Genomic DNA, 220755 nt, shown 5'->3' with positions numbered 1-220755 from the left:
GATCATCGAGGAGCTGAGGGTGGAGTATGAGGGCCGGGCCGCCGTGCTGTTCATTGACGTCTGGAAACACCCTGAACAGGGCGCTCGCTTTGGCGTCCAGGGCATTCCCACCCAGATATTCTACGACGCCGGGGGGCGGGAGGTGGGCCGCCACGTCGGCTTTCTGGACAAGGAGAGCATCCGGGACACGTTCGCCAAGCTCGGCGTGCGCTGAACCTGAAGGCTCCGATGAAAAAAAACAGGCGGGCCGCCGGAACTTCCGGCGGGCCGGCTCTTCTTTTCATCGGACGGAATGCCTATTGGGCCGGGTCGCGGGCGTCGATGACCTTGACCCCGAACTCCTTGATGTTCTTGGGCGGGTTGAAGAACACGATCATGAACGGCGTGTCCATGCCCGGCTTGAGGAAGGTGTTGTTGGAGAGCACGCCCACCTCGGAGGTCAGGCCGGTGTTGATCTCCTCCTCGGTCTGAACCTGGAGCTGGAGCTGCGAGAGCGTGTTGCCGCAGAGCATCTGCTTGCTGCCCAGGACGTTGCCGTTCGCGTCGTAGAGGGCCGCCTCCACGCGGATGTGCTCCTTGGGGGAGTCGAAGGTGTTCACGGCCTTGCCCTCGATGACGAACACGGGCCCGGTCTTCTCGTTGACCACCACGTACTGGCGCATGTTGCGCAGGGCGATCTTCTTGACCCGGGAGGCCGGGGATTCGGCGTCCTGCTCCGAGGCCGGGGCCTTCACTCCGGGCAGGTTGAAGGGCAGGGCGGGCAGTTTGAAGGGCAGCACGGGCTGGAGCACATAGGTCACATAGACCAGCACCAGCGCCAGGACGCAGAGAAGCAGCGCCAGGAGCAGGGGCTTCTTGCGTTTGGCGGGCTTCTTCGCCGGGCCGCCGTCCAGGGTCAGGTCGCCGTCCAGGTGGGGGCCCTCGTCCTCGGGTTCGGCGGCCTCCTCTTCCTCGGCCGGGGCTTCGGCCTCGACGGGTTCCTCCTCGGCGGCCTCGTCCTCGGCGGGAGTCTCTTCTTCGGCCGGGGCCTCCTCCCCGTAGGGAGTGTCGGCCTCGTCCTCCTCGGGCTCCGGTTCGGGCTCGGGCTCGGGCCGGGGCTTGGGCGCGGGCTTTGCCGCCTTGGGGGCGGGCTTGCGGGCGTCACTCACGGCTTCGTCGAAGGCGTCCTCGAAGGCCTGTGATGAGCCGGCCGGGGCCTGGGCCTCGGGGCGTTCGAGCAGATCCAGGGCCTGGTCTTCGGGCTCAAGCTCGGGCGGCTTGGCCTGGAAGACGTGGGCGCACTTGGAGCACTTCACCTTGGCCCCGCCGGCCGGGATCTTGGCGTCCGGGAGGTTGTACTTGGTCTTGCAATTGGGGCAGGTGATGATCATGAGCCTTGCTCCTGCTCATCCCTCGCGGATGAGTTCATAAATGGCGTCCAGCTCGCGGTAGCGTTCCGCGTAGTCCATGCCGAAGCCGACCAGGAAACCCTTGCCGGTCAGGTTGAAGCCGGTGAAGGCGATCGGCACGTCCGTTTCCCTGCGCTCCTTTTTATCAACGAGCGCGCAAATTTTCAAACTTCTCGGATTGCGCTTGGAGAAAACATGCTCCAGGAACTCCACCGAGCGCCCCGAGTCCACGATGTCCTCCACGATGAGCACGTGTTTGCCCTCGATGTTCACCTCCAGATCCTTGCTGAAGGTGAGCGTGCCGCTGGAGGCCGTGCCCGCGCCGTAACTGGCCAGGCGCACGAAGTCGATCTCCGGCCCCACGTCCACGTGGCGCAGCAGGTCGGCGAAAAAGAGGAAGGCCCCCTTGAGCACGCAGACGCAGACCAGTTGCCGGTTGCGGTAGGCCTCGGAAATCTCCCGGCCCAGCTCGGCCACCCGGGCGGCGATCTCTTCCGCCGGGACAAGGACGTTCAGACGGTGGGCCACTGTTACAGCTCCATGATCATGGCGACTTCGTCGCAGTCCGGAAATTTGGTGCAGTTCACGCAGTCGGCCCAGACCTTCTGGGGCAGGGTGTCCTTGCCGGTGTCCTCGAAGCCCATCTTCTTGAAGAAGGCCTCCTGGTTGGTCAGGACGAAGACCCGGAAGATGCCCAGGGTCACGGCCTCGGACAGGCAGGCGTCGACGAGCAGCCGCCCGAGGCCCCGGCCGCGCGCCTCGTTGCGGACCATGAGCGAACGGATTTCGGCCAGGTTGTCCCAGCAGATGGACAGGGCGCAGCAGCCGAGCACGGCCCCGGTGTCGCGGTCCGCGACCACGAAGAAGTCGCGCAGATGCGAATATATCTGGTTGAAGGAGCGCGGAAGAACCATGCCGTCTCCCTCGCCGGGGTTCAGGAGCAGCCCGTGGATGGCCTTGGCGTCCCCGATGCGGGCCTTGCGCAGCAGCGGCTGGGTCATTCCTTGACGTGCCCCTTGATCAGGCCGTCGAGCATGGCGAAGGGATAGGCGCCGGGGCGGTTGAAGACCTGTTTGCCGTCGCGGTCGTAGATCATGAGGTGCGGGATGGACTCGATGCCGTAGGCCTGGCCCACGGCCGGCCCGGCGTGCAGCACCTCCACCGGCGGCTTGTCCTTGAAGAATTCCTTCAGGGCGTCCACGCTTTCGTCCAGGGACACGGCCACCACCCGCAGTTGTTCGGGCTTGTAGGCCGAGCGGATCTTGGCCAGCTCACCCATCTCCTGGCGGCAGGACGGGCACCAGGTGGTCCAGAAGCAGAGCAGGAGCGGCGCGCCCTTGCTCTCCGCCACCAGGGCTTTGACCCCGGCCGCGTCCACGGCGGGCCAGTCTCCACCGGACGTCTTCCTGGGCGGTTCGGAGCCGCCGCAGGCCGTGGTGCTGAACAGGGCCACCGCCAGCAGGGCCGCCGCCAGCAGGCGCGCGAGGAAGAGTCGGGAATTCATGGCATGTCCTTGGTTCATGACTGGTCCCCCTGTAGCAGATTCCCCGGCCAAGGGGAAGCGCGGGCTATTGCAGCGTCCCGGCCAGCCGCTTGGCCAGGCGCACGGCGGAGACCGCGTCCGTGGAGTGGCCGGCCGCGCCGATGGCCTGGGCGAAGTGCTCGGTGACCACGGCTCCGCCGATCATCACCGGGATTTCCAGGCCGCGCTCGGCCAGGAGCCGGATCGTGTCCTCCATGCGCACCATGGTCGTGGTCATCAGGGCCGAGAGGCCGATGACCTTGGCCCCGCTGGCCTGGGCCTCGTCCACGATGCGCTCGGCGGGCACGTCCTTGCCCAGGTCGTGGACCACGAAGCCGTGATTCTTGAGCATGAGGCAGACGATGTTCTTGCCGATGTCGTGGATGTCGCCCTCCACCGTGGCCATGATCACCACCGGACCCTTGGGGCCGCCGTCCTCCTCCAGCAGGGGCCGGAGATGGGCGAAGGCCGTCTGCATGGTCTCGGCCGAGAGCAGGAGCTGGGGCAGGAAGTACTCCTTGCGCTCGTACTTCTCGCCCACCTCCATGATCCCCGGGATGAGGGCCTCGTTGACCACGGCGAAGGCCGGATGCCCGGCGTCCAGGGCCTTTTGGCAGAGGGAGACGATGGCGTCCTTGCCGCCCGAGATCACGGCCCGGCGCAGGGTCGTGAGCGGGTCGCCGGGAGCGGTGTCCGGTGCGGCCTGGGGAGTCGCCGCGCCGCCCGTCGGAACGGTCTGGGGGGCCGCCGGGGTCCAGCCGGAGAAGTCGCGGATGTAGCGTCCGGCCTGGGGGTCGCGGTCGAGCAGCACCTCGGCCGCGCCCAGGCTCTCGCGCAGCCGCGCCGAGGAGGGATTGGCGATGCAGGAGGAGAGCCCGGCGGCCGCCGCCATGGCCAGGAAGGTGGAGTTGAGCAGTTCGCGCGCGGGCAGGCCGAAGGAGATGTTCGAGAGCCCCAGGGTCGTTGGCAGGCCGAGAACCTCGGAGCAGTGCCGGATCACCGCCAGGCAGTGCTTCGCGGCCTCGGGCTTGGAGGACACGGTCAGAGCCAGGGCGTCCACCACCACGAGGCGCTTGGGGATGCCCAGGGACAGGGCCTGGGCCAGGAGCTTCTCGATGACCGCGATGCGCTCGGCGGCCGTGACCGGCAGCTTCTTGCCCTCCAGGGGCAGGAGGATGAACGGCGCGCCGAACTTGGCGCAGAGCGGGCCCAGGGTTTCCATGCGGCCCGGTTCGCCGCTCACGGAGTTGACCAGGGGCGATCCCGGGTAGGCCCAGAGGGCCTCCTCCACGGCCGCCGGATCGGAGGAGTCCAGGGAGAGGGGCAGGGGCAGGCGCGCGGCCAGGGTCCGCACCAGAGTGGGCAGCAGCTCGGCCTCGCGCACCAGGGGCGCGCCCACGTTCACGTCCAGGATCGGGGCCCCGGCCTCGACCTGCTCCGTGGCCAGACGCAGGGCCTCGTCCAGGCGTCCGGCCTGGAGTTCGGCGGTGAGAACCTTCTTGCCCGTGGGGTTGATGCGTTCGCCGATGACCGCGCAGGGATGGCTTCCGCCCAGGGCCACGGAACGGGCCCGGGAGGTGACCACGGTCCAGGCGTCGTCCGTGGGCTTGGGCCGGGACCAGGAGCGCCCGGAGAGGCGGCCGCCCAGGGCCCGGATGTGCTCCGGGGTGGTGCCGCAGCAGCCGCCCACGGCCTTGGCCCCCAGATCCGCGAAGCGCGCGGCCTGTTCGGCGAAGGCCTCCGGGGCCAGGCGGAAGACGGTCTTGCCGTCGTCGTCCAGCTCGGGCAGGCCCGCGTTGGGCTGGACGAGCAGAGGCACGGAGAGTCTGGGGAGCATGGTCCGCACGGTGTCGACCATCTGCTCCGGCCCGGCGGAACAGTTGGTGCCGAGCAGGTCCACGCCCATGTTCTGGAGCGCGTCCACGCAGAGCAGCGGATCGGAGCCGGTGAGCGTGGCCAGACCCTCGAAGGTCATGGTCAGGGCCACGGGCAGGGAGCAGGCCTCGCGGGCCGCGATGATGAGCGCCCGGGCCTCGGCCAGGTCGAAGTGGGTCTCGCCCAGGATGAGGTCCGCGCCGCCCTCGGCCAGACCCTGGATCTGCTCCCGGAAGGCGGCCACCATCTCGCGGAAGGTGACTTCGCCCAGGGGCTCGATGAAGTGCCCGGTGGGGCCAACGGAACCGGCCACGAAGACCGAGTCCCCGGCCACGGAGCGCGCCAGGGCGGCCATCTCGCGGTTCAGGGAGCGGACGTCGGCGGCCCCGGCCAGCTTGAAGCGGCTGCCGCCGAAGGTGTTCGTGGTCAGCACCCGGGCCCCGGCCGCGACGTACTCGCGGTGGACCCCGGCGACCACTTCCGGGGCCTTCAGGCCCCAGAGTTCGGGCGACAGTCCGGGCGGCAGCCCCCGGGATTGCAGGAGAGTGCCGTAGCCTCCGTCGAAAAGAAGGAAATCCGCGCCCCTCAGGGCGCCGCGAAAATCGGGCACGCCGGGCTCCTTTCGTGGCCTGCTTGGGAAAAGCCTCCCAAGGGTTGAAGCATTGCCCGGAGATGCTATGCTGGCCTCACCGGGCAATGCCCGTGTACCGAAAACCATTGAAAAGGACAACGATAAGCTGTACTATGACTTTCTTTCTTGAACCTCTGACCCAAGGCGGCCGCGTGCGGCCCCCCCGCCGGATGATTTGCCTGAAGTCATGAAGCCCGTGAACCGCGCCGCGACGGCGGAACCCGAGTACCTCGAGCCCGAAGCGCCGGAGTCCGAGCCCCAGGAGGAGGAACTCCTGGACGAGGAACTGGCGGGCGAGGAGGCTGACGCCGAGGTTGCGCCCGAGCCCTTCACCCTGCCCGCGCCCACCGGCCGGGGCGAGGTGGTGGCGCGCGACCCTCTGCATCTCTACCTGCGGGAAATTTCCCGTTTCCCCCTGCTGGCCCCGGAAGAGGAGTTCGAACTGGCCCGCCGGGTGCGCGAGAAGAACGACCAGGACGCGGCCTTCCGGCTGGTCTCCTCGCACCTGCGTCTGGTGGTCAAGATCGCCATGGACTTCCAGCGCCGCTGGATGCAGAACGTGCTCGACCTGATCCAGGAGGGCAACGTGGGGCTGATGAAGGCGGTGCGCAAGTTCGACCCGGACAAGGGCATCAAGTTCAGCTATTACGCCGCGTTCTGGATCAAGGCCTACATCCTGAAGTACATCATGGACAACTGGCGCATGGTCAAGATCGGGACCACCCAGGCCCAGCGCAAGCTATTCTACAATCTGAACAAGGAGCGCCAGCGCCTCCAGTCCATGGGTTTCGACCCCACCACCCAGGCCCTCTCCGAAAGCCTGGGGGTGAGCGAGACCGAGATCGACGAGATGGATCAGCGCCTCTCGCGCAACGACATGTCCCTGGACCTGCCCCTGGGCGAGGACTCGGACACCACGCGCATGGACCTGCTGCCCTCGCTCACTCCGGGAGTGGAGGAAACGCTGGTCAACGAACAGATTTCCCGTCTCCTGCTGAAGAACCTGCGGACCATCGAACCCAAGCTCTCGGACAAGGAGCGGATCATTCTCAACGAACGGCTGCTCTCGGACGAGCCCGTGACCCTGCGCGAGATCGGGCAGCGGTTCGGCGTCACTCGCGAGCGCGTCCGCCAGATCGAGGCCCGGCTCCTGGAAAAGCTCCGGGAACATCTGGAAAACAAGGTCGAAGGCTTTTCCAAGGACTGGATACGTGACCGTGGTTGAGTCCCTCAAGGAACTTCGGAGACAGGCCCGCCGGATGGCTTCGCTGCAGACCATTCCGGCCTTCTACCTGGATTGTGCCGTGGAGCTGAAGTTCTCCTGGGACATGTTCTTCGACCATCCCCTGATCCTGCGCCTCCAGGAGGATTGTCTGCCCTTCCTCTACGACGACTTCGGACACGGGGTGGAGCACTCCAAGAAGGTCGCCCAGGAGGCCTGCGCCATCGTCCTGGTGGAGTGCACGGCCCTGTCCCCGGACGACTGCCGCCACATCGGGCTCCTGGCCCAGTTCGCCGGGTTGCTGCATGACACCTGCCGCCTGGAGCCGCACCATGCGGAAAAGGGCGCCGAGGTGTCCCGCATGGTCCTCAAGGACTACCCCATTTCGGATCACGATCGTGATCTCGTGGCCCAGGCCATCGAAGTTCACGAGGCCTTCCGGCCCGGCCAGGAACTGCCCGAGGATCCCAAGGCTCGGCTGCTGGCCGGGGCGCTCTACGACGCGGACAAGTTCCGCTGGGGGCCGGACAATTTCGTGACCACGCTCTGGGAGATATGCGACTACGCGGAGTGGTCCCTGAAGGAGATCGCCGACCGCTTCCCCGAGGGCCTGGCCCGGGTGGAGGCCGTGGGCGGAACCTTCCGCACCCGCACGGGCCGCAAGTACGGACCCCAGATGATCGAACAGGGGCTGGCCCTCGGCCGCGAACTGCAACAGCGGCTCAAGGACCTCTCCGGAACGGGCCGACGGCTTTCGGGCCGCGAGGTCAGGGAGTGAGGATGCTGCGTTCGTCCCGTTATGCGGTCTTGTGGGTCGCGCTGGCCCTGGCGCTGCTCGGCGGATGCGCCGCCCGGCAGGCCGGTCCGGCCCGGCAGGCCGTCGGGCCCGGCCTCTCCCCCGAGGCCCGGGTGCAATATTATTATCTCGTCTACCAGGACCAGATTCTGCGCCTCCAGCGTCTGACCCGGACCCAGCCCATGAACCAGGAGACCCTGGCCCAGGCCCTGGGGTACCAGAAGATCGCGGCCGAGGCCCTGGACCGGGTTCTGGCGGAGCGGCCTTCGGCCGAACTCTATTTGGACAAGGCCAACCTCTATTGGAACAACGAGCAGGTGGGTCTGGCCCGCCAGGCGCTCCAGGAAGGCCTGTCCCGCTACCCCGACGATCGTGCGCTCAATCTCTACCTGGCCAACGCCTGGCTCATGGAGGGCAAGCCGGATCAGGCGGCCGCCGTCTTCGACGCCTACGTGGCCCGCTTCCCCAAGGACGACCAGGCCCGGGAACAATTCGCCCAGGTTCTGGTGGACTTGCGGGAGTACGCCCGGGCCCTGGACGTGCTCAAGCCCCTGCTCGGCAAGCGCGCCGAGCCCGAACTGCTCTTCCTGGCCGCCCAGGCCGAATCCGGCCTGGGGCGTCACCGTCAGGCCCTGGCCGACCTGCGCCGCCTCCTGGAGAAGAATCCCGAGGACTTCGACGCCCTCTCGCTGCTGGCCTACCAGCACGAGATGCTCAAGGACTACCCGGCGGCCGTGAAGGCCTACACCAGTCTGCTCAAGGCCGACGAGACCCGCGACGAGGTCCGCCTGCGCCTGGTCAGTCTGCTGCTCAAGCTGAACAACCCGGAGCGGGCCGTGGCCCTGGTCCGGGAAGGCTCGCGCGAGAAGCTCTTCCTGCTGGAGGCCGCCGAGACCTTCCTGCGCGAAGGTTTCTCGGCCCAGGCCTCGGCCGTGTTGGACCTCCTGGCCGAGGGCGCGCCCCTGACCGCCGAATACTACCTGTACAAGGCCATGATCGCCTACGAGGGCCGCAACGACCCGGGCGCGGCCCTGAAGTTCCTGGAACGCGTGCCCGAGAGCGACCCGGCCGCGGCCCAGGCCCTCCAGTTCCGCATCCAGATCCTGGCGGCCCTGAAGCGCGACGCCGAGGCCCTGGCCGCGGCCGAGGACGGCGAGAAGCGCTATCCGGACCAGTCCCGCTTCTACATCCTCCAGGCCGGGCTGCTGGCCGAAGGCAAGAACCTGGACGGGGCCCGCGTGGTCATGGAGCGGGGGGTGTCCCGGCTGCCCGGGGATACGGATCTGCTCTACCGTTACGGTCTGCTGCGCCGGGAGATGGGCGACGAGGCCGGGGCCCTGGAGTCCATGGAGCTGGTCATCGTCAAGAATCCGGAACACGCCGAGGCCCTGAACTACGTGGGCTACACCCTGGCCGACGAGGGGCGGGAGCTGGACCGGGCCCTGGTCCTGGTCAACAGCGCGTTGCGGCAGGATCCGGCCAACGGCTTCATGATCGACTCCCTGGCCTGGGTCTACTTCCGCATGGGCCGTCTGAACGAGGCCTGGACCGAGATCCGCCGCGCCGTGACCGCCGTTCCCGGCGATCCCGAACTGTGGAACCACTATGGAGACATCGCCCGGGCCCTGGGTCGCGTGGGCGACGCCCGGAACGGATATTCCAAGGCCCTGAAGCACAATCACAAGGACCCGGCGTCCATCCAAAAAAAGTTGCACGACCTATGATCCGGCCCCGCGCCTCATTCCTTCCCTGGTTTCTGATCCTGGCCGCGTCCGCGGCCTTTTTCCTGGCGGGTTGCATGCCCAAGCCCGTGCTCGACCCGGGCGCGGACCCGGCTCGGCAGGCCTTCGTCGAGTTCCGGGGCCATTTTCTGGCGCCCAAACCGCCGCCCGCGTTGCTTTTGCGCGGCAGCTTCACCTACACCGCGCCCAAGCCGCGCACCAAGACCAACCGCACGGTCATGCTCTTCTTCGGCGACCTGAACTCGCCCCTGCGACTGGATGTTCAGTCCGGGGTGGGCACGAGTCTGGCCTTCATCCGCGAGTCCTCCGAAGGTCTGCTGGCCTTCTACCCGGATCGCCGCACGGCCTACAAACATTGGGATCCGGTCGTCGGCGCCCAGCGTCTGGGCCTGCCTTTTCCCTTCGCCCTGCGCGACTTGGCTCATCTGGTCAGCGGCGACTTCAGTCCCCTGGTCTCCCCGATCTATGACTCCGTGCGCGAAATCCCGGGCTCGGGCTTCGAGTATCGCTTCTCCCGGGGACGCGTGCACCGGCTGGTCCTGGACTTCATGGGCCAGCCCCAGTCCATGTCCGGCCCGCTCACCCGTCCCCCCCGCGAGGACGGGACGAAGCGCGAGAACGAGACCTGGCTCATCACCTTCGAAAGCTACGCGCCAGACGGAAACGGGACACCCCTGTGCTCCATCCTGACCCTGGATCTGCCGGATGAGGAGAAGGGCGTCTTGCGCATCAAGTCCCGAGAGCTTAAGCTCCAGCCGTGGCCGCAGGACGCCCTGGGGCTGCCCCTGCCGGACGGCACCGAGATCCGCCGCCTGGACCGCGAGGAAGCCCCCCGCGTTCTGGAGATGGACGGGACCAACGGCGGCGGCAATCCGGCGGCTCCCGCCGGGGAGGCTCCGAGATGAGCGGCGACGGCCCGCTGTCCGTGTTCCTGGAGGGGCTCGGGCTCCTTCGGGAGGAATCCTCCTTCGCCCTGGGCACGGCCCTGCGCCGCCTGGAGGCGCGGAGCCTGGAGAAGCGCCTGGATGAGGAGTGCGCGCGCGGCGAGGGGAGTCCGGACGCGGACCTGGCCCGGGTTCAGGCCGCCTTCCTGGCGGAGGAACTCAGGCGGGTTCGCGCGGGCATCGCCGCGCGGCACGAGGAGCGCCGCCGGGAGAAGGCCGCCCGGCGCGAAGACAACTACTGATTCAGGGAGCGCTGCATGCACATCGTCATGGCCTCGGACCACGGCGGGTTCCAGCTCAAGGAATTTCTCAAGAATCAGCTGGCCGCGGCGGGGCACGAGGTGGAAGACCTGGGCCCGGACTGCGCCCGGAGCTGCGACTATCCGCCCTACGCGGCCAAGGCCGCCGAACGGGTGCTGGCGGCCGACTGCCTGGGCGTCCTCATCTGCGGCACGGGCCTGGGCATGTCCATCGCGGCCAACCGTTTCGCGGGGGTGCGCGCGGCCCTGTGCACCAACGAGTTCATGGCCCGCATGGCCCGCGAGCACAACGACGCCAACATCCTCTGCCTGGGTGAGCGGGTCGTCGGCCAGGGCTTGGCCTGGTCCATGGTCCAGACCTTCCTGGAAACATCTTTCGCCGGTGAGCGGCACCAGCGCCGTCTGGACCTCATCGAGCTCTTCGACCGGAGATAGAACCCCATGCGCGACGAAAGCCTGGATCAGAAAACAGTCGACGTCATCCGCGCCCTGGTCATGGACACCGTGCGGGCGGCCAATTCCGGCCACCCCGGCGGAGCCATGTCCTCGGCCGACTTCGCCACCGTGCTCTTCAGCGAGTTCCTGAACTTCGACCCGGACGACGCGCGTTGGTTCAACCGCGACCGCTTCGTGCTCTCGGCCGGTCACGAGTCCGCGCTGCTCTATTCCCTGCTGCACCTCGCCGGGTTCATCACCCTGGACGACCTGAAGGCCTTCCGCCAGATGGGCAGCCGCACCCCGGGTCACCCGGAGCATGACATGACTCCCGGCGTGGAGGCCACCACCGGTCCCCTGGGCCAGGGTCTGGCCATGTCCGTGGGCATGGCCGCGGCGGAGGCCCATCTGGGCGCTCGCCTGGGCGCGGACGCCGTGGACCACTTCACCTACGTTCTGGCCTCGGACGGCGACCTGCAGGAGCCCGTGGCCCTGGGCGCGGCCTCCCTGGCCGGCCTCTGGGGCCTGTCCCGGCTGATCGTCTTCTACGACTCCAACAAGGTCCAGTTGGCCGGTCCCACCAAGCGCGCCGATTGCGCGGACTACCGCAAGATCTTCGAGGCCTTCCGCTGGCAGGTCATCGAGGTGGACGGCCACGACCGCGCGGCCATCCGCGAGGCCGTGCGGGACGCCCGCCTGGAAACCTCCCGGCCCACGCTCATCATCGGGCACACGGTCATGGCCAAGGGCGCGGCCACCCGCGAGGGCGACCACGGCACCCACGGCGAGCCCCTGCCGCCGGAGGAGATCGCGGCCACCAAGAAGAAGATGGGCCTGCCCGAGAACGAGACTTTCCACGTGCCCGCCGACGTGGCGGCCCACTTCCGGGCCCGCTTCGACGGCCTGCGCGAGAACGCCCGGCTCTGGCGCGAGAACCTCAAGGGTCGCCTGGCCGACGACGCGGACTTCGCCGCGCTTTGGAAGGCGGCCACGGGCCCGCGCGCGGACTTGGCCCTGGACTGGCCCGGCTTCGAGCCCGGGGCCAAGCTGGCCACCCGCCAGGCCTGGGGCAAGTGTCTGGACCACATCGCGCCCAGGCTGCCCTTCCTCATGGGCGGTTCGGCCGACCTCGACCCCTCGAACCAGACCGCCAAGTTCCGGGCGGCCTTCGGCGTGTTCGGCGAGGACGGCCTGGACAAGCGTTCGATGTCCTTCGGCGTGCGCGAGTTCCCCATGGCCGCCATTCTCAACGGCATGGCCCTGCACGGCGGGCCGATCCCCTTCGGGGCCACGTTCCTGACCTTCTCGGACTACTGCCGCAACGCGATCCGCATGTCGGCCCTGCAGAAGCTGCCGGTGCTCTACGTCTTCACCCACGACTCCTTCCACCTGGGCGAGGACGGCCCCACGCACCAGCCCGTGGAGCATGTGGCCTCGCTGCGGCTCATCCCGGACGTGCTGGACTTCCGCCCGGCCGACGCGGGCGAGACCGCGCTCTGCCTGGAGCTGGCCTTGCGCGAGGAGAAGCGGCCCTCCTGCCTGTTCCTGACCCGCCAGGGCCTGCCCGTGCTCGACCCGGCCGTCTACCCGGCGGTGAAGGACGGCGCGCGCCGGGGCGGCTACGTGCTGGCCGACTGCGAGGGCGAACCCGAACTGCTGCTCCTGGCCTCGGGCTCGGAGGTCTCCCTGGCCCTGGAGGCCGTGAAGCTCCTGCCCGGCCGCAATATCCGGGTGGTGAACATGGTCTGCCAGGCCCTGTTCGATGAACAAAGCGCGGAGTACAGGAAGTCCGTGCTGCCGCCGTCCGTGGGCAAACGCGCCTCAGTGGAGGCCGGGCGCACGGACTGCTGGTTCAAATACTTGGGCTGCGACGGCCTGGCCATCGGGCTGAACCACTTCGGTGAGTCGGCCCCGGCCGGGGAATTGGCGAAAAAGTACGGATTCACCCCGGAGAACGTGGCGAAGCTGATCCGCGAACGTTTCTTCTAGACCAGGCACGGAGGCGCCCCGGTCGCGAGGACGCCGCCCCTAACGGCTGACAACGAGGAGTGCGATACATGGAAGCCCCGCAGAGAAATTTGGCGCTTGATCTGGTGCGCGTGACCGAGGCCGCGGCCCTGGCTTCGGCCCGCTGGCTCGGCAAGGGCGACAAGGAAGCCGGCGACCAGGCCGCCGTGGACGCCATGCGCCTGTCCTTCGAAACCCTGGACATCGACGGCCGCGTGGTCATCGGCGAGGGCGAGAAGGACGAGGCTCCCAGACTCTACAACGGCGAACGGGTGGGCAGCGGCGGCTTGGCCGTGGACGTGGCCGTGGACCCGGTGGAGGGAACGAACCTCCTGGCCTACGGTCGGCCCAACGCCATCTCCGTGGTCGGCGTGGCCCCGGCCGGGAGCATGTTCGATCCCGGTCCGAGTTTCTACATGCAGAAGCTCGTCGTGCCTTCGGAGGCCAAGTCCGTGGTGGACATCGAGGCCCCGGTGGGCGAGAACCTGCGCAAGATCGCCAAGGCCCTGGGCAAGGACGTGGACGACCTGGTTGTCTTCGCTCTGGACAAGCCCCGGCACAAGAAGCTCATCGGCGAGATCCGCGAGGCGGGGGCGCGCATCCAACTGCATACCGACGGCGACGTGGCCGGTTCGCTCATGGCCATCGACCCGCGCAGCGAGGTGGACGTGATGATGGGCACCGGCGGCACCCCCGAGGGTGTGCTCTCGGCCATCGCCATCCGCATCATGGGCGGCGAGATGTTCGCCAAGCTGGATCCCCAGAAGCAGGGCGAGAAGAACGGCCTGGCCGAGTCCGGCATGGACATCCGGCGCATCTACACCGTGGCCGACCTGGTCAAGAGCGAGGATCTCTTCTTCGCCGCCACGGGCATCTCCGGCGGCACATTCCTCAAGGGCGTGCGCTACACCGGCCACGGCGCCGAGACCCACTCCCTGGTCATGCGCGGCAAGACCGGCACCATCCGCTACATCGAGGCCATCCACAACTGGGACACCCTCATGCGGGTGAGCGCCGTCAAGTACAACTGATTCCGGCCGGGCCGGGACCGTCCTCGGACGGTCCCGGTCAGGTTTCCGGGTTGGTGAATCTTTCCTGAATGATCGCGGCGTCCCCGGGCCGGGAGCGGATGCCGAGGCTCTTGGATTCGCCGTGACAGGCGAAGGCCTGGCCGCGAAGCTGCACGTATCCCGCCGCGAGCACCTTGGCGTAAGGCATCTGCTCCCTGAATTCCATGAAATCGATGCGGTTGGGGAAGATGACGGGTACCGGCTCACCGGCGAAATCCTCGAACAGGATATACTTCATGGGTTCCTCCGCTGTTCCTGGAATACCGGCGACGGCCCGGGAGATCAAGCCGTGATCGCCGATCCGCGCAAGATCGGGGTCTGGCAGACCGCTTTTCTGGGCGACGCGGTGCTCACCCTGCCGCTCATCGCCGCCTTGCGCGCCCGTTTTCCCGAGGCCGCCATTCATCTCTTCGTCCGGGCCGGCCTGGAGGGCCTGTTCGCGGCCCAGCCCGAGCTGACCGGAATCCACGGCTTCGACAAGCGCGGCTCCGAGAAGGGCCTGGCCGCCGCCTGGAGGTTCGGTCGCGACCTGAAGTCCCAGGGCTTCGACCTCTGGCTCTCGGCGCACTCCAGCGCCCGCAGCGCCCTGGTGGCCGCCTCCTCGGGAATCCCCCGACGCATCGGCTACGACGCCCCCTGGTTCAACCGGCTGGCCTACACCGAGACGGTGAGCCGCCGCTTCGACGAACTGGCGGAGGTGGAGCGGCTCATGGCCCTGCTGGGCCCCTTGGGCGTCGGCCTGGAGGCCCCAGCGGCCCGGCTGGTCCTGCCCGCCCTCGCCCTGGAGCGGGCCCGCGCCATATGGGAGACGGGCCTGCCCGAGGGCGAGGGCCCGGTGCTCGGCGTGCATCCCGGCTCCACCTGGCCCACCAAGTGCTGGCCCGTGGGACATTTCAGCCGCGTGCTCGACCTGGCCGCCTCGGCCGGGGCGCGCATCCTGCTCCTGGCCGGACCCGGCGAGGAGGGGGTGGCCCGGGCCGTGCTGGACGGGGCCGGTGATCCGGCCCGGCGGCGCACCGCGAGTCTTGCCGGAGCGCTCTCCCTGCCCGAGCTGGCGGCGGTCATCGGACGGCTCTCGGCCTATCTGACCAACGATTCCGGCCCCATGCACCTGGCCTGGGTCCAGGACGTGCCCCTGGCGGCCCTCTTCGGACCCACCACGCGGTCTCTGGGCTTCTTTCCGCGCGGGGAGGGCTCCACGGTGCTGGAGCGCGACCTTTCCTGCCGTCCCTGCGGGTTGCATGGCCACAAGCGCTGCCCCGAGGGGCACCATCGCTGCATGACCGAAATCCGGCCGGAAGAGGTCTGGGCCGCACTGGCGCCCAAGCTGGGGCTGCCGGGATGATCCGTCGGGCGGCCGTCCTGGCGGCCGTTCTGGCGGTCCTGGCGACGACCGCGCCGTCCATGGCGGGAGGCTTCGAGGACGAGCTGCTGGCGCGGATCAACGCCTACCGCCAGGAACACGGCCTGGCCGCGCTCCACCGCGACGCGGTCCTGGACCGTCTGGCCCTGTCCCACAGCCGGGGCATGGAACGGGGGGGAAAGCTCTCCCACGACGGCTTCGACGAGCGTTTCGCCCGCGCGGACTCCAACCACTGCGTGGAGAACGTGGGCCTGCGCCTGCCGGACCCCTCGCCGGAACGGCAGTTCGAGGGTTGGCGGGACTCGCCGGGCCACGACGAGAATCTGCTCGACCCGGACATCCGCCGGGCGGGCCTGGGCAGAAGCGGCGGCTACGCGACCTTTCTCGGCTGCCGCTAGCCGTTCTCCCCGTCGCGGGCGCCGGACGCGCCATTGCCCTCGTAGTGGTAGTCCCCGTCCAGGAAACATTGCGAGACGCGCCGCACGCTCCCCTCGTCGATCATGAGCATGTCCATCTGGCGGGTGAAGATGAGCAGGCGGCCGAGCATGTCCAGGCGCGCGGCCGTGGCCTCGGCGTCGTACTTCTGGAAGCGCGCCACCACCCGGTCCCCGGCCACCTCCACGTTGAAGTCGTGCTCCTCCAGGATGCGCGCGATGGACCGCACCCTGCGGTTCTTGCGCACGTCGTCGGCGGCCCCGCCCTTGAACTGGAAGCTGATGTAGTTCTTGTTCATGGTCAGGCCGCAATAGGCGTCAAGCACGCTGTAGTGGTAGCCCACCCGGGAGCTGAAATTCAGGTACTTGTCCGAGATGAGCGCGTAGCTCTTGTCTCCGAAGCGTTCGGCTCCCTCGGGGTTGGTCAGCATCTGCTGGCTCATGACCGAGAAGAAGCCCTTCATGTCCACGGGCCTGGGCTCGGCGTGGCGCAGCTCGGGCAGGAGCATGCCGGCCAGCAGCGCCTTGAACGGCGCGGAGGTGACCTGCTCCGGCCGCACGCGCCGGGTCCAGCCCGGAGCTTCGGCCAGGCCCCCGCCCAGGTCGATGAGGTAGAGGTCCAGGGGCAGGGGAGCCGTCAGCTTGACCGCGAAGGTGCCGTGGTCGGCGGCCAGGTCGCTGATGGCGAACATCTCGCCGTAGGACAGCTCGTGGATCAGGCGCATGAGGTCATGCACGGTGCGGCACTTCTCGGGCCTGAAATCCGGCGAACGAGGGTCGGTGAGATACAGCGGCGTCACCAGTTCGCCCAGACGGCGGAGGATTTCGTAGACCGGGGTGTCCTTCATGAACCGGCCCTTGTCCTGGCGCAGCCGGAGCAGCTCCGGCACCTCGCCCCGGTAGATCCGGCCGGAGAAGGCGTCCACGGTGACGATTTCGCCCTCCTTGAGCACGTCCGTGGCCGTACGGGTGTTCAGCAGGGAGGGCACGCCGTATTCTCGGGCCAGGGAGGCCATGTGGCCGGTGACGCTGCCCGCGTTGGTGACCACGGCCTGGATGCGCGGGAGGATCAGGGCGTACTTGGGCGAGGAATGCTCGGCCACGAGCACCGCGCCTTCGGGAAAGGTCGTCAGGTCGCTGTCCGGCCAGACGTGGCGCACCGGGCCCGCGCCGACGCCCGGGCAGGCCGCGTCGCCGCCCTCGAGCAGGATCTCGCGGCCGGGGACCGGTCCGGTTGTGGGACGCGGGCCGCTTCCGGCCTCGGCGCGCAGGGGGCGGGCCTGGAGCAGCACGAGCCTGCCCTCGGTGTTCAGGGCCCATTCGATGTCCTGCGGGCAGTGATAGTGGCGCTCCAGGCGCACGGCGTAGGAGGCCAGGAGCCGGGCCTGCTCCTCGTCCAGACAGGGGCGGGAAGCCTCCTCCTCGGGGACGCGCTCGTCCTCCAGGACGCCGCCGGGCCGGGCCACCAGACGGCGGTCCTTGACCGCCACGCGCGTCTCCAGCGGCCTGGGCTCGTCCTCCCTGGTGAATCGGTAGACGTCCGGGGTCACGACCCCGTCCACGGCGTAGGGCCCAAGACCCCAGACCGCGTTGATGAGCACGTTCTCGTCCAGCAGATCGAAAGGGTGGCGGGAGTACATGACGCCGCTGGCCTTGGCCTCGACCATCTCCAGGCAGGCGACGCTCATGGCGATGTCCTCGTCCGGGATGCCCTTGTGCAGCCGGTAGGCGATGGCTCGGGGGGTGAACAGGCTGGCCAGGATGCGACGGTAGTTGTCCAGGATGCGGTCGGGCCGCACGTTGAGCACGCTCAGGTACTGCCCGGCGAAGGACAGCTCGGAGTCCTCGCCGATGGCGCTGCTGCGCATGGAGATGGGCAGACCCTCGGGGCCCGCGCCGCGGCGGACGCAGAGGTCGGCGTAGGCCGAGAGTATGGCCTCGGAGAGGTCTTCGGGAGCGTCGGCCGTGAGGAACAGGCGCTGGATGCCCTCGCTGGCCGTGACCATGGTTTCGGGGTCGGCCGGGTCCACCTCCAGCTCCAGGCGTTTGACCTCGTCCAGAAAGCCGCCGTGACGTACGAAAGCCTCGTAGCCCGCCGTGGTGATGGCGAAGCCGTCCGGGATGGGTAGCCCGGCCCGGCCGGCGATCTCGCCCAGGTTGGCGTTCTTGCCGCCGACGCTGTCCACCAGGTCGCGGGAGATGGCCGGGTAGGGCAGGATGTAGGCCGCCGCCGTTTCGTGGTGTTTGATTTCGGCCAGGGAGGCGATCTCGCCGCTCAGGCGCCGGACCACCTCGCGCAGGGCGGGCAGACGGCCGGAGGAGAGCTTGTCGAAATTGTTCGCCATGCGCACGGCGTGAAAGACGATGCGCGACGCCTGCGACCGGACGTAGGCCATGCCGAAGACGGTGTCCCCGCGCAGCTTCTGCTCCAGGTCCGTGAGCAGCTGGAGCAGCTCGGAGTTGGATTCCAGCAGGGCCTTGAACTGGGAGTACTTGGCCTTGAACAGACCCGCCGCCAGTTGCGGATCCCGCTTCTTGCGCTTGAAGAGTCGACGCAGCATGATCGCCCCCTACTCCCGGCTCCGCGCCAGGACGTATCGCGTGGCCGGGCCGCGTCCCTCGCGCAGGAGTACGCCCTTTTTGACCAGATCCTGAAGGTCGTAGATGGCCGTGCGCGACGGCAGGCCGCCTCCGGCCAGCTCCTGGTAGTCGTTGCGGGTCACCTCGCCCCGGGTCACGATGAGCGGCAGAACCCTGAGCTGGCGTGAACTGAGGCGCACCCCTTCGGGCACGTAGCTTTCCAGAGGCCTGGAAGGCGGGACCGGGCCGGGCGCCGGCCGGGATTCGCCCGCCATGCCGGGCTGCGCCGGAGGCCGCGCGGCCAGGAGCCGCGAGGAGCCGTCGCCGGAAGGCTGACCGCGCCCGTCGCCCTCCAGGCGCACGTCCTCGGCCAGGATCAGGTCGCCCTCGGCCATGACCGCCGCCCGGGTGATGCAGTTGATGAGTTCGCGGATGTTGCCCGGCCAGTTGTAATTCTTCATCTTCTCCAGGGCGCCCCGGGAGAGGGCCAGGCCCTGCTTGTTCACCAGGGTCTCGGCCTGGCGCAGATAGGCCCGGGCCAGGATCGGGATGCTCTCCTTGTGTTCGCGCAGGGCCGGGGTGTGCAGGGTGATGACCTTGAGCCGGAAGTAGAGATCCTCGCGGAACAGCCTTCTTTCGATGAGTTCGGTGAGGTCGGCGTTGGTGGCGGCCACGAGTCGCACGTCCACGTCCAGCTCCTGGTCGCTGCCCAACGGCTTGATCTTTCGCATGGCCACGGAGCGCAGCAGCGCCTGCTGGACCTTGGGCGATGCGGACTGGATCTCGTCCAGGAAGAGGGTGCCGCCGTCGGCTTCCAGGAATGCGCCCTTGCGGTCGGTCTTGGCCTCGGTGAAGGCCCCTTTGACGTGGCCGAAGAGGGTGTCCAGGAGCAGATTTTCGTCCAGGGCTCCGCAGTTGATGGAGATGAACGGCTTGTCGGTTCGGGAGCTCAGGTTGTGGATGGCCTCGGCCGCCAGCTGCTTGCCCGTGCCGGTCTCGCCGATGATGAGCACGTCCACATCCACGCGCGCGGCCTTGAGGATGTCCGAGCGCAGTTCCTCGATCTTGGGCCCGGCGCCCAGGATGCCGGGGATGGGATTCTGGCCGTCGCCAGGCTCCGGCGCGTCCTCATCCTCGATGACTCGCTGGTTCAGACTCTGGTTGTGGATGGCCTGATCGCGGATGCGGATCTCCTCCAGTTGCAGCCGCAGGGCCGCGAGCATCTTGTTCACCGCCCGCTTGAGGAGGTTGGTCTCGTAGCCCGAGGAAGGCAGGTCGATCTCCTGAATCCCGCCGGTGAGGTCGGCCTCGCCCACGGCCTTGGCCAGGCGCAGGATCGGGGAGGTCACTGCCTTGGCCAGGAAGAAGACCATGCCCGCCACCGCCGCGATGGTCAGCAGGGTGATGAGGAACATCACGTCCAGATGCTTGTAGCCCGCCGCCAGGGTGAGCTTGCTGTGGTCGAGGAAGGCCAGTCCGGCGTATATCTGGGGGGGCTCGCCCTGGACCGGTGTGAAGTAGATCGGCGCATAGGCCATGAAGAAGGTGCGCGATCCCGAGAAATCTCCGCCACCGTTTTCCCCGATGTAACCGCCGCTCTTGCCGTCGCGCAGATCAGCCACCATGGTCCAGAACTGGTGGTAGACTTCGTTGGGGCGGAAAGCCATGGGCAGATGGGCCCGGCCCAGGGTTCCCTCGTATCCGGATCTTGCCAGATATGTTGCCAGATCGTCGTCGGCCCGGTCCGGGTCGCTGGACTGGAGGAGTATCCAGCCGTCCGTGTCCAGCAGGAAGTGGTAGCGCAGTTCCCCGCTGCGGGTGAAGGCCCAGAGCGGCGACTTTGAGGAGTTGTAGAGTGAAAGCAGGTTGCGCAAGTCGCGGGCGTCCAGGGAGAGGACCAGCAGCCCCTTTCCCGCGGGCCCGGCGTCGCAGGGCGTCACCAGGCGGATCACCGGGGAGGCCGTCCGCTTGGCCGTGTCTCCTTCGCCTATGGCCGGGTACTCCGTCGTCACGACGGGGGAGATCCAGACCTCCCCGTGTTCCAGCGAGGCGGCTTTTTCCACCGAGAGGATCGGATTGGGGCGGATTTCCCGCAGCCGCTCCGGGGGAACCCGAAGAATCTGGCCGTCCTGGACCAGGAGGAAGATGGACGGGCCGTTGTGCGCGGGCAGGAAGGCGAATTCACGGAACATCGGCGCGCCGAGGGTCATTTCCTTTGCGAGAAACTCCCGCATGGTGCCCGGGGAGAGGTTTTCTTGCGAGAACAGCAGGAGAGCCGTGCGACATTGATCCAGGCGCCGGGTCAAGGCGTGGGCTGTGGCCATGTTTTGCACCCGGACGGTCCGCTCCAGGGCTGTTTCGATGAAACTGCTTGAAATTCTATATGTTGCGTAGCCAGTGACGGCCAGAATGAGGACCACGGAAGGGATTACCGTGACCAGAAGTTTGGCCCGGATGCTCAGATTGGCGAACAGTTGACGTAACGTTCCGGCAAAGAGCGGTCCGGTCATTGCGATCTCCGAGCGAAGGTTCCGGCCTTGATCTAGCGTGTTATTTTTCACAAGCCTGGTCACGATTCTCGCAAATCCTCGCCAAAGTCAATATAAATAAATTTTTTTGTATTTCAGTCGGTTAGGGTTCTGTTGCGCGGTCCTGTCTTTGGCATGGAGGTTGCTTTGTTGCGAGTTCAGGCAGGGCCACCGCCCGGGGATTTTTTCCCGGTTCTCCCTCCCCGGAGCCTGGAGGGAGCGTCGGGACGACTCCCGGCACTGGTTTGAAAGGGAATGGATGGAAACACTGGAGGGTTTGTGATGCTGACGAGAACGGCGAAGGTTCTTCCCCTGATTCTGGCATTGCTGGCCGTGCTGCCCCAGCTCGTCTGGGCCGCCGGTGGAGGCGCTTCCGAACTCGTGGTCGTGGCGGACACGCGGGTCGTGAAGAACGTGGTTCTGCACTACTTCGCGGACCTCTACAACATGAATATGCTGCTTAACGCCATCTGGGCGGTGGTCCTCACCGCAGGTTATGGTGGTTTCCTGGGATTCCTGATGGACTTCATAATCTCGCGTTGTGGTTTGGACCTGACCAAGCGCAGCATCGTGGAACACTAGTTCGACACGCCCAACGCAAGGAGTGCACAGCATGGAATGGTTGTATATGCACATGCCCATCGCGGGCGTGAACATCTTCTGGCCCGGACTTGTTCTCATCGGGTTCGCCGTGGGCGTCATCGGCGGCTTCTTCGGCATGGCGGGCGCCTGGATGGTGACCCCGGGCCTGAACATCCTGGGTTTCCCCATGGCCTTCGCCATCGGAACGGACATGGCCCACATCGCGGGCAAGTCCATGATCTCCACGGTGCGCCACTCGAAGTTCGGCAACGTGGACTATAAGCTCGGCTTCGTCATGCTGGCCGGCACCATGATCGGCATCGAAATCGGCGCCCAGATCGTCATGCACCTGGAGCGTCTCGGCAACCTCGGCTCCGTGGTCCGCTGGGCCTACGTGTTTCTGCTCCTGCTCATCGCCTGGATAGTCTTCTACGACTACGCCAAGGCCGTGAACAAGAAGAAGAAGGGCATCACCGGCGAGCACGGCACCGAGGGCATCACCTGGTACAAGACCATGCATAAGATCAACATCCCGCCCATGATGCACTTCAAGGCCGCGGGCATCACCTGCTCGTTCTGGCTGCCCATCCTGGTCAGCCTGGTCACCGGCATCCTGGCCGGCTTTCTGGGCATCGGCGGCGGCCTGTTCCGCATGCCCGCCCTGATCTACCTCATCGGCTGCCCGACCCACATCTCCGTGGGCACGGACCTCTTCGAGGTCATGATCTCCGGCCTGTACGGCGCGTTCACCTATGCCCTGAAGGGCCGCATCGAGATGGTCGCGGTGTTCGTCATGCTCACCGGCGCGGCCGTGGGCGCCCAGATCGGCACCATCGCCACCAAGTACGCCAAGGGCTACGGCATTCGCGTCGTCTTCGGCTGCGCCGTGCTCTGTTGCATGATTTCGATCATCCTCAAGCAGTTCAAGTTCAACGCCGCCTCGGCCGTGATCATTCTCGGCGCCATCTCCGTGATCTGCATCGTGATCATGAGGGTCATGATCAGCGGAGCGGCCAACGAGCTGCGGGAAAAGAGAAACGCCAATAACAGCGCGGCCTGAGCGCCGAGGCACCGGGAGTGACACCATGAAGAGACTGTTTGTGACCTCCATAGCGGCCTTCGCCTTGACGGTTCTGCTGTGCGCCGCCGCCTGGGCCGGCATGGTGGCCCAAGGCAAGTGCATCGAGAACGACAAGGCCGCCAAGACCATCAAGATCGAGGAATACGACATCAACTTCACGCCGGAGAACAAGTACGGCACCCCCACGGGCACCGTCACGGTCTTCGACGTGTCCGAGGCCAAGATCGGCATCCCGCCCGAGCCGGGCGACATCCTGCGCATCGCCTACACGTCCGACAACGACAAGTACCACGCCGTGAAGGTCATGAACGTGACCAAGCAGGACCTGAGCAAGAAGAAGTAGTCAACACGCCCCAACCCCAGCCCTTGCCGGGCCGCCCGCCCCTCCAACCGCCGGCGGGCGGCCCGGCCCTCCCAAGAGGAGAGCAGGCATGAGCAGCATCGGAAGCATCAACCCCCGCCAGCGGGTCGTCATCGTGGTCATGGACGTGCTCCTGCTTCTGGAGCTCTGCCTGACCTTCTACATAGCCCATGGCGACCGGCTGCACCTGACCTCCATCTTCATGCGCACCTACGTGCCCATGGCGATCGTCACTGTCCTGGTCTGCCGCCACTTCATCAAGCGCTTCGGCCGCGGTGAACCGGCGGGCGACGAGGAAGGCGGATCCGCTTCGTGAGGAGTGTCTTCCACAAGCTGGCCATCGGCATCTTTCTCCTGGTCATCTTCGCCGCGGCCGACACCCTTCGCGGCGGTTTCGGCTCGGACACGCTCTTCCGGGCCGCCGCCGGGCAGACCATCGCCATCGGCGGCAAATTGAGCGTCTCCCCCGAGGACTTGGCGGAAATCCGCGACTTCGATCCCGAAAAAGCCTCCACCTACCTGGACACCAGCCTCGGCACCCATGACGCCGAGGTTCGGCTGCTGGAACTGCAGGGCCGTATCTGGCGCGGCGAACTGACCGTGGGCCGGGGCGCGGCCGGGGGGGAGTTCCTCCTGCGGGTCATGCCCAAGGGCGGCAGCCCGGACGAGGACGCCACCATCTATCAGGTGCGGCTGTTCTCGGACGCCGAGGCCCTGCGGCTGGACCTGCCGAGCTTCTGCGAACGGCGGCTGGGCATCCGACCCTTCTGGGTCTTTCTCTCTCTTCTGCCCCTGGGCCTCGGTTGCCTCGGGGTTTCCTTCCTGCTCTCCAACCGCGAGGACGGCCGCAAACAGGCCGCCGGGCTGGGCCCCATCTATCGGATGGCCCGCGACAAGGAGTCCTGGAAGATCATTTTCGGCCTGGGCTCCGTCCACGGCGTGCATGACGGCGACCGGCTCCTGCTTCTGGACAAAACCGGCAAGGTGGTCGGCGATCTGGTGGCGGAAAAGGTGGGGCCCGAGGCGGCCCATGCCGAGGTGGACCTCAATATCGACCTGGCGCCTGGATTTCTCGTGGCCCGCTCGGACGCCCCCGGGCTCGCGCGACGGCGAAACGGCCAGGGCTGACGCCCCGCCATCCCCCGATCCTTCCTCCGGCGGCTGGACGCCGCGCCCTCCTTTTGTCTATGATGCCCGAAAAGACGGAATCCTTCCCGTCCCGGGAGGCGGAGCGCATGCATATTCTTCTGGTGGACGACGAGACGGAGTTTTTGGAGCTGATGACCAAGCGCCTGGATCGGCGCAATTTCCAGGTGACCACGGCCTCCACCGGCGAGGCGGCCCTGGAGGCCCTGGCCAGGATCCCCGTGGACGTGGTGGTGCTGGATGTGCGCATGCCGGGTATGGGCGGCATCGAGACCCTTCGCCGCCTCAAGGCAATGGCCCCGGACATCGAGGTGATCCTGCTCACCGGCCACGCCAACATGGAGGTGGCCGTGGAGGGCATGGAGCTGGGGGCCTTCGATTATCTGCTCAAGCCCGTGGCCATCAACGACCTCATCTTCAAGATCCAGGACGCGGCGAAGAAATCCGGCAAGCTGACCTGACCGACGGAGATCCGGCATGGCGGGCATTTTCCGGGCATTGGGCAACCTCCTGCGCGGCTCGCGGCCCGAACCGCCGTCTCCCGCCCGTCTGGAGGCCCTGCGCGCCGAGTACCGGGGCCGTTGCGAGAGCTTCCGTCGTCTTCTGGCCGCCAACAACGCGGCCCTGGACGTCATGGCCTCCATGGAAGAGGCCCTGCGCGGCCAGAAGCCCTTCGGCATGACCTTCGTGCGCGGCCAGTGCGCCCGTGCGGCCGCCAATGTCTTTCAGATCGTCCGCCAGCTTTCGATTCTCGCCAACGGGCGCTACGACGCCCTGTTCGAGCGCCTCAAGGAGATCCAGGCCGCCATCGCCCCGCACGTGGAGCCCCACTCCGGCGGCGTCGCCGGTCCCCTGGTCCTGCCCCTGGCCGAGGCCGGGGTGGACCTGGCCGACGAGGTGGGCGGCAAGATGGCCAGTCTGGGCGAGATCGTCCGCCGCCTGGGTCGGCGCATCCCTCCGGGTTTCGCGGTCACGGCCTCCGGCTACCGCCGCTTCATGGAGGCCTCCGACCTCCAGGCCGAGATCGACCGCCGCATCCAGACCGCCGACGCCTCCCGTCTGGACGAGCTGTTCGCCCTGTCCTCCGCGCTCCAGGGATTGATCCTGGCCGCGCCCCTGCCCGGCGACCTGAAACGGGCCATCTTGGAGGCTTACCGGAGCTTGGAGGTCCAGGCCGGGGAGGGGGTGCGCGTGGCCCTGCGCAGCAGCGCCGTGGGCGAGGACGCCCTGGGGGCCTCCTTCGCCGGACAGTACCAGTCCGAGCTGAACGTGCCCGGCGACGAGATTTTGGAGACGTACAAGGAGATCGTGGCCAGCAAGTACGGCCTCACGGCCATGACCTACCGGCTCACGCGCGGCATCCCGGACGAGGACGTGGCCATGTGCGTGGGCTGCATGGCCATGGTCGGGGCCGAGGCCGGGGGCGTGGCCTACAGCCGCGACCCCCTGGACATCCGGGGCGGGGCCGTGGTGGTCAACGCCGTGCATGGTCTGCCCAAGGCCGTGGTGGACGGCAGCTTCGACCCGGACGTGTTCATGGTCGAGCGCGGGGAGCCCATGCGTCTGGCGCGCGCCGAGGTGGCCCGCAAGCCCACCAAGTACGTCTGCGATCCGGCCCAGGGCATCGCCCTGGTGGACGTGCCGCCCGAAGAGGCCGGAGCGCCCTCGCTCACCGAGGCCCAGGTTCTGGGGGTGGCGGCCCTGGCGGCGGACATGGAGGAGTTCTACGGCCTGCCCCAGGACATCGAGTTCGCCTTGGCCCCGGACGGCGGGATCGTGTTGCTGCAGAGCCGCCCCCTGCACGAGAGCGGACGGAGGGAGGAGGCCGCGCCTTCGGACTCGGGCTTGCCCGTGCTCCTCTCCGGCGGGACCACGGCGGCCCCGGGCGTGGGCTGCGGCGCGGCCTTCGCGGTGCGCAAGGACGCCGACGCCCTGCGCTTCCCGGACGGCGCGGTGCTCGTGGCGGCCCAGGCCCATCCACGCTGGGCCCCGTTGCTCTCGCGGACCGCGGCCGTGGTCTGCGAGGCGGGCAGCGCGGCCGGACACCTGGCCAACGTGGCCCGCGAGTATGGCGTTCCGGCTCTGCTCGGCGTGGCGGGAGCGCTGGAGGCCCTGGACGGCGCGGGCGAGGTCACGGTGGACGCGGACAACCGCCGCGTGCATCCGGGCCGGGCCGAGGAGTTGCTGGCCCTGCGTCCGGCCCCGCGCAACCTCATGGAGGGCAGCCCGGTGCATGCCGCCCTGGCCGGGGCCTGCGCCCACGTCGTGCCCCTGAACCTCATCGACCCCGACGCGCCGGAATTCACGCCCGAGAACTGCCGGACCCTGCACGACATCACCCGTTTCTGCCACGAAAAGAGCGTGCGCGAGATGTTCCTGGAGGGCGAACAGGCGGGGCTGGAGGGCTTCAGCAAGCAGCTCACCTGCGGCAAGAGCAAGCTCAAGTATTGGGTCATTGATCTTGAAGACGGCTTCGACGGTCCGGTGGAAGGCCGCTTCGTGGACATCACGCGCATCGCCTCCGGGCCCATGCGCGCTCTCTGGCGAGGCATGACCGCCGTGCCCTGGGCCGGGCCCCCGGCGGCCGACGCCCGGGGCTTCCTCGCCGTGGTGGCGGGCGCGGCCAGCAACCCGGAGCTGGAGCCGACCGTGGCCAGCGCCTTCGCGGTCAAAAATTACTTCATGATCTCCAGGGATTTTTGCAATCTTCAGTCCCGCTTCGGGTTCCACTTCTGCACCGTGGAGGCCCAGGCCGGGGACGATCCCCAGGAAAATTACGTCAGCTTCCAGTTCAAGGGCGGGGCCGCGGACCTGCCGCGTCGCCGGAGCCGCGCTCTGCTCGTGGCCGGGCTCCTGGAGGAGCGGGACTTCCGGGTTGAGGTGCGGGAGGATGCGCTCTTCGCCCGTCTGGAAGGCCTGGACAAGGCCGCCACCCTGGATCGCGTGGCCGTGCTCGGCTACGTGGTCATCCACACCCGCCAGCTGGACATGGCCATGGGCAACGAGGCCGTGATCGGCCCGCTGCGCGAAAAGATGGAAAAGGACATCGCCGGGCTGTCCGGCTGACTCTCCGCCTCCGTTCCGCCACTTCCAATTCAGGCGAGGGCCTGAACCCCACCGACGCCGACACGCGCATCGTCATTCGGGAACCGGATCCGCGCCGCGGCCCGCAAACGAAATGGTTGGCAGCCTGCCAACTCGGGTTGGCGGCCGCCAGGATTTTTCGCGGATAGAATCAAACGATTCAAGCTGGTTGCCGTTCCCGGTCGGTTGGCATGTCTCTTGGAAGGCCCGGCAATGGGCCCGCCGACCCGCGACTTCCCGCCGTGAGTCTCATTTCGCGGGTCGGGCGGCAGGGCCGTTCAGGCGAAGGAACGGGACAGAGCCCCCCCGTTGCGGGGAGGCGCCAACAACCATGTGGAGGTCACGATGAGAAAATGCATTGTCCTGTGCCTCTTGGTGTTTTTTTTCGCAGCCGCGGCCTGGGCCGCTGAATTCCCGTTGCGCGAGAAGCCCGAGTTCAAGGAGCTGACTCCGGTCACAACGGCCGACCTGTACGCCTGGGGCAAGGCGGGCCAGTCCGTGGTCGTCGACGTCCGCTCGATCGAGGAATACGAGGTCATTCACGTCAACGGGTCCAAGCACATCCCGATTTCCCAGAAGGACTTTTTGGCCCAGTTGGAGAAGGCCAGAGGCAAGTCCGACGGAAAGAAGCTGGCCTTCTACTGCAACGGAGTGACCTGCGCCAAGTCGTATGAAGCCTGCCGGGCGGCCAAGGACGCCGGCTTCATCAATGTCTTCGTCTACGACGCGGGCATTCCGGAGTGGGCCGCCGAGCACGCCGAAGACACCACCCTGCTCGGGAAGACTCCCGCGGACCCGTCCAAGCTGATCACCAAGGCGCAGCTCAAGGACCACACGGTGGATTTCGCCGCCTTCAAGGCCAAGGCCGCCTCGGGAGCCGAGGTCATCGACATTCGCGACCCGATGCAGCGCAAGGACCAGCTCCCCGGAGTGGCGGGGGTGAAGAGCATTCCCTTCGAGCGCATGGTTCCGCTGCTGCAGAAGGGAGCATTCAAGGGCAAGACCCTGCTCATCTTCGATGCGGTGGGCAAGCAGATCCAGTGGCTTCAGTACTACCTGGAGGACAGCGGCCAGAAGGACTACCTGTTCCTGGAAGGCGGCGTGCGCAAGGCCCTCCAGGGCTGACGCCGGTCCCTGGACAGCAGACTGCGGACGCCCGGGGCCGAGTCCGGCCCCGGGCCTTTTCCGCGACAAGAGGTTGCAGATATGCAGACACCCGCGTCAGCCACCTGGAGAAACCTGTTCCAGACCATCAAGAATTCCGTCAGCATCGTGGCCTCCGTGGCCGGCATCGTGCTGGTTCTCGTCTGGATGGCCAACAATCACATCGAAACGCTCATCGAGGCGTCGCAGGCCACGCTCGAGGAGCGCAACGAGGCCCTGGGCAGGCTGATGCAGAACCAGCAGGAGATATCCGCTGGCTCGGTGCTGGATTCCCTGGTGCTCGGTTCGGGGGGCCTGATCAACAACTACGACTTCGAACCGCTCAAGAGGATGCTCACCATCCGTGAGCAGAATCCCTTCATCGCTTCGGCGCGCTTCGTCAACGGCGATGGTTCACCGCTCAAGGATCTGGAGAACGCCCCTCTTCAGTCCGGCTCTCCGGTCGCCGGGGGCAAGGTTTTGTCCAAGCCCGTCCTCTTCGGCGACACCGTGGTGGGTCATGTGGAACTGGGGCTCGATCCCGCGCCCATTCGGATAAAAATCCAGGAGCTGGCGGCGGCCAACGCCCGGACCAAGGCCGATGCCTTGGACTTCAAGAACCGCGTCCAGAAAACCATGATGGTCTCCGGCGCGGGCTTGCTGCTGGCGGCCACGGTGCTCATCGTGATGTTCCAGAAGATGTCCCTGAACCGGCTGTTGGTGCGGCCCATGCGCCGACTGGCGGATTGCGCGGAGAAGATCGCCGCAGGGCAGCTCGACATCGAGGTGGACATCCGCCGCGATGACGAGGTCGGAATGCTGGCCGACGCCTTCCGCGCCATGATGCGCAGCCTCAAGCGGAGCATCGAGGATGCCGAGGCCAAGAGCCGGGAGATCGAACAGCAGGCCCGCCTGGCCGACCAGGCCAAGGATGCGGCGGAATCGGAGCGGACCCGGGTGTCCGGCCTGCTGACCGCCATGACCGAGATGGCCACCCAGGCCACGGACTACGCCGACCGCCTGGCCACGGCCTCCGAGGAACTGGCCGCGCAGTCCGAGCAGATCGCCCGGAGCGCGGACAGTCAGCGTCAGCGTCTGGCGGAAACCACGAGCGCCATCGGGCAGATGGATTCCACCGTGACCGACATGGCCCGCAATGCGGGCGACGCGGCCCAGACCGCGGACGAGGTCAAGAAGAAGGCCGAGCAGGGAGCGGGCACCGTGGCCAGCGTGGTGGACGCCACCACCCAGGTGCAGCGGAAGGTCGCGGAGATGAAGGTCAGCCTGGACGACCTGGGAGACAAGGCCGAGCGCATCGGCGCGGTCATGAACGTCATCGCCGACATCGCCGACCAGACCAATCTGCTGGCGCTGAACGCCGCCATCGAGGCCGCCCGGGCCGGGGATCACGGCCGGGGATTCGCGGTGGTGGCCGACGAGGTGCGCAAGCTCGCGGAAAAGACCATGACCGCCACCAAGGAGGTCGAACAGGCCATCTCCTCCATCCAGGACGGCACGCGGCGCAACATCAGCGAGATGGACGGCGCGGTCGCTGCCGTGGCCCGGTGCACCACGCTTTCAGGCGAAGCCGGCCGCGCGCTGCAGGAAATCGTCCAGGTCATCACCTCCAACGCCGCCCAGGTGGGCTCCATGGCCGCGGCCGCGGAACAGCAGTCCATGAGCACGAAACAGATCAGCCACACCGTCGGGGAGATCAACGGCATCGTCAGCGAAACCGCGGGCGGCATCCGGCAGACCGACCAGGCCGTGCGCGACCTCTCCGATCTGGCCCAGGGCCTTCATGGGCTCATCGCGGAAATCAACAAGGCGGCCAATGGTCCAACGACCACGGAGGGTTCCGGGGAAACGGCCCGGAGCATGTTCCTCCAGGACGGCGGGGCGCGGACATCCCCCCCCAGGCGGGCGGACCGGTGAGGACCGGATTCCCCCCGTCCCGGCTCCGCCGCTGGACGGATCGGCCGGCCAGGATGCTTCGGGGCCGGGGCATCCTGGCCGCCATCCGGTTCGTCCTGGCCCTGGTCTTCATTTACGCCGGGGCCATGAAGCTGATCGATCCCGGTACGTTCGCCCTGGCCATCGACAGCTTCGGCCTGGTGCCCTGGCGCACCGCCAGGGTGTTGTCCGTCGCCCTGCCCGTCTTGGAGGTCGCCGGCGGGCTGGGATTGGCCTGCAACCTGCGGGGGGCGCTGTTCCTGGTGGCGGGGCAGCTTTTGCTCTTCATGGCTGTGCTCGGGTACGGCGTTCTGGGCGGTCTGGAGGCCGACTGCGGCTGCTTTGGGCTCGACGGAACCGCGCCGGTCGGGACCGAAGAGCTGAAGGCCGCCATGCTTCGGGACGCGTTCATGCTGGGCGGCTGTCTGTGGCTGCATGTCGGGCGTCGCCGGGCCGAGGCCCCGGGACGGCCTTGAGCCCCGGGCCAGGGAGTGAAACCCGGAAGCATTTCGTTTCCTGAACCGCGCGGCCGTTCTCGGACCCGAGGTCAGCCACGCCCGCCGTCAGGGGTGTTTTTCGGTCGACTGGGCCTCGATGAAGAGTTGGAAGACCACGAGGCACAGGCTCATGGAAATGGGGCCGTAGATCAGGCCCAGCGGGCCGAAGAGCAGGACGCCTCCCACGATGGAGACGAAGATCATCAGCGTGGGCAGGCGTGCCCCGCCGCTGATGAAGAACGGCCGGACGATGTTGTCCACCGTGCTCACCACCAGCAGCCACCAGGCGAGAAGGAAGAGCGCCTTGCCCGTCGCGCCTCCGGCGAGGAGAAAGACGACGATGGGCACGTGGATCAGGGCCAGGCCGACGAAGGGCACGAGGGAGGCCGCCACGGCGACCATGCCCCAGAACAAGGGGTCGACGCCGACGATCCACAGGCCGACGGCGGTGGCCACGCCCTGGGTCAGGCCCGCCGCCAGCCCGCCCGCGAGGATGGACTGCATCACGGTCTTGAGCCGCCCGGCCAGTTCCTGTTCCTGGTGGGGCCGCAACGGGGAAAGCCGACGCAGCCCGGCCACCACCCGGTCCCTTTCGGCCAGGAAGTAGAACAGGAACAGCAACAGCATGAGCACCTGGAACAGAAGGTTCGCGGTCTGCCCGGCGACCCCCCGGCCGGCGGCCAGCAGTCCCTTGCCCGCCTGCGTCGCTGTGGCGGCGAGGCCGTCCCTGATCTTCTGGGGGTCGGCGAGCGTCTTGTCCACGATGTCGCGCAGCCAGTCCGGGAGATGCATCGACGTGATCCAGTCGACGAGGGAGGCCACCCCTCCCTTTTGGAACCAGACGACTCCGGCCTCGATGACCGCGCCTGCCTCGTTCGCCAGGACGGTGGTCAGCAGCGCGGCGGGCATGAGGATGAAGAGCAGGGTTGCGATGGTGAGCAGGGCCGCGGTGAGGAACCGCGATCCCCGCATCAGCGCGGCCAGGCGCTGGCGCAGGGGGTTGAGCAACAGGGCCAGGATGGCGGCCAGGAAGACCGCGTGACGGAACGGCCAGAGAAGCGCCCCGAACAGGAGCACCGCCGCGATGAAGACGAGCAGCAGGAAGGGCCGGTAGAAGCGCGCGTGCAGGGGGCCCACGTCTTCCGTCCGCGTGGTGTGACACTCTTGCGGCGCCGGGCCGGGATCGGAGTCCGGAGAAGACTGGAGCGGCGGATTCGTTTCTTCGCGGGGGTCGATGTCCATGGTGTCGCCTCGTCGTCATAAAGTCGCCGACGTCGAGCCGCCGGTATTCAGTTGTTGCGGGTTTCGCCGTCGTCGGCCGTCGGGCCGTCCTTTTTGGCCGGGCTTCCCGGCACCCACCAGCGGGCCGCCTGTCTGCGGTCCTCCTCTTCCGGCGCGGCGCGGGTCTTGAGCAGCGAGATGAGCATGGAGCCCGCGATGATCGCGGCCGTGGCCCCCAGGGCCCATTCCGTGGGGATGACCTTGGCCTCGAACCAGGCGTTCAGGAGCATCTTCGCGCCCACGAGAACGAGCACCAGCGAGAGCCCGTACTTGAGGTAGTGGAAGCGGTGGATGACCCCCTCGAGGGCGAAGTAGAGCGCCCGCAGGCCGAGGATGGCGAAGACGTTGGAGGTGTAGACCAGGAACGGATCCGTGGTGATGGCGAAGATGGCCGGAATGGAGTCCAGGGCGAAGACCACGTCCGTGAATTCGATGAGCGCCAGGACGATGAACAGCGGCGTGATGTGCAACGCACCGTTCCGCCGGACGAAAAAGTGGCGGTCTTCGTAGCCCTCGGTCACGCGGAAGTGGCGGCGCATGAAGCGGTTCACGGGGTTGCGCGCCAGGTCCGGTTCCTTGCCCACGGTGATGAGCATCTTCACGCCCGTGAACACGAGGAAGGCCCCGAAGACGTAGATGAGCCAGTGGAAGGCCGCGATGACCGCCGCTCCAGCCACGATGAGCGCGGCGCGCATGGCCAGGGCGCCCAGGATGCCCCAGAACAGGACCCGGTGGCGGCAGTCCTTGGGCACGGCGAAGTGCGTGAAGACGAGGACGAAGACGAAGATGTTGTCGACGCTCAGGCTTTTCTCGATGAGATAGCCCGTCAGGTACTCGGCGGCGGCCTGGGGCCCGAGGAAGTGGTGGAGGCCCGCGCCGAAGGCCAGGGCCAGGATCACGTAGCCCAGGCTGAGCAGCAGGGATTCGCGCACCCCGATCTCGCGGCCGCCCCGGTGCAGGACGCCGAGGTCCAGGGCCAGCAGGGCCAGAACCAGCAGGTTGAAGCCGATCCACATCCAGGCGGTGCTCATCATCGCTCCGTCATATCATGGTTGTCCGTCGGAATGAAACCCGGACCGGGATTTTCCCGGCCCGGGTCACGAACGGGCACTCAGTTCTCAAGCTGCTGGATGCCGTCGAGAAGCCATTCGGGCTTGGCCGAGGACTCGTCGCGGCGGATGCGCCAGACCTCGCGGGCCTGGCCGGGCATGGAGGCGGCCTGGTCCTCGCGCAGCAGGGCGTCGAAGAGCACGGTCATCACCGTGTGACTCCCCTCGCGTTCCACCTCGACCACCCGGGCCTCGACCATGAGCACGTCGGTCTTGCCGGGATTCGGATCCTCCTGGGCCTGGCGGGCGATCTCCTCGAAGACCTCGGGGGTGGTGAAGGAGCGGATGTCCTCCAGGTCGCGCTTGTCCCAGGACGCTTGCAGGCGGGAGTAGAGGGCCTTGGCCCCGGCGATGAACTCGGCCTCGTCCACGCCCTCGGGCATGACCGGGCCGGTGGGGACGGTCGCGTCCTGCCGGGAGGAACCCGCGCGCAACGAACCCCAGCCGTCGGCGTTGTCGCGGACGTCGGCGGGGTCGGAAGCGGCCGGGCCGGAGGCATAGGCGAAGCGCTCGCCGCCGATGGGCGCGGTCCGCTGCTCCTGGGCCGCGCGGCGCGAGCGGAAGAACTTCATGAGCATGTAAATACCCACGCCCACCAGGAGCATTTCCAGGAGGCCGAAGCCGCCGCCGAAACCGCCGCCGAACAGGAGCGAGCCGATCATGCCGCCCATGAGCAGGCCGCCGATCATGCCGCCGATGCCGCCGAAGCGAGAGAGCCCGCCGCCGGCCTTGCCGGCCTGCTGGCCCGGGGCGGCCTGCTGGTTCTGACCCGCGTTGTCCTGTCGTTGGGTGGGCGCACCCTGTTGGTTGGGCGGGGGAGTGGGCTTGTTGTAGGGCTTGGAGTAGGAGCCCCCGCCGCCGAAGGAGCGCCCGCCTCCGAGGCGCTTGGCCTCGGCATGGTCGAAGGACGCGAAGAGCACGGCCGCCGCCAGCAGCGCGGCGAAGAAGCGGCGCGCGAAAAGCGCGGCCCCGCTGCGTGCGGGAGCCGTACGGAATGATCCGTCGTTTGTGGGGGGGATGGGGGAAAGCGTGTCGTGTCGCATGGAAGCCTCCAGGTCTGTTTTGGCTGGAGGTTCCAAAAAAAAGAGACCTCCAGCATGATCGCTCACGCGGAAGGTCTGGCTCATCGGTAGGTCACCGACGACAAGGCCAAGCGCCGAAAGCGGCGCCAGTATTGTTGACCTTGTCCGAAAGAGCTACTCCCCTTCGACTGTTGAGATGGCAGATAAACCGGATTTCACCAGCTGTCAAGACCATCCCGGCGAAAGTCGGGGGTGTGGTTCGACATGCTGATGTCACGAGTTGCTGATGCGGCGTGACACTTCGTGAAACGATCATTTTCGTGCCGAATCGTTCTGTTTCGCACAATGTCGTATCCTGTTCAAAGGGAGAAATGAGCAGAAAAGCATGATGTCGCGTCTTTCTTTTCACAATGGACGATTTTTCTTGACCTCCTGTCTTGTTTCATACCAATGGCCTTGAAGGAAAGTGAAACTTTCAGCCGCATGGAAACACGCACAAGGAGGATGACGATGACGCTTTCGTACCAGGACATGCAGCGCGTGCTCATGGAGGAGCTGCGGCTCTATCACTACCCCGTGGCCGTGCACTTCTTCTTCGACGACGCCGAACTGGAGCGCTTCAAGGCCGAGACCGAGTTCTACGTGCCGGTGAAACCCATGACCTTCTGCCAGTGGGAGATCGCCGCGCGAATGAAGGGCCAGACCGTGCTCGGCGCCAAGGAGACGTTGGGCTGCTCCAACGCCCTGGTCGGCTTCGGCTGGAAGGACATCGACGAGAACGAGATCAAGAGCCACCTCAAGTACTGCCGTGACGCCGAGCAGGCCGAGCGTTTCGTGCGCTCCAAGACCCGCCTGCCCCTGGGCGCGCTCAAGGCCGTCTCCGTGGGCCCCCTGGGCGAGGCCACCCTGCCGCCGTCCACGGTGCATTTCTACTGCGACAACATGCAGGCCTACCATCTCTGCGTGGACTACATGGCGGCCATGGACCAGCACCCGTTGCGCTCGAACATCACCATGAACTCCTCGGCCTGCGGCGGCAACGTCTATTCCTATTTGGAGAAGAGCGCCAACCTCCTGCCCGCCTGCTCGGGTTCGTACAACGCGGGCAAGACCGAGCGCGGGGAGATCAACTTCGTGCTTCAGGGCGAGGCCCTCGCGCCCACGGTGGAACGTCTGCTGACCCGCAAGCGTGAGCTGGGCAGCGGCGCCATCACCCGTCCCGGCGACCACTTCCCGGGCGCCGACGTCTGCAAGAACTGCCCCCTGATCATCTTCAAGAAGTCCTGATCCGCCTGTCCCGGCGGCGCGGATCCTCCGCGCCGCCGTTTCCTGGCGGAAACTCCGCCTGTGAAACGCTTCCCCGGCGGTCGGCTTTCTGCGCCGTCCCACCGAGAAATCCTTTGACAGCCGCTGTTCAGCGCCATAAACAACTGTTTCAACCTGCCCGTCGGAGGGGGAGGGGGTGCGGCATGACTCAGGACGGAACCCGCCAGCGGCTTCTGCGCGCCGCCGGGGAAATCATCTCGCGCAAGGGATTCCGCGCGGCCACCGTGCGCGAGATCTGCGCTCGGGCCGAAGCCAACGTGGCCTCGGTGAAGTATCACTTCGGGAACAAGCGGCGTCTCTACGAGGAAGTCCTGCAGGCGGCCTTCGAGGAGAGCATCCGCGACCACCCGCCCGATCCCGGCCCCGACTTTCCGCCCGCGGAGCGCCTGCGGGCCTTCATCCGCTCCTTCGTCTTCCGTCTGCACGGCTCGGGTCGGGGCTCCTGGTTCGGCATGCTGCTGACCCGCGAGATGTACGAGCCCACCGAGGCCCTGGACCAGCTCGTCCAGCGGGCCATCCGTCCCATGTCCAAGCTGCTCCAGGAGAGGGTCCGCGAATTGGGTGGTCCCGGCCTGGACGATCGCGCGGTGCTCTTTTGCGGCCTGAGCGTCGCGGCCCAGTGTCAGCATTTCTTTCGTTCCAGCGAGGTGGTTCGTCGCATCGATCCCTCGCTCCGCTTCGACCGCCAGGGGCTGGAGGAATTGGCGGACCACATTCTGGCCTTCTCCCTGGCGGCCATCGAAAATTACCGCCGCGCCGACAGCGCGGGAGGACGATCGTGATCACCCTCTTGCTCCTCACGAGGCCGCTTCATCCGGCCCGCCTCCTCTTCCGCCTTCTGCTCCCGCTGACCCTCTCGAGCCTGCTCCTGTTGCCGGGATGCGGCGGCAAGGAGGAGAAGGGCAAGAAACCCGTGCCGGTGTCCACGGCCACGGCCGAGAAGCGCACGATGCCCGTGGAGCTCAAGGCCGTGGGGTCGGTGGAGGCCTACGCCTCCGTGGCCATCAAGACCCGCCTGGGCGGCCAGATCCTGGAGCAGTTCGTGCGCGACGGCCAGGACGTGCGCCAGGGCGACCCGCTTTTCCGCATCGATCCCAGGCCCTACGAGGCCGCCGTGCGCGAGGCCCGGGCCAAGCTGGAGCGCGACCAGGCGCTGCTCAAGAAAGCCGCCGATGACCTTCGGCGGTATTCCGGGCTCATCGAGAAGAACGTCATCAGCCGGGAGCAGTACGAGCAGACCGAGGCCAACGCCAAGTCCCTGGCCGCCACCATCCGCCTGAACCAGGCCGAGCTGGAGAGCCGGGAGCTGGACCTCTCCTACACCCTGATCTCCTCGCCCATCGACGGCCGCGTGGGCCACATCCTGGTCACCCAGGGCAACGTCATCAAGGCCAACGACGACCGCGACCTGGCCGTGATCAACCAGATCCGGCCCATCTACGTGACCTTCGCCGTGCCTGAGCAGCACGTCACGGCCATCCTCCAGCGCATGCACGAGGGAACCCTGCCGGTGGAGGCGTATTCCTCCTCGGACGGCTCCTTCCTGGAGAGCGGCGCCCTCGCCTCGCTGGACAACGCCGTGGACAAGACCACCGGCACCATCAAGCTCAAGGCCGTCTTCTCCAACGAGAAGATCCTGCTCTGGCCCGGCCAGTTCGTGCGCGTGACGCTCAGCCTCTCCTCCCGCGAAGGGGTGGTGGTCGTGCCCTCGCGGGCCGTGCAGGCCGGGAACAAGGGACAGTACGTCTACGTGGTGACGGCCCAGAACGCGGCGGAGTTGCGCCCGGTGAAGGTCGGGACCATCATGGACGGGCTGACGATCATCGACTCCGGGCTGGAGGGCGGGGAAACCGTGGTCACCGAGGGCCAGATCCGTCTGGTGCCCGGAGCCCCGGTGCAGGCCGCCAAGGGCGCCGCGGCCCCGGCCGGGGCCGAAGGGGCGAAGCCGTGAACCTCTCCCGGCTGTTCATCGAACGGCCGGTCATGACCATCCTGGTCATGTTCGGCATTCTCATTTTCGGGACCATGGCCTACCGTTCCCTGCCGGTGTCGGACCTGCCCAACGTGGACTTCCCCACCATCCAGGTCACGGCCCAGCTCTCCGGGGCTTCGCCCGAGACCATGGCCTCCTCGGTGGCCGCGCCCCTGGAGCGCGAGTTCTCGACCATCGCGGGCCTGGACTCCATGAGCTCCACCAACACGCTCGGCACCACCAAGATCACCCTCCAGTTCAACCTGGAGCGCGAGCTGGACGGCGCGGCCCTGGACGTGCAGTCGGCCATTTCCGTGGCCACCCGCAAGCTGCCCGAAAACATGACCACGCCGCCCTTCATGCGCAAGGTCAACCCCTCGGACCAGCCGATCTACTACCTGGCCGTGTCCTCGGACACCATGCCGCTGTGGCAGCTCAACGAGTACGCCGACACGCTCATGGCCCAGCGCATCTCGTCCATCAACGGCGTGGCCTTGGTGAACATCTACGGTTCGGCCAAGTACGCCGTGCGCATCCAGGTCGACCCCGAGGCCCTGGCCAGCCGCCAGATCGGCATCGACGAACTGGCCGACGCCGTGTCCAAGGCCAACGTGAATCTGCCCACGGGCGTCATGGAAGGCGCCGACCGGGCCTACACCGTGCGCTCCGAGGGCCAGATCCTCAAGGCCGACGGCTACCGTCCGCTCATCGTGGCCTACCGCAACGGCTCCCCCGTGCGGCTCCAGGATGTGGCCCTGGTCTCGGACAGCGTGGAAAGCTCCAAGCGCGGCAACTGGTTCAACGGGGTGCCGGCCTTCGTCCTGGCCGTGCAGCGCCAGCCCGGCACGAACACGGTGGCCCTGGTGGACGCCGTCAAGGAACTCATGCCCAAGATCCGGGCCCAGGTGCCCGAGTCGGTGAAGATCGACGTGCTCTACGACCGCTCCGAGTCCATCCGCGAGTCCGTGTCGGACGTGAAGTTCACCCTGACGCTCACGGTCTGCCTGGTGATCCTGGTCATCTTCCTCTTCCTCCGCAACTTGCGGGCCACGATCATCCCCTCCCTGGCCCTGCCCATGTCCATCGTGGGCACCTTCGCGGTCATGCACGTCATGGGCTTCTCGCTGAACAACATTTCGCTCATGTCCCTGACGCTCTCCGTGGGCTTCGTGGTGGACGACGCCATCGTCATGCTCGAGAACATCGTCCGCCACATGGAGATGGGCAAGAGTCCCCTGCGCGCGTCCATCGACGGCTCCAAGGAGATCAGCTTCACCATTCTGTCCATGACCGTCTCCCTGGCCGCCGTGTTCATTCCCGTGTTCTTCATGGGCGGGGTGGTCGGCCGTCTGTTCCACGAGTTCTCCGTGACCATCATGGCCGCGATCCTCATTTCCGGCTTCGTTTCCCTGAGTCTCACGCCCATGCTCTGCTCCCTGGGCCTCAAGGCCCACCAGCCGGGCCAGGCCGAGAAGCCCAAGGGGCGGTTCCACGACTTCGCCGAATCCTTCTTCGATCGGTCGCTGGCGGCCTACGAGCGGACCCTGCGCCTCGTCCTGCGCCACCGCCGCCTGACCCTCTACGCCTCCTTCGGCCTGCTGGTCCTCACCGGCTGGCTCTTCTCCATCACGCCCAAGGGATTCCTTCCTTCCGAGGACACCGGCCAAGTCTCCGGCACGACCATGGCCGAACAGGGCGTCCCCTTCGAGGAGATGGTGGCCCGGCACAAGCGCGTCAACGAGATACTCCTGGCCGACCCCAACGTCGGCAAATTCACCACCCTGGTGGGCGCGGGCGGTCCCAACCCCTCGAGCAACAGCGGCCGCGTGTTCATCCAGCTCAAGCCGCGCAAGGAGCGGCCCCTTTCGGCCCAGCAGTTCGTGCAGTCCATGCGCGCCAAGCTGTCCTCGATTTCCGGCCTGCGGGTCATGCTCGTGGTGCCCCCGACCATCAACGTGGGCGGGCGGAGCGCCCGCGCTCTCTACCAGTTCACGCTCCAAAATCCGGACACCGAGGAGCTCTACCAGTACGCGACGGCCTTCGAGGCCCGCATGCATGAACTTCCCGGCCTGCAGGACGTGAGCAGCGACCTGGAGATCTCCAACCCCGAGGTCGTCCTGGACATCGACCGCGACCGGGCGGCGGCGCTGGGCGTCACGGCCTTCCAGATCGAGGACGCCCTGGCCTCGGCCTTCAGCACGCGGGAGATCTCGACCATCTACGCCAGCACCAACGACTACCCGGTGCAGATGGAGCTCCTGCCGCGCTACCAGGCCGACCCGGGGGCCCTGTCCATGCTCTACATCCGCACCAAGAGCGGCACGTTGGCCCCCCTGGACACCCTGACCAAGGTGGGCGTGGGGGTCGGGCCGCAGTCCATCAACCACACCGGCCAGATGCCTTCCGTGACCGTGTCCTTCAACCTGGCTCCGGGCCTGTCGCTGGGCGACGCCATGCCCCGGGTCCAGGGCCTGGCCTCGGAGATGCTGCCGGGCACCTTCTCCACCAGCTTCCAGGGCACGGCCCAGGCCTTCCAGTCCTCGTTCAAGGGCCTTCTGGCCCTGGTCATCCTTTCCATCGTGGTCATCTACATCGTGCTCGGCGTGCTCTACGAGAGCTTCATCCACCCCCTGACCATCCTCTCCGGCCTGCCGGCGGCGGGCGTGGGCGCGCTGCTGACCCTGCTGCTCTTCCGTCTGGACTTGGACATCTACGGTTTCGTGGGCATCATCATGCTCATCGGCATCGTGAAGAAGAACGCGATCATGATGATCGACTTCGCGGTGGAGGCCGAGCGCAAGGAGGGCAAGACCGCCGAACAGTCCATCTTCGACGGCGCGCTGGTGCGCTTCCGGCCGATCATGATGACCACCATGGCCGCGCTCATGGGCACCCTGCCCATCGCCATCGGCTTCGGCGCCGGAGCCGAGTCCCGGCGTCCCCTGGGCCTGGCCGTGGTCGGCGGCCTGCTGGTCTCCCAGCTTTTGACCCTCTACCTGACCCCGGTGTACTACATCTACCTGGACAAGCTGCAACGGCTGCTGGACCGGGCCTTCGGCCGGGCCCGCGGGGCCGGCGAGGCCGAGTAGAAAACTCGGCCTCGGGCTGAAAGGGCCTTTTTTCCGGCGAGATGCCGGGAGGATGCGCTTTTCAGCTTGACAGCGGGGCAAAAGATGTCGAGGTTGTGAAAAAAAGAACGCTGCGTTGTCGTGGCGTTAGATTTCGTCTTCGGGGGGCGTCGCGATGGAGGCGGGTCCGTCGCGGTTTTCCGGCCGGAAGAAGGGAAGGCTTTCGCGCATGGACTCGGGGCAGTTCCGCAAGCTTCCTCGCGGGTACTTCGACACGCGGGACTTCGACCTGCTCAACATCGTCAACGACGTGTTGAGCCGCAAGGATTACCCGAGCCTCAAGAAGCTCCTGTCCTCCTACCTCCATCCCCACGGCATCAAGGAGATGGCCGCCACCAAGGGCCTGCGCGTGGCCTACGCGGTCGTGCACCTGCTCGGCTCCCTGGAGACGGGGCGCACCGAGGATCGCCTGGACGCCCTGCGGACCCTGCGCGACGAGGTTCTGACCACGGCCACCAGCAGTCTGCGGCGCAACACCGCCCGGGTGCTCCTGCAGATCATGAAGGAACTGGTGCGCGGCCGGGGCGACCACGTGGCCCAGCTCAAGCTGGCCCGCGACTTCCGTTCCGCGGCCACGGGCAAGCCCCGCGTGATCCACGCCCAGCTGCGCAAGTACCACCTCATCGAGATGCCCGAGGAGTGGAACCAGGTCGCCTTCGACGACCACGTGCACGACGCCAACACCAAGGGGCGCAAGTCCGCCACGCACCTCATCATGGACGCCTGGATCAAGGGCATCCGCCGGCTCACGGTCATCTACTACAACTACGTGACCAAGGAGGTGGCCGAGGAACTGCTCGAGGCGGCCGCCATCATGGGCATGAACGTGCGCATCGGCATCGAGTTCTCGCCGCGTTTCCGGGGCCGCTACCTGAAGCTCATCCTGGCCTCGCGCGAGAACACCGACACCCAGGAGTATCTGCGCTTCCTGGCCGACCCCCAGGTGGCCGCCTTCATGGCCGAGGGCCAGAAGGTCTCCCAGTACCACCAGCGCTACGTCATGCGTGTCTTCGAGTCCTTCAACTCGAGCCACCGGCTGGCCCTCAACGAGCGCTTCGGCATTCAGCTCGACCCCCTGGAGAAGGACGACTTCCTGGCCTCCATCGGCACGGGCCAAGCCTCGCTCCTGCACCTGGGCAAGTTCATTCACGACGCCCTGACGCCGCTTCTGGCCGAGCGGGCCCAGCGTCTCTCGGCCTACTGCGCCCTCCCGGACAGCGAGGAGCGCCGAGGGCTCGACGATCTCGTGCGGGACATGAACGAGCTGACCCCGGAGTCGCTCATCGAGACCTACCTGGAGCCCGGCCGCAACCCGGACCTGCCCGACCCCAACGTGCCGGACGACGGCCCGGACGTGCCCTGGCTCCTGACCCTGGGGCCGGCCGAACTGGCCGAGGGCCTGACCCAGCTGCACGCCGGTTTCCGCATCGTGCTCAGCCTGTCCCGGCTGCGGGCCGAGGATGTGCTGGAAATCCTCTACGGCTGCCAGGGCCGCGTGACCCACCTGGAGGTCTTCAACCTCAAGGACTGCGCCCTGGGCAAGGCCGTGGACAACGAGCGCATCCTGGAGCTCCAGGCGGCCATCAACTCCCAGAACGTGGTGCGCCTGAAGCGTTTCATCCAGGGCGTCATCGCCAAGACCGAGACCTCCGCCGCCGCGGACGCCGCCGAGCGCGTGCGCGTCCTGGAGCGCATCCTCTGCGACATCCCCGGCTTCCAGTCCTACTACAAGTATACCCCGCTCAAGTCGCGGGTGGGCACGGACTCCACGGGCCAGTCCCACCGGCTGCACGGCATGGGCTACGTGATCCGCGAGACCCTGCCGGTACGGGGCCAGAAGGCCCTGGACTCCATTCAGTCCACGCGGCGGCGCATTCCCGTGCGGGCCAAGGCCTTCCTGCGCGAGACCTTCCGCCCCAGGGAGGGCGGCGGCTTCACCCGGCGCGGTCTCGGGCTGCTCGGCCGCCTGCCCGGCGGCCGACGGCTCTTCACCCGCGTGGCGCGCGACTGGGTGGTCCAGGACTACGCGGCCTCCCGGCCGGAGGAGAGCAACATCTACACCCTGGGCGGGGTGCAGAAGGATCCGCCCAAGGCCTACAGCCCGTGTGAGCCGCGGGAATCCCATCGAGCCATCCCGTTGCGCTACCTGAACAGCTGGCTCAAGAACTCGCTCAAGATCCTGCTCGGCTTCGTGCCCGCCTGCCTGACCTTCCTTCTCAGCAAGGACTGGTGGCTGCTGGCCTACGGCGGGGCCTTCATCTGGTTCGCCATCACCGGTGTGCGCAACGTCATCCAGTCCGTGCTCGGTTCGGGCGGATTCCGCCGTTCCCCGCTGCTGCGCTGGCGGGACTACGTGAGCTGGGAGCGGGTGGCCGACTCGCTGCTCTACACCGGCTTCTCCGTGCCCCTGCTGGACTGGCTGGTGAAGACCGTGATCCTGGACCGGGGCCTGTCCATCAACACCACGACGAGTCCCCTGGGGCTGTATGCGTTCATGGCCCTGGCCAACGGCCTGTACCTCATGAGCCACAACCTGTTCCGCGGGCTGCCCCGGGCGGCGGCTGTGGCCAACCTCTTCCGTTCGGTGCTTTCCATTCCCGTGGCCCTGGCCCTCAACGACGTGCTCGGCGTGGTCCTGGGCTGGGTCGGAGTCGTCGGCGTCAACGCCATCCTCCAGCAGTGGGCGGCGATCATCTCCAAGCTGGCCTCGGACACCGTGGCGGCCGTCATCGAGGGGCTGGCGGACCGGGGCCAGAACATGCGCATGCGGCGTTGGGATTACACCGGCAAGATCGAGCAGATCTTCAAGGTATACGCGCGGCTGGAGATGCTTTTCCCGCGCCAGGACGTGCTGCGGATGCTGGAGTCGCCCCGGGAGTTCCTCTCGACCATCGCCTCCGAGGGCCGGGACTTCGACAAGATCGTGGCGGTCAACGCCCTCGATCTTCTGTATTTCTGGTGGTACCAGCCCCGGGCCAAGAGCGTGCTCAAGCGCTGCCTGCGGGAGATGACCCAGGAGGAACGCAAGGTCTTCATCCTCTCCCAATACGTGCTGCTGGAGGCCAAGGAGATCAGCCAGCTTTTCCTTGACGGGCTGGTGGGCAAGGATTTCTCCAAGGCCCTGGCCTTTTATCTCGACTATTCCCGCAAGTACCTGGAGGAACTCCAGGAGCTGGCCCTGGGCAGCGCTCCGCAGGGGACCGCCGGCACCGTGAACGGGGCCGGGCTTGTCGCGAGTCCCTGCGCCGAGCCCCAGGGGCGCTGACATCCGGCGTCATTTCGTCGCGCGGAGGCGGTGGACAGCGTACGCCCCTTGCGTGTACGAAGACGGATACGATGACGAACGATTTCAGGCACGGACGCAGGTTTCTCGGCCCGGTCGCCGTTCTGGCGCTGGCCCTGACGCTGTGCCTTCCGAACTGCGCCCTGGCCATGAAACAGGCCGTCCTGCTTCTGCAATGGCTGCCCCAGGCCCAGTTCGCGGGCTACTATGTGGCCCAGGACAAGGGCTTCTACCGCGAGGCCGGGGTGGATCTGAAGATTCGGGCCGGCGGCCCGGACATCCTGGCGTCGCGCGAACTGGCCGAAGGAGAGGTGGAGTTCGCCACCATGTTCCTGGCCACGGGCGTCCAGCGCCGCGCCGAGGGCATGCCCATCGTGCATCTGGCCCAGATCGTCCAGCGTTCGGCGCTCATGCTCGTGGCCCGCAAGGACTCGGGCATCGTCTCACCCCGCGACCTGGGCGGAAGGCGCGTGAGCATCTGGGACAACGAGTTCCAACTCCAGCCCATGGCTTTGTTCCAGCGCCTGGGCGTCATCCCGGAACTCGTGCCCCAGGGAAGCACCGTGAACCTCTTTCTGCGCGGCGGCGTGGCCGCCGTCTCGGCCATGTGGTACAACGAATACCACACGCTTCTGGCCTCCGGGCTGGACCCTTCGGAGTTGACGGTCTTCTCCTTCTCCGACCTGGAGCTGAACTATCCGGAGGACGGCATCTACTGCCTCCAGACCACCTGGGACGAGGATCCGGAGATGTGCCGGGCCGTGGTCGCGGCCACCCTGCGCGGCTGGCGCTACGCCTTCGACAATCCCGAGGAGGCCTTGGAAATCATGCTCTCCCGCATGCGGGAGGCCAGGGTTCCGGCCAATCGCGCGCATCAGCGCTGGATGCTGGCGCGCATGCGCGACATCGTCATGCCCGCGGGGAACCGCCGGGGCGGCGGCGAGGCCCGCATGGGCAAACTGGACCGGCTGGGCTACCAGCGCATGGCCGCGGCGCTTCTGGAGCGGGGCCTGATCCCCTTCGCACCCACCTATGAGCGCTTCGCGCGGGAGGCCACGCCATGAGGCTCGGCGGCATCGCGCCCCGGCTGGCCCTGCTCGTGCTGCTCGGCGCGGCGGCGGTCCTCGGCGGGGTTTCGGCATATACCTACAAGGTCTGCCGGGACATCATCCTGGACAAGGTCGAGGAGAACGCGCGCAACCAGGCCCAGGCCACGGTGAACCGGATCGAGTCCGTGCTTTCGACCCTCCAGAAGGTGCCCTGGAGCACGGCCTACGCCTTGGAGAACGCGCCCCTGTCCAAGCCGGAGATCCTGCGCCTGGGCCGCCGCATCCTGGCCGACACGCCCGAGGTCTACGCCACGGCCGTGGCTTTCGAGCCTTACGGCTTCGACGGCAAGAGCCTGTATTACGCCCCCTATCTCTACCGCGACGGGGCCGACATTCGCGAAACCATGCTCGGCGGGGACTCCTACCGCTATTTCTATCAGGACTGGTACCAGCTCCCCCGGGAACTGCTGCGCCCGGTCTGGACCGAGCCCTATTTCGACGAGGGGGGCGGCAACATCCTCATGACCACCTACTCCGTGCCCTTCTGGCGCGAGGCGGACGGTGAGCGCCGCTTCACCGGCGTGGTCACCGTGGACGTGTCCCTGGAGTGGTTGCGTCGGATCGTCTCCGAGGTGCGCGTGCTGGAGACCGGATACGCCTTCATGGTTTCCCAGAGCGGGGTCTATGTGACCCACCCGGACATGTCCCTGGTGCTCAACGAAACCATCTTCACCCTTGCCGAGGAGCGGCATGACTCGGAGCTTCGGGCCGTCGGCCGGGACATGATCCGCGGCGGCTCGCGTTTCGTGGAGGCCGTGAGCCCCACCTCCGGCCGCGCGGGGTTTCTTTTCTATGCCCCCCTGCCCAGCAGCGGCTGGTCCCTGGGCGTGTTCTATCCCCGGGACGAACTGCTGACCGACGTGCGGCGCATGACCGCCATCACCACGGGCCTGGGCGTGGCGGGCTTCCTGGCCCTGGCCGCCCTGGCCGGGATCATCGCCGGCTCCATCACCCGGCCCCTGCGGCGGCTCTCCCAGGCCACCGGGGAGATCGCGGCCGGAAATCTGGACGCGGTCCTGCCCGAGGTGAAGCGCGACGACGAGGTGCGCGACCTGACCCGGGCCTTCGGCCACATGACCGCCTCGCTCAAGGACTACATCCGAGACCTGACCAGCACCACGGCCGCCAAGGAGCGCATCGAGAGCGAGCTGCGCATCGCCCACGACATTCAGATGGGCATCCTGCCGAAGATCTTCCCGCCCTTCCCGCAGCATACCCAGTTCGACATCTTCGCGGGCATCGTTCCGGCCCGCGAGGTTGGCGGCGACCTCTACGATTTCTTCCTCCTGGGCGAGGACCGCTTCTGCTTCCTGGTGGGCGACGTCTCGGGCAAGGGCGTCCCGGCCGCCTTCTTCATGGCCGTGGCCAAGACGCTCATGAAGGCCGTGGCCGATCAGGTCCACACCCCCGGCGAGATTCTCTCCAAGGTCAACGACGACCTGGCCGAGGAGAACGACTCCTGCATGTTCGTGACCATCTTCTGCGCGGTTCTGAACTTCCGCACCGGCGAGGTGGAGTGGGCCTCGGCCGGGCACAACCCGCCGGTGTTCGTCCGGGCCGGCGGGGAGACGGGCTGGCTGCCCGTGCTGCGCGAGCCCGTGGCCGGAGCCATGCCCGGCGTCCGCTACACCACCGAACGCTTCGTCATGAATCCCGGGGACACGCTCTTCGTCTACACCGACGGCGTCACCGAGGCCATGAACGGGGCCGAGGAACTCTACGGCGAGGATCGTCTGCTCCAGACCCTGGCCGGACTCCCCGGCCGCCCCGCCCGGGAGGTCATCGACGCCGTGGGCGTCTCGGTGGCAGCCTTCACCGGCGGGGCCGAGCAGTCCGACGACATCACCATGCTGGCCCTGCGCTTCCAGGGCGGCGAGGTGCGCGACCTGACCGGCGGAACCCAGGCTTTGCGGCTGCCCGCCGTCATGGAAAGCCTGGAGCCGCTGCGGGTCTTCGTGATCGAGCGCGCTGCCGGGCATCTGCCTCCGGAGGCCCTCTCCAAGGTGGAGCTGGCCCTGGAGGAGGCCTTGGTCAACATCTTCCACTACGCCTATCCCGGGGGGCAGGGCGAGGTGGAGGTGGCCTGCCCGCTGTCCGGCGAGCCCGGGGCTTTCGCCCTGAGCATCACGGACTGGGGCGGCGTCTACGACCCCCTGTCCGAGGCCGCCGTGCCGGACCTGACGGCCGGGCTGGACGAGCGTGAGCCGGGAGGTCTCGGCGTGTTCTTCATCAAGACCGTGACCTCGCACGCGCGCTACGAGCGCCGGGGCGAGGCCAACGTCCTCGTCCTGGCCTTCGGCTGAAGGAGGATCGGGTGAACGCGGCGATGGAAGGGATTCTCAAGCTGGAACTGCCGCCCGAGGCGGAATTCCTGTCCGTGGCCGTGGCCGCCGCCGAGGCCGCCGGACGGGCCTTCGGCCTGGGCGAGGCGCGTGTGCCCCGGCTGGCCCTGGCCGTGGAGGAGTTCTTCGAATATCTGCGCCGCGAGGCGCGCCGGGACGAGCCGTTGGGCCTGACCCTGCGCCGCCTGGGACCGGCCGCGCGGGCGGAATTCCGCTTCCGGGCCGAGCACCTGGATCTGCGGGCGTTGAACTACGCCGCCGGGGTGGCCCCCGGCGACGGTGGAGAGATGGGCCTCGTTTTGGCCGCGCGCTTCACCGACCGCTGCCGCCTGACCCTCTTGGGCAAGGACGACGTCCTGCTCGCCGCCGAGGTGGACCGCGAATATCCAGCGGCCGAGGCGTTGCGCGAGACGCCGAAGCTGACGCCGCCGTTCACACTCTCCGAGGCTCCGACCTCCGAGACCCTGCGCCACGCGGCCATGCTGGCGGCCGGGCGCTATCCCGCGCGGCTCTGCCCCAAGGGTTTCTTCAACCCGGGCCGGTTGGTGGACATGGTCGAGGCGGGCCTCTATTCGGCCTTGGCCGTCACCGACTCCGGCGGCCGTCCGGCCGGGCTCCTGCTCTGGCGTTCCCCGGGCGGACAGGGAGTGCTCTTTTCCGGGCCCTATGTTTTGGACCCCGAGCGCGGGCCGGAGATCGGCCGCCTGCTGGCGGAGGGATTCCTGGCCCGAGTGGCGCGCACCAAGGCCGTCTGCGCCGTGAGCGAACGACCCACCGCCGATCTGCCGGCCGAGTACTTCGAGCCCCTCGGGTCGCTGTTCTTCACGGCCGGGGGCGAGGTGGCCGAGCAGGCCGCCTTCTACCGCTCCCTGCGTGAGGATGAGGGCGCGGCGGTCTGGGCCCACCCGGACCTGGCCTCCTTTCTGGAGCGCGAGTACGACCGCCTGGCCTTCATGCGCGACATCCTGTCCCCGGACCCCGACGAGGGCCGGGAACGCGAGCACTCCCTGCTCTCCACGGAGCTGGACCTGCGGCGCGGGCTGGCCGTGCTGCGGCCCCTGCTGGGGGGCCGGGATCTGGCCGAAAATCTCGGGCGGCACGTGGAGGCGTTGCGGCGGGAGGGAATCCCGGACATCCTTTTCTACCTGGACATGGCCTGGTCCTGGCAGGCGGCCATGACCCCGGCGCTGCTGGCGGCCGGGTTCACTCCCCGGCTGGTGTTGCCCCATTCCGGCGTGTCCGACGAGGCGGTCTTCGAGCATGACCCCCAGCCTCGTTGATCTGGCCCCGGAGTATGTCCGGGGCTTCCAGGCCTACACCCCCAGCCGCCCCGATCCCATTCTGGCGCGTCAGTACGGCGTCACGCATCTGCACCGGCTGAACAACAACGAGAACGCCCTGGGCCCGACGCCCGCGTCCCGGGCCGTCATCGCGGAGTTCGCCCCGCCCCGCGCGGCCATCTACCCCAGCGGCGATTCCTACCTCCTGCGACAGGCCCTGGGCCGGGCCTTCGGCAAGGACCCGGACCGCTTCCTGGTGGGCAACGGCTCCTGCGAGGTCATCGCCAGCGTGATCAAGGCCTTCTGCGGCCCGGGCGACAACATCGTGACCGCGGACAAGACCTTCGCGGTCTACGAGTGGGTGGCCGACTTCTCGGGTTTCCAGGCACGCCTGGCCCCGCTCAGGGACTGGGGCTTCGACCCCGAGGGGATGCTGGCCGCCGCCGACGGCCGGACCAAGATCTTCTTCGTCTGCAACCCCAACAATCCCACCGGGACGTGGTGGGACGAGGGGCGCATGGAGCGCTTCCTGGCCGCCGTGGGCGGCCGGGCTCTGGTGGTGGTGGACGAGGCCTACCGGGAGTTCGTGGACACGCCCGGATTCCCGGACGGCATGGACCTGCTGGAGCGGCATCCCAACGTGGTGGTCTTCCGCACCTTCTCCAAGATGTACGGGCTGGCGGCCCTGCGCGTGGGCTACCTCTGCGGCGCGCCGGAGGTGGTGGACCTCATCCGCCGGACCCATGTGGTTTACTCGGTGAACACCCTGGGCCAGGAGGCGGCCCGGGCCGCCGTGGAAGACGACGGCGGGCACATGAAGGCCACCCGCGAGATGGTCGCCGCCGCCCGGGAGATCGTGCGCCGCGCCTGCGTGGACCTGGGCCTGGAGCACATCGGCGGGGAGGGCAACTTCCTCATGCTGCGCACGAAGCTCCCGGACACGCTCCTCTACCGCAAACTCATGCGTCGGGGCGTCATGGTGCGGACCATGACCGGCTTCCGTTTTCCCAACTGGATCCGCGTGACCCTGGGCCTCGCCCCGGTCATGGAGGAATTCACGGCCGCCTTGGCCGAGGTTCTGCGCGGGGCCTGAGCCCTGGAGCCGGAGACGGGAAGAAAGGCCCCGGGATCCGCCGTCGTGGGGTTCCGGGGCCTTTTCGCGTCGTATGGGGGTCAGTTCACGAACTGGGTCCAGTACTCCACGTCCGGGTGGATGTTGGTCAGGCCCAGTTCCTGGCCTAATTCGAACACGAGCACCGCGCCGAACAGAACCAGCAGGGCCACGGCCAGAATCCGCTTGGGGCCCGTGGCCTGGCGCAGCAGGAGAAAGCCCGGCAACACGCCGAAGAGCAGGCAGATGCCCACCCCGCCCACCAGGTTCATGGCCGTCAGGAAGATTCCCGGATAGAAGATCGAAACCAGGAGCGGAGGCAGGAAGGCCAGGGCCCAGATGAGGATCTTGCTGCGTGTGCGCAGATAGGTGCTGGTCAGGTCCAGAAGGAAGTCCTGGAGTGCTGTGCCGTTGGCCAGGAAGGCCGCGCTCATGGACAGGATGGCGAAGATCAGCCCGATGTTCGTGAAGAGCTTGGAGTCGAGCAGCAGGGACAGGGGCACCGTGGCCGGAAGGTTGGCCTTGTAGGCCCAGAGCAGGGAAATGCTCTCCGGGCCCTGCATGGGCAGGGAGCAGAACACGGCTCCGGTCCAGGCCAGGTTCATGGCCAGGCCGATGAGCGAGCCGTAGAGGACGGCTCTCCGGACGGCCGCGCGGTCGCCCATCTCCCGGCAGAGCGTCGGGATGAGGTTGTGGAACAGGAAGGCGGTCAGGGCCACGGGCATGGCCGCGGGCAGGAACCCCCAGCGCATGGGCAAGGCCCGGGCCGGCTCCACGTGGCCCAGGGTCATGGCCACCATGGCCGAGAAGGTCAGGCCCATGCAGACCAGGATGACCGTGTTGCAGCGCCGCAAAAGGCTCATGCCGAAGCCGGTGAGTCCGGCCACGATGACGAAGTAGGCCAGGGTGGCCACGGGCTTGGACACGGGCAGAATGAACAGGTTGGTGAGGATGGTGGTGGTGCCCGTGAGGTAGGCCGTGAGCACGCCGTAGAACACGACGAGGTCCGCCGCCACGGCCAGCCACTTGGCCGCCGGGCCCATCTTGGCGCCGAAGAAGGAAGGCAGTCCGCCGGAGTCGCCCTGGACGAGATCGTCCTGGCCGACCAGGATCCAGGCGCTGGCCAGCATGATGGCCCAGACCAGGACGATGCCAGCGGCCGCCGGGATCATGCCCGCCGGGCCCAGGTTCACGGGCAGGGCCAGGATTCCCGCACCCAGGAGATTGCCCGTGACGAGCAGGGACATGGTCGGCACGGAGGCCTTGCCGGTGGTCGCGGCCATGTGGCGCTCCTAGAGTTTCTTGTTGAGCATGATGTCCAGGATCACAGGGTCCAGTCCGGCCAGGCCCTTGCGGGCCACCAGCCCCAGGTTGCGCATGGTCTGCTCGGCGCTCGGGTCCACCACGCCGTCGGTGCCCCGGACGATGCAGCCGCCCAGGGCCAGGAGCCCGCTCTTCACGGCCGAGGCGACCATCTCCCCGACCTTCAGGGCGCAGCCGGTCTTGGCTCCGTCGCAGGCCACCGGGCAGGAGCAGGCGATGTGGTTCTTCACCGCTCCGCCGATCTTCTCCACCGTGCCGCCGAAGAGGTAGGCCGTGGCCGCGGCCACGCCCGCGCCTCCGGCCACGCCGCTGCCGCAGAGCGCGGAGAGCCGCCCGACGCCGATCTTGATGGAGCAGGTCACGAGATAGCTGAGCATGACCGCCCGGGGCATGAGATCCTTGTCCTCCACGGCCGCGAATTCGGCGGCCGAGGCCACGGGGATGCCCGAGGCGATGCACTGGTTGCCCGATCCCGCCAGAGTCATGGCCGGCAGGGGCACGCCGCCCATGCGCGAGTCGATGCCCGAGGCGGTGCGGATGCCGGCCCAGACGCAGACGTCCTTCTTGAGCAGGCCCTGGCGCAGGAGCCCGAGCTGGGCGCGGCCCACGCCGATGCCCGGCCCGTGGGCCAGGCCGTATTCCACCAGGGCCTCGTTCAGGGCCAGGCCCTCGCGGATGTAATTCAGGTCCGTGGCGTCCATGCCGTCCACCAGGTCCACGAGGTCGTCCAGAGTCAGGCCCAGGAGCCATTGCTCCAGGCCCTCCAGCCCCCCGTCGGACGCGCCGCCGCCGTCGCAGGCGTCGCCGCCCAGCTCCTTGCCGTCCAGGGTGCGGGCCACCACCCGGTCGTGGCGTCCGGCCACCGTGGCTGTGGCTTCATGGCCGTCGGAGGTCAGCGTGACCTTGACGAACAGGCCCTGGACATCCGGGGCGATGCCCGCCTGAACCTTGCCCGCGCGGAGCAGGGCCTTGGCCCGCTCCAGACCCTCGGAGGCCACGGAGGCGAAGACCTGGAGTTTTTTCGCCGGGTCGCCGGCCGCCGCGCCCATGGCCGCCGCCAGGGCGACCCCGGACTCGGAGCCCGAGTTGGGCACGATGACGCCCATGGCGTTCTTGTAGATGTTCGGGTCGGTCTCCACCCGCACGGACTCGATGGCCGAGCCCGGGGGGAGCAGGGCGGCGGCGGTGGCGGCGCAGAGTCCGATGGCCGCCGGTTCGGTGCAGCCCAGCCCGGGATCGGTCTCCAGCCGCAGGAGCTGGCGGGCGTTGCCGTGGAGGATGTCCTTGAGGCTGAATCCCATGTTGGCCTCGCTTGCCAAAGGTGTGGGCCCGTCCGCGTCGCGCCGGGCCTCTGATGGTAAGGCACTCTATCTACAGGGGAATGCGGGCGCAAGCGGGAAGTCGGGCCCGGGGCGGAAAAGGCGCGGGGGATAAAGAAAAGGCCCGGCGTGGCCGGGCCCCGATGTCAGTGCGGGATGACCTTGCCCAGGAAGTCCCGCAGGCGGGGGTTCTTCGGGCTGGCGAAGAACTCCTTGGCCGGGCCTTCTTCCTGGATGCGGCCCTCGTCGATGAACAGCACGCGGTCGGCCACCTCGCGGGCGAAGCCCATCTCGTGGGTCACGACCACCATGGTCATGCCCTCGCGGGCCAGCTGCTTCATGACCTCCAGCACCTCGCCCACCAGTTCGGGGTCCAGGGCCGAGGTGGGTTCGTCGAAAAGGATGACCTTGGGTCGCAGGGAGAGCGCCCGGGCGATGGCCACGCGCTGCTTCTGGCCGCCGGAGAGCTGGTCCGGGTAGGTCTGGGCCTTGCCGGCCAGGCCGACCTTGCCCAGCAGGTCCAGGGCCAGATCCTCGGCCTTGGCGCGGGCCATGCCGCGCACCTTGATGGGGCCGATGGTCACGTTGTCCAGCACGCTCATGTGCGGGAAGAGGTTGAACTGCTGGAAGACCATGACCGCCTCGCTGCGGACCATGTTGATGTCCGTGGCCGGGGCCATGATGTCGTGGCCGTCCACCACGATGTTCCCGCTGGAGGGTTCCTCCAGGCGGTTGATGCAGCGCAGGGCGGTGGACTTGCCCGAACCCGAGGGGCCGATGATGCAGACCACCTCGCCGGGCCGGACGTGCAGGTTGATGCCCTTGAGGACTTCCAGGTCGCCGAAGCGCTTGTGCAGGTTGGTGATGCGTATCATGCGATGATCCTTACTGGCGGATGCGCAGGCGGCGCTCCAGCCGCTTCAGAGCCTCGGCGATGCTCAGGGTCATGACGAGGTAGACCAGGGCCACGGCCAGATAGACCTCGAAGGCCCGGAAGTTCACGGCCACGATCTCCTGGCCGGTGCGCAGCAGTTCGCCGACGCCGATGACCATGAGCAGGGAGGTGTCCTTGAGGCTGATGATGAACTGGTTGCCCAGGGGCGGGATCATGCGCCGGAAGGCCTGGGGCCAGATGATGTAGCGCATGGTCTGGAAGCCGGTGAGGCCGATGGAGCGTCCGGCCTCGGTCTGGCCCGAATGGATGGACTGGATGGCTCCGCGCACGATCTCCGCGATGTAGGCCCCGGAGTTGACGGCGATGACGAGGCCGCCCGCCAGCAGGGGGTGGATGCGGATGCCCAGGGCCATGGGCACGCCGTAATACAGGAACATGGCCTGCACGAGCATGGGCGTGCCCCGGATGGTCTCGATGTAGGCTCCGGCCAGCTTGCGGGGCCAGGGGGAGCGGGCCAGTTTCATGAGCCCGAAGAGGGCTCCCAGGAGGAAGCCGAAGCTCAGGCCGCCCACCGTGATGAGCACGGTGAACTTCAGCCCGCGCATGAGCATGGGAAAAGTCTCGATGACCACGCTTGGTTCAAACTGAAAGGCCATGGGAACCTCGTCTCAAGGCGGGACCGAGGCCCGGACGCCTAGGCGTCCGGGCCTCGGTCGTGAAAGGCGTTGGGGTTACTTCGGCTCCGTGCCGAACCACTTCATATACAGGGTGCGGTAGGCGCCGCTGTCCTTGAGGGCCTTCAGGGCCGCGTCGGCCTTGGCCTTCAGGCCGCTGCCCTTGGGGAAGGCGATGCCGTAGGACTGGCCCTGGTACAGGGGGCCGACGACCTTGACCTGGCCCTTGCCCGCGGTGCGCATGAAGTCGGAGACCACCGGGGAGTCGAAGACCACGGCGTCGGCGCCGCCGGAGAGCAGCTCCATGAACATGGCGTCGTTGTTCGGGAAGAGCTTCACGTCCTTGGCTCCGGCCTCCTTCTTCACGAAGTCCTCGCTGGTGGTGCCGAGCTTCGTGGAGACGACCTTGCCGGCCAGGCTCTTCACGTCCGTGATGTCCTTGTTGTCGCTCTTGACCAGGATGAGCAGGCCCGCGTTGTAGTAGGGGTCGGAGAAGTCCACGACCTTGGCGCGCTCGGGCTTGATGGTCATGCCCGCGATGCCCACGTCGATCTGGCCGGACTGGAGGCCGGGAATGATGCCGTTGAAGTCCATGGGCTGGAGGTCGTACTCCGCGCCGATCTTCTTGGCGATGGCGTCCCACAGCTCCACGTCGAAGCCGGTGTGCTTGCCGGAGGCCGGATCCTTGAATTCGAAGGGCGGGAAGTTGGTGTCCGTGGCCACGATGAGTTTCTTGGCCGAGGCTGCTCCCGCGAAGGAGACCAGCAGAGCGGCGGCGAGGAACAGGGAAAGAATGCGTTTCATGGTGCTCTCCAGGGTTCGGGTTGCTGGGATATTCCACGCCCCTCGCTGAGGGGCGGAACGGCCTGCCCGTATTTCGCTGCGCGGGCAGTATGTCGCAGGACGGTTCAAGTAGCAAGAAAACGATCGGGAATCACTCCCCCTGGATTCCGCTCCCTCGATCGGTTCCACCGCGCATCCCGCCGGGATGCCAGGGCTTTGCGGGCCGGGGAAATATCGGGTATGTCCGCAGATGGAGCGGCGCGGCCGGATGCGCCCGCACGGACAAACAAGGAGCGAGGGAGATGAAGAGAATCCTCATGGCGGCGCTGGCCGTCGCGCTGGTGCTGCTGGCCGCCTCGGCCGCGTTCGCGGGAAACAAGGTCCGGGTGGCCTTCGTGCTGCTGGAGACGATCAACGACCAGGGCTGGACCGCCAGCCATTACGCGGGCATCGAACAGCTCAAGAAGGAGCTGGGCGACAAGGTGGAGGTGTCCTACACCGAGAACGTCATGAGCCCGGCCGACTCCGAGCGGGTCATCCGCTCCTACGCCCAGCAGGGCTGCGACATCGTCTTCGGCACCACCTTCACGCACATGGACGCCATGTACAAGGTGGCCGGGGAGTTCCCCAAGGTGAAGTTCATGCACTGCGCGGGCTACAAGACCCGGCCGAACATGGGCACCTACATGATCCGCATCGAGCAGACCGAGTATCTGGCGGGCTACCTGGCCGGACTCATGGGCTACAAGAACGTGGGCACCGTGGCCACCCAGCCCATCCCCGAAGTGGTGCGCGGGATCAACGCCTTCACCCTGGGCCTGCTGCGCGGCCTGGGCGAGGCCAAGGCCACCCACGACCCGGCCAAGGTGAACACCGTGGTCTGGCTCAAGGCCTGGCGCGATCCGGTCAACGAAACCACCCTGGCCGAAACCCTGGCGGGCCGGGGCCACGACCTCATCCGCCAGATGGCCGACACGCCCGACAGCGCCAAGGCCGCCTGCGCCAAGGGCGTGGCCGCCGTCGGCTACTGCGACGACGTGGCCCGTTACGGCGCGGACTGCGCGCTGGTCTCCACGGTCTTCCACTGGGGCCGGGTCTATGTGGACCAGGTCCGCAAGGTTCTGGACGGAACCTGGAAGCCGGTGGAGTACTTCGGCGGCATGGAGGACGGGGTCGTCGGGCTTTCGCCCTTGGGCAAGGCCGTGCCCCAGGCCGTGCGCGACAAGGTCCAGGCCGTGGCGGCCCGGATGGAGAAGGGCCAGGACGAGTCCTTCGCCGGTCCCATCCTGGACCAGTCCGGCAAGGAACGCATCGCCGCGGGCCAGAAGGCCTCGGACAAGGATCTGCTGACCATGCAGTGGTTCGTCAAGGGCGTCGGCGGCAAGCTGCCGAACTAGCGTTCCGACGCGCAACCGGGGGACCGGCTTCCGGTCCCCTTTTTCGCCATGCCGCATGACACGCCGCTCCTCGCCTGCCGGGGCCTGACCAAGCGCTTCGGGCCGTTCACGGCCAACGACGCCGTGGACCTGGACCTGTACGCGGGCCGGGTCCACGCCCTGCTGGGCGAGAACGGGGCGGGCAAGAGCACGCTCATGGGCATGCTGGCCGGGAGCCGCCGCCCGGACGCCGGGACCATCCTCCTGCGCGGGGTCCCGGTGCGCCTGGACTCCCCGGCCCGCTCCCTGCGCCTGGGCATCGGCATGGTCCACCAGCGCTTCATGCTCGTGGGCCCCCTGAGCGTGGTCGAGAACCTTTCCCTGGCCCTGGGCCGCCTGCTCGGCCCCGGCGAGGTCCGGGATCTGGGCGAGCGCTTCGGCATCCCCGTGGAGCCGGAGCGGCGCATCGACGACCTGTCCATGGGCGAGCGCCAGCGGGTGGAGATTCTCAAACTCCTGGCCCGCGATGCGGGCGTGCTCATTCTCGACGAGCCCACCTCGGTGCTGGCCCCGGAGGAAATCCGTGAACTCTACGCCCTGCTGCGCCGTCTGGCCGCCGATGGCCGGGCCGTGGTCTTCGTGAGCCACAAGCTGGAGGAGATCGGCCTGGCCGCCGACGAGGTTTCCATACTCCGGCGCGGTCGGGTGGTGGCCCGCAACCTGGGCCCGGCCTCGGAGCTGGACCCCGCCGAACTGGCCCGGCTCATGATGGGCGGGGAGAGCGGGACGCCTCCGGCCCGGCTCCGGCGCGCGGCGGGCGAAACGGTCTTTTCCGCGCGGGGCCTGGGCGGCTCGGACGCCCAGGGGCTGCCCGCCTTCTCCGGTGTCGACATCGAGGCCCGACAGGGGGAGATCGTGGCGGTCACGGCCGTGGCCGGCAACGGCCTGGAGGCCCTGGCCCAGGCTCTGGGCGGGGTGCGGCCGCCTGTGTCCGGCCGGATCGTTTTTCTGGGCCGGGACATGGACGCGCGTCGCTGGCCGCCGGAACGCGAGCGGGTGGCCTTCGTGCCCGAGGACCGGCACGGTCAGGCCACGGTCCCGGACCTGACCCTGCGCGAGAATTTCCTGCTCACCACGCCCGGCGGCCGGAGCCTGTTCCCGGACTTCGCCGGGGCCGACCGGCTCGTGCGTCGGGCCATCGAGGAGTTCCGCATCGCGGCCTCCGGTCCCGGAGCCCTGGCCCGCGAACTGTCCGGCGGCAATCTGCAGAAGTTCATCCTGGCGCGAGAACTCCACAAGGAAGCTCCGTTGCTGGTGGTGGAGCAGCCCACCCAGGGCCTGGACGTGTCCGCCGTGGCCGAAGTGCGCGCCGCCCTGGCGCGCGCGGCCGACGACGCGGCCGTGATCCTGCTCACCGGCGACCCCGAGGAGGCCCTGGCCCTGGCCTCGCGGGTGATGGTCCTCTATCGCGGGCGTCCGGCGGGCTGGGTCGATTCCGGCGCGCCGGGGGCCCTGGACGTCCTGGGGCGGCTCATGTCCGGTCTGGAGGCCGCGTGATCCGTTTGGAAAAGCGTCACGGCCCGCCGCCCCTGGGCGGGCTCCCGGCCACGGGAGCGGCCCTGGTCCTGGCCCTGGTCCTCGGCGCGGCGGCCTTCGCCGCGCTCGGAGCCGACCCCCTGGCGGCCTACGCGGCCATGATCCGGGGCGCGCTCGGGTATCCCGGGGCCTTCACCGAGGTACTGCTCAAGGCCGCGCCCTTGACCCTCACCGGCCTGGCCGTGGCCCTGTGCTGCTCGCTCCAGGTCTGGAACATCGGAGCCGAGGGCCAGTTCGTGTTCGGCGCGGTCGGCGCGGGCCTGGTGGGGCTGCGGCTCTGGCCCGAGGCCGGTCCCTGGGCCCTGATCCCGGCCTGCCTCCTGGCCGGGGCCCTCCTGGGCGGGCTCTGGGCCGGGTTGGCCGCGCTGCTCAAGACCCGCTGCGGGGTCAACGAGATCCTCTCCACCCTGCTCCTGAACTACGTGGCCGTGATCTTCATGGAGCACCTCTATTTCGGCCCCTGGCGCGATCCGGCCGGGTTCGGCTTCCCGGGCACGGCCGAGCTGCCCGCCGCCTCCTTCCTGCCGGTCTGGCCCGGCACCCGCCTGCATCTGGGGCTGGCCCTGGCCCTGGCCTGCGCCGCGCTCCTCCTGTTCCTCCTCCGGCGCACGGGTTTCGGCTACCGGGCCCGGATCATCGGCCACAGCCCGTCCGCCGCGCGCTACGGCGGGTTCCGGGTGGAGCGGATCACGGTCCTGGCCCTCTGTCTTTCCGGGGCCCTGGCCGGGCTGGCCGGGGCCTGCGAGGTCCTGGGCATGCAGCACCGCCTCCAGGACGGCCTGGCCTCGGGCTACGGCTTCGACGGCATCATCGTGGCCTTCCTGGCCCGGCTGCACCCCCTGGCCGTGGTTCCGGCGGCCGTGTTCCTGGGCGCGGCGGAGGTCGGCGGGGACCAACTCCAGACCGCCCTGGGCCTGCCCGGGGCCGTGGTTGCGGTGATCGAGGCCGCGCTCCTCTTCGGCCTGCTTCTGGGCGAGTGGATTTCGGGCCGCCGCGTGGTCCTGGGCGGCGCGGACGGAGGCGGCCGTGGGCAATGACCTGATCCTGGTGGCCCAGATCGCGGTGAAGTCCTCCATCGCCGTGCTCCTGGCGGCCCTGGGCGAGGCGCTTTCCGAGCGCGGCGGGGTGCTCAACCTGGGCCTGGAGGGCATGATGCTGGCCGGGGCCCTGGCGGGATTCGCGGTGGGCGCGGCCACGGGCGATCCCCTGGCCGCCGTGGGCGCGGCCGCCCTGGCGGGCATGGCCCTGGCCTCGCTGCACGCCCTGTTCAGCGTGGGCTGCGGGGCGGACCAGGTGCTTTCCGGCCTGGCCGTGGGTCTGCTCGGCATAGGCGGCACGAGCTTCCTGGGCCGGGCCTGGATCGGCGGCCAGGGTCTGCGCCTGCCGTCGTACGACATGCCGCTGCTGGCGGACATCCCGGCGCTGGGCGACGTCCTGTTCCGCCAGCCGCCCCTGGCCTACGCGGCCTATGTCCTGCTGCCCCTGGTCTGCTGGTTCCTCGCGCGCACCCGCGCCGGTCTGGCCGTGCGGGCCTCGGGCGAGAACGCCCAGGCCGCGGACGCGGCGGGCGTGCCGGTGCGGCTGACGCGCAGCCTCTGCGTGCTCTTCGGCGGGTGTCTGGCCGGTCTGGCCGGGGCCTACCTCTCGCTCTGCTTCACCCCGGGCTGGAAGGACGGCATGAGCGCGGGCCAGGGCTACATCGCCATCGCCATGGTCGTCTTCGCCGGCTGGCGGCCCGGCCGGGTGGCCGTGGGCGCGCTCCTCTTCGGCGGGCTCTCGGCCCTCCAGTTCTACTTCCAGGCAGCGGGACTGGACGCGGTCCCGGTCTGGATCCTGCGCGTCCTGCCCTACGTCCTGACCCTGCTCGTGCTGGCGGCGTCCAACCGGCTGGAGCGTCTGCGGCGTCTCGGCAACGCCCCGGCCGACCTGGGCCGCCCGTTCAGCCGGGAAGGCTGAGCCCCGGCCTCGTCAGCTCCCGATGAAGCGTGGCCGCATCATGTTTTCGGGTGAAAGCACCTCGTCCATCTTTTCCTTGCTCAGCAGCTTGTATTTGAGGACCAGGTCGTAGACGGACGCGCCGGTCTCCAGCGCCTCCCTGGCCACGGCGGCGGACTTCTCGTAGCCGATGAGCGGGTTGAGGGCGGTGATGATGCCGATGCTGTTCTCGACCATCCGGCGGCAGTCGTCGCGGTTGGCGGTGATGCCGTCCACGCAGCGGTCGCGCAGCACGCGGCAGGCGCGGCGGAGCATGTCGATGCCCTGGAACAGGCAGTTGACGATGACCGGCTCCATGACGTTCAGCTCCAGCTGGCCGCCCTCGGCCGCCAGAGACACGGTCACGTCCTTGCCGATGATGTCGTAGGCCACCTGGTTGACCACTTCGGGAATCACGGGATTGACCTTGCCGGGCATGATCGAGGAACCGGGCTGCATCTTGGGCAGGTTGATCTCGTTCAGGCCCGCGCGAGGGCCGGAGGAGAGCAGCCGCAGGTCGTTGCAGATCTTGGAGAGCTTCACGGCCACGCGCTTGAGCACGCCGGAGACCTGCACGTAGGCCCCGGTGTCCCAGGTGGCCTCCACCAGGTTCGGCGAGGTGACGAAGGGCAGGCCGGTCTGCTCGCGCAGGGCCTCGGTGGCCAGGCGGGCGTAGCCCTCGGGGGAGTTGATCCCGGTGCCGATGGCCGTGGCCCCGAGGTTGATCTCCAGGACCAAGTCGCGGGCCTCGCGCACGCGGCAGATGTCCTCGCCCAGGGTCGTGGCGTAGGCCGAGAACTCCTGGCCCAGGGTCATGGGCACGGCGTCCTGAAGCTGGGTCCGGCCCATCTTGAGCACGTCGGCGAACTCCTCGCCCTTGTTGGCGAATCCCTCCTGCAGATGGGCCATGTCGCCCGTGAGCGCGGTCAGGTCGTTGTACAGGGCCAGACGGAAGGCCGTGGGATAGACGTCGTTGGTGGACTGGCAGCAGTTCACGTGGTTGTTCGGGTGGCAGTGCTCGTACTGGCCCTTCTCGCGCCCCAGGAGTTCCAGGGCGCGGTTGGCGATGACCTCGTTGGCGTTCATGTTCGTGGAGGTGCCCGCGCCGCCCTGGATGCAGTCCACGGGGAACTGGTCGTGGAGGCTGCCCGCGATGATTTCGTCGCAGGCGGAGCGGATGGCCCCGCCGATCTCGGCCGGGACCACGCCGAGTTGCATGTTGGCCGTGGCCGCGGCCTTCTTCACCTGGGCCAGGGCCGTGATCATCTCGGGCCAGTGGGAGATGGAGCGGCGGGAGATGTTGAAGTTCTCCACGGCGCGCAGGGTCTGGATGCCGTAATAGGCGCCGGAAGGAATCTCCCTCTCGCCGAGAAAGTCGTGTTCGGTGCGGGATTTCATGGGATCGGCTCCATGTGCTGAGTGTGTTCTCTTCTCGTCCGCGCGGTGCTGCTCAGGACCGCCTCACGGATTCGTCGGCCCGCCGCAGGAAATCGGCCACGGCGGCGAGAAAGGCTTCGGTCTGTTCCAGGTGGTGTTCGTGGGAGGCGTCCTCGAAGATCCGCAGCTCGGCTCCGGGAATGCTGGCTCGGTATTCCTCCGCGGTCTCCGGCCGCGCTTCGTCCAGGCGGCCGCAGGTGAACAGGACGGGGGCATCGATCGCCCCCAACTCCTCGGTTCGGCCGTGGTTCCTGAGCGTGCCCCGGGCGGTGAATTCGCTCGGTCCCCACATGTGTTCATAGATCGCCGGGTTCATTTTCTCCACGGCCCGATTCAAGCACTCGGGCCAGGGGTCCAGGCGGCAGACGTGTTTCCGGTAGTACTCCATGATGGCCGCCTGGTAGTCGGGCGCGGTGAAGTCGCCGGACGCCTCCGCCTTCAGAACCGCTTCGCGCACGGCCTCGGGCATGTGTTCGAGATGGACGCGCTGGTCTTCGGCGAAGCGCCGCGAGTCGAGGCAAGGGCCGCAGAGCACCAGGCTCGCCACCCCGGCGGGACGGCTTACCAACATGTATTCCACGGCCAGCATGCAGCCCCAGGACTGGCCGAGGAGGTGCACCCGCTCCAGGCCGAGCTCACGGCGCACGGCCGCGAGTTCTTCCACGAAGCGGGGCAGGGTGTAAAGGGAAAGGTCGCCCGGCCGGTCAGATTCGCCGCAGCCGAGCTGGTCGTAGAAGACCACGGGCCGCTCGTCGGCCAGAGCCTCCAGCGGCTCCAGATAGTCATGCGGGATGCCGGGGCCGCCGTGCAGCGCCAGCAGCGGAACGCCGATCGCGTCCTGGCCGATGATCCGGTAGAAAACCCTGCCGCCGGGAGCCGGGATGAAACCCTCTCGCATGTCGTCACCTCCGTGCTTTCACCACACGGGAGCGAGGATAGTCCACGAAAATCCCGGGGCCAAGGCCTTTTCGGAGGAGTGAGCGACCTTTGTCCCGTGCGGTCGGCGAACCCCAGGCCGCCGGCCGACCGCCGATCACCCCTGCTCGTTCAGTTCCCGGATGAGATCCTTGAGGTTGCCGGTGAGCGTGGAGAGCTGGGCTGTGGCCTGCTCGGAACGGGTCATGCCGTCGGAGGTCTCGCGCGTGATCTGTCCCACTTCCTCCACGGCCTGATGGATGCGTTCGGTGGCCACCGACTGTTGTTCGGCCGCCGCGGCGATGCCCTGGACCTGGTTGGCGCTGTCCAGGGCCAGGGCGGCGATGCGATCCAGGGCCCGGCCCGAGTCCCGGCTCAGGGCGGCGGCCTGGGCCACGGTGGCCGCGGTGGTCTCCACGCTGGCGATGTTGCTGCTGGTGGCCTCGCGGATGGCGCTGATCTTCTCGCCCACCTCCCCGGTGGCCCGCATGGTCATCTCGGCCAGCTTGCGCACCTCGTCGGCCACCACCGCGAAGCCTCGCCCGGCCTCGCCCGCGCGGGCGGCCTCGATGGCCGCGTTCAGGGCCAGCAGGTTGGTCTGGTCCGCGATGTCGTTGATGACGCCGATCACGCCGCCCACGGCCTGGGCCTGTTCCCCGAGGGCGGCGGTGTCCGCGCGCAGCTTGGCCGTGGCCTGTTCGGTTCGGCCGATGATCTCGATGGCCTGACAGACGATGTCCGCGCCCTCGTGGGCCTCGGATTTGGCGTTTTCCGCGCTGCTGGAGGCCCGGGAGGCGTTCTTGGCCACCTCCAGCACGGCCGCGTTCATCTGCTGCATGGCCGTGGCGATCTCCTCCATGCGCCCCTTCTGCACCTCGGCCCCCCGGGCGGTCAGGTCCACCCGGCCCGAGAGGTCGGCCACGGCCACGGAAACACGCCCGGCGATGTCTTCGACCCCGCCCGCGGCTTCGCGCATGGTGGCGATGAGCGCGGCCACCCTGGCTTCGCCCGCCTTGGCCTGCGCCAATGCCGCGCGGGCGTTTTCGGCCTCGCGGTCGGCCTGGCCGCTCTTGGCCTGGATGTCCGACAGGTTGCGTTTGAGTGTGGCGACCATCTCACGCAAGGCCTCGGCCAAATGGCCGATCTCGTCCCGGCGCACGATCGCCAGTTCCCGGTCCAGGTTCCCGGCGGCGACGGCCCTGGCGAAGGCGACGCCCTCCACCAGCGGCAGGGTAACGGCGCGGGTCATGAGCACGGCCGCGGCGACTCCTATGAGCAGAGCCGCGCCAAGGCCGATCAGAAGGCCGGTCCTGGACCGGGAAAGTTCGTTCATGGTGGATTGGGCGGAGGTCTTGGAGCTGGACAGGCCGGAGCGTACGGTTTCGCCGGCGAGGGATTCGAGATGTTCGGCCGTGACGCCCAGGGCCGTTCCGGCCGCGCCGATGGCGCGTACGCCTTCAAGCACGGCTTCCTGGCTGGCTTGGTATTGCTCCAAGGCCGTACGCATGGGCTCCAGGAGCTTGATCTCCTCGGCCTTGAAGGCCGACTGGCGCAGCGTCCGCACCCGCTGGGCCGCGTCGGTGTGCAGATCCCCGGCGCTCTGAACCAGGGAGGCGTCGCGCAGGGCCTGGGCCCGCCAGTTGGTTTCCCGGATGCGGGCCGCCAGTCCCATGACCTCCGTGGCCAGGGCGATCTTGGCTCGACGGCCGGAAAGCTCCGCGGGGTCGGCGTGGGCCTCGATGCCCTCCTCCAGGCGGGCATGCTCCAGTTCCAGGAAACTCGTGAGTCCCTCGTCGAAGACCTCGGCCCACTTGAAGAGTTCCTCGCGTTGACTCTTGACCGTCTCGCTGACGCTGCGCACCTCCCCGATGCGGCTACGGTATTCGGCGGCGGCCTGACGCATGGGATCGAGGCTCTGGCGCAACATCTGAAGTTCGGGCGCGCGCTTGCCCAGCTCTTCGGCCTCGCCGAGCAGCCGATCCACCTCGTCCATGGCTTCGGCGGCGTCCTGGAGGCAGGCCGCGTCCTGGGAGAGGGTGAAGGCCCGCATGTCGCCCGCGGCGTCGCCCACGGCCCGGCGCAAGGAGGTCACCAACTCCACCTCGGGCATGTATTCCTGGATGAGGGTCGAGGACTGGCGGGCGACGGAGGACATGCTCCAGAAGGACAGTCCGCCGATGCCCAGGCAGAGCAATAGCAGGACGCCGAACCCCAATCCTATCCTCGTGCCGAGTTTCATGCCGTCCATGTCCGCTCCCGCTTGCGTGTGGGTTGTCCGCCCGGAGGCGAGGTCATGTTCGGGTCAGGCGCGCCATCAGCTTCCGCCCGGTTTCGCTGATGCGGTAGCTGTAGGCCAGATCCCCGGCGGAATCCCGGGAGGTCTCCGCGATTTCGACGATGCCCACGGCCTTGAGGGCCTGGAGATGTTCCTCCAGGTTCCGGCGCGTGAACTGCTTTTCGCCGCCGTAGAGCGGCTCCAGGCTGCGCATGAGTTCATCGACCCGACCGGCACGGCCTTCGGCCAGCAGTCGCGCCACCATGAAACGCAACGGGGGGTGCATGCCGAACATCGTCGTTTCCTCGGCTCAGGCCGTCTTGCGCAGGCTGGTCATCTCGCGCGGGTTGCCGACCACCAGGACCATGCCGCAGAGGATGACCAGCGCCCCGGCCACCAGGTTGGCGGTGATCTCCGTGTCCGTGAACAGGGCGCTGAAGAGGATGCCCCAGAGGGCGTAGGTCACGTTGCAGGCCATGGCCCGGCTCACGCCGGTCATGTTCATGCCCCGGTACCAGCAGAGATAGGAGCAGGCCCCCAATCCGGCGGCCAGGCGGAGCAGGAGCGCGGCCTCGGAGAAAACGGCCTGCCCCAGCATGGACCAGCCCCCGGCCAGGGGCAGGACCACGAGGAGGTAAGTGCAGCCGCTGATCAGCTGGCGGATGTTCAGGGCCACGGCCGGGTCCAGCAGATCCATGCCGCTGGTGGAGAGCACGCCCTCCGCGCCCCAGCCCAGGGTGGCCAGGGCGGCGATGCCGATGCCCAGGAAGAACATCGGGCCGGGCGCGGACTCGGGCGGAGCCCAGCCGATGACGGCCACGCCGCAGACGCAGAGGGCCAGGCCGAACCATGCCCTGGCCACGATCTTCTCCTTGAGGAAGATCATGGCCAGGGCGGCCGCCACGGCGGGGTACAAGGAGGTGATCGGCAAGACGTAGGCCGGTCCGGCCAGATTCAGTCCGATGAGATAGGATCCCATGCCGACGGGGCCGCCGAACAGGGCTCCCAGGCAGACCATCAGGCCCGGCCGGGTGAACAGGCTGCGCCCGATCTCGCGCAGGCGGCCGGTCCGCCAGTTGTAGAGGAGGTTCCAGAATCCGGAGATCACGTCGTGCATGCCCGCCAGGGTCAGCGGAGCCAAGAGCCAGAGCGGCGACCCGGCGAAGGGCTGGCGGTTCAGGGCCAGCCCGAGGATCACGCCGTTGGCGCCCCAGAGGGCGCCGGAGAGCAGGGCCCAGAGCAGGCCTTTCCTGGCGAATGTCAGGTCGCGCCGGGCGACCAGGGCGGTTGCGGAAAGAGAGGCTTCGGACATCCGGGGGCTCCTTGGTGACGTTGGGCGGGGTAAGCAGTTTTGGTGCCAGGAGCTTGTACCCTTGTGGAACAAGGGTTCCCGGGCGGCGACAGCGGATATCGACCTGGCGGCGCGGCCGGGCGGCATGACTGTTTTGTCGTTGCAATGAAAGAAGTGAAGGGTTACAGGGAGTTCAGACAACGACATTTTTGCCGCCAAAAGCGACATGTTTTGGCGAAGAGGATAAGCCCGTGCCGCGACATTATGACGAATTGGTCCGCGAAAACGAATCCCTGCGTGAACAGGCGGACGAGAGCGAGGACATCCGCCGCCGGCTCCGCAAGAGCGAGGACAAGATCGCGCGGCTCATGGACAGCCTGCCGGGCATGGCCTACCGCTGCACCATCGGCGAGGGGTACACGTATTCGCTGGAGTTCGTCAGCCGGGGCAGCATCGACCTGCTGGGCTACACCCCCGACGATCTGGTGCGCGGCCGCAAGAACACCATTGAGCGCATGACCCATCCGGACGACCTGGAGCGCATGCGCCGGGACGTGCTGCGCGGTGTTCTCGAGCGCACGCCCTACAAGACCATGTACCGGGTGACCATGTCCTCGGGCGAGGTCAAGTGGATCTGGGACCAGGGCGAGGCCGTCTACGACGAGCAGGGAGTCGCCGTGGGCCTGGAAGGCATCATCATGGACGTCAGCGCCCAGAAGATGCAGGAGCTGCGGCTCCAGGAGGAGAACGAGCGGTTGCGCTCCTCGGTCAAGGGCAGCTGCGGCCTGGGCGAGATCGTGGGCAAGAGCGAGGCCATGAACAACGTCTACACGCTCATCCTCAAGGCCGCGCAGAGCGACACGAGCGTGATCATCCTGGGCGAGACCGGCACGGGCAAGGATCTCGTGGCCCGGACCATCCACGAATTGAGCGGGCGGCCGGGCAAGTATGTGCCGGTGAACTGCGGGGCCATTCCGGAGCAGCTCCTGGAGAGCGAGTTTTTCGGGCACAAGAAGGGCGCCTTCTCCGGCGCGGTGGACACCCGCCAGGGCTATCTGGCGGCGGCCGACGGCGGCACGCTCTTCCTGGACGAACTCGGGGAGCTGAGCCTGGGGCTCCAGGTCAAGCTTCTGCGGGCCATCGAGACCAAACAGTATATCCCCGTGGGCGAGACCGTGCCCCGCCGTTCCGACTTTCGGCTCGTCTCGGCCACCAACCGCGACCTCAAGGAGATGGTCCAGCAAAAGACCATGCGCGCGGACTTCTTCTACCGCGTGCACGTGCTGGCCATCCACCTGCCGCCCGTGCGCGCGCGCAAGGAGGACATCCCGTTGCTGATCGACAGCATCCTCTCGCGCAAGACCGGCGTGGAGAACAGCGCGGCCATGCTTCCGCCGGGCCTGCGCATCGCCCTGGAGAACTACGACTGGCCGGGCAACATCCGGGAGATGCAGAACCTCCTGGACCGCTACGTGACCTTCGGGGAGATCGACTTCCTGGAGTTGAGCGGCAAGGCCCCGGAGGTGCCCCTGGAGGCCGATCTGCGGGAAGCGGGCGCCCTGACCTTCGACGAGGCCGTGGCGCGCTACGAGAAGGCGCTCCTGCTCAAGGCCTTGGAGCGGAACCGCTGGCGCAAGGCCGAGACGGCCCAGGCCCTTGGGCTGAACCTGCGCACCATGCAGCGCAAGATCCGCCAATACGGCATCTGATTCCGGCTCAGAGGGGCTTGCGGCCGCCGAAGGCCCCGCCGAGCACGTTGAAGGTGTTCTCGACCACGAACAGGGCCTTGGGGTCGATGCTGAAGACGAGATCCTCGAGCCGCTTCACGTGCATGTTGTCGGTGATGGAGAAGAGCAGCTCCACGTCCGAGCCGCTGAATCCCCCCTGCCCCTTGAGCATGGTGGAGCCCAGGTTGGTCTCGCCGGCCAGGGCCTTGGCGATGCGCCCGGACTCCGGCGAGATGATCCAGACCGCCTTGCGCTGGTTGAAGAGCGAGAGCACGTACTCCGTGACCAGGGAGCTGACGAACTGGAGCACGATGGAGGCCACCACCAGATCGGCCTCCAGCCGGACCGCCGCGGCCAGCATGAGCGCGGAGTTGACCAGGAAATAGAAGACGCCGATACGCAGGCCGTAGCGCCGGTTGAGCATCACGGCCAGGACGTCCAGTCCGCCCCCGGCCCCGCTGGAGCGCAGGATCACGCCGCTGCCCGCGCCCATGACCGCCCCGGCGGCGATGGCCGCGTGCAGCCGGTCGTGGATGCCCAGGTCCACGGGCAGGTAGGCCGTGAGTAGGGCGATGACGGCCATGCAGTAGAGGTTGAGCAGGAAGAAGCGGGTGCTGACCCCGCCCAGGGCGTAGATGAAGACCGGGATGTTCAGCAGGGTGTACCAGAAGGCCGTGGATTGCAGCCCGGTCCAGTCCTGGATCAGGGCGCCCAGGCCGTAGAGCCCGCCGGGGATGAACTGCTGGGAGGCGGCGATGCCGTTGTAGCCGAGGACGTAGAGCAGGGCCCCGGCGGTAAGCAGGAAAAGGTTGGCGGCCAGCGAGTTGCGCGGGACGCGGCGGATCAGTTCGGCGACCATGGATGCCCTTGTGTTTTGTCGGTTCCTGAAACGGAAAAGGGATGGGCGCGCACAGGGCTCGCCCATCCCGGCGGAGGACCGTCGACCTCCTCACTCATGGTGACAGCATATCACGCGCAGTCGTGTTTGTCCCAGGGTTCGCGATTGTCGCGCTGGAGCGCGGTTTCCATGCGGGCCAGGGCTTCCTTGAGCTTGATGAATTCGTTCAGCTTGAGGTTGGTTTCCTTGAGCACCTGGTAGAGCACCGCGCCGGTGGTGTCGTCGGGAATGGGCAGGTCGGCGATGTGGGCCAGGGTGGGCACCACGTCGCGGGCGAAGGCCTGACGATCGGTGGAGCCGGTCTTGGTGTTCACGCCGAGCCCCTGGAAGGCCAGCAGGTTCGATCCGGCCAGAACCACCAGGGTACGGCGGTCGGCGGCCTCCAGGGCCTTGGCCAGGGCCGCGTCCAGGGCGGCGGCGTCGGGTGCGCCGAGTTTGACCACGCAGAGGGCCGCGCCGGCCTCCAGGGTCTGGGCGATGCCTTCCGGGGCCACGGCGGCGGCGCCGGCCACGCGCAAGGCCTCGGCGGCCACGTCCCCGGCCGTGTAGTTGTTCACGAGCACGGCCTTCTTCTTGAACTTCTTCGCGGCGTCGCCGCCGTCCAGGCTGACCTCTCCGGCCAGCAGCAGGATCACTTTCTTTTCAGCCATCGCGGATCTCCTTTCGCGCTCCCCGGGGCTCGGCCCCGGGGAACTGGTTGTTCAATCCTTGGTCCCGTTCAGGTCGGGGTTTTCCATGATTTGGTAGATGGGGCCGCCCTCGGCGTCGGCCGGGATGGGATTGCCGGTCATGTAGCAGAGGGTGGGCACGATGTCGGCCAGCCAACGGGGCCGCTCGTAACGGAAGTTGCGTTTGACGTTCGGGCCCTTGAAGATGAGCACGTTCTTCAGTTCGCCGCAGCCGGACACGCCCGTGGGCAGGCCGTAGCCATGCTCGGCCATGTATTCGGGCTTGAGGGCGTAGACCACGTCGCCGGCCTGGGCCCCGCCCATGCCGAAGACCTTGGCGTCCTCCTTGCGCACGGCCAGGAGCACCGGCCGCTTGCCGGTCTGGGGGTGCTTGTAGTCCAGCAGGGCGTCGATGATCGCGTCGCGGACCTCTTCGTAATCCTCGGGCTTGACGATGCCGCCGGGATACTTGCCCTCCTGGTTCACGTAGACGAACATGTAGCGCTGGGGCACGGCCTTGGACTTGGTCACGTCCAGGATGTAGTTGTAGCCCTCGGACTCCTCGTATATCTCCCAGTAGTTTTCCGAGGCTTTGGGCTCGTAGTGGCACAGCCCGGCGGCCTTGAGGGCCTCGGCGGTGTTGAAGATCGGGCCCATGGGCGTGGCGCCGTGGTCCGAGCAGAGACAGACCAGGGCGTCGTCGCCCAGGGCCTTGAGCAGGTTGCCCAGCAGCCGGTCCTCGATCTGGTAGATGCGGCGCTCCATGTCCAGGGCCCGTTCGCGGCGGACCGCGTCCTCGCTGTCCATGTCCGAGAGCCAGCCGTGGTAGAACCAGTCCACCAGGTGGGTGTGCATGTAGAAGAGATCCCAGTCCGGGTTGGCCTTGAGCGTGGACGTGGCCGCGGCCGTGAGCCAGTCGGAGTGGAACTGGGCCAGCTCGACCACGGTGTCCATGTCGATGACGCCGTGGATGAAGGCCACCAGGCCCATGTCGTTGCAGATGACCTGGTCGGAGATGGCCAGCTTGTCGGCCGCCTCGGCCGGGGCGGTGAAGCCGCTGAAGCCGGAGATGCCGGTGATGTAGAGCCGGAAGCTCTCGGCGTCGTCGGAAAGCTCCATGAGCTTGCAGCGGAAAGTGCCCTTCTCGGTGCGGCCGTCGGCGGCGATGGTGAAGTCGTGGGTCACCACGTCACTCCACTGGCCGGCGCCGATGGTGAAGAAGGCCTTGGAGAAGTCGCGCTCGGGACAGAGGGCGAAGCGGTCGTAGCCGTCGTCGCCGCCTTCCCAGGTTAGGGCGTACCAGGTCTGGCCCTTGAGGGGCTCCATGGACTCCTTGAAGGTCATGGGAATGACCGCCTCCAGGGGCTCCTCGGCCCCGGCGGGCAGATTGGCCCAGCCCTTGGCGTCGTCGAAGCGGGCCTGGACGCCCATGGGGTAGAAATCCGAGGAGATCACGCTTTCGGAGGCCAGGTACTCCTTGTGGCCGTTGCCGAGCTGCTGCCAGCGGGTTTCGGCCGGGGAGAGGCCCTCGCCCATGACCATGACGCCGTTTCTCATCTTGCTCGGCCAGGACATGGGATAGTTGACCACGATGCACTTCCTGCCCCTCTTGTCCCAGGCGTCCCAGATGGTCTCGGCGGTGAGGATCTCGGAGCCGAAGGCCTGGCAGGTCTTCTTGTGTTCCAGGCTCTCGCCCTCGAGGTAGTAATAGTAGTCCTCCACGCCGTGAGTCCGGGGATAGGCGCCGGTGCAGATGGTGGCCCAGGACGGCGGGGTCACGGTGGGCAGGTTGTAGCCCTCGGTCATGTAGCTGCCGTCCTCGATGAACTTCTTGAAGTTGGGCAGGGCTCCTTCGGCCACCAGGGCCTGCAACCGTTTCGGTATGGCGCAGTCGAATCCTATGACGGCCGCCTTTTTCGCCATTGTCTTCATGGTATGATCTCTTCCTTGCTTCTGTTGTTGTCCGCGTCGATTGTCCAACCCGCGGGGCGGGCCCGGAACCGTTCGAGCCGATGACACTTTTTTCTCCGAACGCGCCGCGTAGCGACGATGATGAAAGGGGCGGCCTGATCCGAAACAATGACGGCGCCCGGAGTTTCCCGGCCTATCCAAAAAGCGGGCCAATCCGTCGGCAGCCGGAACTCAAGGAAAGCATAGGGGATAATGGACGAAATCCAGATGCGGCGACACCGTGCCATGACATATGTGTCGTCATTTCCAAGAGTGATCCTGGCAACATGTCGGTTTTATGATTATTTTGTGCTCATGCCAGGTGTGACGCCTTTGGTGTCATAAATGTCGTATTTTCCCCGCCGCAGGCGACGGATGGGGCGCTTGTCCCGTTTTGAACCTGCCGGGCATGGGCGGCACATGCCGTCGGCCGCTGTCGCCTATTGCGATCCATGATGATTAAAATCAGTATATTAAAACCTCGACGCCGCGAAATCCCCGAGCCCACGGCCTTTCAAACAAGAAATGTGCGAATTGGAACAAACGTCGTTTCGTCTGAAAGAGGACCGGGTGATGCGCCGGGAAGCAAGGCCGCGCATAATTCCGTACTAAATCAGTCGGAATTTTTGGCGCACAAGGGGATGGCTCCCTTGTGAATTTCGTGGCATGGGCCTTGCTTTACCACGGTCACGATGATGAGAGGCCTGATCCGTACGCAACATCTGAGGAGTGGAGTCTGCACAGTTAGCGTCCCGCACCTGGAGTGCCATGCAATGTGACGCGACGATGAAAAAAGAAGCCAACCGTGATGCGACTTCGCATCAGTTGATACGGAGCATGCATATGCCAGAGACTATGACCCTGACTTTCGAACGCGGCAGTGATTCCCAGTGGAAGATCGGAACCGGCTCCGCCGCGCTGCCGGTCATCAACTACGACAGCTCGGCCTTGACCCCGGACCAGAAGGCCAACGAGCACATGGGCGGCCGTTTTCTCGTGGCCGCGGCCATCGCCTGCTACACCAACTCCCTGTGGAACGACATCAAGCGCGCGGCGGGCAAGCCCGTGCGCATGACCGCCGAGGCCACCGTCTCCAAGGAAAAGACCGACTCCATGCGCACCGCCTTCACGCACATCGACCTGCGGGTGCAGGTCAGCGCGGAGGACCTGGACGAGGCGGCCTTCGACACCATCCAGACCGCCCTCTATCGCGGCTCCCTGGTGACCTACTCCATGGAGGAAGGCCTGGAGTTCGACTACGAGATCGAGCGGGTCTAGACCCGGCTTCGCGGAGACATCGCCATGCTGCTGCTTCTGAACAAGATGCGCAAGGAATACGCCGAGGAGATCCGGGTGCTCGCCGGAGACGAGGACAAGACCGTCCTCCTGGTGGGCGACGCCGTCTTCTTCGGCCTCCCGGGCATGTTGCCCGGGCTCGAGGAATTGGGCGTGGAGGAGTTCTACGCCGCCGAGGACGCGGTCAAGGCCCGGGGGCTGGCCCTGGACCCCAAGGTTCGGATCGTGGACTACCCCGGCATGGCCGGGCTGATCCTGGACGACCACGACCAGTTCGTGGCCCTGTAGGAGGAGAAGGCATGTCGCGGACCATCACCCTGGTATTGCTTTCCGGCAGCACGGAAAACGACGACGCGGTCTTCGCCGTGAACCTCTCCAAGGCCATTCTGGAGAAGGGCGGCAAGGTCAACCTCTTCCTTTACGGCAACGGCTGCAACCTGGCCAACAAGCCCGTGCCCGTCGAGGGCCGCTCGGCCATCTCCGACGCCCTGCGGGCGCACATGGACGGCTACGTCCTTTCGGAAAAGATCGAGGAGCTGACCCGGCTGGGGGCCAAGATCGCCACCTGCCACACCACGGAATACAGCCGGGGCACCGAAGGCTGCCCCTATCTGGACGGCGTGGAGCGCGGCGACGTCGGCAACTCCTACACCCGTTTCCTGATGGCGACGGACGTGCTTCTCGCCATCGGCAACTAGGAGGCCCCGGATGTTTTCCACTGTCAATGTCGTGGTGCGCAAGGCTCCCGGGCAGGAGCCCGCGGTGCTCGGTCTGCGCGCCGCCTGGGCCATGCTGACCAACGGCGGCTTCGATGTGCGCCTGCTCTGCATGGGTGACGGAGTGTTCAATCTCCTGGGGCTGCCCGGCTACGCCGGGGACATGCTCCGGCGTTTCATGGCCGAGGGCGGCAGCGTGCACGCCCTCGGGACCAGCCTTGAGGAGCGCGGGCTGTCCCCCGAGGCGCTCATCGACGGCGTGGAGGTCGTCGACGCCGAGGAGGCCGCCGAAATGGTCCAGTACGCGGAGGCCACCACCGCGTACTGAGGTCCCGGCAACCAGCGATGTGGTTCGGGAATCGCCGGACCAGGCGAACAAGCAGCGAGAGCATTCGAGGAGAGAAACGTGGCTGAGTGTGACGACCGGCAACCCAAGATCCGCGTTGCCGACCTGACGAAGAAGTTCGGGGACCTGCTCGTCCTCGACAAGATCAACTTCGACATCAGGGAAGGGGAACTGGTGAGCATCGTCGGGCCCACGGGCTGCGGCAAGACCACCTTCCTCAACTGCATGTCCAAGCTGGCCGAAACCACCGAAGGCAACATCTTCATCGACGGCGAGGTGGCCAACCCGACCAGGCACAACCTGGCCTTCGTCTTCCAGGAACCCACGGCCCTGCCGTGGCGGACCGTGCGCCAGAACGTGGCCTACGGCATGGAGATCAAGAAGTTCGGCAAGAAGGAGGCCGCCGAGCGGCTGGACTACATCCTCCACCTCGTGGGGCTCGAGGACACCGCCGACCTCTATCCCAACCAAGTCTCGGCCAGCATGATGCAACGCATCGCCGTGGCCCGGGCCTTCGCCGTGAATCCCGATCTGCTGCTCATGGACGAACCCTACGGACAGCTCGACGTGAAGCTCCGCTTCTACCTGGAGGACGAGCTGGTCAAGCTCTGGCAGACCCTCAAGAGCACTGTGCTGTTCGTGACCCACAACATCGAGGAAGCCGTCTACGTGGCCGAGAGGATCATCGTGCTGACGCCCAAGCCGACCAAGGTGCGGGCGGAGGTGGTGGTCGACCTGCCCAGGCCGCGCAACTTCCTGGACCCCCGTTTCATCGAGATCAGGCGGCACGTCACCGAGTTGATCCGCTGGTGGTAGCTCCGGGTCCATGAAGAGAGCGAGAGGAGAACATCGCAATGGCCTATGAAACAGTGAAAGTGCACAAGCCCTTGCTGCTCCGCGTCCTGCCGGTGCTCAGTGTGGCTTCCTTCATCCTGCTCTGGGAGTTCTGCGTCGCGCCTCCGGGAGTCGAGGACTGGCGCATTCCCTCGACCCTGCTCAGCCGCCCGTCCGATGTCGTGCTGCTGGCCATCGACAAGCTGACCAACGTGAATCCCGATGGCGCCACCCTGCTGACGCACGCCTGGGTGAGCATGCAGGAGGCCTTCCTGGGCTACCTTCTGGCCCTAGTCGTCGGACTGCCCCTGGGCCTGCTCATGGGCTGGTTCGCCACCGTGCGCGGCCTGGCCCGGCCCATCTTCGAGCTCATCCGGCCCATTCCGCCCATCGCCTGGATTCCGCTGACCATCTTCTGGTTCGGCATCGGCCTGGGCGGCAAGGTCTTCATCATCTGGATCTCGGGCATCGTGCCCTGCGTCATCAACGCCTTCATCGGCGTGCGCATGACCAACCCGGTGCATATCCAGATGGCCCGGACCTTCGGCGCCGGGGACTGGAAGATATTCACCAGCATCTGCGTGCCCTCGGCCCTGCCGATGGTCTTCGGGGCGCTCCAGATCGCCCTGGCCTATTGCTGGGTGACGCTGGTGGGCGCGGAACTCCTGGCCTCGGACCAGGGCCTGGGCTTCCTCATCACCATGGGCCGCAACCTCGGCCGCACCGACATCGTGATCCTGGGCATGGTCAGCGTGGGGCTGGCCGGCGCTGTCATCGGCGTGATCATCGACAAGATCGAGGCCAGGCTCCTGGCCGGAATTCGGAGATAAGCCATGAGCAACAGCGCCGAATCCGTCTGCAACGAAGTCATCCTGCGCGCCGGGGAGCGCAAGCGGATCACTCTGGGGAGAGTGCTGCGCAACGAGTACTTCCTGAACACCGTCTCCCTGATCGCCTTCTTCGGTTTCTGGCACTGGGCCGCCGCCAGCCAAGTGCTCGGCAGCTCCAGCGCCCTGGCCACGCCCTTTCAGGTCGTGGACAAGCTGCATGAGCTGTTCACCGAGACCTTGGCGGGCCTGACCATGTGGGGCCACATCCTGGCCAGCCTGAAGCGGGTGCTCATCGGCTTCCTGCTGGCCGCCCTGCTGGGCGTGCCCCTGGGCCTGCTCATGGCCCTCAATCCCTACGTCAACGCCGTGGTCAAGCCGATCGTGGACATCTTCAAGCCCATGCCGCCGCTGGCCTGGATCTCCGTGGCGATCCTCTGGTTCGGCATTCAGGAGACGCCGAAGATATTCATCATCGTCATCGGCTCGTTCGTGCCCGCCCTGCTGAACGCCTACAACAGCGTCCTGCTCATCGAACCCGAACTCTACGACGTGGTCCGGGTCATGGGCGGCAGCCGCTGGGACGAGGTCCGGCAGGTCTGCATTCCGGCCTCGCTGCCGGCCATCTCCGCCGGGCTCCAGATCGCCATGTCGAGCGCCTGGGGCTGCGTGCTGGCCGCCGAGCTGGTCAGTTCCCGCTCCGGCCTCGGCTACATCATCATCCAGGGCATGAAGGTCTCGGACCCGGCCATGGTCCTCGGCGGCATGGTCGTCATCGCGGCCATCGCCTGGATTCTGTCCCAGGCCATGGACTGGCTGGACCGCAAGCTCTGCCCCTGGCGGCGCGACATCAAGGGCCTCTAGGCCCGCCAACCACGGAAAGGAAGCGGACGTGAACACCACTGAACAACAGCCGCGGGTGAAGATCGCCTGCGAGAACCTGAGCAAGACCTTCATCCAGAAGGGCACGCAGCGGGTTCCCGTGCTCCGGGAGGTCTCCCTGGAGGTCTACGACGAGGAACTCCTGGTGGTCCTGGGGCCGGGCCAGAGCGGCAAGACCACGCTCCTGCGGATGATCGCCGGGTTGGAGACGCCCAGCGAGGGCCGCGTGCTCCTGGACGGCGAGGTCATGACCGGGCCGGGCCCCGACCGGGGGCTGGTCTTCCAGAGCTACATGCTCTTCCCCTGGAAGACGGTGCTCGGCAACGTGCTCCTCGGCCTGGAGATGAGCGGCGTCCCCCAGGAGAAGCGCCGCGAAATCGCGGACCACTACCTGAACATGGTCGGGTTGAAGGGCTTCGAGTCCTACTACCCCCACCAGCTCTCCGGCGGCATGAAGCAGCGCGTGGGCATCGCCCGCGCCTTCGCCACCCAGCCGAAGGTCATGCTCATGGACGAGCCCTTCGGCCAGCTCGACGCCCAGACCCGCTTCTTCATGGAGCAGGAGACCGAGCGCATCTGGCTGGCGGAGAAGCGCACCATGGTCTTCGTGACCAACAACATCGACGAGGCCCTGCTTCTGGGCGACCGCATCGTGACCCTGGAGGGCAAGCTCCCGGGCCGCGTCAAGGCCTCCTACGACGTGGACCTGCCGCGTCCCAGGGATCCCATGGACATCGAGTTCCTGCGCCTGCGCCAGGAGATCACCGATGCCCAGGAATTGACGCTCTAGCGGAGAAAGAACGGGAGCGCGCGAGAAGGCGTTCCCTCAAACCGGAAACTGAAACGACTGGAGGTTCTGCATGAGACGGTTCATGGCACTGGCGCTCTGCGCGGTCTGCATTCTGGCCTGGTCCGGGGCGGCCTTCGCCCAGCAGAAGCTGGTCAAGATTCCCACCTGCTGGATGGACTCTTCCGAGGCGTTCAACATCTGGTACGCCAAGGAAAAGGGCTGGGACAAGGAAGAGGGTCTGGACATCGAGATGCTGCTCTTCGGCAGCGGCCCGGCCCAGATGGAGGCCTTGCCCGCCAAGCAGTGGGTCATGGGCGGCACCGGCGTCGGCGGCGTCCTCATCGGCGGCATGCGTTACGACATCTCGCTCATCGCCCCGGTCATCGACGAGAGCGAAGTGAACGCCTTCTATGTCCGCGCCGACAGCCCGATCCTCAAGACCAAGGGCTTCAACCCGGCCTACCCCGACGTGTACGGCAGCCCGGACGCGGTCAAGGGCAAGACCATCCTGCTCACCTCGCAGACCACCTCCCACTACATCGTGGGCAAGTGGCTCGAGATCCTGGGCCTGAAGGAAGGCGACGTGAAGATCACGAACATGGAGCAGTCCTCCATCGTGGCCGCCTTTGAGAAGGGCATCGGCGACGCGGCCTCGGTCTGGGCGCCGTTCACCTTCACTTGCGAATCGCGCGGCTGGGTCAAGGCCGGCTCCACCGGCACGACCAAGGCCAACACCGCCACCGTCCTGGTGGGCGACAAGAAGTGGTGCAACGAGCATCCCGAGCTGACCGCCAAGTTCCTGCGCGTGTACTTCCGCGCCTCCAAGGCCATGCGCGTCGCGGCCAACGCGGACGAGATCGTCAAGGCCTACCAGAAGTTCATGAGTGACTTCTGCGGCACCAAGATGAGCGTCACGGACGCCAAGAACGACTTGGCCGTGCACCCGCGCTGGACCCTGGACGAGGCCCTCAAGCTGAACAGCGGCTCGAATTCCTCCGACATGGCCAAGTGGCAGGTCGAGGCCGCCACGTTCTTCACCAAGATGGGCCGTTTCTCTCCGGCCGAACTGGAGAAGTTCAAGAAGGCCGACCTGGTCACCGACAAGTTCCTGAAGATCGCCGCGGAGAAGCCCCTGCAGTAGGCTGAGCGGACCTGATATCCTCCCGATCCGATCCCCCGCCGCCCGGCGTCGCGCATCCCCGCGCGACGCCGGGCACCCTTTTTCTCCTTCCGTGTCGCCGCTTCGCGAAGAGTATTCGCCGCCCGCTGTATCGGGAAGCCGGAAAACCGCCGCTTCGCGGCATCTTCGGCGCGATCTTGGAGATGCCGGATTACCGCCTTCCAGGCGGCGCGGGTGCTGTTCGGTTTCAAGGCGATGGCGCGACGGATGCGGTCGGCGTCGTTGAAGCAGACCAGCCCGATGACTCCGTACAGGGTGTCGCCGCCCACGATGGGGGTGGCGAGGGAACAGCCCTCCATGCAGTTCCCCCGGTCCGGGCAGCGGGCGCAGATGGCGTGTCGGCGCGGGGAATCCTCGAGGATGGTCTCGTGCGTCCGCATGGCCTCCTTGTAGATCTCTCCAGCCTGCTCCATGCTGTTGCCCACGCCGGGCGCATGCATGCCCGTGCCCGCGATGCGCACCATGTCGTTGTCCATGATCTCCACGTCGATGCACGTGACGTGGGAGATGACGTCGGCGTGGGATTGGATATAGGCCTGCATGTCGGCCAGGCCGGCTGTTTTTCTGGTGATGGCGGTCACCTCCATCGGATGGGCGTGTCGGCGGCGGAACTCCGGTGAAGCCGGGTGGTTCCCGCGCCGTCGCCGGGACGTCCGCAAGGCCGGAGACGTCTCTCGCCCCGCCGGACACGGTGCCTTCCATGCTTCGCCCGGCCTCCGGCCGCCCAGACTCGAATGCGGCGGCCCTCGGCGCGCGGCGCAAGGCCGAAAAAAGCCCCCGCGAATGGGCTCCCTCATCCCGCGCATACCAAGGGTGGCATATACCCGGGGCTCACCCCGCGGCGCCGGTTTTTTTGCGGCGACGGCCTTCCGCGTCGGCAGCCTTGATGGCGGCGCGAACCAGATCCGGAGAGACTTCCACGGGCTCGTTGTGGATGCTTTCCCCGGGTGCGCAGGCCTTTTCAGCAACGCGCGCCAATTCGTGCTCCGTGATTCCGTCGAGTCCCAGATCGGCGAGCGTGGTCGGCAATCCGAGTTCCCCGCACACCGTGTAGACTTCATCCACGAGCATCAGCGGCTTGTCGGTCAGGAACAGGGAGGCGAGGACGCCGAAGGCGACCTTTTCCCCGTGGTTCAGCCGATGGGTGGCGGGCAGGGCGGTCAGGCCGTTGTGCATCGCATGAGCCGCTCCCAACCCTCCGCTTTCAAACCCCAGGCCGCTCAGAAGCGTATTGGCCTCCACGACACGCTCGAGCGCCGGGGTGACCACACCTGCTTCGCAGGCCGTGCGCGCGGCCAAGCCCCAGTCCCGGACGGTCTCGTAGCATGAGCGGGCCAGGGTCAGCGCGGTCATGGAGCAGACGCCGCCGGCGATGGTCGTCGCGCGGCTGATGCGGCAGGAGTCAGCCTCGAACCACGTCGCCAGGGCGTCTCCCATGCCCGCGACAAGATACCTGGCCGGGGCCTTCGCTATGAGTTCGGTATCCACGAGAACCAGGTCGGGATTGCGGGAGAGCGTTTCCACCCGCTCGAATTCGCCCTGGGGGGAATAGATGATGCTGACCGAACTGCACGGCGCATCCGTTGAGGCGATGGTCGGAACCAGGGCGACGGGGAGATCGAGCCCTGCCGCCACCATTTTCGCGGCGTCCAGGGTTTTCCCGCCACCGACCGCGGAGACCGCTTCGGCCCCAAAGTCCCGGGCCAGCGCTGTGAGCCGTTGAATTTCCTGGTCCGAGCATTCACGTCCGAAACGTTCCGTCCGGATGTCCCCGATCGTTTTCAGTCCGGGCAGCAGCGGAGGCAGCACCTGCTCCAGGGGAGTCGGCGAACAGATGAGAAAATGCCTGCGGCCCATGCGCGCCAGTTCGTGGCGCAGGCGGGACAGGGCTCCGGCCCCCTGCATGTACCGGCCAGGAAACAAGGTGCAGCTGATCATGGTGTTTCCTTTGACTCCGCGCGTTGCCCCGGCGTTCACCATAACGCATCTATTGTAGGGAGAAGTCGAGGACGACCGAGCCTGATTTTCGCTTTCGATAGACGGGAAACGATAAACATTCAAGCATGGTATGTTCACGCGCAGGCTGCCGCGCCGGTCCCAATGGTGCGCGCAAAAAAAGAACCCCAACGTCCGTTTTTCGGGAATCGTTGGGGCTCTGGTCTTCCGTGGTGCCGAGGGACAGAATCGAACTGCCCACACGGGGATTTTCAGTCCCCTGCTCTACCAACTGAGCTACCTCGGCACGGGTGAGAAGCGGTTATTAACGAATCCGGCGATCCTTTGCAACCCCTTTGTGGCGGGGCGGCGCGGAATCAAGCCGGAGCCTCGTCCTCCAGGGGTTTGCCCAGTTCGCGCAGGCGCTTGGCGTAGGCTCGGCGCAGGGCCTCCATGTAGACCGGGTCCACCGGTCCCTTCCAGGTGCTCACCTCGGTGAAGCGCTTGGGGATGCGCACGGCCTCGGGGTTGAAGCCCGTGGCGAAGCGGGTGCGCCAGCGCAGCCGCCGGATGTGCTCCCCGACCTGGGCCATGTTTCGGGCCAGGGCCGTGTAGCCCACGCTCTCCAGGGCCTGGGCCAGGAGCTCGTCCTTGTACACGCCCCGGGCGAAGAGACAGGAGACCATGGAGGTCAGGAAGGACCGGCCGGACTCGTCGGCCACCAGGAACTCCACCCCCTTGTCCACGTCCTTCTCGTCGTGCTTCTGGTCCCAGGAGTAGGCCGCCGAGTCCAGGTGCGAGTGGCGGAAGCCCAGGGCCTGGGCCACGAAGTAGAGCTCGCCCGTGGCGTAGCCCGCCATCTCCTGGCCCAAGACGCAGGCGAAGTCCGCGCCGCCGTAGGTGTCCGCAGCGACCAGTGCGCCCCGGCCCAGGTCGCGGTAGAACTCGTTGGCCGCCCGGCCCAGGTGCTCCACGGCCCGGGCGTAGGCGTTCGCGTCGCCGAAGGCCAACGGCTCCAGCACCTGCCCCGGCGTGAGCAGGCCCTTCTCCAGGGCCTCGGTGGCCCAGGCCAGGGCCACGCCCGCGCCCATGACGTCCAGGCCCTGCTTCTCCACCGCGTCCACGATGCGCAGCACGTCGAAGGCGCTGGTCACGCCGAGCATGGAGCCCACGGCGAAGATGAGCTCGTAGTCGTAGGAGACCTGGCGGTAGAGCCAACGGTTGTCGGCCATGAACTTCTCGCGCACGAAGCCGATATGCACGCAGCCCACGGGACAGCCCGCGCAGGCCGTGTTGCGCAGCAGGGTCTCGTCCGCGAAGCGTTCGCCGGAGATGCCTTCCACCCCTGGGTCCGTGGTCTGCTGGAGGTTGCGCCAGGGCAGGGACTTCAGTTCGTTGAGCGCGGCCACGTTCCCGGCGGTGCCGAGGTTGTGGTACTTGCTCATCATCTGGGTGTCCGTGAGCTGGCGGTGGATCTCCTTGAAGAGCTTGGGATAGTCCTTGGACACCGCGCCGCCGCAGGCCGCGCCGCCCTGGTCGAAGGGAAAGTCCGCGTCGCCCCGGATGGCCACGGCCTTGACGTTCTTGGCCCCCAGCACGGTGCCCGAACCCAGGCGGCCGAAGTGGCGGTAGGTGTCCACGTTGATGCAGGCCAGGGCCGAGCGGTTCTCGCCCGCCGGGCCGATGCGCAGGATGCTCCGGTGGCCGGAGCCGCCGGACATCTGGCGCAGCCGCTTGGCCACATTCAGGGCGTCCATGCCCCAGAGGAACTGGGCGTCCCTGAGCTCCACCCGGCGCGAGCCCACCACGAGCACCGACGGCCGCGCCGCGCGGCCCACCAGCACCAGGGCGTCGTAGTCCGCGAAGCGCAGCGCCAGGGCCGAACGGCCCCCGGCGTGGCTCTCGGCGTACTGGTCGTGGTAGGGCGACTTGAAGGCCGCCACGGTCTTGCTCATGAGCGGGAAGTAGCCGGTGAGCGGGCCGATGGCCAAAATGAAGGGCTGCGCGGGATCGTCCCAGGGCCGGTCGGGGAGGCCGTAGAGGTTGAAGAGCAGGGCGGCCAGGCCCGATCCTCCGGCCACCTCGTCGCGGCCGTCGATCTTGGCCACCTTGCCCTTGCCCGCCGCCAGGTCCATGACGAGCACGCGGAAGTGGTCGCGGATCATGCGGGCACCTCCTTGTCGCGGGCGTGGAGTTCCTCGACGTCGACCATCTCCAGGCAGTCGTGGGGGCAGAACTCCACGCAGCGGCCGCAGTGGATGCAGACGTAGGGCGCGCCCTCGAAGTCCTCGGCGATGGCGTCCACCGGGCAGGCCTTCACGCAGGCCCCGCAGCGGATGCAGAGATCCTTCTTGACCACCACGCCGCCGCCCTTGCGCGGGGAGTAGGCTCCGGTGGGGCAGGCCGCCGCGCAGGGCGGCGGATCGCAGGCCAGACAGGTCAGGGCCTGGAAGCCCGTGGAGATGCCGCCCGAGGAATGGATTCGGATGCCCGCCGAGGACCAGGACAGGCGCTTGTGCACGAGTCTGGCGCAGGCCAGGGAGCAGGAATTGCAGCCGATGCAGCGCTCCATGCGCGCGGCCGAGAGGATCTTCATGTCACGGCTCCGGGAGAAAGTATGCTTCCGGCGGGACGGCCCCGCTGGTTCCGCCGTTTCCCAGGCTGACATGGAAGCGCCCCGGAGGCAAGGCCGTTATGACCGTCCCGGCGCGGACTCAGTCCGGGCGTCGCTCCAGCTCCAGGACCATGTCCACCATGCTCTCGTCGTGAGGGTCCGGGGAGATCGCGAAGCCGAACTTGCGGGCCAGGCCCTGCATGGCCTTGTTCTCCACCAGGGTCTGGCCCGCGATGTGCCGTGTGCCGCGCGACTCGGTGTAGCGGATCATCTTCTGGAACAGCAGGCTGCCCAGACCCGAACCCTTGAGGTCCGAGCGGATGACGATGGCGAATTCGGCCTCGGAGTTGTCCGGCCGGGTGGAGGTGCGCACCACGCCCAGGGTCTCGGGCCGTCCGCGTTCGTCCTGGGCCGTGGCGATGAAGGCCATTTCGCGGTCGTAGTCGATCTGGGTGAAGCGGGCCATGTCCTTGTGGCCGAAGTCGCGGCGCACCACGCCGAAGAAGCGCAGGCGCAGGTCCTCGTCGCTGAGCCGGGAGATGAACTCCAGGTGGGCCGGTTCGTCCTCGGGCCGGATGGGCCGCAGCGTGACCTTGCGGCCCTGCTTGGTGACCACGCACTCCTCCAGCTCGCGGGGATAGGGGCGGATGGCCAGGCGGCCCTGGCCGTCGCCCGCGTAGGGCGTGAGCCGGATGCGCGCGCCCAGGGCCAGCACGCCCAGGTCGTCGGCGTAGAGCGGATTGATGTCCAGCTCGGCGATCTGGGGCACGTCGATGAGCAGCTGGGAGACCTGGATGAGGGTCAGGCTGACGTCGTCCAGGTCGGCGGCCGGATGGTCCGGGGTGCCGGAGAGCAGGCGCGAGATGCGCGTGCGCGAAACGAGTTCGCGGGCCAGACTCATGGACAGGGGCGGCAGGGCCAGGGCGCTGTCCTGGATGAGTTCGCGGGCCATGCCGCCGTGGCCGAAGCGGATCACCGGGCCGAAGGTCGGGTCCACGGCGGCGGAGATGAACAGTTCATGGGCCCCGGGGCGGCGGCCCATCTTCTGCACGGTGAAGCCCTCGATGTAGGCGTCGGGGCGTTCGCGGGAGACCCGGGCGAGGATGCCCGCGCAGGCCTCCCAGACCTTTTCCGCGCTCTCCAGGTCCAGGATCACCCCGCCCACGTCGAAGGGCTGGGATATCTGGGGCGAGCGGAGCTTCACGGCCACGGGATAGCCCAGTTCGTCGGCGGCGATGACCGCCTCTCGGGCCGAAATGGCGAGGCGCGTCTCCACCACCGGGATGCCGTAGGCCGCCAGCACGTCCTTGGCCTCGGGCTCGGTGAGCCCGTCTCGGCCGGAGTCCAGGGCCTTGAGCACGGCCTCGCGGGCCGTGGTGGTGTCCGGGAAGAAATCCGAGGGCAGGGAGTCCGGCGTCTCGATGAGTAGTTCTTGGTTCTTTTGGTATTCGACCATGTAGAGGAAGGCGCGGATGGCCGTGTCCGGGGTCTCGTAGGTGGGAATGCCCGCGTCCGAGAGCCGGGCCCGCGCGCGTCCGGCCGAGCCCGAGCCGAGCCAGGAGGCCAGGACCATGCGTTTGACCCGCTTGAGGGTCTCGGCCACGGCCTGGGCCACTTCCTCGTCGGCCAACCCGGCGAACGGCACGTGCATCACGAGCACCGCGTCCACGCCCGGGTCCTTGACCAGGACCTTGAGGGCCTCGGAGTACTCCTTGCCGCCCGCGTTGTAGGGAACCCCCACGGGGTTGGAGTGGGCCCAGGAGCCGCCGAGGGCGTTGTCCAGGGCCTCGCGGGTGTCGGCGGAGAGTTCGGCCAGCCGCCCGCCGCCGCGCAGCAGGGCGTCGGCGGCCTGGACCCCGGCGCTGCCGCCGTTGGTCAGGATGGCCAAGCGGTCGCCGCGCACGGCCTTGGGCTGGGCCAGGGTCTGGGCCGCGTCGAATAGGCCGTCGATGCTGTCCACGCGGAGCATGCCCGCGCGGCGGAAGGCCACGTCGTAGACGTCGTCCGAGCCCAGATCCGCCTCGGCCAGGGTGGCCTGGACCTCGCGCAGGGCCAGGCCCGGACGCATGACCACCACGGGCTTGTTGCGCGAGGCGGCGCGGGCGGCGGACATGAAGGCCCGGGCGTCGTGGGTGGACTCCACGTAGAGCAGGATGGAGCGGGTCAGCGGGTCCGAGGCCAGGTAGTCGAGGATGTCGGAGAAACCGACGTCCAGGCGGCTGCCCAGGGAGACGATGTGCGAGAAGCCGATGCCCTGGGACATGGCCCAGTCGAGGACCGCCGTGTACAGGGAGTCGGACTGGGAGATGAAGGCGATGCGCCCGGGCAGGGCCTTGGCGTGGGCGATGCTGGCGTAGAGGTTCACGGCCGGGACCATGAAACCCAGGCACTTGGGCCCGAGCACCCGGACATCCGGCGGGTTGGCCACCGTGCGGATGGTGTGGGCCACGTCCGCGCGCTCCTCGGCGTCCATGCCCGCGTATCCGGCGGCCAGCAGGACCACGGCCTTGGTGCCGAATTCCTTGAGCCGCATGAGGATTTCTGGAACTTCCGGCAGGGGGCTGCAGACGATGGCCAGGTCCGGGGTCTTGGGCAGCTTCTGCACCGAGGGATAGGTGAGCACGCCGGCGATGGCCTCGGCCTCGTCGGACACGGGCATGACCGGACCCAGGAAACCGCCGGTCATGATGTTGCGCATGACGATGTTGCCCGGATTCTGGGGCTCGTTGGTGGCCCCGATGACGGCCACGGACTTGGGATTGAACATGTGTTCGAGGTTGCTGATGCCCATGTGGCCCTCGTGGTCGGCGGTTTGCTCCGGATGTCCGGGGCAGGATAGCCCGAAGGCGGCGGCCGAGGCAACCGGAGAACCTAAAGTTATCTTAGCGGCCTGTCGATAAAAGGGGGAAAGCAAGGAGCGAATGTATGGCCATCAGCGCGATCGGCACCGGGTTGGTGCAGGGAACCAGCGTGTTCCAGCTGGCCGGTTCCGGGGGCGCCTCGGACGATACGACCCAGACCACGGCCTCCGGCGACACGGTGAGCATCTCCGAGGAGGGCAAGTCCCTGGCCCAGGCCGCCAAGACCGGCACGTCCGAAGAGTCGAATTCCGCGGAGGACGCCGCGAGCAGCACCGTGGAGAAGATCCAGAAGCGGATCAAGGAGATCCAGCAGAAGATCCAGGAGCTGGAGGGCAGTTCGGACCTGACCGACGAGGAAAAGGAAACCAAGATCCAGGCCCTGCAGACCGAGCTGATGACCCTGCAGAGCGAACTCATGATGGCCCAGGCCAAATCCGGCGGCAACCGCAACCCCGGCGGCACCCCGGCCAAAGGCTTCGCCAGCAGCCTGACCTGAGGGGCTTCGCCCCTGCCCAAAAAGATAATTTCGGGAGGGCGGCGCGGCCGCTCTCCCATTTTTTTATGGGCCGCCGAAAGGCGGTCTTTTTTTCGCCGCCCGCCGTTCACCCCCGCATTTCGCCGTTCACCGGAAAAATTCTGGGTCGGAATTGAAAATGGGGTAGAGCGGGAGCGTGGCCGCGCGGGTCCGCCGGGCGACCCCCCTGGAGGCAGTCTTTCCTCGCAACACAGCAGGAGTGAGTCCACATGAGCGATGAACGCAAGATCGAAAGCATGATGAAGGAAGGCCGGGTCTTCGAGCCCCGCGCGGACATGCAGGCCCAGGCCTGGGTCAAGAACATGGCCGAGTACGAGGCGCTGGCCAAGCGCGCCGGCGAGGACCCCGAGGGTTTCTGGGGCGACCGGGCCAAGGAGCTGGTGACCTGGTTCAAGCCCTGGAACAAGGTCATGGACTGCGATCTGCACAAGCCCGAGGTGAAGTGGTTCACCGACGCCAGGCTGAACGTCTCCTTCAACTGCCTGGACCGCCACCTGACCGACGGCCGCCGCAACAAGGCGGCCATCATCTGGCAGGGCGAACCCGAGGACGACGTCAAGGTCTACACCTACCAGATGCTCCATCGAGAGGTCTGCCGCTTCGCCAACGTCCTGAAGAAGAAGGGCGTGAAGAAGGGCGACCGCGTCTCCATCTATCTGCCCATGATCCCCGAACTGGCCGTGGCCATGCTGGCCTGCACCCGCATCGGCGCGGTCCATTCCGTGGTCTTCGCCGGCTTCTCGGCCCTGAGCCTGCAGAACCGCATCCAGGACTGCCAGGCCAAGGTGCTCGTCACGGCCGACGCGGTGCTGCGCGCGGGTCGGGCCATCCCGCTCAAGTCCAACGCCGACGAGGCCCTCAAGGAGTGCCCCACGGTGGAGCAGGTGGTCGTGGTCAACCGGGCCAAGACGAACATCAACATGGTCGAGGGCCGGGACACCTGGTGGCAGGACGAGATGGCCGCCGAGGACGTCTCCGACGTCTGCCCGCCCGAGGAGATGGACGCCGAGGACTCCCTGTTCATCCTTTACACCTCCGGCTCCACGGGCAAGCCCAAGGGCGTGGTGCACACCACCGGCGGCTACCTGACCTACGCCGCGCACACCACCCAGTGGGTCTTCGACCTCAAGGACGAGGACGTCTACTGGTGCACGGCCGACGCGGGCTGGATCACCGGCCACACCTACATCGTCTACGGCCCGCTGGCCCTGGGCGGCACCTCGATCATGTTCGAGGGCGTGCCCTCCTGGCCCAAGCCGGACCGCTTCTGGAAGATCGTCGAGAAATACCGGGTGAACATCTTCTACACCGCGCCCACGGTCATCCGCGCGCTCATGCGCGAGGGCGCGGACTGGACCAAGCGTCACGACCTGAGCAGCCTGCGCGTGCTCGGCAGCGTGGGTGAGCCCATCAATCCCGAGGCCTGGATGTGGTACCACGAGCACATCGGCGGTTCGCGCATCCCGGTGGTGGACACCTGGTGGCAGACCGAGACCGGCGGCATCATGATCTCGGCCCTGCCCTACGCCACCCCGCTCAAGCCCGGCTCGGCCACCAAGCCCCTGCCGGGCGTGGCGGCGGACATCATCCGCGCCGACGCCACGGACGCCGGGGCCGACGAGGGCGGCCACCTGGTCATCAAGAAACCCTGGCCGGGCATGCTGCGCGGCGTGTTCGGGGATCCCGAGCGCTACAAGAAGACCTACTTCGAACGCTTCGCGGGCATGTACGAGTCCGGCGACGGCGCCCGCAAGGACGAGGACGGCTACTTCTGGATCATGGGCCGGCTCGACGACGTGATCAACGTCTCGGGCCACCGCCTGGGCACGGCCGAGATCGAGTCCGCCCTGGTGGCCCACAAGGACGTGGCCGAGGCCGCGGTGGTGGGCATGCCCCACGCCATCAAGGGCCAGAGCATCTACGCCTACGTGACCCTCAAGGGCGACGTGGAGGAGTCCGACGACCTGCGCAAGTCCCTGGTCTCCTGGGTGCGCAAGGAGATCGGGCCCATCGCCACCCCCGAGGTCATCCAGTTCGCCGACGGCCTGCCCAAGACCCGCTCGGGCAAGATCATGCGCCGCATTCTGCGCAAGATCGCGGCCGGACAGGTGGAGGACTTCGGCGATACCTCGACCCTGGCCGACCCGACCGTGGTCACGGCGCTCATCGAGGGCAAGAACGCCCTGTTGGGCCGCTAGGGCCAAGGGCTCCCGAGAAAATGACGGGCCTCCGCGCATCCGGCGCGGGGGCCCGTTTTTTCGTGGGCGCGGCGAAGTCCCGTCGAGGTTGAAGTCTCGCGTTGGTGCTGGTAGTTTCGCCACGAAGCCGGTGGATCGTCCGGCGGCTTCGAACCCGGCGCGGCCGGGTGCGGGAACCCCTGATGACGCATCCCTCGCGAGGCGCGGTCCGATTCGCGGTCCTGGGCTTCGCTCTCCTTCTCTTTCTGGCCGGCCCCGCGCGGGCGCAGAGCCTGTTCCTGAACAACCTGGTGGTCGACAACCAGGCGGGCAGCTTCATGGCCCGTTTCGGCGTGGTCGTGGAAGGCATCGAGGACGTGGCCCTGAACCTGGACAACGGCGTGGTCCTGGGGCTCACCTGCGACGCCCGGCTCTCGCGCAAGCGCAGCCTCTGGTCCAACAAGACCGTGAGCGAGATCCAGTGGGTCAGCAGGCTCCAGCAGGACGCGCTGACCGGCGAGTACGTGCTCGTCATGCCCGGCCGCGAAACCCCCTACCGCGAGAAGGACCTGCCCCGGCTGCTGACCCGGGCCTGGTCCACCATCGCCGTGGACCTGGGCCCCTGGAGCAAACTCGAGCGCGGCGAGGAATACATCCTCGACCTGTCCATCAAACTGAACCAGGTGGACATCCCCGGCTGGTTCCGGCGCACCCTCTTCTTCTGGTCCTGGGACGTGGTCCCGGCCACCACCTACCAGCTGGAATTCCGGTACTGAGATGAGCCCGGACACCATCAACGTGAGCGCCACGGACATCCGCGAGAGGAAGCGGCGACGGAGGGAGCTGACCCTGGCCCTGGTCTGTTTCCTGGCCGTGATCGTGCTCACCTGGGTGGAACTGCGCTTCCTGGGGGTCAATTCCTACCTCTTCCTGGGCCTCTTCAACCTGAACTTCATCCTCCTGCTCCTGGTGCTCTTCATCGTGGCCCGCAATGGCGTGAAGCTTCTTTTGGAGCGCCGCCGCAAGGTGCTCGGCTCCAAGCTGCGGACCCGGCTCGTGCTGGCCTTCATCTCGCTCTCGCTCATTCCCACGGTGCTCATGTTTCTGGTTTCGTTGAAGTTCGTGCAGACTTCGGTGGACTATTGGTTCAAGGGCCAGGTGGAGGACTCCATGCAGCAGGCCCTGGAGCTGGGCCGGGCCTTCTACGCCTCGGCCCAGGAGCGCCTGGAGCGCCGGGGCCGGACCATGCTGGGCGACATCCGGGCCCGGAACTACGCCTGGGGCGGCCGGGCCATGGACAAGTACCTGGACGAGAAGTTCGTGGAGTTCGACCTGAGCCTGCTGGGCATCGTCGGGCCGGACGCCAAGGATCTCAACCGGCACCCCGACCCCGGCTGGGAGACGCTCTGGCCGGAGATCAGGGAGCGGGTGGACTGGGAAGGGCTGCGCTCCACGCCGCGCTACTGGTCCACGATCATGCCCACGGCCGGGCAGGATCTCATCGTGGGTCTGCTGCCTGTGGACGAGGGCCGCCTGGGCTACCTCCTGGTGGGGGAAAACATCGGCCAGGGCCTGCTCTTCCGCCTGGACCAGGTGGTCCGGGGTCTGGACGAGTACAAGAAGCTCAAGACCCTCAAGTCGCCCTGGAAGATGACCCTCTACCTGACCCTCGGGGTCATGACCATGCTCATCCTCCTGGGGGCCATCTGGTTCGGTTTCCGGCTGGCCAAGGAGATATCCGCGCCGGTGCAGGCCCTGGCGGCGGGCACCGAGCGCGTGGCCAGGGGCGACCTTTCCGTGCGCCTGGAGGACCCCTCGGACGACGAACTGGGCTTCCTGGTCCAGTCCTTCAACCGCATGACCGAGGATCTTTCCGAGAGCCAGCAGAGCCTGACCGAGGCCAACGAGCGCCTGGCCCAGCAGAACAAGGAGCTGGAACGCCGGGGCCGCTACATCGAGGCCGTGCTCGACAACATCACCTCGGGGGTCATCTCCATGGACCCCCAGGGCTTCATCGGCACCGTGAACCAGGCGGCCCAGAACATCCTCGGCGTGGACGCGCGCTTTCTCATCGGCCGTCGGCCCATGGACCTGCTCTACGGCGAATTCGCGGAACTCATGAACGAGGCCTTCCTGGCCGTGACCGGCAATCCGGCCGCGTCCTGGCAGCGCGCCTTCGACCTGCCCCTGCCCAGCCGGTCGCTGAAGATCCTGGCCAGCGTGGTGGCCCTGCGCGGCGAGGACGGCCGTACGGCGGGCCTGGTGGCCGTGTTCGAGGACATCACCGAGTTGGAGAAGATCCAGCGTCTGGCCGCCTGGCGCGAAGTGGCCCGGCGCATCGCCCACGAGATCAAGAACCCGCTCACGCCCATCAAGCTCTCGGCCCAGCGGCTCCAGCGCCGCTTCGGCCAGTTCGCGGACGACACGGTCTTCGAGGAATGCACCGGGATCATCGTCAAGCAGGTGGAGCGCATGCAGCAGATGGTCACGGAGTTCTCCTCCTACGCCAAGCTGCCCGAGGTCACGCCCCGGCCCGGCTCCCCGGCCCCGCTCCTGGAGGAGGCCGTGGGCATGTTCGCCGTGACCCACCGCGAGATCGACTGGAGCCTGGACATCCAGGGCGTCATCCCGGAAATTCCCCTGGACCATGAGGCCATGCGCCGGGTGCTCATCAACCTCCTGACCAACGCGGCCGAGGCCCTGGAGGGGCAGGAGGGAGGCGCGGTGGCGGTCACGGCCCGGCACGACTCCGCGCGAGGGGTCGTGGAGCTGCGCGTCCGGGACAACGGCCCGGGATTCACCGCGGAGGAGCGCTCGCGCATGTTCGAGCCCTACTACTCGCGCAAGAAGACCGGCACGGGTCTGGGTCTGACCATCGTGCGCTCGATCATCACCGACCACCACGGCCAGGTGCGGGTGGAGCCCAACGCTCCCCAGGGTTCCGTGTTCATCGTCGAACTGCCGGATCGCTGATCGGAACATTAGAATCTGCACCGCCGTTCTTGAGTTTCTTGGCGGGAGCCCGTATCATTTTTGTATGCGCGTCTTCATCGCCGGAGGCAGCGGGTTCATCGGAACCGCGCTCTGCCGGGCCCTGATCCGGTCCGGACATTCGCCCGTGGTGCTCACCCGGGGGACGCCCCGCGCCCTGCCGCCCGAGGTCTCCGCCGTGGGCTGGAACGGCCGCGACGGGGAGGGCTGGACCCACCTGCTGGAGCGCGACTCGGCCGTGGTCAATCTGGCCGGAGAGAACATCGCCGCCGGGCGTTGGACGCCCGAGCGCAAGGAGCGCATCCTGCGCAGCCGTCTGGCCGCTGGTCAGGCCGTGGCCGAGGCCGTGGCCCGGGCCCCGGAGGCCCCGCGCGTGCTCGTCCAGGCCTCGGCCGTGGGCTGGTACGGTCCGCGCGGCCCCGAGTTGCTGGACGAGAGCGCCGCCTCGGGCCAGGGCTTTCTGGCCGAGGTCTGCCGCCGCTGGGAGGAATCCTCCGTCGCCGTGGAGGCCGGGGGAACGCGCCGCTGCGTCATCCGCACCGGCCTCGTGCTGGGCCCCGGCGGGGCGCTCACGCGCATGTTGCCGCCTTTCCGCTTTTTTCTCGGCGGCCCCCTCGGCGACGGCCGCCAGGGCGTGTCCTGGATTCACCTGGACGACGAGGCCCAGGCCATCCGCTTCCTCATCGAGAACGAGGACTGCTCCGGCCCCTACAATCTCACCGCCCCGGACCCGGTGGACTCGCGGACCTTCGCCAAAGCCCTGGGTCGGGCCCTTGGACGGCCCTCCTGGCTGCCCGCGCCGGGGGCCGCGTTGCGCCTCCTTTTGGGCGAAATGGCTTCCGAGGTTCTGCTTTCCGGTCAGTTCGTGCGGCCAACTCGGCTCCTCGCGGCGGGCTACCGTTTTCTGCGTCCCGACCTCGACGGAGCCCTGCGCGCCTCCCTGCATCCTTCCCGGGAGGCCGCATGATCTGCCCCAGGGATTTCACGCCGGGCCCGAAGGACCGTCGGGAGAGCATCCTGGTGGTCGAGGACGAGCGCATGGTGGCCCTGGACATCGAGCGGCTCGTGCGCGGCATGGGCTACGAGGTGATCGGGATCAGCGACTCGGGCGAGGAGGCCGTGGAGATGGCCCGCGCCCTGCGTCCCGGGCTGGTGCTCATGGACATCCGGCTCAAGGGGGCCATGGACGGCATCGAGGCCGCCGCGCTCATTCAGAAAATCCACGACACCCCAGTCATCTACCTCACGGCCTACGCCGACGACACCACCCTGGAGCGCGCCCGGCTCACCGGCCCCTTCGGCTACCTCATCAAGCCGTTCGAGGACCGGGAACTGCGCCTGACCATCGAGATGGCGCTCTACAAGCACCGGCTGGACGCCAAGCTCCTGGACAACCGCATCTGGTTGGCCACCACCCTGAAGAGCATCGGCGACGCCGTGCTGACCACGGACCCCGACGGCATGGTGCGCTTCCTGAACCCGGCGGCCGAGGCGCTGCTGCAGCGGGCCGAGGAGCAGGCGCGGGACATGCCCGTGTCCGAGGTCTTCCGGGTTCTGGACGAGGAGACCCTGGCCCCGCTGGCGCTGCCGTTGCCGGACCCCTCGGGCGGCGCGGCCAGCCGCGACATGCTCCTGGTCACCTCCTCCGGCGAGAAGCTGCCCATCTCCAGCAGCGTGGCGCCCATCGCCAACGAACAGGGCGAGCTTCTGGGCGCGGTGTTCGTCTTTCGCGACATCGCGGAGAAGAAGAAGGCCGAGGAGTCCCTGCGCCGGAGCGTGGCCCAGTTGCGCCAGACCCTGGAGGAGACGGTCAGCGCCCTGGCGGCCATGTCCGAGAAGCGCGACCTCTACACCGCCGGGCACCAGCAGCGCGTGGCCCATCTGGCCTGCGCCATGGCCGAGGAGATGGGACTTCAGGGCGACCGGGTCAACGGCCTGCGCGTGGCCGGGAAGCTTCACGACATCGGCAAGATTTCCGTGCCCGCCGAGATCCTGGCCAAGCCCTCGCGGCTCACGCCCATCGAGATGAGCATCATGAAGACCCACAGCGAGGCGGGTTTCGAGATCCTCAAGCGGGTTTCTTTCCCCTGGCCCGTGGCGCGCATGGTCCTCCAGCACCACGAGCGGCTGGACGGCTCGGGCTATCCCGAGGGCCTGCGCGGGGACGAGATCATGCTCGAGGCCCGCATCCTGGCCGTGGCCGACGTGGTGGAGGCCATGAGCTCCCACCGTCCCTACCGGGCCACCCTGGGCCTGGAGCGGGCCCTGGACGAGGTCGGCATGCACAAGGGCGGCCTCTACGATCCGGAGGCCGTGGACGCCTGCCTGCGCCTGTTCCAGCACAAGAACTTTACATTCGAGGCCGAGACCCCGTAGACTGCTCCCAGCGGACGACCGCCGGAGAACAGCACAATGGGTGGACAGATTCTCATCGTGGACGACGAGGAGGGCATCCGCACCTCCCTGCGGGGCATCCTCGAGGATGAGGGCCATTCGGTCCTGGAGGCCGAGAGCGGCGAGCGCGGCCTGGAGATCCTGGAGGCCGAGGCCCCGGACCTGCTTTTCCTGGACATCTGGCTGCCGGGCATGGACGGGCTGGCCGTGCTGGACCGTGTGCGCGAGGACCATCCCGGCCTGCCGGTGGTCATGATCTCGGGCCACGGCAACATCGAGACCGCGGTTTCGGCCATCAAGAAGGGGGCCTACGACTTCATCGAAAAGCCCCTGTCCCTGGAGAAGGTGCTCATCACCTCGGCCAAGGCCCTGGAGTTCTCCCGCCTGCGCCAGGAAAACCTGGCCCTCAAGACCCGCATCGAGACCGAGCAGACCTTCCGGCTCACCGGCGAGTCCGAGGCCATCCGGGAGTTGCGCCGGGCCATCGAGCAGGTGGCTCCGACCAACGCCTGGGTGCTCATCACCGGCGAGAACGGCACGGGCAAGGAGATCGTGGCCCGCTGCATCCACGCCCAGAGCCGCCGTTCGGAGCAGCCCATGGTGGCCGTGAACTGCGCGGCCATTCCCGAGGAACTCATCGAGTCCGAGCTGTTCGGCCATGAAAAGGGCGCCTTCACCGGCGCGGACAAGGCCCAGGCGGGCAAGTTCGAGCTGGCCGACGGCGGCACGCTCTTCCTGGACGAGATCGGGGACATGAGCCTGAAGACCCAGGCCAAGATCCTGCGTATCCTCCAGGAACAGCGCTTCGAACACGTGGGCGGCCGCAAGACCATCACCGTGGACGTGCGCGTCATCGCGGCCACGAACAAGAACCTCCTGGAGGAGATCGCGGCCGGGCGCTTCCGCGAGGATCTCTATTTCCGCCTCAAGGTCTTCCCCCTGGAGGTGCCGCCCCTGCGCGACCGGGCCGAGGACATTCCGCTGCTCATGGACGAGTTCGTGCAGGCCTATGTGCGCCAGAACGGACTCCGGCCCACGGAGTTCACGCCCGAGACCCTGGCCGTGCTCGCGGCCTACCCCTGGCCGGGCAACGTCCGGGAGCTGAAGAATTTCGTGGAGCGCATGCTCATCATGCATTCCGGGAAAGCGGTGGACCCCGGCCATCTGCCCCCGGAAATCCTCATCCACGCCTCGGCGGGCGAGGAGGAGGGGCAAGCGTCTTCCGGCGAGGGCGCGGACGATCTGGTTCTGGCCGCCGAAGCCCTGGTCCTGGGCAAGGGGCCCATGGACCTGAAGCAGGCCCGGGCCGACTTCGAGGCCGCCTTCCTGCGGGCCAAGCTGGCCGAATGCGAGGGCAACATCAGCAGACTGGCCAAGGCCGTGGGCCTGGACCGCTCCTCCCTCTACAAAAAACTCAAGGAATACGGCATCCTGGAAAGGTAGCGGGGCGGCATTCCGCGCCGGGATGCTTTTCGAGACAAGGGCTTCCGGAGTCGTGCATGACCATGCGCAAGATCGACATCGAGGCCTGGGAACGGAAGGAACATTTCTTCTTTTTCCAGAACAGGATCCGTCCGCAGGTGGAGGTGACCGCCCTCTTGGACGTGACGCGGTTGGCGGCCTATCGGAACGCCCTGGGCGCCGGGAGCAGGCCGCGCCTGTCGGACATGCTCTACTTCCTGGCCGCCCGGGCGGCCAACGGCATCGAGGAGTTCCGGCAACGCCTCGTGGAGCGGGCCCCCGTGGTCTTCGACAGGGTGGACTTGGCCTTTACCTACGTGCCCAAGGGGCGGCGGCTGCACGCCAACTGCGTGGCCGCGTACTCCGAACGCTTCGGCGAGGCCGCGGCGGCGATCGAGGCCGCGCGGTCGGCGGCGGACGCGCACCCGACCCTGACTCCGGCGGGCGGCGGCGGGCAGGACATGCTCTACTTCAGCATCGTGCCCGGGCTCCGCTTCAGCTCCATAAGCAACCCCTGGGGCGATCCCTGGGCCGATTCCGTGCCGCGCATCATCTTCGGCCAGGTGCATGAGGTTCCCGGAGGCGGGCAGGCGGCGCCCGTGTCCGTGGAGGTTCTGCACAGCTTCATCGACGGACGGCACATCGAGGCGTTCTTCGAGTCCATGCGGGCGGCCTCGGACGACGCCGAGCGGACCTTCGCCTAGAACGGCTGGCCGATCGGGAAGGGGCGCGAGCCTCAAGCGGGCGGTTTTGCCCATTCCCAGCCCGCCACCTCGGCGCGGAGCTGTTCCGGAGTCAGGGCTTCGATGCGTCGCAGCTCGGCCAGATTGGCTTGGTGGCGCGGGCTCTCCGGGCCGATGAGCCCAGGGGGACGAGGATGGGCCAGATGGAAGATGGGGCCCGGGATGCGCGCGATCCGGCAACCCAGGATGGACAGCCGCCGCACCCGCTCGTCGTCCTCGCAACCCCAGCCGTACATCAGCTCGTTTTCCAGCCCGGCCTCGAAGTAGGCCTCGCGACGCAGGAAGGCCGCCCCGCCGTAGACGTCCGCGTGGCGCAGCGGGCAGTTCTCCTCCGAGAGACCGTCCAGGGAGAGGGTGGCGTGGATGCGCGCGATCTCCGGCTCCTCCACGTTCAGGCAGCGGCCGCCGAAGGGCAGGACCATGTGGCAGCCCCGGGCGGCCAGATCCCGGGCCGCCAGGTACTTGCCCGGCGGCAGGAGCACGTCCGTGTCGTGGGTCAGAACCAGGTCCGTGCGGGCCATGCGGGCGAGGGCGTTCAGGCAGCGGGTCTTGTGGAAGTGCTCGGAGCGGGCCTCGAGAAAGACGTGTTCCAGCCGCCCCTGGAATTCGGGCAGGAAGTCCCCGGCCCGGGGGCGTTCGCCTTCCTCGCCGAGCAGCACCCGGACACGGAAATGGTGCAGCAGGTAGCGCAGGACCACCTTGAGGTTGCGGACCCGGCCCGTGGAGTCGAAGCGGGCCGGGATGAGCACGGTGACGTCCGGCAGGACGGTCATGCGGCGGATCAGCCCAGGTTGCGCTGCTCCACCTGGCGCTGTTCGAAGGCCAGGCTGATCATGCGCAGCAGTTCATCGGTCTTGCAGGGCTTGAGCAGGTAGTCGTAGGCTCCCATGTTGATGAGCTCCACGGCGTCGTCCACCGAGGCGTGGCCGGTGAGGACCACGACCTTGGCCGGGTTCCTGGCCTCGCCCAGTCGCCGAAGCACTTCCTTGCCCGAGAGCCCGGCCATCTTCATGTCCAGAAGGATCACGTCGTAGGGCTTGCGGGCCGCCTCGGCCAGGGCCTCCTCGCCGCCGGCGGCGTGACGGGCCTTGAGGCCGTTGGCTTCGAGGATTTTGACCATGTTCTGGCCGAAGCGCTCCTCGTCGTCCACCACGAGCACCTTGGCTGCGGTTGCGGTCATGGGTTCCTCCTTGGGGTTCAGGCCGCCTGGCGGCGAAGGGGCAGGACGACCTCGAAGCGGGCGCCCTGTCCGGGGGGGCTGGCGGCCTGGATGGTTCCTCCCAGCCGCTCCATGATGGTCAGGCACATGGAGAGCCCGAGACCCGTGCCCTGTCCGGGCGGCTTGGTGGTGAAGAACGGGTTGAAGATCTTGGAGATGTTTTCCGGCGAGATGCCCGGGCCGGTGTCGTCCACCGTGATGCGCACCCGGTCGCGGGCGGGCATGTCCGTGCTCACGGTCACGCTGCCCTGGCAGCCCACGGCCTGCATGGCGTTGTTCAGAAGATTCAGGATCACCTGGCGCAGCAGGGCCGGGTCCGTGGCCGCCGGGGGCAGGGCCGGGGCGTAGTTGCGGTGGATGACGATGGACTTGAGCCCGGCCTCCTTCTCCACCAGCAGGGCCATGTCCTCGGCCAGGGCGTTCACGTCCGTGTCCTGGACGATGGCCTCCAGCTTGCGCGAGAGCGAGAGGAGCTTGTGGGTGATCTCCCGGCAGCGTTCCACCTGGAGGGCGATCTGGCGTACGCCCTCGCGCGTGCCGTCCAACTCGGGCCGGGATTTGAGGGCCTCGGATTCGAGGTCCAGGAGCAGGAGTTCGGCCTCCTGGCCGATGACCGCCAGGGGGGTGTTGATCTCGTGCGCGATGCCCGAGGAGAGCTGGCCCACGGCGGCCATCTTCTGGGATTGCAGCAGCTCCTCGCCCAGACGGCATTCCTCCTGGCGGGAGCGCACGGTCTTGTCCGCCAGCCAGGATACGGCCCAGTATACGGCCCCGGCCGTGGCCAAGCCCAGGGCCAGCCGGCCCCATTCGGGCAGAAAGCGGGCCGCGAAGGCCGAGGTGAACACCAGCAGCGCCGGGCCCAGCCGCAGGAGCTTGCGTCCTTGCTCCGAATGCAGCAGGGGTTCCATGCCCTATTCCTGCCGCTTTTCGTTCAGGGCCTTGCGCTCGCGGGCCTTGTTGATGCGCACGAGCAGGTCCTCGATGTTGAAGGGCTTCATGATGAAGTCGTAAGCCCCGTGCCCCATGCCCTGGAGCCCGGCCTCCACGGAGCCGTGGCCGGTGAGCATGATGACCTCCACCAGGGGGTGGCGCTTCTTGATTTCCTTGAGGGTCTCGATGCCGTCCATGCCGGGCATCTTGAGGTCCAGGACGACCACGTCCACGGGTTCCTCCTGGAGCGTCTTCAGGGCCTCCTGGCCGCTGCCCGCTCCCAGGGCCAGGACGTTGCGTTTGTTGAAGCGGTTGACGAAAAGGTCCACGAATTCCTTTTCATCGTCCACGACGAGCACCCGCGCCTTCTCCATGTCACGCTCCCTTGGTCAGACCAGCGGTAAGAACACCGTGAAGGTGGAGCCCTTGCCTTCCTCGCTGCCCACCTCGATGCGGCCGCCCAGCTTTTCCAGGATGCCGTAGCAGATGGCCAGGCCCAGGCCCGTGCCCTCGCCGACCCTCTTGGTGGTGAAGAAGGGATCGAAGATCGTGTTCAGCTTTTCCTTGGGGATGCCGCAGCCGGTGTCCGCGATGGCCACGTAAATCTCGTGGCCGTTCTCGCTCTTGCCGGTGGACACGGTGATGCTGCCGTCCGAGCCCACGGCGTCGATGGCGTTGTCCAGGATGTTCAGGATCACCTGCTGGATTTGGGCCATGTCCGTGGTGGTGTTGGGAATGGACTCGTCCAGGCGTTTGATGATCTCGATGTTGCGGTGCAGGGCCTCGCTCTCCAGGAACTTCAGGGTCTGGTCCGTGAGCAGGTTCAGGGAGACGTTCTCCTGCATGGGCTCCATGCGCCGTCCGAAGCCGAGCATGCGGTGGGTCACGGCCTTGGCCCGGTCCACGTGTATCTCGATCTTGTTGGCCGCGGTGTCGATCTCCTCCAGGTGGAGCATCTTCTCCGGATCCTCGTCGATGAGGAGATCCTTGATCCAGCCCGCGCTTTCGCGGATGAGCGTGAGCGGATTGTTCACCTCGTGGGCCACGCCCGCGGCCAGCTTGCCCAGCGCGGCCATCTTGCTGGACTGCATGAGCGAGGCGTCCAGGGCGGCCTTCTCGCGATCGGCCTTGATGAGCTTGTTGATGATCGAACGGGCGGTCAGGGCCGCGCCGGTGATGATCAGCAGGATGCCTCCGGCCACCATGGCGGCCGCGATGGACTGGGCGCGCACCAGAGCCGAGAGCTCCTCCTTGGGATCCTCCATGATGACCAGGAGCCAGGGCACGCGCTGGAGCCAGGCCATGCCCACGATCATGGTCCGGTCCTTGACCGGACGTTCCTCGATGATCGTGCCGTCCTTGTTCCCGGCCATGGTCGGGCTGGGCAGGGTCATGGAAAGCTTGCTCATCACCGGCCCGGCGAAGCGGGAACTGGTCTGGAGCACGCCCTCGGCGTTGACCAGGTAGGCGTCGCCCAGTTCGCCCGCGTGGATGCCCCGGACCAGGGAGCTGAACGCCTCGGAATCGATGGTGGCCCGCAGAATCCAGGTCCGGTCGCCCTCGCGGCGCATGACCGCGATGATGAAGTGCGGGAATTTGCGGAAGCCCATGAACACGTCCGAGACGTATTGGCCCTTGAGCATGGTCTCGTGGAACCAGGGCTCGTCCTTGTAGTTCACGCGCTTGAGGGAGAATGGGCCGACGTAGGCCATGTGCTCGCCGTTCTGGTCGATGACGCCCAGGTCGACGTAGGACTTGGAGTTGGTCTGGATGACGTTGAAGATGGCGTTGAGTCGGGCGGGGTCGGAGAGTTGCTGGTAGGAGTGGGTGTAGGCCAGGCTTTTGAGCTGGGACACCCGTTCATCGAGAAAGATGTCCAGGGCCTTCTGGCGGTTGTCCACCGCTCGTTCCAGGTTGCGTGCGAGCTTCTCGTGGTAGGTCTTTGAAAATTGGAGATGGACGAAGAATCCCAGCGCGAACAACGGCACCAGGGAGAAAACCAGGGTTACGGTCATGATCTTGCGGCGCAGCCGTCCGTATCCTTGGGTATCCATCCCTCCCTCCGGGTATGCCCCGTTTTTTAGCAGAGAGTTGCATGGGTTGCCAATCTTTTCTCCTGCTGGAGGTTGGCAGGGCGGCCCTCGCCGTTTATAGGGAAGATGCCGCATGTTCCGGAACGGGAGGATCGCGATGAGGGATACGCAGACGACGGCCAGGGCCCGCATCCTGGTGGTGGACGACGATCCGGTCTTCCGCGTCTATTTCGCGGGCATCCTTGAGGACATGGGGCACGAGCTCCTGGAGGCCGCCGACGGCGAGGAGGGGTTGCGGCGCTTCCGCGAGGCCGCGCCGGACATGGTCCTGCTCGACCTGCGCATGCCCCGGCTGGACGGCTTGGCCGTGCTCGACGCCATGGCCGCCGAGGCCCCGGGAGTGCCCGTGGTGGTGGTTTCGGCCACCACCGAGATCCGCAACGCGGTGGGGGCGTTGCGGCGGGGAGCCTGGGACTACGTGGTCAAGCCCATCCAGGATCCCGACCTTCTGCGGCATGTGCTGGACAAGGCCCTGGCCCACGCCCGCGTACTGCGCGAGAACTGGCGCTATCACGAGCGCTTGGCCGAAGAGGTCCGCGCCAAGACCCTCGAACTGACCGAGGCCAACGAGCGCCTGGCCCAGGAGAAGTCGCAGGTGGAGGGCATGAACGTCACCCTGCGCAACGTGCTCGGCGCGGTGGAGCGGGAGAAGCGGGCCATCGTCCAGGAATTCGGCGCGGGGATCGTCGGCCGCGTCCTGCCCGTGGCCGAGCGCATGGCCCGGGAGTCCTCCCCGGAGGTGCGGGCGCGTTTCCTCACGGTGCTGCGCGAGGAGTTGTCCAGGCTCTGCGGCGACGGCGGGCCGGGGCCGGCCCTGTTCGGCCTGACTCCCACGGAGATGGAGGTCTGCCGCTATCTGGAGCTGGGCAGGGGGAGCAAGGAGATCGCCGATCTATTGAACTGCTCCATGGAGACCGTGCAGACCCACCGCAAGAACATTCGGGCCAAGCTCGGGATCAAGGGCGAGAAAGTCAACCTGAGCGCGTTCCTGCGCACCCGGGCTCCGGCGCGTTGACGGCCGGGGCGCCCCGGCGTGAGCGCAGCTCGCGCTCCAGCGAATCCAGAGAGTGGAGCAGGCCCTCCAGGCAGCGGTCCAGTTCGCCGCCGTCCCGGGCGCAGGTCTCCAGGGCCCGCGCCGCCTCCTGCAATCCGAGCGCGCCCACCAGTCCGGCCGAACCCTTGAGGGAATGGGCCTGATGTTCCAGGGCCGCGTTGTCCCCGGAGTCGCGTCCCTGGAGCAGGGCCCGGCGGCGGGGCGGGATGTCGTCCAGGAACGTGGCGCAGATGCGCTCGTACAGCTCCCGCTTGCCGTTCAGGTTGTCCAGTCCCTTGCGCACGTCCAGCACCGGCCGCCCGAAGACGTTCGGGCAGAGATCCCGGATGGTCTCCATCAGAGCCTCCAGGCGCACCGGCTTGGCCGTGAAGGCGTTCATGCCGGTCTCCAGGCAGCGGCGGCGGAATTCGGGCAGCGAGTGGGCCGTGACGGCCACGATGGGCACGCGGCGGCCGACCTCTCCCGCCTCGCCCAGACGGATGCGGCGGGTGGCCTCGAAGCCGTCCATGAGCGGCATCTCCAGGTCCATGAGCACGATGTCGCAGGGCCCCTCGGCCAGGGCGGCCAGGGCCTCCAGGCCGTTGGTCGCGACGCGGGCGGCGTGGCCCAGATCCGCGAGGAAGCAGCAGACCACCTCCCGGTTCACGGGATTGTCCTCCACCACCAGGACGGTCAGCGGTCGTTTCGGGCTCATGTGCCGGGTTGCGCTCCACGGAATGGACATGGGTATGCGCTGGACGATACCTTCTCCAGCATATGCCCCAAGGCGGAGGGAAAGGCAAGGCGGAAGGCCGGAAAAAGGCGTCTCAGGTCCTGCCGCCGGAACGTCCGGCGCCGTGCTTTTTCAGCAGTTGGTAAAGCCGCGCGGGCTTGAGCCCGGATATCCGGCAGGCGTGGATCATGTCGCCCCGGCAATGGGCGGCGAGGTCGCGGAAGTAGAGCCGCTCGATGACGTCCATGGCCTTGTCGCGGTATTCTCGCCAGGGTTGCAGCTCGGGCATGGGCATGCCCTCCCGCCCGTCCCCCGGCGGGCCGGCGGAGGGCCGGGCCGCCTCGCGGACGAGCTTCACCCGCAGATCCATGGGCAGGTGCTGGGGGTAGAGGGTCGGCTCGGCCTGGGCCGAGGCCAGACTCGTCTCCAGAACCTGGAAGAGTTCGCGCACGTTGCCTGGCCAGTCGTGCCGCCAGAGAGCCTGAACGAAGTCCGGCGAGACGCCCTTGATGCCGCCCTGGAAGCGGCCGCCCGTGCGGGCCAGGTAATGATGCACCAGATCCTTGATGTCGTCCTTGCGCTCCCGCAGGGGCGGCAGTTCGATGACGAAGGCCCGCAGCCGGAACATGAGATCCACCCGGAAGGTCCGCTGTTCGGCCATGGCCGCGATGTCCCGGTTGGTCGCGGCCACCAGGCGGAAACGGCTCTCCACCTCGCGGGTGGAGCCCACGGGCCGGAAGCGGCGTTCCTGGAGCACGCGCAGGAACTTGGCCTGCAAATCCAGGGGCAGTTCGCCGACCTCGTCCAGGAAGAGGGTGCCGCCGTGGGCTTCGCGCACCAGGCCGTCGCGGGCCGTATCCGCGCCGGTGAAAGCCCCCCGGGCGTGGCCGAAGAGGATGCTCTCGGCCAGGGTGGCGGGCAGGGCCGTGCAGTCCACGACCACGAAGGGTTCCTGGCGTCGGCGGCTGTTCTCGTGAATGGCCCGGGCGAAGAGTTCCTTGCCCGTGCCGGTTTCGCCGCTGATGAGCACATCCACTTCGCAGGCCGCGGCCTGGGCCAGGCGGTCCAGGCAGATACGCAGCCGGGGACTTTCGCCGACAAGATTGTCGCGTTGGAGGATGCGCGGCTCGAGGTCCGCCCGCCGGGCGCGTGAGCGCAGGGCGCGGCGCAGCGGGGCCAGCGCCAGTTGAGGTGCGCAGGGTGTGCCCAGGCACTCCCAGGCTCCGCTGCGCAGGGCGTCTTCCATGGCGGCTGGGTCGCTTTCGGAGGCCAGGGCGATGATCTCCGGCGGATCGGGCAGAGCCCGCAGACGCGCCAGCAGATCCTCCCCGCCGGGCAGATCCAGGTCCAGGCAGACGGCGTCGTAGACCTGCCCGCGCGTCAGATTCAGCACGATCTCGCCGTCTCCGGCCAAGTCCACCTGGTGCCCCTCGTCGCGAACGGCCCCGGCCAGGTCGATCCGCCGCTGCTCGTCCCCGTCCGCGATGAGAACCCGCGCCATGTCCGCCTCCCCAAATCCCCCGCCCGTCACGGGTTGTGATTGTCAAATGCTATCGCATGATTGCCGGGAAAAAAACAGGAAAAAACCGCTCCGGCAGAAAGAAAGAGATTTGTGAATATGGGGAGTCTTGCCCGAAATGACGGCCATGGTGTATAGTGCAATGGAATTTTCTTTTCCGATCGTGGCTGGGGCGGGACTCAGCCCAAACGGCGACCGGTGCAAGGACTCCAAGGGGGGGCGGCATGAAAGGCGAGATCATCAGGCAGGCGCAGCAGGCCGTGCTGGAAGGCGGGAAACCGGCTCGGGAGGTGGCCGAGGCCATCGGCAAGCCCTATTCCACGCTTTTGCGTGAACTCAATCCCTTCGACGCGCAGGCCAAGCTCGGCGCGGAGACCCTGCTGGAGATCATGCGCGTGACCGACAATGTGGACCCTCTGCGGACCATGGCCAAGGCCCTGGGGTTCGAACTGGTGGGCGTCTGCCTGCCCGCGCGCGCGGCCCGGAGCCGGCGTTCCCGGCTGGATGGGGAGCGGGATCGGGCGGCCAAATCTGCTTGAGGGCTGTTGGCGACGCGGCCGCCCGAGGAAAGGGCCGGGAAGAATCCCGGCCCTGGGGGAGGATGGAGGTTGGGAAGCCTCCGGGGAGTTCGGCTTGTCCAGCTCGGCACGTCGCCTGAACCCACCTTCCGTATACCAGGAAAGCGAAACGGCGGGGCATTATAATCTCGCTTTCGGCTTCAACTGAACAGGGCCCGCACCTCATCCAGGGCCGTGATCACCGAGGCCAGGGCCGTCTCCAGTCCCGCCGTGTCCAGCCCCAGGCGTCGGGCCGCCTCCGGAGACGGGCGGTAGTTGAGTCCGTCCAGACCCACTCCGAGCCCGGTCATCATGGCCAGGGCGCTGCCCATGTGCACCAAGTCCAGAGCCAGATCCCGGCGAGGGGCCTGTTCGGTTTTCAGTCGCCAGCGCACCACGTAGACGATGGATTCGGGCAGACGCCAGTGCTCCAACAGGGCCGCGCCCACCTCGTCGTGGCTGACGCCGAGCACGGCCTCCTCCGCTTCTTCGAAGCTCAGGCCCCGGCGCGTGACGATGTCCAGGATGGGTGCGGCGTCCACCTCCAGAAAGGTGCCGAGCACGATCTTGCCGATGTTGGACAGGAGCGCCGCGGTGAAGGTGTGGTCCGGCGCGGTCAGGCCCAGTTCGCGGGCCACGGTCCGCGCGGCCACGGCGGTGACCACCGAATGTTCCAGGAGCATGCCTCGGGGCAGGCCGTAGCCCTTGATCTCGGCGCGCATGCAGGGGATCACGCCGCAGGCGATGAGCAATTGGAAGACCTGTCCCGCGCCGAGCCGGACCACGGCCTCGCGCAGGGAGGTGATGGTCCGCAGGCCGCCGAAATAGGAGGAGTTGACCAGCCGCAGGACGTTGGCGGTCAGGCCGGGGTCGTACTCGATGATCCGGGCCAGTTCGCCCATGTCCGCGTCCGCGTCCGCGAGCAGATCGATGGCCTGCCGGATGGCCGATGGCAGGGCCTCCACGGTCTTGACGCGGGCCAGGATTTCCTCGCGTCGGCTCATAGGTCGTGCTCCTTGCCGAAGGTCTTGACCGACACCCTGCCGGTGTCCGTGAACAGGGTCAAGCCGCGCGGGATGGAGCCGCCGAATTCCGCGGCGGCCAGGGTGAAGCCGTGGCGGGTGAGCAGCTCTCGCAACACTTCGGTGTTGCGTGCTCCGGTATGGAAGAGGTCGTCGCCGCGCATGTCGGCCCCCCCCGCGGCCTTGAGAATGATGCTTTCCCGGGTGGCGCCCATGCGGAAGAGGGTCTTGAGCATGGTTCCCACGCCGGTGTTCACGAACATGTACGGATTTTCCTGGGCCCGCAGGGGTGAAGAGGTGGACAGCGGCAGCAGGCAGTGGATGAGGCCTCCCACCAGGGCCTTGGGATCCCAGGCGGCCACACCCACGCAGGAGCCCAGGGAGTAGGTCGTGAGCACGTCCCCCGGTTTCCTGGAGACCTTCATGTCCGAGATGTTGACCACGATCACCTGCTGCATGGGACTCCCGGGAAGACACCGCCTTTCTCTCGAATATGCAGGCTATTCGGAATCAAGGCAACGCCTCGGAACAAAAAATCACATCCGTTCCTTCCGTCGGAGGTCGGTGTTCCGCCGGGATTTCGCCCGGTCGGTCTGGACTTTTTTTAGATTTTCACGGAGTATGCTCTTGCCAGCAGGGGAACGGCCGGCGTTTCCCCGCATCGCCAAGTCGCCCCGCGAACCGGGTCGCCCACGGCGGCCCACGCCGACGCTTGGCCTCGCCGCGTTCCGGCGGCGGGGCGTGAGCCTGGAACCGGAACATGCGCTTGAATCTGTCGCGGCCTTTCCTCTCCTCCCTTCGCCGGGGCCTGGCTCCGGCGCTCCTCGCTTGCGTCCTGATCCTGGCGGCGACCCCGTCCCAGGCGGCCACCGCCGCCGAGCAGTTTTCCCAGGCCTACAAGGATTTTTATTCCCTGACCAAGGACTCCAAGCGCGCCAAGCTGCGGCACGAATGGGACAAGGTCGGGGAGTCCTTCGCCGAGATTCTCAAGAAGAACCCCAAGAGCGGCGTGGCCCCAAAATGTCTGTTCTATCTCGGCCGGGTCCAGGAGGAGCTGGGCGACCGGAGCGGCAGCGACAAGGACTACGCCAAGGCGCTGGAGTTCTACGCCCAGTTCGTCAAGCGCTACCCCCGTCACGGCTGGGCCGACGACTGCCTGTACCGGTCGGCGGAATTGCGCATCAATCGCCTGGACCAGACGGCCCAGGGACGCGAGGATCTGGAGACCCTGCTCAAACGGCACCCCAAGGGCGATCAGGCGGCCAAGGCCCGCAAGCTCCTGGCCCAGACTCCGACGCCCAAGGCCGCTCCGGCGCCCAAGGCGCAGGCCCCGGCCAAGCCCGCGCCCCGTCCGGCTCCCGCCCAGGCCGCCGCCGAGCCCGAAACCCCGACCCATGAATCCCCGGCCGGCATCAAGGGCCGCCCGGCGGGCTCGGGCCGCGCCGTGCTCGGCGAGGTCCGTTACACCAGCAGCGACGACTACACCCGCGTCATCCTGGACGTTTCCGGGGAGGTCAAGTACCGCTACCAGCTTCTGCCCCCGGCCCCGGAGGTGAACCGCCCCCACCGGCTCTATGTGGACTTGGCCGAAACCACCGTGGGCAAGGGTGTGCCGCCGCAGGTCAAGGTTTCCGACGGCATCCTGCGCAATATCCGCAGCGGCCAGAAGGATCCGGACACCACCCGGGTGGTCATCGATTTCCAGGAACTTCAGGATTACAAGGTCTTTCCCCTTTCCGACCCCTACCGTCTGGTGATCGACGTCTACGCCTCGGCCAAGGAAGAGAAGCCCGCCCGCGCGGTGCTCAAGCCCGAGCCCGAGGACGAGCCCGCGCCCGCTCCGGCGAAGAAGTCCCGCAAGGGCAGTCCGATCAAGCCGCTCAAGCTCAAGGGCAGCAAGAGCATGGCCAACAACCTGATCGAGCAGCTGGGCCTGACCATCGACACGATCATGATCGATCCGGGCCACGGCGGCCGGGATGGCGGCGCGGCCGCCAACGGTCTGCGCGAGAAGGACGTCAATCTCCAGTTCGCCAAGATCCTGGGCCGCAAGCTCAAGGACCAGGGCTTCAACGTTCTCTACACGCGCACCACGGACATCTTCATCCCCCTGGAGAAGCGCACGGCCATGGCCAACGCCCGCAAGGCCGACATCTTCATCTCCATCCACTGCAACGCCAACACCGACAGCCGGGTCAGCGGCCTGGAGACCTACACCCTGAACTTGGCCCGCACTGAGGACGCCGTGCGCGTGGCCGCCCGTGAGAACGCGGTGGACGCCAAGCGCATCAGCGACCTGCAGTTCATCCTCACCGACCTCATGCTCAACTCCAAGATGAAGGAGAGCACGGATCTGGCCAAGGGCGTGCAGCGCGAGGTGGTCAAGTCCGTACGCGCCAACTGGAGCCTGCGCGACCACGGCGTGCGCGAGGCTCCATTCTACGTGCTCATGGGCGCGAAGATGCCCGCCGTGCTCGTGGAACTGGGCTACGTCACCAACAAGGCCGAGGCCTCCCGCCTCAAGTCCGACTACTACCTGAAGTACCTCGCCGACGGCATCGTCGAAGGCGTCCTGGCCTACAAGCACCAGATCGAACGCTACGCCATGCGCGAGTTCTAGCGCGACGGAGGCCTCCCCTATGGACTTCGGATTGGCTCTGGGCGCTGGCGGCGCCCGCGGGCTGGCCCACGCCGGTCTTCTGCGCGGCCTGCTGCGGGCCGGGGTGCGGCCGCGCCGCGTGGCCGGCTCGAGCATCGGGGCCCTTGTCGGCGCGGTGTTCTGCGGAGGCGACCTGGAGGGTTTCTGCCGCTGGGCCGCAGATCTCTCCCGGCTGGAGGCCCTGCGCCTGGCCGATCCGGTCTTTCCCCGCGCCGGGCTTCTGGAGGGAGGGCGGCTCATGGAGACCCTGGGCGAGTTTCTGCGCGTCCGGCGGCTGGAGGACTGTTCGCCTCCGTTGGCCGTGGTGGCCGTGCGGGCCCGCGACGGCGAACCCCTGGTTTTGACCCATGGAACGCTTCTGGACGCCGTGAGGGCCTCCATCGCCGTGCCGGGCGTCCTCACGCCGGGGCTCTGGGAAGGACAGCCCATGCTCGACGGCGCGTTGGCCGAGCCCCTGCCCGTGGGACCATGCCGCCGCCTGGGGGGGGGCGCGGTGGTGGCCGTGGACGTGAGCCGTGACCTGCTGGAGCCCCAGGCGGAACGCAACGGGGATACCGCCTCGCCGCTCACCGGATTTCTCAAAGACAACGCCGCGCGTCTGCTCACGGCCCTGGGGCCGCGCCTGGGCGGCGGGCAGGCCCTGGCCGCCGAACTGTTGAACCGCTGGCTGGAGGAGGACGCGGGCGACCCGCTGCCGAGCATCGTGGAGACCATCATCGGCGCCCTGGGGATCGCCCAGCGGACCATCAAGGCCGAGCGGCTGCGCGCCGATCCTCCCGATCATCTCCTGGCCCCGGCCGTGGGGCACATCCGCTTTCTGGACTTCCATCGCGGGGCCGAGGCCCTGGCGGCCGGGGAGCGGGCCGCCGACGACCTGTTGCGGGTTCTGCCGAACGCGGCCGGTTAGGGACTTCCCCTCGGGAAAAACGAAAACGGCCCTGGAGCAAGCTCCAGGGCCGTTTTCGTTCGATGCCGGGTTTTCTCAGTAATTGCGCCAACACCGGTCCAGGTGCTCGGTCTCGAATTTCGTGCTCACCAGGCTCGCCAGCACGGCCAGGGCGAAGGACACCGGCAGGGCCATGACGTTGGGGTCCACGAATTGGAGCAGGAACGGCCAGGTGCCGGGGGCGGCTCCGGCCAGCAGCGTGCTCTGGTCCGTCAGGGCCTTGCATATTCCGAAGGTCTCGGCCAACTGCTTGTTGACGAAGAACATCCAGAACATGGAGGCGAGAAAGCCGCCGAAGAGCGAGGCCAGGGCCCCGGTCTTGGTCATGCCTCTCCAGTAGAGTCCCAGCAGGAATGCGGGCAGGAAGGAGGCCAGGCAGAGGCCGAAGAAGAAGGCCGTGGCCCGGGCGATGATGGATTCCGGCAGAACCCAGGCCCAAAGCAGGGTGATGAAGACCGTGGCCGTGACGGCCGCGCGGGCCACCGGGCCGGGCTTGGCCTTGGCGGTCTTGGAGAACTGTTCGCAGACGTCTCGGCCCAGGGCCGTGCCGCCCACGTGGTACTGGGAGGCCAGGGTGGACATGGCCGCCGCGAACATGGCCAGGAGGAAGAGCGTCGAATACCAGGGCGGCATGATGGTTTCGATGAACGTGGGGATGATCTTGTCCACGTTGCCCTGGGCCATGTCGATGGAGATCTTGCCGAACTGCTGGAAGAAGATCGCGTTGGACAGCGCCCCCACCACGTAGGCCACGCCGGGGATGAGCAGGATGAACAGTCCGCCGTAGATCACGCCCCGGTTCAGCTCCCGGTCGCTGGGCACGGTCATGAAGCGCACGATGAGCTGGGGCTGGGCCAGGACGCCGAAGCCCACGCCGTAGATGAGCGAGGTGTACATGATCATCCACAGCGGCGAGGGGAAGGCGATGCCTTGGGTCCAGCCCAGGAGACCGATGGCCTTGAGCTTTTCCGGCACCAGCGGGGCCATGTCCGTGAGCGTCTGGTGGGCCTGGGCCACTCCGCCGAGCTTGGAGTAGGCCACCACCAGGAGCATGAGCATCATGCCGACCATGATGGCTCCCTGGAAGGCCTCGGTGTACATGACGGCCTTCAGTCCGCCGGTGATGACGTACACCGCCAGGATCAGCGTCATGAGAACCAGGGCCAGGTGGAAGTCCACGCTGAGCGAGACCTCCATCATTCGGCAGATGCCGATGAGCACGGCCGCGGCGTAGAGCGGGATGAAGAGGAAGATGACCGCCCCGGAAAAGGACTGCATGAACTTGGAACGGTAGCGACGCCCGAGAAGTTCCGGGAAGGTGTGCGAATCCAGGGCCAAGCCCATGCGCCGGGTGCGCTTGCCGAAGATCGCGAAGGCCACGAAGATGCCCACGAAGATGTTCAGGAAAACGAGCCACATGATGGCGAAGCCGAAGTTGGCCGCCACTCCGCCGAAGCCGATGATGGCGCTGGTGGAGATGAAGGTCGCGCCGTAGGACATGGCCATGACGAAGGGGCCCATGCGCCGTCCGGCCAGCAGATAGTCCGCGTGGCTCTTGGTCTCCTTCCAGCCCTTGTAGCCCAGGTAGAAGACCACGGCGAAATAGATGACCGAGACGATCAGTTTGCTGACCATTGCGCTCCCCCGCTGTATGGCGATGCGGTCGAAAATCGAAGGGTTAGGAACTGTATGAGGGGGATTCCCCCGTGTCAAGACGCCCGTGCCCCTGGCGTGTCGACCCGTGATGGAGCATAATGGGGCGACGCGAGGAGGGCGGCATGATTCATCTGAACATTCCAGGCTTCAAGGATCTGCGGATCGAGCATCTCGTTCTGGATTACAACGGCACGCTGGCCCTGGACGGCGAGCTGCTGCCCGGCGTGGCGGAGGCTTTGCGTGTCCTGGCCGGAGAGGTCCGCGTGCATGTGCTCACGGCGGACACCCGGGGCAATTGCCGCGAACGGCTGGCCGGACTGCCGGTGACGGTGAGCGTGGTGGAGGGAAGCCCGGAGGATCAGGCCAAGCTGACCTACATCATGGGCCTGGGGCCCCGGGCCTGCGCCTGCGTGGGCAACGGGATCAACGACCGGCTCATGTTCGAACGCAGCGGGCTGGCCGTGGCCGTGCTCGGGCCGGAAGGGCTGGCAGTGCAGGCCTTGGAGGAGGCCGACCTGATGGTGTCGGACGTGCTTTCGGCCTTGAATCTCTTCCGCAATCCCCTGCGGCTCATGGCCGGTCTGCGGCGCTGAAGGCGTGTCGGCGTGAAAAGGCGCGGGGCCGCGCGGCGAAATGCCGCGCGGCCCCGCTTCATTGTGTCGGAGGTCAGGAGAACAGGCTCAGAATCCAGTGCTCCACCTCGGGCATGTACCAGGTGGCCACCAGGCCCGAGAGAGTCATGACCACGGTGTAGGGCAGGGCCAGCAGGACCATGCGGCCGTAGGACAGCCGGATGACCGGGGCCAGGGCCGAGGTGAGCAGGAAGAGGAACGCGGCCTGGCCGTTGGGCGTGGCCACGCTGGGGATGTTCGTGCCGGTGTTGATGGCCACGGCCAGCATGTCGAACTGCTCTCGGCTCATGGCCCCGCCTGAGGCCAGGAACGCCTTCTTGGTTTCGGTGATGTAGACCGTGGCCACGAAGACGTTGTCGCTGATCATCGAGAGCAGGCCGTTGGCCATGTAGTAGGCCGCCAACTGGGCCCGGCCCTCCAGGGCGAGCACCGCCTTGATCACCGGGGCGAAGAGGTGCTGGTCGTGGATCACGGCCACCACGGCGAAGAAGACCACCAGCAGGGCGGTGAACGGCAGGGCCTCCTGGAAGGCGTGGCCGATGCGGTGCTCGTCGGTGATGCCGTTGAGGGCCGTGAGGCCGACGATGACCGAGAGGCCGATGATGCCCACCTCGGCCAGGTGGAAGGCCAGGGCGATGATGAGCCAGACGCCCGCGCAGGCCTGGATGAGCAGCTGCGCCTGTCCCTGCTTGCCGCGGGCCTCGTCGCGTCGGGCGGACTCCTCCATGAGGATTGAACGGACGTTGCCGGGCATTCCGTGGCCGTAGCCGCTGATCTTGAAGCGTTCCACCAGGACGCAGGTCAGAAGGCCCATGAAGAGCACCGGCATGGAGATGGGCGCGACCTTGATGAAGAAGTCGGCGAAGCTCCAGCCCATTTCATGGCCGATGAGCAGGTTCTGGGGTTCGCCCACCAGGGTGCAGACTCCGCCCAGGGCGGTTCCCACGGCGCCGTGCATCATGAGGTTGCGCAGATATCCCCGAAACTCCTTGAGGTCCGCCTGATCCATGGCCTTGCACATGGTGTCGTCGCAGAGGTCGTAGGTTCCCGAACGGCCGGAGACATAGTGGTGATAAACGTTGTAGAAGCCGTAGGCCACGGCCATGATCACCGCCGTCACCGTGAGGGCGTCCAGGAAGGCCGAAAGAAAGGCTCCGGCGAAGCAGAAAAGCAGCGAGATCAGGATCTTTGAACGCACCCGCACGAGGATCTTGGTGAACGCGTACTGGAGCAGATCCTTCATGAAGTAGATGCCCGCGACCATGAACATGAGCAGGAGGATCACGGGAAAGTTGTGCAGGGTTTCGTTGTACACCGTCTGGGGACTGGTCATCCCCAGGAAGACCGCCTCCATGGCCAGCAGGCCGCCCGCCGGGAGCGGGTAGCACTTGAGCGCCATGGCCAGGGTGAAGATGAACTCCCCGATGAGCACCCAACCGGTGATGAAGGGGCCGACCGTGTTCAAGAGCACAGGGTTCAGGACGAGGAACCCGAGGATGGTCAGTTTGTACCAGTCCGGGGCGTTGCCGAGGAGGTTTTTGTTCAGGGCTTGGGCGATGGTCCGGGCCAAGATCATTCTCCTTTTCATGAGGTCGTTGTCGTTGTGGCCGTCGCTCACGGCCGAAAGATTACATGTCCGTAATATTTCGAAAGAAGCTTCGCAAGCGTTTCCGGCGCATCCTGGCAGGCCGGATTCGCCGTCGTCGGCTTTTTCCGCTCATCGGCGAATCGTCACCCTCCCGGCACCCGCCCGGAACCATGTCCACGCCGCCCGGGTCTAGGGTGGGGCCGTCGACGCCTTCCTTCTCTCCCCAAGCTCCTCCGAGGCGTGGCGGAACCGCGCCTCCCCCTCCCCAACTTGCCAAACCGGCCGCTTTGTGGTTTCGAGGGGAAACCCCGGAGGCCTTCATGCGCACCTTGCTCTTCCTGCCGCCGGTCAAGCGCCCCACGGGCGGAGTGGCCGTCATCCGCCGTCTGGCCGAGGTTCTGCACCGTTCGGGCCGCGAAGCCTTCCTGGTGCCCCGCGACCGTTCGGGCTGGACTCCGGAAGAGAGCGAGGATTGCGCTCCGCCGCTGTGGTGGGAAGACCTGCGCCTGACCCCGGACGACCTCTGGCTCGTGCCCGAGGGATGGGTCAACGCCCTGGCCCCGGGGCTGGAGGCCAGGGCCCGCTGTCTGGTCTATTGCCAGAACTGGGCCTATCTCTTTTCCTCCCTGCCGCCCGGAACGTGGTGGCCGCAGCTTCCCGTGGAGTTTCTGGCCGTGTCCGATCCCGTGGCCTGGTTCATGGAGACCTCCCTGGGGAGGCGGCCGCCCGTGCTGCGGCCGGGCATCGACCTGGAGCGTTTCCGCCCCGGCGACCGCTCCGGTCCGCTCACCGTGGCCTTCATGCCGCGCAAGAACCGCGCCCTGGCCCAGCAAATCCGGGCGCTGTTCGAGACCCGCAACGGCGGGAGCCGGGTCCGCTGGCTGGAGATCGACGGTCTGTCCGCCCAGGGGGTGGCCGAGGCCCTGGGCCGGGCGCACATCTTTCTGGTCACGGGCTTTCCCGAGGGCTGCCCGCTGCCGCCGCTGGAGGCGCTGGCCTGCGGCTGCCTCTGCGTGGGCTTCAGCGGTTTCGGCGGCTGGGACTACATGCGCCAGGCCCAGGAGGAGCCGCGTTTCCACCCCTGGTGGCCGTTGCGCGAGGTGGACTGGGGCGGCAACGGCTTCTGGTGCGCGGATGGAGACGTGCTGGACGCGGCCCTTTGTCTGGAGGAGGCCGTGCGTCTGCTGGAGCGCGGCGACGACCGCCTGAAGGCGATCCTGGCCGCCGGGCGGGCCACGGCCGACACCTACGGCCTGGATTCCTTCCGCCGGGCGGTGCTGGACACCTGGGCCTTTTTGGAGGAATAAGCCGTTCCGGCGGGAGACGGTTCCGCCTTTTTCGCGCCGCCGCCTCTTCCCTTGGGGAAGGCGCGGCGGCTCCCGTTTCGCGAGGATGATCGAGATGTCGAGAAAACATAAGGAACGGCCCGAGCCCGAGAGCCTGGGCCTGCCGTCGGGCGGGGTCGATACCCACGCCCATCTGGACGCGGAAAACTACGAGATGGGGCTCACGACCGTGCTGGAACGCGCCCGGGCCTCGGGCCTGAGCCGCATCGGCAACGTCTTTCTCGGCCCGGACGCCTACCTCGAGCATCGGGCTTTGTTCGCGGATCGGCCGGAGGTTTTTTTTCTTCTGGCCGAGCACCCCAACGACACCGCCGGGTTCGACGACGCCCGGGCCCAGCGTCTGCTCGACTGCCTGCGGAGCGACCCGCGCATCCGGGCCGTGGGCGAGACCGGGCTGGACTTCTACTGGAAGGACGTGACTCCGGAAGAACAGGAGCGGGCCTTCCGACGGCACCTGGAACTGGCGCGGCAGACGGACCTGCCGCCGGTGATCCACTGCCGCGAGGCCGAGGCCCGGACCCTGGCCGTGCTGGACGACATGGGTTTTCGGGACCGGCCGCTGCTGTGGCACTGCTTCGGCGGGGATGACGCCCTGGCCCGGGAGATCCTCTCGCGGGGTTGGCATGTGAGCGTGCCCGGAACCGTGACCTATGCCCGCAACGAGCCGCTGCGCGCGGCTGTGGCCCGGATTCCCGCCGACCGACTCGTGCTGGAGACGGACTGTCCCTACCTCACGCCCGAGCCCTGGCGCGGGAAGCAGAACCATCCGGCCCTGGTGGGCTTCACGGCCGTGGCCGTGGCCGGGCTCCGCGGCGTGCCGGTCGAGGAGCTGTGGGCTCTCTGCGCGGACAACGCCGGGCGTTTTTTCGGGCTCTAGGGCCCGCCGGGAAAGAAAACAAAAAAAGACAGGCCGGCTTTCGCCGGCCTGTCTTTTTCAAGGCGTGGAGATCAACGTTCTCAGCAGGTTCCGGCTCGGCGTGCCGACTCGGAGCAGCTGATGCGGGCCAGAGCCTTGCGCAGAGCGGCCTGGGCCCGGGCGTTGTTGATCTTTTCCTGTTGCTGGGCGAGCCGCGCCTGAGCCCGTTCCTGAGCCCGGCGGGCGCGCTCGATGTCGATCTCGGCAGCGGTCTCGGCCACCTCGGCGAGCACGGTGACCTTGTCCCCGCTCACCTCGCAGAAGCCGCCGGCCACGAAGACGTAGTGCGCCTTCCCGGAATCCTTGAAGTAGAGGTTTCCGATGCCCAGAGCCGACAGGAAGGGGATGTGGCTCGGCAACACGCCGAACTCGCCGAGCGCGCCGGGCGCGCCCACATACTCCACTTCCTGGGAGAGGACCTTGCGGTCGGGCGTGACGATTTCGAGCAGCAGCTTTTTGGCCATGTCCCTATCCTACATGTTCTTGGCGTTTTCCAGAGCCTCTTCGATGCCGCCCACCATGTAGAACGCCTGCTCCGGGATATCGTCGTGCTTGCCGTCGAGGATTTCCTTGAAGCCGCGGATGGTGTCCTCGATCTTCACGTACTTGCCGGCGCGTCCGGTGAACTGCTCGGCAACGCTGAAGGGCTGGGAGAGGAACCGCTGGATCTTGCGGGCCCGGGACACGGTGAGCTTGTCCTCGTCGGACAGTTCGTCCATGCCCAGAATCGCGATGATGTCCTGCAGGTCCTTGTACTTCTGCAGCACGCTCTGCACGCCGCGGGCGGTCTGGTAGTGCTCCTTGCCCAGGACCAGGGGGTCCAGGATGCGGGAGGTGGAGTCCAGCGGGTCCACGGCGGGGTAGATGCCCAGCTCGGCGATCTGGCGCGAAAGCACCAGCGTGCCGTCCAGGTGCGAGAACGTGGTGGCCGGGGCCGGGTCGGTCAGGTCGTCGGCGGGCACGTACACGGCCTGCACCGAGGTGATCGAACCCTTGGTGGTCGAGGTGATGCGTTCCTGCAGTTCGCCGAGGTCGGTGCCCAGCGTGGGCTGGTAACCCACCGCGGAGGGCATGCGGCCGAGGAGCGCGGACACCTCGGAGCCGGCCTGGGTGAACCGGAAGATGTTGTCGATGAAGAGCAGCACGTCCTGGCCTTCCTGGTCACGGAAGTATTCCGCGGCGGTCAGGGCGGTCAGGGCGACGCGGGAACGGGCTCCCGGAGGCTCGTTCATCTGGCCGTAGACCAAGGCGGCCTTGTCCAGAATCCCGGCTTCCTTGAACTCGTGATAGAGGTCGTTGCCCTCACGGGTGCGCTCACCCACGCCCGCGAACACGGACAGGCCGCCGTGCTGCTTGGCGATGTTGTTGATGAGCTCCATGAGAATAACGGTCTTGCCCACGCCGGCGCCGCCGAAGAGGCCCATCTTGCCGCCCTTGGGGAAGGGGATCAAGAGGTCCACGACCTTGACGCCCGTCTCCAGCAGTTCGACCTTGGTGTTCTGCTCGGTGAAGGCCGGAGCGTGGCGGTGGATGGGAAGCATGATGTCCGAGCTGATGGGGCCCATCTCGTCCACCGGGCGACCCACGACGTTCATGATGCGGCCGAGAGACGCCTTGCCGGCGGGCACCAGGATGGAGTTGCCGGTGTCGACCACGTCCATGCCGCGGACCAGGCCTTCGGTGGCGTCCATGGCGATGGTGCGGACCACGTTGTTGCCCAGGTGCTGCGCCACTTCGCAGACCAGATCCGGCGCGTCGGTGTTGTTGGGATTCTTGATCTCCAACGCGTTCAGAATGTTGGGCAGTTTGCCTTCAGGAAATTCGACGTCGACCACGGCGCCGATGACCTGAACGATCTTGCCGATGTTGCTCATGTGTTAGGCCCCCTTTTACCCTTTCAGCGCCTCAGCGCCGCCGACGATGTCCATCAGCTCCCTGGTGATCGAAGTCTGACGGGTCTTGTTATAGAGCAGTGTCAAGGCCTTGGTCAGGTCGTCGCAGGCCTTGGTTGCATTGTCCATGGCCGCCATGCGCGCGGCGTGCTCGCTTGCGGAAGTGTCCAGGATGCCGCGATACAACTGCACCTTGATGAAACGGGGCAGCAGTTCGGCCAGCAGGCCTTCCACCGACGGCTCGTACAGATACTCGGCCTTGGCCTCGGCCGGGGCTTCCTCGCCCTCGGCCGCATGCGAGACGATGGGCAGGATGTCCAAGGTCACGGCAGGCTGGCGGGCCATGCTCACGAACTCGCCGTAGATCAGATGCACTTCGTCCAGATCGCCGGCCAAGTAGCTGGCGATGAGCTCCATGCCGATCTCGTTGGCCAGGGTGAAGTCGAAGGAGTTCATGGCGTCGGGGTACTGAAGGCCGATTTCGTACTCCAGCTTGCGGACCGCGTCGCGGCCCTTCTTGCCCACGCAGTAGAACTTCACCGACTGTCCGGCGGCCTTCTTCTCGGCGGCCAGCTTGGTGGCCATCTTGATGAGGTTGGTGTTGAAGCTGCCGCACAGGCCGCGATCCGAGGTGACCAGGACGATGCCCACGGTCTTGACCTCTTCGCGGACCTCCAGCAGAGGATGTACGCTCCCGTCGGCGCCCGAAGCCAGATCACCGAGCATTTCATAGAACTTGGCGGCGTAGGGCCGGAAGCGTTCAATGCGCGCCTGCGCATTGCGCATCTTGGCCGAGGCCACCATGTTCATGGCCTTGGTGATCTGTTTCGTCTTCTTGACGCCGGTGATCTTGCTCTTGACGTCTCTCAGAGATGCCATCGCCTATCCCCCCGCCGCGCTAAGCGCGGAATCCCTTCTTGAACTCTTCCAGGGCGGCCTTGAGGCGGGTTTCGATGTTCTCGTCCAGAGCCTTCTTCTCCACAATGTCCTTCAGGATGTCGGCCTTGGAGTTGCGCATGTAGTCCAGGAACTCGTCCTCGAACTTGCGCACGGCCTCCACCGGCACGTCGTCCATGAAGCCGCGGGTGCCGGCGTAGAGCGAGGCGACCTGCTCGGCCACCGGCATGGGCTGATACTGGGGCTGCTTGAGCAGCTCCACCAGGCGGGCGCCGCGGTTGAGCTTGGCCTGGGTGCGCTTGTCCAGGTCGGAACCGAACTGGGCGAAGGCGGCCAGCTCGCGGTACTGGGCCAGGTCGAGACGGAGCGAACCGGCGACCTGCTTCATGGCCTTGATCTGGGCCGCGCCGCCGACTCGGGAGACCGAGAGGCCGACGTTGATGGCCGGACGGATGCCCGCGTTGAACAGGTTGGGCTCCAGGTACACCTGGCCGTCGGTGATCGAGATCACGTTCGTCGGGATGTACGCGGACACGTCGCCGGCCTGGGTCTCGATGATCGGCAGGGCGGTCATGGAACCGGCGCCGACGGAGTCGTTGACCTTGGCCGCGCGCTCCAGCAGGCGGGAGTGCAGGTAGAAGACGTCGCCGGGGTAGGCTTCGCGTCCCGGGGGGCGGCGGAGCAGCAGCGACATCTGGCGGTAGGCAACGGCCTGCTTGGACAGGTCGTCGTAGATGATCAGGGCGTGCTTGCCGGAGTCGCGGTAGTATTCGGCCATGGTGCAGCCGGAGTAGGCGGCGATGTACTGCAGCGGCGCGGGCTCGGAGGCCGTGGCCGAGATGATCGTCGTGTACTCCATGGCGCCGTACTTGCGCAGGGCGTCGGCCACCAGGGCGACGGTGGCCTTCTTCTGGCCGATGGCGACGTAGAAGCAGTGCACGTCGCCGCCTTTCTGGGCCAGGATGGCGTCCAGGCAGACGGCGGTCTTGCCGACCTGACGGTCGCCGATGATCAGCTCGCGCTGGCCGCGGCCGACCGGGGTCATGGCGTCGATGGCCTTCAGACCGGTCATCATCGGCTGATGCACGCTCTTGCGCTTGATGATGCCGGGAGCCTTGAGCTCCACCGGGCGGACTTCCGTGGCGCCGATCGGTCCGAGACCGTCGATGGGCTCGCCCAGCGGGTTCAGGACGCGGCCCATGACCGCGTCGCCGACCGGCACGGAGAAGATCTGGCCGGTGCGCTTGACCGGGTCGCCTTCCTTGAGGTCCGTGGTCTCGCCCAGAAGGGCCACACCGACGTTGTCCTCTTCCAGGTTGAGCACCATGCCCTTGAGGCCGCCGGGGAACTCCAGCAGCTCCATGGCCATGGCGTTCTCAACGCCGTGGACGCGGGCGATACCGTCACCGACGTAGATCACGGTGCCGGTCTCGCTCATCTCCACGCGGGACTGATAGTTCTGAATCTGTCCCTCGATGATTTTGCTGATTTCTTCGGCTTTGATCTGCATGGCCCTACTCACCCCTCTTGATGGTTTCTTTCAAAATGTCCAGCTGCGCCCGCAGGCTGGCGTCGAGAACCTTGTCCCCGACCTTGAGCACGATCCCGCCGAGGATGCCCGGTTCCACGGCGTAGTCCAGCTCAAGCTGCTTTCCGGCCTGCTTCTCCAGCTTGTTCTTGATATCGGTCCGCCGGGCCTCGGGCAGCTCCACGGCCGTGACCAGACGGCCGCGCACCACGCCGTTCACGGCGTCCAGCAGCTTTCCGAAGGCTCCCGCGATGTCGGGAAGGAAGGGCAACCTGTTCTTGTCGGCCAACAGGTCGCAGAAGTTCTTCATGGCGGGGCGCACGGCCGCCGCCTCCAGGACCTTGCCCAGCACGCCTTTCTTCTCGTCCCGGTTGAACACCGGGCTCTTGAAGAAGCGCATGACCTCGGGCGATCCCCCCAGAACCTCAGCCAGTCGCGACAGCTCCTCGCCGTACGCCTGAAGCTCGGCCGCGCCCTGTTTCTCGCCAAAGGCGAAGAGGGCCTTGGCGTAGCGGCGCGCTACGATGTTCCCGCTCAATTGAGCACCACCTTTGTTAAGTATTCGTCCACGAGGCGCTCGTGGTCCTGGGCCGAAAGCTTCTCGCTCACGATCTTGGTGGCGGCCTCCACGATGAGGTCGGCCATCTGGGCGCGCAGGGCGTCCACGGCGGCCTTGGACTCATTCTCGGAGGACATGCGGGCCTGGGCCTTGATCTGCTCGGCGTCCTTCTTCGCCTTTTCGATGATCGCGGCCTTCAGGGCCTCGCCCTGGGCCCGCGCCTCGTCCAGCAGGGCCTTGCGCTCGGCGTCCAGGTTGGCGATGCTCTGCTCCACATCCTTGAGGCGCTTGGCGGCCTCGTTCTGGCGCACCTCGAGATCATCCAGATCCTTCTTGATCTGGTTGCGGCGACCACCGAAGAAGGAGGCGATCTTCTTGCCGGCCAGATACCAGATGATTCCCACGAAGATCGCGAAGTTGACGACCCTCAGCAGGTAGTTGCCCCAGGGCAGACCGTGTTCGCCCGCGTCGCCGGAGGCATGGGCCAGACCGGCCAGCGCCAGGACGAACAGGACCGCCGCGCACGTGTTGATGAAACGTTTCAAGCCCTCTCCTCCTTCCCTCTACGCCCGACCCAGGATCTTTTCCGTGGCCTTCTGGGCGTATTTTTCCACGTCCTTCTTGAGCTGCGCCAGGGCGTCCCGGGCCTGGCCCGAGATGTCGGCGCGCGCGGCCTTCAGGGTGGACGCGGCTTCCTGGCCCGCTGTGGCCAGAATGCCCTGCTCCTCCTTGACGCCTTCGGCCTTGAGACCGTTGCGGATGTCCACCGCGTCCTTGCGGGCGCCGGTCAGGGCGGCCTGGTAGTCACGCAGCTTGCCATCGGCCTGGGTGGTGAACTGCTCCACCTTGCCCAGCTTTTCGGCCATCAGTTCGCCACGCTTCTTGATGATGGCGCGGATGGGGCCGAAGAGAAGGATGTTCAGAACCAGCAGGGTGATGATGAAATTCACAAGCTGAATGAAAAAGGAAAAGTCCAGATCAATCATACCCGCCCCCAAGGAAATTGTGAATTTTGAGACAAAGTCACAGGCCCTTTATCCAATTTCAGCCGGTGTGTCAAAGCCTTTTTGCCGGAAAAGCGGGAGCTTTCAGGCCGCTGGATCACGACCTCCGGCCGCTTGTGCCGATTAGAACAAGTTCCCGTCGGCGGTTCCGACGGCGTCCGCGACTTCTCCGGGACGGGACATGGCCAGTCGGCCCTCCAGAATCGCGCCCTCCTCGACCACGAGGACAGGTGTTCTGATGTCCCCCTGGAGGTTGGCGGTCTTGTGCAGGACCACCCGGCCCCCGGCCTCCACCTCGCCGCGCAGGTTGCCGGAAAGCACGAGCTGACCAACCCGGAGGGTGCCCTCGACCACGGCCTCCTGGCCGATGACCAGGGTGCCGTCGGATTCGACCTCGCCCTGGAAGTTGCCGTCGATGCGCACCGCCCCGTGAAAATGGAGCTTGCCGTGGTAGCTGGTTCCGGCGCCCAGAAAGGCGTTGATTTCGTCCTTGGCCATGGATGCCTCGCTCCTCAATGCTGGAAAGAGACGGACAGGGCCCCGCGGCGGCCCTCCGCCCCTAACCCTGTTTGAACAGGAAGCGGCGCATGGACACGTTGAGCGCGAGGCCGATGAGACAGAAGTTCACCAGGGTGGCGCTGCCCCCGTAGCTGATGAACGGCAGGGGTATGCCCACCACGGGCATGAGCCCCAGAACCATACCCATGTTTATGAGGATTTGCCAGAAGAAATAGAAGAAGATTCCCGCGGCCAGGTAGCTGCCGAAGAGATCCCGAGGATCCCTGGCGATGATCACCAGTTGGTAGAGGAAGACGCAGAAGGTCGTCAGCAGGAGCATCATGCCCAGGAAGCCCCATTCCTCGCCGAACACGGCCACCGCGAAGTCGGTGTGCTTTTCCGGCAGGAAGCGGAGCTGGCTTTGGGTTCCGGCCAGGAAACCCTTGCCCCAGAACTGGCCCGAGCCGATGGCGATTTCCGACTGGATGATGTGGTAGCCCGCGCCCAGGGGATCGGTGGCCGGGTCCAGGAAGGAGAGGATGCGCCGCTTTTGGTAGTCGTGCAGGCCGAACCAGGCCAGGGGCAGCAGGCTCGGAATGGCGATCAGGGCGGTCTTGAAGACCCGGGGAGTGAGGCCCCGGTAGAGGATCAGGCCGCCCAGGAGCATGAGGATGGACAAGCCCGAGCCCAGGTCCGGCTGGAGGATGACCATGCCCGCGGGCACCAAGCCGACGGCCAGGATGCAGAAGAGTTTGAAAAAGCCCAGGCGCTCCTTTTCCAGGGAGAGGATGCGCGCGCCGATGATCAGGATGCAGATCTTGGCCAGTTCGCTGGGCTGGAAGCTCATGAAGCCCAGGTCCAGCCAGCGCCGCGCGCCGTAAATGGTTTTTCCCGCGAAGGGCACGGCGGCGAGTAGCGCCACCGTGACCCAGAACAGGGGCCAGGCCGCCGCCCGCAGGTGCTTGTAGTCGAAGAAGGTCATGCTGATCATGCCGCACAGACCCATGAGCCCCCAGATGAGCTGCTTCTGATAAAAGGTGTCCACGCTCATGCCCTCGCCCAGGCGAAAGCCGCTGGCCGAGTAAAGATTCATGACCCCGCAGAGGAAGAGCAGCAGGGTCAGGCCCAGCAGGGGCCAGTTGACGTGGAAGAGCAGGCGTCTGTCGATGGGGGACATGGGCGGCTCCCTATTCGTTGTTTTCCGGAGGTTCGGGGGCCTCGGGCACCGGGCCCAGCCCCTTGCCCAGGAAGACGTAGTCGAAGACGGTCTTCACCGAGGGGCCCGCGCCCGATCCGCCGTGCAGGCCGTGCTCGACCATGGCCACCACCACCACGCGGCGGTCGCCCCGTTCGGCGAAGCCCGCCATCCAGGCGTGGTCGCGCATCTGGTAGGGAATCTTGTCCTCGGGCATGGCCTTGAGTTCGTCGGTGAGGCGCACCACCTGGGCCGTGCCGGTCTTGGCCCCGGCCGTGACCCCGGGGGTCTGGACTCGGCGGCAGGTGCCGCGGGGGTCCTCCACCGTGGCCACCATGGCCTTCTTGATGAACAGCCGCTGGGCCTCCGTGAGCGGCAGGCGGCCTTGGAGCACGGGCGGATCGCCGTGGATCAGGTTCGGCTTGAGCAGGCGGCCGCCGTTGATGAGCGCGGAGATGTAGCGGGCCACCTGCAGGGGCGAGACCTGGGTGTAGCCCTGGCCGATGGAGAAGTTCAGATCCTCGCCCTTGGTCCATTTCTGGCCGAAGCGTTTGAGCTTCCATTCCTTGGTGGGGATGTTGCCGCCTTTTTCGTGGGGCAGGTCGATGCCCGTGGGCTTGCCGAACCCGGCGGCGAAGGAGAACTCGCTGATGCGGTCCACGCCGAGTTTCATGCCGAGCTTGTAGAAATACACGTCGCAGGACTGGACCAGGGCCTGTTCCAGGTCCACGGAACCGTGCCCCCCCTTGCGCCAGCAGCGGAACACGTGGCTGCCCAGGGCCAGCGACCCCTGGCAGAAGGCGGTTTCGCGCGGGTCGAGCATGTTCGCCATGAAACCGGCTCCGGCCATGACCAGCTTGAACACCGAACCCGGGGGATAGACGCTCTGGGTGGCCCGGTTCTGCAGGGGGTGCATGGGGTCGTCGCGCAGGCCTTTCCATTGCTCCGGAGTCAGCCCGGCGGTGAAGGCGTTGGAGTCGAAGGACGGCGAACTGACCAGGGCCAGGAGTTCGCCGGTGTCCGGGTCCATGACCACCACGCTGCCCGCCTTGCCCTCGAGCTGGCGGGCGATGGTGGCCTGCAGCCCAAGGTCCACGGACAGGACGATGTCCTCGCCGGACTTGGGCTTCTTGAGCAGGGCCTCGGAGAGTCGCCGACCCGTGGCGTCCACCTCCATCTGGCGCACGCCCTTGGTCCCGCGCAGCCGTCGCTCGAGCATCTGTTCCAGGCCGTTCTTGCCCACGTAGTCGCCCAGGGCCAGGCTGGAGTCCTTCTCCAGGTCGTCCTCGCTGGCGTCGCCCACGTAGCCGAGCACGTGCGCCAGAAGATGGCCGAATTTGTAGTAGCGCCGGGAGCGGACCACGATCTCCAACCCGGGCCAGCGCAGGTGGTTGGCCTCCACGGAGGCCACCTGCTCGAAGTCCAGGTCCGGCACGATGAGCATGGGTTCGAAGGGCTTCACCCGCTTGCGGCCCCGGCGGTAGGCCTCCTGGAGCTTGTCCAGGGGCGTGCCGGTGAGGTGCGAGATCTCGGCCAGGGTGGCGTCCAGGTTCTTCACGTCCTCGCGCACGAGGCCCAGGGCGTAGGCCGGCTCGTTGACGGCCACCATGGTTCCGCCCCGGTCCAGGACCAGCCCGCGCGGGGCGAACACCGGCTCCTGGCGCAGTTGGTTCTCCTTGGCCTTCTCGGCGTACTCCTCGCCCTTGTGCACCTGAAGGTACCAGAGACGCAGGGCGAAGACGCAGAAGAGCCCGAGGATGCAGGCCTGGAGCAGAAGCAGCCCGGAACGGGGCGGCTGCTGCTCGCGGGAGTCATACAGGTTGGCCATCGTCCCTCAGTCGCGCGGGATAGAACCTGTCCACGAAAAACCAGACCACCGGGAAGGTCAGGACCTGGATCAGGGATTCCCAGGCCACCCGGTCCAGGGGCACGCCCTTCACCGAGAGGGTGGCCATGGCGTAGGTCTGGAGGAAATGCAGCAGGCCCATGACGAGCCCCAGAAGGGTCATGAACGGAAGGCTCCTGGGCTGGAAGTAGTCGTGGCCCAGGCTGACGAGGAGGTAGAGGGCCCAGTACCAGATCACCGAGGCACCGAAGTGCTGGCTGCCCATGCCTTCCTGCAGGAGCACCCAGGCCAGGGCCAGGGTCAGGGCCCGGGCCCGCCCCTCGGTCTGGAGGCTGAAGACCAGCCCGGGGGCCAGGAAGTCCACGCCGGGCACGAAGGCCTCGGCCCAGATTCCGACCGCCGCGAAGCCCGCCCACCAGAGGGCGCGCAGCATGTCAGCTCTCCCCGCCGACGGCCGGGGCGTCCCGCCGCCGCAGGACCAGAACTTCTTCCAGGGCCTCGAAGTCCATGAGCGGCTCGGCCGTGATGTCCAGGAACAGCGACAGGTCGGAGCGCTCCACCTTGAGCACCCGGGCCACGGGCAGGCCCTTGGGGAAGGAGTCGGAGAGTCCGGAGGTCACCAGCAGTTCCCCGGGCTCGATGGGCGCGTTCAGATTCACGTATTTCAGCTCCATCTCCCGGCCCGGCCCGCGTCCGGCCAGCACTCCGGCGGAGCGGTGGTTCTGGCCGATGACCGCGATGCGGCTGTTCACGTCGTGCAGGAGCAGGACCGTGGAGGAGGCCAGGCCCGCGCGCAGGATGCGGCCCACCACGCCCTGGGGGGTGATCGCGGGCTGGTCCGGCCCCGCGCCCTGGAGCGTGCCCCGGTCCAGGACCAGGGTTTCCAGCAGGGCGTTGGGCCCCAGCCTGTGGGCGATGACCCGGGCTCCCTCGGCCACCCACTCCGGCGCGGGGGTGAAGCCCAGGAGGGCCTCCATGCGCGCGCCGGCCCGGGCCTGTTCGCGCAGGGAGTTGTTGTCCATGAGCAGGCGGCCCACCTCGGCGCGCAGGCGGTCGTTCTCTTCGCGCAGGCCGATGAGGTGGATGTAGCGTCGCCAGAACGACACGGCCTGGTCCGCCACCCACGTGCCCGGTTTGAGCACGAGTCGCGCGGCGTCCAGGCCGGTGTTTTCGGCGAGTCGGTCCAGGTGCCCGGTCCGGAGGTTCCAGGTGTACAGGCTCAGGTAGACGAACAGGCCCGTGAGGACGATGACTGCGATGCTCTTGAGCTTCACATCAGTCTGCGCAGATGTCCTTATAGAGGTCTATGTGCTCCAGGGCCTTGCCCGACCCCTTGACCACGGCCGTGAGCGGGTCGTCGACCACCGTGATGGGCAACTGCGTCTCGTGCTGGAGCAGGGCGTCCAGGCCGCGCAGCAGCGCGCCGCCGCCGGTGAGCACGATGCCCCGGTCCACGATGTCCGCCGCCAATTCCGGCGGGGTCTGCTCCAAGGCGATGCGCACGCCCTGGACGATGCCCTCCACCTGCTCGGAGATGGCCTCGCGGACCTCCTCGGCGGTGATGATGCGGTTCTGCGGGATGCCGGTGACCAGGTCGCGTCCCTTGACCTCCATCTCGGAGATCCCGTCCACGGGGTAGGCCGTGCCGATGGTCATCTTGATCTCCTCGGCCGTGGATTCGCCGATGAGCATGTTGTACTTGCGTTTGACGTGCTGCATGATGGCTTCGTCCATCTTGTCGCCGCCGATGCGCACGCTTTTGGCGTAGACGATGCCTGAGAGCGAGATGACCGCGATTTCGGTGGTGCCGCCGCCGATGTCCACGACCATGTTCGAGGTCGGCTCGGTGATCGGCAGGTTGGCGCCGATGGCCGCGGCCATCGGCTCCTCGATGAGGTAGACCTCGCGGGCCCCGGCGCTCTGGGCCGACTCCTTGACCGCGCGCTTTTCCACCTGGGTGATGCCCGTGGGCACGCAGATCATGATCCGGGGCCGCACGAGCCGCCGGGAGTTGTGGACCTTGGAGATGAAGTGGCGGAGCATGGCCTCGGTGACCTCGAAGTCGGCGATGACGCCGTCCTTCATGGGGCGGATGGCCACGATGTTGCCCGGGGTGCGGCCGAGCATGCGCTTGGCCTCCGCGCCCACGGCCAGCACGGTCTTGCCGCCGCGCGAGTCCTTTTTGACCGCCACCACCGACGGTTCGGAGAGGAGCACGCCCTTGCCCTTGACGTAAACCAGGGTGTTGGCGGTGCCCAGGTCGATGGCCAGGTCCGTGGAGAAGGCCCCGAGAACTTTGTTCAGCAGTTTGCCCATATGTGTCTTGGCTCCTGGAGGGGGGATGCCGACGGCTTCCCTTGCTTCGGCCGCACTTTCGGCTATTGTAGCGAAACGGCTGCGCGATTGGTAGCAGAAGACGGTGCGTCAAGCAAGCGCGGCCAACGAATCGCGCAAGGCGGGCCAGGCATGCGGCGTTTTCCAACCCTTTCGGAGGCCTTGCGCCGCGTTTTCGGCCGGAAGGTCTGGAAGATCCCCCTGGACGCGGGCTTCTCCTGTCCCAACCGGGACGGGAGCCGTTCGCGCCGGGGCTGTTCCTTCTGCAACGAGCGGGGCTCGGGCACCGGTCTGGCCGCCTCCGGGCTGTCCCTGCGGGCCCAGTGGGATCTCTGGCGCGACCGCCTGGCCAAATCGCGCGGGGCCGATCGCTTCCTGGCCTACCTGCAATCCTTTTCCAACACCTACGGGCCGCCGGAGCGGCTGGCCGCCGTCCTGGATGAATTGCGCGGCCTGCCTGGCTTGGCCGGGATCTGCGTCGGCACCCGGCCGGACTGCCTGGACGGCGGAAAGATCGCCCTGCTGGCCGGTCTGGGACTGCCCTGGATCCAGGTGGATCTGGGCCTGCAATCCGCCGACCCGGCCACGCTCACGCGCATCAACCGGGGGCACGACCCGGCCTGCTTCGCCCGGGCGACCGCGGCGGCGGCCTCGGCCGGACTCCTGGTCTGCGGCCACCTCATGGCCGGGTTGCCCGGCGAGGGCCGGGAGGCCTTCCTCGCGGGAGTGGATTTCCTCAACGCCCTGCCGGTGGCCGGAATCAAGCTGCACAACACCCTGGTCCTCAAGGGCACGGAGCTGGCCAAGGACTGGGAGGCCGGGGAATACGAGCCTCCGGCCCTGGAGGAGTACGCGGCTTGGGTCGCCGAGGCCGTGGACCGGCTGCGGCCGGACATCGTGGTCCAGCGGCTCTGCGCCGACCCGGCTCCGGGCGAACTGCTGGCCCCGGCCTGGGCCTCGGACAAGGCCGGGGTTCTGGCCGCGATCCGGGGCGGACTGGCGGCGCGGGGCTTCGCCGTCGACACGCGCGAAACGGGAGGACGTCATGCCTGAGTGTGTCGTCGCCGGGCCGCTGGCCCTGGCGTTGGAGTGGGAGGACGGCCGGGTCTCGGAGATCGGCCTGCGCTGGTCCGAGGGGCTCACGGCCACGCCGGAGCCGTCGGAGGCCGCCCGGGCCGTGGGTCGGGCCTTGGAGCTCTATGTGGGCGGCGAGGTCGTGCGCTGGCCCGAGCTGCCTCTGGCCTTGGAGCGGGTGAGTCGGTTCACCCGCGAGGCGTTGCTGACCCTGGCCCGCGAGGCGCCCCAGGGCATGGTCGTGAGCTATGGGGAGCTGGCCCGGCTCTGCGGCAGACCCGGCGCGGCCCGAGCCGTGGGGCGGGCCATGGCCGCCAACCGTTGGCCCCTGATCCTGCCCTGTCACCGGGTGCTCGGCGCGCGCGGCGCCCTCACCGGGTTCAGCAATCCGGCCGGACTGGCCATGAAGGAATTCCTGCTGCGCCTGGAAGGGGCGCTCTGAGGCCGCTCAGGCTCCGAAACAGGAGCGTCCGTCGGGCATGATGTCCGCGGGCAGGACCAGATTGTGGAAGCGCATGACCAGTCGGCGCACACACTGGGCGCTGCCCTCGGGATTCAGACAGTAGGCCGAAAGCATGGCCCGGGTGGTGTCGTTGTCCAGGTTCGCGGCCAGGGACCGGAACGGGCAGCCCTTGCAGAGCGGGAAATGCGGACAGGAATCACATCGTTCTCGGCACATTTTTTCTCCTGTTGGTCGCCCCGGCTCACTATTCTAGAGGGGGGTCCCCTCCGTCGGTTTCCGCGAAGAGTTCCGTGATTTCGATGAGGGCTCCACAGGCGGCCAGAGGCCGCCCGTCCGGATCGGTCTCCAGGTCGGCCAGGGCCAGGGCCAGGCGCGGCCAGGGCTCGACGCCGGAGTCCCGGCGGGAGGAGAATCGAAACAGGCTGTTGATGGGGCCCTCCCCGGCCAGGAGTTTCGGCACCCATTGCCGCACGAAGCCCCGATCATCGGGATGGATTCTTTCCAACAACATCTCGCGGTCGATGGGTTCGGGCATGTCGGCGTAGCCGAACATGCGCTGGATGGGCCGCGAGAGAAACAGGTGTCCCGAGCGGAAGCTCCTCTCCCAGTATCCAACGCCGACGGCCAGCCGCCGCAGCATGTGCGGGGCGTCACCGTCTTCGGGCCGGGAAAGCAGGTAATTGAGGCACACCTCGCGGGACGGCCGGAAAAGTTCCGCGGGGTTGACGCCCAGGGCCAGGCAAAGTTTTTGGATCACGCCGAAGGATGGGGAAGACAGGCCACGCTCGATCATGCCGACGTACTGTTCGGTGACGGCGATGCGTTCGGCCAACTGCGCCTGGGTCAGCCCGCGCTCCTCGCGCAGGGTGCGGACGCGTTGGCCGAAAAGAACCTTCAGGCAGAATTCGGACATGATCGATAGCTACCAATTCCAAGGCGAATGGGAACAAATCCACAGTTTGGGTCGCTTGGGGCGTCCAGTATGCAGGCGGTGCATTCATCTGCAATTATTTATTTTTTTGAGACAAGGCCATGCCGTCCAGGAGATATAGGCGGAACGCATCCCGAGGATGTTTGAAATGACGCAGGCCGCCGACCGTCATGGTCCGGCGGCCGGCGTCACAAAAGAGGAAGCCGGAGCGGTCAACGGCTCATCTTGCGCTGGAGGCGGGCCCGGATGAAAATGGCGATGAGGTTCATGCCGAGCACCAGGGCGATGAGCACGAGGGCCGTGCCGTACTGGAGGTGGCGGGTCTTCTCGATTTCGGTTCCGGCCGTGGCCAGGACGTAGATATGGTAGGGCAGGGCCATGACGTCGTCCAGGATGGAGGTCGGCATGAGCGGGGTGAAGAAAACGGCGGCCGTGAACATGATCGCGGCGGTCTCCCCGGCGGCCCGACTGATGCCCAGGATGGAGCCGGTGAGGATGCCGGGCAGGGCCGCGGGCAGGACCACCTTGGAGATGGTCTGCCACTTGGTGGCGCCCAGGCCCAGGGAGGCTTCGCGGTAGGTCTGGGGCACGGAGCGCAGGGCCTCCTCGGTGGTGCCGATGACCACGGGCAGGGTCAGCGCCCCCAGGGTCAGTGCCCCGGCGGCGATGGAAACGCCGAGGTGCATGACCGTGACGAAGAAGGCCAGGCCGAAGAGCCCGAAGACCACCGAGGGCACCCCGGCCAGGTTGGAGATGCCCAGGCGGATGAGCCGCAGGGCGCGGCCGGGGCGGGCGTACTCGTGGAGATAGATGGCCGAGGCCACGCCCAGGGGCAGGGCCACGACCATGGAGCCGAAACTGAGCAGGAACGTGCCCAGGATGCAGGGGAAGATGCCGCCCTCGGTCATGGATTTGCGCGGGGCTTCGGTGAGGAATTCCCAACTGATGGCCGAGAGGCCGTTGAACAGGAGAAAGCCGAGGATCACGGCCAGGGCCAGGGCGTTGATCAGCACCGCTCCCCGAAAGACCCAGAAGACGCCCGCTTGGAGCGTCTTGCGCCGCTGGTCGCGGCGGCGGGCCTGTTCCTCGGGCAGGAAGCGGGAGAGGCCGTGGGTGGTGGTCGCTTCGGACTGCATGGCGTCTCCTAGAGCGTGGCCGCGCCGACCTGCTTGTATTTGTGCGCGATGTGGTCGGCCACGATGTTGAAGAGAAGGGTGAAGACGAAGAGCACCATGCCGATGGCGAACAGGGCGTAGTAGTGTTCGCTCTGGAACGGGGCCTCGCCCATCTCGGCCGCGATGCTCGCGGGCATGGGCCGCACCGGGTCGAAGATCGAGGAGGGGATGAGTCCCGCGCCTCCGGCCACCATGAGCACCACCATGGTTTCGCCGATGGAGCGGGACATGCCCAGGATCACCGCCGTGCTGATGCCCGAGAGCGAGGCCGGCACGATGACCCGGCCCAGGGTCTCCAGGTGGGTGGCTCCCAGGGCCAGGGACGCCTCCTTGAGCTCCTTGGGCACGGCGAAGATGGCGTCCTCGGACACGCTGGTGATGGTCGGCACGGACATGAAGGCCAGCATGAGCGAGGCGTTGAACAGGTTCAGCCCCGTGGCCACGTGGAAGGCGTCCTGCAGAAAGGGCGCGACCACGACCATGCCGAAGAAGCCGATGACCACCGAGGGCAGCGAGGCCAGCAGCTCGATCATCGGCTTGAAGATCTCGCGCACGCGGGGGCTGGCGATTTCGGCCAGGTACACGGCGGTCATCACCCCCAGGGGAATGGCGATGCACGAGGAGAGGACCGTGACCGCGATGGAGCCCGCGATGAGCGGCAGGATCCCCAGAAGCGGAGGGTCTTCGGTGGGGTACCAGAGATGCCCGAAGAGGAAGTCCGGCAGCGAGACCGCCTTGAACACCGGCAGACCCTCGGCGAAGAGGAAGAGCATGATCAGGAAGAGCACCAGGATGCAGGTGGTGGCGGTGCCCAGGAAGGCGGACTGGATGAGCCGCTCCCGGGTGGTGCGCTGGAGCTTGAGGGCCTTGAGCAACAGCATGATCCCGGCCGCCAGGGCCAGGACGGCGGCGGCGATGTCGTAGCCGTGGGCGCGGGCCGAGGCCCGGTGGCGGACGAGTCCGGCGAGCACGTCCAGGGCGGTTTGGCCCTTGGGGGGGGCCGCCGTGAAGGCCCGATCCTGGCGCAGATACTTGGACAGGCGTTCCAGATCCTCCAGCGAAACCTGGAGCCGGGCCTCGGCTGTGGCGGCATCCGCCTCGACCTTGGCCCGTTCGGTCAGCTCGAATTCCACGTTGCGCTGGATCTCGCGCAGGGCCCGGGCCACGCTCGGGTATTCCTCACCGGACTTGGTCAGGACGTCGGCCTTGAGCAGGGCCAGCTTCTCGACCTCGCTGTGTCGCGAGGCGGCTTGACCGAGGAGGAACAGGCCCAGGGCCAGGGCCAGGAGCATGCCGACGGACAGATGGAAACGGTTCACCGGGACACCTCGGATGCGTTGGAGCCGGAAATCCTGAATGGGCATCGGAACGACGGAACCCGCCGGAACGGCGCGGGCCGTTCCGGCGGGACGTCGGGTCGACGTCCGACTACTTCTTCAACGGCACGAAACCGATCTCGTCGGCCAGCTTCTGACCGGCGGGGGAGAGCATGAAGTCCACCAGACCCTTGGCGTCGCCCTTGGGCTCGCCGGGGGTGTAGAGATTCAGCCCGCGGGAGACGGGATAGGTCTTGTTCAGGGCCGTGGTGGCGTCGCCCATGACGCCGCCCACGCTGACCTGCTTGATTTCCTTGTTCAGGTAGCCCAGGCCGATGTAGCCGATGGCCAGCTTGTTCTTGGACACGGCCTGGACCACGGCTCCGTTGGAGGCCTGGAGCAGGGCGCCGGGGAAGACGCGTTCCTTCTTGCCGCCGTCATGCATGACCTTGTTCTCCCAGCAGTCGTAGGTGCCGGAGGAGGTGTCGCGGGAGATGACCACGATCTGGGCGTCGGCGCCGCCGACGTCCTTCCAGTTGGTGATCTTGCCTGCGTAGATGTCCTGGAGCTGGGCCACGCTCAGATCCTTGACCGCGTTGCCCGGATGCACGATGGGCACGATGCAGTCGTAGGCCACGACGAACAGCTTGGGCGCGCGGCCGTTGGCGGTGGCGGCCTCGATCTCCTTGTCCTTCATGTCGCGGGACATCATGGCGATGTCGCAGGTGCCGTCGATGAGGGCCTTGGCTCCTTCGCTGGAACCGCCGCCGGAGATGGAGACGTTCACGCCCTTGTTTTGGGCCATGAACGCTTCGGCCGACTTCTGCATGAGCGGAAGCACGGTGGTGGAGCCCTTGACTTCGACGCTGCCGGCGAAGGCCAGGCCGGACAGACACAGGGTCAGCGCGGCGGCGAGCGCCACAATCTTGATCTTCATGGAAACGTCCTCCGCGAATGGGATGAGGTTTGAAAACGTTCGTGCCGAATTCGGATGAAGGTTTTCTAGCAATCCCACGTTACATTAATGTGACGGAAAAGAGAAAGCTGGGTGACACGAGAAGCGTCCCGTGCCGTTTTCCCGCCCCGCGAGGGGAGACGGCGCGACTGGCACGGAACTTGATGCGTCGGCTTTCGCGACGTAGAACCGTCCCGGAGGAGAAACGAGTGGAAGTCAAGCACCTCATCATCGGAGCCGGTCCCACGGGGCTCGGCGCGGCCCATCGGCTGCGGGAGCTGGGTCAGGAATCCTTCCTGGTCCTGGAAAAAAATGCCCACCCCGGCGGCCTGTCGGCCAGCTTCCGCGACGCGGCCGGGTTCACCTGGGACATCGGCGGCCACGTCCTCTTCTCCCATTATCCTTATTTCGACAAACTGGTGGACGACCTGCTGGCCGGGGAATACCTGGAGCATCAGCGCGAGTCCTGGGTCCGCGCCTGCGGCGGCTGGGTGCCCTATCCCTTTCAGAACAACGTCCGCCACCTGCCCCGGGCTGAACGCTGGGACTGCGTGCGCGGGCTGCTGCCGGGCAAACGTCCCGAGGGGCGGCCGGAGAACTTCCGACAGTGGATCGAGTGCGTTTTCGGCCGGGGCATCGCGGACATCTTCATGCTGCCCTATAACTTCAAGGTCTGGGCCACGCCGCCGGAACGCATGGATTTCAAATGGATCGGCGAGCGGGTGAGCGTGGTGGACCTGGAGGGAGTGCTCAAGAACATCCTCCTGGAGTTGGACGACGTGGCCTGGGGCCCGAACAACACCTTCAGGTTCCCGCTGCGCGGCGGCACGGGCGAAATTTTTCGCCGCCTGGCCGCCCGGGTGGAGGACAAGGTGCGCTACGGCGCGGACGTGGTCCGGCTGGACGCCCGGAACCGGACCGCGCGCACGGCCGACGGCCAGGAGGTGCGCTACGAGACGCTCCTGAGCACCGCGCCCCTGGATCTCCTGGCCGGGCGCTGGCTGGCCGATCCCGAGCCGGAGCTGGTGGAGGCCGCCTCCGCCCTGGTCCACAACGGGGTCTACGTGGCCGGGGTGGGCCTGCCGCCCTCGGGCAGGACCGACAGCCGTTGCTGGATGTATTTTCCCGGCGAGGAGACGCCCTTCTATCGGACCACCAACTTTCACAACTATTCGCCCAATAACCCGGCCGCGCCGGACCAGCGGGCGCTCATGTGCGAGACGAGCTTCTCGGCGCACAAACCGGAAAGATTGGCCGGGCTCATGGCCCGCACGGAGGCCGGGCTCGCGGCCTGCGGCCTGATGGCCCCCGGAGACGGCGAACGAGTTCTGACCCGCTGGGAGACGGTGGTGGACTATGGCTATCCCGTGCCTTGCCTTGCCCGCGACCAGGCGCTACAGACCATACAGCCGCGCCTGGAGGCCCAGGGAATCTTTTCCCGGGGCCGCTTCGGCGGCTGGAAGTACGAGGTGGGCAACATGGACCATTCCGTCATGCAGGGCGTGGAATGGGCCGAACGCATGGTCCAGGGCCTGCCGGAGCGCACCTATTCCCTGTAACGCATGGACGTGGACGTGATCGTTTTCGAGCAGCGCCGTCAGGCGCTCAAGGAAAGTCTGCGGGCGCGGGGCCTGCCCGCCCTGCTCGTGTCCCACGCCGCCAACCGCTGGTACCTTTCCGGCTTCGAGCTGGCCGACTCGCAGTGCAACGAGTCGGCCGGCTGGCTGGTGATCACGGCCCACGGCGGCGACACCCTGCTCACCGACCCCCGCTTCGAGGAGGCCGCCCGCCGGGTCTGGCCCGATGAGATCGTCATCTATTCCTCGCGCAAGATGGAAGTGGTCGGAGCCTTCCTCAAGTCCCTGAATCCGCCCGCCTTGGGCTTCGAGCCCCGGTCGCTTTGCGTGCGCGACTATGAGCGCCTGCGCGAGTTCGTCGCCCTGACGCCCACCGAGGGCTTGGTGGAGGATCTGCGGGTCATCAAGGACGCGGACGAGATCCGGCGCATGGAGGCCTCCTGCGTCCTGAACGAACGGGTCATGCTGGCCCTGCCCGAGCGGCTCGTCCCGGGCATGACCGAGGCCCAGGCGTCCTGGGAGGTGGAGCGGCTCTTCCGCGAGGGCGGGGCCTCGGGCCTGGCCTTCCCGACCATCGTGGGCGCGGGGGTGAACGCGGCCCTGCCCCATGCCGAGCCCGGCCAGGACCGCCTGCCGGCGCAGGGGCTCGTGCTCGTGGACGCGGGCGGCCGCTTGGACGCCTACTGCTCGGACCAGACCCGGACCTTCTGGCTCGGGAGCGAACCCTCGGACCGCTTCCGCCACGTCCTGGCTCTCGTGCGCGAGGCCCAGCGCCGGGCCATCGAATACATCCGGCCGGGCGCGCCCATCGCCGAGTCCTACCATCTGGTCCGGCGCTTCTTCGAGGAGCACGGCGTGGCCGACCGCTTCACCCACGGCCTGGGCCACGGGGTGGGCCTGGAGACCCACGAGGCCCCCAGCCTGTCGAGCCAGAGCCGGGACGTATTCCGGCCGGGCATGGTGGTCACGGTGGAGCCGGGCCTGTACTGGCCGGACTGGGGCGGGGTGCGCTGGGAGCACATGGTCCTGGTCACGGAAGACGGTTGCCGCGTCCTTTGACGCATCGCGCGGCATACACCCGCACCTTTTCCGCCCACCGCCGGGCCGCCCCAAGGGAGGGGAGATGCACGCCGCCTATTTCACGGTCCTGGCCCGGGGCATGAGCGGAGAGCTGGAACGGCTCTCCGGCGACGAGGTTCTGGAGCACCTGGACAACCACCGTTCCCAGCTCCTCCTGGACCCCACCATCTGCTCCTGTTACGCCGCGCGTCTGGCGGCCGAGCCCGACCTCGGGTCCATGCCCGGGATCGTCGCCGCCCTGGCCGCGATTTTGGCCAAGCGGCTCAGGCTGGAACCCTTCGACGAGCAGACCGCCCGCGCCCTGGCGCGCATCGCCGGGGACAACGAGGCCGCCGTGCGCGCCGACCTCTTGGCCTCGCTCAACGCCGAGCCGGACGGATTGAAGGACATCCTGGCTCTGGACGGACCGGACGAGCGCCTGGAGACCGAGCCCGTGCTGCGCACCCTGTTGCGGGTCTATCCCTCCTATGTCCAGGTTGCGGACCTGCTCCTGGACCTGGACCTGCGACGCGGCCGCGCCCCGGGCGACTGGCTGGCCTCCTTCCGCTGCCCCGGGCTGCTAGAGGCCGCGTGGCGGGCCCGGCTCTTCGCCCACCACGCGACCCTGGGCCTGCGGGCTGGGGCCGACGCGCTCTGGGCCGGGCTGCCCCAGGCAGTCCGCGACGAGACGCTCTGCAACCTGGCCGCGTCCTTGCGCCTGTCCGCGGGTGAATACGAGGCGGCCGCCTCCATGCTGCGAGCCTCCCTTGCCCTGGACCCGTCCCAGACGCCCATCGCCCTGCGCCTTGCCGAGTTGGACCGGCCAACGCCCCTGGACCCGGCGCTGATCCGGGACCGCTCCGTGGTGGTCTGCCTGTACACCTTCAACAAGGCCGCACTGCTGGAGCGCACCCTGGCTTCCCTGGCCGCCTCGGACCTGGGCGCGGCCAAGGTCCGCCTGCTGCTCAACGGCTGCTCGGACCATAGCCGCCGGGTAGCCGACACGGCGCGGGCGCTTTTCCCGGACAACGACTTCCAGGTCGTCGACCTGCCGGTGAACGTAGGCGCTCCGGCGGCGCGCAACTGGCTGGCGGCCCTGCCCGAGTGCCGCGAGGCCGACTCCGTGGCCTACCTGGACGACGACGTGGAGATTCCGGCGGACTGGCTGGGCCGTTTTCTGAGCGTGGCCGAGGCCGACCCCGGCATCGGCGTGGTGGGCTGCAAGGTTCTGGACCCCGGGAACCCCGCCCGATTGCAGTACCTGTACCGCAACGTGGCCCTGGCCCGGCCGGACCTGTTCAAGCTTTCCATCCACGCCCCGGAGGGGGCCCTGGACCTGGGGCTCTACGACTACACCCGCGAAACCATGTCGGTCATGGGCTGCTGCCATCTGCTTCGGGGCCGGGCCCTGCGGGAACTGCCGGGCTTCGACATCCGCTTCAACCCCTCCCAGGGCGACGACCTGGACCACGATCTGGCCGCCTGCCTGGCGGGCTGGCGGGTGGTCTACACCGGCACGGTGGCCTGCGTGCATCATCAGGCGACGGGATTTTCCGGGACGGGGGCCGTGGAACGCAAACGGGCGGGGAACATCATCGGCAATGACCTGAAGCTCTGCGCCAAGCATATGGAGCACCTGGACCGGCTGCGGGAGCTGGCGTTCGAAGATCGGGAGCGGGCCCGGAACGGGGCGGACTGGCGCGGGAGCCAAGCATGAGGCGCGGTCGCCGGAAAATCGCCGGACCGCCGCCGAAGTGGTCGTCGCGGCTCTACGTGCGCCTGGAGCCCAGCCGGATCGCCTTGTTTCGGTTCCTGCTGGAGGCCCACGACAATCTGGCGCTGTTCAGCGTGGCCGACAGGCGGAAGGGGATTCTGCAGCTGAATTTCAGCCCGGACCAGGACGGCGAGGTGCGGGCCTTCCTGGCGCGGGTCCGGGCCGAGACCGGGGTGGAGACGGTGCTCGACCCCGGGAAGGGCTAGTCCCCGATCCAGCCCTGGAGGATCTCGATGATCTTGCGGGCCTGGTCGGGGCTGGAGATGGTGAACTTGGACTGCTGGCGGTATTCGCCGTTGCGCTTCTGGTAGCGCCGGATGCCGTACTTCTCCGGGCCGTATTCGCCGGTGCCCCGGGTCATCTCCTGGTAGCGGAAGAGCAGGGTCGCCCAGGTGCCCTTGGACAGGATGGCCTTGTCCAGCTCCTTGACGAGCAGGACGCCGTTTTCCTCATAATTCACGGTCAATTCGTCGACGGTCGAGGCCATGCGCGCTCCTTTTGTGGGGACTGGCGGCCGGTGGCCGCGCCGATGTTCCCTAATTCCCCGGAGCCGGGCTGTCAAATCCCGACAGGCGCGGCGGCCGTCCGGCGTAGCGATCCACGGGCGCGTAGGAGTCGGTGAGCACGGGCAGATCCGTTTCCGGGTCCGGGACGCGGGCCGCCAGCATGGCCGCCAGCTCCGGGTCCGCCGAGGGCCGGTCGGCGGCCTCCGGGTTGGAGAAGGCCGCCAGGATCACGTTCTGCCACAGTCCGGGGGCGGCCGGGTTTTCCACGGCGTAGGCCCGCACGCGGGGGAAGACCGCCGCGTAGGTGGCGAAGAGCGCCCGGTAGAGACGGCCCCGGTCGCCGGACATGGAGGAGAGCAGATTCACCAGCACCACGCCGTTGTCCGTGAGCGAGGCGCGCAGGCGGCGGACCGTCTCCACGGTGGTCAGGTGGAAGGGCACGGCGTGGTCGGTGTTGAAGACGTCGCAGAGGATGGCGTCGTAGCGCTTGCCGTTGCGGTTGAGGAAGGTCCGGGCGTCCTCCTCCAGCACGCGCAGGCGCGGGTCGTCGCGCAGGCCGAAGTGCTCCCGGGCCAGGGCCGTGACCCCGGGGTCCAGCTCCACCACGTCCAGACGCAGCTCAGGGTGGGCCGCCAGGGCGAACTTTGGGAAGGAGTACCCCCCGCCGCCGAGCACGAGCATCTCGCGCATGTCCGGGACGAAGTGCCCGGTCAGACGGTAGAAGCGGGTGTAGGGCAGGGCCAGGGCCTGGGGATCGTCCAGGTACATGGCCGACTGGCGCGCGCCGGGGCCGGTGATCATGGCCCGCATGAGCCGGTCCGTGCCCTCTTCCTTGGCTAGGCAGACGATGACCCGGCCGTAGGGCGTGTCCGTGTCCAGGAAGCCGCCCCGGGCCAGCCGGGCGTCGGCCGCGCGAGCCAGCAGGAGCAGGGCCAGGAAGAGGCCCAGGGAGGCCAGTCCGGGTTTCCAGGACGGCGGATGGACGCAGGTGGCGGCCAGGGCCAGCACGGCGGCCATGAGCAGGATGATGTTCGTGCTGCCGACCCAGGCGATGAGCACGAATCCGGCCAGGAAGGTTCCGGCGATGCTGCCCAGGGTGGACAGGGCGTAGAGGTCGCCCGCAGTGCGGCCGCTCCGGCTCGGGTCGAGCAGCCGCAGGCGCACCGCGAAGGGGGCGACCATGCCCAGCAGCAGGGCCGGGGGCGCGAAGAGGGCCAGCACGGCGGCCACGGCCGCCAGATGCAGACCGTTCCCGGCCTGGAGGAAGTCGAGCACGAAGCCCTTGGTCAGGGCCACGGCGGCGGTGCAGAAGGCCGCCAGGAGGATGATCCGGGAGAGGCGTCGTGGCTCGGGCCGCCGGTCGGCCAGCCGCCCGCCCCACCAGGCTCCCAGGCTCAGGGCGGCGAGGATGACGCCGATGAGGCTGGTCCAGACCACCAGGGAGGTCCCCAGGGCGGGGGCCAGGATGCGCGAACCGGCCAGTTCGATGACCATGACCACGGCTCCGCAGAGAAAGACCGCGACCTCCAGCATGGCCGCACTGTCTCACAAGGCCCCGGCAGTCGTCCAGGGGGGAGCGTGGGGGACCGCTTCCGGAGCGGCCGAACGGGTTCGGCCGCCCCGGCGGTCATCAGGGAAGGCGAATAATCAGGAATACTCGTTGAGCGCCGCGTCGGCGTAAGTGTCCTCAAGCATCTTGCGCAGCCGGTAGGCGCCCTCGACCATCGGCGCCAGCTTGGGCAGACCGTCGATCTTGTCCACGTAGCTGAACGCGCCGAGAACCTCGGCCATGCGCCGGGTCTCGTCCGTGCCGTGGCCCGTGAACATGACCACCTGGATCTTGGCGCTCACGGCCTTGATCTGTTTGAGCGTCTCCATGCCGTCCATGCCGGGCATGTCGATGTCCAGGATGACCACGTCGTAGGGCGTCTTCTTGATCATCTTCAGGGCGGCGTCGCCGGAGTGGGCCACATCCGGGCTGACGCCGTAGAGGATGTGCAGGCGATCGGAGAGGATCCGGCAGAGATCCTTCTCGTCGTCCACGATCAAGAGCTTCATCTTGTCCATCCGTCCCTCCTTCTTGGGAACCGCCGGCAGAGGCCGGCGGGATCAGTCGTTGGTGCCTTCAGTCTTCCGTTCCGTCATGGGCAGGCGCACGCTGAAGCGCGCCCCCCGCCCCTTTTCACTGTAGATGGTGATGCGTCCGCCCAGGGCCTCCACCAGGCTCCAGCATATGGCCAGGCCCAGGCCCGTGCCCTTGCCGACCTCCTTGGTCGAGAAAAAGGGCTCGAAAATCCGTTGCTGGAGCGCGGGCTCCACGCCGGGCCCGGTGTCCGCGACTCGCATGACCGCCTCGCCGTCTTCCAGGGCCAGGCCCAGGCGCAGGACGCCGCCGGTCCCGCTCATGGCGTCCAGGGCGTTGTCCGCCAGATTGGAGAGGATCATCTCCAGGTCCGCCGGGGGGTGGGGCAGGGCCGGAAAGCCTTCCGGGATGTCCGTCTCCAGCCGCACGTTCAACTCCCGGGCCCGTTCCTCGCGGCGGCGGAGCACCTCCGTCAGGAACTCCGGCGAGGTGGCCGCCCCGGGGGCGTCCGGCGCCCGGCGCAGGGTCAGCAGCTTGGAGGTGATGGCCTTGCAGCGCTCGGCCTGGGCGTGGATGCGCGCCACGGCCCGGAGCATCTCCGGTTTCTGGGGGCTGTCCGCGAACTCCTTGTCCTCCAGCAGATCCTCGATCCAGCCCGCCTCGTTGATCATGATGTTCAGCGGGTTGTTGATCTCGTGGGCCACTCCCTTGGCCAACTCGCCCAGCGCGGCCAGCTTGGCCGTCTCGGTCATGCGCAGGCGGGCCTGGCGGTGGCGGCGGCGGTCGGCGGCGTCCTCGATGGCCCGCGCCACGGCGGCGGTCCCGGCGGGCTTGACCAGGTAGTCCCTGGCCCCGAGCTTCATGCCGGTGACGGCCGTGTCCAGGCTGTTGTCGGCGGTGAGCAGGACGAATTCGGTCTGGGGCCGGAGCGCGTGAGCCGCGCGCAGCACCTCGAAGCCGTCCATGCCGGGCAGGCCCAGGTCCAGGACAACGACCTCGGAATCGGCCCGGCGGAGGGCCTCCAGGGCCTCCTCGCCGCGATAGGCCGTGCGCACGGCGAATCCCCGGGCCCTGAGCCGCTCGGCCAGGGTGTCCGTGAAGTCCCGTTCGTCGTCCACCAGCAGCACGGAGTTCATGCGCCGCCCCGTCCCCCGCGTCCCGGCGTCCGGGAGACGGCCCGGATGCTGCCCAGCAGTTCCTCGATGTCCAGGGGTTTCTTGTGGTAGGCCGCCGCGCCCAGGCCCATGCAGGTCTCGCGTTCGGCGTCGGAGCCGTGCCCGGTGAGCATGATGACCCGGATGGCGGGCCAGCGGGACTTCACCTCGCGCAGCACCTCCGTGCCGCTCATGCCCGGCATGCGCAGGTCCAGGACCATGACCCCGGGTTCATCCTCCTCGATCAGCTCCAGGGCCCGCGCGCCGTTCAGGGCCACGCGGGGCTCGATGCCCCGCAGCCCGAGGCGCTCGGCCAAGGTGGTCACGAAGCCTTCCTCGTCGTCCACCAGCAGGAGCTTGATCTCGGACATGGCGCGCCTCCTAGTCCCTCGGCCCGGCGAGGGGGAAAGACAGCTCCAGGCAGCCCTCGGCGGCGGCCGGCCGCGCGCCGGTGCCGCGCAGGGCCTCGTCCAATCCGGCCACGGCCCCGGGCTCCAGGGCCAGCCCGTCCAGGCAGAGACGGGCCACGGCCGCGCCGTCGCGGGCCAAGGCCACGACGTTCACCACCCGGCCGTCCGGGCCGGGCAGGCCGAAGATGTGGGAGAGGCCCAGGAAGAGGGCCGTCATGGCCGGCAGGGTGCCGACCCCCACGGGGATGCCCCGGTCCGGTCCGGCGAGGCGGACCTCGGCGTTCTTCATGTGCGCCAGGCGTTCGGTGAGCTGGACCACGGCCCGGCAGCAGGCCGCCAGATCGGAGTGGTCGAGCTGGTTGTCGTCCGGGGCGTGGGCCAGGCGGCCCATGGCCTCCAGGATGCCCTTGCCGCGCTCCACATGGCGGGTGATGTGCCCCACGGCCCGCTCCAGGGCGTCGCGGTGCTTGAAGGGCGTGCTTTTGTTGATTTCGAGAAGGTCGCCGACGAGGCCCGCCGACTCGCGGATGATGGCCAGCACGTTCTGCATGTCGTGCATGGCCATGGCCGTGACCGTGCCCATGAAGCGCGCTTCGCGCATGGTCGGCTCCCGGGGCTAGGCCCCGCCTCCGGCCGCGACGGCCTCGCCCAGCTTGGCGATGAGTTCGTCGAGATCCAGGGGTTTCATCATGTAGAAGAATGCGCCCAGTTTCATGCCCTCGATGCCGTCGCGGGTCTTGCCCTGGCCGGTGAGCAGGATGACCTGCACCCCCGGATGGCTTTCCTTGACCCGCCGGAGCACGTCCAGGCCCTTCATGCCCGGCATCATCACGTCCAGGACCATGACCTGGGGCGGGTCCTGGGCCACGGCCTTGAGCGCGGATTCGCCGTCGTGGGCCAGGCGGGGCGACATGCCGCGCAGCTCCAGGCGTTCGGCCAGGGTGGAGACGAACTCCACCTCGTCGTCCACCAGGAGAATCTTCCAGTCCTTGACGTCCATGATCTAGCCCTCCGCCTGCTTCTTGGGCAGCAGGATGGTGATGGTTGTTCCCTCGCCCTGCCTGCTTCGCACCTGGATCTCGCCGCCGAGGCGTTTGACGATGCCGTAGGTGATGGACATGCCGAGTCCGGTGCCCTTGTCCTTCTTGGTGGTGAAGAAGGGTTCGAACATGTGCTTGACCGTCTCCTCGCACATGCCGCAGCCGTTGTCCTCGATGGACACGGCCACGAAGCGTTCGTCGAGGTCGGCGGTGATCACCTTGATGAGCCCGCCGTCGGGCACGGCGGCCAGGGCGTTGTTGAGCACGTTCAGGAAGACCTGCTGGATCTGTCCCTGGTCCGAGGGGATGGGCGGCAGGCCCTCGGCCAGCTCCCGCTCCAGGCTCACGTTGCGGTACTGGGCCTCGCGCTCCAGGAAGCCCATGGTCTCGGTGAGCACACGGTTGATGTCCAGGGGCTCGATCTTCACGTCCATGCGTCGGGCGAAGCCGAGCATGCGCTGGGTGATGCCCCGGCCCCGGTTCACCGAGGCGATGATGGCGTCGACCTGGGCCAGGAAGCGTTCCTTGTCCGGGAAGTCCGGGCGCAGGCCGATGAGGTCGCGCATGAGTCCGGCCTTCTCGTTGATGATCGCCAGGGGGTTGTTGATCTCGTGGGCCACGCCCGCGGCCAGGCGGCCGATGGAGGAGAGCTTCTGGGTGTGCTCCATCTGGTGGATGGCGCTCAGCCGCCGCTCGTCGCTTTCGCGCATCCGCCGGATGATCACGTTGGTGATCTGGTAGACGGCCACGAAGATGGCCGCCACCCCGGCCAGGAAGGTGACCAGCAGGTCGATGCGCACCGAGTACCAGGTCTGGAGAACCGAGGGCCGGGGCTTCACGGCCATGAGCGCGAAGTCGGCGTCGGCGAAGTAGGTGTAGGAGAGGAAGGCCTCCTCGCCCGAGGGCGTGACCATGCTGACCACGTTCGTCTCGAAGCTCGGCGCGGGCATGGGGAAGGGCAGCTTGTCCAGAACCTTGCCGTAGAGCAGGGAGTCGGTCTGGAGCACGCCCTGGCGGTTGACCAGGAAGGCGTCGCCGCCGGGCTCCAGGCTCATGGCCGCGATGATCCGGTCGAACTGGGAGGTGTCGATGGTGGCGCGCAGAACCCAGGAGCGGCCGTCCTCGGCCGTGTGCTGCACGGCGATGACCACGTGGGGGAACTTGCGGAAGCCCATGAACACGTCGCTCAGGTACTTGCCCTTGATGCTCACCTGATGGAACCAGGCCTGCTCGGCGTAGTTGCGGCCCTTGAGGTCGTAGGGCCCCACATAGCTCTTCAGGTCGCCCTTGGAGTCGATGAGCGCCAGGTCCACGAAGCCCACGAACTCCCGGCGCATGACCTGGAAGATGCGGTTGAGGACTTTCTCGTTGGCCAGATCCTCGAAGGGATAGGCCGAGGCGATGAGGCTCACGGTGGAGGTGCGCTCGGCCAGGAAGATTTCGAAGGAGTTCCGGGACTTGTTCACCAGCACCCGCAAGGGGTTCTGTATCTCGCTGGTGAGCGAGGCCTGGTGCTCGTAGTAGTTGATGGCCGCCAGGGCCAGGAGCGGCAGGATCGAGACCACGGCCATGAGCGCCACGATCTTGCGGCGCAGGATGCGGTAGCGCTCGGGCGAGACGATCTCCACGCCGTTTCCGTTCTCGGGGTCCGGGAGGTGGCGGCCGACGATGTTCTTGAGCATGCGTCAGGTCTCCCGCGGAAAGAGCACGTCGCCCGCGCGCAGCGTTCCGTCGGCCAGGGCCCGGAGCACGTCCTCCACGGGCCCGGCCACCGAGTCCAGCACGTCCACGCGCTTCCAGCGCAGGTAGTGGTAGTATTCCTCTTCGATGGCCCCGCAGACCACGCCCGAGGCGTCCCGCCCCAGGGCCAGATCGCAGAGGTCGTCGCCGGAGGCGTGGGCCAGGAGCAGGCTCTTGCGGTCCACGATTTCGCCCTGGTCCGTGAGGGTCACCATGAGGGCCTCGGTGGCCAGATCGAAGCGGGGGGCCACCTCGTCCCCTCGCAGGGCGATGAGGATCTTCTTGTCCACGGCTTCCTCCTAGCCCTTGGCCTTGCGGCCTGTCTTGCGCGCGGTCTTGGGCGCGGGTTCGGCGGCGTCGTGGGCCCCGGGCAGGTGGGCGGGCAGGTGCGCGGGCAGGATGGTTTCGCCGGAGCAGACCATGGCCGCGAACTCCACGATGTTCTTCAGCTCCCGGACGTTGCCCGGGAAGGAGTAGGCCGAGAGCAGACGCAGGGCCTTGGGCGAGAAGCCGACGATGCTCTTCTTGAAGCGCGCGGCGTAGACGCCCAGGAAGTGCTGGAGCAGGAAGCTCACGTCCTCCCCGCGTTGGCGCAGGGGCGGCAGGTGCAGGCGGACCGCCGCCAGGCGGTGGAAGAGATCCTCGCGCAGCCGTCCGGAGCGGATCAGGGCCTCAGGGTCGGCGTTGGTCGAGGCGATGAGCCGGACGTTGACCCGTACGGGCTTGTCCGCGCCCACGGGCAGGATGGCCCGCTCGTCCAGACAGCGCACCAGCCGGGCCTGCTGTTGCACCGGCAGGTCGGCGATCTCGGAGAGGTAGAGGGTGCCGTTGTGGGCCTGCTGGAAGCGTCCCGGGCGGCCCTCGCCGCCGGAGCCGCGCCGCCCGAAGAGGTCGGCCTCCAGCAGTTCCTCGGGCATGGGCCCGCAACTGAAGCGCACGAAGGGTTCGCGTGAGCGGGGCGAGGCCCGGTGCACGGCCTCGGCCAGGAGATCCTTGCCCGTGCCGGTCTCGCCGGTGATGAGCACGGGCGAATCGCTTTGGGCGATGACCGGAACCAGGCGCAGGAGCTTTTCCATGGCCTGGCTGCGGCCGACCATCTGGCCCGGCCCGGCGGCCTGGGACAGGCGATCCTCCATCTCCTTGATCGGGGTCAGATCCTCGATGATCTCCAGCCGGGCCAGTTCGCGGCCCTCGGCGTCGCGCAGAAGCACCGGGGTCAGGCGGACGGCGATGCGGCGGCGGTGGCGATTGATGAGGTCCGTCTCCAGGCTTCCGCCCTCGCCTTCGGAGCGCGCCCAGGGACAACCCTGGACGCAGGCCCGAGAACGCAGCACATGGCGGCAGGGCAGGCCCCGCACGTCCTCGCGGGCGAACCCGGTGAGCGACTCCAGGGTCTTGTTCAGGAACCGCACCCGGCCTTCGCCGTCCAGGACGGCCACGCCCACGGGCAGGTCGTCCAACAGGGCGGGAAGGTCCGGGCGCTCCGAGGCGAACAAGGCTGCCATCCGCGTTTTCACGCATCCCTCCGAGCGGTTAGTGGCCGCCGGAACCAACCAGGCCCGAGGCGGCCACGCTGAGCACGACGATCTCGGCGATGGCCAGGATCGCGAAGATGGGATCCTTCTTCTTGAAGTAGGCCCCGATGAGCGGAATGTAGCAAATGATGGTCAGACCCGCCAGGAACGCGATGCCGATGAAATTCAAAAAATCGCCCCGGTTCAGGAGCGTCGCCCAGCCCCATCCCATGGGCACGTTGCCCTGGGACAGATACTCGCCCACGGGCATGGACCAGAGGCGGGTCACGTCCTGCATGCCGACGTGCGGATCGAGGATGCCGAAGCAGTAGATCAGGTAGGTCGCGACCATGATCAGAAGGCCGCTCCAGCAGCCGTAGAAGAGCATGGTGCCGTAGAGAAGCTGCTCCTTGGGAGCAGCGGTGTTCTGCGTGGACATGGAATTCTCCTTGTTGTTGAACGTCCGGCTAGATACCCAGGCCTTTGAGCAGGGCCTTGCCTCCGGCGAAGAGGAGCACGCCGATGACCATGTAGCGGATGAATTTGGGCTTGGCCTTGGCCAGCAGCCGCACGCCCACGAAGGAGCCGACCATGAGGCCGATGATCGAGGGAATGGCCATGAGCGGGATGACGCAGCCCTTGTTCAGGTAGACCCAGGCCGCCGAGGTGTCTGTGATGGAGAGCAGGAACTTGCTCGTGCCCACGGCCACCTTGAGCGGCGCGCCCATGAGCAGGTTGAGCACGGGCACGTTGGCCCAGCCCGCGCCCAGGCCGAACATGCCGGCCATGACGCCGATGACGATGAACAGGAGCAGGCCGGGCAGGGTCCGGTGGGTCTTCCATTCGATGACTTCGCCGGTGGAGGCCTCGGTATAGGCCCCGCTCATGCCCAGGGCCAGACCCAGAGCGTCCTGCTTGGTGACCACGGGGCGGACCACGTTCTTGGAGGTCAGCAGGAGGATGGCGATGAACATGATCGTGCCGCCCAGGCAGAGCTGGACCACGTTGGTGGGCAGGGCCAGGCCCAGGAAGGCGCCCACGATGGCGCAACTGGAGGCGATGAGGGCCACGGGCAGGGCCAGGCGCAGACTGGCCAGGTTGCGGCGCAGCAGACCCGGCCCGGCGGCCAGTGCCCCGGCCAGTGCCACGAGCAGGCCGGTTCCGCGCACGAAGTCCAGGTGGAAGGGAAAGAATCCGCTGACCAGGGGCACGAAGAGCACGCCCCCGCCCACGCCCGCGAGCACGGCGATGATGCCGAGCACGAAACAGAAGAACAGCAGAATGATGGGCCAGGCCCACCAGGGAAGGTTCGAGCCGTTGCCCGTGGCGGCGGCCACCTGGGCGGCCACGTCGCCGCCGTCCGAGGAGGCCCAGGCCAGCGCGGCGGCCGTGAGGACGACCAGCGCGGCCCCCGCCAGCGCACAGATCCATTTCGCGTTGCGTTTCATCCCTCTTTCGCTCCCGATTCCTATGGTGTGAACGTATGGTGTGATCCGGTCCCAGCCGATCTTGCGTCCAGTGAACCACGGGCATAGGGCAAGGATCGTGCCAGGAGGGAAAACGTTGACCCTGAACGCTTGACGAACATCGGACGAAAGGTTATGCGGCAAAATATTGCCGGTTTGCGGCAAATATCGGCCGTTCCGGATGGGTTTCCCGGGGTGCTTGTGAAATTTCGGCCGAGACCGCCGCTTGCGGCCCCTTCACCATTACGGGCGGGGTGTTGCAAAACGCCTCGGTGGACCGCCCGAAAGTTGGTTTGTCCGGTGAAAGTCGAGAAAAAGAAGGGTGTTGTCGAGATCGGCAAAAAATTGCCGCAGGCGACGAACGACACCGTGGTCCTGGAACTCGGGGGCGAGGAGGGCGTGGGCAGCTTCGTCTTCCGCTCCCGGGCCATGCGCGACGTCTACCAGTTGGCCACCCAGGTGGCGGGCTCGGACGCCTCCATCCTGGTCTACGGAGAGTCCGGCACGGGCAAGGAACTGTTCGCCAGGCTGGTGCATCGCCTTTCGGACCGCCGCAACCGGCCCTTCGTGCCGGTGAACTGCGGTGTGCTTCGGGGCGAGCTGTTCGCGGACAAGTTCTTCGGCCACGAGCCCGGGGCCTTCACCGGGGCCCAGCGCCAGCGCAAGGGCAGCTTCGAACTGGCCGAGGACGGCACCCTGTTCCTGGACGAGGTGGGCGAGATTCCGCCGCCCAACCAAGTGGATTTCTTGCGCGTGCTGGAGGAGAAGAATTTCAAGCGCCTGGGCGGCGAGCGCGACCTGCCGTTCGGCGCGCGCATCGTGGCCGCCACCAACCGCCTGTTGCCGGACATGGTGGCCCGGGGCGAGTTCCGCGCCGACCTCTTCTACCGTCTGAACGTGGTGCCCGTGTCCCTGCCGCCCTTGCGCGAACGCACGGACGACATCGCGGACCTGGCCGAATACTTCCTGGCCGTGTTCCGCCACCGCTACCACAAGCACGGCCTGCGCCTGGACCCGGACACGGTCCGCGCCATGGCCGCCTATCCCTGGCCGGGCAACGTCCGCGAACTGCGCAACCTCACCGAGCGGCTCGTGCTCCTGTGCCCGGAGGACGTCATCCGGCCCGCGCACCTGCCCCTGGAGATGCGCCTGGGCGGTGGATTGCCCGAGGTCGAGGCGGGCCCGGCGGACACGCGCCTGGAAGTCGCCGTGCGCGAGGCCGAGGTACGGGCCATTCTACGGGCCTGGAGACAGTCGGGAGGCAGCAAGGCCCGCACCGCAGAGCTGTTGGCGGTGAGTCCGCGCACCCTGCGCTACAAGCTGGCCGAGTACGCGCTCAAGTTGGGATTCTAGAGGTCGACCAGAGTCACGTCCGTGGCCGGAAGCTCCCTGTTGAGGAATATCTCGCCCATGCGTGCGAAGCGTTCCGGGTCGTCGGTGGCCAGGAAGGTCTCCGCGCCGGGTTCCGGGGAGGGATTGAGCAGCCCGCGCCCGGACAACTCCTCGGCCACGCACTGGGCCGTGGTCGCGGCCGAGTCGATGAGCCGCACCTCTTCCGGCAGCACCTTGCGGATGGCCGGGGCCAACACCGGAAAGTGAGTGCAGCCGAGGACCAGGCAATCCGGCTCGTGGTCCGGGAACTCGGCCATCAGCGGCTCCAGGTAGCGGGCCGCGATGCCCTCCACCAGCGGACCCTCGGTCCAGCCTTCCTCGGCCAGGGAGACGAAGAGCTGGCAGGGCCGGGTGGCGATGGTGGCCTCGGGCCGCAGGCGCAGGATGGCCGCCTGGTAGGCCGCGTTGCGCACGGTTCCGGCCGTGGCGATGACCGCGATGCGGCCGCGCGGGGCGTTGCGGCAGCAGGCCTGGGCCCCGGGCTCGATGACCCCGATGACCGGCAGGCCGGGATAGGCGCTCTCCAGGTCGGGCAGGGCCACGGAGGAGGCCGTGTTGCAGGCCACCACCAGGAGCTTCACGCCCCGGTCGACCAACTGCCGCGTGGTTTGCAGGGCGTAGCGCGTGACCGTGGCCCCGCTCTTGGTGCCGTAGGGCAGGCGGGCCGTGTCGCCGAGGTAGAGGAAATCTTCGTGGGGCAGGACCGCGCGCAGGGCCTTGAGCACGGTGAGCCCGCCGACGCCGGAATCGAAAACGCCGATGGGACGGCGCGCATTCTCGCTGGTCATGGAAAGTCGCACTCCTGGGCCATTCGGCCCGCCCCTCTGTGGCATCTTGGGGCCCGGCCGTCAAGGCGGAGGCGCGGCTACTGCTCGACCAGCTCCACGCGGCGGTTCTTGGCCCGGCCCTCCTCCGAGGCGTTGGAGGCCACCGGGGCCAGGTTGGCCAGGCCCTTGGCCGACATGCGGCCGGAGGCGACCCCGAAGTCCTTGGCCAGGGCGGCGGCCACGGCCTCGGCGCGGCGATGGGAGAGCTTCAGGTTGTAGTCCAGGCCGCCCTGGTTGTCGGTGTGGCCCACGATGTAGACCTTGAGCCCGGGCTTGGCCTTGAGGAGTTTGGCCATCTCCTCCAGCTGCGGTCGGGACTCGGGTTTGACCTCCGAGCGGTCGAAGTCGAAGAGCACGCCGTAGAGCGCCACCCGGCCGCGCTCGTCCAGGCTCTTGCCCATCTCCCCGGCGTCCACCAGGACCATCTTGTTCTCCATGCTCCCGGAGAGCACCTCCTGCACGAACACGGCCACGCGCCGCCCGGCCGCGCTGTCGGCGGCGTTGTCCTGGCGCGCGGCGAAGACGAACACGTCGGAGATCGCGCCGTCCTTGTCCAGCCGGGCCGTGAGCAGGCGCGGATCCTCCACGGCCAGGGAGAAGGCGTACTCCACCACCTGCTTGCCGCCGAGACGGTTGCGGGCCGCGGAGTTGAAGTAGGCGTTGCCCACGGACCGGCCGCACTCGGCCTCGTCCGAGCACTCGAAGCGCGTCTGGTAGCCGAGCTTCTGCAGGGCGGTCTTGTAGTTGCGCATGACCTCCAGGGAGCTGCGGTCCGGCGGGGCCAGGTAGAGGATGCGCGTGCGGCGGCCCTCCACCTTCTCGGATTTCTCCCAGCCGGCCGAGGCGTTGACCCACTTGCCCAGGGGCAGGGCGGCCTCGTCGTACTGGTCCAGCTTGTAGCCCAGGATCACCGAGCCCTCGTAGCGCGGCAGGCCGGGGATGTCCTTGGAGCCGGGAACGTCCTGGTCGTACTTTCCGGCCAGGGCGGCCGGGGCGCAGCAGAGGGAGAGCAGGACGAGGAGGCGGGCGGCGCGGCGGATCATGGGCGTCTCCTTTGCCGGGGCGGCATGGGGGTGCTCGATGCTTCCGCACAGAACACATGGCGGCCGACGGGTCAAGGCCGGGCTCAGTCCGCGAGGAGCGATCTCACCTTCACCTCGGCCGGGAAGTGCTCAAGGACGCATTCCTTTTGGTACGCGCCGTCCTTGAGGCCGTAATACTCCTCGGAGCGGTCGAAGCGCACGGCGATGCGCGGCGCGCCGTCCAGGAGGAAGACCTCCTTGGCCGTGATGCCGTTGTTGATGGGCGAGTCCGCCCCACCATAGGCCTCGTCGATGATTTCCAAGGTTTCGGGGCTGAGCAGCACCAGGGTTTCCAGGACGCCGCCGCAGCCGCCGGTCCAGCTCCGGCCCACCCGGCCCAGGAGTTCCGGCTTGCCGTCGCCGTCCAGGTCCGCCTTCGCCACGGCGGAGCGTTCCCAGAGGCCGCCCTTGCAGACGTTCTTGTCCCGGTTTTCGGCCGTGACGCAGAAGTCCAGGGGCTCCCAGTCCAGGGGGCGGAGCTTTCCGGCCAGGGCCGCGCGGCATGCCGCGTCGTCGCCGGATTTCGTCACGATCCCCCGGTCCCCAGAAGTTTCCAGGCCGCAGAGCGGCGCGAGCGCGCCCTCGCGCAGGCCGCGTACGAGCGTCGGCCGTCGTAACCCTGCGTCGGCGCGAACCACGTAGGGTTCGCCTTTGACGGTCAGCACGAAGTCGGCGGTGCCGAAATCCGAGGGATCGCCTCCCTGGTCGGTGTCCAGGGGGCGGCCCCGGTCGTCCAGGGCCACGATCCAGGATGTGTTGCAGGAGCCGCCGGAGTTGGCCGTCAGGAAGCCCTGGTCCCGACCGTTGAAGCGGTCGCGGAGCGTGGTCATCCGGGTGGGCGAGGAGACGTCGGGCTCGAAGCGCGCCCGCTCCTCCTGGGTGAGGTCGCGGCCCTGGGCCTCCAGGCTCCGGAGGGTTCCAGCCTTGGCCCGTTCGGCGATGATCCCGCAGACCGTTTTGGCCTTGCCCGGGGTGAGCAGGGGGAAGTCGAAGTCCGAGAGTTTGCGCCTGGCGGTCTTGGCCGCCTTGACGAGCGCGGCGATGCGTTCGCGATAGGCCAGGGCCAGGCCCTCGGCGTCCGGGCAGCGGTCGCGGACCTGCTCCAGCCAGTCCTTCTGCTCCTCCGTCAGATCGGGAACCTTGGCCTTGAGGGCCACGCGGTACACGGCGTCCAACTGCTCGTCGAGCACCGAGAGCCGGTAGTCGCCGCAGACCAGGACTTCCACGTCGTTGGCGGCGTCCTCGCAGGGAAAACTCGCCGCCCGCGCCCCGGCCGCCAGGCCGAGGAGCACCACGAGGGAGAGGAGGATGCTTCTGTTCATCGTCGCGGCCTCACGCCGGGCCCTGGCGGTCCATGCTCCGGTAGTTGATGGCCTCGGCCAGGTGGTTCACGGCCAGGGTCTCCGCGCCGTCCAGGTCCGCGATGGTCCGGGCGATGCGCAGCACCCGCGTGTAGGCCCGGGCCGAGAGCCCGAGCTTCTTCACCGCCTGCTCCAGGAAGTCGTGCTCCGGCCGGGACAGGCGGCAGTGCTTTTCCAGGGCCGAGCCCGAAAGCTCGGAATTGATGTGCGGCCCGCTGTCGCCGTAGCGTTCGGCCTGCACGGACCGGGCCTTGGCGATGCGCGCCCGCATGGTGGCCGAGTCCACGCTGCCGCGCGTTTCCTTCAAATCCTTGTAGGGCACGGCCGGAACCTCCACCTGGAGGTCGATGCGGTCCAGCAGCGGGCCGGAGAGCTTGGCCCGGTAGCGCTGCACGGACTGGGGCGTGCAGGTGCAGGGGTGGCGGTCGTCGGTGAGGTAGCCGCACTGGCAGGGGTTCATGGCCGCCACGAGCATGATGTCCGCCGGGTAGGTCAGGGCCACGGCCGCGCGCGAGATGGTCACCATCCCGTCCTCCAGCGGCTGGCGCAGCACCTCCAGGGCGTGCTTCTTGAACTCCGGCAGCTCGTCCAGGAAGAGCACGCCCCGGTGGGACAGGGAGACCTCGCCCGGCCGGGGATAGGTGCCGCCGCCCACCAGTCCGGCGTCGGAAATGGTGTGGTGCGGCGAGCGGAAGGGCCGGGTCACGATCAGGGCCTGGTCGCGCGGGAGCTGCCCGGCCACGGAGTAGATCTTCGTCACCTCCAGCGCCTCCTCGAACCTGAGCGGCGGGAGCACCGTGGGGATGCGCTGGGCCAGCATGGTCTTGCCGCTGCCGGGCGGACCGATGAACAGGAGATTGTGGCCGCCGGCGGCCGCGATCTCGATGGCCCGCTTGGCGTGCTCCTGGCCCTTCACGTCGGCGTAGTCCAGGAGGAAGTCGCGGCGCTTGTCCCAGAGGGTGTCGATGTCCAGAGTCGCGGGCTCGATTTCGGCCTCGCCCAGGAGAAAGGCCACCGTCAGCCCGAGGCTCTCGGCCCCGAACACCGGCAGACCCTTGACCACGGCGGCCTCGGCCGCGTTGGCGACGGGCAGGACCAAGCCACGTGCGCCCTCGTCGCGGGCCCGGATGGCCAGGGGCAGGACGCCCTCCACGGGCTTGAGTTCGCCCGTGAGCGACAGTTCCCCGGCGAAGAAGAAACCCTCCAGCCGCTCGGCCGGGAACGCGCCCGAGGCGGCCAGCAGGCCCAGGGCCAGGGGCAGGTCGTAGGCGCTGCCCTCCTTGCGCACGTCGGCCGGGGCCAGATTCACGGTGATCCGCGAGGGCGGGAGTCTGAAGCCGGAATTCTTGAGCGCGGCGAAGACCCGTTCCTTGGCCTCGCGCACCGCGCCTTCCGCGAGTCCGACCATGACCATAGTACTTGATTTGTGACCACGCCTCTTGATAGGTTTCCTTTCACCTAGGGGGGCTTCAAATGACCCGGCCACGCGCATATTCCTACCTACGTTTCTCCACTCCTGAGCAGGCTAAGGGAGATAGCTTTCGCCGTCAAACCAAGCTTGCCGAGGATTACGCCAAGAGACATGGGCTAGTGCTTGATGACGAGTTGCGCTTTGAAGACTTGGGCTTGTCCGCTTTTCATGGCCGCCATCATCGCGTTGGTAAGCTGAGTGAGTTCCTTGCCGCCATCCACCAAGGCTCAGTTCCAGAAGGAAGCTACCTACTCATTGAAAGCTTAGACCGCCTCACACGAGAAGCGGTAGTCGAAGCTCAATTACTCTTCCTCAACATAGTAGCTGACGGGATTACTATTGTCACCCTCGCCGATGAGCGGGTCTATTCGCATGACGGTTTAAATAGTAGCCCGACTGATGTAATTGTGTCCATTGCTCTCATGATTCGGGCGAATGATGAAAGCCTGACCAAATCTCGCCGCCAGAGAGCAACATGGGCAGACATGCGCGAGAAAGCTGCTGCTGCTCTTCGGCCTATGACCCGCTGGTGCCCTCAATGGCTCAAGCTATCCGATGACCGCACCAAGTATGAAGTTATTGAGGAACGCGCCCAGGTTGTCCGCCGAATTTTCCAAATGGCCCTTGATGGTATGTCGCCCTACCTGACAGCCAAAGCCCTAAATGAAGAGCAAGTGCCACACTTCCAAGGGAAAGAATGGCAAACATCTTACATCGTAAAAATACTCACCAACCCGGCAGTACTCGGCATATTCACGCCGCATATTGATAGCCGGGAAGGCGGCAAACGGCGTAGGATTCCCCAGACTCCAATCCCTGACTTCTATCCTTCGATTCTGGACGATACGACATACCAGCGGGTTCAGGCCCTCAGAGCCACCAAGAGCCCGGTACATGGCCGCGCAGCATACAAGGGTGTGCCCAACATTTTCGGCGGTCTTGCTACCTGCCCCCGTTGCGGGAAGCGAATGATTCTCACCTCCCGAAACGCCGGTGTGCGCTATCTCGTTTGCAACGGCGCTAGGAGCGGCAAAGGCTGTTCTTACCATTCTCTCCGATACCAAGAGGTTGAGGAACATTTCCCGTGGCAGGTTGGCGACATCATACTAGACTACCCTGTAGACTCTTCCGAAGAAGCACGCCTTAAAGCTCTTTATGGAGGCTATGAGTCAGAGCTTGATAAACTGAGAGAGCAAATTGGTCGCCTGCTTGAAAATATAGAGCGCGCAAAGGCTCCGGCTCCAACCACCATGATAGAACGCTTACGCCACTATGAGCACCTGAAAACCCAAGCTGAGCGTAATTTAGAAGAGACGTTACAGAAGCTTAGCGCCTTCACCGGGCCTATTCTCCGTGGGAAGCTCCAGCAATTAAGCGCCGCCGCTCAAGAGCTTGAAGAGGCCATTAAGGAAGCTCGGGCCTCAGCTACCCCCTACGTATCCGCTGATGCCCCAGAGCCGGTCCTAGCAGCACGAGCAAAGCTGAATGGGGCGCTAAGACAGCTCACAACTCAAATTGAGTTGGATTGGGAAAGCAACCTGGGCATTATTCACTGGAAGAGCGGAGGGACAAGCTCCTTTCACCTTACGGCAAAAGGGATGTTCCCGGAGAGTTGAACGGCTCCAGTGTCCCAAGTGGCAGGAGTGGTGAATCCCCCTGGACACATGGAATGAAAGGCGGCGTACACAGGACAATGTACACCGCCATTCATACGCAGAGTTAACTAGTAATAGAAACTGTTAACTAGTTAATACTGCCAAGTTACCTGTTAACTAGTTAACACCCCCAGCCACTCCATTTCATTCATCGCCGCCAGTTCATCCATGCTCGGCACGTGCTCAAACAGCTTTTCTAGCCGCTGTGTAAGCTCCTTCATAAGGTCATACTCGAATTCAAAGCTAGCAAGTACGTCCGGCTTGAGGCGATTGAATAGGCAATACTTGGCTACATCTGATGAATACACAGTCTGAAATCTTTGTGAAATCTCAAGCTCAATCTGTCGTCCATCTTCACAATCGACTTGGAGGAGGAATTCCATGTCTACATCTCCTTTTTGCGGCACTATAACGCATTCAGAGAGCATATAAACACTTATCACGCTTTCACTTACGCAAGCGATAACGTGCTAAAAAACTGATAGCCGCAGAGGGAGGAACAAAACTAAAGCTTCCTATGCCGTCGCCATATAGCCTGTACATTGTACCCCGTGAACGGCTTCCCCTGAACAGTCACCAAGCCTTGCGCATTCAACACGCTGGCCATCTCTGCGAAGCTCTTCCGCTTCTGCCCCGGCTTGGTACGACGCATCACCCTGATGGCCTCTAGGGCCTCTCTAAGGGCCTCTGGCAGCGTTTCGTGCGTGTAGGCATGTCTCCCCTCGCACTGCCCCTTTTCTTCGCGCATCCTCTCGCGGGCTACCCTGAGCTTCTTAACGAGTAGCCCCTTTTCAAGCTCGGCAAAGACGCCTTGAATCTGAACCAGGGCCTTGCGCATTGGGTCAGCCATGACCGCTTCCGTCACGTCCTCCCCTGTCCTGGCGGCAATCAGGGCTATGTCCTTGGAAGTGAGGTATATAAGCAACGTCTCTTGGATACGGTACTTACGGGCAAGCCTGTCCAGGCCCTCTACAATGACCGTGCGAACCCCATTGCGTAGGATTGCCGATACCATTTCCTGGAAAGCTGGCCTGTCCGCTTCCCCGGCAGTCCCGGAGATGCCTTCCTCTCGGTACACGTGGACAACCTCATAGCCATTGGCTTGGGCAAAGGCTTGAATCTCAGCTTCCTGACGGCGGAACCCATCGCCCTCTACCTGTCCCTTGCCCGAGACTCGGACGTATCCGTAAGCCTTCACGGGAGTACTCATACCCGATGCCTCCTAGAGTGTATCAAGTGGTGGCTCGGTCCATGAATACAAACGATTCTGACATTAAGTCAAGACAGAATTCTAAAGAATACTGTATCGACAATCCCGGCAACTCTCCTGCCGACAAGAAGAACCGGCGCTATATATCTCTTAGACTGGGTAACACCCCCGCCGCACGGCCCAGGCGCGACCCCCACGGGGGACACACAGCCACGTTCCGCCTGAACTGTTACCGCCTCAGAAATTTGTGCCGGAAAATGGCCCGCACAAGCGTCGCGGGGCAAGACGTGGAGATACCTTCCTGTGGGGAGGGGCAGGGTCTACAGTTGTCCGAGGTGTTAACTAGTTAATAGTCAGATGACTAGTTAATACCTTGTCGCTTATCTAATTAATATGGAAGACGCGGGAAAGGTACGGACTACTGGCAGGGAGAGGTAATAGCTATGGATGGGGAAATAATGAGTTGGCTGATATTGTATACACTATAGTTAGCTTAGATGTATACAATTCTAGTTAACATACTGTTAGAAGTAGAAAGACAAAGAGAAATGCCTTTATATTCTTCTTCAAAAATACCATAGGTTACTCAAACAGTCAATCATAAACTATCCATAGTGTACTAGTTTATGTATACCATCCTGGCTACACCTACTCTACCAACACTTCAATAGAGAGCAGAGTACAGGACAGGTACCATCGAAGTGTACCCACGGTGGTGGGCGTCCGTGGACGGCGCGGGTGGTGGCACGGTGGTGGCGCGGTGGTGAGGTAGTTCGTCACTATCCATGTAGGCGTATTTCGCGCAGAATATGGCCTAGAATCAATCCTAATTACTTTGGCGGTAGATTGTTCACCCGTTAGGCTAGAAGCGATTGTAGGGCCATTTTGGCGCAAAAATCTGAAGTGGGTACGTTTTGAGTGCGAAGAGGGCGCTTCCCCTCGTGGGGGCGGGCCTGGGAGCGTTCGGCGGGCTCATTCCCCCTAGACGCGGTATGAAGCTTAAGATAACTTAAGAGCTATAACTTCGGGGGGCGCTATGAAAAAGTTAATTATTGCGCTGTGCTTAGCCATTACATTGCTGGCGACTTCGGTGTTTGCCGGTGGCAAGGTGCACGTGAATGGCTACTACCGGAAGGACGGGACCTACGTTCAGCCGCATATGCGCTCGGCTCCTGACGGCAACCCGTATAACAACTGGTCTACCAAGGGGAACGTGAACCCCTACACCGGCCAGCCTGGGTACAAGGACCCTTACCCGAACTCCGGCTATGGGCCTTCCAACTCGTATGGGTCGCCCTACGGCTCTTCTTACGGCAACACCTGGGGCAATCGGTACGGGGATGACGATTAGCGATTAGGGGCGGCATAACGGACAGGGCCGGTACCCTGCTTTAATCGCCGCCTCTCTCGACGGGAACACGTCTACGCAGTTCTTGCAGTTGTAGTGCTGGCACCCTGGCCGGTGGAATACTCCGCTCCTGACGTTCCCGTGATAGACAATGCCGGGCTGAGTATCAGGCTTAGCCTTGCTCTTCTCGGCTTGGGAAACGTTTTGCGCTCTGCCGTGTCGCCACTCCCATGGGGGCATAGGGGAAGGGCCAGCCCACAGCCCTGCCTTACGGTCCCTTGCTTGCTGTTCTAAGCTCAGCCAATCTTTACAGGCCGCCTCTGTGCAGTACTGCCGGTATACCCAGGCCATGCCGTCTTTCACCTGGGCTTCACTCACGTCCTGCCCGCGAACCTGGATATGCGCTACTGTGCGTCCGTAGTGGTCCTGGACAACAGGGGTGACTTCCACGGTCTGCCCGTATGCCATGTCCGAGAGAGATTGCTTAGACCGTGTGCCGAAGTCTTGTTTACTCTCCGGCGCATCAATCCCGTACAGCCTAATCCTGACCTGTTCTCTCCCATCTCTCAAAACCGTGAGGGTATCGCCATCAGCAACCTTGATGACCTTCCCAGGCCACGTCCAAGCGGGGAGAGCCAGGAGGGAGAAAAGGAGCAGAAGGGGGATAGGAACGGTGAAACGTCTCATAGGTCCACCTCCTAGTAGGACATCTTGTCGGGGATTACGCCCCTCACACCTCCCCGGGGATTCGGAGTGTCCCCATTTCGCCTGGGGATAAGGTGGATGTGAGCGTGGAAGATGGTTTGCCCTGCCGATTCCCCGCTGTTCATCCCCACGTTGAATCCTGTGACGCTCTTGTCCTCTAGTTCCTTCTGGGCTTTGAGAACGCGAAGGAGGTCTTCAGCATCACGGCGTTCCCGGGTGGTCATCGTGAAGTAGTCTCGAGTGTGTCGTTTCGGGATGATGAGAAGGTGTCCTTCTGACACTGGGCAGCCGTCTTTGACCGCGTACACTGTGCCATTCTCCTCCACCACCTTGGACTTCTCCATGTTTGAGTAGCAGAAAGGGCAAGATGTTTCAAAGTCTGCCTCTGTCGAGCTTCTGAAGTCCGTGCTATCCCGATTGCCCTTCGAGCGGTTGCACTTAAAACAAAGAACTTGAAGGTTGTCCTTGGTGGACTTCCCTCCTCTTGAGGCAGGTATGATGTGGTCCACGTCCAGTGGGCGAGATTCTTTTGTGGCTCCGCAAAGGGCACACTTGCCGCCAGATTCCTTCATCACATCGAAGTAGACCGTCCCAGAGACAGGGCCATCAAGTAGACGGTAGTCCCAAATCTTGAGGCCCCTGTTGACGATGAACTCCTGCATCTTTCGCTCACACGTCATCTTCAACTGGGCCTTTTGCTCGAAGGTGAGCTTCCCCACCTTCAGACGGACCAAATCGCCCTGGCGTTCAATGACTCCGTTTTTGAGGAGAACGCGTAAGGGCATCTCCTTGGCTCGCTTCTCGTAATACTGGAGTTGGCTCTCATCTTGGGCCACGAACGCTTGGGCTATCTGTCTGATAGTGGCCGTGCCGTCAGCCTCGACAAGACAACGAATCACTAGCGGCTGATAGATGTGGCTCATCTGCATCCGATTCTCAAGGTAGTCTAGGAGGTCATCAATCACATCTTGTTTAGACATACACGGCTCCCACTTTTAAATATGGTTCGGGGTGTCTAATGAACTACCATGACGAAGGCGGGCATTCCCTGGCGGGCGAGGTCCACCTCCAGATCCACGCGGAAGGCGTCGATGCCCAGCAGGGCCGCGGTGGCTGCTTTGGCGATCATGGATTTCCCAATGGTTTCAACATCCAGCGCATGTCGGCTGGTGTAAGCGTTTTGAACCCCGGCCGCAAGGGCGCGAAAAAAGGCCGCCCCCTCGCGGGAGCGGCCTGTGTCGTCATTGTCCCCGGCCGGGCTAGTGCACCAGCCGTCCGATGCGGCTCCAGCGGATGTCCAGGCCGCCGGTGAAGTCCCAGGACCAATAGATGATGAGCGCCTTGCCGCGCAGGGCCGAGCGGTCCACGAAGCCCCAGAAGCGCGAGTCGTAGGAGTGGTCGCGGTTGTCGCCCATGACGAAGTACTTGCCCTCGGGCACCGTGGTCTTGGGCATCCAGTCGCGCTTCCAGGAGAAGCTGTTGCGGTCGAAGTACTCGGCCGGGTCGGCGTTGACCTCGGACATGTGCGGATTGGGCACGGCCACGGGCTCGTCGTGGATCGCGTAGGGCTCGTCCAGGAGCTTGCCGTTGACGAAGACCTGCTTGGCCTTGATCTCCACCACGTCGCCCGGCGTGCCGATGACGCGCTTGATGAAGTCCTTGTCCGGGTCCACGGGATATTCGAAGACCACCACGTCCCCGCGCTTGGGGTCGGATACGGGCACGATGACCTTGTCCGAGAAGGGCAGCCGCACCCCGTAGGCGAACTTGGTCACCAGCAGATGGTCGCCCACCAGCAGGGTGTTCAGCATGGATTCGGAGGGAATCTTGAAGGCCTGCACGATGAACGCCCGGATCACCAGCGCCAGGACCAGCGCCACGATGAGCGCCTCGGCGTACTCCCTGAGCGTCTTCCACCACGTCGGATTCATGGACCGTCCTTATTCGTCCCCTGCTTTCAGCACGGCGAGGAAGGCTTCCTGCGGAATCTCCACGTTGCCCATGCGGCGCATGCGGCGCTTGCCTTCCTTCTGCTTCTCCAGGAGCTTGCGTTTGCGGGTGATGTCGCCTCCGTAACACTTGGCGATGACGTCCTTGCGGAACGGCGCCACCCTTTCCTTGGCGATGATCTTCTTGCCGATGGCCGCCTGGATGACCACCTCGAACATCTGGCGCGGAATGCTGCGCTTGAGCCGCAGGGCCAGGGACCGGCCCACCTGGGCCGCGTTCTGGCGGTGCACGATGACCGAGAAGGCGTCCACCGGGTCGGCGTTGATGAGGATGTCCAGCTTGACGAGATCGGCCTCGCGGTAGTCGATGATCTCGTAGTCCAGGGAGGCGTAGCCCCGGGTGCCGGACTTCAGCTTGTCGAAGAAGTCGTACATGATCTCGGCGAAGGGCATCTCGTAGGTGATGATCACCCGGGTGCTGGTCAGGTAGCGGATGTCCTTCTGGATGCCCCGCTTCTCCTCGCAGAGCTTGAGCACGTTGCCCACGTATTCGTTGGGCACGTGCACCTCCATGCGCACGTAGGGTTCGCGCACGGCCTCGATGTACACCGGATCGGGCATCCGGCTGGGGTTGTCGATCTCCAGCTCCTCGCCCTTGGTGGTCGTGACCTCGTAGATCACCGAGGGCGCGGTGGTGATGAGCTTGGCCTCGAACTCGCGTTCCAGGCGCTCCTGCACGATCTCGATGTGCAGCAGGCCCAGGAAGCCGCAGCGGAAGCCGAAGCCGAGCGCCGTGGAGGTCTCGGGCTCGTAGCTGAAGGCCGCGTCGTTGAGGTGCAGCTTTTCCAGCGCCACCTTGAGCGGCTCGTACTCCGAGGGCTCCACCGGGTAGAGCCCGGCGAAGACCATGGGCTTGACGGTCTTGAAGCCCGGGAACGGTTCGGGTGTGGGGTTCTCGGGCTTGGTGACGGTGTCGCCCACGGGAGCGTCGCCCAGCTCCTTCATGGCCGCGCAGAGAAAGCCCACCTCGCCGGGGCCCATCTCCTTGAACTCCACGGGCTCGGGCGAGAACGCGCCGAGCTTGGTGACCTCGAAGCTGCGCTTGGTGGAGCAGATCTGGATGCGTTCGCCCAGGCGCAACGTCCCTTCCAGGATGCGGAAGAGCACCACCACGCCCTGGTAGGAGTCGTACCAGGAGTCGAAGATCAGGGCCTTGAGCGGCGCGTCCGCGTCGCCCTTGGGCGCGGGCAGATGGGTGATGATCCGCTCCAGAACCTCGGCCACGTTCATCCCGGTTTTGGCGCTCACGGCCAGGGCGTCCTTGCAGTCCAGGCCGATGATCTCCTCGATCTCGGCCTTGACCCGCTCGGGGTCGGCGCTGGGCAGGTCGATCTTGTTCAGGACCGGGATGATCTCCAGGTTGTGGTCCAGGGCCAGGTAGACGTTGGCCAGGGTCTGGGCCTCCACTCCCTGGGAGGCGTCCACCACCAGCAGCGCGCCTTCGCAGGCGGCCAGGCTGCGCGAGACCTCGTAGGAGAAGTCCACGTGGCCGGGCGTGTCGATGAGGTTCAGGATGTATTTCTTGCCGTCGCGCGCCGTGTAGGGGATGCGCACGGTCTGGGCCTTGATGGTGATGCCCCGCTCGCGCTCCAGCTCCAGCTTGTCCAGGTATTGGTCCCGCTTCTCGCGTTCCGAGACCAGACCGGTGATCTCCAGAATGCGGTCGGCCAGGGTGGACTTGCCGTGGTCGATGTGGGCGATGATGCTGAAATTTCGGATGTTTTCGGTCTTGGTCATAGGTTCGGGGCCGTGCTCCTTAGAACTGGGGGAATCCGCGCGAGGGACCGCGAGGCGAGGCCCTTGTACGGTATTTGTCCGGGCCTGTCTAATGGCCGGAAAGCCTTGGAGCTAAATCGTATTGATGATGACCACCTTGCCGCCCGCCGCGCCCTTGACCGCGGCCTTGTCGTAGGCGGTCAGGTCGCGCCGGACCCGCCAGAGCAGCCTGTCCGACAACTCCCCCCGGGTGGCTCGCAGGGTCGGCGGCCGCATCTCTGTGCCGTCGCGCATGCGCATGATCACGTCCGCGTAAAGTTCCGAGGTCCCGCGTAGATCAACATAGGAGTCCTGCTGGACAACCTTGATTTCCACCTGCTTGACGGTCTTTTCGTTCTCCTGCAAGAACTTCACGAGCTTGGCCCGTTCCTCCGGGGTGAGGTGCAGCCGCACCTCGTCCAGGTCGCCGGAGAAGATGAGCGGGCCGTCCCCCCTTTGGCGCTGGAAGAAGTCCGCTCCGATCTGCCCGATGCGGATGTTTTTTTCGAAGGGATCGTGCAGGAGAAAAAGGGCAAACAGACCCGCCACCACCACGAGGATGGCCAGGTTGCGCAACGTGCCCCCTCCCCGCTCTCCGGCGCGGCGGTCGGTCATGCGTCGTCCTCCCGGGCCCCTCATAACCCGGCGCATCGAAGCAGGCAACCAAGGAGAAATCGTGCTTCCCGCATTGTTCTGGACCGGTCTGGCCGTGGGCTTCTCCATCGCCGCCCCGGTGGGCCCGGTGGGCCTCATGTGCATCCAGCGGACCCTCGCGGGCGGCCGCCTCAACGGCTTGTTCACCGGCCTGGGCGCGGCCTGCGCCGACGCCTTCTACGGCGCGGTGGCCGGGTTCGGTCTGACCGTGATCTCGTCCTTCCTCATGGGCCAGCAGGTCTGGCTCAAGCTCGGCGGCGGGCTGTTCCTGATCTGGCTCGGCTGGAAGATGGCCCGCCAGCCCGGTCTGCCCGGCGTGCGCGCGGGCCAGGGCCGCAGTCTCTGGGCCTCGTTCGCGAACACCTTCTTCCTGGCCCTGACCAGCCCGGCCACCATCCTGCTCTTCATGGGCACCTTCGCTGGCCTCGGCCTGGGCCGCGAGAGCCGGGACCATTCCTCGGCCCTGGCCCTGGTGCTCGGCGTGTTCCTGGGCTCGGCCGCCTGGTGGCTCTTCCTCTCCACGGCCACCGGCTTCCTGCGCGAACGCATCACCCGCCACCTGGGGCTGGTGAACAAGCTTTCCGGCGGCACCATCGCGGCCTTCGGTCTGGCCGCCCTGGTGTCGCTGGTCGTGGCGTTCTGAAGAGAACGAGGGGGCTCCCCGCCCCCTCGAACCCCCGGCCAGGGCGCGGGCCTGGACCGCATGGCTTCGGCGTTTTTCCCAGCGGGCGGCTTCGCCCGCTGGGAAAAACGCCGAAGACGTCGAAATCCCTTGCGAAACGAAAACGCCCGGGCGGGAAATCAGCCCGGGCGTTTTCGTTTCGCCGGATGGTCCAGGACGAAGTCCTGGCGCGGGGTCCGGGGGCTCGCGACCCCCGGCCGCCGGAGGCTATTCCTGGTCCAGCATGGTCAGGTCGCCGGGGTCCACGTTCAGCTCCCGGGCCTTGAGCACGCGGCGCATGATCTTGCCCGAGCGGGTGCGCGGCAGGGTTTCGCGGAACTCGATGCCCTTGATGGCGGCCACGGGGCCCAGCTCGCCGCGCACATGGCGCTTGAGATCCTGGATGAGGTCGGTGGAGCCCTGAAAGCCCGGGTTGAGCACGAGGAAGGCCTTGGCGGCCTCGCCCTTGATGGCGTCCGGCACGCCGACCACGGCGGCCTCGCATACGGCCGGATGGGAGCCGAAGGCGGCCTCCAGTTCGGCGGTGCCCACGCGGTGCCCGGCGATGTTCAGCACGTCGTCGGCCCGGCCTTGAATCCAGAAGAATCCGTCCTCGTCTTTCTTGGCCACGTCGCCCGCGAAGTAGGCCCCACCGGGGATGGCCTCGTAGTATTCGCGGCGAAAGCGCTCCTCGTCGCCCAGGATGCCGGCGGCCATGGCGGGCCAGGGTCGCCGGATGACCAGGAAGCCGCCCTTGCCCGAGGGCAGGGAGTTGCCGTCGCGGTCCACCACGTCGGCCTCCACGCCGGGCAGGGGCTTGGTCACGGAGCCGGGCTTGAGCAGGGAGATGGGCAGGGGCGCGAGCATGAACATGCCGGTCTCGGTCTGCCACCAGGTGTCCAGCAGAGGACATTCGCTGCGGCCGATGTTCTTGTAGAACCACATCCAGGGCTCGGGTCCGATGGGCTCGCCCACGGTGCCGAGCAGGCGCAGGGTGGAGAGGTCGTGGCGGCGGGGGTACTGGACGCCGAAGCGCATGAGCATGCGGATCATGGTCGGCACGGTGTAGAAGATGGTCACCCCGTACTTGTCCACGATGTGCCAGAGCCGGTCGGCCTGGGGGTAGTTGGGGTGGCCCTCGTAGAGCACGGTGGTGGTTCCGGCCAGGAGCGGGCCGTAGACCACGGCGGTGTGCCCGGTGATCCAGCCCGGATCGGCAGTGCACCAGAAGATGTCCGTGGGCTTGATGTCGAAGACGTGGGTCAGGGTGCGGTGCACGCCGACCATGTAGCCGCCGTGGCTGTGAAGGATGCCCTTGGGTCGCCCGGTGGCTCCCGAGGTGTGCAGGAGGAAGAGGGGATCGCCCGCCTCCATGACCTCGGTGGGAGCTTCGTTGCGCTCGTTGCGCACCAGGTCGTCGTACCAGAAGTCGCGGCCGTCCTGCATCTCCACGTCCACCTTGGTGCGCCGGACCACGACCACGGAGTCCACTCGTTCGGCCTCGGCTCCGGCCAGGGCCTCGTCCACCAGGGGCTTGAGCTGGATGACCTGGCCGTTGCGGTAGAAGCCGTCGGCCGTGACCAGCAGCCGGGCCCCGGAATCGCGCAGGCGCTCGCGCAGGGCCTTGGGCGAAAATCCGGCGAAGACCAGGGTGTGCACCGCGCCGATCTTGGCCGAGGCGAGCATGGCGATGACCGTCTCGGGCAGGGAGGGCATGTAGAGCGCCACGCGGTCGCCCTTGGCCACGCCCAGGGAGCGCAGGGCCCCGGCGAAGCGGTTCACGGCCCGGTACAGCTCGTAATAGGTGTACTTGCGGTTGTCCCCGGGTTCGCCTTCCCAGATCAAGGCCAGCTTGTTCTTGTTGGCGGTTTCGATGTGCCGGTCCAGGGCGTTGTAGACGATGTTGCAGCGCCCGCCGGGAAACCAGCGGTAGAAGGGCGGGTTGGACTCGTCCAGAACCTGATCCCATTTCTTGAACCAGTCCAGCTCGTCGGCGGCTTCTTCCCAGTAGGCCAGGGGGTCCTGGGCGGCCTGGCGGCGGTAGGCCTCCAGTTCCTGGGGGTTGACGTTGGCCTCGATGACGAGTTGCGGCAGGGGGCGGAAGACCCGTTCCTCCTGAAACAGACTGTCCAGGGCTCCGTTCTGGTCCATGCGTGGCCTCCGAGGCTGCGGGTGAAAAGGGTCCGCAGCCTTTCCTTTCTCACGTTTTCCGTCGTCGGGCGCTTCGAGCGCCCGGAAATATCGGCGGGCGGTCGGGGCCGTCCGGCCAATGGCGGGCCTAGAAGCCCAGGATCTGCTTCAGCCGGGCGATGCGCCGGCGGCTGATGGGCAGCTCGATGCGGGTCTTGCCCGCCGTGCGGAGCATGAAGTTGCTGCCCGGCAGGCTGGCGATCTCCGTGACCATGTCCAGGTTCACCAGGTACTTGCGGTGGACGCGGAAGAAGCCGTGCGGCTCCAGGCGCTCCTCCAGGTTCTTCAGCCGGTAGGAGGTCAGGAACTTCTGCCCGGCGGTATGCACGTAGGAATAGTCCTCGTAGGCCTCGACGAAGACGATCTGGCCGTAGGGGATGAGGATCATCCGCCCGTCCAGGGTCACGGCCAGCTTCTCGATCTCCGGGGAACGCGTGCGGTTCTGGTCCCAGGCGTCCTTGAGGGCGTTCAGGAAGTATTCCTGCTCCTCGTCGCCCATGTTCACCTGCACGGTCTCCTCGCCGTCGTCCTCGACCTCCTCGGCCTCGGGCCAGGCCTCGGGCGGCGGGGGCACCTCGCGGAAGCGGGTCTTGAAGTCCGCCAGCCGCTCCAGGGTCTTCTGGAAGCGGTCCTCGGAGACCGGCCAGAGGAGGTAGTCCGCCGCGCCCATCTCGAAGGCCTGGTAGGCCTTGGTTTCGCTGGCGGCGATGAAGACGAGGCCGGGCTTGCGCTTGCGTCCGGCCAGCATCTGGGCCAGCTCCAGGCCCGAGACCCCGCCGGGCAGGTCCAGGCCGAGGAAGAACACGCCGTAGGGGATGGACTCCAGCAGCTCCAGGGCCTCGAAGGCGCTCACGGCCTCGCCCAGGATCTGCATCCAGGGCACGTTCTCCAGGCGACGGCGCAGCTCGGCGCGCACGGCCGGATCGGGGTGGAGGAGGAGACTCTTGAGTTTCGCCATGGCTGGAGGTGACGGGTGACCGCCTTTGTATCGCTGTATCCCGAAAACGGAACGGATCGCAATCCCCCTTCGGGGGCTCTTGGAAAGGCGGGGAGGGGCTGCTTCATTCACGGGAGGTGATCGACGCGGTAGACCGGCGGAGCCGGCTGGGTTATCTTGGGGATATGATGAATCTTCCCCACAGACTGGCCGTCCTTTCCGATCCCCACGGCAATCTGGAAGCCCTGCAACGGGTTCTGGAGGACGTGGAGGCCCAGGGCGCGGAAGAGATCATCTGCCTGGGCGACGCCGTGGGCTACGGCCCGGAGCCCGAGGCCGTGGTCCGGCTTCTGCGGGAGCGGGGCATTCCCCTGGTCATGGGCAACCACGAGCACGGCATCGCGGACAAGGCCCAGATGTGCCGCTTCAACCCCCAGGCACGGCAGGCCCTGGAACGCACGGCCTGTCTGCTGGAGCCCGCGACCGTGGCGTTTCTCGCCGGGCTGCCGCGTTTTCTCTGCCTGTACGGCGCGCGCTTCGTGCATGGCTGCCCGCCGGACCGGGTGAACACCTATCTGTACATGATCCGGGACAAGGCCCTGCCCGCGCTGTTCGGGCGTTTTCCCGAGGAACTCTGCTTCGTGGGCCACACCCACGAGCTGGCCCTGGTGGAGTTCGACGGGGCCGAGGCCCGGCATTTGGAACTGGCCGAACGCACGTCGCTTGCGCCGGGGCGGCGGTACATCGTCAACGTGGGCGCGGTGGGCCAGCCCCGCGACGGCGACAACCGGGCCAAGTACGTGCTCTGGGAGCCGGAGGCGCGGGCGCTGACCGTGCGCCGGGTGCCCTACGACATCCAGAAGACCGTGGACCGCATGCGCGAACTGGACATGCCCGAGGTCTACGCCGACCGGCTCTGGTAGCCTCCTCGGCCCATGTGGAAGGACGCTGATGAAACGCATCGGACGCTATGAAATCTTGGGATTGCTCGGCCGGGGCGGCATGGGCGCGGTGTACAAGGCCGCCGCCCCGCTCACCGGCCGGGTGGTGGCCCTGAAGCTCTGCCGCCCGGCGGAGATCATGGCCGACGTGGTGGGCATGGCGGAGTGCCGCCGCCTGTTCCTGCGCGAGGCCGTGACCATGGCCCGGGTGCGGCACCCCAACGTGGCCCAGATCCTGGACGTGGACGAGGACGCCTCGGGCCCGTTCTTCGTCATGGAGTATTTCTGCAACAACCTGGGCGTGGTCCTCGGCGAGGACTACGAGATGGACCGGCCCTGCCGCCGCCTGCCGGTGGACACGGGCCTGCGCTACACCCGCCAGATGCTTTCCGCGTTGCGGCGGCTGCACTTCGAGGGCGTGGCGCACCGCGACCTGAAGCCCTTCAACGTCATGTTGGCGGACTTCGGCGAGGGGCGCGACGAGGTCAAGCTCATCGACTTCGGCCTCTCGCGGCTGCGCGGCGAGGTGGGCGTCGGCCACGCGGGCATGGTCGTGGGCTCGCCGTTCTATACCGCGCCGGAGCAGGAGCGCGACCCGGACGGGGCGGACGCCCGGGCGGACCTCTTTTCCATCGGCGTGACCCTGCACCGGATGATCACCGGTTTCCTACCCGAGGAACGGCCGAAGAACCGCAAGCCTGTTGTTGAATTGAACCCGGAATTGGGTTCGGAATTCGACGAATTCTTTGAAAAATCCTTGTCGCCAACGCCGGAAGGCCGTTTCACCTCCGCCGGAGCCATGCTGGCGGCCCTGGACGAGCTGGAGGAACGCTGGAGGGACCGCAAGGAGGCCACCTGCTCCCTGCTGGAGTCCCCGCCGCCCGTTCCGCCCCGCGCCGAACGGCCGCGATCCGCCCCGCTCAAGGCCGGGGTCCGCGAGGCGCGATCCGTCTTCGGCCTGGACGAGTTCTGGCGGCCCGTTTCGGGCTCGCGCGGCGACCTGCTGGACAACGGCGACGGCACGATCCTGGACCGGGCCACGGGCCTGACCTGGGAGCGCGGCGGCTCGGACTATCCCCTGGCCTGGGACCAGGCCCTGGAACATGCGGCCTGGTGCAAGGCCCGCCGCCTGGGCGGGCGGACGGACTGGCGGCTGCCCACGGTGGACGAACTGGGCACGCTCTTCGCCCAGGCCCCCCGGCCCGGGCAGTTTTGTCTGGAGGCCCTGTTCGATCCGGAGAAGCGCCGCCTCTGGAGCGCGGACCTGAAGTCCTTCGTGGCCGCCTGGTATGTGGACGCCGAGACCGGGTTCATCTGGTGGCAGGACATGACCTGCGGCTTCCACGCCCGCTGCGTGGCGGGGTAGCGCGATCGCCCGCCGGGCGGAGGAGGGTGTCATCGACATGCGGCAGTCGTTTCTGAGCGGTCTGGACGAACGGTTGCGCGAGGAGCGGCGCTACGCTCATGGCGGCAATCTGCGCAAGCTGGCCGAAAAGGCGGGCTGTGCGCCTTCTGAAATTCTCGATTTTTCGGTCTGTCTCAACCCCCTGGGGCCGCCGCCCTGGCTGGCCCGCGAGGTGGGGCGGGCCCTGGCCGAGGTCGCCGCCTACCCGGACTCCGAGAGTTCCGACGTGGGGCTGGCCGCCTGTGAACTGTACAAGGTCTGGCCCACCCAGGTGGTGGTGGGCAACGGGGCCTCGGAACTGCTCCAGGCCGTACCTCGGCTGGGCTCGTGGAAGCAGGCCGTGATCCCCGCGCCGACCTACGTGGATTATGGCCGGGTCTGCCGCCAGGCGGGCCTGGCGGTGCGGACCCTGGCGCTCAAGCCCGAGCAGGGCTTCGTCCTGGATATGGCGGCGTTGGAACGGGAGATCACCGCGCCGTCCCTGGTCTTCCTCTGCCGCCCCAACAATCCCACGGGCCGTGGCTTCGAGGCCCAGGCCCTGCGCGACCTAGCCGGACGCCGCCCGGACTCGCTGTTCGTGGTGGACGAGTCCTTCGCGGACTTCGGCGAGGACCAGGACCGCCTCGTGCGCCGTCGGCCGGACAACGTCCTGGCCGTGCTCTCCCTGACCAAGTTCTTCTGCATGCCGGGCCTGCGCCTGGGCCTGGCCTTCGCCGAGCCGGAAACCGCCGCCCGGCTCAAGGAACTGCTGCCGCCCTGGTCGGTGAACGTCATGGCCCAGCGGGTGGGCGCGCGGGCGCTCAAGGACCGGGCCTACCAGGAGGAGTCGCAGCGCCGGGGCCGCGAGCTTCGCGAGGAGCTGGCCCGGGAGATCCGGGCCCTGCCCGGGTTCCAGGTCCTGCCCTCGGAGGCCAACTTTCTGCTTTGTCGGACCCTGCGCGCGGGCATGACCGCCCGGGAGGTCTTCGACCGGCTCCTGGCCGAGCGCATCGCCGTGCGGGTCTGCGACAACTTCGAGGGCCTGGACGACTCCTGGTTCCGGGTGGGCGTGCGCGGGGCCGGGGACAACGCCCGGCTGGTGGAGGGCCTGGCGCGCATCGCCGGTATTTCACGGCCCGTGGCGGTCGAGCGCCGACGCCGCACTCCCGCGCTCATGGTCCAGGGCACCAGCTCGGACGCGGGCAAGAGCCTGCTCACCGCCGGGCTCTGCCGGGTCTTCCTCCAGGACGGCCTGCGCGTGGCCCCGTTCAAGGCCCAGAACATGTCCAACAACTCCTTCGTCACGGCCGACGGCGCGGAGATGGGCCGGGCCCAGGTGGTCCAGGCCCAGGCCTGCCGACTGGCCCCTGACGCGCGCATGAATCCGGTGCTGCTCAAGCCCGGCTCGGACACGGGCAGCCAGGTGGTGGTCCTGGGCAGGCCTGTGGGCAACATGAACGTGGGCCAGTACGTGGAGTACAAGCCCACGGCCTTCGAGGCCGTGAAGAAGGCCTATGACGGATTGTCGGCCGAGTTCGACCTGATGGTCCTGGAGGGCGCGGGCAGCCCGGCGGAGATCAACCTCAAACAGCACGACATCGTGAACATGCGCATGGCCGAGTATGCCGAGGCCCGGGTGCTCCTGGTGGGCGACATCGACCGGGGCGGGGTCTTCGCGGCCCTGGCCGGGACCATGGAGCTGTTCACCGAGGCCGAGCGGGCGCGGGTCATGGGCTACGCCCTGAACAAGTTCCGGGGCGACCGTTCCCTGCTCGACCCGGCGCTTTCGGCCATGTTCGAGCTCACCGGCCGCCCGGTGCTCGGCGTGGTCCCCTGGCTGCGTGACCTGGGCCTGCCCGAGGAGGACTCGGTGTCCTTCGGCCGGGGCTTCGGCGGCGCGGACAAGCGCGGGGACCGGCTGGACGTGGCCTGTCTGGCCCTGCCGCGCGTCTCCAACTTCAACGACCTTGACCCGCTGGCCGCCGAGCCGGACGTGGCCCTGCGGCTGGTGGAGTCACCCCTGGACCTGGGGCGGCCGGACGCGGTCATCCTGCCGGGGAGCAAGAGCACGGTGCCGGACATGCGCGCGCTCAAGGGCGCGGGCATGGCGGCTGCGCTGCGCTCCCTGGCCGCCGACCCCTCCGGCCCGGTGATTGTTGGGCTCTGCGCCGGGATGCAGATGCTCGGGGCCGAGATTCTCGACCCCCACGGCCTGGAGTCGGACGGCCGCGGCGTGGACGGCTTCAACCTTCTGCCCGTGAGCACCACCCTGGTCACGGAGAAGACCCTGACCCGGGTGGAGGGCCGCCACGCGGCCAGCGGCCTGCCCGTGCGCGGCTACGAGATCCACCACGGCCGCAGCCGCGCGCTGTCCGAGAGGGTGGAGGAGACCGTGCTGGACGCCGAGGGCCGGGCCCTGGGCTTCGGCCTGCCCGGCGGCCGCGTCTGGGGCACCTACGTGCATGGCCTGTTCGACGACGACCGCTTCCGGCGCTGGTTTGTGGACGACCTTCGGCGGCGCAAGGGGCTCGACCCCCTGGGCGAACCCCAGACGGTCTACGACCTGGAGCCCGCCCTGGACCGGCTGGCCGACGCGGTGCGCGGGAGCCTGGACATGGCCCGCATCTACAAGGCCCTGGGCTTCGAGGTCAGGGGGCGGGGCAGCCTGCTCTAGGGCGGGCTGCTCGTTGCAACGCGGCGGCGGGGATTTTTCAATGGCCCGCTAGGGATCGATGCCGTCGCGTTTGTTCTGGATCACCACGCGGATGAGGTAGCCCGCGCCGAGGGCCACGGCCAGGGCCGCGAGATCCTGGGTCCAGAGGGCCAGCCCCAGCAGGGGCGCGGCCACGGCCACAGCCGCGACCTGGAGTTTCTTGCGCCGGTCCCAGGGACGCGCGCGCCAGTCGTGCTCCAGGCGGATGATCCGCGCGGCCAGGTTTTCCGGCCCGCCGAGGCCCAGGCGGCGCATGGGCGGCAGCTTGAGGTCCAGGAAGGCCGCGGCCGCGCCGCCGAAGAGCGCCAGCCCCAGCAGGCCCTTGTTCCGCAGCCACAGCCCGGGGACCAGGAGGAGCAGGCAGAAGACTTGGCTCCACCAGTTCCAGGGATTGATGTGCCGCCGCCAGAGCAGCTCGCGGATGCCGGGCTTTTGGTCCATGCCGCAGTCTAGGCCGGAGGGCCGCGCCATTGCAAGAGCCTCCCGGCCCTGGTAGGAATTCCGCATGGACGGAAAACTGAAGGGCGATATTCTGGAATTGGGCGCTGTCTTGCGCTCCCGGGGAGCTACCCTGGCCTGCGCCGAGTCGTGCACCGGCGGCCTGCTGGCCGGAGCGCTGACATCGGTGGCGGGCAGCTCGGAGTGGTTCCTGGGCGGCGTGGTGGCCTACCACGACTCGATCAAGAGCCGTCTCCTGGACGTACCGGAAACCTTTCTGCGGCAGCATGGGGCGGTGAGCGAGCCCGTGGTCGCGGCCATGGCCCGGGGCGTGCGCGAGGCGTTCTGCTCCGATCTGGCCGTGTCCATCTCCGGCATCGCCGGACCCGGCGGCGGCACCTCCGAGAAGCCCGTGGGCACGGTCTGGATGGCCTGGGCCTCGGCCGGAGGCGTCACGACCCGGCGGTTCCTCTTCGAGGGCGACCGCGCGGCGGTGCGGGAACAGAGCGTGGCCGAGGCCGTGTCCGGCCTGCTGGCTCTGGCCGGGCGGAGCTGAGGGGCGCGCGTGCGGTTGGGCTGCGGCTGGGTGCTGGTTCTCCTCGCGGCCGTGTTTTTCATCGCGCCGCGTCCGGCTTCGGCCCAGGAGGCTTCGCCGGGAGCCATGGAAGCCGTGCCCTGGGCGGATTTCGTCCGTCTGGCCGGGCCCTGCGTGGACCGCGAGGTGGTCCTGGAATCGCCCCCGGCCGGTCTGCCGGTGACATTGTATTCTCCCGAACCCCTGAGCGGAGCGCCGCTTCGGGCCGTGCTCGCGGCCCTGGCCCGGGCCGCCGGAGCCGAGGTCGAGGACGACGGCCGACGTCTCGTGCTGCGCGGCGGCGAGGCCCGTGGCCGTGGCCTGGCCGTGGTCCGGCCCGGCCGGAGCCTGGGCGGGGAGCGGTCCCTGGAGTTCGCGGTCCGGCTGCTGGGCCCGGCCGGAACGGCCGAGGCCGGGCCCGAGGCCGTGGTCCTGGCCGGGGAGCCGGAGCGGGTCCGGTTGACCGCCGGAGCCCTGCGCAAGGCCGGGCTGCTGGCCCGGGATCTGGACGTGGCGCTCGTGGGGCTCTCAACCCTTGACGCGAAAGGCGCGGCGGACCGGCTGGACGCCTTCTACTGGAACCTGTATGTGCAGGGCCTGGTTCGGCAGGCGCCCATTCTGGTGCCCTTCGAGTGGGCCCGGTGCGTGCTCGTGGCCGCGAGTCCCGCGCTGACAAAGGACGCCGCGCGGACCTTGCGCGACATGGACCACTGACCTCCGGACATGCCGGAGTAAAGGAACGAAATGAAATGACCATTCCCTTCATCGACCTCAAATCCCAGTATCGTCTCATTCAGGACGAGGTGAAGAAAGGCATCGAGGCCGTGCTGGAGCACGGGGCCTACGTCATGGGCCCGGAAATCCGCGACCTGGAAGCCCGCTTGGCCGAGTTCACCGGCGTGAAGCACGCAGTGGCCTGCGCCTCGGGCACGGACGCCCTGCTCATGGCCCTCATGGCCCTGGGCATCGGACGGGGCGACGCGGTCTTCACCTCGCCGTTCACCTTCATGGCCACCGCCGAGGTCGTCAGCCTGCTGGGGGCCACGCCGGTCTTCTGCGACATCGACCCCGTGACTCTCAACATGGACCCCGAGAGCCTGGACACGGTCATCCAGCGCACCCGCGCCGAGCGCCTGGATCTGCGGCCGCGCGCGGTCATCAGCGTGGACATCTTCGGCGTGCCCTGCGACTACGACGCCGTGGACGCGGTCTGCCGGAACCACGGCCTGACCCTCATCCAGGACGCGGCCCAGTCCTTCGGCGCGCTCTACAAGGGCAAGCGCTGCGGGGCCTTCGGCACCATCGGCTGCACCTCCTTTTTCCCGGCCAAGCCCCTGGGCTGCTACGGCGACGGCGGCATGTGCTTCACCGACTCCGACGAGTGGAACGACCTGCTCCAGTCCGTGCGCATCCACGGCCAGGGCCGAGACAAGTACGAGAACGTGCGCCTGGGCATCAACGGTCGTCTGGACACCATGCAGGCCGCCGTGCTTCTGGCCAAGTTCAAGCTTTTCCCGCGGGAGATCGAACTGCGCCAGGAGGCGGCCGACCGATATGCCGCGCTGCTCTCCCAGGTGCCCGGATTGACCGTGCCCACGGTCCCGGCCGACTGCCGGAGCGTCTGGGCCCAGTACTCCGTGCTGGCCCGTGACGCCGCCCACCGGGACGAACTCATGGCCAAGCTCAAGGCCGCCGGAGTGCCCACGGCCATCTACTACCCCACGCCGCTGCACCTGCAGAAGGCATACTCCTCCCTGGGGCACAAGCCCGGCGACCTGCCGGTCTGCGAGAATGTGGGCAGCCGCATCTTCAGCGTGCCCATGCATCCCTACCTCACCGCCGAGGTCCAGGAGCAGGTGGCCAAGGCCATGCTCGCCTGACGTTCGGAACAAAGCGGAATTCCAGGAAGGCCCGGCCGATTCGGTCGGGCCTTCGTCGTTTCGGCGGGATGAGGGGAGAGTGACGTCGGAGGGTCAGAGCATCCGGCGGCAGGCCAGGGGCATGCGCCAGCCCGTGCCGAAGCTCCTTTCGGTGAGCTTGATGCCGGGCACGGCTTGGCGGCGCTTGAACTCGGCGGCGGCCACCAGCCCGAGCACTCGGCGCACCGTGGCCGGATCGAAGCCCCGGGTCGCGATTTCCTCCCCGGATCGGCGGCCCTCGATGTGCAGGGCCAGGATTTCGTCCAGCATGTCGTAGGGCGGCAAGCTGTCCTGGTCCACCTGTCCGGGCCGCAGCTCGGCCGAGGGGGCCTTGGTCAGGACGGCCTCGGGGATGGGGGCGCCCCGGCGGGCGTTGATCCAGCGCGCCAGCCGGTACACGGCGGTCTTGGGCAGGTCGGAGATGACCGCCAGGCCGCCGGACATGTCGCCGTAGATGGTGCAGTAGCCCACGGCCAGCTCGCTCTTGTTGCCCGTGGTCAGGAGCAGGGCGCGGAACTTGTTGGACAGGGCCATGAGCAGGTTGCCCCGGATGCGCGACTGGATGTTCTCTTCGGTGACGTCCTCGGGCAGTCCCGCGAAGGCGTCCTTGAGCGTCTCGGCGAAGCCGCCCATGAGCGGACCGATGGGCAGGGTCACGGTGCGGATGCCCAGCCGCCGGGCCAGTTCCAGGGAGTCGTCCACGCTGCCCGCGCTGGAGTGGGGCGAGGGCATGAGCACGCCGGTGACGTTTTCCGGGCCGACGGCCTCGGCCGCCACCACCGCCACCAGGGCCGAGTCGATGCCCCCGGAGAGGCCCAGCAGGGCCTTGGAGAAGCCGCTCTTGCGCATGTAGTCCCGGGCGCCGAGCACCAGGGCCCGCCAGCTCTCGGACTCCGGCGAGAGGTCGTCGTCCTCGATCCGGTTTCCCCCGTCGTCCAGGTCCACCAGGAGGATGTCCTCGTCGAAGCCCCGGGCTCGCGCCAGCAGCGCACCATCCGGGCCGAAGGCGCAGGAGCGGCCGTCGAAGACCAGGTCGTCGTTGCCGCCCACCTGGTTGGCGTAGGCCAGGGGCAGGCCGAGCTTGGCGGCCAGGGCCCCAAGCAGGTTTTGGCGCAGGGCCTGCTTGCCCAGCGAGAAGGGGGAGGCCGAGAGGTTGACCACGAGGTCCGGCCGGCGGCGGGCGATCTCCTTGACCGGGTCGGCGTGGTAGCGCGGCCTGGGCCAGAAATCGCCGTCGTTCCAGAGATCCTCGCAGATGGTCACGGCGATGGTCCGGCCGCCCAACTGAAAGAAGTTGTCCCAGCCCGGGGTCGATGGCTCGAAATAGCGATCCTCGTCGAAGACGTCGTAGGTCGGCAAGAGCGTCTTGCGGAAGCTTTTCTCCACCGCGCCGTCGCGCAGGAGCAGGGCGCAGTTGAAGGCCCCTCGTCCCTCGCGCGAGGGGTTGACCTCCACGGCTCCGACGAGCACCGGCGGCAGCCCGGCCAGCTCGGCGGCGAGATCTTCGGCCCGGACCCGGGTCCGTTCCAGGACCGCGTCGTAGAGCAGCAGGTCGCGTGGCGGATAGCCCAGGAGGGCCATCTCCGGGGTCAGGCAGAGGTCCGCGCCGAGGGCGGCCGCCTTCCTGACGGCCTCGGCGATGCGCGCGGCGTTGCCGTCCAGGTCGCCGACCAGGGGATCGATCTGGAGCAAGGCGAGTTTCATGGCGGCCTCAGGGCTGGGGAGTCTTTCCGGTGCGCAGGAACTCGCGGGCCTCGCGCACCAGGGCGATGGATTCACGGAAGAGGCGGTTCCACTGGCCCGGGGTGTGGTTGTCCACCTGGCGGTCGGCGCCGTGGATGCGCACGTTGGCCAGGACCTTGGGAACATGGACGAAGGGGACGCCGTGCATGGCGAAGCGCTGGTAAAGCTCGTGGTCGTGGGACAGGAGATCCTCGCGGTACCAGCCCAGGCGCTCGTGCAGGGAGCGGCGGTAGAGCTTGCAGACCCCGCAGAAGTACCAGTCGCCGAAGCAGGCGGCGAAGTCGGCTTCCGGCAGGGAGAAGCGCCGCAGGATGCGGCCCCGGTCGTCGACCACGTGCATGTCGGCGTAGGCGAAGTCGGCTGTGGTCCGTTCCATGGCGGCCAGACATTCGGAAACCATGGACGGCAGGAGCATGTCGTCGGAGGCGATGTAGGTGCAGAATTCGCCCGTGGCGGCCCGGAAGCCGGTGTTCAGGGTCGCGCCCAGGCCGCTGTTCCGCTCGTGATGCAGGACACGGATCAGCCGGTTCTGGGGGTAGCGGGGATGGACCTCGCGCTCCACAGTGTCGGCGGCCTCGTCGTAGCGCCGGGCGAAAGAGGCCGTTTCCGTCCGGACCCGGGTCAGGAAGTCCTCGATGACCGCGGGCGTGTCGTCGGTGGAGCCGTCGTTGACGATGACGAGCTCGATGTCGGGGTGCTCCTGGAACATGACCGCGTCCAGGGTCATGGGCAGATATTGGGCCTGGTTGTAGACCGGCACCACGATGGAGACGAGGGGCATGACGGACTCCCTTGGCCGCTCCGGCGGCCGTGCCGAGACTGACACAACGGCCCGGGCCAGTCAACGCGGAGGCCCGGATCGGTTGACAATCCGCCGGGGCGGAGGCTAGCTGGAGCCCAGGCCCGGACCAGGGCCGGGCAGCGCGAGGAGGCGGCATGAAGTTCCTGCACCAGGTGGAGCCTTATCTTTCCGGTCGCGAGAAGACGGCCTTGGCCGAATACCTGGACTCGGGCGGCTGGCTCACCGAGTTCGAGAAGACCCGGCAGTTCGAGGCCCTGGTGGCCGAGGCCGCCGGAGTGGCCCACGCGGCGGTCCTGACCAACGGCACCGTGGGCCTGTATCTGGCCCTCAAGGCCCTGGGCGTGGGCCCGGGCGACCGGGTGGTGGTGCCTAACTACACGATGATCGCCACGGTCAACGCCGTGGTCTGGGCCGGGGCCGAGCCGGTCTTGGCCGACGTGGACCCCGCCACCCTCTGCCTGGATCTGGGCACGGTCCCGGACGTTCCGGCCAAGGCCATGATCTACGTGGAGATCAACGGCCGCCGCGGAGACATGGAGGCGGTCTCGGCCTTCTGCCGCGCGCGCGGCATGGCCCTGCTGGAGGATTCCTGCCAGGCTTTGGGCTCCTCTTGGAACGGCAGGCCCCTGGGCTCCTTCGGGGCCATGGGGGTCTTCTCCTTCACCCCGCACAAGATCATCACCACCGGCCAGGGCGGCGCCGTGGTCACCGACGATCCGGCCCTGGACCGCGAGGTCCGCAGGCTCAAGGATTTCTGCCGCACGGCCCCGGCCACGGACCAGCACGACGCCGTGGGCTTCAACTTCAAGTTCACCGATCTCCAGGCCGTGGTCGGCATCGAGCAGATCAGGGATCTGGCCTGGCGCATCGGCCGCCGCCGCGAGGTCTACGGCTGGTACCGCGAACTTCTGGCCGGCGTGCCCGGCGTGGTTTTCCCCCCGGCGGACCTCACCCAGGTCACGCCCTGGTTCGTGGACCCGCTCCTGCCCTCGCGGGAGCTGCGCGACGGCCTGGCCGTCCACCTCAAGTCCCGGGGCGTCGGCAGCCGTCCCTACTACCCGCCGGTGAATGCCCAGCCCGTGTACGCCCGGCTGACCCCTCCCGACGGTCTGCCGGTGTCCGAGGAGCTGGCCGTGCGCGGGCTCTGGCTGCCCTCGTCCATCGGCCTGCCGCGCGAGGACGTGGAACGGGTCTGCGCCGAGGTTCGCGAATTCATGGAGGGCCGGGCATGAGCGCGCTCAAGGTGCATCTCGGCTGCGGCAAGCGCCGTCTGGCGGGCTATGCGCACGTGGACTTGGCCGACTATCCGCACATCGATCACCGCCACGACATCCGCACCCTGCCCATGTTCGCGGACGGAACCGTGGACCTGCTCTACGCCTCGCACACCCTGGAATACTTCGACCGGGTGGAGGTCCGCGAGGTTCTGGCGGAGTGGCGGCGGGTGCTGCGGCCGGGCGGAACGCTGCGGCTGGCCGTGCCGGACTTCGAGGCCCTGGCCCGGGTCTACCTGGACAGCGGGAACCTCGGACTGGTCATCGGCCCGCTCTACGGGCGCTGGGAGGTGCCCGGCGGCCCGGTGCTGCACCACCGCACGGTCTACGACTTCGCCGCCCTGAAGGGCGTGTTGGAGGATTGCGGTTTCGCGGGCGTCCGGCGCTGGGACTGGCGCGAGATCTTCACCGGCGAGCTGGCGGGCTACGACGACTACTCCCAGGCCTACATCCCGCACATGGACAAGGACCACGGCAGGCTCATCAGCCTGAACGTGGAGGCCGACAAGGCCTGAATCCTTCCTATCTGGCCGAGAGGCTCCTGGCGGGCCGGGTGGACCGCTCCTCGGGGAGAACCTCGGCCGGCTGCGGAGCGGCGTTGTCCGGCTCCCGTTCCGGGGGCAGCGGCAGGAAGAAGGAGCGGAAGCGCCTCGAGGCGGCCTGATCCATGGAATAGATCAGACGCTCCGCCGCCGGGATGTCCCCGGCCAGGCGGAAGATGTCGCCGTACCAGCGCGCGTCCAGGTTCGAGGTCAGGACCACCACCGCGTCGTACATCCCGTTGAAGATGGCCGGAGCCAGCGTCTCGGCGTGCTCGGCATGGCTGAACCTGCCGGAGGGCATGGCCAGGATGCTCCCCATCCCGTCGGGGTTCCGCTGGGTCAGGAAGTCGGGGTTGGCGGTCAGTACGTCCATTCTGCCGTGGAACAAGGGGCGGGCCTTCTGCAGGAAGGCGAAGAAGTGGACCCAGGGCGCGGTGCGCAGCACGAGCATGCGGCCGGTCCTCACGAAGACGCGCGTCAGGGACAGCTCCCGGCGGGGATCGCCCCAGGCCGGGCCGATCAAACGGTCATCGGAACGGATGCCGGAAAAGACCGAGGCGGCCTCCTCCACCTCGCCGGCTTCGAAGAGCGTGGCTGACAGCTCACGGTCCACCCGCGCGAGCAATTCATGGTCCCGGCGGTCCCGGCGGAAGGCGCGTAGCGCCTCCACGGCCCGACGGTGTTCACCCTGCCTGCGGGCGCAGGTCACAGCGTTCTGGAGCACGGGCCAGGACAGGGGAGCAGCGGCCAGGGCCCGGTCGTGCTCGGCGAGCGCCCCGGCGCCGTTTCCCTCGGCCTCCAGCAGTCGGGCCGTGAGCGAATGCAACAGCCCTCGTTCCGAGGCGTCTTCCGGCGCGGCCAGTGTTTCGAGCAGGTGGCGGGCGGCGGCCGTCTCGCCGCAGTCGAGCAGGAATCCGGCCAGCCAGAGGCGGTTCCGGCAGCCCACCGTCTCCAGTTCAACCACGGACAGGGCCGTTTTCAGGGCCTCGGTCCTGCGTCCCAGGTCGAGCAGGGACTGGGCCAGGAAGCGCCGGGTCAGCAGCCGCCGGCCCACGGCGTGGGCGTCGGGAAAGCCGGGCGTGAAGCGGCTCCAGAACAGGTCATGCCTCCGGGCCGTGGCCAGGGCCTGTTCGACCTGGCCGCAGCGCAGCAGGATACGGGACATCTCCAGGGCGTAGGAATGGGGGTGGGCGGCTTCGACCTTGCGGTACAGGGCCAGGGCCCGGCTGAAACGGCCCAGGCGTTCCTGCACCTGGGCCAGCAGGCCGTAATCGCGGGGGTGTCGGGGCGTCTTTTCCTCCAGGGCCAGAAGCGCATCCTCGTAGCGGCCGGAATCCAGCGCCTTCACGGCGAAGCGGTTCCAGTCGGTGCGCGTGGCGGCGGGCGGATCGCAGACGTCGAGCGTTGCGACCGGCGGCAGGTCGATCGCGCGCTTGGTGAAGAGGCGTACGGCCCAGGCGTACAGCTCCATGTCCAGGGCGTTCGTTTCCAGGAACGCCGGGAGCAGATCGGCTGGAAATTCCAGGCGGGCGGCTCCGGAGACGTTGACCCTGGGCATGTCCCCGAGGGTCAGGCCGAGGTCCGAGGCCATGAGCCGCAGGGAATCCTCCATGCGCTCCACCAGTCCGAAATGGAGGAAGAGGCCTTCGAGCCGCTCCTTGGCCAGGGACAGGCTGCCGGAGCCGAGCCAGCGCACCATGTGGTTGGGCTGGTGCTCGGTGAGCAGGTATTGCTCCAGATCTTTCTGCATCCGGCCGCTCTTCCAGAGATAGTGGTGCAGGGACAGGAAGGTCCGGTGCGGATCGCGGAGGAAGGTCACGTAGGCCGTCCGGCGGTTGCCGGGCACGGCGGCGTGGCAGCCCCAGACGATGTGCCCGGAAAGGAACCAGGGCCCGGAGCCCAGCCGGGCCAGGCGTTCGTAGTCGGCGGGCTGGTCCAGGTGGATGAAGCGTTCGGCGTGGCTGCGGCGCAACAGGGCGTTGAAGCTCGATCCCGCGCATTTGGGGATGTGGTGGAAGAGGCACAGGGAATCTTCGTGCCGGGGAGCGAAGGGTTCGCCGTGGCGCAGCAGATGGTGCATGGCGGGCTCCTTTTTTGGATGCTCCGCTGTTTTGCAAAAAACGTACAAGTGTGTGCTTGCATTGCGTGTCGCCCGCAAACATGCATGAATAGGTAATTCGCGGGAGGCTCGGTCCGGACCTCGCTCCCTGGCCGCTGTCGGATGACGGAAGAGAGACGGAAAAACGACGTGTCGCGTTACACGGTCACGCGTTCCATCCAGAAGCTGCCGCCGCCCATGCCGAGCTGGTAGCCGGGGAAGATGGCCCGCATGCGGTCGAGATGCCGACGGCCCATGTAGCCCACGGCGAAACGCACGCGGAAGGCGCGGTTGAAGCAGAGGAAGGCCTGCAACAGGTATTGCTCGGCCCAGAAGAAGCGCATTTCCTCGATCCATTGGCGGGGGTAGTCGTGCGGCAGGAAGATGTCGTGGACGTGGACCCAGACCCCGGGTTTCAGACGCGGCAGGATTTCCAGGAAGAGGCGGTTCACGTCGCCGCCGATGCGTACGGTGTGGGTGCTGTCGATGAACAGGATGTCGCCCGCGCCGAGTTCCTCGAAGACTTCCAGGGGCGTGTCCTGCACCGGCTGGCGGCGGACCTCGCCGACGCCTTCCACGGCCCGTTCCAGGAACGCCCGGGGGTAGGGCTCCACGCAGAGGATGCTGCCGCTCCCATTCTCGCGCACGGCCCGGGCCGTGACCAGGGTGGAGTAGCCGCTGCCGACCTCCACGATGCGTTTGGGCCGCAGGTGGCGGGTCAGGGCGTAGATCGTGAAGGGGTCGGCCCCGGAGATTTGGTCGTTGTCGAAGCTGAACTCCAGGTCGTTTCCCCGGCTTTTGAGCGGAAAGCCCCGGAAGTCCTCGGTGTGGCGGGCGAAGACCTCTTCCAGTAGGCGCAGCTGTCCGGCCTCGTCCATGTCCACCCCAGGCAACTCCGAGTCGCGTTCGAATATCTCCGGCTCCAGCCGGGAGACGTCCGGGATGGGCGAGTAGAAATGCACCGGGGTCACGTGCAGCCCGGCGGCCTCGGCCTGGGCGAAGTGCCTGCGCGCCGAGGGCACGTCGCCGAAATAGGCCTTGAGTTCGGCCAGCAGCTCCGCCAGGCGCGCGTCGTTGTGCGTCATCGTCTCCGTTCTCCTCACGTCGGGATCGCGAATTCGCCCAGTCCCAGGGCGTGCATGTGTCTGCCGTGCAGTTTCAGGCCGTAGAGGTACAGCTCCATATCCAGGACGTTGGCCCGGCGGATGGCCTGGACCGTGGCCGGTTTCAGGTCGGACGGCTTCCTGCCCCGGCTCGGGTTGACCGTGCAGGAAACCACCTTCGTCAGGCCGCAGAGCTTCTGGACGGCCCGGCAGGAGGCGTCGAAGTTCTCCTGCAGGCCCACGAAACGGAAGTACTTGCGCAGGGCGTCCTTGGCCTGGCGCAGGAGTTCGTCTCCGGACAGCGAGGTCGGGCGGTAGAGCGTGCCCGTGAGTCGCCGGACCATGCCGTTGCGGGCCTCGTCTTCCGGACCGGACGTCACGTAGTCGCGCAGCCCCACGCCGGAGGCGCGCAGGGAGTCCCGCAGGGGGCTTTGGTCCACGGTCATGAAGTAGTTGTAGAGCGAGACGACCCGGCTCACGGGGTGGCGCAGGAAGGTCAGCAGCGTGTAGGGCTGCGGCACATGGGCCAGGAATTCCGGCACCAGGTGCCCGGTGATGCAGCGGAAGCGGAACCTCTCTTCCTCCGGCATGGCCTGGAAACGCTCCCGGCCCGCGTGATGACTGCCGTTCAGGTCGCAGGAGTACAGGGTCTCCCCGTAGTTCTCGCGCAACATGCGGTTGAACGACGACCCGGCGGTCTTCGGAATGTGGAAGAAGACGACCCGCTTCACGGTCGCTACTCCTTGACCAGGGCGAAGCCGAAGGCGCTCTGGCGGCTGAAGGCCCGCCGCGACTTGTAGTGGTACTTCATGAAAATGTACGGCGGATAGCAGAGGGTGTCGTCGTCCAGGGCCATGTCCAGGCGGCTGGCGATGTATCCCGGAACCAGGGGCTTCAGGCCGTTGCGCAGCAGATACTCGATGTCCACGCGGTAGTCGAAGCCGATGACCCGGTCGTTGACCCCCGGGGTCACGTGCACGTCATAGGTGCAGATGAGCACCCCGCCGGGTTTGAGCACGCGCGCCAGCTCCAGGACGTGCCGGTGGTGGGCCGTGGGCTGCTTGGGATCGTAGATGTGCTCCATGACCGAGACGCAGGTGATGACCTCGAAGTGGCCGTCCGGGAAGGGCAGCTTGTCCAGACCGGCCTCCACCAGGGTCAGCCCGGTCGTCTCCTTGTCGTTGGCCGCGAAGTGCTCGCGGGCGCGCTTGACGTAGTCCGGGTCGGCGTCGGCGTAGTCGAAGTTGTCCGCGCCGTAGGCCTCGTAGCCCAGCTCCTTGAGCCACAGGGGCATCCGGCTGGTGCCGCAGCCCGCGTCCAGGGCCCGCCCGCGCCGGGGCCATTCCCGGGCGATCTTGAGCGTCCAGGGCCATTCCCAGGCCCGCACGCATTTGCCCTTCTCGCTCAGGCAGTCCACGTCGTTGTCGTGCAGGTCCAGGGTCACGGAGATCTTGGCGTAGTCGAACATGGAAAATCCTCGATGGTTTCCGGTTCAGGACGCGGCCGTGTACAGGGGCACGGCCTCCAGGCCGCGTTCGCGGCACTTCTTCAGGATTGCGGCCTCGTGGCGCGGCGTGGAGACGAGCACCGCGTCGTGCTCCGGCGTCTCCTTGGCGTCGGCGGGGAACACCGGCAGACCGGCCACCTCGCCCGTCTTCACGGCGTCGTCCAGGAGGCAGACGGCCTCGATCCCGGCGGGCCAGAGCCAGGTCAGGACGTTGCGGCTGTGGGCCCCGGCCCCGTAGAGGGCCACCCGGCGCACGCCCCGGCGGACCAGCGCGTCGAAGGCTTGGCGCAGGGACTGGAGCCGGTGCAGATGGGCGCGGGCCCAGGGCAGTTGGCGCAGGTGTTCGGCCTCGCCGGTCTCCCGGGACTGGTTCAGGTGCCGGGACAGCCCGGTCAGGGCCGTGGCCAGCGTTTCGGGTTCTCCGGCCAGGAGCGGGGCCAGGAGCCCGGGCTCCACCGGCCGGACCGCTCCGGGCAGATGCAGGGAGTGGATCTGTTCGCGGGAACCGCCCGCCGCGTGGTCCCGTAGGGCCAGGAGCAGGGAGGCGTCCCAGGCCGGGCCGAGGGCGGCCTCGGCGGGAAGTTTTTTGAGCAGGTCCGCGCGGCCGATCACCGGCTGGCCGCCGAGCCACAGCCCGGCCCAGGGCAGCAGGCCGCCGCCCGAGGGGAAGGGGGGCTGGCGGTATTCCAGGCGGCTCCCCGCCGGGTCGAAGGCCAGGCTCGCGCCCAGGACCGCGTCACGTCCGCCGTCGCGCAGGGCCGTGAGCGACCCTTTGAGAGCCTTCTCGGCCAGGAGCGCGCCGGGCGCGACCCAGCCCGCGAAGGGGGTGTCCGCGGCGGCCAGGGCTTCCAGCACGGCAGGGCCGGGCTCGTCCGAGGCGGTGCGCAGCACCTCCACCCGGGCGGGCAGCAGGGTTTCCGGCGGCAGACCTCCGGGACCGGCGGCCAGGATCACCCGCAAGGGCTCGGGCAGGCGCTGCTCCAGCAGCGAGGCCGTGGTCAGCCAGAGGTCTTCGGCCGAGGCCCCGGCGGCGGGCACGATCATGGTCAGGCCCTGAGGCTGGGCGGTGTCCCGCGCGGCGGGCGCGGTGTCGTCCGGCTGTTCGGCGGGCAGGAGCCGGACCCAGGCGCTCCGGTCGCGGCTGGGGTTGGAGTTGGGATGCACCCCGTGGAGGCGCAGGAAATCGCGGATGAACAGTTCCAGGTCCACGCGGCAGTCCGCGCGCCAGCGGCCGGAATACGGGTTCTCGGTGACGATGTCCTCGGCGTAGCAGGCCCGCATGGGGCCGCCGTCCAGGGGACGCAGGAGCAGATAGAGCTTCCAGAACAGGGCCGGGTCGTCGCCGGTGCCCCAGAGGAAGGTCCGGGTATCGAAGCCCCCGGCCGCCTCCAGCAGGGGGCGGCGCAGGCCGAAGTTGGAGCCCTGGACCACCGGGCTCGAATAGCCCAGACCCATGTTGTGGACCACTCCGTCGATGTCCCGGAAGCGGTAGCTGCGGGTGTGCCCGATGACCAACTCGTAGTCCCGCAGATGCCGGGCGTAGCGGCTCAGGGAGTCCGGGCGCAGGAAGTGCTGGTCGTCGTCCATGAACAGGAGCAGGGGTTCGCGGGTCCGGCCGAGGGCCGCGTTCCAGAGCAGGCCCTTGGAGAAGTAGCCGGTGCGGGGCTTGTAGAGGTAGAGGTCGGCGTCGATGTCCCGGGCGCATTCGAAGCGGGCCAGAGAGGCCCGGTCGTGGGCCTTGATGAGCCGTGCCGGGTCGCTTCCGGCCAGCTCCCGGGACCAGGCCGAACCGTCGTCCGTGACCACCACGCGCACCCGGCCGCCGAAGTCCTGGGCCCGGACGGAGGCGATGCAGCGCTTGAGGGCCTCGCGGTATTTTTCGGTCTGCGGCTCGGGCGCGAAGTGCTGGATGAACACGGCCATGTCGGCGGGCTCGTCGTTGGCCAGGCCGTCGGCGTCCACGGTCAGGTGCGGGGTCAGGTCCAGACGCTCGAATTCGTGGTGATCGCAGAACATCGGCGTCTTGAGCGGGTCGAAGGCCCCGGAGGGGGTGCGGAAGCGGGCCGTCAGCTCCTTGTGGGCCTCGCGGAAGTAGGCCGTGAGCCGGGGCCGGTTCATCTTCAGGAAATCCTGATCCAGCAGCATGGTTTCGCCGTGGGCCAGAAGCCAGAAGCAGATCGTGGGCCGGTAGGCGATGCGCGACTCGAACAGCCGCCGGGCCTGGGGCAGGAGTTCCTCGCCGGGAACCACCAGACCCTCGCCCACCAGATGGGCGATGCTCTCGCGGGTGGCCTGGGAGGAGTTCTGGTCCAGGCAATAGATGATGTGCGGGAACTCCAAGTTCTCCAGGAGCTTCATGATGTTCCGGGTGATCGGCTTGTCGAAGCTCATGGTTTGGCAGACCACGGTGAGGTAGTCGTCGGGATTCTTCGGGTCGATGGGGTAGTGCACGTGAACGCGCGGCGGGTCCACCGGGGCCGGGAAGGATTTCCGGTACTGCTCGCGGATGCGCTCGTCCTCGGACTGGCAGAGCGGCAGGTTGGTGTACTCCACGCCCTGGAGGTTCTTCAGGTACAGGCCGAAGAATCGGTCCACGTGCAGGAAGTCCGTGACCGTGGCGTAGCGGCAGACCATCTCGTAGTCCGCGGCCACCACGAAGGAGTCGTCGTAGTAGCCGATCTCGTCGTGGAGGCTCTTGCGCCACATCATCTCCGAGCCGAAGTAGAACTTGTGCAGCATCATGTCCCGCGAGAAGCGGGGCCGGTGCAGCCGCCCGAAGCGCACGTGGTTGTGGAAGCCCTCGTTCTGGAACTGGCCCACGAACTGGTTGCCGTAGACCAAGCCCACGTCCGGCCGCAGGTCCAGGGCCTCGGCGAAGATGTCGATGGCGTCGGGCCGCAGGCGGTTGTCCACGTCCAGGTTCATGACGTAGGGCGCGCGGCTGTGGCGGATGGCCCGGTTGAAGGAGCCGTAGAGCGTCTCGCGTTCCGGGGTCCGGCCGTAGAAGAGGTGCTCGCAACGCTCCAGGTAGGGGGCCAGGATGCGGCGCTCGTTCTGGGGCGAGGCGCTGTCGATGAGCAGGATCTCCACCTCGCCGCGCCGGTAGGCGGTCTGGCCCAGGAGGTTCTCCATCATCGGGGCCAGAAAGCGCTCGGCCTTGTAGAGCGAGACGATGACCGCCACCCGGTAGGCGCCCTTGGTCCGGGTGTCCACGCGGTCCTCGAACTCCGGGCGCGGGGCCGGGGCCTCGCGCACGGCGGTCTCGATCTCGCTCCGTTCCGGCCCCTCCATGCGTTCGGTCAGGCAGGGGATGTACGATGGCGTCAGCGACGTCACCGTGATTCCGGCCTCGGTCGCCTGGTCCACCAGAACCTTCACGCCCTGGCAGTGGCCCGCGTACCAATCCTCGAAGTCGAGGGCGAAGAAGCTCGGGTGGCAGGTCTTGAGGGTGTCGTAGAGCGCGCTCAGCTCCGAGGCCTCGTGATGCCGCCAGAAGGGCGAGGCGTTGCCCGAGGGCACGCCCTCCGGGGCGCGGCCGTCGCAGCCGAGGACTCCGACCTCCCGGCTCAGGGTGAAGCCCAGGGGCAGCAGGAGCAGGGTCAGGATGTTGGCGTAGCAGGCGATCTGGTAGCGTTCCAGGAGGTTCAGGCTGACGTTCTCCGGCTTGGTCGGGACCACGGGCACGCCGAAGGTCCGGTCGGCCAGCTCCGGGTAGCGCCGCACGAACAGCGGCCAGTAGCCCAAAGGCATGAACAGGTATGAGCCGTGGCGCTCCATGGCCCGGACGAGATGTTCGCGGAAGCGGGCCGCGTAGCGGGAAACCCCGAAGTGCAGGGCCGGGTCGGCGGCCACGATGACCTGGGGCCGCAGATGGTCCATGAGCTCTTCGTTGCAGACCGTGGTGTTGCAGACGATGCGCAGGCCGTCGGAGAAGTCCCGCTCCATGGCCCGGGCCAGGGACGGGCCGGTGCCGAAGACGTAGGAGCGTTCCCGGCGCAGAGAGTCGGCCACGGCCGCGAAGCGGTCCAGGTTGGCCCGCGCCAGCCCGGCGCGTTCGGACGCGGGCAGATATTCGTGACGCAGGATGGCCAGGTGGTAGGCCTCGTGCCGGGATTCCAGGGAGTCCTTGCAGATGTTGTAGGGGTAGCGCGACGTCCCGGAGAGGTTGTAGCGCTCCATGGGATTGAGCCGGTCGTTCCAGAGCAGCAGGGCGTCGGCCCGGTTGAGCTGGCGCATCTGGTCCGGGTTGTCCGGGGTATGCACGTATTCCGGGGTGAATTCCGGCCCGCAGAGGGTGCCGAAGCCCTCGGGCGGCGCGCCCGGGGTCAGCACCCCGTGCAGGAAGGGGAAAACCACGGTGTGGCCGGCCATGTCCGGCAGGTACCAGCAGAGGCGGTGGTACAGGTCGTCCAGTTCGTCCTGGGTGCGGATGGTGGGGTAGAGGAGAATGCGCATGATCCGCCTGCGGTGTGTCGTCCTGTGTTGGTTTGAGGGTGTCTAGGCGCCGAAGGCCGTGTGCCAGCGGAAATACCAGAATCCCCGCAGGAAGGCGGCGGGCAGTCCCGTACCGGCCAGGGCGAGGCGGGTCGGGGCGTCCAGAGGCAGCAGGGCCTGGCGGATGATCTCCGCCTCGACCGCGTCGGCCGCGATGCGCAGCAGGCGTTCCCCGCCCCGGGCCAGATCGTCCAGGAAGAGCTGCGTCAGCCGGTATTGCGGGAAGACGAGAATGTGGTCCGAGGGCACCTGCTTGCGCACGTGCAGGTTGGTGATGATCTCGGACACGAAGCTGCTGAGCACGATGTGGCGCAATCCGGGGTTCTCGGCCTGGCCCGAATCGATGAACAGCTCCCTGGGCAGGTCGAAGAATTCCTTGATGAACCAGCCGCAGCATCCCTTGCCCACCAGCCGGGTGTCCGCGAGGTCGTCGAAGTCGCCCAGGTAGGGCCGCTGGGGCCAGGGGTCCGGGGTCACCGCCCGGGGAGCACCGCCGTGGATTTCGGCTTGCACGAGGCGCGAGAGGGTGCGCGCGTAGTCTCCGGCGTCGGGCGGGCGGAATCCGGGCGCGAGCTTCCCCACGAGGAAGTTGTGCGCGCCGCAGACGTCCACGAGCGCGCCGGTGTCCTGCAGGGTGTCGCACAAGAGGCGCACCGCGAACATGGCGTGGTCGTGGAAGGCGATGGCGCCGCCGGGCTTGAGCCTGGGAGCCAGGGTTTCGAAATCCTTGCGCACTCCGGTGAAGGAGTGGTCGCCGTCGATGAACAGGAGGTCCGCCTCGTCCGGGCAGGCCGCCGTGAAGGCCCCGGCGTCGCCCAGGAAGCGTTTGATCCCGATGGGGTCCAGGCGTTCCGGCACACCCGGCCAGACGCGCACGTCGAGGCTGTGGATCGTGAGGTCCGGGCGGGCTTGGCGCATGATGAAGGAGGAACCGCCGAAGCCGGTGCCGACCTCCACGGCCGTGCCGCCGGGCGGGCAGTTCAGGGCCAGCAGCGAGATCAGGGCCTTGTCGCTGGGCGAGAGCCCGGCCGGGGCGGTCATGATGGCGTGGATGTTCATCGGCTTCCTTCGGGGGTGAGTTCCGGTTCGGGGTTCAGCAGAAACTCCCCGCCGTCGAGGATGGACCCGCAGATGAGGTCCATGGCCCGGTCGCGGCCGGGGTCCAGCTCCTCCAGGGAGGTGAAGGTGAGGTTGTCGAAATGATGGATAAAGCGGAAGGGCAGTTGCCGGGACACGAAGTAGGCGTGGGCGTAAATCCGCGCCAGGGCGGTCTCCTCCGGGGTCAAGGCCGGGATGCCGCCCGCTTCGCGCAGGGTCCGCGCGTACTCTTCACGCGAGGCCGAGTCCCGGGTGAAGCCCTTGCCGCCGTAGTGGGCCCGCTCGGAGAGGATGACCGGTTTGCCGTGCGCGGCCAGTTCCAGGCCCACGGTGCCCATGCAGGTGATCCCGCCGTGGATGTGTGGGAGCATGCCGTAGGTGTTGATCCCGTCGTCGGAGGGGATGACCCGGATGTGCCCCGGCAGGTCCGGGAAGCGGTCGCGGACCAGTTCGCGGACCCCGTAGAGGGTGTCCAGCTTGTGTTCCGAGGGGTGCACCTTGATGAGCCAAGTGACTTCCGGCACGTGGCGGATGATCTCCAGGGTGGCGGTGAGCCATTCCGTCTGGTCCTCGAAGACGAGATCCTGGAGGGCGAAGGCGGCGTCCCAGCCCACGTGCGGGAAGACGCACCAGACGGGCTTGTCGCGGTCCAGTCCGTAGCGGTCCAGGAAGGCCTCGCGGTCCAGGGGCTTTTCGGTGAAGAGCAGATGCAGGCTGCGGACTCCCGACTTGCGCTGGGCGAAGTACTCGTCCAGCAGCCGGTCCTCCCGCTCGCCCAGGCCGCGTCCGGCCAGTTCGGCCCAGGTCGCGTCCCTGAGGGAATAGATGTGCCGGTTCTCGTTCACGCAGGTGCGCATGATGAGATGATCCAGGACGTAGCCGCGTTCCCAGCGGGTCACGGGGATGCCCCGGGTCAGGCAGAGATTGAACATCGGGCCCCAGTCCACGTAGATGCCGTCCTGCATGACCACGCGGTCCGGGCGGAGGCGGTCCAGGGTCGCCGCGGCGGCCTCGGTGTTCCGCAGGCTGCTGGAGAAGAAGGCCCGCAGCAGGCGCTCGTAGAGCGGGCTCGCGGGGTCCATGGTCACGCCGCCGAGGTAGCGGGCCAGGGAGGAGACGGCGAATTCGCCGGTCTTGACCCCGTGGGCCGTGTGCCCGGGGATGTCCGCCAGGGGCAGGGCCTGGGCCAGTTCATCAAGGCGCGCGGCGGTCTCCGGGGTCACCGTCTCCCCGGCCTCCACCTGCTCCAGCCCGGCGGCCCGGAGCAGGGCGCGGGCCTGTTCGGCGCAGGGGGCGCACTCCCTGCCCCAGCGGTCCATGTCCCGGTCGCGGTGCATCTCGCGCATGAGGCAGCCGGAGAGCAGCCCGCCGCAGATGGAGAAGACGGGCCGCAGGCCGCGTCGACGCAGGCCCAGGGCCACCACCATCTCGATGGTCAGGGAGGGCAGGACGCCGCTGGGCGAACGCCAGAAGAGCACGGTTTCCGGGCGCGTGGGAGCCGGAACGGAGCCCCGCAGGCCGCTGAAGGCGTGCAGCAGCTTGCTGAAGGAATCGCAGGGGGGGGCGGTTTTCTCAGCGGATTTCATGGCGCGGATCTCGCTACATGGTCCAATGAAGGATTTCGAAGGCCTCGGCGGCGGTCCGTCCCGCCGTCGCACCCCGCAGGGCGGCCAGGTGGCGGACCGCCTCGGCCGAACGGGGGTGGGGGAAGGGCCGCATTTCGTCGCCATAGGCGGCCAGGGCCTCCAGCTTGGCCTGGAGGTGCTCGGCGATGTCCACGAACAGCGTCGGGCGGAACGGGGAGCCGGGAAGCCCGAAGGCCCATTCAGTGGAGGAGGGGGCCTCGAAGCTCAGGACGGCCCGCGTCGTCCGGTCGGGCAGGGGTCTGGCGGCGGTGAGCACGGCCCGCGCCGTCACGGCGTGGTCCACGTTCAGGTCGCCGTGGTGATGCGTCAGCACGAGGCCGGGGCCGACCTCGCGGACCAGGGCCTCCACCCGGCGCACGACATCCAGCAGGGGCAGGGAGTCGAAGCGATTGTCCGGGAGGTCGCCGAAATGGACCGCGCGCACACCGAGAATGGCGGCGGCGCGTCGGGCCTGGTCCTGTTGGAGCCGCGCGAGCGCGGCCTTGGCCGCCTCGTCGCCGTCGTCCAGGCGGCAGGTCGCCCCCTCGCCCAGGATGGCCACATGCACGTCATGCCCGGCGCGGGCCAGGCGGGCCAGAACCCCGCCGCAACCCAGAACCTCGTCGTCGTGGTGCGCGGCGACCACCAGAACCGGGCCGAAGTCAGCGGGGATCGGCGGCATGGCCCATCCTCCTTACGACTTGTTCCCGGCCCGGAGGCAGGGCGACCTGATGGTCCAGGTCGACCACCTCGTTGATGGCCGTCTTCAGATTCCGCTCTTCCCTGCCCAGGCGGGTTTCCGCCTTGCGGTAAGCCCAGTTCAGGATGCGGCCCTCGAAGAAGCGCTTGCGGATGGCGATGAGCAGCGTGTGGGGCAGCAGCGGGCTTTTGACCACCGCGTCCACCGCGGGCATCAGGAAGCGGCTCAGGCCCGGGCGCTTGTACAGGTATTTGTAGACTTCCACCAGCAGCCGATAGGCGTGGTAGAGAAAGAGAACCTTGTTCGGGGTGCAGTCCACGGGCCGGATGCTCACTCCGGTGTTCTCCACGGCCAATTCGTCGTAGAGGTCCATCTCCTCGGCCATGCGGCGCAGGCGCGTGCCGTCGTAGGGCACCACGATGCCGGTCACGGCGATGTCGGTGTCGGCCCGGGCCACCAGCTTGATGGTCTCGATCATCTCGTCGAGGGTCTCGGTGGGCGCGTTGAGCAGGGTGGAGGTGTGCACGTCGATGCCGTGGCGCTTGAGGAGTTTGATCTTTCCGATGATCTCCTCCTCGGTGACCTCGGGGCGGTTGTAGAGCTTGCGGACCCGCGCCGAACCGGCCTCGATGCCCAGGTTGACCCGCGCGCAATGGGAGCGGGCCATGATTCCGATGACCTCCTCGTCGAGCACCTTGACCATGGCGTAGGAGCGCCAGGGCAGGGCGATCTCCTCGCGGTAGAGCTTCATGAGGCGGCCGAACCACTCCTTGTCCTGGTGGATGACCTCGTCGGCGAAGTGGATGAGCCGCACCTGGGGGAACTTGCTCAGGTAGAGCTTGAGGTCGGAGATGACGCGCTCCGGGCTGAAGCGCCGCACGTACTTGCTGCCGCACTTCATGGCCTGGCGCTTGGCGTGGTTGGCGCAGAAGGCGCAGCCGAAGACGCAGTTGCGCGTGCAGAGGTAGTAGAGCCGGGGCAGGTTGGAGACGAAGATCTTCAGGCGGCTGGGGTCGAAAAGGTCGTAGTCGAAGGGCGGCAGGGTGTCCAAGTCCTCCACGAAGCGGCCGGTGGGGTTCTTGACCAGCTCCTCGCCGCGCAGGAACCAGATGTTCTCCACGCCCTCGGCGTCCCGGCCCTGCTCCATGCGGGCGCAGACCTCGAGCATGGCGTCCTCGCCCTCGCCGATGCAGGCCATGTCCAGGCCGAGCATCCGCAGGGTCTTTTCCGGCTCCAGGGTCGGATAGATGCCGCCTCCGATGCAGGGCCTGCCCGTCTCCTCGTGAATCCAGCGGGCCATGTCCCGGACCCAGAACTTCTCCACCTCGGTGAACGAGAAGGCGAAGAGGTCGGTCTTTCCGCACTGCTCACGAAGCATGTCCTTGAAGGACGTCTCCTTGGGCGTGTAGCAGATGTGCAGAAGGTTCACGTCGTGACCGCTCTGCTTGAGCACGGCCGAGAGCGTGGCCACGGCGAAGCTCAGGTGGCCGATGCCGTGCCCCTGCTTGTCGTGCTCAATGGTCGCCTCGGGGTCCACCCAGTCGGGGAAGATGAAAGTCACGTTCATGGTCCGAGATCCTTGTAACGGGTCAAAAAGGTGCCTGCCCCCGAAACGCTAGCAAAAATTGCGCCTACCGGCCAGGAGGGCGCGTCTCACCGGCCCTGGCGAGCAGCAGCATGTGGCCGGAACGCCCCGTGTCCGCGAGAAATTTCTGGAACGCCGCCCGCGCGGTTTCCGCCTCGGGGCCCTCGTCCAGGAACAGTCCGTCGAAGAAGCAGCAGGAGAAGCGTCGGCTTTCGCCCAGGGCCGTGTTGCGGATGTTCTCCACGTCCATGCGCCCCGGGGTCTCCAGCCGGAGCACCTCGAACCCGGCCGTTTCGAGGAGGCGGCGCAGGCCCTCGGCGGTGAGGATCTGCAGGAAGACGTGCGGCTTGAGGTTGTCGTGCCGGGCGGTCCCGCCCTCCCAGATGGTGTCGTACTCCAGTCCCGCCGCGTTGGGCGTGGTCAGGAACAGCACTCCGCCCGGCCGCAGGCAGCGCCGCGCCCTGTCCGCGAAGGCCCGGGGATCGGCCAGGTGGGCCAAAACCTCGAAGGCCGCCAGCCCGTCATAGACTCCCTCCCCCAGGTCGGCCTGCTCGAAGGCCGCGCGTTGGACCCGATGGCCCTTGGCGCGGCAGGTCTCCACGCAGTGCTCAACCACTTCCACGCCCTCGGCGTGGAATCCCCGTTCGGTCAGGGCGTCCAGGAAGAGGCCGATGGAGCAGCCCGCCTCCAGCACCCGGCCGGTGGGCAGGAGCCCGGCCAGCACGGCCGCCCGTTCGCGCATGAGGCCCATGCGCCGCGCGGCGGTGGGGGCGTAGACGTGACGATGGAAGAAGGCCGCCGCCCCGTCGTCGGTCCACAATTCGGGCAGGAGTTCCGGGTCCAGACGGGGGCTGCTGTTCAGGGTGCCGCAGTCCCGGCAGGCGGCGTAGCCCCCCCCCGCCTCGTTCAGGGGGCCGCCGCAGGCCGCGCAGGCCGCGGGCGTCGCGCCCATTCCGGCGCGGACGGCTCCCGTGGCCGGGTCCACGTACCGGGCTTCCTCGCGGGCCAGGGCCTCGTGAAAGAGGCGATGCGCTTCCTCGGGCCGCAAGGTGCGTTCAGCGTCGGACACGGCCGTCCTCCATGAGGGCGAGGATGCGCCCGCAGTTGCCGCCGTCCAGGGGGAAGCGGTCCCGCGCCTTCCGCGCGGTCTCGTCCAACTGGTAGGCCGGGTCGGTCAGGGCCGCCGTCAGCTCCCGGGCCAGGCGCCCGGCGGTGTCGGCGTTGGGGGTCATGCCGAAGCGGGTGAGGACGTTCGGGTCCGGCGTCTGCGTCAGTCCGGGCTGGCAGACCACGGTGGGCTGGCCGGCCAGGAAGGAGTACACGAGCAGGGTGCCGCTCATGCCAGCCACCGCGTCCAGGCCGCGGGTGAACTCCCAGCCGCCGCCTTCGCGGGAGACGCGCACCCGGGAGCGGAACGCGGCCGGAATCTCGTAGCGTGAGTCGCGGCGCGGGTGCTCACGCAGGAGAATCTCGACCTCCGGCAGCTGTTCCCCGGCCAGTTCCAGGGCCTCGAAGAAGAGCCGCACGGCCTCGGTCTCGGTGTAGCCGGGGTGTGGCACGTGGCCCGCCTCCACGAGCCCGGCCAGGGGCTGGAGCAGGAAGCCCAGGCGCCGGGGGCGCGAGCCCGCGCCGGAACGGGGGTGGGGGACGATGCCGTCGAAGAACGGGTGCCCGGTGACGGCCAGCCGTTCGGCGGGAAAGCCGAGGTCGACCATTTCCTGGAACACGAAGCCGTCGGGCAGGGCCACGATGTCCGGCAGGTGGACGAACCGGCCGTCCCGGCGGTCGAAGCGCAGATCCAGGTGCATCCAGCTGTCCAGGACGGCCAGGTGCCGCGTGGGCAGGCCGGAGAGCACCCGGGCGGCGGCCCGGTCCAGGGAGGTTTCCGGGGGGCCGAGCAGGGAGCCGACCAGCACGTCGGGCCGGTGGCGCTCCAGCAGGCCCCGCACCACGTCCATCCCCTCCTCCGGGCCGGACGGATCGGGCAGGACCCGGGCCCGGACCCCGAATTCCGCGAATCCGGGGGCGGCCCGGGAACTGGCGTAGACCGGCGCGCCCGGCAGGCGGGCGGCCACGGGGCCCAGGGTGGTGGCCCCACCCGGTTCGGCGGCCAGGAAGAGGGCCTTCATGCGGCGGACCTCCGCAGGGCCTCGCGGTGGCGGTGGACCTTGCGCACGGCCTCGGCCAGGAGGTCCACGTCCTCCAGGGAGAGGTGCGGGCGCAGGAACATGGTCCAGAGGGAGTCGCGGATGGCCTGGCTGGCTCCGGGGTAGTCCGGGTGGGACTGCGGGGCCGGGGCGGGCGCGCGGCCGCCGTTGAAGGGCGGCAGGTCGGAGAGAAGATAGCCGTAGTGGGCGTGGACCGGGAAACCCTCGGCCCGCACGGCGCGGGCGAAGAGTTCCGCCGGAACTCCCACGGCCTCGGCCAGGTACTCCCAGTGATAGATGTAGTAGACGTGCGTGGTGTCGGGCACACGCTCCGGGGGAAGGATGCCGGGCAGGTTCAGGGCGGCGGTCAGGCGCTCGGCCATGAGCACGGTGCGGGCGTTGAGCTCCTTGAGGCGGCCCAGCTGATGCACGGCCACGGCGGCGGACAGTTCGGTGAGCCGCAGGTTCAGACCGTAGGGGGCTTCGGCCGCCAGGCCATAGGCGGTGGCGCATTTCTCGCCGTGGTTGCGGAAGAGCCGCAGGCGCAGGGCCAGTTCCGGGTCGTGGGTGCAGGCCACGCCGCCCTCGCCGCACTGGATGATCTTGTGGCAGTTCAGGCTGAAGCAGCCCACGTGGCCGATGGTCCCCGCCGGGCGGCCCCTGTACAGGGCGCCCGGAGCCTGGGCGTTGTCCTCCACGACCTTGAAGCCGCGCTCGGCGGCCAGGGCCATGATCTCGTCCATGGGCGCGGGTTGCCCGGCCAGATGCACCACGATGCAGGCCTTGGTCTTCGGGCCGCAGCGCCGGGCGAGGTCCGCGGGGTCCAGGAGCATGGTCCGGGGGCGGCAGTCCGCGAAAACGGGCCGCGCGCCCAGGGCCGTCACCACCGCGGCGGCGGCGGACATTCCGAGCTGGGGCGCCACGACCTCGTCGCCGGGGCCCACGCCGCAGGCGTGCAGGGCCGCGTGCAGGCAGCTCGTGGCGGAGTTCATGGCCACGGAGTGCGGGACGCCGAACGCCTCGTTCCAGCGTTCTTCCAGCAGACGGACCTTGGGGCCGCCCAGGAAGCGCGGGCCGGGCGTGGCGTGGTAGTCCGAGAGCACCCCGCTGTCGAGGACGTCCATGACCTCCGCCTTCTCCTCGGAGCCGATGGTGTTGTAGAAGGGCCAGGATTCGCGGCTGACGGGCTCTCCGCCCAGCAGGGCCAGTTGTTCAGACATGGTCCGGACTCTCCGGGATGATGGTTCGGCCCCCTTCCTCCAGGGAGCGGAGCAGGGCCCGGGCCGTCAGCAGCGCGGCCAGGGCGTCGCGGCCCGTGCAGCGGGGTTCGCCGCCGTGTTCCAGAATCCGCGCCAGATCGCGGTAGAGGGCCACGAAGGGGCTCTCCGCGTCGGCGGTCGGGAAGGGCGGCGTCATCGGCTCCAGGCGGCCGCCGGGCCCGGCGGGTCTGAGGAGGCGGACCTCGTCGCCCAGCACGAGGCGGCCCAGGCCGCCGAGGATGTCGCATTCCGTGGTGAAGTGCTCACGGTAGTCCAGGGTCCGCAGTTCGGCCTCCAAGCCGTTCCGGAACCGGACCCGGCCGTCCACGTTGAGTTCGCCGGTGTCCAGCATGGACGCGCCCTCGGCCCGGACCTCCGCGATCTCCCCGAAGAGCAGGCGCAGGATGTCCAGGGCGTGGGTGCCGCTGTTGAAAAGTCCCTTGGAATAGAGGTAGCGGACCCGGCGCGGGGTTCCCAGGCCTCCCTCGCGCAGCATCCGCGCGGCCCCGGTCCAGGGCGCGCTCCAGCGCATCCAGTGGGCGACGGCCAGGATCGCGCCGCGTTCGCGGCATTGCCGCACGAGTTCTCCGGCGCGGCGCGGATCAGCCTCCAGGGGTTTCTCGCAGACCACGGCCCGGACTCCGCCGTCCAGGGCGGCCAGAACCCCGTCCGCGTGCAGATCGGGAGGAGTCGCCACGGCGGCCATGTCCGGCCGCAGCGCAGCGAACATCTCCTCGGCCGAGGCGAAGGCCGGAACCCCGAATGCCAGCCGGAAAGCCTCGCGCCGTCCGGGGTCCGGATCGGCCCCGCCCGCCAGTTCCAGGCCCGGACAGAGGCGCGCGGCTCCGGCGTGGGTCTGTCCGAGGTTGCCCCCGGGCCCCATGTCCAGGCCGCATCCGATGCGGCCCAGGCCGACGACCGCCAGGCGCGGGCTCACCGTCCGCGCTCCCGGGTCAGCAGATATTCCGCGAAGGCCAGATCCAGGGGGGTGTCCACGTCCACGGCCCGCTCCGGGTCCATGACGTGCCCGCCCACCCGGCCGGCGTACTGGTTGCCGCCCGCCTGCTCGAAGAACGGAACCCTGGCCCAGTAGACCGCGCCGTCCACGTAGTAGGCCGGGTCCAGCTCGTGCCGCCCCAGGTCGCAGCGGTCCGGGAACATGGGCTCGATGCGCCCCCCATCGGCGAATTTCCAGGCCCAGGCCGGGTGCTTCTCGGCCCGCACGAAGCTCATGGAGGCGTCCAGGTCCGGCCGGGACAGGAGCACGTCGCGGCAGGCCCGGATGTCCTCGGCCGAGCGCAGCGGCGAGGTGGTCAGCAGCAGACAGAGCAGGTCGAAGGTGCGGTTCAGCTCCTCGCGGTAGCGGAGCAGGATGTTCAGCGCGGCCACGCCCACGGGGGTGATGTCGTCCACGTCGTCCGTGCGCAGGAAGGGAACCGAAGCCCCGGCCTCGCGGGCCAGCGCGGCGATCTCCACGCTGTCCGTGCCCACGCAGATTTCGCCGCAGACCCCGGAGGCCAGGGCCTGCTCCACGGCGTGAATCACCAGCGGCTTGCCCGCCAGGAGGGCCCTGTTCTTGCCGGGCACCCGCCGGGAGTGCCCCTTGGCCGGAATGACGGTCAGAACGCGTTCCATGTGTCCTCACTTCGCGCGCAGGAGGATTTCCCCGAAGTCCTTTTCTCCGTCCCAGGGCTTGGCCTTCAGGAAGTCGAAGAGGCCGGAGCACTCCCGCCGCAGGATGCCCAGGTGTTCCGCCGCGCAGCGCACGGCGTAGAAATAGACGCGGCCGCCGGGGCGCAGCCTCGTGGCCAGGTCGCGGAAGAGGAAGAGCCAGGGCTCGATGGGCCAGAAGCGGCTCGTGTCCCAGTGGCGCTCTCCGTGTTGCATGTTGAACGTCGGGCTCAGGAAAATCCAGTCGTCGAGGTCGCGCAGTTCCCCGGGCAGCGGCTCCATGGCCCGGACCTCCAGGTCGACGGGGTCCGGATAACCAAGCCTGCGGCGGACGCAGACGTAGTAATCACGGCTGTCCTCGCTTTCCAGGCTCGTGCAGAGGGTGTCGTGGCCGAAGTACTCGCACAGGCGCGGGAAGTGGGCCATTCCCGTGCCCACGTCGATGACCCGGCGCGGCCGGACGGTGTTCAGGCCGAGGTTGCTGATGAAGATTTCGGTACGGTGGCGGAAGTTGTTCTCGCGCAGGTTCAGGATGGCCTCGTGGTACTCGGTGGGAGCCCCGGCCAGGCAGCCTTCGAAGGCGGGCCGCAGGATTTCTGCCGGGAAGAGGTCGTCCAGGACGAGGTCCACGGCGCGCTCGTCGCCCACGTAGTCGGGATGTTCACGGAAGAGAGTCGGATCGGGCATGGCTCACCTCCGCTCGTCGCAGTCCAGGACGTACAGGCGGCAGCCGTCCCGGGTGTTTCGGGTGGCCGCGTAGAGCCTGCCGTCCAGAACCTCCAGGCCGTAGACCACGCTCTCGTTGGCCGGACCCTGGCCGAATCCGCCCCGGACGAGCGGCTTCCAGGCGTCGCCGTCGGCGCTGGCCCAGAGTTCGCAGCCGTCCTTGAAGTTGTATGTGGCGCAGACCAGCGTCCCGTTCCACTCCGTGATCGAGAGGATGTAGATGTTGTTCGGATTGCCGAAGCCGCCCAGGGCGCTGGGCGAGAAGTTCCGCCCGTCGAAGGACCAGACCTCGGCCCCGCCTACGGCCTCGTTGGCGTGGTAGGCGGCCACGCCGAGGAAGAGCCGGTCGCGGAAGGCCCGCAGGACGTACACGTCGCCTCGGGGTGGGAGCATGGGCGTGGGCACGGTTTCGACCCGTTCCCCGTCCAGATGCAGCAGCACCGGCGGGGAGCAGCGGTTGCCCAGCGAGGCGTGGAGCCGTCCGTCCAGCTCCGCGAAGGCCCGGACATAGGACACGGCCGGATCGCCGGAATCCCAGACGCGCCGGAAGGACTCGCCGTCGCCCTGGTAGATCTTGCCGCCGCTCCGGTTGTTCCAGGTGCCGAAGTAGAGCCGCCCGCGGTGCTCGGCCAGGGACCAGATGTCCTTGTTGTCCGGGTCGTCCAGGCCCCGGTCGAAGATCATCTCCAGCCGTCCGTCGGGATGCAGCCGCAGGAGCTGTCCGCCTTTCTCGTTGTAGGTTCCCAGCAGGAGCCGTCCGCCGAAGGGGAAGATGCCGTAGATGTCCACGTTGTCGGGGTCGAGCCGGAGCACCGGCTCCACGCGCCCGTCGGGCCCGAGGCGGTGGAGGCGCGCCCCGCCCCGGTTCCTGGTGCCGAAATACAGTACGCCGCCCACGGCGCGCATGGAGAACGCCTGGCAGTCGGCGGCCCGGTCCGGTCCGGGCAGGGGGATTTCCCGCATGTTCAACGTCCCGTTCATGGGATCGGCTCCCAGGGGTCGAGGATTCGGGATTCCTCCACTCCGGCCGCCCGGAGGCCCTCGCCGATCTCGCGGCGGAAGGCGCTGGAGCCGATGATGATGCGTTGCGGTCTGATTTCTTTCATCTGCTCCGGCGACATTACGGGCACCCCTTCGATGGTCTGCCCCCACTTGCCGGTGTTGCTGTCGAAGATGGCCGCCACCGGGCGTTTTTCGACCAGACCGGTGCGCCGCAGCAGGGCCAGGGTTTCGTTGGAGGCGGCGTGAAAGGCGTAGACCGTGTCCGGGCCGGGGTCCGAGGCCAGGGCGTCGAGAACGGCCTTCTCGGCCGCGCCGAGCACGTCGGAGCGGGCGGAGAATTCCTGGAAGTCCCGGGCGGTCAGGGGGGACCGGGGGGCCGGAGCGGCCGACGTCCTCCCGCCCGCCTGGGCCAGGGCCCGCAGGACTCTGTAAGGCTTCTCGGAGTCCGGGGAGTAGACGTCCCGGCCTTCGGCCAGAAGCGTCAGCCCGAGACGGCCGAGCAGATGCGCCATCTGGGCCTGGGAAAAGTAGTTCACGTGTTCGAAGACCGGAAATGCCTGGGCCCGGGCGTCCAGGACGTCCAGGCAGGGCGTCTCCACGAACAGCCGCCCGCTCCGGCCCAGAAGCGGGAGCAGGCCCGCCAGGTAGCGGTCCGGGGCCGGGATGTGCTCCAGGACGTGCCGCAGAACCACGAGGTCGTAGGGACCGGCGGCGGTGATCTCCTCCAGGGAGACCGTTCCGGCGTCCGTCATGCCCAGGCCGAGGACGTTCCGGCCGTATTCCAGGGCCCGGGGGGACATCTCGTGGCCCACGGCCTTCCCGGCCAGGCCCGTGTCGAGCAGGAGCCGCAGGAAGTAGCCGGGCCCGGAGCCGATTTCCAGAACCCGGCCGCCCGGAGGTATGGCCCCGGACAGGAAGGCCGCCTGGGATTCCCAGATGGCCCGCGCCGACGGAGGTGGAGTTTCGTAGACGTGGCCCCAGCGGAAGGAGGAGTTGTAGTAGGCCTCGGCCCGCTTCTCGTCCAGGGGATCGCGGACGAAGACGAAGCCGCAGTCCTCGCAGCGGGCGTATTCGAAGACCGGCAGCCCCTCCATGAAGGATATCTCGAAGCGCCGGGACAGGACGGACTCATGGTCCGTGGAGGCGCAGACGCCGCAGGACGCGATCCTGGTCATTGGAGCTCCACCCGGAAGCCCCGGGTCACGTACTTGTCGAAGGCCGCCCGGCCGTCGGGATTCTCCAGGGCCTTGTCCAGCCCGGCCTCGGCCTCGGCCAGGCCCTGGGCGTCGCCCATCCGCTCGTAGCACTGCTTCAGGCAGTGCCAGCCGATGGCGTGGAAGGGGTAGCAGCGCAACACGTCCTTGAAGGCTCCGACCGCGCGGTTCAGCTCCCCGTTCATCATGTTGTGGTTGTCCATGAAGTTCACGCTGATGTTGGCGTAGTCGTAGACCTCGCGGATGCTCACGCCGTAGGGCTCGAGCACGTCCATGCTCAGGTTCTCGTAGTGGATGTCCGTGTCGTCCTTGTAGCGCATGATGCCCGTGCGCTGGGCGATGTCGAACATCTCGCTGCCCACCAGGGGGGTCGCCATGTGGAAGACGTTCCAGTCCAGGGGCAGGCTCGCGGCGTACTCGATGGTGTCGCGCACGGTCTTCGGCGTCTCGCCGGGAAGGCCGAGAACCCAGTAGGCCCGGACCCAGAAGTTGTACTTGCGCAGCAGGTGGACCTTGCGGCGGATGTCCTCCAGGTCCAGTTTCTTCTTCATGACCTTGAGCTGGATCTCCTGGTTGCCGCTCTCGATGGCGATGTGCAGGGACTTCGTGCGGGTGGACTTGAACGCCTTGCAGATGTCGTCGTCCAGCACGCGCATGGAGATGTTGTTGGGCAGGACCAGCTCCATGCCCAGGCCGGAGATGATCTCGCAGAGGGCCAGGGTGCGGTCCTTGTCGAAGTTGAAGGTGTCGTCGTTGGCCAGGACGCGGTTGATTCCGTACTTCTCCTTGTACATGGTCAGCTCCTCGCGGACATTCTCTATGGAACGCTGGCGGAGCTTGCGGCCGTGGACCACGTGGCTGGCGCAGAAGATGCACTGGTAGGGACAGCCGCGCGAGTGGAGGAAGGCCGCCGAGCGGTAGACCGCGCCGGGTTCGGCCCATTCGTCGGGATAGGTGATCCGGCCCCAGCCGAGCTGGTTGAAGTACCACTCCTTGTCCATGAGCAGGAGGTCGAAGTCCGGGAAGGGGATCTCGTCGAGGTCGTCGAGGAGGTCGCGTTCCGTGCTGCGCACGGTCTTCCCCGCCACGCCCTGGATGTCCGGATCGCCGTCGCCGCCCGCGTCGATGTGGTTCACGAGCCGGGCCATGGGACGTTCGCCCTCGCCGAGAAGCACGTAGTCCACCGAGGGGAGCTTGAGGAGCGCGTCGGAGACCGCCGTGGCGGCGTTGCCGCCGATGACCACCTTGGCCTCGGGCAGGATTTTCTTGGTCAGCTCGGCCAAATGCAGCACGTACTCCTTGCTGGCGCTGAAGAGGTACTGCAGGCCGACGACCTCGGGCCGCATCCGGCGCAGCACGGGCTCGAACTGCTCCCGCAGGAAGTCGTCGAGGCTCCTGGTCTGGAAGTAGTTGTCCTCCATGGCCAGGGAGAAGAGGTTGTTCAGGTCGAGGATCTTGACCTCGATGTCGGGGCGCTCCTTCTTCAGCGCGGCCCCGACGTAGAGCAGCCCGATGGGCTCGGGCTTGATCTGGTAGTGGTAGAACACCTCGTGGACGTCCTTGCCCAGAACCTTGAGCAGTTCGCTTTTGGGGAACTGGATCACGTCGACCAGAAGAACCGTGCGGACAGACATGCTGATCTCCTTGTTCCGGAATGCGTCGCGGCTCAGTCCGCGGCCTTGAGTTCCTCGATGCGGGCCATGAGCGCGGCGCGCTTGGCCTCCATTCCCGAATCGTCCTTCTTTTCGGCCAGGGCGGTCGCGTAATGCGAGGCTTGGCGCACGATGGCCTTCTTCACGAACCCGTCATAGGCCCGCAAGTCGTATTCCGGATCCCAGAGGCAGTTGCAGGCTGAACAGAGGGTCTGGTCTTTTTCGAAGCGGGCGTAGTCGCGGTCCAGGTGCGCCCGGCGGAAGGCCCGGAAGGCGCCGCTCGTCCAAATTTCGTTCAGGGACTGGGAATGGACGTCGCCCACCGGGCAGGAAACCTCGAAGTCCAAGGGGCAGGAGCAGACTCGGCCGTCCCAGTTCACGGTGATGTTTTCCCAGGGCACCCGGCAGATGGGGCGCGCGTCCTTCTCCACGCCGGATTTGCCGGAGAGGTCGATTTCGCCGGAGACGCGGGAGTGGCCGGACATGTTGAGCAGTTCGCTGACGAAGATGGTGTTCACCGGCAGCTCCGTGAAATAGCGCTTGTAGTCCTCCAGGTGCCCGCGCGTGGCCTCCTGGTGGATGATGGAGGCGCAGACGAAGGTGGGGGAGCCCGCCTCCACGTTTTGGCGCAGGAACTCCAGGATGTTGGCCAGGGTGGGCTTGAACTTGGAGCGCAGGCGGATGCGTTCGTACAGCTCGGGGTCCACGGCGTCGAAGGAGAAGACCACGCGGTCCAGGCCCAGTTCGATCAGCCGGGCGGATTTGGCCGCGTCCAGGAGCGTGGCGTTGGTCAGCAGCGAGACGTGGCACCCGGCGGCCTTGGCGTAGGCCACCATGTCCAGGGCCCGGGGATGGAGCAGGGGTTCGCCCTGCACGTCCAGGGTGATGGCGCAGCCCAACGGTCCGATCTCGTCGATGATCCGGCGGAAGATTTCCATGTCCATGAAGCCGCGCTTGCGCGACATGGTGTCCTGCACGCAGTGGATGCAGCGCAGGTTGCAGGCGTTGGTCGGCTCGATGTGGATGTGCTGGGGGAAGGCCGGGGCCTCCTCCGAGGGGTTCCGGGCGAAGGCGAGCTGGTCCACGAAACGGTTGATGAGCTTCTGGAAGTTTTCGCGGGGCGTGGTCTGGGCCTTCATGAGTTCCGCTCCGTTTGCAGCATGCCCCAGGCGATCTGGGCGTCCCCGGGCAGATCCCTGTCCAGGACGCGGCCGAGAAGCCGGGGGATTTCCCGGGCCCGAAGACCGGAACCGGGACGTTTGAGGGTCAGGTCATCGGCGGTCAGCACGGTCCCGCGCCGCAAGGGGCGCGCCGCGACCACCGATCTGCGAAATGCGTGCCGGAATTCCCGCTCGCGCGCGGCGATTTCCAGGCTTTCTCCGCCGAGCATGGCCTCCACGCGGCGCACCGAGCGCACGAGGTCGGCCAGTTCCCGGGGATCGGCGCTCAGGGAGTGGTCCGGGCCGGGCAGGGAACGATCCAGGGTGAAGTGCTTCTCCAGGACGCAAGCCCCCAGGGCCACGGCGGCCAGACAGGCTTCGGAGCCCAGGGTGTGGTCGGAATAGCCGGTCACGGCTCCGGTGACCCGCGCCAGGGCCGTCATGCGCCGCAGATTGGTCTCCTCGTCGCGCGTCGGATAGAGCGAGACGCAGTGCAGGAAGATCGTCCGATCGGCGCCGCGCCGCCTGAGCACGTCCAGGGCGTCGGCGATCTCCTCCTCGTCGGCCATGCCGGTGGAGAGGATCAGGGGCAGGCCCCGGGCGGCGACAGAGTCCAGCAGGGGCAGGTTGATGAGATCCTCGGAGGCCAGCTTGAAGGCTCCGGCTCCGGCCTCCAGGGCGGCCTCGACGCAGAGCGGGTCGGCCACCGAGGTGAGCGGAACGAGGCCCCTGGAACGGGCGTGTTCGAAAAGCGTCCGGTGCCAGGCGAAGGGCAGCTCCAGGCGTTTGAACATCTCGTACATCTTTTCGCGCACGGGCGTTCCGGCGGAAAGATATTCGTATTCCAGCTCCCGGTCGGCCATGAATTCCTCGGCCCGGAACGTCTGGAATTTGACGCAGTCCGCCCCGGCCTCGGCCGCCGCGTCCACGCTGCGGCGGGCCAGATCCAGGTCGCCGTTGTGGTTGATCCCGATCTCGGCGATGACGAAGACCGGCCGGCCTGGGCCGATGCAACGGCCCTCCAGTTCCACCATCGGGACGAACCCGTTCATAGCGCGCTCCTCGAGAGGTTGCCGGAGAGGCAGACGGCGGCGCTCTCCGGGCCGCGCCGGAAGAGGAGGTCCACGAAGGACAGGCGCGACGTGAAGGGCTCCCGGCCCTGGTCGTAGACGGGATGGACGTAGTCTTGGAAGACCACCCGGATGCCTCGGGCCTCGAAGTCCCCGCAACGGATGTAGTCCCGCCCCATGGCCCCGGTGACCACGGTGTCGGCCTCGAAACGCAGGCCGTGTTCCAGGACCAGGTCTGATTTCCTGCCCTGGAAGTTCTGCTCCGAGCCGGTGACGACCCGGGGGGAGAGGCCGAACCATTCCAATGCCTGGTCGAAAATGGCCCGGTTCAGGTCGGCCAGCCGCTCCCAGCGGTTCTCCAGGTAGAGCCATTGGAAGAACGGGGCGTATTCCCGGAAGAAGGGGGCCTTGCCGTAGCATGTCTGGAGCGTGAGCCAGTGGGCCTTGCGCCAGTCCGGCCTGCCGCCGCCCTCGGCGATCCTGATGTCCTTGATGCGCGGGGATTCGGATTCCTTGCGGGCCACCGGTACGGTGAGCCAGAAAACCTTGCCGTCCGGGGCCATGACCCGGTTGCGGTGGATGAAGTCGCGGTCCAGGAACTGCACGTCGTCCATGAAGACGAAGACGTCGCACAGGCTGGTCTTGTGCAGGAGCCCGAGCCAGGGGAGGTAGGCGGGCTGGTGGCCGCTGACCACGGTCATGGCCGTTTCTCCGGGGCGATCCGGGCCAGTCGCAGGAAGTTGCCCTCCAGCAGGGCCTCCAGGTCGGCGGGCGGCAGCCCCAGGCGGCGCAGGCCCTCCAGGACCGTGATCTGGTCGTGGCAGTGGTTGAAGGGGAAGTCCGAGCCGAAGACGAGGCGCTCGGCCAGCCCGGCGCGGTGGCAGAAGCCCACCATCTCCAGGGTGGAGGAGACGGCGGTGTCGAACCAGACGTTGGCCAGGGTCCGGGCCACCGGGGGATGCAGGGCGTAGAGGCCCAGCAGCCCGCCCAGGTGGGCGGCCAGGATGCGCAGGCCGGGCCTGCGCTCGGCCAAGGCGAAGAGCCGGGCGGGCGACGCCGGGGAGCGGCGGTAGGCGTGGTCCACGTGGACCATGAGAAAGGTTCCGGCCTCCTCGGCCAGGGCCGCCAGTTCGAGAACCTCGGGCCCGTCCAGCTCCAGGTGTTGCCAGACCGGGTTGATCTTGATGCCCGCCGCGCCCGCGGCCAGGGTCCGCCGGACCTCCTCCTCCCATCCCGGCAGGCCCGGACGCGCCGAGCACACGGCCAGGAAACGCGGATCGGCGGCCGCCTGCCCGAGCACATGGTCGTTGTTCTCCCGGCACAGCCCGGGGCAGTTCCAGGGAAAGCTCACCAGGACGCTGCGCCGGATGCCGCAGCGGTCCATGGATTCCCGGATGGCCTCCGGCGCCGAGAGTGAGAGCGCGTGGGGCCCTTCGGGGTGGCGATGGATGGCGCGGGCCACGGCCTCGTCGCCGGGCGGCAGGTCCACGGCCGGGTCGCGCAGCCGGGCGGGCAGGCTGTAGACGTGGGCGTCAAGCATGGCCGCCCTCCCTGACGCCCAGCACGAGCAGGTTGTGGGAGTCTTCCGGGGCCTGGAACGTTTTGGTCCGGGTGTCCATGCCGCGCAGGAACTCCAGGCGCAGTCCGGCCTCCTCGAAGGCCTCCCGGATCTGGGCCGGACGGAACCAGTGGTGGCCGGGGTAGGGCAGGAAGCCGGGGGCGTCGAAGGCCTTCCAGTCGAGATTCTTTGTGCTCACCAGGACGCGGCCGCCGGGCCGGACCATGCGGGCCAGGCCGCGCACGGCCCGCTTCAGACCCAGGCCGCACTTCTGGAGCACACCCAGGCAGGTGACCAGGTCGAAGGGCGCGCCCGGCACCGGTTCCAGGAAGGACTGCCGGAGAAAACGGCGGTCGCGGGTGCGGAAGTCGCGGCCCGAGGCGAAGGCGATCATTTCCGGGCTCAGGTCCAGGCCCGTGCAGGACTCCACCTCCCGCGCGGATTCGGCGGTCAGGAGGAAGTCCCCGGTGCCGCAGCCCACGTCGCACCAGGAGCCGAGCGGTCCGGGGCCCAGGGCCTCCAGGGCCAGAAGAAAACGGTTCGTCATGCCTTCGGCCGAGCCCCAGAGGGCCTTGCGGTAGGGTTCGGGATGCGCCGAGGCTCGGCGGTATTCCTCGACCACCTCGTCGGCGGCGAAGGTCTCGCCCCGGTAGCGGGCCAGGATTTCCAGAATCTTGTCGGCCAGCCGCCCCGCTCCCCGCCCGTCGATCAGCGCCCGGCCCTTCGCGGCCGACCGCTCCAGCCGTTCCGGGTCCGCCATGGCCCGGCGCGCGGCCGCGAGAAGCTCCTCGTCGTCCAGCTGGTCGAAACGGCCCAGGACGATGCCCATCTCCCGTTTTCCCAGGGCGCGGGCGGCGGGTTCCTGGTTGTCGGCCAAGATCAGGGCGGCGACGGGCACTCCCAGGGAGAGAAGCTCCACGAGGGTGATCCCCGCGCCGGTGAAGACCAGGTCGCAGCTCGCGGCCAGGGCGTGAAGATCGGGCGGGGACTCGTGCAGACGGAAGCGCGGGTCGTCCGCCAGGGTCCGGCGCAGCTCGGCCGTGTCGCCGAACAGGGGGCCCGCCACCACGTGGACTTCCGGGAGATTATCCAGGGTCCGCAGGAGGCGCGCCAGCCGCACGGTCTGGCCTTCGGGGTCCGAGCCGCCCATGACCAGCAGAAGCCGTTCCAGGCGGCCGTCATGGCGCGGGGCGCGTTCAAACGTGCGGCGGCAGGTCTCGGAGAGGGGGAAGAATTCCGGCCCCACGGCGCTGAAGGGCGCGAATCGTCCGGGGAATGGGTCCGGCTCGGCGGCGAGCCCCGTGGCCAGCACCCCGAGCAGGGGCAGTCCGGCCTTTTCGCCTTGGTCGTCGAAGGCCAGCACCGGCAAAGTGGGGCGGGCGGCCGCCAGGTCGGCGTAGAAGGCGGGCCGGGCCAGGTAGGAGTCCGCCACGAGAAGATCGGCCTCCGTCCGGCGCAGAAAGTTATCCAAGATCCCGGCCAGGTCCGGGGAGTCCGGCGCGGCGGCCAGCAGATCGGGAACAACGCCCGCGATGCGGTGCGGCTCCGTGGCCGAGCCTTCGGCCAGGACATGGCGCACCAGCGCTCCCCGGGCCTCCAGCTCCCGGCCCAGGGCGAGACAGCGGACGGCGTGGCCGATCCCGGTGGAGGGCAGGCAGTCGCAGAAGATGGCCACGCGGGCGTTGTGTCCGGACTCAGTCATTGTGGCGTTCCAGGATGACCCGGCGGGGGTCGAAGTCCCGGGCCGGGCCGAGGGCTTCCAGGCGCAGGGCGAAGCGCCGTCCCCGGTGCTCGAAGAAGGCTGGAGCCTCGGCCGGGAGGGCGCGTAGGTGATCGAACAGTTCGGCGACGCTGCGTGTGGGGTCCAGGCGCGAATCCTCGGCGCGCCGCCGGGGCCACCAGGAGGCCCGGGCCTCGTCCTGGGGGACGCCGCGCGCCGCTCCGGCCAGCAGGTCGTCCAGGGTCGCCTCCAGGAGCAGGACCGAGAGGGCGTCGTCGATGCGCCGCACCTCCTCCTCGGTCTCGTCGCCGTCCAGGGGATAGCGGGCCTTGGCCAGGATGTCGCCGGAGTCGGCTCCGCTCGCGGCGAAGAGCAGCGTCTGCACCAGGGGCAGGCCCCGGGTGAGGGTGTTGTAGATCGGCGCGAAGCCCCGTCCCAGGGGCAGGTCGCTGGAATGCAGGACCACGAAGCCGAGCCGGGCCAGGTTCAGGGTCTCGGGTGGCAGCAGCCGTGAACACCCCAGGAGCAGGCCCAGATCGCAGGGCTCCGTGAGGGACTCGGGGGCCTCGTGTACGCCCCAGGAGACGTTCCGCTCCCGAAGGAGCCGGAGCACCGGCGCCCATCCGTCGCGGTTCAGGCCGCGTCCCACCAGGGCCATGCGCGCGTCCATGCGTCGTTTCCTCTCAGCGTCCGACCTTCTCCAGGAGGAACCAGGTGAAGTCGTCCATGGGGAAGGTGTTGTCGCGGCGGTAGGCGAAGCCGTAATCCACCAGCCGCGTGTCCGGGTGACGGTCCAGGAATTCCCCGGCGAAGTCGCGCTTGAAGAGCTGATTGCCGTGGCCCCGGTAGGGCACGGCCACAGGCGTCGGGTTGTAGTACTCGGCCAGGAGGATGTAGCGCGAACTGGCGGCGTGCATGACGTCGTACATGGCCGGAAGGTCGTCCGGGTTCATGTGGATGAGCACGCCCTTGGTGAAGGCCAGGTCGTAGGCGCGCGCGGGCTGGAAATCCAGGGCCGAGCCCTGGTGCACCTCGGCCAGGAAGCCCAGGCCGCGCAGCCGTTCGGCGGCCGTGGGGTTGATCTCCACGGCGTGCAGTTCGACCTGGGGCAGGAGGCGGTGGATGGAGTCCAGGTTGGAGCCCACGTTGGGGCCGAACTCCAGGATGCTGCGCACGCCGCCGGTGCGCGATAGTATGCGGGCGAAGAAGGCCGCGGAGTTCCAGCGCGGGTTGTTCCGATCGTTGCGCTGGATGTAGTCGTCCCCGAAGCTTCCGGCCCAGAGGGCCTCCTGCTCGGACTGGGTTCGATTCGTTTCGCTCATGCGTTCGGCTCGTTGTTTTTTTGTCCGTTCTCCAGGCATTCCATGATTAGTCCGGCCACGCGCCGGGCGTCCCCGGGGCGCATTCCCGGATGGAGGGGCAGGGTCAGGATCGTTTCGAAGGCGGCCTCGGCCTCTGGGCAGAGGCCCGGCCCGGTGTGCAGGGTGCGGCGATAGAAATCAAGAAGATGCACTGGGATGTAGTGGACGTTGACGCCGACGCCCCTGCCGCGCAGGGCGGCGAAGAGGCTGTCGCGGATGGACTCGGTGCGCGCCCGGACCACGAACAGGTGGTAGGCGTGCTCCACTTCGGGCCGGAGTGCCAGGGGGGCGAGGGTCGCGACACCGGCCAGGGCTTGGCGATAGGTCTCGGCCAGTTCCCGCCGCCGGGCCAAAAACAGTGGCAGCTTGTTCAGTTGCGAGAGACCCAGGGCGCAGTTGAACTCGGGGAGCCGGTAGTTGCGGCCGAGCCGGGGGATGTCGTAGGCGAAGCTGGCCGAGCGTTCCCGCTGGCGGAAATCCGCGGTGATGCCGTGATTGCGGAAGCGCCGGGCGGCCTCGGCCAGGGCCGGGTCGTCGGTGACGAGCATGCCGCCCTCGCCGGTGGTGATGTGCTTCACCGGATGGAAACTGAAGCAGGTGATGTCCGCGAGGCTTCCCGCCGGATGGCCGTTTTCCGAGGCCCCGAGGGAATGGCAGGCGTCGGCCACCAGCGCCAGGCCGTGTTCCCGGGTGATGGCGCGCAGGGAGCCGTAGTCGCAGGGTTGGCCCGTGTAGTCCACGGCGATGATCGCCCGGGTGCGCGGGGTCACGGCCCGACGCACGGCCTCGGGGTCCAGGAGCAGGGTTCCGGGCTCCACGTCCGCGAAGACCGGGGTGCCGCCCTGGTAGACCACGCAGTTGGCCGTGGCCGAAAAGGTCAGGGGCGGGACCAGCACCTCGTCGCCCGGGCCGATGTCCAGGGCGGCCATGGCGCAGTGCAGGGCCGCCGTGCCGCTGGAAACGGCCACGCCGTGCGCCGCTCCGGCCACGCGGGCCACGGCCCGTTCGAAGCGCTCCACCGTCGGTCCGGTAGTCAGCCAGTCGGAGCGCAGGGCCCTGGTCACGGCGGCCAGATCGGCCTCGTCCAGCCATTGCCGTCCATAGCGGGACACCGGGTCGGAGCCGGGCTGGAGCCGTTCCAGCGTCAGGCCCGGAAGTTCGGGGTAGCGTTTGGGACAAGCGGTCAGCAGCGTGTCGATCCCGGCCTCGACCAGGGTCAGGGCCGTCCGCGCGGCCCGGACGTCCTCAGCGCGGCCTTGGGCCGCCCGGTCCAGGACCGCCTCGAAGGCCGCCGGCGAAGCGGGCAGGACGCGGACTCGGCCGCCGTCCCGCAACTCCCGCCAGAAGGCCGCCGCGCTGGGCTGTTCCGGCGCACTCTCCAGGAAGGCGAGAATCTCCTCGTCGGTCGCGGCCGGAACGTCCGGGCCGGAGAGCGCCGCGAGGGCGGCCGCGCGGCCGGGGGCGTCCGGGTCCAGGGCCGCCAGGAGAATGCCGTGGTCGATGCCGCGCACCGGACCGTCCCCTACGCCGCCACGGGGGGCAGATTGGCGATCATCTCCCGGATCTCCTCCACGGAGAGGTGCCAGGAATTGCTCTGGGAGTCGTACTGGAAGCCGTCGGGCACCGGGCGGCAGCCGTTGGCGCAGAAGCGGCGCTCGAAGAAGTTGAAGGTCGGCTTGATGATGAAGTGGTTGTCGTACTCCAGGGCGTTGTGGGACTCGTCCGTGGGGATGATGACCTCGTGGAGCTTCTCGCCGGGGCGGATGCCGATCACGTCCAGGGCGCACTCCGGGGCGATGGCCTTGGCCAGGTCCACGATGGAGGTGCTCGGCATCTTGGGCACGAAGAGTTCGCCGCCGACCATGTTCTCCAGGCAGAAGAGCACGAAATCCACGCCCTGCTGCAGGGTGATCCAGAAACGGGTCATGCGCAGATCGGTGATCGGCAGACGTCCCTCGGCCCGTTTCTTGAGAAAGAAGGGGATGACGCTGCCGCTGCTGCCCACCACGTTGCCGTAGCGGACCACGGACATGCGGGTGTCCTTTTTGCCCACGTAGTTGTTTCCGGCCACGAACAGCTTGTCGCTGCACAGCTTGGTCGCGCCGTAGAGGTTGATGGGGTTGGCGGCCTTGTCGGTGCTCAGGGCGATGACCTTCTTGACCCCGCAGTCGATGGCCGCGTTGATGATGTTCGAGGCCCCGAAGATGTTCGTCTTGATGGCTTCCTCGGGGTTGTACTCGGCCACCGGGACGTGCTTGAGGGCGGCGGCGTGGACCACGTAGTCGATGCCGTCGAAGGAGCGGTAGAGGCGGTCGCGGTCGCGCACGTCGCCGATGAAGTAGCGGATGCAGGGGTGCGCGGAGGTGTTGAAACGCTGGGACATCTTGTACTGCTTGTACTCGTCGCGGCTGAAGATGATGAGCCGCCTGGGCGTGTAGCGGGCGAGCACCGTCTCCACGAATTTCTGGCCGAAGGACCCGGTGCCGCCGAGGACGATGATGTTCTTGTCGTTGAGCATGGTCGTACTCCTTGCCGGATTACTGGTGTGCCGGATGCATGCGTTCGCGCCAGGCTTCGGCGTCCACCCGGAACACATGGATGCAGCGTTGGGTCTGGTCCAGGACGAAAAGCGTTTCCCGTCCCTTGATCAGGGCGCAGTGGCAGCCCAGGAGATAGCCGTGGGGGCGGCCCTCGGCGTCCGTGCGGGAGACGAGCAGGGGCTCGCCGTCCGGCCCGTATTTCCTGAACTGGCCTTCGTACATGATGAAGAAGTCGTCGCCGCAGGGGCAGAAGCGGAACGCCCGGGATGCGGTGTCGGCGGTGAAGAGCCGGGAGAGGCTTCCGTCCGGGCCGAGGCGGTGGAGGGCGTTGGCCTCGAAGTCGCGCAGGGCGAGCCCGCCGCCCCAGGGCTGGAGCTGGTGCGGGAAGCGCAGTCCGGGAAGGTCCACCGGCTGGGCCCGGCGCAGTCCCTCGGACAGCGGCAGGCGCACCAGGGCCACGTCCCCCAGGTTGTCGCGGCGATTGACGATGAGATGCAGCGCCCCGTCGGCGAAGGCGCCCCAGGTGGGCAGCCGATCGCGCAGGAACGGGTCCGTGGAAGCGGCGAAGTCCAGGGGCGTTGAAACCTCGCCGCTGGCCCCCAAGGCCACGAGGCGGGCATTGCCCCGGTCGCAGATCCAGAGCGTCCCGTCGGGGCCGGGGAAGATGCCGATGGCTTGGCGCAGGCCCAGATCCTGGATCGAGAGCCGCCCGCCGTCCGGGTCCATGGAATGGACCGTCGGGGTGTCGTAGCCCACGGCCAGGATGCGTCCGTCGATGACAGTCAGATCGGCGCACCGGGCGAGAAAGTCGTGGCGGATGCGCCCGGCGTGGAACAGGGTGCGCGGAGCCAGGCGTTCCCGGGCCAGATCCTCCAGGCCGGGGTCGGCGTCCAGGATGCGGCCGAGCAGCAGGGGCGCGTCCATCCTGTCGGGAATGGCGTCCGCAGCCGGCAGCAGGGCCTCCAGTGCCCCGCGAGGGTCCCCGGCCTCCAGGAGGGTCGAGGCCCGGCCCAGGAACCGGTGGGCCCGGGTTTCGTCCAAGGCCCCTTCCAGCCGCTGGGGCAAGAGCGGGGTCATCAGTTCGCAGGCCCGGTTCAAGCGGCGCAGAAGGTCGGGACTCGCCCCGCCGGACTTGGCCTGGGCGAACTTGAGCAGATTGAAAAGGTCCAGGTAGTCTTGCTGGAACTCGTCCTCCATGAGCGCCCGGTCCCTGCGGAAGCGTTCCATGGAATCGGCGAATCCGGCGGCGTGCTCCCGGACCGCGCGCTCACGCAGATCCCCGAGCTTTTCGTCCATCGCTCTGGCCAGGGCGAGAGCGTTCATGAGCAGGCCTCCCGCCGCGTCTGGCGGCGTTCGTCGCGCAAGAGGGGGATGCGCAGGGCGTCCACGGCGTTGCGGACCTTGAAATTCTCGGGCTCGGCCAGGGGCTGGAGCCGGAAGCGGGTCCGCTCCAGGACGTTTTCCAGGTCCAGGCAGTCTTCGGCACGACCCACGAAGAGCGCGCCGTCCAGGGCCAGCACCGGCGGGAAGCACTGTCGGCCGTGGATGGGTTCTCCGGTCGCGCGGTCGAGCATGGCCCGGCCGTCGGGGGAGAAACACCAGAGGAAGTTGGCCCGGTCCAGTGGTTCGCTGAAGTCGCGTCCTCCGGCCCGTCCCAGGGAGCTGACGGCGAGGAGGAAACCCAGATCGTCCGGGCCGGGCTCCGGGGCCAGGGGGGCGGCGAGGAAGGCCGTGCCGCCCAGGCGCAGGATTTCGGCCCAGGCTTCACCGGCCAGGGGGAACTCCAGGGCGCGGCGGGAATCCGGGCCGTTCTCGGTATAGGGGGTCAGCAGGCACACGGCGTGTTCCGTGTGGAGATCCTGGCGGATGAAGAGACGCGGCCGCCGGTCGTTCTCGCCTTGGAGCAGGAAGGCCGCCGAGGCGTGGGGCGGGCGAAGGGCCGAGAATCCCGTCAGCTCGCCCAGGGCGGGGGAGGCGTCCTCGGCGTCCAGGAGCCGACGGGCCCTGTGCCGTCCCTCGCAGAGCAGGAGCACCCCCAAGGGCGGGCAGCCCCCGGCGGGCGGAAACTCCTTCAGCGGCTCGGTCTGGCGTCCCCGGCGCAGGTAGACCCTGCCGGATTCGGGGTTCTGGACGCCCAGGGCGCTCCAGTCCAGGGGGAAGGGGCGGCCGGTGAGCATGGCTCCATTCCGGGGGGCGCGTCCCGCGAGGCAGAGCAGATCGCAATCGAGCATGTCGTGGAACAGGCGCAGTTGGACCGGGTGGTCCGCCGGTTCGTGGCCCGAGAGCACGGACAGGCCGGTCTGGGCGTGGCGTTCCAGGGCCCGCCGGATCGTGTCCGGAGAGAGCAGGACGTTGCGTGGGTCCAGGACGCAGACGGTTTCTTCCGGGCCGAGCGCGCCGTCGTCCAGGAGCCGGCGCAGCAGCGGCGCGGCGCAGGGGGCCAGATGCGGGGTTCCGTCCGCGGGAGGCAGGGGGCGCGCCGGGAGACCCAGACGAGCCAGTCCGTTGCGTACGGCCAGGTTGTTGGTGGCGGTGTGCAGACGCCAGCCGGGAGTCGCGGCCAGCCGTTCCGCCAACTCCAGCACCGGTCCCGGGTCCGCGGGAGCGGCGGCCTGGGCGGTCCGCTGAGTCGGTTCCAGGGCTATGGGCAGGAGGATGTGCATGGCGGGCACCTGAAAAGATTGTTTTCGATCACCCGCCGCGCCAGCTCCAGGTCGCCGGGGCTGTCGATGTCCACGAGGGCGGTCGGGTCGGTGATCTCCAGGTGGTATTCGCGGCCGTTGTGGTGCGGACTGTTGTTGTGCGCCGAGCAGACGCCGTAAGGCCGGTAGGCGGGCAGGGTCCGCCCCGGGGACAGAAGCCGGTTTTCCAGGACGCGCGTCGGACGGCCGTCTTCGTCCACGGCGAAATAGGCCTGCCGGGTCACATCGATGCGCTTGACCGTGATCGCGCTGCGGTAGCCCCGGGCCACCATGCGCACCAGTTCGTCCACCAGTTCGGGGCTGCGGAAGGGGCTGGTGGGGAAGAGCAGGCAGTGGCAGTCGGGGCGATAGCCCTCGCGCAGGCGCAGGGTGTCCAGGACATGGCGGACCACATCGCCGATGGCGGCTTTGTCGCCGGAGATCTCGCGGGGCCGGAGGAAGGGCGCTTCCGCTCCGTGGCGCCGGGCTGCCTCGGCGATCTCCGGGTCGTCGGTGGAGACCACCACGCGCGTGATCCAGGCGCTCCGCCTGGCCGCCTCGATGGAGTAGGCCAGCAGGGGCCTGCCGCAAAGATCCGCCAGGTTTTTTCGCGGGATGCCCTTGGAGCCGCCCCGGGCGGGAATGATGGCGAGGGCTTCGTATCCTTTCATGAATGCGTCCGTTTGTTGCTTGAACGCCGGGATTCCGAGGCGATGGACGGTCATCCGGCCCGGCGTTTTCACGGAGCATTCATTCAATAATCGTTCCAAAGGAGAATTTTTCCGTCCCGTCCCGGGGAGAAGGTCCGGGGTGTCGGCGCTTCCGGTCGATGCCCGGGAACGGACGCGCGTCGCGGGACGCCGCCTTTTCAAACGGGGAAGCGTCAAGATGTCGGCGGAGGGGTCGTGGGCATACCGATCATTCACTGAGTGAAGAGTATTGCCATTCCCGTATGAAAAAGTCCACACGCGTACATCCGCGCCGCGTCCGACGCCGGAATTCCGGCGTTTTCTTTCCGCGCCGTCTCGAAGCGGCGGAGCGGCATGCTCCCGGCGTTCCCCTAGCCGCGAACCCGGAAGGCCGCGGTGCGCCATTCGGCGCCGATCAGCTCCAGGTCCGGCCGGTTCATGACCTGGGCGTCCACGTACTGCTGGACGTCCGGCCAGTCCTTGGCCCCGTAGTCGTCGAAGATCACGCAGCCGCCGGGCTCCAGCAGGGGGCCGAAGCGCCGCCAGTCGTTCTCCACGCCCGCGCGGCTGTGGTCGCCGTCGATGATGAGCAGGTTGTAGCGCTCCTCGGCGGCCAGGGCTTCGGCCTCGTCATCGAAGCTGAGCTTCTGGATGACGCGCACGTCCCGCTGGGGGATGCCGTTGCGGCGCATGTTTTCCTCGAAGACCCGGCGTGAGACCACGGCCTTGGTCAGCTCGTCGCGCTGGGGCTGATCGTAGTAACCGTTCAGGGGGTCGATCACCGTGACCCGGATGCGTTCGAAGGCCCCGAAACAGCATTCGTGGATGGCGACCACGCTGATGCCGAAGAGGGTGCCGATCTCCAGAATACGCAGTTCGGAGAACCGGCGACCCAGGCTCTCGGCCACCAAGGCGCGCAGCAGGGCGGCCTCGATGCGCGTCGCCAGCCTGCCCAGGCAGCGGTCTTCCACCAAGCATATCCTGTGGGCACGGTAGGCCAGGGAGTAGATGTCCCAGGGCAGGCCCAGGTTGGGCAGCCAGCGGGCCTGGATGCCCGTGGCGGCATCATCGGTGAGTTGGCGTTGGAAGAGCTGGTATTTCTGTGAATTGCTGGCGTTGTTCATGCGGAACAACAGCGTGCGCGCGCCCAGCTCCTTGCGCTGGGCCTCCAGCCGAACCGACATGTCGCGCATGTCGCGGTTGAGGGCGCGGGCCAGGGAGTGTCCGTGTTTCATTTCAGGTACCGCCGGAGGGTTGGGGTCGGGGCGGGGGATTCCGTCTCCGCGTCGGCCGAGGCGTCCGGCGACCATTCCAGGGCGTGGACGCAGCCGTCGGAAGGGCCCGCGACGAAGATGCGGCGGACATCCGCCGCGTGGTGTTCGACAATGCCGCCGAAGGCGCTCAGGCCCGGGCGGCGACGCAGTCGCCAGAGGCGTTTCCCGCGCCGGTCGAAGGCGTTGAGGGAATAGTAGGTGGACAGGAAGAGGCCGTAAGGCCCTCCGTGGAAGCGGATGAACGGCTCGTCCGTCTCCAGGGTGAGGGCTTCAAGAATTTCTCCGCCCGGGGAAAGCCGGAAGATGCGGCTTGAGATCACGTCGCCCAGCAACAACTCTCCTCCGACCTCAGCCACCTGCTGGAATTCCTCCAGGTTCGGCGTGAGCCTCCGGGCCGGGCGGGAGCCGTCTGGCGACAAGCGGAACAGGGCGTAGCGCCGGAACCCCGCGATTTCCTCCTGGGCAGAAAGATAGAGGAATCCCTTGTGGCTGGTCCCGAAAACCGGAAGCAGGGGATCGGGCTGCCCGAGAAGCTCGGCCACGCTTCGCCGCCAGAGCGTTTTAAGCTCGGCGTCCAGGCAGGTGATCCGTGCGGGGCCGCGTTCGCAGACCCAGAGCGTCCCCTCGGGGTCGGGAAAGATGCAGGTGGCGTCCTGGAGGCCCGCGTCGGCGACGCGGCCCGCTCCGTCCGGGTCCAGGCGGGCCACGTGGGGGCCCTGTCCGTCCAGGGCGTAGATGCGGCCGTCCAGGAAGCAGATGTCCATGGGCCGCACCGGGGCGGGCGCGCCCAGCCGCCGGTGGCGCAGGCGGGGAGTCCCCGAAGCTTCTCCGGACGGTTCCGGGAAGGCCCCGGCGGTCTCATTCAGGGGGTCCAGGCGCAGCAGAGGCTCACGGGCCCCGGCAGCGCCTTCGGCCAGCTCCCGTTCCAGGCGGCGGACGAGGCAGGCGTCCAGAAAACGACGCAGGAAGGCGGGAGCCGTAAATTTCGCCTGTTCCACGTGCAGGTCGGCGATGGGGCCGACCTCGCAATTCCGTATGCCCTGGTAGGAGGTGGCCAGCAGCCAGGTTTCGCGGGCCTGTTCGAAGGCCTGCTCCAACTCAGGCATGGTCGCGGCCTGTTGCAGCAGGCGGTCGGCTTCGGCCGCCGCGTCCAGGCCCGGAGCGCCCTCCAGGCAGGCCCGCCGGAAGGCGCGTACGGAGGCGTTCAGGGCGGATTCCTCAGCCCGCATGGCGGACCTCCCTGGACAGGAGGCGTTCGGTCAGAAGCTCCAGGCGCAGGAGTTCGACCTCGTCCACGGCCCGCAGGGCCGCCGACGGCTCCAGAGGGAACAGGGCGAGGTCGCGCTCGTCCAGGGGCGCGGCCAACTGGGCGGGGCGTCCCACGAACAGGGAGCCGTCGGGCCGCAACAACGCCCCGGTGTCCTGGCGGCAGGAGAATTCCCGGCCCGTGGTCCTGCTCACGAAGCCGTCGCGGTTGAAATCGAAACACCATTCGCCAAGATCGCGCAGGGCCGGTTCCCGGTATTGGTAGATGCCCTCTTCACAGGGACGCAGCAGCAGGACGACCAGGGCTTCCAGGTCCGGGACGTCCGAGAGTTCGAGCGCGGGGCCGCTCAGGGCCACGCCGCCGAGCGTCGCGGGGGAGGCCGTGGCCGACTGGGCCAGAACCGGAGCGCGTCGGGCCAAGTCCTCCCTGATCCGTCCGCCGACCACGGGCAGGGCGCGGATTTCGCAGCCCTCCAAGGCCAGGGGGGGGAATAGGGCGAGGCGGCCCGCCGCGCTGGTCAGCACGGCCTCGAAACCCAGCGTCCCGACCGCAGTGACGGCGGCCAGTCCCGAGAGCCGTTCGGCCAGGGCCGGGGACAGCACACGCCGGGTCTGGTTTTCCGAAAGCACCTCATAAAGGGAATCCCCTTCGCCGGGAAATGGTGTCCCGTCCGGCGGCAGGGGGCTCATGCGGCCGTCCTCCCGGCGGACATAGGGAGGCTCCGGGCGGCGTCGGACGCCGTGTTGCGGCCAGTTGAAGAGGAAGGGCCGCGTGCGGGGACCACGCCACACGGGGTCCGGGTCGGGTTCCAGGGGCGTGAGCACGCCCATGGCCGAAAGCCGGTAGTGGTTCATGGCCTGCAGGGGAATGTCGCGGGAGACCGCGGCCCCGGCCACCACCCGTCCGTCGGAGGCGTGAAGTTCAAAGGCCCGGTCCAGAGTCGCGGCCTCCAGGAGGAGGTTGCGGGCGTCGACCACGGCGACGGGGTCGGCGTCGTCGCGGGAAAGAGCGAACGCTTCCAGGTTCAGGGTGGGCTGGGCGGGGTCCAGACGCTCCAGGAGCGTCACGTTCGCGCCCCGGCGGGCCAGCTCGCGGGCCAGGGCCGGATGGTCGGTGACCAGCGTGGCCGAGTGCGGAGCCAGCCGGCCGCACAGGCCGAGCAGGTGCGCGGCGTGCAGCGGAGGAACCCATTCCCGGGCGCAGAGCAGCAGAACCCTAGCCACGGCGGGCGTTCCTTGCGTCCTTTCGGACCAGGGCCCGGGCCAGCTCCAGGTCGGCGGGTTCGTCGATGTCCAGCAGTTCGCGGGGATCGCTGACCACGTGGGCGTAGGACTCGCCGGTCCTCGGCCAGAGGCTGTGGGCCGAAAGATAGCCGATGGGGCGTAGGGAAAACGGCCCGGCGCCGAGGCCCGAGACATTCGCGCGCTTGACGCTGATCACCGCGTCCAGGCCGTCCAGAATCTTTTCCAGGAGCCTGGAGCAGACGCCGGGGTCGCGGAACGGCGAGGTGGGCAGGAACAGGCAGTAGGCGTCCGGGGCGTATCCCTGGACTCTCAGGCGGCTCAGCAGATCCTGGACCACGGGTTGGAGCGGGGCGCGGTCGTCGGCGATCTCCGCCGGGCGCAGGCTGGGTGTTTCGGCTCCGTATGTCCGGGCGACCTCGGCGATCTCGCGGTCGTCCGTGCTGACCACCACCCGGGTCACGTCGCGGCAGGCCAGGGCCGTGCGGATGCTCCAGGCCAGCAGCGGGAGCCCGCCGAGGTCGGCCAGATTCTTGCGCGGGATTCCCTTGGAGCCGCCCCGGGCCGGGATGATGGCGAGCAGTTCGGGCGTGCGCGCCATCGTCTCAGGCCCAGTCCCGGGCGAAGGGAGCCGCCTGCCAGACGGCCATGCCCGGGGTGTACCACGAGCAGTGGGGGAAGTTCACGAGATTGCCGCCGAACTCGCTCATGATGCGCCGCAGTCCGCCGTTGACCTTCTGCTCCGGGTCGTCGTCGGTGCGCAGCTTGAAGGTGTTGTCGAAGATCACCGTGCCGGCCTCGTCCAGAAGCGGCCGGAGGAGGCGGAACTCCTCGAGCACGTGTTCCTGGTCGTGGCCGCTGTCGAGAAAGGCCACGCGCACGACGGGACGGGCGGCCGCGAACTCCCGGAGAAAGGCCAGGGAGTCGCCGAGGTGGAGCCGGACGAGGTCGCCGACGCCGGAGCGGGCCAGGTTGTCCTGGGCCCGGCGATGGTTTTCGGGGTCCAGCTCGGAACTGTGCACCTCGCCGTCCAGGCCGCTGTCGCGCAAGGCTTGGGCCAGCATGATGGTGGAGAAGCCCCAGTTGGTGCCGGTCTCCAGGATCACGTTGTGGTCTCCGGGCTTCAGGGAGGCCAGGGTCACATAGTAGAGGATGTTCCAGCCGGGATAGCCCACGGTCAGCCCCGTGGCCGCCTCGGCCTGGGCCACGTTCGTGGCGGCCTGGTCGCGGGAGGCCACGTAGGCGTTGGGCACCAGGCGGCGGTCGTAGTCGAATTTCCTGTAAAACAGGGGTGTTTTTTCAGCCATGTTCATGGGCTCCTTCGTCGATGCCGGAAAATTTCGCCGGGAATTTGCTCGGCCGGTGAATATTTTTCCGGGTGCGGCGGTGTATCTTGAGTTCAGCAACTTGGATGCCAACTCCCGGAAAAGGGGAAAAAATTCCGTTTTGCCGGAGGTTTTATTTTTTGATTCGGATGGGATATGGAAAGCCATCCACGGGAGCGGAAAACAGGGCGGCCTGAAGCATTCCGGAGATGGCGTCGGAAAAATGTTCACCCGCCGTAAAAAAACGTTGTCACGTCCCGGGCGCGTCGTCGATACTGGGCGCCATTTCCCGGTCGCTGCGCGTTGGTATGAACATTGCTTCTCTCCGTCCGCGTCGCGCCTTCTTCGGCGCGGGCCTCGGCGAACAACCGGTAACGAGAAGACGGCGAAGAGTGAACATCCAGATACAAACCACATCGATCTGCAACGGCCGCTGCACCATCTGCCCCTACCCGGACAGCTGGCACAAGGCCCACCCCGGGGTCATGGGCGAGGCCCTGTTCAACCGGGTTCTGGACGAGCTGGCCCCGTTGCGGCTCGCGAAGGTCTGCCCCTACCTGGAGAACGAGCCGCTCATGGACCCGCTCATCTTCGAGCGCATCGGGGCCATCAAGCGCCGCCTGACGTTCGACAGGCTGGAGGTCTCCACCAACGCCCTGGCCCTGGACGAGGACAAGGCCCGTCGCCTGGGCTCGCTGCTGGCCGACGTACCCCATGAGATATGGGTCAGCTTCCACGGCGTGGACGCCCGGACCCACGACGGGATCATGGGCCTGGGCTTCGAGCGCTGCCTGGCCAACGTGGTCGGCCTGCTCAAGCTTTCCGACCGGCTGCCCCTGCGGGTCATCATCCGCGGCGCGGGCCTGCCACAATCCCAGGAATTGGCCACCGGCTTCGCCTTCACCGAGGAGGAGTACATCCGCTTCTGGGAGGGCCAGCTGGCGCTGCACGGCATCCGCAAGCGGCCGGGCATCAACTTCATCAAGTACCACGACCGGGCCGGGACCATCCGCCGCAACGGCGTCCGCCTGCCCCGGCCCGCGCGGCCGGACCTCAAGGGGTTCCGCTGTCCGCGCGTGGGGGAGTGGCTGCACATCCTCTACACCGGCGAACTCATCATCTGCTGCATGGACTACCACCGCGAGGAGGTTTTCGGCGACCTTTCCCGGGACAGCCTGGAGTCCATCCTCTCCGGCCCGGTCTACGCGAATCTGCGGGACCGCGTGGAGGGCCGCGCGCCCTCGTCCGAAACCTTCATCTGCAAGCGCTGCA

198 protein-coding genes, 1 tRNA gene and 1 pseudogene (1 of these 200 only partly in view) are annotated in these 220755 nt (G+C 67.4%); 78 read left to right on the top strand and 122 right to left on the bottom strand.

Annotation, left to right across the window (positions count from 1 at the left end):
* A partial coding sequence (locus H587_RS0114385) for a thioredoxin family protein (RefSeq protein WP_027176841.1) occupies positions 1-214 on the top strand: 214 nt, incomplete at its 5' end.
* An 82-nt stretch (positions 215-296) separates the two neighbouring features.
* On the opposite strand, the gene H587_RS0114380 is transcribed toward H587_RS0114385, so the two are convergent.
* The 5 genes from H587_RS0114380 to H587_RS0114360 form a co-directional block, all read right to left on the bottom strand.
* On the bottom strand, positions 297-1370 hold the full coding sequence (locus H587_RS0114380) for a DUF3426 domain-containing protein (RefSeq protein WP_027176840.1): 1074 nt from the start codon (positions 1368-1370) through the stop codon (positions 297-299).
* A gap of 15 nt (positions 1371-1385) precedes the next feature.
* Positions 1386-1916: a hypoxanthine phosphoribosyltransferase gene (gene hpt, locus H587_RS0114375; protein ID WP_027176839.1), complete on the bottom strand. Its 531-nt coding sequence runs from the start codon at positions 1914-1916 to the stop codon at positions 1386-1388.
* 2 nt (positions 1917-1918) lie between these two features.
* The gene (locus H587_RS0114370; RefSeq protein ID WP_027176838.1) at positions 1919-2389 is read right to left on the bottom strand and encodes an N-acetyltransferase; all 471 of its coding nucleotides are present in this window, start codon (positions 2387-2389) and stop codon (positions 1919-1921) included.
* Positions 2386-2892 (bottom strand): TlpA family protein disulfide reductase, encoded by a 507-nt coding sequence (locus tag H587_RS18910; RefSeq protein ID WP_051202925.1) that lies wholly within the window; start codon positions 2890-2892, stop codon positions 2386-2388. The genes H587_RS0114370 and H587_RS18910 overlap by 4 nt, the downstream gene beginning before the upstream one ends.
* A gap of 64 nt (positions 2893-2956) precedes the next feature.
* Positions 2957-5395 carry a homocysteine S-methyltransferase family protein gene (locus H587_RS0114360; RefSeq protein ID WP_027176837.1) on the bottom strand — a complete coding sequence of 813 codons (2439 nt, stop codon included), beginning with the start codon at positions 5393-5395 and terminating at the stop codon, positions 2957-2959.
* A gap of 208 nt (positions 5396-5603) precedes the next feature.
* On the opposite strand from H587_RS0114360, the gene H587_RS0114355 reads away from it, so the two are divergent.
* The 8 genes from H587_RS0114355 (at position 5604) to glpX (ending at position 13853) form a co-directional block, all read left to right on the top strand.
* Entirely contained in the window at positions 5604-6641 is a 1038-nt protein-coding gene (locus H587_RS0114355) for a sigma-70 family RNA polymerase sigma factor (protein WP_027176836.1), read from the top strand.
* Positions 6642-6675: 34 nt separating this feature from the next.
* Positions 6676-7416 carry an HD domain-containing protein gene (locus tag H587_RS0114350; RefSeq protein ID WP_051202937.1) on the top strand — a complete coding sequence of 247 codons (741 nt, stop codon included), beginning with the start codon at positions 6676-6678 and terminating at the stop codon, positions 7414-7416.
* Between the two features lie 2 nt (positions 7417-7418).
* The gene (locus tag H587_RS0114345; protein WP_027176834.1) at positions 7419-9158 is read left to right on the top strand and encodes a tetratricopeptide repeat protein; all 1740 of its coding nucleotides are present in this window, start codon (positions 7419-7421) and stop codon (positions 9156-9158) included.
* Positions 9159-9232: 74 nt separating this feature from the next.
* Complete coding sequence (locus H587_RS18905) at positions 9233-10081, top strand: hypothetical protein (protein ID WP_156904567.1); 849 nt, start codon at positions 9233-9235, stop codon at positions 10079-10081.
* Complete coding sequence (locus tag H587_RS0114335; RefSeq protein WP_027176833.1) at positions 10078-10362, top strand: hypothetical protein; 285 nt, start codon at positions 10078-10080, stop codon at positions 10360-10362. The genes H587_RS18905 and H587_RS0114335 overlap by 4 nt, the downstream gene beginning before the upstream one ends.
* A 15-nt stretch (positions 10363-10377) precedes the next feature.
* On the top strand, positions 10378-10815 hold the full coding sequence (gene rpiB / locus H587_RS0114330; protein ID WP_027176832.1) for a ribose 5-phosphate isomerase B: 438 nt from the start codon (positions 10378-10380) through the stop codon (positions 10813-10815).
* A 6-nt stretch (positions 10816-10821) separates the two neighbouring features.
* A complete protein-coding gene (gene tkt / locus H587_RS0114325; RefSeq protein ID WP_027176831.1) occupies positions 10822-12804 on the top strand; it encodes a transketolase in 1983 nt (660 codons plus the stop codon).
* Between the two features lie 68 nt (positions 12805-12872).
* Positions 12873-13853 carry a class II fructose-bisphosphatase gene (gene glpX, locus H587_RS0114320; RefSeq protein ID WP_027176830.1) on the top strand — a complete coding sequence of 327 codons (981 nt, stop codon included), beginning with the start codon at positions 12873-12875 and terminating at the stop codon, positions 13851-13853.
* Between the two features lie 37 nt (positions 13854-13890).
* On the opposite strand, the gene H587_RS0114315 is transcribed toward glpX, so the two are convergent.
* Positions 13891-14130 (bottom strand): hypothetical protein, encoded by a 240-nt coding sequence (locus H587_RS0114315; RefSeq protein WP_027176829.1) that lies wholly within the window; start codon positions 14128-14130, stop codon positions 13891-13893.
* Positions 14131-14184: 54 nt separating this feature from the next.
* Between H587_RS0114315 and H587_RS0114310 the strand changes: the two genes are divergently transcribed.
* Both H587_RS0114310 and H587_RS18900 read left to right on the top strand, forming a co-directional pair.
* Positions 14185-15237, top strand: a complete 1053-nt coding sequence (locus H587_RS0114310; RefSeq protein ID WP_027176828.1) for a glycosyltransferase family 9 protein — start codon at positions 14185-14187, stop codon at positions 15235-15237.
* Entirely contained in the window at positions 15234-15653 is a 420-nt protein-coding gene (locus H587_RS18900; protein ID WP_051202920.1) for a CAP domain-containing protein, read from the top strand. Before H587_RS0114310 ends, H587_RS18900 begins: the two co-directional genes overlap by 4 nt.
* Here the strand turns inward: H587_RS18900 and H587_RS18895 are convergent.
* Both H587_RS18895 and H587_RS0114295 read right to left on the bottom strand, forming a co-directional pair.
* Positions 15650-18250 (bottom strand): PEP/pyruvate-binding domain-containing protein, encoded by a 2601-nt coding sequence (locus H587_RS18895; RefSeq protein ID WP_034609455.1) that lies wholly within the window; start codon positions 18248-18250, stop codon positions 15650-15652. The genes H587_RS18900 and H587_RS18895 overlap by 4 nt on opposite strands.
* Positions 18251-18259: 9 nt before the next feature.
* Positions 18260-20779, bottom strand: a complete 2520-nt coding sequence (locus tag H587_RS0114295) for a sigma 54-interacting transcriptional regulator (protein ID WP_034609453.1) — start codon at positions 20777-20779, stop codon at positions 18260-18262.
* Positions 20780-21079: 300 nt separating this feature from the next.
* Here H587_RS0114295 and H587_RS0114290 point away from each other — a divergent pair, with 300 nt between their 5' ends.
* The 10 genes from H587_RS0114290 (at position 21080) to H587_RS18875 (ending at position 30623) form a co-directional block, all read left to right on the top strand.
* A complete protein-coding gene (locus H587_RS0114290) occupies positions 21080-21379 on the top strand; it encodes a DVU0150 family protein (RefSeq protein ID WP_027176826.1) in 300 nt (99 codons plus the stop codon).
* A gap of 31 nt (positions 21380-21410) precedes the next feature.
* A complete protein-coding gene (locus H587_RS0114285) occupies positions 21411-22439 on the top strand; it encodes a sulfite exporter TauE/SafE family protein (RefSeq protein WP_027176825.1) in 1029 nt (342 codons plus the stop codon).
* Between the two features lie 25 nt (positions 22440-22464).
* A complete protein-coding gene (locus tag H587_RS0114280) occupies positions 22465-22803 on the top strand; it encodes a hypothetical protein (protein ID WP_027176824.1) in 339 nt (112 codons plus the stop codon).
* 88 nt (positions 22804-22891) lie between these two features.
* On the top strand, positions 22892-23137 hold the full coding sequence (locus H587_RS18890; protein WP_051202918.1) for a hypothetical protein: 246 nt from the start codon (positions 22892-22894) through the stop codon (positions 23135-23137).
* A complete protein-coding gene (locus H587_RS0114270) occupies positions 23134-23949 on the top strand; it encodes a hypothetical protein (protein WP_027176823.1) in 816 nt (271 codons plus the stop codon). The genes H587_RS18890 and H587_RS0114270 overlap by 4 nt, the downstream gene beginning before the upstream one ends.
* A 107-nt stretch (positions 23950-24056) precedes the next feature.
* Entirely contained in the window at positions 24057-24428 is a 372-nt protein-coding gene (locus H587_RS0114265) for a response regulator (RefSeq protein ID WP_027176822.1), read from the top strand.
* 16 nt (positions 24429-24444) lie between these two features.
* On the top strand, positions 24445-27033 hold the full coding sequence (locus H587_RS0114260) for a PEP/pyruvate-binding domain-containing protein (RefSeq protein ID WP_027176821.1): 2589 nt from the start codon (positions 24445-24447) through the stop codon (positions 27031-27033).
* Positions 27034-27396: 363 nt separating this feature from the next.
* Positions 27397-28176, top strand: a complete 780-nt coding sequence (locus H587_RS18885) for a rhodanese-like domain-containing protein (protein WP_156904566.1) — start codon at positions 27397-27399, stop codon at positions 28174-28176.
* An 81-nt stretch (positions 28177-28257) separates the two neighbouring features.
* Positions 28258-30129, top strand: a complete 1872-nt coding sequence (locus H587_RS19870) for a methyl-accepting chemotaxis protein (RefSeq protein WP_051202913.1) — start codon at positions 28258-28260, stop codon at positions 30127-30129.
* Positions 30130-30182: 53 nt separating this feature from the next.
* A complete protein-coding gene (locus tag H587_RS18875) occupies positions 30183-30623 on the top strand; it encodes a MauE/DoxX family redox-associated membrane protein (protein WP_034609451.1) in 441 nt (146 codons plus the stop codon).
* A gap of 87 nt (positions 30624-30710) precedes the next feature.
* Here the strand turns inward: H587_RS18875 and H587_RS18870 are convergent, their stop codons facing one another.
* The 3 genes from H587_RS18870 to H587_RS0114230 all read right to left on the bottom strand — a co-directional run bounded on the left by H587_RS18870 (position 30711) and on the right by H587_RS0114230 (position 34077).
* On the bottom strand, positions 30711-31886 hold the full coding sequence (locus tag H587_RS18870) for an AI-2E family transporter (protein ID WP_084630807.1): 1176 nt from the start codon (positions 31884-31886) through the stop codon (positions 30711-30713).
* A gap of 47 nt (positions 31887-31933) precedes the next feature.
* Complete coding sequence (locus tag H587_RS0114235; RefSeq protein WP_034609547.1) at positions 31934-32956, bottom strand: TerC family protein; 1023 nt, start codon at positions 32954-32956, stop codon at positions 31934-31936.
* A gap of 80 nt (positions 32957-33036) precedes the next feature.
* Entirely contained in the window at positions 33037-34077 is a 1041-nt protein-coding gene (locus H587_RS0114230) for a Tim44 domain-containing protein (RefSeq protein WP_051202908.1), read from the bottom strand.
* Between the two features lie 489 nt (positions 34078-34566).
* On the opposite strand from H587_RS0114230, the gene H587_RS0114225 reads away from it, so the two are divergent.
* The 9 genes from H587_RS0114225 to hisC all read left to right on the top strand — a co-directional run bounded on the left by H587_RS0114225 (position 34567) and on the right by hisC (position 49589).
* Entirely contained in the window at positions 34567-35343 is a 777-nt protein-coding gene (locus H587_RS0114225) for a DUF169 domain-containing protein (protein WP_027176818.1), read from the top strand.
* 182 nt (positions 35344-35525) lie between these two features.
* Complete coding sequence (locus H587_RS0114220) at positions 35526-36164, top strand: CerR family C-terminal domain-containing protein (RefSeq protein ID WP_027176817.1); 639 nt, start codon at positions 35526-35528, stop codon at positions 36162-36164.
* Positions 36161-37333: an efflux RND transporter periplasmic adaptor subunit gene (locus H587_RS0114215; RefSeq protein ID WP_156904565.1), complete on the top strand. Its 1173-nt coding sequence runs from the start codon at positions 36161-36163 to the stop codon at positions 37331-37333. The genes H587_RS0114220 and H587_RS0114215 overlap by 4 nt, the downstream gene beginning before the upstream one ends.
* Positions 37330-40443, top strand: a complete 3114-nt coding sequence (locus H587_RS0114210; protein ID WP_027176815.1) for an efflux RND transporter permease subunit — start codon at positions 37330-37332, stop codon at positions 40441-40443. Before H587_RS0114215 ends, H587_RS0114210 begins: the two co-directional genes overlap by 4 nt.
* Before the next feature lie 208 nt (positions 40444-40651).
* Positions 40652-43747: a hypothetical protein gene (locus H587_RS18865; protein WP_211219515.1), complete on the top strand. Its 3096-nt coding sequence runs from the start codon at positions 40652-40654 to the stop codon at positions 43745-43747.
* A gap of 71 nt (positions 43748-43818) precedes the next feature.
* Positions 43819-44829: an ABC transporter substrate-binding protein gene (locus H587_RS0114195; RefSeq protein ID WP_034609449.1), complete on the top strand. Its 1011-nt coding sequence runs from the start codon at positions 43819-43821 to the stop codon at positions 44827-44829.
* Positions 44826-47177: a SpoIIE family protein phosphatase gene (locus H587_RS18860; protein ID WP_084630804.1), complete on the top strand. Its 2352-nt coding sequence runs from the start codon at positions 44826-44828 to the stop codon at positions 47175-47177. The genes H587_RS0114195 and H587_RS18860 overlap by 4 nt, the downstream gene beginning before the upstream one ends.
* Positions 47178-47188: 11 nt before the next feature.
* A complete protein-coding gene (locus H587_RS0114185; RefSeq protein WP_051202906.1) occupies positions 47189-48496 on the top strand; it encodes a hypothetical protein in 1308 nt (435 codons plus the stop codon).
* Positions 48477-49589, top strand: a complete 1113-nt coding sequence (gene hisC / locus H587_RS0114180; protein ID WP_027176812.1) for a histidinol-phosphate transaminase — start codon at positions 48477-48479, stop codon at positions 49587-49589. The genes H587_RS0114185 and hisC overlap by 20 nt, the downstream gene beginning before the upstream one ends.
* A gap of 80 nt (positions 49590-49669) precedes the next feature.
* On the opposite strand, the gene H587_RS0114175 is transcribed toward hisC, so the two are convergent.
* The 5 genes from H587_RS0114175 to glnH all read right to left on the bottom strand — a co-directional run bounded on the left by H587_RS0114175 (position 49670) and on the right by glnH (position 54622).
* Complete coding sequence (locus H587_RS0114175) at positions 49670-50890, bottom strand: aromatic amino acid transport family protein (RefSeq protein WP_027176811.1); 1221 nt, start codon at positions 50888-50890, stop codon at positions 49670-49672.
* Between the two features lie 9 nt (positions 50891-50899).
* A complete protein-coding gene (locus tag H587_RS0114170; RefSeq protein ID WP_027176810.1) occupies positions 50900-52231 on the bottom strand; it encodes an L-serine ammonia-lyase, iron-sulfur-dependent, subunit alpha in 1332 nt (443 codons plus the stop codon).
* Between the two features lie 164 nt (positions 52232-52395).
* Positions 52396-53124, bottom strand: a complete 729-nt coding sequence (locus H587_RS0114165) for an amino acid ABC transporter ATP-binding protein (protein WP_027176809.1) — start codon at positions 53122-53124, stop codon at positions 52396-52398.
* 10 nt (positions 53125-53134) lie between these two features.
* Entirely contained in the window at positions 53135-53800 is a 666-nt protein-coding gene (locus H587_RS0114160) for an amino acid ABC transporter permease (RefSeq protein ID WP_027176808.1), read from the bottom strand.
* A 75-nt stretch (positions 53801-53875) separates the two neighbouring features.
* Positions 53876-54622 (bottom strand): glutamine ABC transporter substrate-binding protein GlnH, encoded by a 747-nt coding sequence (glnH, locus tag H587_RS0114155; RefSeq protein WP_027176807.1) that lies wholly within the window; start codon positions 54620-54622, stop codon positions 53876-53878.
* A gap of 281 nt (positions 54623-54903) precedes the next feature.
* On the opposite strand from glnH, the gene H587_RS0114150 reads away from it, so the two are divergent.
* Genes H587_RS0114150 through H587_RS0114135 form a run of 4 tightly spaced genes read left to right on the top strand, consistent with a single transcriptional unit; the run spans position 54904 to position 59529 of the window.
* Positions 54904-55998 carry a BMP family ABC transporter substrate-binding protein gene (locus tag H587_RS0114150; protein WP_027176806.1) on the top strand — a complete coding sequence of 365 codons (1095 nt, stop codon included), beginning with the start codon at positions 54904-54906 and terminating at the stop codon, positions 55996-55998.
* A 48-nt stretch (positions 55999-56046) separates the two neighbouring features.
* Positions 56047-57534 (top strand): ABC transporter ATP-binding protein, encoded by a 1488-nt coding sequence (locus H587_RS0114145; protein ID WP_051202902.1) that lies wholly within the window; start codon positions 56047-56049, stop codon positions 57532-57534.
* Positions 57531-58610 (top strand): ABC transporter permease, encoded by a 1080-nt coding sequence (locus tag H587_RS0114140; RefSeq protein WP_027176804.1) that lies wholly within the window; start codon positions 57531-57533, stop codon positions 58608-58610. The genes H587_RS0114145 and H587_RS0114140 overlap by 4 nt, the downstream gene beginning before the upstream one ends.
* Complete coding sequence (locus tag H587_RS0114135; RefSeq protein WP_051202899.1) at positions 58600-59529, top strand: ABC transporter permease; 930 nt, start codon at positions 58600-58602, stop codon at positions 59527-59529. The genes H587_RS0114140 and H587_RS0114135 overlap by 11 nt, the downstream gene beginning before the upstream one ends.
* A gap of 12 nt (positions 59530-59541) precedes the next feature.
* On the opposite strand, the gene aspA is transcribed toward H587_RS0114135, so the two are convergent.
* The 5 genes from aspA to H587_RS0114110 all read right to left on the bottom strand — a co-directional run bounded on the left by aspA (position 59542) and on the right by H587_RS0114110 (position 65486).
* Positions 59542-60945: an aspartate ammonia-lyase gene (gene aspA, locus H587_RS0114130; protein ID WP_027176802.1), complete on the bottom strand. Its 1404-nt coding sequence runs from the start codon at positions 60943-60945 to the stop codon at positions 59542-59544.
* 52 nt (positions 60946-60997) lie between these two features.
* Entirely contained in the window at positions 60998-61882 is an 885-nt protein-coding gene (locus H587_RS0114125; protein ID WP_027176801.1) for a proline iminopeptidase-family hydrolase, read from the bottom strand.
* A 135-nt stretch (positions 61883-62017) separates the two neighbouring features.
* A complete protein-coding gene (locus H587_RS19865; RefSeq protein WP_051202897.1) occupies positions 62018-64147 on the bottom strand; it encodes a methyl-accepting chemotaxis protein in 2130 nt (709 codons plus the stop codon).
* A 43-nt stretch (positions 64148-64190) separates the two neighbouring features.
* Positions 64191-64469, bottom strand: coding sequence for a hypothetical protein (locus tag H587_RS0114115; RefSeq protein WP_027176800.1), 279 nt, complete (start codon positions 64467-64469; stop codon positions 64191-64193).
* A gap of 15 nt (positions 64470-64484) precedes the next feature.
* The gene (locus tag H587_RS0114110; protein WP_027176799.1) at positions 64485-65486 is read right to left on the bottom strand and encodes a DMT family transporter; all 1002 of its coding nucleotides are present in this window, start codon (positions 65484-65486) and stop codon (positions 64485-64487) included.
* 230 nt (positions 65487-65716) lie between these two features.
* On the opposite strand from H587_RS0114110, the gene H587_RS0114105 reads away from it, so the two are divergent.
* A complete protein-coding gene (locus H587_RS0114105; protein ID WP_245560890.1) occupies positions 65717-67174 on the top strand; it encodes a sigma-54 interaction domain-containing protein in 1458 nt (485 codons plus the stop codon).
* Between the two features lie 7 nt (positions 67175-67181).
* On the opposite strand, the gene H587_RS0114100 is transcribed toward H587_RS0114105, so the two are convergent.
* From H587_RS0114100 to H587_RS0114090, 3 genes are all read right to left on the bottom strand, one after another.
* Positions 67182-68051: a YitT family protein gene (locus H587_RS0114100; protein ID WP_027176797.1), complete on the bottom strand. Its 870-nt coding sequence runs from the start codon at positions 68049-68051 to the stop codon at positions 67182-67184.
* A 110-nt stretch (positions 68052-68161) separates the two neighbouring features.
* Entirely contained in the window at positions 68162-68740 is a 579-nt protein-coding gene (locus H587_RS0114095; protein WP_027176796.1) for a hypothetical protein, read from the bottom strand.
* A 51-nt stretch (positions 68741-68791) separates the two neighbouring features.
* A complete protein-coding gene (locus H587_RS0114090) occupies positions 68792-70690 on the bottom strand; it encodes an alkaline phosphatase family protein (RefSeq protein ID WP_027176795.1) in 1899 nt (632 codons plus the stop codon).
* 861 nt (positions 70691-71551) lie between these two features.
* Between H587_RS0114090 and H587_RS0114085 the strand changes: the two genes are divergently transcribed.
* From H587_RS0114085 to H587_RS0114045, 9 genes are all read left to right on the top strand, one after another.
* The gene (locus H587_RS0114085; protein ID WP_169432790.1) at positions 71552-71986 is read left to right on the top strand and encodes an OsmC family protein; all 435 of its coding nucleotides are present in this window, start codon (positions 71552-71554) and stop codon (positions 71984-71986) included.
* Positions 71987-72010: 24 nt separating this feature from the next.
* Complete coding sequence (locus H587_RS0114080) at positions 72011-72292, top strand: DsrH/TusB family sulfur metabolism protein (protein ID WP_027176793.1); 282 nt, start codon at positions 72011-72013, stop codon at positions 72290-72292.
* An 11-nt stretch (positions 72293-72303) separates the two neighbouring features.
* On the top strand, positions 72304-72702 hold the full coding sequence (locus H587_RS0114075; RefSeq protein WP_027176792.1) for a DsrE family protein: 399 nt from the start codon (positions 72304-72306) through the stop codon (positions 72700-72702).
* A 10-nt stretch (positions 72703-72712) separates the two neighbouring features.
* Entirely contained in the window at positions 72713-73048 is a 336-nt protein-coding gene (locus H587_RS0114070) for a DsrE family protein (protein WP_027176791.1), read from the top strand.
* 78 nt (positions 73049-73126) lie between these two features.
* Positions 73127-73882, top strand: coding sequence for an ABC transporter ATP-binding protein (locus tag H587_RS0114065; RefSeq protein ID WP_027176790.1), 756 nt, complete (start codon positions 73127-73129; stop codon positions 73880-73882).
* Positions 73883-73920: 38 nt separating this feature from the next.
* Positions 73921-74730 carry an ABC transporter permease gene (locus H587_RS0114060; RefSeq protein WP_027176789.1) on the top strand — a complete coding sequence of 270 codons (810 nt, stop codon included), beginning with the start codon at positions 73921-73923 and terminating at the stop codon, positions 74728-74730.
* A gap of 3 nt (positions 74731-74733) precedes the next feature.
* A complete protein-coding gene (locus H587_RS0114055; RefSeq protein WP_034609447.1) occupies positions 74734-75591 on the top strand; it encodes an ABC transporter permease in 858 nt (285 codons plus the stop codon).
* 28 nt (positions 75592-75619) lie between these two features.
* Positions 75620-76399 (top strand): ABC transporter ATP-binding protein, encoded by a 780-nt coding sequence (locus H587_RS0114050; RefSeq protein ID WP_027176787.1) that lies wholly within the window; start codon positions 75620-75622, stop codon positions 76397-76399.
* 70 nt (positions 76400-76469) lie between these two features.
* A complete protein-coding gene (locus H587_RS0114045; protein ID WP_027176786.1) occupies positions 76470-77540 on the top strand; it encodes an ABC transporter substrate-binding protein in 1071 nt (356 codons plus the stop codon).
* Positions 77541-78410: 870 nt separating this feature from the next.
* On the opposite strand, the gene H587_RS0114030 is transcribed toward H587_RS0114045, so the two are convergent.
* The 5 genes from H587_RS0114030 to H587_RS0114010 form a co-directional block, all read right to left on the bottom strand.
* Positions 78411-79517, bottom strand: coding sequence for a glycerol dehydrogenase (locus H587_RS0114030; protein WP_027176784.1), 1107 nt, complete (start codon positions 79515-79517; stop codon positions 78411-78413).
* A 228-nt stretch (positions 79518-79745) separates the two neighbouring features.
* Positions 79746-79821, bottom strand: a tRNA-Phe gene (locus tag H587_RS0114025).
* 70 nt (positions 79822-79891) lie between these two features.
* Positions 79892-81679, bottom strand: coding sequence for an aldehyde ferredoxin oxidoreductase N-terminal domain-containing protein (locus H587_RS0114020; RefSeq protein ID WP_027176783.1), 1788 nt, complete (start codon positions 81677-81679; stop codon positions 79892-79894).
* Positions 81676-82110: a 4Fe-4S dicluster domain-containing protein gene (locus H587_RS18850; protein WP_034609445.1), complete on the bottom strand. Its 435-nt coding sequence runs from the start codon at positions 82108-82110 to the stop codon at positions 81676-81678. The genes H587_RS0114020 and H587_RS18850 overlap by 4 nt, the downstream gene beginning before the upstream one ends.
* A 118-nt stretch (positions 82111-82228) precedes the next feature.
* Positions 82229-84919, bottom strand: a complete 2691-nt coding sequence (locus H587_RS0114010) for a bifunctional acetate--CoA ligase family protein/GNAT family N-acetyltransferase (protein ID WP_027176782.1) — start codon at positions 84917-84919, stop codon at positions 82229-82231.
* 134 nt (positions 84920-85053) lie between these two features.
* Here H587_RS0114010 and H587_RS0114005 point away from each other — a divergent pair, with 134 nt between their 5' ends.
* From H587_RS0114005 to H587_RS0113970, 8 genes are all read left to right on the top strand, one after another.
* Complete coding sequence (locus tag H587_RS0114005; protein ID WP_027176781.1) at positions 85054-85485, top strand: FlxA-like family protein; 432 nt, start codon at positions 85054-85056, stop codon at positions 85483-85485.
* A 248-nt stretch (positions 85486-85733) separates the two neighbouring features.
* On the top strand, positions 85734-87722 hold the full coding sequence (gene acs, locus H587_RS0114000; RefSeq protein ID WP_027176780.1) for an acetate--CoA ligase: 1989 nt from the start codon (positions 85734-85736) through the stop codon (positions 87720-87722).
* A gap of 182 nt (positions 87723-87904) precedes the next feature.
* Positions 87905-88477, top strand: a complete 573-nt coding sequence (locus tag H587_RS0113995) for a DUF4390 domain-containing protein (RefSeq protein WP_027176779.1) — start codon at positions 87905-87907, stop codon at positions 88475-88477.
* A gap of 1 nt (position 88478) precedes the next feature.
* A complete protein-coding gene (locus tag H587_RS0113990; RefSeq protein WP_027176778.1) occupies positions 88479-90674 on the top strand; it encodes a sensor histidine kinase NtrY-like in 2196 nt (731 codons plus the stop codon).
* A 64-nt stretch (positions 90675-90738) separates the two neighbouring features.
* Positions 90739-91659 (top strand): TIGR01777 family oxidoreductase, encoded by a 921-nt coding sequence (locus H587_RS0113985; RefSeq protein WP_027176777.1) that lies wholly within the window; start codon positions 90739-90741, stop codon positions 91657-91659.
* Positions 91656-93068 carry an HD domain-containing phosphohydrolase gene (locus H587_RS0113980; protein WP_211219514.1) on the top strand — a complete coding sequence of 471 codons (1413 nt, stop codon included), beginning with the start codon at positions 91656-91658 and terminating at the stop codon, positions 93066-93068. Before H587_RS0113985 ends, H587_RS0113980 begins: the two co-directional genes overlap by 4 nt.
* Before the next feature lie 36 nt (positions 93069-93104).
* Entirely contained in the window at positions 93105-94529 is a 1425-nt protein-coding gene (locus H587_RS0113975; RefSeq protein WP_027176775.1) for a sigma-54-dependent transcriptional regulator, read from the top strand.
* 56 nt (positions 94530-94585) lie between these two features.
* On the top strand, positions 94586-95251 hold the full coding sequence (locus H587_RS0113970) for a CatA-like O-acetyltransferase (RefSeq protein ID WP_027176774.1): 666 nt from the start codon (positions 94586-94588) through the stop codon (positions 95249-95251).
* Positions 95252-95283: 32 nt separating this feature from the next.
* Here H587_RS0113970 and H587_RS19860 read toward each other — a convergent pair whose 3' ends face one another.
* Genes H587_RS19860 through H587_RS0113945 form a run of 5 tightly spaced genes read right to left on the bottom strand, consistent with a single transcriptional unit; the run spans position 95284 to position 99493 of the window.
* Positions 95284-96063 (bottom strand): glycosyltransferase family 2 protein, encoded by a 780-nt coding sequence (locus H587_RS19860; protein WP_051202895.1) that lies wholly within the window; start codon positions 96061-96063, stop codon positions 95284-95286.
* Positions 96064-96071: 8 nt separating this feature from the next.
* Positions 96072-96470 (bottom strand): response regulator, encoded by a 399-nt coding sequence (locus H587_RS0113960; RefSeq protein ID WP_027176773.1) that lies wholly within the window; start codon positions 96468-96470, stop codon positions 96072-96074.
* A gap of 17 nt (positions 96471-96487) precedes the next feature.
* Complete coding sequence (locus tag H587_RS18840; RefSeq protein ID WP_051202892.1) at positions 96488-97417, bottom strand: sensor histidine kinase; 930 nt, start codon at positions 97415-97417, stop codon at positions 96488-96490.
* 3 nt (positions 97418-97420) lie between these two features.
* Positions 97421-97813 (bottom strand): response regulator, encoded by a 393-nt coding sequence (locus tag H587_RS0113950; protein WP_027176772.1) that lies wholly within the window; start codon positions 97811-97813, stop codon positions 97421-97423.
* Between the two features lie 15 nt (positions 97814-97828).
* A complete protein-coding gene (locus H587_RS0113945; RefSeq protein ID WP_027176771.1) occupies positions 97829-99493 on the bottom strand; it encodes a sensor histidine kinase in 1665 nt (554 codons plus the stop codon).
* A gap of 136 nt (positions 99494-99629) precedes the next feature.
* On the opposite strand from H587_RS0113945, the gene H587_RS19855 reads away from it, so the two are divergent.
* Complete coding sequence (locus tag H587_RS19855) at positions 99630-100547, top strand: DNA-binding response regulator (RefSeq protein ID WP_051202890.1); 918 nt, start codon at positions 99630-99632, stop codon at positions 100545-100547.
* On the opposite strand, the gene H587_RS0113935 is transcribed toward H587_RS19855, so the two are convergent.
* Both H587_RS0113935 and H587_RS0113930 read right to left on the bottom strand, forming a co-directional pair.
* Complete coding sequence (locus H587_RS0113935; protein ID WP_027176770.1) at positions 100504-101280, bottom strand: response regulator; 777 nt, start codon at positions 101278-101280, stop codon at positions 100504-100506. The genes H587_RS19855 and H587_RS0113935 overlap by 44 nt on opposite strands.
* A gap of 112 nt (positions 101281-101392) precedes the next feature.
* Positions 101393-102799, bottom strand: coding sequence for a sigma-54-dependent transcriptional regulator (locus H587_RS0113930; RefSeq protein ID WP_027176769.1), 1407 nt, complete (start codon positions 102797-102799; stop codon positions 101393-101395).
* Positions 102800-103041: 242 nt separating this feature from the next.
* On the opposite strand from H587_RS0113930, the gene H587_RS18830 reads away from it, so the two are divergent.
* Entirely contained in the window at positions 103042-103356 is a 315-nt protein-coding gene (locus tag H587_RS18830) for a phage regulatory CII family protein (protein WP_051202888.1), read from the top strand.
* A gap of 179 nt (positions 103357-103535) precedes the next feature.
* Here the strand turns inward: H587_RS18830 and H587_RS0113920 are convergent, their stop codons facing one another.
* Together H587_RS0113920 and H587_RS0113915 are read right to left on the bottom strand one after the other, a co-directional pair.
* A complete protein-coding gene (locus H587_RS0113920) occupies positions 103536-104378 on the bottom strand; it encodes an HDOD domain-containing protein (protein WP_027176768.1) in 843 nt (280 codons plus the stop codon).
* Positions 104375-104854: a chemotaxis protein CheD gene (locus H587_RS0113915; protein WP_027176767.1), complete on the bottom strand. Its 480-nt coding sequence runs from the start codon at positions 104852-104854 to the stop codon at positions 104375-104377. The genes H587_RS0113920 and H587_RS0113915 overlap by 4 nt, the downstream gene beginning before the upstream one ends.
* A 302-nt stretch (positions 104855-105156) precedes the next feature.
* Between H587_RS0113915 and H587_RS0113910 the strand changes: the two genes are divergently transcribed.
* Both H587_RS0113910 and H587_RS0113905 read left to right on the top strand, forming a co-directional pair.
* Entirely contained in the window at positions 105157-107016 is a 1860-nt protein-coding gene (locus H587_RS0113910) for an N-acetylmuramoyl-L-alanine amidase (protein WP_051202885.1), read from the top strand.
* Positions 107017-107035: 19 nt separating this feature from the next.
* Positions 107036-107962 (top strand): patatin-like phospholipase family protein, encoded by a 927-nt coding sequence (locus H587_RS0113905; RefSeq protein ID WP_027176765.1) that lies wholly within the window; start codon positions 107036-107038, stop codon positions 107960-107962.
* Between the two features lie 75 nt (positions 107963-108037).
* On the opposite strand, the gene H587_RS0113900 is transcribed toward H587_RS0113905, so the two are convergent.
* The gene (locus H587_RS0113900; RefSeq protein ID WP_027176764.1) at positions 108038-109636 is read right to left on the bottom strand and encodes a sodium:solute symporter family protein; all 1599 of its coding nucleotides are present in this window, start codon (positions 109634-109636) and stop codon (positions 108038-108040) included.
* 143 nt (positions 109637-109779) lie between these two features.
* On the opposite strand from H587_RS0113900, the gene H587_RS0113895 reads away from it, so the two are divergent.
* A complete protein-coding gene (locus H587_RS0113895) occupies positions 109780-110250 on the top strand; it encodes an HAD family hydrolase (protein ID WP_027176763.1) in 471 nt (156 codons plus the stop codon).
* Between the two features lie 73 nt (positions 110251-110323).
* Here the strand turns inward: H587_RS0113895 and nhaB are convergent, their stop codons facing one another.
* Positions 110324-111859: a sodium/proton antiporter NhaB gene (gene nhaB, locus H587_RS0113890; RefSeq protein ID WP_027176762.1), complete on the bottom strand. Its 1536-nt coding sequence runs from the start codon at positions 111857-111859 to the stop codon at positions 110324-110326.
* A 338-nt stretch (positions 111860-112197) separates the two neighbouring features.
* On the opposite strand from nhaB, the gene H587_RS0113885 reads away from it, so the two are divergent.
* Both H587_RS0113885 and H587_RS0113880 read left to right on the top strand, forming a co-directional pair.
* Positions 112198-113184: a glycosyltransferase family protein gene (locus H587_RS0113885; protein ID WP_027176761.1), complete on the top strand. Its 987-nt coding sequence runs from the start codon at positions 112198-112200 to the stop codon at positions 113182-113184.
* Between the two features lie 94 nt (positions 113185-113278).
* Positions 113279-114100, top strand: a complete 822-nt coding sequence (locus H587_RS0113880) for a TatD family hydrolase (RefSeq protein WP_027176760.1) — start codon at positions 113279-113281, stop codon at positions 114098-114100.
* An 80-nt stretch (positions 114101-114180) separates the two neighbouring features.
* Here the strand turns inward: H587_RS0113880 and H587_RS0113875 are convergent, their stop codons facing one another.
* From H587_RS0113875 to H587_RS0113815, 13 genes are all read right to left on the bottom strand, one after another.
* Positions 114181-114603: a F0F1 ATP synthase subunit epsilon gene (locus tag H587_RS0113875; RefSeq protein WP_027176759.1), complete on the bottom strand. Its 423-nt coding sequence runs from the start codon at positions 114601-114603 to the stop codon at positions 114181-114183.
* Between the two features lie 9 nt (positions 114604-114612).
* Complete coding sequence (gene atpD / locus H587_RS0113870) at positions 114613-116013, bottom strand: F0F1 ATP synthase subunit beta (RefSeq protein ID WP_027176758.1); 1401 nt, start codon at positions 116011-116013, stop codon at positions 114613-114615.
* Positions 116014-116028: 15 nt separating this feature from the next.
* Positions 116029-116910: a F0F1 ATP synthase subunit gamma gene (locus H587_RS0113865; protein WP_027176757.1), complete on the bottom strand. Its 882-nt coding sequence runs from the start codon at positions 116908-116910 to the stop codon at positions 116029-116031.
* A 19-nt stretch (positions 116911-116929) separates the two neighbouring features.
* Positions 116930-118438, bottom strand: coding sequence for a F0F1 ATP synthase subunit alpha (gene atpA, locus H587_RS0113860; protein ID WP_027176756.1), 1509 nt, complete (start codon positions 118436-118438; stop codon positions 116930-116932).
* A 4-nt stretch (positions 118439-118442) separates the two neighbouring features.
* The gene (atpH, locus tag H587_RS0113855; protein ID WP_027176755.1) at positions 118443-118994 is read right to left on the bottom strand and encodes an ATP synthase F1 subunit delta; all 552 of its coding nucleotides are present in this window, start codon (positions 118992-118994) and stop codon (positions 118443-118445) included.
* On the bottom strand, positions 118991-119560 hold the full coding sequence (gene atpF / locus H587_RS0113850) for a F0F1 ATP synthase subunit B (RefSeq protein WP_034609442.1): 570 nt from the start codon (positions 119558-119560) through the stop codon (positions 118991-118993). Before atpF ends, atpH begins: the two co-directional genes overlap by 4 nt.
* Before the next feature lie 18 nt (positions 119561-119578).
* A complete protein-coding gene (locus H587_RS0113845; protein WP_027176753.1) occupies positions 119579-120001 on the bottom strand; it encodes a F0F1 ATP synthase subunit B in 423 nt (140 codons plus the stop codon).
* 141 nt (positions 120002-120142) lie between these two features.
* Complete coding sequence (locus tag H587_RS18825) at positions 120143-120517, bottom strand: bactofilin family protein (protein ID WP_034609440.1); 375 nt, start codon at positions 120515-120517, stop codon at positions 120143-120145.
* 61 nt (positions 120518-120578) lie between these two features.
* The gene (gene rodA / locus H587_RS0113835) at positions 120579-121694 is read right to left on the bottom strand and encodes a rod shape-determining protein RodA (protein WP_027176752.1); all 1116 of its coding nucleotides are present in this window, start codon (positions 121692-121694) and stop codon (positions 120579-120581) included.
* 10 nt (positions 121695-121704) lie between these two features.
* Complete coding sequence (gene mrdA / locus H587_RS18820; protein WP_051202883.1) at positions 121705-123540, bottom strand: penicillin-binding protein 2; 1836 nt, start codon at positions 123538-123540, stop codon at positions 121705-121707.
* On the bottom strand, positions 123524-123991 hold the full coding sequence (locus H587_RS0113825) for a hypothetical protein (RefSeq protein WP_027176751.1): 468 nt from the start codon (positions 123989-123991) through the stop codon (positions 123524-123526). Before H587_RS0113825 ends, mrdA begins: the two co-directional genes overlap by 17 nt.
* A 1-nt stretch (position 123992) precedes the next feature.
* The gene (mreC, locus tag H587_RS18815; protein ID WP_051202880.1) at positions 123993-124832 is read right to left on the bottom strand and encodes a rod shape-determining protein MreC; all 840 of its coding nucleotides are present in this window, start codon (positions 124830-124832) and stop codon (positions 123993-123995) included.
* A gap of 1 nt (position 124833) precedes the next feature.
* The gene (locus H587_RS0113815; RefSeq protein WP_027176750.1) at positions 124834-125874 is read right to left on the bottom strand and encodes a rod shape-determining protein; all 1041 of its coding nucleotides are present in this window, start codon (positions 125872-125874) and stop codon (positions 124834-124836) included.
* Positions 125875-126024: 150 nt separating this feature from the next.
* Between H587_RS0113815 and mnmL the strand changes: the two genes are divergently transcribed.
* Together mnmL and H587_RS0113805 are read left to right on the top strand one after the other, a co-directional pair.
* Positions 126025-126945, top strand: a complete 921-nt coding sequence (gene mnmL / locus H587_RS18810; RefSeq protein WP_051202878.1) for a tRNA modification radical SAM protein MnmL/YtqA — start codon at positions 126025-126027, stop codon at positions 126943-126945.
* Positions 126938-127408 (top strand): methylated-DNA--[protein]-cysteine S-methyltransferase, encoded by a 471-nt coding sequence (locus H587_RS0113805; RefSeq protein WP_027176749.1) that lies wholly within the window; start codon positions 126938-126940, stop codon positions 127406-127408. Before mnmL ends, H587_RS0113805 begins: the two co-directional genes overlap by 8 nt.
* 6 nt (positions 127409-127414) lie before the next feature.
* Here the strand turns inward: H587_RS0113805 and H587_RS0113800 are convergent, their stop codons facing one another.
* From H587_RS0113800 to H587_RS0113780, 5 genes are all read right to left on the bottom strand, one after another.
* Positions 127415-127645, bottom strand: coding sequence for a hypothetical protein (locus tag H587_RS0113800; RefSeq protein WP_027176748.1), 231 nt, complete (start codon positions 127643-127645; stop codon positions 127415-127417).
* 28 nt (positions 127646-127673) lie between these two features.
* Positions 127674-128342 carry a helix-turn-helix domain-containing protein gene (locus H587_RS20365; RefSeq protein ID WP_084630790.1) on the bottom strand — a complete coding sequence of 223 codons (669 nt, stop codon included), beginning with the start codon at positions 128340-128342 and terminating at the stop codon, positions 127674-127676.
* A 230-nt stretch (positions 128343-128572) separates the two neighbouring features.
* Entirely contained in the window at positions 128573-129496 is a 924-nt protein-coding gene (pstA, locus tag H587_RS0113790; protein WP_051202876.1) for a phosphate ABC transporter permease PstA, read from the bottom strand.
* 8 nt (positions 129497-129504) lie between these two features.
* Positions 129505-130416, bottom strand: a complete 912-nt coding sequence (gene pstC / locus H587_RS0113785; RefSeq protein ID WP_034609525.1) for a phosphate ABC transporter permease subunit PstC — start codon at positions 130414-130416, stop codon at positions 129505-129507.
* A 547-nt stretch (positions 130417-130963) separates the two neighbouring features.
* Complete coding sequence (locus H587_RS0113780) at positions 130964-131788, bottom strand: PstS family phosphate ABC transporter substrate-binding protein (RefSeq protein ID WP_027176745.1); 825 nt, start codon at positions 131786-131788, stop codon at positions 130964-130966.
* A 227-nt stretch (positions 131789-132015) separates the two neighbouring features.
* On the opposite strand from H587_RS0113780, the gene H587_RS0113775 reads away from it, so the two are divergent.
* From H587_RS0113775 to H587_RS0113760, 4 genes are all read left to right on the top strand, one after another.
* On the top strand, positions 132016-133365 hold the full coding sequence (locus tag H587_RS0113775; protein WP_027176744.1) for a protoporphyrinogen/coproporphyrinogen oxidase: 1350 nt from the start codon (positions 132016-132018) through the stop codon (positions 133363-133365).
* A gap of 15 nt (positions 133366-133380) precedes the next feature.
* A complete protein-coding gene (locus H587_RS0113770) occupies positions 133381-134442 on the top strand; it encodes a M24 family metallopeptidase (protein WP_342662377.1) in 1062 nt (353 codons plus the stop codon).
* Between the two features lie 64 nt (positions 134443-134506).
* The gene (locus H587_RS18800) at positions 134507-136159 is read left to right on the top strand and encodes a glycosyltransferase family 2 protein (RefSeq protein ID WP_051202873.1); all 1653 of its coding nucleotides are present in this window, start codon (positions 134507-134509) and stop codon (positions 136157-136159) included.
* A complete protein-coding gene (locus H587_RS0113760; RefSeq protein WP_051202872.1) occupies positions 136156-136422 on the top strand; it encodes a DUF4911 domain-containing protein in 267 nt (88 codons plus the stop codon). The genes H587_RS18800 and H587_RS0113760 overlap by 4 nt, the downstream gene beginning before the upstream one ends.
* Here H587_RS0113760 and H587_RS0113755 read toward each other — a convergent pair.
* The 12 genes from H587_RS0113755 to H587_RS0113700 form a co-directional block, all read right to left on the bottom strand.
* Entirely contained in the window at positions 136419-136703 is a 285-nt protein-coding gene (locus H587_RS0113755; protein ID WP_027176741.1) for a hypothetical protein, read from the bottom strand. The two genes, H587_RS0113760 and H587_RS0113755, sit on opposite strands and share 4 nt — an antisense overlap.
* 49 nt (positions 136704-136752) lie before the next feature.
* Positions 136753-138255: a fused MFS/spermidine synthase gene (locus tag H587_RS18795; protein ID WP_051202870.1), complete on the bottom strand. Its 1503-nt coding sequence runs from the start codon at positions 138253-138255 to the stop codon at positions 136753-136755.
* 114 nt (positions 138256-138369) lie between these two features.
* Positions 138370-138789 carry a response regulator gene (locus H587_RS0113745; RefSeq protein WP_027176740.1) on the bottom strand — a complete coding sequence of 140 codons (420 nt, stop codon included), beginning with the start codon at positions 138787-138789 and terminating at the stop codon, positions 138370-138372.
* Positions 138790-138831: 42 nt separating this feature from the next.
* Positions 138832-139941, bottom strand: coding sequence for a hybrid sensor histidine kinase/response regulator (locus H587_RS0113740; RefSeq protein ID WP_027176842.1), 1110 nt, complete (start codon positions 139939-139941; stop codon positions 138832-138834).
* Entirely contained in the window at positions 139938-140330 is a 393-nt protein-coding gene (locus H587_RS18790; protein WP_051202868.1) for a response regulator, read from the bottom strand. Before H587_RS18790 ends, H587_RS0113740 begins: the two co-directional genes overlap by 4 nt.
* Before the next feature lie 10 nt (positions 140331-140340).
* The gene (locus H587_RS19850; RefSeq protein ID WP_027176739.1) at positions 140341-140970 is read right to left on the bottom strand and encodes a sensor histidine kinase; all 630 of its coding nucleotides are present in this window, start codon (positions 140968-140970) and stop codon (positions 140341-140343) included.
* A gap of 15 nt (positions 140971-140985) precedes the next feature.
* Positions 140986-141369: a response regulator gene (locus H587_RS0113725; protein ID WP_027176738.1), complete on the bottom strand. Its 384-nt coding sequence runs from the start codon at positions 141367-141369 to the stop codon at positions 140986-140988.
* Between the two features lie 3 nt (positions 141370-141372).
* Positions 141373-143091 carry a sensor histidine kinase gene (locus H587_RS0113720; RefSeq protein WP_027176737.1) on the bottom strand — a complete coding sequence of 573 codons (1719 nt, stop codon included), beginning with the start codon at positions 143089-143091 and terminating at the stop codon, positions 141373-141375.
* 3 nt (positions 143092-143094) lie between these two features.
* Entirely contained in the window at positions 143095-143439 is a 345-nt protein-coding gene (locus H587_RS0113715; RefSeq protein WP_027176736.1) for a NifB/NifX family molybdenum-iron cluster-binding protein, read from the bottom strand.
* Between the two features lie 9 nt (positions 143440-143448).
* Complete coding sequence (locus H587_RS18780) at positions 143449-144666, bottom strand: sigma-54 interaction domain-containing protein (RefSeq protein ID WP_156904563.1); 1218 nt, start codon at positions 144664-144666, stop codon at positions 143449-143451.
* A 16-nt stretch (positions 144667-144682) separates the two neighbouring features.
* Positions 144683-145102 carry a hypothetical protein gene (locus H587_RS0113705; RefSeq protein WP_027176735.1) on the bottom strand — a complete coding sequence of 140 codons (420 nt, stop codon included), beginning with the start codon at positions 145100-145102 and terminating at the stop codon, positions 144683-144685.
* Between the two features lie 28 nt (positions 145103-145130).
* Positions 145131-146111, bottom strand: a complete 981-nt coding sequence (locus H587_RS0113700; RefSeq protein WP_027176734.1) for a sulfite exporter TauE/SafE family protein — start codon at positions 146109-146111, stop codon at positions 145131-145133.
* 318 nt (positions 146112-146429) lie between these two features.
* Between H587_RS0113700 and H587_RS0113695 the strand changes: the two genes are divergently transcribed.
* Positions 146430-147482 carry a sigma-54 interaction domain-containing protein gene (locus H587_RS0113695; protein WP_425387190.1) on the top strand — a complete coding sequence of 351 codons (1053 nt, stop codon included), beginning with the start codon at positions 146430-146432 and terminating at the stop codon, positions 147480-147482.
* Here H587_RS0113695 and murI read toward each other — a convergent pair.
* The 4 genes from murI to H587_RS18770 all read right to left on the bottom strand — a co-directional run bounded on the left by murI (position 147479) and on the right by H587_RS18770 (position 152283).
* Positions 147479-148309, bottom strand: coding sequence for a glutamate racemase (gene murI / locus H587_RS0113690; protein ID WP_027176732.1), 831 nt, complete (start codon positions 148307-148309; stop codon positions 147479-147481). The genes H587_RS0113695 and murI overlap by 4 nt on opposite strands.
* Before the next feature lie 77 nt (positions 148310-148386).
* Positions 148387-149391, bottom strand: a complete 1005-nt coding sequence (locus H587_RS0113685) for an OmpA family protein (RefSeq protein ID WP_051202865.1) — start codon at positions 149389-149391, stop codon at positions 148387-148389.
* An 83-nt stretch (positions 149392-149474) separates the two neighbouring features.
* Positions 149475-150752, bottom strand: coding sequence for a lysozyme inhibitor LprI family protein (locus H587_RS19845; RefSeq protein ID WP_051202862.1), 1278 nt, complete (start codon positions 150750-150752; stop codon positions 149475-149477).
* Positions 150753-150762: 10 nt separating this feature from the next.
* Entirely contained in the window at positions 150763-152283 is a 1521-nt protein-coding gene (locus H587_RS18770; protein ID WP_051202860.1) for a YifB family Mg chelatase-like AAA ATPase, read from the bottom strand.
* On the opposite strand from H587_RS18770, the gene H587_RS20360 reads away from it, so the two are divergent.
* Positions 152265-153878 (top strand): recombinase family protein, encoded by a 1614-nt coding sequence (locus tag H587_RS20360; protein WP_084630780.1) that lies wholly within the window; start codon positions 152265-152267, stop codon positions 153876-153878. The genes H587_RS18770 and H587_RS20360 overlap by 19 nt on opposite strands.
* Positions 153879-154030: 152 nt before the next feature.
* On the opposite strand, the gene H587_RS0113665 is transcribed toward H587_RS20360, so the two are convergent.
* Positions 154031-154300, bottom strand: a complete 270-nt coding sequence (locus H587_RS0113665; protein WP_027176730.1) for a hypothetical protein — start codon at positions 154298-154300, stop codon at positions 154031-154033.
* A gap of 122 nt (positions 154301-154422) precedes the next feature.
* The gene (locus H587_RS0113660; protein WP_027176729.1) at positions 154423-155127 is read right to left on the bottom strand and encodes a recombinase family protein; all 705 of its coding nucleotides are present in this window, start codon (positions 155125-155127) and stop codon (positions 154423-154425) included.
* A 1036-nt stretch (positions 155128-156163) separates the two neighbouring features.
* Between H587_RS0113660 and H587_RS20355 the strand changes: the two genes are divergently transcribed.
* A complete protein-coding gene (locus H587_RS20355; RefSeq protein WP_211219513.1) occupies positions 156164-156478 on the top strand; it encodes a hypothetical protein in 315 nt (104 codons plus the stop codon).
* Between the two features lie 3 nt (positions 156479-156481).
* Here the strand turns inward: H587_RS20355 and H587_RS21440 are convergent, their stop codons facing one another.
* From H587_RS21440 to H587_RS0113625, 6 genes and pseudogenes are all read right to left on the bottom strand, one after another.
* Positions 156482-157162, bottom strand: a complete 681-nt coding sequence (locus H587_RS21440; protein ID WP_027176728.1) for a thermonuclease family protein — start codon at positions 157160-157162, stop codon at positions 156482-156484.
* Between the two features lie 11 nt (positions 157163-157173).
* Positions 157174-158160 carry an HIT family protein gene (locus H587_RS20350; RefSeq protein WP_027176727.1) on the bottom strand — a complete coding sequence of 329 codons (987 nt, stop codon included), beginning with the start codon at positions 158158-158160 and terminating at the stop codon, positions 157174-157176.
* A gap of 44 nt (positions 158161-158204) precedes the next feature.
* A pseudogene (locus H587_RS21435) lies at positions 158205-158309 on the bottom strand (magnesium chelatase domain-containing protein); the annotation flags it as partial.
* Between the two features lie 130 nt (positions 158310-158439).
* Positions 158440-159111, bottom strand: coding sequence for a signal peptidase I (lepB, locus tag H587_RS0113635; protein ID WP_027176726.1), 672 nt, complete (start codon positions 159109-159111; stop codon positions 158440-158442).
* 9 nt (positions 159112-159120) lie between these two features.
* Positions 159121-160926, bottom strand: a complete 1806-nt coding sequence (gene lepA / locus H587_RS0113630; protein ID WP_027176725.1) for a translation elongation factor 4 — start codon at positions 160924-160926, stop codon at positions 159121-159123.
* 111 nt (positions 160927-161037) lie between these two features.
* Positions 161038-161559 (bottom strand): hypothetical protein, encoded by a 522-nt coding sequence (locus tag H587_RS0113625; protein ID WP_027176724.1) that lies wholly within the window; start codon positions 161557-161559, stop codon positions 161038-161040.
* Positions 161560-161620: 61 nt separating this feature from the next.
* On the opposite strand from H587_RS0113625, the gene H587_RS0113620 reads away from it, so the two are divergent.
* Positions 161621-162241, top strand: a complete 621-nt coding sequence (locus tag H587_RS0113620; RefSeq protein WP_027176723.1) for a LysE family translocator — start codon at positions 161621-161623, stop codon at positions 162239-162241.
* A 246-nt stretch (positions 162242-162487) separates the two neighbouring features.
* Here H587_RS0113620 and acs (H587_RS0113615) read toward each other — a convergent pair whose 3' ends face one another.
* Together acs (H587_RS0113615) and H587_RS0113610 are read right to left on the bottom strand one after the other, a co-directional pair.
* Positions 162488-164410 (bottom strand): acetate--CoA ligase, encoded by a 1923-nt coding sequence (gene acs / locus H587_RS0113615; RefSeq protein ID WP_027176722.1) that lies wholly within the window; start codon positions 164408-164410, stop codon positions 162488-162490.
* 127 nt (positions 164411-164537) lie between these two features.
* Positions 164538-165407: a LytR/AlgR family response regulator transcription factor gene (locus H587_RS0113610; RefSeq protein ID WP_027176721.1), complete on the bottom strand. Its 870-nt coding sequence runs from the start codon at positions 165405-165407 to the stop codon at positions 164538-164540.
* A gap of 167 nt (positions 165408-165574) precedes the next feature.
* Here H587_RS0113610 and H587_RS0113605 point away from each other — a divergent pair, with 167 nt between their 5' ends.
* The 3 genes from H587_RS0113605 to H587_RS0113595 are packed head-to-tail and all read left to right on the top strand — an operon-like array spanning position 165575 to position 170385.
* Positions 165575-166309, top strand: a complete 735-nt coding sequence (locus H587_RS0113605; protein ID WP_034609517.1) for a metallophosphoesterase family protein — start codon at positions 165575-165577, stop codon at positions 166307-166309.
* A gap of 28 nt (positions 166310-166337) precedes the next feature.
* The gene (locus tag H587_RS0113600) at positions 166338-167693 is read left to right on the top strand and encodes a protein kinase domain-containing protein (RefSeq protein ID WP_027176719.1); all 1356 of its coding nucleotides are present in this window, start codon (positions 166338-166340) and stop codon (positions 167691-167693) included.
* A 37-nt stretch (positions 167694-167730) separates the two neighbouring features.
* Positions 167731-170385: a cobyric acid synthase gene (locus tag H587_RS0113595; protein ID WP_027176718.1), complete on the top strand. Its 2655-nt coding sequence runs from the start codon at positions 167731-167733 to the stop codon at positions 170383-170385.
* 48 nt (positions 170386-170433) lie between these two features.
* Here the strand turns inward: H587_RS0113595 and H587_RS19835 are convergent, their stop codons facing one another.
* Positions 170434-170895 carry a hypothetical protein gene (locus H587_RS19835; protein ID WP_051202858.1) on the bottom strand — a complete coding sequence of 154 codons (462 nt, stop codon included), beginning with the start codon at positions 170893-170895 and terminating at the stop codon, positions 170434-170436.
* A gap of 34 nt (positions 170896-170929) precedes the next feature.
* On the opposite strand from H587_RS19835, the gene H587_RS0113585 reads away from it, so the two are divergent.
* The 3 genes from H587_RS0113585 to H587_RS0113575 are packed head-to-tail and all read left to right on the top strand — an operon-like array spanning position 170930 to position 173316.
* Positions 170930-171418, top strand: a complete 489-nt coding sequence (locus H587_RS0113585) for a CinA family protein (RefSeq protein WP_027176717.1) — start codon at positions 170930-170932, stop codon at positions 171416-171418.
* A gap of 9 nt (positions 171419-171427) precedes the next feature.
* On the top strand, positions 171428-172150 hold the full coding sequence (locus H587_RS0113580; protein WP_027176716.1) for a hypothetical protein: 723 nt from the start codon (positions 171428-171430) through the stop codon (positions 172148-172150).
* Positions 172151-172185: 35 nt separating this feature from the next.
* The gene (locus H587_RS0113575; protein WP_027176715.1) at positions 172186-173316 is read left to right on the top strand and encodes a DegT/DnrJ/EryC1/StrS family aminotransferase; all 1131 of its coding nucleotides are present in this window, start codon (positions 172186-172188) and stop codon (positions 173314-173316) included.
* A 93-nt stretch (positions 173317-173409) separates the two neighbouring features.
* On the opposite strand, the gene H587_RS0113570 is transcribed toward H587_RS0113575, so the two are convergent.
* Both H587_RS0113570 and H587_RS18755 read right to left on the bottom strand, forming a co-directional pair.
* Positions 173410-175059 (bottom strand): NAD+ synthase, encoded by a 1650-nt coding sequence (locus H587_RS0113570; RefSeq protein ID WP_027176714.1) that lies wholly within the window; start codon positions 175057-175059, stop codon positions 173410-173412.
* 7 nt (positions 175060-175066) lie between these two features.
* The gene (locus tag H587_RS18755) at positions 175067-175879 is read right to left on the bottom strand and encodes a glycosyltransferase family 2 protein (protein WP_034609434.1); all 813 of its coding nucleotides are present in this window, start codon (positions 175877-175879) and stop codon (positions 175067-175069) included.
* A 155-nt stretch (positions 175880-176034) separates the two neighbouring features.
* Here H587_RS18755 and H587_RS0113560 point away from each other — a divergent pair, with 155 nt between their 5' ends.
* Complete coding sequence (locus H587_RS0113560) at positions 176035-177132, top strand: DegT/DnrJ/EryC1/StrS family aminotransferase (RefSeq protein WP_027176713.1); 1098 nt, start codon at positions 176035-176037, stop codon at positions 177130-177132.
* Positions 177129-177689 carry a class I SAM-dependent methyltransferase gene (locus H587_RS0113555; RefSeq protein ID WP_027176712.1) on the top strand — a complete coding sequence of 187 codons (561 nt, stop codon included), beginning with the start codon at positions 177129-177131 and terminating at the stop codon, positions 177687-177689. Before H587_RS0113560 ends, H587_RS0113555 begins: the two co-directional genes overlap by 4 nt.
* A 7-nt stretch (positions 177690-177696) precedes the next feature.
* Here the strand turns inward: H587_RS0113555 and H587_RS0113550 are convergent, their stop codons facing one another.
* From H587_RS0113550 to H587_RS20885, 35 genes are all read right to left on the bottom strand, one after another.
* Positions 177697-179796, bottom strand: coding sequence for a tetratricopeptide repeat protein (locus H587_RS0113550; protein ID WP_027176711.1), 2100 nt, complete (start codon positions 179794-179796; stop codon positions 177697-177699).
* Positions 179797-179972: 176 nt separating this feature from the next.
* A complete protein-coding gene (locus tag H587_RS0113545) occupies positions 179973-180899 on the bottom strand; it encodes a class I SAM-dependent methyltransferase (protein WP_051202855.1) in 927 nt (308 codons plus the stop codon).
* Between the two features lie 14 nt (positions 180900-180913).
* Complete coding sequence (locus H587_RS0113540) at positions 180914-181648, bottom strand: sulfotransferase family 2 domain-containing protein (protein WP_027176709.1); 735 nt, start codon at positions 181646-181648, stop codon at positions 180914-180916.
* A gap of 5 nt (positions 181649-181653) precedes the next feature.
* Complete coding sequence (locus tag H587_RS0113535; protein WP_027176708.1) at positions 181654-182385, bottom strand: class I SAM-dependent methyltransferase; 732 nt, start codon at positions 182383-182385, stop codon at positions 181654-181656.
* Positions 182386-182409: 24 nt separating this feature from the next.
* Positions 182410-186879, bottom strand: coding sequence for a glycosyltransferase (locus H587_RS19830; RefSeq protein ID WP_051202853.1), 4470 nt, complete (start codon positions 186877-186879; stop codon positions 182410-182412).
* Between the two features lie 42 nt (positions 186880-186921).
* On the bottom strand, positions 186922-187977 hold the full coding sequence (locus H587_RS0113525; RefSeq protein WP_027176707.1) for a class I SAM-dependent methyltransferase: 1056 nt from the start codon (positions 187975-187977) through the stop codon (positions 186922-186924).
* A complete protein-coding gene (locus H587_RS0113520; protein ID WP_027176706.1) occupies positions 187974-189602 on the bottom strand; it encodes a capsular polysaccharide export protein, LipB/KpsS family in 1629 nt (542 codons plus the stop codon). Before H587_RS0113520 ends, H587_RS0113525 begins: the two co-directional genes overlap by 4 nt.
* 13 nt (positions 189603-189615) lie before the next feature.
* A complete protein-coding gene (locus H587_RS0113515) occupies positions 189616-190323 on the bottom strand; it encodes a PIG-L deacetylase family protein (RefSeq protein WP_027176705.1) in 708 nt (235 codons plus the stop codon).
* Positions 190304-191908 (bottom strand): B12-binding domain-containing radical SAM protein, encoded by a 1605-nt coding sequence (locus tag H587_RS0113510; protein ID WP_027176704.1) that lies wholly within the window; start codon positions 191906-191908, stop codon positions 190304-190306. The genes H587_RS0113515 and H587_RS0113510 overlap by 20 nt, the downstream gene beginning before the upstream one ends.
* 64 nt (positions 191909-191972) lie before the next feature.
* Positions 191973-192995, bottom strand: coding sequence for a class I SAM-dependent methyltransferase (locus H587_RS0113505; protein WP_027176703.1), 1023 nt, complete (start codon positions 192993-192995; stop codon positions 191973-191975).
* Positions 192982-194055 carry a hypothetical protein gene (locus H587_RS0113500; RefSeq protein WP_027176702.1) on the bottom strand — a complete coding sequence of 358 codons (1074 nt, stop codon included), beginning with the start codon at positions 194053-194055 and terminating at the stop codon, positions 192982-192984. The genes H587_RS0113505 and H587_RS0113500 overlap by 14 nt, the downstream gene beginning before the upstream one ends.
* On the bottom strand, positions 194052-195293 hold the full coding sequence (locus tag H587_RS18745; RefSeq protein WP_051202851.1) for a DegT/DnrJ/EryC1/StrS family aminotransferase: 1242 nt from the start codon (positions 195291-195293) through the stop codon (positions 194052-194054). The genes H587_RS0113500 and H587_RS18745 overlap by 4 nt, the downstream gene beginning before the upstream one ends.
* Positions 195286-196269, bottom strand: coding sequence for a Gfo/Idh/MocA family protein (locus tag H587_RS0113490; protein WP_027176701.1), 984 nt, complete (start codon positions 196267-196269; stop codon positions 195286-195288). Before H587_RS0113490 ends, H587_RS18745 begins: the two co-directional genes overlap by 8 nt.
* Entirely contained in the window at positions 196266-196967 is a 702-nt protein-coding gene (locus H587_RS18740; protein ID WP_034609432.1) for an acylneuraminate cytidylyltransferase family protein, read from the bottom strand. The genes H587_RS0113490 and H587_RS18740 overlap by 4 nt, the downstream gene beginning before the upstream one ends.
* Positions 196968-196973: 6 nt before the next feature.
* Complete coding sequence (locus H587_RS0113480) at positions 196974-197690, bottom strand: hypothetical protein (protein WP_027176700.1); 717 nt, start codon at positions 197688-197690, stop codon at positions 196974-196976.
* Between the two features lie 3 nt (positions 197691-197693).
* A complete protein-coding gene (locus H587_RS0113475) occupies positions 197694-198710 on the bottom strand; it encodes a hypothetical protein (protein WP_027176699.1) in 1017 nt (338 codons plus the stop codon).
* Positions 198707-199906, bottom strand: coding sequence for a class I SAM-dependent methyltransferase (locus tag H587_RS0113470; protein WP_027176698.1), 1200 nt, complete (start codon positions 199904-199906; stop codon positions 198707-198709). The genes H587_RS0113475 and H587_RS0113470 overlap by 4 nt, the downstream gene beginning before the upstream one ends.
* Entirely contained in the window at positions 199903-201579 is a 1677-nt protein-coding gene (locus tag H587_RS0113465) for a B12-binding domain-containing radical SAM protein (RefSeq protein ID WP_027176697.1), read from the bottom strand. Before H587_RS0113465 ends, H587_RS0113470 begins: the two co-directional genes overlap by 4 nt.
* Before the next feature lie 32 nt (positions 201580-201611).
* Positions 201612-202736: a radical SAM/SPASM domain-containing protein gene (locus H587_RS19825; RefSeq protein WP_051202849.1), complete on the bottom strand. Its 1125-nt coding sequence runs from the start codon at positions 202734-202736 to the stop codon at positions 201612-201614.
* The gene (locus H587_RS0113455) at positions 202733-203809 is read right to left on the bottom strand and encodes an N-acetylneuraminate synthase family protein (RefSeq protein WP_051202846.1); all 1077 of its coding nucleotides are present in this window, start codon (positions 203807-203809) and stop codon (positions 202733-202735) included. Before H587_RS0113455 ends, H587_RS19825 begins: the two co-directional genes overlap by 4 nt.
* The gene (locus H587_RS18730; RefSeq protein WP_051202844.1) at positions 203806-204528 is read right to left on the bottom strand and encodes a WbqC family protein; all 723 of its coding nucleotides are present in this window, start codon (positions 204526-204528) and stop codon (positions 203806-203808) included. Before H587_RS18730 ends, H587_RS0113455 begins: the two co-directional genes overlap by 4 nt.
* A complete protein-coding gene (locus H587_RS0113445) occupies positions 204525-205367 on the bottom strand; it encodes an amidohydrolase family protein (RefSeq protein WP_027176695.1) in 843 nt (280 codons plus the stop codon). The genes H587_RS18730 and H587_RS0113445 overlap by 4 nt, the downstream gene beginning before the upstream one ends.
* Entirely contained in the window at positions 205360-207087 is a 1728-nt protein-coding gene (locus H587_RS0113440; RefSeq protein WP_027176694.1) for a methyltransferase domain-containing protein, read from the bottom strand. Before H587_RS0113440 ends, H587_RS0113445 begins: the two co-directional genes overlap by 8 nt.
* The gene (locus H587_RS0113435; protein ID WP_027176693.1) at positions 207080-207775 is read right to left on the bottom strand and encodes a formyltransferase family protein; all 696 of its coding nucleotides are present in this window, start codon (positions 207773-207775) and stop codon (positions 207080-207082) included. Before H587_RS0113435 ends, H587_RS0113440 begins: the two co-directional genes overlap by 8 nt.
* A 13-nt stretch (positions 207776-207788) precedes the next feature.
* Positions 207789-208427 (bottom strand): pseudaminic acid biosynthesis-associated methylase, encoded by a 639-nt coding sequence (locus tag H587_RS0113430; RefSeq protein WP_027176692.1) that lies wholly within the window; start codon positions 208425-208427, stop codon positions 207789-207791.
* Positions 208424-209977, bottom strand: coding sequence for a DegT/DnrJ/EryC1/StrS family aminotransferase (locus H587_RS18725; protein ID WP_342662376.1), 1554 nt, complete (start codon positions 209975-209977; stop codon positions 208424-208426). Before H587_RS18725 ends, H587_RS0113430 begins: the two co-directional genes overlap by 4 nt.
* Positions 209978-209988: 11 nt before the next feature.
* Positions 209989-210984 carry a UDP-N-acetylglucosamine 4,6-dehydratase (inverting) gene (gene pseB / locus H587_RS0113420; protein ID WP_027176691.1) on the bottom strand — a complete coding sequence of 332 codons (996 nt, stop codon included), beginning with the start codon at positions 210982-210984 and terminating at the stop codon, positions 209989-209991.
* Positions 210985-211003: 19 nt separating this feature from the next.
* The gene (locus H587_RS0113415) at positions 211004-212329 is read right to left on the bottom strand and encodes an NHL repeat-containing protein (RefSeq protein WP_027176690.1); all 1326 of its coding nucleotides are present in this window, start codon (positions 212327-212329) and stop codon (positions 211004-211006) included.
* Complete coding sequence (locus H587_RS0113410) at positions 212326-213669, bottom strand: hypothetical protein (protein ID WP_027176689.1); 1344 nt, start codon at positions 213667-213669, stop codon at positions 212326-212328. Before H587_RS0113410 ends, H587_RS0113415 begins: the two co-directional genes overlap by 4 nt.
* Positions 213648-214358, bottom strand: a complete 711-nt coding sequence (locus tag H587_RS20890) for an acylneuraminate cytidylyltransferase family protein (RefSeq protein ID WP_169432789.1) — start codon at positions 214356-214358, stop codon at positions 213648-213650. The genes H587_RS0113410 and H587_RS20890 overlap by 22 nt, the downstream gene beginning before the upstream one ends.
* Positions 214359-214747: 389 nt before the next feature.
* On the bottom strand, positions 214748-215611 hold the full coding sequence (locus H587_RS0113400) for a class I SAM-dependent methyltransferase (protein WP_027176688.1): 864 nt from the start codon (positions 215609-215611) through the stop codon (positions 214748-214750).
* Positions 215608-216879, bottom strand: a complete 1272-nt coding sequence (locus tag H587_RS20670) for an SMP-30/gluconolactonase/LRE family protein (RefSeq protein WP_027176687.1) — start codon at positions 216877-216879, stop codon at positions 215608-215610. Before H587_RS20670 ends, H587_RS0113400 begins: the two co-directional genes overlap by 4 nt.
* Complete coding sequence (locus H587_RS0113390) at positions 216869-218140, bottom strand: hypothetical protein (protein ID WP_027176686.1); 1272 nt, start codon at positions 218138-218140, stop codon at positions 216869-216871. The genes H587_RS20670 and H587_RS0113390 overlap by 11 nt, the downstream gene beginning before the upstream one ends.
* Positions 218133-218759 carry an acylneuraminate cytidylyltransferase family protein gene (locus H587_RS18715; RefSeq protein ID WP_051202839.1) on the bottom strand — a complete coding sequence of 209 codons (627 nt, stop codon included), beginning with the start codon at positions 218757-218759 and terminating at the stop codon, positions 218133-218135. The genes H587_RS0113390 and H587_RS18715 overlap by 8 nt, the downstream gene beginning before the upstream one ends.
* Before the next feature lie 4 nt (positions 218760-218763).
* Complete coding sequence (locus tag H587_RS20885; RefSeq protein WP_169432788.1) at positions 218764-219465, bottom strand: O-methyltransferase; 702 nt, start codon at positions 219463-219465, stop codon at positions 218764-218766.
* Positions 219466-219875: 410 nt separating this feature from the next.
* Between H587_RS20885 and H587_RS0113375 the strand changes: the two genes are divergently transcribed.
* On the top strand, positions 219876-220755 hold the 5' portion of the coding sequence (locus tag H587_RS0113375) for a radical SAM/SPASM domain-containing protein (protein WP_027176684.1). 17 nt of this gene lie beyond the right edge of the window; only the first 880 of its 897 coding nucleotides appear in the window; its start codon is at positions 219876-219878; its stop codon lies beyond the right edge, outside the window.

Origin of the sequence: Desulfovibrio aminophilus DSM 12254, assembly GCF_000422565.1 — a bacterium.
GTDB lineage: Bacteria > Desulfobacterota > Desulfovibrionia > Desulfovibrionales > Desulfovibrionaceae > Aminidesulfovibrio > Aminidesulfovibrio aminophilus.
Note: the sequence above shows the minus strand (reverse complement) of the source record. Positions and strands in the feature narration are given on the sequence as shown.

Coding starts and splice junctions, on each gene's coding strand:
- H587_RS18905 (WP_156904567.1), top strand. CDS start 9,233: ATGCCCAAGCCCGTGCTCGACCCGGGCGCGGACCCGGCTCGGCAGGCC.
- H587_RS0113740 (WP_027176842.1), bottom strand. CDS start 139,941: ATGAACTCCGTGCTGCTGGTGGACGACGAACGGGACTTCACGGACACC.
- H587_RS19845 (WP_051202862.1), bottom strand. CDS start 150,752: ATGAACAGAAGCATCCTCCTCTCCCTCGTGGTGCTCCTCGGCCTGGCG.
- H587_RS18885 (WP_156904566.1), top strand. CDS start 27,397: ATGAGAAAATGCATTGTCCTGTGCCTCTTGGTGTTTTTTTTCGCAGCC.
- H587_RS0113445 (WP_027176695.1), bottom strand. CDS start 205,367: ATGCTTGACGCCCACGTCTACAGCCTGCCCGCCCGGCTGCGCGACCCG.
- lepA (WP_027176725.1), bottom strand. CDS start 160,926: ATGACCAAGACCGAAAACATCCGAAATTTCAGCATCATCGCCCACATC.
- H587_RS0114145 (WP_051202902.1), top strand. CDS start 56,047: ATGCCGCATGACACGCCGCTCCTCGCCTGCCGGGGCCTGACCAAGCGC.
- H587_RS19870 (WP_051202913.1), top strand. CDS start 28,258: ATGCAGACACCCGCGTCAGCCACCTGGAGAAACCTGTTCCAGACCATC.
- H587_RS18745 (WP_051202851.1), bottom strand. CDS start 195,293: ATGTCTGAACAACTGGCCCTGCTGGGCGGAGAGCCCGTCAGCCGCGAA.
- H587_RS0114260 (WP_027176821.1), top strand. CDS start 24,445: ATGGCGGGCATTTTCCGGGCATTGGGCAACCTCCTGCGCGGCTCGCGG.
- H587_RS0113705 (WP_027176735.1), bottom strand. CDS start 145,102: ATGTCCACGCAGAACACCGCTGCTCCCAAGGAGCAGCTTCTCTACGGC.
- H587_RS0114045 (WP_027176786.1), top strand. CDS start 76,470: ATGAGACGGTTCATGGCACTGGCGCTCTGCGCGGTCTGCATTCTGGCC.
- H587_RS0113865 (WP_027176757.1), bottom strand. CDS start 116,910: ATGGCATCTCTGAGAGACGTCAAGAGCAAGATCACCGGCGTCAAGAAG.
- H587_RS0113535 (WP_027176708.1), bottom strand. CDS start 182,385: ATGTTCGACTACGCCAAGATCTCCGTGACCCTGGACCTGCACGACAAC.
- H587_RS0113685 (WP_051202865.1), bottom strand. CDS start 149,391: ATGATCCGCCGCGCCGCCCGCCTCCTCGTCCTGCTCTCCCTCTGCTGC.
- H587_RS0113755 (WP_027176741.1), bottom strand. CDS start 136,703: ATGGCCTCGACCGTCGACGAATTGACCGTGAATTATGAGGAAAACGGC.
- H587_RS0113575 (WP_027176715.1), top strand. CDS start 172,186: ATGACCATTCCCTTCATCGACCTCAAATCCCAGTATCGTCTCATTCAG.
- H587_RS0114225 (WP_027176818.1), top strand. CDS start 34,567: ATGACGCTTTCGTACCAGGACATGCAGCGCGTGCTCATGGAGGAGCTG.
- H587_RS0113825 (WP_027176751.1), bottom strand. CDS start 123,991: ATGCTGCGCGCCCTCTGGTGGGCGGGCTTCGCGGCGGTCGGAATCTGG.
- H587_RS0113600 (WP_027176719.1), top strand. CDS start 166,338: ATGAAACGCATCGGACGCTATGAAATCTTGGGATTGCTCGGCCGGGGC.
- H587_RS0113720 (WP_027176737.1), bottom strand. CDS start 143,091: ATGCTCAAGAACATCGTCGGCCGCCACCTCCCGGACCCCGAGAACGGA.
- H587_RS0113950 (WP_027176772.1), bottom strand. CDS start 97,813: ATGGAGAAGGCGCGGGTGCTCGTCGTGGACGATGAAAAGGAATTCGTG.
- H587_RS0113595 (WP_027176718.1), top strand. CDS start 167,731: ATGCGGCAGTCGTTTCTGAGCGGTCTGGACGAACGGTTGCGCGAGGAG.
- H587_RS19850 (WP_027176739.1), bottom strand. CDS start 140,970: ATGCGCGAAGCGCGCTTCATGGGCACGGTCACGGCCATGGCCATGCAC.
- H587_RS0113470 (WP_027176698.1), bottom strand. CDS start 199,906: ATGACCAGGATCGCGTCCTGCGGCGTCTGCGCCTCCACGGACCATGAG.
- pstC (WP_034609525.1), bottom strand. CDS start 130,416: ATGCTGTTGCTCAAGGCCCTCAAGCTCCAGCGCACCACCCGGGAGCGG.
- H587_RS0113945 (WP_027176771.1), bottom strand. CDS start 99,493: ATGGATACCCAAGGATACGGACGGCTGCGCCGCAAGATCATGACCGTA.
- H587_RS0113960 (WP_027176773.1), bottom strand. CDS start 96,470: ATGACCGCAACCGCAGCCAAGGTGCTCGTGGTGGACGACGAGGAGCGC.
- H587_RS0114125 (WP_027176801.1), bottom strand. CDS start 61,882: ATGCGAGAGGGTTTCATCCCGGCTCCCGGCGGCAGGGTTTTCTACCGG.
- H587_RS0113895 (WP_027176763.1), top strand. CDS start 109,780: ATGATTCATCTGAACATTCCAGGCTTCAAGGATCTGCGGATCGAGCAT.
- atpA (WP_027176756.1), bottom strand. CDS start 118,438: ATGCAGATCAAAGCCGAAGAAATCAGCAAAATCATCGAGGGACAGATT.
- H587_RS0113515 (WP_027176705.1), bottom strand. CDS start 190,323: ATGCCGCCGATCCCCGCTGACTTCGGCCCGGTTCTGGTGGTCGCCGCG.
- H587_RS0113990 (WP_027176778.1), top strand. CDS start 88,479: ATGAGCCCGGACACCATCAACGTGAGCGCCACGGACATCCGCGAGAGG.
- H587_RS0113585 (WP_027176717.1), top strand. CDS start 170,930: ATGGACGGAAAACTGAAGGGCGATATTCTGGAATTGGGCGCTGTCTTG.
- H587_RS0113995 (WP_027176779.1), top strand. CDS start 87,905: ATGACGCATCCCTCGCGAGGCGCGGTCCGATTCGCGGTCCTGGGCTTC.
- H587_RS0114010 (WP_027176782.1), bottom strand. CDS start 84,919: ATGGGCATCAGCAACCTCGAACACATGTTCAATCCCAAGTCCGTGGCC.
- H587_RS0113935 (WP_027176770.1), bottom strand. CDS start 101,280: ATGAGCCCGAAACGACCGCTGACCGTCCTGGTGGTGGAGGACAATCCC.
- H587_RS0114150 (WP_027176806.1), top strand. CDS start 54,904: ATGAAGAGAATCCTCATGGCGGCGCTGGCCGTCGCGCTGGTGCTGCTG.
- H587_RS0113815 (WP_027176750.1), bottom strand. CDS start 125,874: ATGGGCAAACTGCTGAACAAAGTTCTCGGGGCCTTCTCCACGGACCTG.
- H587_RS18875 (WP_034609451.1), top strand. CDS start 30,183: ATGCTTCGGGGCCGGGGCATCCTGGCCGCCATCCGGTTCGTCCTGGCC.
- H587_RS18850 (WP_034609445.1), bottom strand. CDS start 82,110: ATGAAGATCCTCTCGGCCGCGCGCATGGAGCGCTGCATCGGCTGCAAT.
- H587_RS0113555 (WP_027176712.1), top strand. CDS start 177,129: ATGAGCGCGCTCAAGGTGCATCTCGGCTGCGGCAAGCGCCGTCTGGCG.
- H587_RS0113930 (WP_027176769.1), bottom strand. CDS start 102,799: ATGGCGCGGGTTCTCATCGCGGACGGGGACGAGCAGCGGCGGATCGAC.
- H587_RS0114060 (WP_027176789.1), top strand. CDS start 73,921: ATGGCCTATGAAACAGTGAAAGTGCACAAGCCCTTGCTGCTCCGCGTC.
- H587_RS0114095 (WP_027176796.1), bottom strand. CDS start 68,740: ATGGCTGAAAAGAAAGTGATCCTGCTGCTGGCCGGAGAGGTCAGCCTG.
- hisC (WP_027176812.1), top strand. CDS start 48,477: ATGACCCCCAGCCTCGTTGATCTGGCCCCGGAGTATGTCCGGGGCTTC.
- mnmL (WP_051202878.1), top strand. CDS start 126,025: ATGCGGCGTTTTCCAACCCTTTCGGAGGCCTTGCGCCGCGTTTTCGGC.
- H587_RS0113475 (WP_027176699.1), bottom strand. CDS start 198,710: ATGAACGGGACGTTGAACATGCGGGAAATCCCCCTGCCCGGACCGGAC.
- H587_RS0113880 (WP_027176760.1), top strand. CDS start 113,279: ATGTCGAGAAAACATAAGGAACGGCCCGAGCCCGAGAGCCTGGGCCTG.
- pstA (WP_051202876.1), bottom strand. CDS start 129,496: ATGCAGTCCGAAGCGACCACCACCCACGGCCTCTCCCGCTTCCTGCCC.
- tkt (WP_027176831.1), top strand. CDS start 10,822: ATGCGCGACGAAAGCCTGGATCAGAAAACAGTCGACGTCATCCGCGCC.
- H587_RS0114080 (WP_027176793.1), top strand. CDS start 72,011: ATGCTGCTGCTTCTGAACAAGATGCGCAAGGAATACGCCGAGGAGATC.
- H587_RS0114170 (WP_027176810.1), bottom strand. CDS start 52,231: ATGGGATTCAGCCTCAAGGACATCCTCCACGGCAACGCCCGCCAGCTC.
- H587_RS0113885 (WP_027176761.1), top strand. CDS start 112,198: ATGCGCACCTTGCTCTTCCTGCCGCCGGTCAAGCGCCCCACGGGCGGA.
- H587_RS0113625 (WP_027176724.1), bottom strand. CDS start 161,559: ATGACCGACCGCCGCGCCGGAGAGCGGGGAGGGGGCACGTTGCGCAAC.
- rodA (WP_027176752.1), bottom strand. CDS start 121,694: ATGTCCCCCATCGACAGACGCCTGCTCTTCCACGTCAACTGGCCCCTG.
- lepB (WP_027176726.1), bottom strand. CDS start 159,111: ATGAATCCGACGTGGTGGAAGACGCTCAGGGAGTACGCCGAGGCGCTC.
- H587_RS0113725 (WP_027176738.1), bottom strand. CDS start 141,369: ATGGACGTCAAGGACTGGAAGATTCTCCTGGTGGACGACGAGGTGGAG.
- acs (WP_027176722.1), bottom strand. CDS start 164,410: ATGGACCAGAACGGAGCCCTGGACAGTCTGTTTCAGGAGGAACGGGTC.
- H587_RS0114100 (WP_027176797.1), bottom strand. CDS start 68,051: ATGGTCGCCGAACTGATCCGCCGCGTCCCGCGCAACTCGCTGGCCGCC.
- H587_RS0114115 (WP_027176800.1), bottom strand. CDS start 64,469: ATGTTCGGCATGCACCCCCCGTTGCGTTTCATGGTGGCGCGACTGCTG.
- H587_RS0114220 (WP_027176817.1), top strand. CDS start 35,526: ATGACTCAGGACGGAACCCGCCAGCGGCTTCTGCGCGCCGCCGGGGAA.
- H587_RS20890 (WP_169432789.1), bottom strand. CDS start 214,358: ATGAAAGGATACGAAGCCCTCGCCATCATTCCCGCCCGGGGCGGCTCC.
- H587_RS18825 (WP_034609440.1), bottom strand. CDS start 120,517: ATGGCCAAGGACGAAATCAACGCCTTTCTGGGCGCCGGAACCAGCTAC.
- H587_RS0113610 (WP_027176721.1), bottom strand. CDS start 165,407: ATGGCGAAACTCAAGAGTCTCCTCCTCCACCCCGATCCGGCCGTGCGC.
- H587_RS18830 (WP_051202888.1), top strand. CDS start 103,042: ATGAAAGGCGAGATCATCAGGCAGGCGCAGCAGGCCGTGCTGGAAGGC.
- H587_RS0113910 (WP_051202885.1), top strand. CDS start 105,157: ATGCGCTTGAATCTGTCGCGGCCTTTCCTCTCCTCCCTTCGCCGGGGC.
- H587_RS0113410 (WP_027176689.1), bottom strand. CDS start 213,669: ATGCACATCCTCCTGCCCATAGCCCTGGAACCGACTCAGCGGACCGCC.
- H587_RS18730 (WP_051202844.1), bottom strand. CDS start 204,528: ATGACCGTGGTCAGCGGCCACCAGCCCGCCTACCTCCCCTGGCTCGGG.
- H587_RS0113545 (WP_051202855.1), bottom strand. CDS start 180,899: ATGACGCACAACGACGCGCGCCTGGCGGAGCTGCTGGCCGAACTCAAG.
- H587_RS0113760 (WP_051202872.1), top strand. CDS start 136,156: ATGAGGCGCGGTCGCCGGAAAATCGCCGGACCGCCGCCGAAGTGGTCG.
- H587_RS0113520 (WP_027176706.1), bottom strand. CDS start 189,602: ATGAAATCCGCTGAGAAAACCGCCCCCCCCTGCGATTCCTTCAGCAAG.
- H587_RS0113875 (WP_027176759.1), bottom strand. CDS start 114,603: ATGGCCAAAAAGCTGCTGCTCGAAATCGTCACGCCCGACCGCAAGGTC.
- H587_RS18895 (WP_034609455.1), bottom strand. CDS start 18,250: ATGCTGCGTCGACTCTTCAAGCGCAAGAAGCGGGATCCGCAACTGGCG.
- H587_RS0113665 (WP_027176730.1), bottom strand. CDS start 154,300: ATGGAATTCCTCCTCCAAGTCGATTGTGAAGATGGACGACAGATTGAG.
- H587_RS18795 (WP_051202870.1), bottom strand. CDS start 138,255: ATGCTGGAGGTCGCGGTCTTTCTCTGCGGAGCCGTGGTCATGGTCATC.
- glpX (WP_027176830.1), top strand. CDS start 12,873: ATGGAAGCCCCGCAGAGAAATTTGGCGCTTGATCTGGTGCGCGTGACC.
- H587_RS0114380 (WP_027176840.1), bottom strand. CDS start 1,370: ATGATCATCACCTGCCCCAATTGCAAGACCAAGTACAACCTCCCGGAC.
- H587_RS18860 (WP_084630804.1), top strand. CDS start 44,826: ATGAGGCTCGGCGGCATCGCGCCCCGGCTGGCCCTGCTCGTGCTGCTC.
- H587_RS0113560 (WP_027176713.1), top strand. CDS start 176,035: ATGAAGTTCCTGCACCAGGTGGAGCCTTATCTTTCCGGTCGCGAGAAG.
- H587_RS0113745 (WP_027176740.1), bottom strand. CDS start 138,789: ATGGACAAGATGAAGCTCTTGATCGTGGACGACGAGAAGGATCTCTGC.
- H587_RS0113440 (WP_027176694.1), bottom strand. CDS start 207,087: ATGACTGAGTCCGGACACAACGCCCGCGTGGCCATCTTCTGCGACTGC.
- mrdA (WP_051202883.1), bottom strand. CDS start 123,540: ATGGCCAACCTGTATGACTCCCGCGAGCAGCAGCCGCCCCGTTCCGGG.
- H587_RS18715 (WP_051202839.1), bottom strand. CDS start 218,759: ATGGCGCGCACGCCCGAACTGCTCGCCATCATCCCGGCCCGGGGCGGC.
- H587_RS20670 (WP_027176687.1), bottom strand. CDS start 216,879: ATGCGGGCTGAGGAATCCGCCCTGAACGCCTCCGTACGCGCCTTCCGG.
- H587_RS0113570 (WP_027176714.1), bottom strand. CDS start 175,059: ATGAAACTCGCCTTGCTCCAGATCGATCCCCTGGTCGGCGACCTGGAC.
- H587_RS0114055 (WP_034609447.1), top strand. CDS start 74,734: ATGAGCAACAGCGCCGAATCCGTCTGCAACGAAGTCATCCTGCGCGCC.
- H587_RS18770 (WP_051202860.1), bottom strand. CDS start 152,283: ATGCGCGTGGCCGGGTCATTTGAAGCCCCCCTAGGTGAAAGGAAACCT.
- H587_RS0114230 (WP_051202908.1), bottom strand. CDS start 34,077: ATGCGACACGACACGCTTTCCCCCATCCCCCCCACAAACGACGGATCA.
- H587_RS0113510 (WP_027176704.1), bottom strand. CDS start 191,908: ATGAACGTGACTTTCATCTTCCCCGACTGGGTGGACCCCGAGGCGACC.
- H587_RS21440 (WP_027176728.1), bottom strand. CDS start 157,162: ATGAGACGTTTCACCGTTCCTATCCCCCTTCTGCTCCTTTTCTCCCTC.
- H587_RS0114280 (WP_027176824.1), top strand. CDS start 22,465: ATGAAGAGACTGTTTGTGACCTCCATAGCGGCCTTCGCCTTGACGGTT.
- H587_RS18790 (WP_051202868.1), bottom strand. CDS start 140,330: ATGTCCGAGATCAAGCTCCTGCTGGTGGACGACGAGGAAGGCTTCGTG.
- H587_RS19835 (WP_051202858.1), bottom strand. CDS start 170,895: ATGGCGCGGCCCTCCGGCCTAGACTGCGGCATGGACCAAAAGCCCGGC.
- H587_RS0114315 (WP_027176829.1), bottom strand. CDS start 14,130: ATGAAGTATATCCTGTTCGAGGATTTCGCCGGTGAGCCGGTACCCGTC.
- H587_RS0114085 (WP_169432790.1), top strand. CDS start 71,552: ATGCCAGAGACTATGACCCTGACTTTCGAACGCGGCAGTGATTCCCAG.
- H587_RS0113465 (WP_027176697.1), bottom strand. CDS start 201,579: ATGTCTGTCCGCACGGTTCTTCTGGTCGACGTGATCCAGTTCCCCAAA.
- H587_RS0114370 (WP_027176838.1), bottom strand. CDS start 2,389: ATGACCCAGCCGCTGCTGCGCAAGGCCCGCATCGGGGACGCCAAGGCC.
- H587_RS0114090 (WP_027176795.1), bottom strand. CDS start 70,690: ATGAAGACAATGGCGAAAAAGGCGGCCGTCATAGGATTCGACTGCGCC.
- H587_RS0114175 (WP_027176811.1), bottom strand. CDS start 50,890: ATGGCCGCGACCACCGGCAAGGCCTCCGTGCCGACCATGTCCCTGCTC.
- H587_RS0114195 (WP_034609449.1), top strand. CDS start 43,819: ATGACGAACGATTTCAGGCACGGACGCAGGTTTCTCGGCCCGGTCGCC.
- H587_RS0114030 (WP_027176784.1), bottom strand. CDS start 79,517: ATGATCAGCTGCACCTTGTTTCCTGGCCGGTACATGCAGGGGGCCGGA.
- H587_RS0113980 (WP_211219514.1), top strand. CDS start 91,656: ATGATCTGCCCCAGGGATTTCACGCCGGGCCCGAAGGACCGTCGGGAG.
- rpiB (WP_027176832.1), top strand. CDS start 10,378: ATGCACATCGTCATGGCCTCGGACCACGGCGGGTTCCAGCTCAAGGAA.
- atpD (WP_027176758.1), bottom strand. CDS start 116,013: ATGAGCAACATCGGCAAGATCGTTCAGGTCATCGGCGCCGTGGTCGAC.
- H587_RS0114165 (WP_027176809.1), bottom strand. CDS start 53,124: ATGATACGCATCACCAACCTGCACAAGCGCTTCGGCGACCTGGAAGTC.
- H587_RS0114265 (WP_027176822.1), top strand. CDS start 24,057: ATGCATATTCTTCTGGTGGACGACGAGACGGAGTTTTTGGAGCTGATG.
- H587_RS0113985 (WP_027176777.1), top strand. CDS start 90,739: ATGCGCGTCTTCATCGCCGGAGGCAGCGGGTTCATCGGAACCGCGCTC.
- glnH (WP_027176807.1), bottom strand. CDS start 54,622: ATGAAACGCATTCTTTCCCTGTTCCTCGCCGCCGCTCTGCTGGTCTCC.
- H587_RS0113525 (WP_027176707.1), bottom strand. CDS start 187,977: ATGAACATCCACGCCATCATGACCGCCCCGGCCGGGCTCTCGCCCAGC.
- H587_RS18755 (WP_034609434.1), bottom strand. CDS start 175,879: ATGCCCCTCGTCTCCATCGTGGTGCCGGTCTACAACCAGGCCCAATAT.
- H587_RS18865 (WP_211219515.1), top strand. CDS start 40,652: ATGGACTCGGGGCAGTTCCGCAAGCTTCCTCGCGGGTACTTCGACACG.
- H587_RS0113605 (WP_034609517.1), top strand. CDS start 165,575: ATGAATCTTCCCCACAGACTGGCCGTCCTTTCCGATCCCCACGGCAAT.
- pseB (WP_027176691.1), bottom strand. CDS start 210,984: ATGCTCAACGACAAGAACATCATCGTCCTCGGCGGCACCGGGTCCTTC.
- H587_RS0114110 (WP_027176799.1), bottom strand. CDS start 65,486: ATGTCCGAAGCCTCTCTTTCCGCAACCGCCCTGGTCGCCCGGCGCGAC.
- aspA (WP_027176802.1), bottom strand. CDS start 60,945: ATGAAATCCCGCACCGAACACGACTTTCTCGGCGAGAGGGAGATTCCT.
- murI (WP_027176732.1), bottom strand. CDS start 148,309: ATGACCAGCGAGAATGCGCGCCGTCCCATCGGCGTTTTCGATTCCGGC.
- H587_RS0113780 (WP_027176745.1), bottom strand. CDS start 131,788: ATGAAGATCAAGATTGTGGCGCTCGCCGCCGCGCTGACCCTGTGTCTG.
- H587_RS19825 (WP_051202849.1), bottom strand. CDS start 202,736: ATGAAGGCCCAGACCACGCCCCGCGAAAACTTCCAGAAGCTCATCAAC.
- H587_RS0114350 (WP_051202937.1), top strand. CDS start 6,676: ATGGCTTCGCTGCAGACCATTCCGGCCTTCTACCTGGATTGTGCCGTG.
- H587_RS0113455 (WP_051202846.1), bottom strand. CDS start 203,809: ATGAACGGGTTCGTCCCGATGGTGGAACTGGAGGGCCGTTGCATCGGC.
- H587_RS0114285 (WP_027176825.1), top strand. CDS start 21,411: ATGGAATGGTTGTATATGCACATGCCCATCGCGGGCGTGAACATCTTC.
- H587_RS0113845 (WP_027176753.1), bottom strand. CDS start 120,001: ATGATTGATCTGGACTTTTCCTTTTTCATTCAGCTTGTGAATTTCATC.
- H587_RS20365 (WP_084630790.1), bottom strand. CDS start 128,342: ATGTCCGAATTCTGCCTGAAGGTTCTTTTCGGCCAACGCGTCCGCACC.
- H587_RS20350 (WP_027176727.1), bottom strand. CDS start 158,160: ATGTCTAAACAAGATGTGATTGATGACCTCCTAGACTACCTTGAGAAT.
- H587_RS0113800 (WP_027176748.1), bottom strand. CDS start 127,645: ATGTGCCGAGAACGATGTGATTCCTGTCCGCATTTCCCGCTCTGCAAG.
- H587_RS0113500 (WP_027176702.1), bottom strand. CDS start 194,055: ATGAAGGCCCTCTTCCTGGCCGCCGAACCGGGTGGGGCCACCACCCTG.
- H587_RS19855 (WP_051202890.1), top strand. CDS start 99,630: ATGAGGGATACGCAGACGACGGCCAGGGCCCGCATCCTGGTGGTGGAC.
- H587_RS0113660 (WP_027176729.1), bottom strand. CDS start 155,127: ATGAGTACTCCCGTGAAGGCTTACGGATACGTCCGAGTCTCGGGCAAG.
- H587_RS0114075 (WP_027176792.1), top strand. CDS start 72,304: ATGTCGCGGACCATCACCCTGGTATTGCTTTCCGGCAGCACGGAAAAC.
- H587_RS0113435 (WP_027176693.1), bottom strand. CDS start 207,775: ATGGACGCGCGCATGGCCCTGGTGGGACGCGGCCTGAACCGCGACGGA.
- H587_RS0113400 (WP_027176688.1), bottom strand. CDS start 215,611: ATGAAACACGGACACTCCCTGGCCCGCGCCCTCAACCGCGACATGCGC.
- H587_RS0113430 (WP_027176692.1), bottom strand. CDS start 208,427: ATGAGCGAAACGAATCGAACCCAGTCCGAGCAGGAGGCCCTCTGGGCC.
- H587_RS0113915 (WP_027176767.1), bottom strand. CDS start 104,854: ATGCAGCAGGTGATCGTGGTCAACATCTCGGACATGAAGGTCTCCAGG.
- H587_RS18910 (WP_051202925.1), bottom strand. CDS start 2,892: ATGAATTCCCGACTCTTCCTCGCGCGCCTGCTGGCGGCGGCCCTGCTG.
- H587_RS18890 (WP_051202918.1), top strand. CDS start 22,892: ATGAGCAGCATCGGAAGCATCAACCCCCGCCAGCGGGTCGTCATCGTG.
- H587_RS19865 (WP_051202897.1), bottom strand. CDS start 64,147: ATGGACGGCATGAAACTCGGCACGAGGATAGGATTGGGGTTCGGCGTC.
- H587_RS0114335 (WP_027176833.1), top strand. CDS start 10,078: ATGAGCGGCGACGGCCCGCTGTCCGTGTTCCTGGAGGGGCTCGGGCTC.
- H587_RS0114355 (WP_027176836.1), top strand. CDS start 5,604: ATGAAGCCCGTGAACCGCGCCGCGACGGCGGAACCCGAGTACCTCGAG.
- H587_RS0113920 (WP_027176768.1), bottom strand. CDS start 104,378: ATGAGCCGACGCGAGGAAATCCTGGCCCGCGTCAAGACCGTGGAGGCC.
- H587_RS0113975 (WP_027176775.1), top strand. CDS start 93,105: ATGGGTGGACAGATTCTCATCGTGGACGACGAGGAGGGCATCCGCACC.
- H587_RS18800 (WP_051202873.1), top strand. CDS start 134,507: ATGCACGCCGCCTATTTCACGGTCCTGGCCCGGGGCATGAGCGGAGAG.
- H587_RS0114160 (WP_027176808.1), bottom strand. CDS start 53,800: ATGGCCTTTCAGTTTGAACCAAGCGTGGTCATCGAGACTTTTCCCATG.
- H587_RS0114070 (WP_027176791.1), top strand. CDS start 72,713: ATGTTTTCCACTGTCAATGTCGTGGTGCGCAAGGCTCCCGGGCAGGAG.
- H587_RS20355 (WP_211219513.1), top strand. CDS start 156,164: ATGAAAAAGTTAATTATTGCGCTGTGCTTAGCCATTACATTGCTGGCG.
- H587_RS20885 (WP_169432788.1), bottom strand. CDS start 219,465: ATGGCTGAAAAAACACCCCTGTTTTACAGGAAATTCGACTACGACCGC.
- acs (WP_027176780.1), top strand. CDS start 85,734: ATGAGCGATGAACGCAAGATCGAAAGCATGATGAAGGAAGGCCGGGTC.
- H587_RS0113415 (WP_027176690.1), bottom strand. CDS start 212,329: ATGAACGCTCTCGCCCTGGCCAGAGCGATGGACGAAAAGCTCGGGGAT.
- H587_RS0113905 (WP_027176765.1), top strand. CDS start 107,036: ATGGACTTCGGATTGGCTCTGGGCGCTGGCGGCGCCCGCGGGCTGGCC.
- H587_RS19860 (WP_051202895.1), bottom strand. CDS start 96,063: ATGACCGTCCTGCCGGACGTCACCGTGCTCATCCCGGCCCGCTTCGAC.
- H587_RS0113480 (WP_027176700.1), bottom strand. CDS start 197,690: ATGCCCGATCCGACTCTCTTCCGTGAACATCCCGACTACGTGGGCGAC.
- H587_RS0114005 (WP_027176781.1), top strand. CDS start 85,054: ATGGCCATCAGCGCGATCGGCACCGGGTTGGTGCAGGGAACCAGCGTG.
- H587_RS20360 (WP_084630780.1), top strand. CDS start 152,265: ATGACCCGGCCACGCGCATATTCCTACCTACGTTTCTCCACTCCTGAG.
- H587_RS0114295 (WP_034609453.1), bottom strand. CDS start 20,779: ATGACCGGACCGCTCTTTGCCGGAACGTTACGTCAACTGTTCGCCAAT.
- H587_RS19830 (WP_051202853.1), bottom strand. CDS start 186,879: ATGCGCATTCTCCTCTACCCCACCATCCGCACCCAGGACGAACTGGAC.
- H587_RS18900 (WP_051202920.1), top strand. CDS start 15,234: ATGATCCGTCGGGCGGCCGTCCTGGCGGCCGTTCTGGCGGTCCTGGCG.
- H587_RS0114290 (WP_027176826.1), top strand. CDS start 21,080: ATGCTGACGAGAACGGCGAAGGTTCTTCCCCTGATTCTGGCATTGCTG.
- H587_RS0114020 (WP_027176783.1), bottom strand. CDS start 81,679: ATGATCCGCGACCACTTCCGCGTGCTCGTCATGGACCTGGCGGCGGGC.
- H587_RS18740 (WP_034609432.1), bottom strand. CDS start 196,967: ATGGAACGCGTTCTGACCGTCATTCCGGCCAAGGGGCACTCCCGGCGG.
- H587_RS0113970 (WP_027176774.1), top strand. CDS start 94,586: ATGACCATGCGCAAGATCGACATCGAGGCCTGGGAACGGAAGGAACAT.
- H587_RS18870 (WP_084630807.1), bottom strand. CDS start 31,886: ATGGACATCGACCCCCGCGAAGAAACGAATCCGCCGCTCCAGTCTTCT.
- H587_RS0114345 (WP_027176834.1), top strand. CDS start 7,419: ATGCTGCGTTCGTCCCGTTATGCGGTCTTGTGGGTCGCGCTGGCCCTG.
- H587_RS0113900 (WP_027176764.1), bottom strand. CDS start 109,636: ATGGTCAGCAAACTGATCGTCTCGGTCATCTATTTCGCCGTGGTCTTC.
- H587_RS18840 (WP_051202892.1), bottom strand. CDS start 97,417: ATGGAACCCCTGCTGCATTCGGAGCAAGGACGCAAGCTCCTGCGGCTG.
- H587_RS0113550 (WP_027176711.1), bottom strand. CDS start 179,796: ATGCACCATCTGCTGCGCCACGGCGAACCCTTCGCTCCCCGGCACGAA.
- H587_RS0113700 (WP_027176734.1), bottom strand. CDS start 146,111: ATGAAACGCAACGCGAAATGGATCTGTGCGCTGGCGGGGGCCGCGCTG.
- H587_RS0113805 (WP_027176749.1), top strand. CDS start 126,938: ATGCCTGAGTGTGTCGTCGCCGGGCCGCTGGCCCTGGCGTTGGAGTGG.
- H587_RS0114235 (WP_034609547.1), bottom strand. CDS start 32,956: ATGAGCACCGCCTGGATGTGGATCGGCTTCAACCTGCTGGTTCTGGCC.